Below are 168554 nucleotides of genomic sequence, written 5' to 3'. Positions count from 1 at the left end.
CAACCCACCGGACGGGCGGTCATCGCGGCGGAAACCGCCACCACCCGAAGACGGACGGTCATCGCGACGCTCATCACGACGGAACCCACCGGACGGGCGGTCATCGCGGCGGAAACCGCCACCACCCGAAGACGGACGGTCGTCACGACGCTCATCACGACGGAACCCACCGGACGGACGGTCATCGCGGCGGAAACCGCCACCACCCGAAGACGGACGGTCGTCACGACGGAAGCCACCACCGGAGGGGCGGTCGTCACGGCGGAAACCGCCACCACCCGAGGACGGACGGTCATCGCGACGGTCGAACGAACGGCCACCGCCCCGACGGTCGTCACGGCGGTCGTCACGGCGGTCGAAGCTGCCCCGGTCGTCACGACGGTCCGACTGCTGCTGCTCCGGCACGGACGCGGCGGCGACCGCCGCCTCCAGCTCGGCCTCGGCGGCCTCGGTCACCTCGGCGACCGCGGCCTCCGGGTCCTCACCGCGCTCACGGGCGGCGCGCGCCACCAGGCGGCCCGCCTCCTCGCGGAGCTCGGTGGCCCGACGCTGCACCCGCTCAAGCTGCTTGGTCAGATCGGCGGCCTCGCGCTCGGCCTGCTTGGCGGCGTTGTTCGCGGAGTCGGCCTGCACCTCGGTCAGCGACCGGGCACCGGTGATCTCGGCGACCTCGGGGTCGAACGCGCCCGCTCCACCGACGATGTGGCGCGAGGCGTCGACGCCCGCGTCCTCCATCAGACGGAAGATCTGGCGACGCTGGTGCGGCAGCGACAGCGAGACGACCACACCGGAGCGGCCGGCACGGGCGGTACGGCCCGAGCGGTGCAGGTAGTCCTTGTGGTCACCGGCCGGGTCCACGTTCAGGACCAGGTCGATGCCGTCGACGTGGATGCCGCGGGCGGCGACGTCGGTCGCGACGAGCGCGTTGACGTAGCCCTCCTTGAAGTCCGCGAGGGTGCGGGTACGCGCGCCCTGCGTCATGCCGCCGTGCAGCGCGTCCGCCTTCACGCCCGACTCACGGAGCTGCTCGGCGATCCGGTCCGCGCCGAGCTGGGTGCGGACGAAGATGATGGTGCGGCCCTTACGGGCGGCGATGGCGGCCGTGACCGGCGCCTTGTCCTTCGGCTTCACGACGAGGACGTGGTGGGACATGGTGGTGACATTGCCCTGGGCGCTGTCGACCTCGTGGCTGACCGGGTTGGTCAGGTAGCGCTTGACCAGGGTGCTGATCTCGTTCTCCATGGTGGCGGAGAACAGCATGCGCTGACCGTCGCTCGGGACCTGGTCGAGCAGCTCGGTGACCTCGGGCAGGAAGCCCAGGTCGGACATCTGGTCGGCCTCGTCCAGGATCGCGATCTGGACCTGGTCGAGGGAGCAGGCGCCACGGTTGATGATGTCGCGCAGCCGGCCCGGGGTGGCGACGAGGATGTCGACCCCGCGCTCCAGGGCGTAGATCTGGTTGCCCATGGAGGTACCGCCGCAGACGACCTTCATCTTCAGGCCGAGGACGTCACCGTACGGCTGGAGCGCGTCGGCGACCTGCATGGCCAGCTCGCGGGTCGGGGTGAGGATCACACCGCGCGGCTTCTTCTTGTCGGTGTGGCCACCGGCGAGGGTCGCCAGCAGCGGGAGACCGAAGGAGAGGGTCTTACCGGAGCCGGTGCGGCCACGGCCGAGGATGTCCTTGCCGGCCAGGGCGTCCGGGATGGTCGCGGCCTGGATCGGGAACGGGCTGGTGACACCGTTCTGCGCCAGCTTGCGGACGATTCCGTCGGGCAGACCCAGGGAGCCGAAGGTCACCTCGGGCTCACCGGACTCGACCTCGGCGTCGGCCTCAGCCTCGATGTCGGCGTCAGCGACGTCAGCCACGTCGGTGTCGGCGGCGTCGGAAACCGGCTCGGAGACGGCCTCGGGAGCGGTCTCGACGGCGGTGTCGGCAGCGGCCTCGATCTGGGCCTCAGCCTCGGCGGGAACGACCTCGGCGACGGCCTCGGTGATGATCTCGTCGTTCTCGGGCATAACGGGGTGCTCAGTACTGAAAGTGGACATGCGAAATGCGAAACCTTCCGGAGTCTCGGCACGCGCCCAAACTCCGTGATTTCGCAATTCGACCGCCTCGATGCGGTCAGCCACGGCTAGGGAGAGTACGCGCCACGCGGCGCGCTTCTTTTTCGGCGCCGGGCAATGGGATCAAACGATCTACCACCATACGCACTCTCCCCCACTGAAGGCAAACCCGGTCCCGAGTGACCCCCGTTACCTCCCGCGTCACCTCCCTAGAGAGGCTGGGCCTGCGGCGACGCCGTCGGCTCCCGGAGCAGCCCGCGACCGTCCGTCTCCGTCATCCGCAGCGCGCCCGCGTGCACCTCGGGCGCCGAGGTCGGCGACGGCTGTTCGGTCGGCTCGACCGGGGTCGGGGTCGGGGTCTCCACCGGAGGCTCGACGGGTGGCTCCACCGGGGGCGGGGTGGGCTGCGGTGGCGGTACGGACGGGACGACACCGCCCCAGGTCGGCTCGGGCACCCCCGGCGGCTGCGGCCGGTGCGCTCCCCGGGTGGGCCGGACCGTGGGCGCCGCCGAATGGCTCGGGCCGGCCGACTTCTGCGGCGGGCCGCCCTTGGCGCCGGGGCTGCCGGAACCCGTGGGCCAGCCGGGATCCTGCCGGACCCCGGGCCCGCCGTGGGCGCTCTCCGGCTCGGACACCACATCGGTGGGCGGGTCCACGGACTTGCTGGGGGCCGGCTTCCGGCCCTCGTCTTCACCGACGCTCATACAGCCCGCCGAGGCTGCGAGCGCCAGGGACGTGGCGAATGCGAAAGCCAAACGGCCAGGCGCGGACAACTGGCGCACGAGGGCAACCTCCGAGGGGGACAGCACACGGGTTTCCCTGCCCAACTCCCTCCGCCCCACAAGGGACACGCCCGCACGCCTGACAAGTACACGACCCGTGCCGGCAGCCGTACGCCCCTCGCACCACCCGCCCGCGCGCCCTCACCCCGCCAGATCGTTTCCCCACGCCACGCCCAGCACCACCGATCCGAGCCCCACCAGCGAGGACACGGCCACATTGAGCACCGCGAGTCCGCCCCGACCGGTCTCGGCGAGCCGGAGCGTCTCGTACGAGAAGGTGGAGTACGTCGTCAGCGCGCCGCAGAGTCCCGTACCGAGCAGGGCGTAGGTGCCGGACGCCACCGACACCGAAGCCCCCGTGAGCACGCCCAGCACCAGGCAGCCGGCCGTGTTGACGGCCAGGGTGCCCCAGGGGAACACCGACTCGTGGCGGGACTGCACGGCCCGGTCCGTCAGATAGCGCAGGGGCGCGCCGACGGCCGCCCCGACCGCCACCAGCAGCCAGTTCACGCGCCCAGCACCCGCCTGGTCGACCACGCCGCGAGCCACACCGCGCCCAGACAGCCGAGCACCGTCCCGGCCGCGTACGCCAGCGCGTGACCGATCGCGTCGCGCTCCAACAGCTCCTGGATGTCCAGCGCGTACGCGGAGAACGTGGTGAACCCGCCCAGCACCCCGACCCCGGCGAACGGCCGCACCAGACCCTGTCCGGGCGGGCGGGCGCTCCGGCCGTCCTCGGCGATCAGCGCCATCAGCACCCCGATCAGCGCCGAGCCCAGCACATTGATCCCCAGCGTGGTCCAGGGGAAGTCGGCGACGGGCCACGCCCGGGAGACCGCGTACCGCGCCAGGGCGCCGACCACGCCGCCCGCCGCCACCGCCGCGAGCACGGCAGCGCGGTGGCCACCGGAGAGCTCGGCCCGCTGCCCGGGCACATGGAGGTCGACATCGGGGTCGATCGCCTCCGGGCGCCCGGAGCCCGGGCGCCCGTACGGTCGCGGCGGTTCCGGCCCCCCGGCCGAACTCATCCGTACCCCAGCGCGTGCAACCGTTCGTCGTCGATCCCGAAGTGGTGCGCCACCTCGTGCACGACGGTGATCTCCGTCTCCGCCACGACCTCCTCGCGGCTCCCGCACATCCGCAGCGTCGGCCCCCGGTAGATCGTGATCCGATCCGGCAGCACCCCGGCGTACCACTCCCCGCGATCGGTCAGCGGAGTCCCCTCGTACAGCCCGAGCAGCTCGGGATCGTCGGCGGCCGGCTCGTCCTCGACGAACACCGCGACGTTGTCCATCAGCCGCGTCAGCTCCGGCGGGATCCTGTCCAGCGCCTCGGCGACCAGTTCCTCGAACTCCTCGCGTGTCATCACAAGCACCCGGCCATTGTCACGTACGTCACGCGATTCCGGCGTGGCATGCCCCCACGAGTGCCGGCCGGTGCCGGGCGGCGCCCACCGCATACGAACCCATCCCGATGGGCATACGGGCCCAATGGCAGGCCAGCGCGTAGCCCAGCATCTGTTCCGAGCCGCTCTGACCCGGCTCAGGCGCCGCCAGCGCCCCGGCCGCACCGAACCCACCGCGGGCGCCCTGACCGGCTCCCCGCACCCCTGGTCCCGCGCGCTGGGCCTGACCACCATCGCCGTGGTGGGCGCCTGGCTCGGGCTGCTGATCGTGGGCAGTGTGGAGACCTCCGTCGGCCCCATGAACACCAGCATGGCGCTCCGCCCGGACCTCACCGGCGGCACGAAGATCACCGTCTCGCCGCTGGGCTCGCTGGAGATCGAGTCGCACTCCGCGCCGGTCCGCCTGGACGTCCGGGTCGACCGGCTCGACCCGATCCGCTCCCGCGCGCTGGTCGAACGCCCCGAGCGGCTCTCCGGCCTGGAGAAGGAGGTCGCCCGCGATGTCGCCGGCGGCACCTCCGAGCTGGCCCTGCGCTCCTGCGCCGCCGTCGTCGCCGGCGCGACCGCCCTGGGGCTCGCCGTCTACCGCCGCCCCCGGCGCGCCCTCGCCGCGGGCGGTCTGGCCCTGGGGATGCTGGTGGTCTCCGGGGTCACCGCGGCCGTCACCTGGAACCCGAAGTCCGTGCTGGAGCCGAAGTTCTCCGGGCTGCTCACCAGCGCGCCGTCGCTGGTCGGCGACGCCCGTTCCATCGTCACCGACTTCGACGTCTACCAGCAGGAGCTGGCCCGGCTGGTCACCAATGTGACCAAGCTGTACGACGCGACCTCCAACCTGCCGACGTACCAGCCCAATCCGCTGACCATGCGGGTGCTGCACGTCTCCGACATCCATCTCAACCCCGCGTCCTGGCGGATCATCGGCACGCTGGTGGAGCAGTACGGCATCGACGTGATCATCGACTCCGGCGACACCATGGACCACGGCACCTCGGCCGAGAACGTCTTCCTGGACCCGATCGCGGACCTCGGCGCGCCCTATGTGTGGGTGCGCGGCAACCACGACTCCCGGATCACCCAGCGGTACCTCACCAAGTTCAAGAACGTGCGGGTGCTGGATGAGGGACGGGCCGTCACGGTCGCCGGGCTGCGGATCGCGGGCAGCGGCGACCCCCAGTTCACCCCCGACCGCTCGGTGCAGGCGGAAGGCGACCCGGCCGAGCGGATGATGGGCATCCGGCTCGCCTCCGCCCTGCGCGACCAGGCGCGCGCCGGGACACCGGTGGACATCGCGGTCGCGCACAACCCGGTCGCCGCCCGGGAGACCGACGGCACGGTCCCGCTGGTGCTGGCCGGGCATGTGCACCGCCGGGTGAACGAGGTACTCAAGCACGGGACCCGGCTGAAGATCGAGGGATCGACGGGCGGCGGCGGACTGCGCGCCCTCCAGAACGACAAGCCCGAGAAGATCCGGGCCTCGGTGCTCTATCTGGACCGGACGAGCCGCCGGCTCCAGGCATGGGACGAGATCACGCTGGGCGGTCTGGGCCTGGCGACGGCCGAGGTCAGCCGGCACATCCCGGAGGAGAACACCCGGCGCGCCACCCGCTCCCCGAGCCCGCCGCCGCCCTCCCGCTCCCCCGTCCCCTGAGTCCCCCCGACAGCTCCCGTAACCCCCTCCGGAAAAGCGTTTTGGCGATACCTCCCGCCATCCCATATGCTTCTCACGTCCCCGACGCGCTGAGAAGCGCCCAGGTGGGCCCTTAGCCCTCATCGTCTAGTGGCCCAGGACGCCGCCCTTTCAAGGCGGTAGCACGGGTTCGAATCCCGTTGGGGGCACGCAACAGGTGTGCGAGACTTGCGCTCGCACATTGCTAGGTCCTGTGGAGCAGCTTGGAGTGCTCGCCACCCTGTCAAGGTGGAGGCCGCGGGTTCAAATCCCGTCAGGACCGCTGCAACCCCCGGGTTGCGTCACCTCGGCCCAGCCGGGGAGACATGCGGCTGGGTAGCTCAGTTGGTACGAGCGATCGCCTGAAAAGCGATAGGTCGCCGGTTCGATCCCGGCCCCAGCCACATCCTCGAAGGCCCCGTCCAGTGGACGGGGCCTTCGTCGTCATCCCTCCCGCTGGGACTCCCGCGCGAGGGGCTCCGGCGCGACCGGGTCGCGGCGCTTCCACCCCCGTACGCCGAACACCACCGCCACCACCGCCACCACGCCCATCAGCAGCGCCCAGTCGGGCACCGAATCGCCGACCTCACTCGCCCAGCGCTCCGCCGCGAACGAATCGTCCACCGACAGCAGTCCCGGCAGGGACGTGGTGCCGTCGAAGGCGAGGAAGAGGGTGCCGAGGACGATGAAGAACAGGCCGGAGAGGAGCGAGGTGGTGTGCAGCCGCAGCCGGCCGACGGTCAGGGAGCGGCCCCGGAGCCAGCGGCGCCGGCCCAGCTCGAAACGGTCCCAGAGCAGGGCGAGCAGGAAGAGCGGGACGGCCATGCCCAGCGCGTAGACCGCGAGCAGCAGTCCGCCGTAGACCGGGCTGCCGCTGAGCGCCGAGACCGTGAGGACGCCGCCGAGGATCGGGCCGGCGCAGAATCCGGCGAGGCCGTAGACCAGGCCGAGCGCGTAGACGGGGGCCGCGGTCGTCGGGCGGATCCGGCCGGAGATCCCGGCGAGCCGGCGGGAGGCGAAGCCCAGGCCGAGGATCTGGGCCACGCCGAGCGTGATGATCAGCCAGCCGCCGACCGCGACCAGCAGATCGCGGTTGCCGTAGAAGAACCGGCCGGCGTACGAGCCGGCCACGCCCAGCGGGACCAGGGTGGTGGCGAGACCGGCGTAGAAGATCCCGGTCCGGAGCAGCAGCTTGCCGGCCGAGTCCAGTGAGTACGCGAAGAACGCCGGCAGGAGCAGTGCGCTGCACGGACTGATCAGCGCCAGCAGGCCGCCGAGGAAGGCGGCCAGATAGCCGATGTCGGTCATTTCGCGGCCTTGTGCGCCGCCTCGATGGCCTCGGTGAAGGTCTCCATGGGCTGGGCGCCCGCGATCGGCCGGCCGTTGACCAGGAAGGACGGGGTGGAGGTGGCACCCAGTCCGTACGCCTCCTCCTGGTCCTTCTTGACCGACGCCTTCGCGGCGGCGCTGTCCAGATCCCGGTTGAACCGGTCGATGTCGGCCACGCCCGCCTGCTGGGCCAGGGTCTTCAGCCGGCCCTTGGAGAAGCCCTTCTCCTTGGCGCCCTCGGCGTACGCGGCGGCGTGGAACTGCCAGAACTTCCCCTGCTGACCGGCGGCCCAGGCGGCGCGGGCGGAGTCCTCGGACTCCTGGCCGAAGATCGGGAAGTTCCGCCACTCGATCCGCAGCACGCCCTGGTCGACGTACTTCTTGATCAGCTCGGGCTCGGTGTCCCGGGCGAACTTCCCGCAGAAGCCGCATTTGAAGTCGGCGTACTCGACCAGCACGACGGGCGCGTCGGCGCGCCCGACGGCGAGCGGGTCCTTGGCGTCGCGGCGGGCCAGCTTCTCCAGCTCGGGGTAGGTGCCCTCCTGCGGGGCGGCGGATGCGTCCGCGGCGGCGGCGGTTGAGGGCTTGGCGGGCTCGTTGTCAGGCTTCGTCGCGGTGTACGAGGCGAGGCCGAGCACCAGCGCGGCGGCGACGACGGCGACACCGATGGTCACGGACTTCCGGGAAGAGGACATGGGGATTCAGCACTCCTGAGCGAGAAGGTCGAGAAGGTACAGAGCGGGCACACTGCGTGAAGCGCCCGCGACCTAAACGCGCAGAACGGACAGATCCATCGGTGTCGGCGGGTCGAGCGGCGGCGGGCCGCGATCGGGGGTGATCCCCGGCACCGCCAGGGCCCGGAGCGGTCCGGCAGTGACGTCATGGGCGGCGGGTGCGACCGGCGCCAGCTCGTACGCCGTACCGCCGCGCGGCGGTACGGACGGCTGGGCGCCACGGTCGTCGTCCGGTCCGCCCCGGCCGCAGCCGGGCGTCTGCCCCTGCGCGGCGACCACCGCCACCGCCACCGTCGAATCCGTACCGGCACCGGCACCGGCACCGGCTGAGGCGTACGAGGGGGTGGGCGAGCAGACCGCCACCAGCAGCGCGAAGACCATCGCGGTCAGCGCGGACGCGGAGACCGGCAGACGGCTCCGGCGGACGCGGCTGAGCGGCATGGACGCGCTGTCCTCTCTGGCCCGGAGCCCGGCCCGGAGCCGTACGGGACCCGGGCCGGAACCGGTGCAGATCCGACCTCGGGTGAATGATCGGTTCCATACTGCACCAGCGCGCCGGGGAAATGCGTTCGCCAGTGCTTTCCCGGGGGTGCGATCCTGGCATCCGTATGTCTACTTCCTTCGCCGACCTTCAGACGCTGCTGGCCGGGGTGTCGCTCCGCGACGCCCACCGGCTGGGCCGCCGTCTCGAAGGCGCTCGCCGCATCCGTAAGCCCGAAGCGCGGCAGGCCGTGCTGGACGAGATCGCCGCCGAGGCCGAGAAGGCCGCGACCCGGGTCGCCCGGCGGGCGGAGCGCGTCCCCGAGATCACCTATCCGGAGCAGCTCCCGGTCAGTCAGAAGAAGGACGTGATCCTGGAGGCGATACGCGACCACCAGGTGGTGATCGTCGCGGGCGAGACCGGCTCCGGGAAGACCACCCAGATCCCCAAGATCTGTCTGGAGCTGGGCCGGGGCGTCCGGGGCATGATCGGACACACCCAGCCGCGCCGGATCGCCGCCCGTACGGTCGCCGAGCGGGTCGCCGACGAGTTGGGGACCGAGCTGGGCGAGGCCGTGGGATGGAAGGTCCGCTTCACGGACCAGGTCGGCGCCGACACCTTCGTCAAGCTGATGACGGACGGCATCCTGCTCGCCGAGGTCCAGACCGACCGCGAGCTGCGCGCCTACGACACGATCATCATCGACGAGGCCCACGAGCGGTCGCTCAACATCGACTTCCTGCTCGGTTATCTCGCCCGGCTGCTGCCCAAGCGGCCCGATCTCAAGGTGATCATCACCTCGGCGACGATCGACCCCGAGCGCTTCTCCCGCCACTTCGGCGAGGCCCCGATCATCGAGGTCAGCGGTCGTACGTACCCGGTGGAGGTCCGCTACCGCCCCCTCCTTGAGGACGATAGCGAGGAGAGCGCGGACAGCGACCGCGACCAGATCACCGCGATCTGCGACGCGGTGGAGGAGCTCCAGGGCGAGGGCCGGGGCGACATCCTGGTCTTCCTCTCCGGCGAGCGCGAGATCCGGGACACGGCGGACGCGCTCAACAAGAAGCCCTACACCCGCGCCGGCGGCGCACACGGGCACGGCACGGAAGTGCTGCCGCTGTACGCGCGGCTCTCGCACGCCGAGCAGCACCGTGTCTTCCAGCAGCACAGCGGGCGCAGGATCGTTCTGGCGACCAATGTCGCCGAGACCTCGCTGACCGTCCCCGGCATCAAGTACGTCATCGACCCCGGCAACGCCCGGATCTCCCGCTACAGCCACCGCACCAAGGTCCAGCGGCTGCCGATCGAGCGGATCAGCCAGGCCAGCGCCAACCAGCGCAAGGGCCGCTGCGGCCGTACCTCCGACGGCATCTGCATCCGGCTCTACTCCGAGGACGACTTCGAGGCCCGCCCCGAGTTCACGGACGCCGAGATCCTGCGGACGAACCTGGCGTCGGTCATCCTCCAGATGACGGCGGCCGGGCTCGGCGACATCGAGAAGTTCCCCTTCATCGACCCCCCGGACCACCGCAACATCCGCGACGGTGTGCAGCTCCTCCAGGAGCTGGGGGCCTTCGACGCCGGGCAGAAGGACCCGGCGAAGAAGCTCACCCCCCTCGGCCGCCAGCTCTCCCAGCTCCCGGTGGACCCCCGGCTGGCCCGGATGGTCATCGAGGCCGACAAGAACGGCTGTGTCCGCGAGGTCATGGTGATCGCCGCCGCGCTCTCCATCCAGGACCCGCGCGAACGCCCGGCCGAGAAGCAGACACAGGCCGACCAGCAGCACGCCAGGTTCAAGGACGAGACCTCCGACTTCCTCGCCTTCCTCAACCTCTGGCGGTACGTCCGCGAGCAGCAGAAGGAACGCGGGTCCTCCAGTTTCCGCCGCATGTGCAAACAGGAGTATCTGAACTTCCTGCGCATCCGCGAATGGCAGGACATCTACTCCCAGCTCCGCACGGTCGCCAAGACCATGGGCATCCACGTCAACGAGGACGACGGCCCGGAGGCCAGTGTCCATATCTCGCTGCTGTCGGGGCTGCTCTCGCACATCGGGCTCAAGGACACCGACGCGAAGAACGAGTACCTGGGCGCGCGGGGCGCGAAATTCGCCGTCTTCCCCGGCTCGGCGCTCTTCAAGAAGCCCCCCCGGCTGGTGATGTCGGCAGAGCTGGTGGAGACCTCCCGGCTGTGGGCCCGGGTCAACGCCAGGATCGAGCCCGAGTGGGTCGAGCCGCTCGCCCAGCACCTCCTGAAGCGCACCTACAGCGAGCCGCACTGGGAGAAGGACCAGGCCGCCGTCATGGCGTACGAGAGGGTCACGCTCTACGGCGTGCCGATCATCGCCCAGCGCAAGGTGAACTTCGGCCGGATCGACCCCGAGGCGTCCCGGGACCTTTTCATTCGCAACGCCCTGGTCGAGGGTGACTGGCGGACCCACCACAAGTTCTTCGCCGACAACCGCAAACTCCTGACCGAGGTCGAGGAGCTGGAGCACCGGGCCCGCCGGCGCGACATCCTGGTGGACGACGAGACCCTCTTCGACTTCTACGACCAGCGGGTGCCGGCCGATGTCGTATCGGGCGCGCACTTCGACTCCTGGTGGAAGCGGAAGCAGCGGGACGAGCCCGAGCTGCTCGACTTCGAGCGCGAGATGCTCATCACCGAGAAGGCCGGCGCGGTCACCAAGGACGACTATCCGGACTCCTGGCGGCAGGGCCCGCTGAAGTTCCGGGTGACGTACCAGTTCGAGCCGGGCGCGGACGCCGACGGCGTGACCGTCCACGTACCGCTCCAGGTGCTCAACCAGGTCACCGACGAGGGCTTCGACTGGCAGATCCCGGGTCTGCGCGAAGAGGTCGTCGTCGAACTGATCCGCTCGCTGCCGAAGCCGATCCGCCGCCACTACGTCCCCGCGCCCAACTACGCGCGGGCGTTCCTGGAGCGCGCCGCCCCTCTACAGGAGCCACTTACGGCCACTCTGGCGCGCGAGCTGAAGCGCATGGTGGGCGTGCCGGTCTCCGCCGACGACTTCGATCTGTCGAAGGTGCCCGACCATCTGAAGATCACCTTCCGGATCGTCGACGAACGGCGCCGCAAGCTCGCCGAGGACAAGGACCTGGAGTCGCTGCGGCTCTCGCTGCGCCCCAAGGCCCGCCAGGCGCTCTCCCAGGCCGCCGCGGCGACCGCGGGGCCGTCGGGCGAGTCCATCGAGCGCACGGGCCTCACGGACTGGACCATCGGCCCGCTGAAGAAGGTCTTCGAGACCCGGCGGGCCGGACAGCCGGTGAAGGCGTACCCGGCCCTCGTGGACGCCGGCGACACCGTCTCCGTACGGCTCTTCGACACCGAGGCCGAACAGCAGCGGGCGATGTGGCGCGGCACCCGGAAGCTGATCCTGCTGAACATCCCGGTGAACCCGGCCAAGTTCGCCCTGGACAAGCTGAGCAATCAGCAGAAGCTCGCCCTGTCGGGCAATCCGCACGGGTCGGTGCAGGCCCTCTTCGACGACTGCGCCATGGCCGCCGCCGACCGGCTGATCGCCGACCGGGGCGGACCGGCGTGGGACGAGGAGTCCTACCGGAAGCTGTACGACACGGTCCGCGCCGATCTGGTGGACACGACCGTCCGCACGGTGGGCCAGGTCCAGCAGATCCTGGCCGCCTGGCAGGCGTGTGAGCGCCGGCTGAAGGCCACGAAGAGTCTGACCCTGCTCAACAACGTCCAGGACGTACGGACGCAGTTGGCGGCCCTCATGCCCGCGGGCTTCGTCACCGCGACCGGGCTGCGACGACTGCCGGACCTGATGCGCTACCTGGTGGCGGTGGACCGCCGCCTCCAGCAGATGCCGACCTCCGTCCAGCGCGACACCACGCGGATGGCGAAGGTCCACGAGATGCAGGACGAGTACGCCTGGCTGCTGGAACAGCTCCCCCAGGGGCGGCCGGTGCCGCAGGAGGCGCTCGACATCCGCTGGATGATCGAGGAGCTGCGGGTGAGCTACTTCGCGCACGCCCTGGGCACCGCGTACCCGGTCTCCGACAAGCGGATCGTGAAGGCGATCGACGCGGTGGCTCCGTGACGCCCCTGTCACCCACAGCGAGTTCGACCGCCGGGGCCACCCTGCTGTAGAGTTCTTTTCGCAGCCCAGGGCAACACTCGGAGCTGCGAAACCTGGTCCTGTGGAGCAGCTTGGAGTGCTCGCCACCCTGTCAAGGTGGAGGCCGCGGGTTCAAATCCCGTCAGGACCGCTTGTATCGAAGGCCCGCACCGAATGGTGCGGGCCTTCGACGTGTCCCCGACACCCCCGACCGCGACACGGCCGCCCCCGGCACCGCTCGCCGTGGGCCGCCGCCGCGGTGAAGCCGCCCCCGGCTCTTGCCCGTTCTCTTGACGACCTTGCCGCGCGCCGGTACCCATTCATCAGGGGATCAGCACCCACCCAAGGCGGAGGTGGCGCGGATGGCGGCGTTCACTGCGAGACGGCACGAGACCAGAGCCCTACTGAGAGCCCATCTGGCGGCCGCTTCCGGCTATCGGCACCTCACGAGACACTGCCCCATCTGCCATCGCCTCCTGCGGCTCGCCATGGAGCCCTCCGAACCCGATCCCGAACCCGAAGGCGACGCAGACCCTGGCCGCCGCTCCGACCGCGACATCGACCCCGACCCCGACATCGGCCGCACACACGACCGCCGACCCGAACGCGACCCCGCACACGACCCTGAACCGGTCCGACGGCCGGGGCCAAAGGTCCCACCACTGAGTGACTTCGGCCCGATGCCGGACGGCCCTGAAAGTGACACGCTCGACATTGGCAAGGGTTCCAAGGTGTGACGGGTGTCACCGTATAGGTTTTCAGAACTGCGGTACTTAGCCCCCGCCAACAAGCAACCAATTTAATATGTGCAATTGCACCACCCGCCGTGCGCCGCCTCCGGCTTCCGCGAGCCCCCGCGCGCCCGTCGTCCGCGTGCCCGTGCGTCCGCCCCCCGGGTGCCATCGACCGACATCGCCGTACACATCAGCACAGAAAAAAATCGCGCTGGACCCGGCGGAGTCCAGCGCGATCAATGACTGGGGGTCCGTTGGGGCAGACGCCCGTCATGTCGAGCTATAGGTGGGCTTCACCGGGATAGGGGTCCCGGAAGATGCCCGAACAGCGGGGCTTTATGCCTCGCTGCGCTGCTGCGGAATACCCGCCAGCAGTGCACGTACCTCTGCCTCGCGGTACCGGCGATGCCCTCCGAGGGTACGGATGGACGTGAGCTTGCCTGCCTTCGCCCAGCGGGTGACCGTCTTCGGATCCACGCGGAACATCGTGGCAACCTCAGCCGGGGTCAGCAGCGGCTCGGCATCAGGGGTGCGAGCGGTCATGAGCGGCCTCCTCGGGAGAACCGAACCATCTCGGTTCTTTCCTCTAAATTCTGCACCTTGACCCGCGTTGCCCGAAATGGCGGACGCGGGACGAGTCGGTTATAGGACGAACGGCTTGTCCTCGGCACTACAACTACACCATCCGTCCAGCCACGTCGGCCAAACCGATGGAATTGCCCTCCGAGGTGTTCATCAGTGGCGGAAGCCGATGGACTATGCCATAGCGGACAGTCACGCCACAGTGACGATCAGTCACAGAGCGATCAGGAGCCGTCAGACCCCCCATAGAGCGCAATGCCAAGCGTTCCGCCCGTAGTTGGACGGAAGGAACCCTCCCCGGACTCCTTGTCCTATTTTGACACGAGGGTGGGTGATGGACGCAAGAGCCCAGATAGTGCAGTCCGTCACGCTTGAGACAAAAGCCCGGATCAGGACCTAGGACCCTGGCCGGAAGGCTCAATCATCCACACATTCGCTCAGTTCGCGAACTGAAGGTCCCGCACGACCCGCCAACGGTCCACCAGACGGGCATACGCTTCGCCGGCCCGCTCGCCGTCCCCGTCCCGCAGCGCCGCTATGCCGGCAGCCACATCCGCCGCCGAATGATCCTCTTCCAGCAGCTCGCCCGCCAGTGCGTGGACCAGGCCGCCGTAGTCCAGCTCGACCAGGGATCGCGGATGGAACTCCTCTAGCCACTTCCCCACATCCACCAGGCCCTCGCTCAGCCGCCCCGCGTCCGCCGACTCCCGCAGCGTCTTCAGCACCCGGGCGACCCGGCGCCGCGCCTGCGCCATCGGCGTGCGATAGCGGAGCACCGGGCCGCCGGGGGCGCCCGGTCCCCCCGGCTCGTACTCCCGCTCCTCGTCGTCGAAGAGCGCGAACCAGCGCACCGGGACCTGCCAGACGGCCGTCCTGATCCAAGGCCGCGCGTCCGGGTTCAGCTTCCGCCACTGCTCCCAGTCGGCCGCCGCCTGCCCGCGCACGACCGGCGGCAACACCGCGTCCAACAGCGCGGCCGGAAACTGCTCGGACAACTCCTCCAGCGCCAGCCAGCCACGCAGCCGGGTCCGCCACGGACAGACGCACACCGTGCCGTCCACCTCCACGACGAATGCCTCGCCGCTCTCGTGGACCGGCACCGGGACGGGCGGGGTGGGCAGCAAGTCGGCCAGCGAACGCCGCAGTTCGTCCTGTGCCGTCGGATTCCGCCCGCGCCGGACATAGCGGGCCCAGTGGCTCCGTTCGGGCTCCGGAAAGGCCGTCAGGGGCTCATACACCCGCAGATAGGCCGCGTAGGGGACGAGGACCGAGGAGACGGCTGGCATGTCGTGAATCCTTCCATGCCGGTACTCCGGAAGGGGAAGATCCTCCCCACCACGTCGGAACCACACCCGGACAGGACTTACCCTCATGCCCTATCGGGCCTTCCCCACCCCTAGGAAGGCCCCTCGTCCGCCGCCTCGAACCAGGGAGTCACCACCGTGACCAATGTGACCGACGGCGTCCTGCAGACCCTGTTCCGATCGGACCAGGGGGGCCACGAACAAGTCGTGCTCTGCCAGGACCGCACGTCCGGCCTGAAGGCCGTCATCGCCATCCACTCGACCGCCCTGGGCGCCGCCCTCGGCGGCACCCGCTTCTATCCGTACGACTCCGAGGACGACGCCGTCACCGACGTGCTGAACCTCGCCCGGGGCATGTCGTACAAGAACGCCATGGCCGGCCTGGACCACGGCGGCGGCAAGGCCGTGATCATCGGCGATCCGGAGACCCTGAAGAGCGAGGAACTCCTGCTCGCCTTCGGGCGCTTCGTGGACTCCCTCGGCGGCCGCTATGTGACCGCCTGCGACGTCGGCACCTACGTCGCCGATATGGACGTCGTCGCCCGGGAGACCCGCTGGGCCACCGGCCGCTCCCCGGAGAACGGCGGCGCCGGCGACTCCTCCGTCCTCACCGCGTACGGCGTCTTCCAGGGCATGCGCGCCTCCGCGCGGCACCTCTGGGGCGAGCCCACGCTGCGCGGCCGTACGGTGGGGATCGCGGGGGTCGGCAAGGTCGGCCACCATCTGGTGGAGCACCTGCTGGCGGACGGCGCCGAGGTGGTCATCACGGATGTGCGCGCCGAATCCGTACAGCGAATTCAGGACAAACATTCGCAGGTCACGGCGGTCGCGGACACGGACGCGCTGATCCGCACGGAGGGATTGGATGTCTACGCCCCCTGCGCGCTCGGTGGCGCGCTGAACGACGAGTCCGTCCCCGTGCTCACCGCCCGGATCGTTTGCGGCGCGGCCAACAACCAGCTCGCGCACCCCGGTGTGGAGAAGGACCTCGCCGACCGGGGCATCCTCTACGCCCCTGATTACGTGGTGAACGCGGGCGGCGTGATCCAGGTCGCCGACGAGCTGCGCGGGTTCGATTTCGACCGCTGCAAGGCGCAGGCGTCGAAGATCTACGACACCACGCTGGCGATATTCGCACGTGCGAAGGAGGACGGTATTCCGCCCGCCGCGGCGGCGGACCGGATCGCCGAGCAGCGCATGGCGGAGGCCCGGTCGCGCTGACGTTCACCGGCTCACCGGCCCGCCGTTCCGGGAGACAAGACTCACCCCGGACGGCGGGTCGGCCGCCAAGAAGAGGTTAATATCGCAGTTGACCAGCGAGGACGGGGCTCCTCGCGGGTTCTGCGAAGTGGCACGTCATGCGGGCGGCGTACCGTATGGCCGCGGAAGCAGGTACCGTTGAAGCCCTACGGGCCGGTCTCTCCACGGAGAGTCCGATTCGAATCATGAACGCGTGTCAAGACTCTGGGGCCGTCGAGCCCCGTCACCGAGGGGGTCGAGCCATGGGGCGCGGCCGGGCCAAGGCCAAGCAGACAAAGGTCGCCCGCCAGCTGAAGTACAACAGCGGCGGGACTGACCTGTCGCGTCTGGCCAACGAGCTGGGCGCATCGACTTCGAGCCAACCTCCGAACGGCGAGCCGTTCGAGGATGACGACGAGGAAGACGACCCGTACGCACAGTATGCGGACATGTACAACGAAGACGATGACGAGGACGAAGAGTCCGGTCCGTCGTCGCAGCGCCGCGGCGCTTGACGTTGCACTGACCACTAACCCGGTCCGAGGCCCCCGCCTCCGGACCGGGTTCTGTGCTGTTCAGCTCGCGTAGTCCCCGATGAGCGCGGCGCCCGTGGCGTGCTCGCCGCGGTCGGTGATCTCGCCGGCGATCCAGGCGTCCACACCACGGTCGGCGAGCAGGGTCAGCGCGACGTCCGCCGACTCCTCCGGGACCACGGCGATCATGCCGACGCCCATGTTGAGGGTCTTCTCCAGTTCGAGGCGCTCGACCTGTCCGGCCGTGCCGACGAGGTCGAAGACCGGGCCCGGCGTCCAGGTGGAGCGGTCCACGATCGCGTGCAGCCCGTCGGGGACGACCCGGGCGAGGTTATTGGCGAGACCGCCGCCGGTGATGTGGCTGAAGGCGTGCACCTCGGCGGTGCGGGTGAGGGCCAGGCAGTCCAGCGAGTAGATCTTGGTCGGTTCGAGCAGCTCTTCGCCGAGCGTGCGGCCGAAGTCCGCCACCTGCTGGTCCAGCGCCATCCCGGCCCGGTCGAACAGGACATGGCGGACCAGTGAGTACCCGTTGGAGTGAAGGCCGGACGACGCCATCGCGATGACCGCGTCCCCCGTACGGATGCGATCCGGGCCCAGCAGCAGCTCGGCCTCCACCACTCCCGTACCGGCACCGGCGACGTCGAAGTCGTCCGGGCCGAGCAGGCCCGGGTGTTCGGCGGTCTCGCCGCCGACGAGCGCACAGCCGGCCAGGACGCATCCCTCGGCGATGCCCTTGACGATGGCCGCGACCCGCTCGGGGTGGACCTTGCCGACGCAGATGTAGTCGGTCATGAAGAGCGGCTCGGCACCACAGACGACGATGTCGTCCACGACCATGCCGACGAGGTCGTGGCCGATGGTGTCGTAGACGCCCATCTTCCGCGCCAGGTCGACCTTGGTCCCGACGCCGTCCGTGGCGGAGGCCAGCAGCGGACGCTCGTAGCGCTTGAGGGCGGAGGCGTCGAAGAGTCCGGCGAAGCCGCCGAGGCCGCCGAGGACCTCGGGGCGGCGGGTCTTGCGCACCCACTCCTTCATCAGCTCGACGGCGCGGTCGCCCGCTTCGATGTCGACGCCCGCACCGGCGTAGCTGGCACCGGCGCCCGCCTGCGGGGCACCTTCAAAAGACTCAGCGGTCATGACAGAGAGAGCTTTCGTGTCGTTACTGCGGGGCACTCGCCGCGGATCACGGCGCTGTGGATCACGGCGAGTGGCTACGGGCGACGGAGCGCGTCGGCGGCGTCGGCGCCGCCCGCCAGCTCGGTTTCCAGCAACTGCTTGCCGAGCAGCTCGGGGTCGGGCAGCTCCATCGGGTACTCGCCGTCGAAGCAGGCGCGGCAGAGGTTCGGCTTGGCGATGGTGGTCGCCTCGATCATGCCGTCGATGGAGATGTAGGAGAGGGAGTCCGCGCCCAGTGAGGCGCCGATCTCGTCGATCGACATCCCGTTGGCGATCAGTTCGGCCCGGGTCGCGAAGTCGATGCCGAAGAAGCAGGGCCACTTCACGGGCGGCGAGGAGATACGGATGTGGACCTCGGCCGCACCGGCCGCACGGAGCATCTTGACCAGGGCGCGCTGGGTGTTGCCCCGGACGATCGAATCGTCCACGACGACCAGGCGCTTGCCCCGGATGACTTCCTTGAGCGGGTTCAGCTTGAGACGGATGCCGAGCTGACGGATGGTCTGCGACGGCTGGATGAAGGTCCGCCCGACATAGGCGTTCTTGACGAGTCCGGAGCCGTAGGGGATACCGCTCGCCTCCGCGTAACCGATGGCGGCGGGGGTGCCGGACTCCGGCGTCGCTATCACCAGATCGGCGTCGACCGGGGCTTCCTTGGCCAATTTCCGGCCCATCTCCACCCGGGAGAGATAGACGTTCCGGCCGGCGATATCGGTGTCGGGGCGGGCCAGATAGACATACTCGAAGACACAGCCCTTGGGCTTCGCTTCTGCGAATCGCGAGGTGCGGAGGCCGTTCTCGTCGATGGCGATCAGCTCGCCCGGCTCGATCTCGCGCACATAGGTGGCGCCGCAGATGTCGAGGGCGGCGGATTCGCTGGCGACGACCCAGCCCCGGTCGAGCCGGCCGAGGACGAGCGGGCGGATGCCCTGCGGGTCGCGGGCCGCGTAGAGGGTGGACTCGTCCATGAAGACGAGCGAGAACGCACCCCGTACCTCGGGGAGCACTCGGGACGCGGCTGCCTCTATGGTCAGCGGCTTGCCGTCGGCGTCGACCTGGCCCGCGAGCAGCGCGGTGACGAGGTCGGTGTCGTTGGTGGCCGCCACCTGGGTGGCGCGGCCGTCCTGGCGGGGGAGATCGGCGACCATCTCGGCGAGCTGGGCGGTATTGACCAGATTGCCGTTGTGGCCGAGCGCGATGGAACCGTTGGCCGTGGCCCGAAATGTGGGCTGGGCGTTTTCCCAGACAGAGGCACCGGTGGTCGAGTAGCGGGCGTGACCGACCGCGATATGACCCCGGAGCGAGCTGAGAGAGGTTTCGTCGAAGACCTGAGAGACCAGGCCCATGTCCTTGAAGACGAGGATCTGCGAGCCGTTGCTGACCGCGATTCCCGCGGATTCCTGGCCGCGATGCTGGAGGGCGTAGAGCCCGAAGTACGTGAGCTTTGCGACCTCTTCACCCGGAGCCCAGACACCGAAGACGCCGCAAGCGTCCTGGGGGCCCTTCTCGCCGGGAAGCAGATCGTGATTGAGTCGACCGTCACCACGTGGCACGGACCCGAGTGTAAGCGAGATCGACCACTGGTCCGAATTCAGGCGGCCGTGGGCTCCCCGGTCACGCTGTTTTCACCAGGGAATCCACGGTTTCGCCGGCGACGGACCCGGTCCGGGCGGACACGGTGTGGTAATGGACCGTGACCGTACGGACGGGAGTCGGGGCCCCTGGCGCCCCACCGGCCCCCGATCGTCACGGAGCGCGGTCGGGATGGGTCGCGATCCGGACGGATTCCGATTCGGCGGGCGGATTCCGGGGCGGGTTCCGGTGCCGGCGATCGTCACCCAACCGTTGCCCCGGCCGCGGCCGGGGGGCCCGATCAGGGGATGGTGAGAGGCGGGGGCGCGGTCAGGGGGCGGCTGGAGGCGGGGGCGCGGTCAGGGGGCGGCGACCGCGGAGACGCCCTTGGCGCCCGGGCCCGTGAGACTGAGCCCCTGGTCCTGGAGTTTGTACTCCACCTGCCCCTTGAGGACCTGACGCAGATGGGCCTCCACCTGTCCCGCCGTCCCCGCGCACATCATCCGGCTGGTGGTGAGCGAGCCGAAGGTGATCTTCGATCCGTCGACCTTCGCGGTGGCGGTGAACGTGTTGCACCCGAGATTGCCCCGGACCGAACCGTCCTTGCCGAGGGTGAGCCGCGCGTTCTTCTCCGTACCGGCCGGCATGGCGTTCGCCACATCTCCGACGAGCAGTGAATTCACCTGCCAATTGGTGCCGATGAGCGGGGCCGGCTCCGCGGCGGTGAGCCCGATCGAGTCCCCCTTGGCGGTGGTCAGAGTGAGCTTCTTGTCGGCCAGGGTCGCCTTGAGTTTTCCGGTCAGGGCGTCGCGGAGGGTGTTCTCGAACTTCTGGATGGGTCCCGCGCACGCGATCTCGGTCATCTCGCCGGGGCCCAGGGTGACGGTGGCCCCGTCGATCGTGGCGGTGGACCCGAACTGGTTGCAGCCGTAGTTGCCCTGGGCACGGCCCTTCTCGGTGATCTCGAAGTGCGCCCCGGCCGGGGCGGCGGACTTCTTGCCGCCGGCGGTCAGGCTGTCGACGGACCAGCGCACGCCGGTGAGCGGCAGATCGGTCGTGACCGCCGTGCCGCCTTCGCCGTCGGACGCGGAATCCGATCCGGAGCTCTTCTCACTGCCGCAGGCGGCGAGCGCGAGGAGGGCCAGAACGGTGACGGGAACGCTCAGCTCGATACGCATACCCCTGGGACGGGGCAGCCGGGGGTCCGGTTCCCGGTCTTCCGCTTCCCGCTCCACCGGGCGTTCGGTACGCCGGATTCGGGCGGGTTCGGTCAACTTCAGCAGGACGACCGGGCGACCGGGCGACCGGACAGACGAGACGGCTGGGCGGCTGGGCGGCTGGGCGGCGGGACACAGTCGGGGGCCGTCCGGGCCGGTGCCCGGGGCGGTGCCGTCAGCCCAGGATCGGCAGCAGCGCGGCCAGATCGGCCCGTTCGCCGCTCGCGCTGACCTTCGCCGCGTCGAGCGCCTCGGCCCACCCCGTACGCCCGGTGGCGAGCCGGACCCAGGTCAGCGGGTCGATCTCCACCACATTGGGCGGCGTGCCACGGGTGTGCCGGGGCCCCTCGACGCACTGCACCACCGCGTACGGCGGCACCCGCACCTCGACCGAGCCGCCGGGGGCCTTCACCGCGAGGGCGTCGGCGAGCAGCCGGGTGCAGGCGGCGAGCGCCTGGCGGTCGTACGGGACGGCAAGCCCGGTCGCGTCGTTGAGGTCGTCGGTGTGGACGACGAGTTCGACGGCGCGGGTGACCAGGAAGTCACCGACGCTCATGGCGCCGACCCGGGTCGGCATCAGCCGCTCGTCCGGGACGCCGGTGAGCGCATCGGCCATCGCATCGGCCGCCCGGGTGAAGAGTTCGCCGGCCGCGCCCCCCGCCGCCAGCGCGCGGGTGTCGGCGTCGACCGCGCCGGCCGCCGCCGCCGTGGCGAACGGCCACTCCAGCAGCGTGACCTCTCGCACCGGAGGCTCCGGCAGGGTGACATTGCGGGCCACGGTCCCGACGACCATGGACAGGTGCGCGACCAGTTCGCGTACGGTCCACTCGCCGAGCCGGGTCGGCAGCGCCAACTGCCCGGGAGTGAGCGCCCCGACCGCCTTCCGTACGTGGTCGGACTGGGCGAGCACGGCCGTACGGGTCCGGGCGGGGTCGTAGCTGCGGGTGCGCTTCTTGGCCGGATGCATGGTGTCGAGACTAGTCAGTGACGGTGAGGCGGAGCGCCTCATTTTCCCCGGCCGCGGAGTCCCCCGGCGGCTGTGTCTCGGTGGACTCATCGCCCACGGTGAAGGTCTCGCCGTTCGCCGGGATGCCGATGCCCCGCCAGCGGAAGGGGATGCCCCGCGCGGTGTCCAGATCGGGGCCGTCCATGAGTTGGAAGTGGATGTGCGGCTCGGTGGAGTTGCCGGAGTTGCCGCAGCGGGCGATGGGCTGGCCGGCGGTGACCCGGTCGCCCGCCCTGACCTGGAGGGAGCCGCGCTGGACATGTGCGTACATCGCGTACGTACCGTCCCCGAGGTCGAGGACGACGGTGTTGCCGACGACCCGCGATGCGCCGACCATCTCCCGGAACTGCCCCTCCAGCAACAGCAGATAGGCCAGCATCGGGAGGGAACTGCGGCTCAAATGGTCGCGCTGGCGGTCGGTCGCGCGGACGACGGTGCCGTCGGCGACGGCGAGCAGCGGGGCACCGAAGGCCGGGTAGGCGCTGCTGGGCCGGACCAGGGGCCACAGCCAGGAGAAACCGGGCCGCTCACGGTCGGCACCGGCCGCGCCCGAACCGGAGCCGGACTCCGCGACGATGTCGATGGCGAAGCTCTGGCCGTAACCGTGGGTGCCGTGGCTGGGGATCTTGTCGGCCGGGCTGTTGAGCGCGGTCCAGCGACCCAGGACCGGGGCGTCCACCTCGACCGTGGCCGCACGCCGCTCAGGCGTGAGGTCCTTGGTCGCAGCGCGGTGCATCACCTGGGCGACGACGGCCGCCAGCACCGCGGGCGCGAAGACCCAGAACAGGTCGAACGGCAGATCGACCGGGAAGCTCACGACGACCAGCGTGGTGAAGGTGATCCAGCTCAGCCGATAGAGGATCATCAGCGCTTTTCGGTTCCGTACGGACATCGCCGTATCCCCCTTCGTACGGTGGTGGTGGCTCCGGCCGGTCGTGCCGAGCCCGTCCAGCCTAACCACGTGTAGGGAGAAACGACCGAGCCCCCGGCCGGTGGACGGCGGGGGCTCGGTCAGGGATGTCCTGACACCGTGCGGGTCAGACCAGCAGACCCGGGATGGTCTCCTCGTGGGCCGTGCGCAGCTCGCTCAGGGAGATGGAGAACTGGCCCTGGATCTCGACCTCGGCACCGTCCACCACACCGATCCGGGTCGCGGGCAGACCCCGCGCCCCGCACATGTCGGTGAAGCGCAACTCCTCGCTCCGCGGCACCGAGACGACCGCGCGCCCCGCCGACTCGCTGAGCAGGAAGGTGAAGGCGTCCGGACCGCCGTCCGGGACGATCAGCCGGGCGCCCTTGCCGCCGTGCAGACAGGACTCCACGACCGCCTGGATCAGACCGCCGTCCGAGAGGTCGTGCGCCGCGTCGATCATCCCGTCGCGGGAGGCCGCGATCAGGATCTCGGCGAGCAGCCGCTCGCGCTCCAGGTCCACCTTGGGGGGAAGCCCGCCGAGGTGGTCATGGATCACCTGCGACCAGGCGGAGCCGCCGAATTCTTCCGCCGTCTCCCCGAGGAGGTAGAGCAACTGCCCCTCCTCGGCGAACGCGATCGGCGTACGACGGTTGACGTCGTCGATCACACCGAGCACCGCGACGACGGGCGTCGGGTGGATGGCGATGTCACCGGTCTGGTTGTAGAGCGACACATTGCCGCCGGTGACCGGAGTACCGAGCTGGAGACAGGCGTCCGCCAGACCACGGGTGGCCTCCGCGAACTGCCACATCACGTCCGGGTCCTCGGGGGAGCCGAAGTTCAGACAGTCGGAGACCGCCAGCGGCTTGGCACCGGAGGCGGCGACATTGCGGTACGACTCCGCCAGCGCGAGCTGGGCACCCGCGTACGGGTCGAGCTTCGTGTACCGGCCGTTGCCGTCCGTCGCCATGGCCACGCCCAGGTTCGACTCCTCGTCGATCCGGACCATGCCCGCGTCCTCGGGCTGCGCCAGCACGGTGTTGCCCTGCACGAAACGGTCGTACTGGTCCGTGATCCACGCCTTCGACGCCTGGTTCGGCGAGGCGACCAGCCGCAGCACCTGCTCACGCAGCTCCGCACCGGTCGTCGGCCGGGGCAGCTTGTTCGCGTCGTCGGCCTGGAGCGCGTCCTGCCACTCGGGACGGGCGTACGGGCGGTGGTAGACCGGGCCCTCGTGGGCGACGGTACGCGGCGGCACATCCACGATCTGCTCGCCGCGCCAGAAGATCTCCAGCCGCTCGCCCTCGGTGACCTCACCGATGACGGTCGCGATGACGTCCCACTTCTCGCAGATCTCCAGGAACCGGGCGACCTTGTCGGGCTCGACGATCGCGCACATGCGTTCCTGCGACTCGCTCATGAGGATTTCCTCGGGCGAGAGGGACGCGTCCCGCAGCGGCACCGTGTCCAGCTCCACGCGCATTCCGCCCGAACCGGCGCTCGCCAGCTCGGAGGTCGCGCAGGAGAGACCGGCGCCGCCGAGGTCCTGAATGCCCGCGACCAGCTTCTCCCGGAAGATCTCCAGGGTGCACTCGATGAGGAGCTTCTCCTGGAACGGGTCGCCGACCTGGACGGCCGGCCGCTTGGCCGGTCCCGTCGAATCGAAGGTCTCGGACGCCAGCACCGACACGCCGCCGATGCCGTCGCCGCCCGTGCGGGCGCCGTAGAGGATGACCTTGTTGCCGGGGCCCGACGCCTGCGCGAGATGGATGTCCTCGTGCTTCATCACCCCGATGCAGCCCGCGTTGACCAGCGGGTTGCCCTGGTAGCAGGAGTCGAAGACGACCTCGCCGCCGATGTTCGGCAGGCCCAGGCAGTTCCCGTAGCCGCCGATACCGGCGACGACACCGGGCAGCACCCGCTTGGTGTCCGGGTGGTCGGCCGCACCGAACCGCAGCGGGTCCACGACGGCGATCGGGCGGGCACCCATCGCCAGGATGTCCCGGACGATCCCGCCGATGCCGGTGGCCGCGCCCTGGTAGGGCTCGATGTACGAGGGGTGGTTGTGCGACTCGACCTTGAAGGTGACCGCGTACCCCTGGCCGACGTCCACGACGCCCGCGTTCTCGCCGATCCCGACGAGGAGGGCGTCGTTCTCGGGGGCCTTCTCACCGAACTGCTTGAGATGGACCTTGCTGGATTTGTACGAGCAGTGCTCGGACCACATGACCGAGTACATCGCCAGCTCGGCACCGGTCGGACGGCGGCCGAGGATCTCCCGGATCCGCGCGTACTCGTCCTGCTTGAGGCCGAGTTCGGCCCACGGCTGCTCGGCGTCGGGCGTCCCGCCTGCGTTCTTGACGGTGTCCAGGGTCACGCTCGGTCGCTCCTTCGCGCACAGTGATTCAGATCTCGCGAGCCAGCGCGCTCGGTCGCTCCCTCGGCTGCTCCGGCATCCAGGGTCACGCTCGGTCGCTCCTTCGCGCACGGTGATTCAGTTCTCGCGAGCCAGCGCGCTCGGCCGTACCGGCATCGAGGCTCATACCGTGACCAGCTTCTTGACGATCGAGGTGAAGAACGCCAGACCGTCGGTGCGGCCGGTGCCGATCAGGGGCTCCACGGCGTGCTCGGGGTGCGGCATCAGACCGACGACATTGCCCTCGGCGTTGGTGATCCCGGCGATGTCCCGCAGCGAGCCGTTCGGGTTGGTGTCGAGGTAGCGGAAGGCGACGCGGCCCTCGGCCTCCAGCTCGTCCAGCACCCGCTCGGCGGCGACATAGCGGCCGTCGATGTTCTTGAGGGGTACGGAGATCTCCTGCCCCGCCTCGTAATCGGCGGTCCAGGCGGTTTCCGCGTTCTCCACCCGCAGCTTCTGGTCACGGCAGATGAAGTGCAGATGGTTGTTGCGCAGCATGGCGCCCGGCAGCAGATGCGACTCGGTGAGGATCTGGAAGCCGTTGCAGATGCCGAGTACCGGCAGCCCTCCCCTGGCCCCCTCGATGATGGTCTCCATCACCGGCGAGAAGCGGGAAATGGCGCCGGCGCGCAGATAGTCGCCGTAGGAGAATCCTCCGGCGAGGATCACGGCGTCGACCTGCTTGATGTCCTTGTCACGGTGCCAGAGCGACACGGGTTCGGCGCCCGCGAGCCGCACGGCCCGCAGACTGTCCCGGTCGTCCAGCGTGCCGGGGAAGGTGACGACTCCGATACGAGTGGTCACGATTCCACCTTGACGACGAAGTCCTCGATGACGGTGTTGGCGAGGAACGTTTCGGCCATCTCATGGATGCGGGCGAGGGCGGCGTCGTCGACCGGTCCCTCCACCTCCAGCTCGAAGCGCTTTCCCTGACGTACGTCCGCGATACCGTCGAATCCGAGGCGGGGCAGCGCTCGCTGCACCGCCTGTCCTTGCGGGTCGAGGATCTCGGGCTTGAGCATGACGTCGACTACGACGCGTGCCACGGGCACTCCCGGTGATGTGGTGCGAAGGCGGTTCCCTCAGCGTACCCGCCCGGAGAATCTACTCGCGTAGATATGGGCGCATATAGGGCGCCATCGTGAGGGAACGCCCCGGGTAACGCGCAGCAAAAATCACGGGAAAACATCCCTCGCATCATTGCCCAGGACACGCGGATGTAATTGAGTGGGCTTCACAATGCTCCGTCGAGCGCTGTACAAAGGAATACAGAGGAAAGCAGCTTTGACCCTCGACAGCCGGAAAGCCGGTATCGCCGCATGTCAGAACGCATGGCACGGCGCTGCCGCGGGAAAGGACCGATATCCGTGGCTCAGCGAGTAGTGGTCGCGCTCTTCGATGACATCGACGGCGGCGAAGCGACGGAAACGGTCAGGTTCGCCCTGGACGGGAAGTCGTACGAGATCGACCTCAATCCTGCCAATGCAAAGAAACTGCGCAAGGGTCTGGCCCCGTACATGGCGGCCGGTCGAAAGCAGACCGGCACCGGGCGGCGCGGTCGACCCGCGGTCGCGTACACGCACACCGCCCTGGAACCCGCCCCTGCCGCCGTCCGCGCCTGGGCGCTCTCCCACAAGATGGACGTGCCGGCGCGGGGCCGGATCCCCAAGGCCGTCTACGCGGCGTTCCGCGAGGCGAGTTGAGCGTCGGGGCCGACGGCCGCCCGTCGATCCCGAGTTGCACTGCACCCCCCACGATCGGCTAGAGTCTGTCTCACGCCGAAGGGCAAGGCCGAAAGGCCCCACCTCAGCAGCGTGCGGGTGTAGTTCAGTAGTAGAACATCCTCCTTCCAGGAGGAAGGCGCAGTGTGCAATTCCTGTCACCCGCTCTCATCTCTTTACCAGCCACACGTATGGATCAGGTAGAGTGATGGTCGCACCGCCCAGTGAAAGCTGAGGCGGAGGCAATGCGGACGTAGCTCAGTTGGTAGAGCGCAACCTTGCCAAGGTTGAGGTCGCCAGTTCGAACCTGGTCGTCCGCTCAGTTGAAGGCCCCGATTCTCTTGAGAATCGGGGCCTTCGTCATGCCCGCCGTCGCCGTCACCGCCCGCCATGGGGTTCCCGCTCCCATGACATTTGTCATCGCGGCCGGTGACAGCCCGCACTGCTCACGGCCGCCGCTCGGCGGAAGGCTGAAGGCATGACCACAGACCAGTACGTGATCACGGTGGACGATCTGCGGCGGCGGTACACCGGCGGCTTCGAGGCTGTGAGCGGCGTCACCTTCGCCGTTCCACGCGGGGAGATCTTCGCCCTGCTCGGGACGAACGGCGCCGGGAAGACCTCCACCGTCGAGCTGCTGGAGGGGCTCGCCACCCCCAGCGGCGGCACGGTCCGGGTGCTCGGCCACGATCCGTACCGGGAACGGGCCGCCGTCCGCCCCCGGATCGGGGTGATGCTCCAGGAGGGCGGCTTCCCCTCCGACCTGACGGTGGCCGAGACCGCCCGGATGTGGGCGGGCTGCACCAGCCGGGCCCGGCCGGTGGGCGAGGCGCTGGAGCTGGTGGGCCTCGGCGAACGCTCCGGAGTGCGGGTCAAACAGCTCTCCGGCGGTGAGCGGCGGCGGCTCGACCTGGCGCTGGCCCTCCTCGGCCGGCCCGAGGTGCTCTTCCTCGACGAACCGACGACCGGCCTGGACGCGGAAGGCCGCCGGGACACCTGGGACTTGGTACGGGCGCTCCGCGACCACGGCACCACCATCCTGCTGACCACGCACTACCTGGAGGAGGCGGAATCGCTCGCCGACCGGCTGGCGATCATGCACCGGGGGCGGATCGTGACCACCGGCACCCCGGCCGATGTGACGGCGTCCCAGCCCTCCCGTATCCGCTTCACGCTGCCCCAGGGGATCCCGGCCGGCCGGCTGCCGCTCTCGCTGCGGGCCGGCGCGGACGGGCGCCGGGTCGAGATCCGGACCCGGGAGCTCCAGGAGTCGCTGGAGGAACTGCTCCGGTGGGCGCGGGAGTCGCACGTACGGCTGGACGACCTGGACGCACGGTCGGCGTCGCTGGAGGAAGCGTTCCTGGAGATCGCTCGGACCGACTCGGACATGGCGGGTGTGTGAGATGACGACATCGGTGGCGAAGACACGTCCTACGCAGACGGCGGGGACGATCACGCGGGGGACATCGGCGGCGGGACGGCTGGGGGCGCTCGGACGGGCCGAGGTGACCCTCCTCGTACGGAACCGGACGGCGCTCTCGGTGGCGCTGTTCTTCCCCGTACTGATGGTGGTGGTGGCGAAGTCCACGCTAGAGGAGATGGATCTCGGCAAGGTCGGGATGAACGTCGGCGAGGCGATGGTGACCGGCGGGATCGGGATGGTCCTCCTGCTGGTCGTCCACCTCAACCTGGTCTCGGCGTATGTGGCACGGCGCGAGGAGCTGGTGCTCAAGCGGCTGCGTACGGGCGAACTGTCGGACCGGGAGATCCTCATCGGGACCGCGCTGCCGGCCGCCGGGCTGGCGGTCGCGCAGTGTGCGGTGCTGATGGCGGCGGGGATCGCGTTCCTGGATGTGGGGGCGCCCGCACGGCCGGATCTGCTGATCGCGGGGATCGGCGCCGGGCTGGTGGTCCTGACGGCGCTGGCGGCGGTCACGGCCGCCGTGACCCGTACCGTGGAGAGCGCGCAGATCACCACCATGCCGATGTTCATGCTCTCGGTGGGCGGCTCCGGGCTGCTCATCCCGCTGGAGATGATGCCCGACACGGTGGCGTCGGTCTGCGAACTGCTGCCGATGACCGGCATCACGACCCTCGTCCGGGCCGGCTGGCTGGGCGGCGCGGACGGCGGGGACGTGACGACCGCCGCCGTGACCGCGCTGGTCTGGGCCGGGATCTCCGTCTTCGCCGTCCAGCGGTGGTTCCGCTGGGAGCCGCGGCGCTGAACATGCCGGGGGTACGGGCGTGGGTGTGGGTGTGGCGATTGTTGTCGGGATCCGCTGAGGGCTGGAGTCGAAGTGCGGGTGAAGGGCTGGAGCGGGCGCAGCAGGCTGGCCAAGGTGGATCTGTACACCCGAGGCACCCTGTACGCGATCGAATGGGTCTGCTGCCTCGTCCTGCTGCTGACCCTCGTCACCTGGCCCACGCGGACGGCTGTCCCGGTGGCCCTGGCCGTCGCCGCGCCGCTGCTCGTCATCGCGGAATGGGTCGTCTGCGCCCGCTTCATGCGGCGTGCGATGGACGCCTATCTGGGGCGGGGCGAGGTGTCCCGGAGGCTGATCGTCGCGGCGGCGGGAATCACCGCGGCGACGACGGTGGTCGTCCTGGTGGCGGCGTCGGCGTTCGCCGAGGACCCCAGGGACACCGGGGACGGCCTGCCGGCACTGTTGCTGGCGCTGACACCGTTCCTGCTCGCCTACAGCCTGCTGGCCTCCCTCCGGATCGTCGCGCTGGTGCAGCTCACCATGTTGGTCGCGGTGTCGGCCGGTCTTGCGGTGCTGGGCGGGGTGACCGGCGTCGAGGTGCTGGTCTTCGTGCTCACGGGGGCGCTGGTGATCGGGTGGACGACGTTCACCGTCCGGGTCTCCATGTGGATGCTGGCGGTGATGTGGGAGCTGCACGAGGCCCGCGATGTCCAGGCCCGGCTGGCGGTGGCCGAGGAGCGGCTGCGTTTCGGGCGGGACCTGCACGACGTCCTGGGCCGCAATCTCGCCGTCATCGCGCTGAAGAGCGAACTGGCGGTCCAGCTCGCCCGGCGCGAGCGCCCGGAGGCGGTCGACCAGATGATCGAGGTGCAGCGCATCGCCCGGGAGTCGCAGCGCGAGGTGCGGGACGTGGTGCGCGGCTACCGCGCGGCGGATCTACGGGTGGAGCTGGAGGGCGCCCGAGGGGTGCTGGACGCGGCCGGGATCGACTGTTCGCTCTCCCCGGGCGACGGCGAGCTGCCGCGCGAGGTCCAGTCGGCGCTGGCGTGGGTGGTCCGGGAGGCCACGACGAACGTGCTGCGCCACGGGGACGCCCGGCGCTGCGCGATCTCGGTGGTGCGCGCGGCCGGCACGGTGGTGCTGACCGTCGAGAACGACGGCGCCGGCGAGGAGGACACCGCCGGGGGTGTCGCCGGGGGCGGGTCGGGCCTCGCGGGCCTGCGGGAACGGCTCTCCGCGGTGCACGGCACGCTGGAGGCGGGCCGTCGGCGGGCCGGACTCTTCCGGCTGACGGCCAGGGTCCCGCTGGATCCGCTCCATCCGTTGGACGGGCGGGATCCGCTGGCGGAGGGCGGGGAGCGGGCGGGGGTACGGGAGCGAGAGCGGGACCCGGAGGCGTCGCCGACCGTACCGGAGCGCCCGGGACCGGGACCGAGGTCGGGGTGCGCGGCAGGACCGGGGGGCGCGGGTGTCGGCGCCGTGCCGGACGGTGCTGGACGGGATGGTGGCGTACGGGATGGTGGCGTACCGGGCGGTGGCGATGGTCGGTACGGTCGCTCCGGCGGGACGGGTGATCCCGACGGAGCGCACGGTGCCGATGGTCCCGAAGACACTGACGGTCCCGACGGAATGGCCGGGACGGACACCCGGCCGGCCGTGGCACCGCGCCGTACCGGGACGGACGCCGCACACGACGGGGAGGGGACGGCATGACCGTACGCGTACTGCTCGCCGACGACGAGCATCTGATCCGGGGCGCGCTGGCCGCGCTGCTCGGGCTGGAAGACGATCTCGTGGTGGTGGCGGAGGCGGCGTCCGGCACCGAGGCGCTCGCCATGGCGCGGGCGCACCGACCCGACGTCGCGGTCCTCGATCTCCAGATGCCGGGTCCTGACGGTGTGAGCGTGGCCACATCCCTCCGCGCCGAACTGCCCGGATGCCGGACGATGATCGTCACCAGTCACGGCTTGCCGGGGCACCTCAAACGAGCACTCGCGGCCGGTGTGCGCGGGTTTGTCCCCAAGACCGTGAGCGCTCAGCGGCTCGCCGAGATCATCCGTACCGTCCACGCCGGACACCGTTATGTCGACCCGGAGTTGGCGGCGGACGCGATCTCGGCCGGGGACTCCCCGCTGACCGCCCGCGAGGCGGAGGTGCTGGAACTAGCGGCGGACGGCGCACCCGTCGCGGAGATCGCGGAGCGGGCTTCGCTGTCCCAGGGGACCGTACGGAACTATCTGTCGGCGGCCGTCTCCAAGCTGGGCGCGGAGAACCGGCACACGGCGGCCCGTCTCGCGCGGGAGCGGGGTTGGGTATAGTGGGCTGCGCGCCACGGCGCATGCGGACGTAGCTCAGTTGGTAGAGCGCAACCTTGCCAAGGTTGAGGTCGCCAGTTCGAACCTGGTCGTCCGCTCGGTTGAAAGCCCCGGTTCTCCTGAGAACCGGGGCTTTCGTCATGTCCGCCACCACTGCGGCCGGGGGGGCTCCCCGGCCGCACTTGACCGCTACCAGCTACTGCCGGTCAGCAGCTCGTACGCCTCCAGGTACTTCGTCCGGGTCGCGTCCACGATCTCCTGCGGGAGCGCGGGCGGCGGCTGCTCGCTCCGCCGGTCCCAGCCGGACGCGGGCGAGGTCAGCCAGTCCCGTACGTACTGCTTGTCGTACGAGGGCTGGGCGCGGCCCGGCTGCCAGTCGGCGGCGGGCCAGAAGCGGGAGGAGTCCGGGGTCAGCACCTCGTCCGCGATGATCAGCTCTTCGCCGTCGAAGCCGAATTCGAACTTCGTGTCGGCGAGGATGATGCCCCGGTCGCGGGCGATGTCCCGGGCCCGGCCGTAGACGGCAAGGGTCGTCTGGCGCAGCCGGGCGGCGGTCTCCGCGCCGACCTGGCGGGCGACCTCCTCGTAGCTGACGTTCTCGTCGTGGTCGCCGACGGCGGCCTTGGTGGCGGGGGTGAAGATCGGCGCGGGCAGCTCGGAACCGTCGCTCAGCCCCTCGGGGAGCGCGAGACCGCAGACCGTACGGGTCTCGTCGTACTCGGTGAGGCCGGAGCCGGTGAGATAGCCGCGGGCGACGCACTCCACCGGGATCATCCGCAGCGACTTGCAGACCATGGTGCGGCCCTCCCAGTCGGCGGGGGCGCCCGGCGGGAGTTCGGTGCTGAGGACGTGGTTGGGCACGAGGTCCCGCAGGCGGTCGAACCACCAGAGCGAGAGCTGGGTGAGGACCCGCCCCTTGTCGGGGATCTCGGTGGGCAGGACCCAGTCGTAGGCGGAGATGCGGTCGCTCGCGACCATGACGAGGTCCCCGGCCTCGTTCTGGTACAGCTCGCGCACCTTGCCGGTGTGCAGATGCACCAGGCCCGGCACCTGAAGCGGTTGGGGCTTTTCCACGAATCCGGACACGGCTACTCCCCGTCGATCTGACAACTGGTGTCGATTCTTCCGTATCCGGGGGACGGACGTCGGGGAGGGTCCCCCCGGCGGTGCCGTCAGTCGCGTTTGCAGATGCGGTCGAGGAGGTTGGCGGTCGCCCGCTGGACCCGGGCGTCCACATGGCCGGGGCGGTCGAGCGCCGGGGACCAGGCGAAGGTGCCGGAGGCGAAGACCAGCGCGCCGGACGGGGCGCGGTAGAGCGAGGTCTCCTGGTGCCGGACGACACCGTCCCCGTCCTTGTACGGGGAGTGGGCGAGCAGGATGCGGCCCTGGTGCTCCGGGAGCGAGATGCGCGGGAAGTAGCGGTCGGCCTCGCCCGCGACCAGTCCGGGCAGCTCGTCGCCCTCGCCCGCACCGGACGCCTCCCAGAGCCAGTGGTTGGCGTTCCGGACGACCAGGGGGTGCGGTTCGGGGACCCGGCCCGCGTACTGGATGCCGAGGAGCTGCTGCTCGGCACGGTCGACCTCGCGCCAGAGCGTGGGTTTGCCGGGGCCGCGCCGTTTGCGGCAGGTGAGCAGCCGGGCGGGCACTCCGGAGGGCGACGGGCCCAGCTCCACCTGCCAGTACATGGTGTTGGCCGAGAGGAAGACGAGCGAGGTGCCGTGGGCGCGGGCGGCCTCGGCGGTCCGGCGCATGGGGGCCGACCAGTACTCGTCGTGGCCGGGGAAGACGAGCCCCCGGTAGCGGGTGGGGTCGATCCGGCCGGCGTGCAGATCGCTGGTGTCGGCGTAGGCGAGGTCATAGCCGTACCGCTCGGCCCAGCGGATGAAATCGTAGGCGTGGCCGACGTGCAGGGGCAGTCCGGAGCCCGCGTACGGCCGGTCGAAGGAGACGGTGACGGCCGCGTCCCCGTCGCCGAGGAGCCGGCCCGCGTCGTCCCAGGCGTGGTAGAGGCTGGCGCCGGTGCGACCGTCCTCCGGATAGAGGTTGTACGCCTGCCAGGTGATGTCCGGGAGGAGCAGGAGCAGGTCGGCGGAGCGGTCGTCGCGGATGGTGAAGGGGATGTGGGAGCGGTAGCCGTCGACGGTGGTGAGGACGGCGACATAGGCGCCGATCGCCCAGTACGACGGGATCTGGAGCCGCCAGGAGAGCCACCAGTGGTGGCAGGAGACCGTGCGGTCGGCGGCGAGCGGGGGCGGCTGGACGATGCCGGAGAGCCGGGGGCTGGTGGTGATCTTCGAGGCGCCGTGGCCCGCGTAGTGGCCGATGCGGTAGATGTCGACCGAGAACTGTTGGGGCGGGTCCACCGTGATGTGGAAGTCGATCGCCTCACCGGGGGCGACCGTGCCGGTCGACGCGAAGCCCTTGATCTGCAGACGGAGGTCGTCGGCGGTGCGGGGGCCGCGGGTGCCCGCGCCGCAGTCGGGGTCGGCGTACCAGGGGACGACCTTGCCGCTGGCGTCCAGGTAGTGCTCACTGCCGCGCAGCCAGGGGAGCGGGCCCTGCCCGAAGGGGTCCGAAACGGCGTGGGCGAGAGCACCCGATTCCCATCGCCGGATGTGCTCGTCCCCCATATGCCCCCCTCGGTCTCCCCGGACAACGCTGGTGCAGAACGCTCGGCACCTATCCCCAGCACATCACATAACGCAGCCGTGCCGTCACCCTTCGTCGCGAATTGTTGTGGGTGTGGGCTTCTCGGGTTGACGGTGTTGGTGGGATGGCGGGGATGTGAAGAGGTGGACGGGTCCGTCCACCTCTCCCGGTCCCGCTGCTCCCCCTCCGGGCCCGGGACGGTGGGATGGCGGCGGTACGGGCGGGGGTCCCCGCGGGGGTGCGGCCGAGGGGCCGGGACGGGTCCTCTCACGGCGCCCGGGGGTGCTGGAGGTGCCGTCGGGCGCGACCGCCCACCTGCGCGAGCAAAATCAGACAGAAGGACTACCTGGACGGCACGAGGTGGACGGCAGGAAGCGGCGGCAGGAGACGGGCGGGGGCGGGCGGGCGGCCGGAGACGGGCGGCAGGAGGCGGGTGGGCGCCGTCTCGCGAGACGCGGGGGCGGGGACGAGGGGCGGGGAGGCGGGCGGGGGCGGGCGCGCGGAAGTGGTGAGCGCCGGGCGTGCGGGGGCGCGCTGGACCGGACGACGGGGGCCGGCCCGTGGCCGGGCTACACCAGCCGGACGGGCTTCTCCGGGCGCACGCCCACCGTCGAGAGCCAGAGGCGGAGCGGCCCCGCGTCGCCGTCCTCCGTGAGACCGAGCACCGGGGTCATCAGATCCGCACAGCGCTCCCCGCGGAGCAGCAGGGTCGGGCCGTCGAGCCAGTCGAGGCCGGGCATCGCTCCCGCGGTGTCGACCGCCGCACAGCAGACCATGGCGATGACGTGGTCGGCGAGCAGTTCACGGCCGGTGCGGGGCGGCTGGAGCGGGAAGAGCGGCAGCGGGTCGGCACCCCATCCGTTCAGCGCGTCACCCGGGCTCTTGGCGACCGGTGCCAGCGCGGCCCGCTCACGGACGGCCTCCTCACGGGCGACCGTCGCGCCGATCCCGGCCGCGAGCTGCTCCGCCGCTTCCGGGCCGCCTTCGGAGAGGTGTCCCAGCACCCGGGCGAGCGTCGGGCCGTCAGGTCCGCTGACGGACCGCACGCCGAGATCGTCCAGCACCTGGTGGAGCCTGGCCGCCTCCGTACGCCATTTGCGGTCCACGACCTCCTCCGGATACTGCTGCCAGCCGACCGGTGACCAGTCGACGCCGGTCTCGGCTGGCCCGCCGTGGAAGAGGCGGGCGGCGAGGAGGGACGCGGCCTCGTCGACCGCGCCGGGCTCCTCCAGGAGGTCGCACGCGGGGCGCTCGCCCAGCCGTGAGGTGAAGCCCTCGGCGAGACGGTCGCGGCGGGACAGCTCGGTGAGCGCGGAGACGACGCCCGCGTCGAGCCGGGCGGGCCAGCGGCCCATCCGCCAGGCGGGCAGCGCGACCCTGGTCAGCAGCCGGTCCCAGCCCGCGTAGGCGAGGCCGACCTGCTCCTGGGCGACGATCCGCAGGCCGTAGTCCACGGCCTGGGCGCGCTCGGACGCGGCGGCGGCGACGCCGCGCTCCATCTCGCCCGCATGGGTCTGGCAGGCGTGCAGCAGCAGCCGGGCGATCCGGCCGACGAAACCGAGTGCCACCTTCCGCACGGGGCGTATCGGCCCCTGGACGGGGCCGGCCGCCACCGCGACGGCCGCGTCGAGGCCACGGACGAACCGGCGGGCCGCGGCTATGTCGGGCTGCGCGGACGGCTCGGTCCCGGCGACCACGGGCGCCAGCAGGGCGCGCAGCTCACCGACGCGCATCCACCACAGGAAGGGCGAGCCGATGACGAGCACCGGCGCATCCCCCGTACGCCGGCCGCGCCGGGTGCGTATCGCGTGGGGCAGGGCGTGCGCGGGGTGGGAACGGTCCTCCAGCCAACTGTCGCAGTCGGGGGTGAGCGCCAGCGCCGATGGCGCGGGCACGTCGAGGCGCTCGGCCAGATCCCGCACCAGCCGGTAGAGGTCGGGGGCGGCCCGCTCGGAAAGCTCGACGGTGGGGCTGAGCGCGGGGCTGGCCCGCACGATCACGGCGGTGACCCCGGCTGCGATCAGCAGCACGACGACGGCGAGGACGCCCACGACCCAGCGCGCGCCGTCCCAGCCCGCGCCCCCCAGCCGGCCGGTGGCACCGCCGACGAGCAGCACGACGGCGACGGCCGCCGGCAGGAGGGCGACGCCGAGCGCCCTGCCGCGGATGCGCAGCACGGCCAGTGCCCGTGAGCGCGCTGCCTGCGCGCCGATCGACTCGCCGATACCGATGGCGGACACGGTCGGTCATCACCCCCTCTGCCCTGCGCCGGTGGTCACTCCCCCACTGTGGCACCCGCCACCGACATCGCAATGCCGATGGGCCAAGTGCCGGAATGCCTGCGCCGCACCCTAGTTGGGGTGTGGGCGGGCGTCATCCGGATGGCCCAGTCGTCACCCGATGGAATGGCCTTGGGTCGAGGTGCTGCCGCGGCCGGGGCGGGGGATTGGGCGGTTCCGCGGGGTTTGAACCGTGCGGGGAAGGCCACGGGGCCGAACCTAGGACCCAGCGGCCCCAGAGGCTCCTTAGGCCCCTTGCGGAACTCCGCGCCCTACCGCCCCGCAGGCCCCCCGGCGGCTTCCGTGACCCCCGCCGCTCCCGGCGCTCCCACGCGCGGAGGCCCGGTTCCGCCCGGTCTCCTGCCGGGCGGAACCGGGCCTCCGCCCGGTGCCTCTGTGTGCCGCCTGCTGTGCGCCGCGGTGCCGGGTACTCGCGTCCCGGCCGTGGTGTGGTGTGGCGTGGCTACGCCTCGGCGACCTTCCGGGCGATATCGGTCCGGTGCTGGGATCCGTCGAGCCGGATGCGGTCCACCGCCTCGTACGCGCGCTGCCGCGCCTGCCCCAGATCGATTCCGGTCGCGGTGACCGAGAGGACCCGCCCACCGGCGCTCACGACCGTGTCATCGACGCGCCTGGTCCCGGCGTGCAGGACGTACGCATGGGGCGCATCCTTGGCCGCGACCTCGTCCAGCCCGTCGATCGGGTCCCCGGTACGCGGGGCGTCCGGGTAGTTGTGCGAGGCGATGACCACGGTGACTGCGGCCTCGTCGCGCCAGTGCAGCGGCGGCTCATCGCCGAGGGTGCCGTTGGCGGCGTGGAGCAGTACGCGCCCCAGCGGGGTGCGCAGCCGGGCCAGGACGACCTGGGTCTCCGGGTCGCCGAAGCGGGCGTTGAACTCGATGACCCGGACACCGCGGGAGGTGATCGCGAGACCCGCGTACAGCAGCCCGGAGAACGGGGTGCCACGGCGGCGCAGCTCGTCCACGGTGGGCTGGAGAACGGTCGCCATGACCTCGTCCACCAGCTTGGGGTCGGCCCACGGCAGCGGGGAGTAGGCGCCCATGCCCCCGGTGTTGGGCCCCTCGTCGCCGTCGAGGGCGCGCTTGAAGTCCTGGGCGGGGGTGAGGGGGAGGACGGTCTCGCCGTCGGTGATGGCGAAGAGGGAGACCTCGGGGCCGTCGAGGAACTCCTCGATCACCACCCGGCCGCAGGCGAGGGCGTGTTCGCGGGCGGCGTCGAGATCGTGGGTGACGACGACGCCCTTGCCGGCCGCGAGGCCGTCGTCCTTGACGACATAAGGGGCGCCGAAGGCGTCGAGGGCTTCCTCGATCTCCTCCGGGGTCGTACAGACATAGCTACGGGCCGTGGGCACCTGGGCGGCGGCCATCACCTCTTTGGCGAACGCCTTGGAGCCTTCCAGCCGGGCGGCCTCGCGGGAGGGGCCGAAGCAGGGGACGCCAGCCGCGCGCACGGCGTCGGCGACTCCCGCGACGAGCGGTGCCTCCGGGCCGACGACGACGAGACCGGCCGACAGCTCGACGGCGAGCCGGGCGACGGCTTCGCCGTCCAGCGCGTCGACGGGGTGCAACCGGGCGACCTCGCCGATGCCGGCGTTGCCCGGCGCGCAGTGCACAGCGGTGACGTCGGGGTCGAGTGAGAGAGAGCGGCACAGGGCGTGTTCGCGGGCGCCGCCGCCGATGACGAGGACCTTCACGGCAGTCAGCCTAACCGCCGACCGGGGCCGCCCTGTACGGCCCTCCGACCACGGCACCGCTATTCGTTTGTGTATTCCTCCACCACGGTCGCGCCCAGCTCGCGCACGATCAGATCGTGACCGGAGAGCGCGGAGTCGACCAGGTCCGGGTCGTCGTCCTCCGGAACGTCGTCCTCCGGGGAGACCGGGGGCGGTGCGTGCACGGGCGCCGGCGCGGCGGAACGCGACTCGGTCGCAGGCTGGGGCGGCGCCGGGCGGGCGGACGGCGGGGTGGGCGACGAGGGCGCGGGCGGCGCCGTCGGCGCCCTGGAGGGGCTCGGCGGGGCGGCGGGGCCGGGCTGCGCGGGACGTCCGTAGCCACCGCCGGGGGGGCCGCCCGGTGCGGTGGCGCCGGGGCCTCCCGTACCGCCCGAGGGGTCGACGATGGCCTCGACCTTCCACTGCACATGGAACTGCTCGGAGAGGGCCTGCCGGAGGACGTCCTCGCTGCCGCTGCTCGTGAAGTTGTCACGGGCGCCGGCATTGATGAAGCCGAGCTGGAGGGTGGTCCCGTCGAAGCCCGCCACCTGTGCGTTCTGACTGAGCAGGATCCAGGTGAAGCGGCGGCGGTTCTTCACGGCCTCCAGGATGTCGGGCCACATGCTCCGCACCTGTCCGGCGCCCTGCCCCATGGCGACGGGTGCGGTCCGGGGCTCCTCGGCCCGCGGCGCCGGCTCGGCCTGGGGTGCGGCGGCCGGGGTCCGGGGGCCCTGCCCCGGGGCGGAGGCGGTGGGCCAACCACCGGGGCGCCTGGCGGGCTCGGCGGCCTCGACGGGCGGCGCGGTGGGGGCGGGCGGCGCGGTGGCACCGGGCCATGCGCCCGGCCTGGCTCCGGCGGCGGGCTGCGGATCGGCGGGCGGCTGGGCCGGGGCGGGGGGCATCGGCGGCGCGGCGGGGACCTGCGGCGCGGGGGCGGGCGCCTCGGCGGCGGGTACGAGCCCGGGGGCGGCGCCCCCGCTCCGTACGACCGGGCCGTCGGGTCCTGGCATGTGCGCGGCGGCACCGGGCCCGGGGACGTAACCCATGGCGGGAGTGCCCGCCGCGGGGGCCGGCGACAGGGTCATGCCCCGCTCCAGCCGGTCCAGCCGGGCCTGGAGGGAACGCTCGTCATCGAAGGCGGCGGGCAGCAGGACCCGGGCGCAGATCAGCTCCAACTGCAACCGGGGCGAGGTCGCGCCGCGCATCTCGGTCAGCCCGGTGTTGACGAGATCGGCGGCCCGGCTCAGCTCGGCGGCGCCGAAGACGGACGCCTGCGCGGCCATCCGCTCGACCACATCGGCGGGGGCGTCGATCAGGCCCTTCTCCCCCGCGTCGGGCACGGCCGCCATGATCACCAGATCCCGCAGCCGCTCCAGCAGATCGGCGACGAAGCGCCGGGGGTCGTTGCCCCCCTCGATGACCTGGTCCACGATCTCGAACGCGGCGGCGCCGTCACCAGAGGCGAAGGCGTCCACGACGGCGTCGAGCAGGGTCCCGTCCGTGTAGCCGAGGAGGCCGGTGGCCATGGCATAGGTCACACCCTCCTCGGTCGCGCCGGCGAGCAACTGATCCATCACGGACATCGAGTCCCGCACGGAGCCGGCGCCGGCGCGCACGACGAGCGGCAGGACTCCGTCCGCGACGGGGATGTCCTCCTTGCCGCACACCTCGCCCAGGTAGTCCCGCAGGGTGCCGGGGGGCACGAGCCGGAAGGGGTAGTGGTGGGTGCGCGAACGGATCGTGCCGATGACCTTCTCGGGCTCGGTCGTCGCGAAGATGAACTTCAGATGCTCCGGGGGCTCCTCGACCACCTTCAGCAGGGCGTTGAAGCCCTGCGGGGTGACCATATGGGCCTCATCGATGATGTAGATCTTGTACCGACTGCCGGCCGGGCCGAAGAACGCCTTCTCCCGGAGGTCACGGGCGTCGTCCACACCACCGTGGGAGGCCGCGTCGATCTCGATGACATCGATCGACCCCGGGCCGTTCCGCGCGAGATCGCGGCAGGACTGGCATGCGCCGCAGGGGGTCGGCGTGGGCCCCTGCTCGCAGTTCAGACAGCGGGCGAGGATGCGCGCACTGGTCGTCTTCCCGCAGCCGCGCGGCCCACTGAACAGGTACGCGTGGTTGACCCGGTTGTTCCGCAGGGCCTGCTGCAACGGGTCGGTGACATGCTCCTGCCCGATGACCTCGGCGAAGGACTCGGGGCGATAGCGGCGGTAGAGCGCAAGGGACGACACACCTACGAGGTTATCGGGGCCCACCGACAACCGTCCCCACCCGCGCCCGGCCCCGGGTCCCCGCCAAGCCCCCGCGGCTTCCGCCCCCGGGAACGCAAGCGCCCCCCACGCACCCGCCAGAGCCGACCTACCCTTGCTGCCTTCCGGCCCTGGGGGAGTTCAGTCAGATAGCGCCACGTGAGGGGCTCCGCACAGGGTACCCGATGGTCGGGGGTGGGAACGAGTTCGCGAGCAGTCCCCCGCGTCTTGTATTGTTTGCCGCGGAGGATTCGCCTAGTGGCCTAGGGCGCACGCTTGGAAAGCGTGTTGGGGGCAACCCCTCACGAGTTCGAATCTCGTATCCTCCGCCAGTGCCTCACCGGGCACTAACGTCGAAGGCCCCGCTGCTCGCAGCGGGGCCTTCGACGTGTCTGGGCCCAGGTTCGACTACAGCGGCCCTCAGCGGGAGCTCGTGGCGTGACCTCGACCAAGTCTCGATAGAGCGGCTCCGCCGCCCACCCGGTTGTCCATACACTTGACTGTCTATACAGTCGGCTATATGGAAGATGGCTGGGAGATCGAAATTGAAGCGGAGGTCCGGCACTGGTTGGACAACCTCTCCGATCGCGACTATCTGCAAGCTGAGCATGCGGCCGAACGGCTGCTCAACGCCCCGACAACGCTTGCCGAGCCGTACTCTCGCCACCTGGGCGAAGGGTTACGGGAGCTGCGGTTCGCTGTGGGACATGACGGCAACGCCATCCGCCTGACCTACTGGCTCGCGCCCGGCCGCCGGATCGTATTCCTGACCGTGTTCCGTAAGACACGGATGCGAGAAGATGCCGAAGTACACCGCGCCAAACAGGCGAGGAAGCTCTGCGAAGCGGAGCGTCACACCGCCCATGACGAGTTCACTCGCGAGGTAAGGAAGGGTGAGGGCTGATGAACCACACGCGCTGGAAGCTCTCGCGCGAACGTGCGACCGCAGAGGACCGGCAGGGGATGTCGGAAGTCGAGGCGGTGCGCACCGAGATCCGTATGGCCTTCGATCTTGGACAGGCCGTGTACGACCGTCGAGCCGAGCTGGGCATCTCCCAGAGCGAACTCGCCAGGCGGGCAAGCATGACCCAGCCGCAGGTGTCGAAGCTTGAGCTCGGCGGAACTGTTCCTACGCTGCCGCTACTGGCCCGCCTCGCCAAGGCCCTCGATGCCTCACTCAACATCGCGTTGGACGGCGACAACTCGACTGTCGTCTTCACCGGACATGCCGCCTGACTGGGCTTGGCCGACCCCGGACAGTTGGCAGGCGGGCGCATAGGAGGCAGCCCGCTTGCCGGTTCACATCTCGTACGTCCGATGGCTCGTCGGGCGCACTGCCATCGAAGGCCCCGCTGTTCGCAGCGGGGCCTTCGGCGTGTCCCCGGCGACGGATGACGAGGGGCCGGGGGCGGGGCGCAATCAGGTGGCCTGGTGACGCCTTCGGGGGTCGGGCGGTGTGGGGCACGGGCGGCGGGTGGGGGGGCCGGGTGGGGATCAAGGATGCCCGGGGGCCTCGGGCTCTCAAACGTCCCGGGGACGGGTCGGCGGGGGTTGCACCATCCTGCGGGCCGCATTGCAGGGATGTGCCATTCGGCGATCTTCCGTTCAACAAGGGTGCTGGCCATGGTTGTTGGCGGAGACGGAACGCCGGTCCAGCAGGGGTCATGGCCCCGGGGGCGCGTTCCCGTACGGACCTGGCGGGTGCTTCCCCGGTGCCGGTCAGGCTGACAGAGGAGGGAAATTGCAGCAGGTTAGATCGCAACCGTGGGCCGAGGCCGTCGGTCCGCTGGACGAGGGTGCCGAGGGGCAGGTGTTCGACAGCGTGACGCCGGTCGCCGCCACGCAGCTCGTCGCCACCGTCGCCGCCGCCGTGGTCATCGCCTACGCGGCGGGGGCCATCATCGGCGAGAACCAGCCGATAATGCAGTGAACCGCCCGATAAGGAAGATCCTTCCCTGTCCTGAGACGGCCGTCACCGCCCGGGCGCTGACCGAGACCGATCCGGGGCACAACGCCACCGGCGCCGGTCCGACCGCCAGCGTCATGCCCGTCATCGCGGAGTTCGGGCTCGGTGTGCACGTCTGCGTCACGATCAGCGATCAGCATCCGCAGCTCTGAGCGGTTCCTTCACGCCATCGAACATCCCAGGAGAACACCATGAGCGTTTCCGTGTGCCCTGTCGCACCGATGACGGCGCCCGAACTGGTCGAGACCGACCCCGGGTTCACCGCCACGATGGCCGCCCCGGTCACGGCGACCCCCGTGATCGCGGCGGCGGCCTTCGGCGCGGGCATCGCGTTCGGCGTGATGGTCACCGAGGCCATGGGGGAGACCCAGCCGGAGATTCAGTAACGCCCCTGAACCATCACATCCATCAGATGAGGAGATCGATATGAGCGACGTTTCCTTCCTGCACCGGCCCGGTGCGCTGACCGACATCGGCATCGAGGACGTGGAAGGACGCTTCGTCACCACGCACACGCCCGTCGTGGCCACGCCGTCCGTGGCCGCCGGCGTGATCATCGGCATGGCGCTGGTGAACGCGTTCGTGGCCGGCAGAGACGGTGGGCCGCTGCAGCCGGTGCCGGAGATTCTCACCGGCGTCAACTGACGAGGTCCGCCATGACCGGCCGGGGCGGTGCGCCGACCGGCTGACGACGACGTTCGACGGACGGCCGGGGCGGTGCACCGGCCGGCTGACGAGGGCGTTCGACGGAACCGCCGGTCATCCGTCCCGTATCCGGGCAGTGCCCACGCCGAACACTCCCCGCCGCCGGTCCCCACCGGCGGCGGGGGTCCGCCGAAACGGCGGTCAGACTTCCGTCCAGGAGAACCTTCCATGCCCTCTCCCCTCGCCAGGTCGAGACGATCGAAGCCCACGGCCAGAGCGTTGCTGTCCGCCCTCAGCGGCCCCCTGCCCCTCTCCCGCAACCAGGCCATGGGCGCATCCGAGCGGCTGTCGGCGGTGACCTCGCTGCTGTCCAGCCTGGAACACCTCACCACCCAGCGGCAGAAGCGGCCGGGCGGGCTGAACGACTGGGCCATCGCCAAGCACAGCCACGCCCGGTACGGCAGACCGCTGCGCAAACTCCTCGACGTCGTCGCCGACGAGCGGACCACCCTGGCCCTGCACACCGCCCGCGCGACCGCGAGCGCCGCGCTGCTGCTGCCAGGCGACGGCCGCTGGCGCGGGGCGGCCAATCTCTTCCTCGGTGTCAGCGGCGCCCTGCTCTACCCCACCCATCGCTACGGCACCGATGGCTCCGACCAGGCGTCCGGGCTGGTGCAGACCGCTACCGGACTGGCCCGGCTCGCGCCCACGCCCCAGGCCCAGGACGCGCTGATGTGGTACGTGGCGCTCCAGTCCAACATGTCGTACCTGATCTCCGGTTGGGTCAAGCTCCTCGGCCGGGACTGGCGCACCGGCGACGCACTGACCGGTGTGATGCGCACCAAGACGTACGGGCACGAGGGCATCTGGCGGCTGACGCGGCGCTACCCCCGCTCGGCCCGCACCCTCGCGCACGGCGTGCTGGCCATGGAGTGCCTCTTCCCGGTGCTCTACCTCAAGGGCGGCCGGCTGACCCGCCCGATGCTCGGCGGTGTCGTCGCCTTCCACATCGCGAACGGCTTCGTCATGGGGCTCGGCAGGTTCCTCCCCGCCTTCGCCGCGATGCACCCGATGGTCGCCTACACCAGCGCACCCCGCAGCCACCCCGCGGTCGCCGGACGGGACGACCGGATGCCCGCGGCCGTGGGTCTACTGCTGGCCGGTGGCGTGGCGACGGCCGCCGCGGTCGCCCTCCACCGCCGGCTGCGGGCCACCGACAACACCTACGGCTCCACGGTGACCACCCGGCACGGCAACGAGCTGAGCCACGACTCCACGATCACCGGGCAGGACACCGGCCCGGTGGTGGTCCTCGTCCACGGACTCGGCGCCATGCCGGCGCACTTCGGCTGGTACACCCGCGCATTCAACGCCGATGGACGGCAGTGGCTGGCCTACAGCCGGGCCGGCTACGGACCGAGCAGGCGTCACGCCGACACCCCGTACCACCTGGGCGAATCGGTCGACGATCTGATCGATCTGATCGAGGCGGCCATCCCCGCGGGACGTCAGGTCTCGTTGGTCGGGCACTCCCTGGGCGGCGAGATCTCCCGCCGGGCCGCGGCCCGGCTCGGGGAGCGGGTGCACTCCGTCGTCTATGTCGACAGCTCCCACCCCGAGCAGCTCGACCGGTCCGAACAGCAGGGCAAGAACGCCCGGTTCATCGAGGACCTGATCCGTACGACCTCCGTCAGCCTGCGGCTGGGCCTCGGGATCCTGATGCAGCCCCCCGAGTGGGTGCGCACGCTGCCGACCACCGTACGGAACAGGGCGATGGCCGAGTACGCGGATCACCGGGTGTGGACCGCGGCCCTGCGCGAATGGCGTTCGGCGGAGCGGGACTTCCGCTCCTTCAGCGGGCCGCTCGCCCGGCTGGACGCCCATGGACTGGTGCTGTCGGCCCAGCACACCGTGGACCGCGACCCCGACCATCTGCTGATGCACAAGGACCTCGCCGACGCGCACCTGCCCGGCCGGACCGTCCGCAACGTCGTCATCGAGGGATCCGACCACGACGGCATCCTCACCGATCCGCAGCTCGCCAGTGAGGCGGTCCGGCACCTGCTGGCCTTCCTCGGCGACACCACCACCCCGGCCCCGGCCGGACAGCACTCCGCCACGGCGGAACAGGAGGCCCGGTGACCACCACCGCCCGGCTCACGAAGCCCGCCCGTGAGCTGCTCGCCCGGCACTTCGGCGGCCCGGACGGCGCCTACCGCCTGGTCGCCGGCCTCGCCCTGCTGGGCACCGTCTGCGCCCAGCACCCGCAGCCGTCGTTCAGCCGGGTCGTGAAGCTCGACGTGTTCTCCACGCTCTTCCCCAACTGGCGCTTCTTCGCGCCGACCCCGGCCCAGCACGATCTGCAGTTCTACTGCCGGACCCTCAACGAGGCGGGCGAGACCTCCGAATGGGAGCCGGTGGAGGTCATCGCCGGGCGCCGGGCCCATCAGGTCGTCTGGTTCCCCGGTCGCCGCGCCGAGAAGGCCGTCTTCGACCTGGGTACCGAGGTGATGCGCCATCTCGACAAGGGCTTCCAGGTGGCGCGGGGTCTGCCCGGCTACCGGATGCTGACCGCCTGGTTCCGGGCCGAGATCGAGCGTACGGGCGCCACCGATGTGAAGGGATTCCAGTTCACGCTGGTCCGCAACGCGGGCTACGACGACTCCGAAGAGCCCGAGATCATCTTCGTCTCTCCCTACACGCCGATGCGGACCCCGGCGCCCCCGGCGGCGACGGAATCCGCCCCGGTGGCAGAAAGCGAGCACGCGTGAGCACCGCGACCGCCCCATCGAACGCCGTCCCGTCCGCCGCCCCTTCTGTCGCTCCCGAGATCATGGACGTCGGTTACGGCAGACAGTTCGCCGCCTTCTACGACCGGCTCTTCCCTCAGGACGGCGCCGCCGAGCGCACGGCCGAGACACTGGCCGGCTGGCACCCCGGTGGCCGCACCCTCGAACTGGGCGTGGGCACCGGTCGCATCGCGGTACCGGTCGCCCGCCGCACCGGCGAGGTCGTCGGGGTGGACTCGTCCCCGGAGATGCTCGACCAGCTCCGCGCCGCCGTCGCCGAGTCGGGCGCCCCCGTCGTCCCCGTACACGGTGACATCCGCACCTACGACGACGGCACCCGCTACGGGCTGGTCTACGCCGTCTGCGCCACCCTGTCCCTGGTGCTCGACGCGGCCGGGCAGCGCACCGCCGTCGCGCGGGCGGCGCACCATCTGGCCCCCGGGGGCACGCTGGTGGTGGAGACCCACAACCCGGGTCTCGTGCACACCCTGCACGAAGGGCGCGTCCGCACCTCGTTCTTCGCGCCCTACCCGGAGCCCGGCACCGGGCTCCAGACGTACTCCACGCTCATCCCGGAGCGGGGCCTCTGGCACACCTCCCACCTGTGGCACGAGGCCGGCGGCGTCCGGCTCGGCAGCGAGGTCAACCGGCTGACCATGCCGGAGGAGGTCGACGCGTACGCGGCCGAGGCCGGGCTGGTGCTGGTGTCCCGGCAGGGCGACTGGTCGGGAGGGGCGTTCGTGCCCGACCAGAGCGCCGTCCACATCAGCCGCTATGTCCGGGCCGACGAGCAGGCCGCTGAGCAGGCCGCTGACGTGGTCGCCGAGAAGGCCGCTGACGTGGTCGCCGAGCAGGGGGAGCGGTCGTGACCAGCACCATCGCCGCCGCGCCGGTCGTGACCACCACCGCCTCGTCGCGCGGCCTCATCCGGGAGCTGACCCGTGCCCAACGGCGGCTCCTGCTGGGCGGGGTGCTGCTGGGCGTCGGAGGGGTGGTGTCCACCCTCGTACAGCCCAAGCTGGTGGCCCACCTGATCGAGGCGGTCAGCGGGAACCGGCCGGTCGCCGGGCTCATCACCCTGCTCGCCGTCCTGTTCGTGGCGGACGCCGCGCTCTCCGCGACCCAGGGCTATCTGATCGGCAGGGCCGGCGAGAACATCGTCCGCGACGCCCGGGTCCTGCTCTCGCGGAAGGTCCTCCGCGCCGACCTCGCGCACCTGAACGCCCAGCGGCAGGGCGATGTGCACACCCGGCTGGTGGGCGACACCGCGCTGATGAAGATCGCGCTGACGCAGAGCCTCGCGCAGATCGTCCTCAACGGCCTGATCGTGGTCGGCGGCACCGTGATGATGGCCCTGATCGACGTCTGGCTGCTGCTGGTGACCGTCGGCTGTCTCGGTGTCGCGAGCGTCGCCTCCATCTGGGTGGCCCGGGGGCTGCGGAAGGCGGCCCTGGTGAACCGAGCCGACACCGGCGCGTTCGGCGCCGATCTCCAGCGGGTGCTGTCCGCCCTGCCCACCGTGAAGGCGGCGAACGCCGAGGGCCGTGAGGAGGACCGGCTCGCGGAGCGGGCGGACCAGGCACGGCGGTCCGGCAACCGGGTCACCATCCTGAACGCCCTGCTCTCCCCCGTACTGAACGTCGGCCTCCAGGCGTCGCTGGCCGCCGTGATGGGCCTCGGCATGGCCCGGGTGGCGACCGGCTCCCTCAGCGTGGCCGACTTCACGGCCTTCACGATGTACCTCTTCTACCTCGTATCGCCGCTGGTCCTGGTCTTCCTCTCGATCGGCACCTATCAGCAGGGCCGGGCCGCGGTCCAGCGGGTGGACGAGCTCAACGGCATCCCGCAGGAGGACACCCCCGGCCCCGGGGACGGCTCCGCGGCCCCCGTACCGCGACCGGCGCCGGACGGCGGCCACCCGGCCGTGGAGTTCCGGGAGGTCGGCTTCGGCTACGGCGACCGGCCCGTACTGAACGGGGTCTCCTTCACCATCCCCCGCCGTGGACTCACCGCCCTGGTGGGCGTCTCCGGCGCGGGCAAGACCACGGTCTTCCAACTCATCGAGCGGTTCTACCGGCCCGGGGACGGCGCCGTGATCCTGGACGGCAAGGACATCGCCCATCTGTCACCGGCCGAGATCCGCGGTCGCGTCGGCTATGTCCAGCAGGACAACGCCGCGATGCGCGGCACCCTCCGGGAGAACATCGTCTACGCCGCGCCGGATGCGGGCGACGCGGACATCGCGGAGGCCGTCGAACTCGCCGGGCTCACCGAGATGATCGCCGGACTGCCCGACGGACTGGACACCCTCCTCGGGGACCAGGGCATCGGGCTCTCCGGCGGACAGCGCCAGCGGCTGTGCGTGGCCCGCGCCCTGCTCCAGAAGCCCGCGGTGATCCTCCTCGACGAGGCCACCGCCCATCTGGACTCCGACGCCGAAGCGGCGCTGCGGGACAGTTTGCGGCGGATCGCCGACCGGTGCGCGGTCGTCGCCATCGCCCACCGCATCTCCACCGTGGTCGAGGCCGACCGGATCGTGGTCCTGGACAGCGGCCGGGTGCGTGCCGTCGGGACGCATCAGCAGCTCATCCAGGGCGATGAGCTGTACCGGCGGCTGGCCGCGGCCCAGTTCGCTGACGGGGCCCTGGCGGGGCCTGGCGCCGAAAAGCCTCCTTCCGGCGGGAAACCGTCCATCGGGAAGGCCGTCGCGCCGAACCTCCCCACCGCGGGGGTCGCCCGATGAGTCCCACGGGAGCCGCCGGATGGGCCCTGCGGGGATCGCCCGATGAGCCGCGTGGTAGCCGACCGATGAGCCCTCGTAGGAGCCGCCGGACGAGCCGCACCCCTCTCGACAGCGCGCGGGGCCCCCGCCGCGACCGCCCGTGCCCCTGTGGGTTCGGCGCCCGCCGTCGACGGACGGCAGTGGTATGACCGGCGCCCCCGGCCGGCCGCGGACAGGAGTGGTCGATGAGTGACATGGACGTGGCCGTCGTCGGCAGCGGCCCCAACGGGCTCGCCGCCGCCGTCACCATGGCCCGGGCGGGACTGCGGGTCGCGGTGTACGAGGCCGCCGACACGATCGGCGGCGGACTGCGCGGAGCCGCCCTCTTCGACTCCGACGTGGTCCACGACATCTGCTCGGCCGTGCACCCGATGGCCGTCGCCTCCCCCTTCTTCCGGGAGTTCGGCCTCGCCGAACGGGTGGACATGCTGCGCCCCGCGATCAGTTACGCGCATCCCCTGGAAGGGGGGCGGGCCGCCCTCGCCTGGCACGACCTCGACACCACCTGCGCGGGGCTCGGCCCGGACGGACCGCGCTGGCGGCGGCTGCTGGAACCCCTGCTGGCGCGGAGCGCGGCCATGGTCGAACTACTCCTCTCCGATCTGCGCGGACCGACCGGGCTCCGGGCCGCCCCGGCGCTGCTGAGCCGGGTCCTGCTGCACGGCACCCGGCTCGGCCCGCACTCCTTCCGCGGCGAGGAGGCCCGCGCGCTGCTGGCCGGTGCCGCCGCACACATGATCGGCCCACTGCCGTCGCTGCCCGGCGCGGCCGTCGGTCTGCTGCTCGCCCAGCTCGCCCACGGGCCCGGCTGGCCGCTGCCGCGCGGCGGCAGTCAGCGCATCGCGGATGCCATGGCCGATGACATCCGGGCGCACGGCGGTGTCCTGCACACCGGGCGGAAGATCACCGATCTGCGGCAGCTCGACGGGGTGCGGGCCGTGCTGCTGGACACCTCGCCCACCGCCCTGCCCGCTCTCGCCGGGGACCGGCTGCCCTCCGGCTACGCCCGGCGGCTCGGCCGCTACCGGTACGGTCCGGCCGTCGGCAAGGCGGACTTCCTCGTCTCCGAGCCGATCCCCTGGTCGGCCCCGGACGTCGGCCGGGCGGGAACCGTGCACATCGGCGGCACGGCGGCGGAGGTCTTCCGACAGGAAACGATCAACGCCAGGGGCGAGTCGAGTGACCGGCCCTTCGTCCTGGTGGTCGATCCGGCGGTCGCCGACCCGGGCCGGGCCCGGGCCGGACGCCGGCCCGTGTGGGCCTACGCCCATCTGCCGCACGGTTCGACCCGGGACCCGCTGCCGGTGATCCGGGCGGCCATCGAGCGGTACGCGCCGGGCTTCGGCGACACCGTGATCGCCGAACGCGGTCTGTCCGGAGCGGCCTACGCCGAGTACAACCCCAACTACGTCGGCGGGGACATCGCCACCGGGGCCATCAGCCTGCGGCAGAGCCTGTTCAGGCCGGTCGCGCAGTGGGACCCGTACCGCACCCCGCTACCGGGGGTCTATCTGTGTTCGGCCGCGACCCCGCCGGGGCCCGGTGTGCACGGGATGTGCGGTCTGCTGGCGGCGCGGTCGGCGCTGCGCCGCGAGTTCGGCCTGCCGCTGCCGGCCCTGGGGCGGGCCGTCACCGGAGTGAGTGAGAGGTGAGCGGTGAGCGGCCGGAGGGGTGGTGCGGGGTACCGGCCACCGGATGCCAGGGAGTGGGGCGTTGGCCCCGCGGGGCCGGAGCGGGCCCGCGCGAGGGCCGGAGCGAGGTGGCGGGCCGGCCCTCGGCACCCGGGCGAGGGGCGCCCCGGTCACACCCAGCCCCGCTCGCGGGCGAGCAGCGCCGCCTGCGCCCGGTTGCTGGCGCCCAGCAGCCGCAGCAGGTCGGAGATGTGCCGACGGTAGGTGCGCAGCGACATCCCGGCCTGCCGGGCGCCCGTCTCGTCCTTGCTCGCCGCGCACATGGTGGTCAGCACCCGATGCTGTGCGTCGGTGAGCCGGGCGGCCTGCCCGCCGTCCTCGGTCGCCGCCAGACCGTCGAAATCCGTCGCGGCGGCCCAGAGCCTCTCGAAGAGGCCCACGAGACTGTTCACCAGGCTGCTCTCCTCGGTACAGAGGGCGCCCCTGCTGGTGTCGCGGGCGTCGATGGGCACCAGGGCCGTACGACGGTCGTAGACGAGCATCAGCTCGGACAGCTCGTCCGCGACCCTGATCCGGGCGCCCCCGGCCCGCAGCTCCCGCAGATGGTCCAGGGTCCCCGGATCCTCCAGCGCGCGGGCGCGGACGAGGCTGCGGATCCGTACGCCGCGCCGCAGACAGCGGAGGTCGAGGTGCCGGGCGTACGCGATGTTCTCGGGCGACAGCGCGTCGTAGGGCTCGGACGCCAGCACCTCCGACCGGGCGCTGAAGGCCAGTTGGTCGATGTGGGCGCGCACCTGGCGCAGGTCCTCCATCCGGCGCAGGGCCGGTTCGGCTTCGCCGGAGGAGGGGGGCTCGGCTCCCGGGCCCGGTCTGTCGCGCTGCAAGGACCAGAGGATGGGGCGGGTGTTGACGAGCTGACGCATCGTCCGGTGTGCCGAGTCAAGCTGCTCCTCGGCCAGCCTCGGCACGGCGACACCGGGGTCCGTCGCCCACATGCCGTCGTCGTCCCCGTGCAGCAACCAGAGTTCCCGCAGCCGGCCGATCGCCCGGACGGCGCTCTCCCGGTCGCTGGGGATCACCACATGGACGGCGCGCGCGGGCGTTCCCGGATTCCGCAGATAGTGGCGGTAGACGTCCTCCTCCGCGCTGGTCAGGCCGAGTACGGACATGCTGTGGGTGTCCATGCCATCTCCCTGAGTGCTCAGTCCCGTATGTCTGGTGTGACCACGGACACAAGCTAGCCGCGCACTCGCGGAGCGGAGTCTCACGCGAGTCTCAGATCAGACAGCTGTTCACATCGCCTTCTCGCCATGACACTCGGTCAATAGGGTGGTCGCCGAGTGCGACAACGGGCCCTTCGGGGAGCGTGGCAGGAGGTCTGATGGCTGATGCGGCGGTATCTGCGGTGACTGCGGTGCCTGCGGGCTCACCGGCGCTGTCGGGATCACCGCGGCTGACGCCGGGTGGGCTGCGGGCGGCGCTGGAGAGACACCGGCTGGTCAATCTGACCGGTCCGCTCGGCAGCGGGAAGTCCTGGCTCGTCTCCCGGCTGCGGTCGGCGCGCGTGCTGGATCTGTCCCGGCCCGACGGCGTGGCTGCGGTGCCGGAGGCGTTGGCCGAGACCACCGGTCAGCCGCTGGTCATCGACGGCGTGGACGGCCCGGCGGCGCTGTCGGCGCTGTCGTCACTGTCGGGGTTGTCGGGGTTGTCGTCACGGTCGGCGGGGGTACGGCCCATGGGCGGTACGGGCGGTACGGACGCCCGGCCATTACTCCTGGTCAGCAGGTTGTCATTGCTGGCGCACCCGGACTGGACCCTGTCGGGGGCCATGGTCCTGGGGATCCCCTCATGGCCGGACGAGCGGATCAGGCATCTGACGGTGCACGCGCAGTTGGCCGACCCGCGGGCGCGGGATCTGGTCGTCCGGCTCGCGGGCGGCAATCCGCTGATCGCCGGGGCGGCCTGCCGGGCCCTGCACGCGGGCGCCTCGCCGGACGCCCCCGGAGCCGTGGCCGACCAGGTCACGCGCGAGATCGTGGAGCGGCTCTCCCGCGAGGAGCCCGTGGACCGGTTGCAGCCCGCGCTGGAGCGGCTGGCCACCATGTGGTCGGGTGACCGGGAGCTACTCAAGGCCGACCGGGAACTCTTCGACGCACTCGGCCGGCTCAGCCTCGTCACCCGTACGGAACTCGGGCTCACCATCCTCGAACCGTTCCGCAGCGTGATCGAACAGGCCCACCGCTGGCGGCAGCCCGCCGCACACAAGGGCTCGTGGGCCCGTGCGCTCGCCCACCGGAGGAAGCAGTTGGCCGGCGAGTCCGGCGTCACGCGGCACAGCCGGCTCGCCGAAGGGGCCATGGCCCTCAGCGGCGACGACACGATCCGCGAGACCCTGTTTCCCGCGAGCCCGTCCACGGGTCTGATCCAGACCGCCGCCCCGGGGGACGCCGACGCCATCGGCGGGCTGATGCACCAGTGGGCCCGGCAGGGGGGCATGGACACCCGGCGTACGGACCGTCTGGTGGACCAGTGGCTGCGCGACGACCCCGCCGGCTTCCGGCTGGCCCGGGACGCCGACGGACGGGCCGTGGGGGTGATGGGCCTGGTCCGCGTCGCCGATCGCACCGTGCACAGCGTGGAGCCGCTGCTCCAGCAGCACACCGACCAACTGCTCGACCGACAGCGCGCGGAGAGCCTGGTGCTCGGCGCCGCCTTCTGTCCCGACCGGGGGCTGCACGCGCGCCTGCTGCGCGATCTGCTGCACCACGTCATGGCCAACAGCCTGCTGCTGACGGTCTCCACGCCCAACCCGCACTACCAGAAACTCCTCTCCCGCCTGCGGTTCCAGCAGCACGGCACCACCAACGACGACGTCTACCGCTGTGGCCGGAAGCCCGAGATCTACAGCCAGGACTTCGGCCGTGACGCGATAGCCGACTGGGTGGGACGGCTCTTCCACGCATCGGACCGGCAGGCTTCCCGGCCGCCGACGGGCCGGGAGGTGGGCCGGGCCCTCGCCCACATCGGGGACGCGGACCGGCTGGCCCAGAGCCCGCTGCTGATCCGCCCGCGGACGGCGACCGTGCCGGATCTACGGGACTGGCTGCGGGACGGGGTGCGCACGCTGGCGGACAGCGACATACCGGAGGACGCCGAGGCGGGGTGGATCCTGCTGCACTACTACCTCGGGCGGCCCCAGACCCACCAGCAGCTCGCCTGCCGGCTCCATATGAGCCGGGCCACGTACTTCCGCCGGCTCCGGCACGGGCTGGACGTACTGGGGCGGCGGCTGGCGGCGGAGTGAGGCAGTGGGTGGAGGTGCGCGCGCCGGGACCGGCCGGATAATGGACAGACGGGACATTCAGGTACGTCGTGTTCGCGGACGGAAGGTGCGTTCCATGGCCAAGGGCGGCGGAATCCCTCCCGGAGACCGGCCGCGACCGTCTCCCCGGGAGCGGGCGGAGCGGGGCAGAGCGGCCCGTAAACGGGTGCCGAGGTCGAGCCATGCGGGCTTCACCCCCGGGACGCGGCGCACCGACCCCGTGACGGTGGTCGAGGAGCAGTCGGAGCGACGGGTGCGGGAGCTGGTGCCCATCCGGTACGGGCGGATGACGGAATCACCGTTCCGCTTCTACCGGGGCGCCGCGGCGATCATGGCCGGTGATCTGGCGTCGACCCCGAACTCCGGCATCACCGCGCAACTGTGCGGCGACGCCCACATGCTGAACTTCCGGTTGCTGGGCTCGCCCGAGCGGCGGCTGGTCTTCGATATCAACGACTTCGACGAGACCCTGCCGGGGCCGTGGGAGTGGGACGTCAAACGGCTCGCCGTGAGTCTGGTGATCGCCGGCCGGGAGAACGGCTACCCGGCGAAGGAACGGGCCCGGATCGTCCGGGCGGCCGTACGGTCCTACCGCGAGCGGATGCGCGTCTTCGCCGGTATGGGCAATCTCGACGTCTGGTACGACCGCGGCGATATGGAGCGGCTCCAGGTCCTGGCGGACCAGCGGCTCAGCGCACGGGGTCGCGGGCGGGTGGCCAAGGCGATGGCGAAGGCCCGTACCCGGGACAGTCTCCAGGCGTTCGGGAAGCTCACCCGGCTCCGCGACGGCGAACGCCGGTTCGTGCCCGATCCGCCGCTGCTCGTGCCGATCGAGGATCTGCTGCGGGGCGGCGAGCGCGACCGGCTGGTACGGGAGCTCCACCGGCTGGTCGACCGGTACGGCCGGAGCCTGTCCACGGAGCGGCGGCAGTTGCTCCGGCAGTACCGCGTGGCCGATATCGCCCGCAAGGTCGTCGGGGTGGGCAGCGTGGGCACCCGCTGTTGGGTCCTGCTGCTGCTGGGCCGGGACGACGAGGATCCCCTGATCCTCCAGGCGAAGGAGGCCGACCGGTCGGTGCTCGCCGCGCACGTCGGCGAGAGCGAGTACCAGAACCAGGGGAAGCGCGTGGTCGCCGGGCAGCGGCTGATGCAGGCGGTCGGTGACATGTTCCTGGGCTGGGACCGGGTCAAGGGCCTGGACGGTCACCAACGGGACTTCTATGTACGGCAGTTGCACGACTGGAAGGGCATCCTGGACCCCACGATCATGGTGCCCAACGGAATGCGGGTGTTCGGCGAACTCTGCGGGCAGACCCTGGCACGGGCCCATGCCCGCTCCGGCGACCGGATCGCCATCGCCGCCTATCTGGGCGCGGGCGACGTCTTCGACATCGCGCTGGTGGAGTTCGCCGAGGGCTACGCCGACCAGAACGAACGCGATCATCTGGCCCTGGTGACGGCGGTACGGGACGGGCGGGTCCCGGCCACCTCCGCGTGAGCCCGTACGGCGATCTCGTCCAGGGCGCTCGTACGCAGACGTCGCACGGAGACGTCGTACGCGGACCTCGCAAGCAGACGTCGTACGCGGACCTCGTACGGAGACCTCGTACGGAGACCTCGTACGGGACGGAAACGCCGCGTTCCCGTGCCATGCCGGATGGCCCGGGAACGCGGCGTTTCGGTGCCGTACGGCGGCGGTTACGCCTTCGGCATCAGGACCGAGTCGATAATGTGCACGGTCGCGTTGGCAGTCTGCACATTGCCGCACACCGTCTTCGCGGTGCCGTTGACCGTGTACGACTCACCCGAGCCGGCCGTCGTCAGCGCGCTCTTCTCCAGGGTCGGGTAGGAGCCCTTGGCCAGCTTCTCGGGGCTCAGCCGCTCGCCCACCACGTGGTATGTGAGGACCTTGGTGAGCATGGCCTTGTCGGCGAGGACCTTGTCCAGGTCCGCCTTGGGGATCTTCGCGAAGGCGTCGTTGGTCGGCGCGAACACCGTGATGTTCTGGGCGTTGTTGAGCGTGTCGACCAGGCCCGCCTTCTTCACGGCGGTGACCAGCGTCGACAGCGCCGGGTTGTTGGAGGCCGCCGTGGCGACCGGGTCCTTCGCCATGCCGTTGAAGGAGCCCGCGCCGTTCGCCGGGACCGACGCACAGGCCGGACCGAACGGCGCGTCCGAGGTCATACCGTCCGTGGCGCCCTCCGACGACTGCGCGGAGTCGGAGGTGGCCTCCGTCGACTTCTCCGACACGCTGTCCGACGCACTGTCCTTCTTGTCGCCGTCGTCCGAACAGGCCACCAGGCCCAGCGGCAGGGTCGCGGCGGCGACCACGGCAAGGGCGGTGCGGCGGAAACGGAGCGTGCTGGCGTTCATGGATGACTCCTTGAGAGGGGGAGAGGGAGGGCGGACGCCCGCCCGGAGGGGGAGAGAGGGAAAAGGAGGGGAAGGGGAGAACGGGGCGAGGGGAGTGGGCGGTCAGTCCACGGTGACCACCACCGAGTGCCGGCCACTGGCCCCGTCGGGGACCGTCCCGGCACGTTTCTCGGTCTGGGTCTCACCGGTGCCGTCGGTGGCGCGCACGGTCAGGGTGTGACCGCCGCTGGTCGCCCGCCACGGCAGCGACCACTGGCGCCAGGTGTCCCGGGTGTCCTCGGCGGCGAGGTCCGCTTCCTCCCACGGGCCGTCGTCGATCCGGACCTCGACGCGTGTGACACCGCGCCGCTGCGCCCAGGCGACCCCGGCGACCATCACCGGACCCGCCGCCGGGCGGGCGAACGGCTTGGGGGTGTCGATCCGGGCCTGGGTCTTGATCGGCGCCTGCCGGGCCCAGCCGCGTTTCACCCAGTACGGGTCGTACGCGTCGAACGTGGTGAGTTCCAGGTCCTCGATCCACTTGCACGCCGAGACGAACCCGTACAACCCCGGCACCACCATCCGTACCGGAAAGCCGTGGTCGAACGGCAGCGGCCGCCCGTTCATACCGAGGGCGAGCAGGGCGTCGCGGCCGTCCATGATGTCCTCGACCGGGCTGCCGATCGTCATCCCCTCGACCGAGCGGGCGATGAGCTGATCGGCCGGGCCACCGTCCGACGGTGGCCGCACCCCGCACTCGCCGAGCAGATCGGCCAGCCGTACGCCGATCCAGCGGGCGTTGCCCACATACGGTCCGCCGACCTCGTTCGAGACGCAGGTCAAGGTGATGTCTCGTTCGATCAGTTCACGGCGGAGCAGATCGTCGTAGGTCAGGGTCAGCGGGCGGGTGACCCCCTCGCCGTGGATGCGGAGCCGCCACCGACCGGCGTCCACCTTGGGGACCACCAGCGCCGTGTCGACCCGGTAGAAGTCCTTGTTCGGCGTCATGAAGGGGCTGACGCCGGGGACCCGGAGCGCGGCGCCCTTCGGTACGGGGGCGGCGGGGGAGGCGGGGGCCGGGAAGGTGATCCGGTTACGGGAGTCCACGGCGCCGCGCCCCCGGGAGTCGTTCAGCTCCCGGCCCAGCGCGCCCGCTCCGGTGGAGGCCGCGGCAGCGGCGGCGGCGGCCACGATGAAGCCGCGCCGGTCCCAATCGGGCTCGGACTCGGACTCGGGCTCCGACTGCCGCGACGGCACGGGACCGGTGTGGGGGTTGAGGTGGGGGCGCTCACCGTCGGGTTCCCGCTGCTGATCCAGATCCTGATCAGGTGCCGCCCGATCGTGGTCAAGTGCCGCCCGATTCCGATCAAGTGCCGTCTGATCGTGATCAGGTGCCGCCTGGTCCTGCTGGTCCGGAACTGTCCCGGGCACCGGCCGCTGTTCCGGGGCTCGGTCGACCGCACCGGAGCCGGGCCGCACCGCCCGCAGCCGGCCGACCAGCGCGTACAGCAGTCCCGCTCCGGCGAACGCCCCGGCGACCGACGGCAGCGCGTCCACGACGCCCGTGGAGTCCGGGCGGTTCGTCGCCGCGAGCGCCCCGATCGCCCCGAAGAGCAGCACCCCCGCCGATCCGGCCCGCCGATGGCGCACCGCGACGGCGCCCAGCGCCAGGGCGAGCAGTGCGAGCACCGTCAGAATGCCCAGTTGGAGCACGAGCTTGTCGTTCGTGCCGAATTCCCGGATCGCCCAGTCCTTCACCGGTGCCGGGGTCCGGTCGATGGCCGCGCCACCGACGGCGATCACCGGACCGGCCTCGGGCCGGACCAGTGCCGACACCGACTCGGCCACCGCCAGCGACGCGTATCCGGCGAGCACCCCCGACAGGGCACCCAGCGCACCGCGCCGCCACCGGCGGGTTCGCCGACTCGGGTCTCTCCGCTCTTCGTTCACGGGGGGAATCCGGTGCGGGGAGGGGGTGCGGATTGGTCTCTCGCCCAAAGGAATGTTCTTTCCCCTGAGACCAATCCGCCGGGGTCATCGGCTCCGAATCACTCGGCAACTGCCTTGTCACTCCGCGGGGATCAGCCGAATCCGATCAACGCCACCGGCGCCGATGTCGGCCCCTTCGACCCTCCCGCCGGCTCGACGGTGATGCCCATGCCCGTCGAATCGCCCAAGGGGCCCGCCATCAGTACCGACTCCGTGGCCCGGTCCGGATCCATCAACCCCCCGGAACGCATCGTTCCGCCGTCGTCGAACCAGAGTTGGTAGACCTTGCCCGACGGTGGCCTGGCCATATCGGTCCCGATGAAGACGGCCTTGTCCCGTTCCCGCGAGGTGACGACCGTCGCGCGGGCGCCGTTCGGCAGTCCGGTCGTACGCGACGTCGCGTCGGGCGCCGCCAGCACCGTGGCGAGCCGGTCCAGATGACCCCGCAGGCTCTCGACCCGGTCGCGCGCCTGCTCGGCCTCCTGGTGCTGCCAGACCGCCGAACCACCGAGTGCGGTGGCGGCGGCCAGACAGGCGGCCAGCGCCCACCGGGAGAGCCGACGGCCCGCCGACGGCCGGACCGCAGGGTCGGGGCGCGCTGCGCTCCGGGGGCCCTCCTGCCGTACGGTCCCGATCCGCTGCATCACGACCCGCTTGAGTTCGGGCGGTGGGGTGACGGTGGCCGCCAGTCCCAGCCGGGCCGCCACCTCGCCGAATTCGCGGGTCTCCGTGCGGCAGCTCTCGCACTCCGTCACATGGCGCTCGAAGGCGATCCGCTCGTCCTCCGGCAGCGCGTGGAGCGCGTAAGCGCCCGACAGCGTGTGTACATCGGCGCTCTTCATCCGCCCACCCCCAGGCAGTCGCGCATCCGGATCAGCCCGTCCCGCAGCCGGGTCTTCACGGTGCCCAGCGGCGTCGCCAGCACATCGGCGACCTCGCGGTAGGTCAGCCCCCGGTAGTAGGCCAGGGTCACGGACTCGCGCTGTAGTTCCGTGAGCGTCCGCAGACAGCGTCTGACCTGTTCCCGCTCCAGGCGGGTCGCCACCTCTTCCTCGACCTCGTCATAGGCCGGCACGTGTTCCAACCGCGCGGCCTTCTCCTCCCGTACGGCCGATGCCTGGACCGAACGCACTCGGTCGATCGCCCGCCGATGAGCCAGTGTGAGCACCCAGTTCATGACCAATCCCCGATCGGGCCGGTAGCGGGCGGCGGTCCGCCACACCTCGGTCAGCACCTCCTGGGCGACCTCCTCGGACTGCGCCGGATCGCGCAGCACGCCGCGCGCGACGCCGAGCACGGGGCCCACCACTGCGTCGTACAGCGCCGAGAACGCCTCTTGGTCACCCCGCGCGACCAGCCGCATCAGCTCTTCGAGATCCGGGCCCGCCGAGGGGCTCCTGCCAATGTGCACCGCTTCTCTCACGCGGCGTTCCTCCCGAGACCTACACGATGTGTCTCCGTGATTCGAAGCCGGACCCCCCACCGGATTGGTGCGGGGGACACTCTTCTCGCCGCTCTGTTGACGCGCCGCCTTGACGCCGTGGGTGTCAGGGGCGTTTGAACTCGACCGGTCCCGCGTTCATCTCGATCGTGCCGTCGATATGGAGCAGGGGGCGACGCTCGTTCATCCGGCCGCTGTACGACTCGATGTGCCGCACCGCCGCGCCGTCGTCCGTGGTGAAGTCGAGCAGGGCGAGGGCGACCCAGTAGCGGGTCTTGGTGTTCTCGAAGAGCGGGACGGTGACCGTGGAGCCCCGGCCGTCGCTGATCACTGCCTTGGCGCCGAAGCTGCGGAACGATCCGAAGCCGTTGCTGACGGCGGAGTAGGCGCAGAGCAGGATGTAGCCCTGTTCATCGGGGCGGGATATGCGGATCGCCTCCCGCCCGGGGACCTTGGAGTCGCCGTCGAGCTGGATGTAGGGCTTCTCCTTCAGCGAGCCGAGGTTCTTGTAGTAGACGACGTTCGCCCGGTCCACCGCGCCGGTCGGCTGTTCGCCGGAGCGGACCGCGCCGTTCTCCGGGCGGACGGCCTCGCCCTGCGGGGTGTGGCCGGACTTGACGAGCGTCCCGGCCGGTTTCACACCGCGCACCGCGCGGGACGCCGGTACGAAGAGGGCGTAGAGGTCGAGGTCCGCGCCGCGCTTGCGCCTGTTCGCGTCGCCACCGTCCCATTCGAGCGCGGCCTCGATGGCCAGCTCGCGGTCCTGCTTGTCCATGCTGATCGCGGCACGCGCGCCCTTGTCCAGGCTGATCCGGCCCAGCGGCGGCTTGATCAGACTCATGGCGGGGGCTGCGGCGGGCGCCGGGGTGGGCGCGGGAGCGGGAGCGGGAGCGAATACCGGAGCGGATACGGGAGCGGGGGTCGATGCAGCTACGGGTACGGGGGCCGGCGCAGGTACGGGGGTCGATGCAGGTACGGGGGCCGGCGCGGGCGGTGGTTCCTCGGCGACCTCGACGCCGAAGTCCGTCGCCACGCCCGCCAGCCCCTCCCGGTACCCCTGACCCACCGCCCGTATCCGCCAGCCCGGCCCCCTCCGGTATATCTCCAGCAGCACGGCGGCCCGTTCGCCGTCCGTCATCGGCGGCACCGGGAACAGCACCGGCTCCCCGCCCTCCGGAACCGCCCGTACCGCCAGCTCCGTCACCTCCGCGAAGGTGCGGCCCGGGTCGTCCGGATCGCAGCTCCCGACCAGGACCACCCGGTGCACGGAGGCGGCGAGGGCGGCGGGGTCCACGGTGATCAGCTCCGGCCCGCCGGGGGTCGCCGCCGTGTGCCGGACCGCGCCGGCGCCGGCGCTCGGCTGGTTGAAGAACACCATGTCGGCGTCCGACCCGACCTTGCCGTCCGCGCCGATCAGCAGCGCGGTGAGGTCCACGGGCGCGCCCGAGCGGCGCAGTTCGACCGTGATCCGCTCCGCGCCGACCGGCGTGTTCGCGCCCTTCGTCAGTTCTGTCATGACCGATCTCCCCAGCAGTCGTTTTCGGCCACCTTGGCACGTCTCGGCGGACCGGGGCAGCGCGGTGGTCGAATCACGTGACCCGGGGGAGGACCCGGACCGCCCCCACGGTCCAGGCCCTCCGGTCTATTCCGGTCCATTCCGGTCCGTACCGCCTCAGCCGCGCGGCCCCGGCACCGGGTTCGCACCCTCCGCGAGGAGGCGGCGGGCCAGGGTCCGCACCAGTGCGCGCGCCTCCGCCTCCCGCTCCAGCCGGCCCTTCCGCAGTTCGTGCTCCCGGGCCTCCCACTCCTCGGTCACCCCGGCGCGCTCCAGGGCGAGATCCGCCTCCTTCTCCTCCCGGTGCCAGGTCTCCCGCAGTCGGCGGTCCACGCCGTGCATCCGCTCCACGCTCTCCATCCGCCGCGCCAGCAGCCTGTCGTACCGGGTCACCCCGCCCATCAGCTTCACCAGCACCGGCAGCGAGTCCATGACCAGGAGCAGGAGGTGGAGCAGCAGACCGAAGAAGAGGGCGTACCCGCTGCCCGCCATCACCGTGCCCAGCGCCCCGACCCGGTCCAGCAGGCCGCTGGAGCGCAGCTCCCGTTCCTTGATCGCGCGCCGGGTTTCGGCGGCGGCCAGTACCCGGGTGCGGTAGCGGTCCGATGCCGTCTTCAGGTCCTGGGTCAGGGCGCGGGAGCGGGTCCCGAGCGCCGCCAGGGTCCGGCGGTCCGCGTCGACCGGATTGCCCTGTTGGTACGCGGTCGCCGATCGGCGGGCCCGTTCGCAGCTGACCGTGACGTCCCAGCCACGGCCGCGCCGGATCCAGTTGTTCGACGCGCACAGGTCGGCGGCCGTGGCGTCCTTCGCCGCCTGGAGTCCGTCCACCCCGTCGATATGCACGCGCAGGGTCTTGGCCTGGGTGTTCGTGGCGGCCAGCTCGTCCCGCAGCAGGACGGGAGAGCCCTTCACTCCCAACTGCCGTTCACCGCAGCCGGCCACCGTCACGGTCGGGGTGCCGTCGACCGGATTGCAGCGCAGCAGCTCCCCGTAGTAGTTCTGCGTCTCCCGTTCGCGGTCCACGGCGAGTTCCTTCTCGATCTCGACGTGGAAAACCTGGAACAGCAGCGGTTCCGCGATGGCGAGGCCCAGCAGCAGGGAGAGCAGCAGCCGTGGCAGCAGCGCGAGGACGCGGCGGCGGCTCACCTTGCCGTGGGTGCTGGAGACCAGCCAGCTGTCGATGAGATAGACGAATCCGGTCCACACCCCGCCGGCCACCAGCAGCACGGCCAGCGGCGCGCCCGCCATCAGCGAATCGAGCGCCAGACAGAACGAGACGCCGCCGATGAGCGCGGTGGCGATGACGATCCCGCCGTAGCGCGCGTACGCCATCCGCTCGGCGGGGACCCAGTCCAGGGTGGGTTCGCTGACGCCTATCTGATTCCGCAGCCGCCGGCCGACGCCCCGCGCCGGCTCGGCCGGGCCCACCGTGACCGGACCCACGGTGGGCGGACCTGCGGAGGCCGGGCCCACGGTGGCTGAGGGCGACGGCAGGGGCTCCGGTGATGCGTCGGGGGTGGCGGCCGGTTCACCGGTCCTCGTAGCCATCTTCTTCTCTCACCGCCTCGCCGAGGTCGTGTGCGTCCGCCTCGATCTCGACAGCCACCTCGACATCGACATCGGTGACATCGGTGGCATCGGTGATGCCGGGGGCGGCCGGGGCACGCGCGGCGAGCGCGGACGCTTCCGCCTGGGGGCCGGCAGTCGCCGACTCCGGCGCCCGGGACAGCTTCTGGCCGAGCACCTGCTCCAGCATCTCCCCCATATCGATGGGCGTGCTGCTGGTGTGGCCCTCCTGGATCAACCGCTTGAACAGCTCGAACTGCATCTGGAGCTTCTGGTCGGCGAACGTCCGCTGTTCGTTCTCCCGGCGCAGCCGCTCGTCCCGCTTCTCGTTGTCCTTCTGGAGCCGGTCCTCGCGCTGGGTCTCCAGCATCCGGTTGGCCTCCAGCCGGGTCAGTTCCCAGCGGCGGTCGTCCCGCTCGGCCCGCCGCCTCTCCTCCTCCTGGTCCGTGGCGGCCATCTTCTCCAGCAGGGCGCGCTGTAGTTCGTCCTCGCGCTCCGCCGCCCGCCGCGCCTCCTGCTCGGCCGCCTGAAGCCGGTCCGCGAGCTGTTCGGCGGTCAGCTCCTTCCTCATGAAGGCGCGGGTCAGCATCGACCGTGAGGTGGGCACGGGGGTCGCGGCGTCCTTCTCCGCCTCCTCCCGCTCAAACATCGACCGCTGCTTCTCGCGGGCGATCTCGAACTCCTGCTCCTGCTCGCGCAGCCGCAGTTGGTACTCCTCCTGGAGCGTGGCCAGCTCCTGCTTGTGCTTCTCCTCCCGCACCAGCCGGTCCTGGGCCACGGCCTGCTCGATCTCGGTCCGTTCCCGCTCCCGCCGCAGCTCCTCCAGGTGCTTGCGGTACTCCAGCAGCTCGCCGGGGGTGAGGACCTCGACGCCGATCAGATCGGCCTGGAGTCCGGCGAACCGCGGGGGCATCACCGTGGCGCTCGCCGTCAGCAGCGCCGACACCCGTTTGCGTACCTCAGTGATCTCGGAGGTGGCGTAGTCCAGTCCCTCCTCCGCCAGCCCCGGGCAGCCGTGCAGATAGCCCTCCAGGGCCGCGGACGCCTCCCGCGGCCCCTCCCGTACCAGCGCCACCGCATCGGTGACCGTGCACTGGAAACGGGCCCGTACGGCGAAGTCGGTCGCGTCCGCCGACGGGATGGTCACCATGGCGTCGACCCGGACGTCGCGCCGTCGGTCCACGACGGCCACCGACCCGGCCCGCCGTGCGGTCTCGCCCCGGGGGTCGATGTCCCCGTGGTCCTCGATCCAGTTCTCCCCGACCCGGTAGACGGCCACCTGATGACCGTCCAGCCGGGGCAGCTCGCTCCCCGGGCGGGCGCCGGCGCCCAGCCAACGCCGTTTGGTCACCGGCTCCAGCGTCGTCCGCAGCACGATCGGGTAGGAGCCGCTCAGCTCATCCTTCATAGCGGGACTGTGCCTTTCTGAGTTCTTCCAGCAGCGGGACGATGACGTCGGCCGGGCATTTCGGCAGGGCGAGTCGGGTCAGATCGGAGTGGAGCGCGCCCAACTCCCGTTCGCCGGGCGCCGCGGCGCCGAGCCCCCGTCCCAGCGCGGCGGCGATCGCGGCGGGATCCCGGGTGAGGGTGGGGAGCGCCCGGAGCTGCGCGGTGAGGGTGTCGAGCGTGAGCCGCCGCAGCGGCCAGTAGCAGAGGGCCGCCGTCCACAGTTCGACCAGCCGGGCGCCCCGTTCCGGCCGTTCGGCGAACCAGCGCATGGCCGCGGGCCGGCCGCTGGCGTCCCGTACGGCCAGCACGCTCATCACCGCAACGAACGTCAGCGATTTGACCTGGGAGCGGCGGGTGTACGAGAGCTGCTTGCGCACCCGGTACGCCAGCGCGCCCAGCACACAGGACGGGTCCTCCTCGTAGTGCACCAGCACGGCGAAGAACCGTGCCAGTGCGTAGGTGCCGATCCCGGGGGTCGTCTCCCGCACGATCAGATGCCAGAGCCATTTCACGGCGTCCGTGGGGAAACGGACCCCGAGCTGCCCGCTGAAGGCGAGCGCCGCCGTCTCCCGCAGCTCGGGGGAGGACGACTGCGCCCACTCCCTCGCGATGGCCAGTGCCGCCGTGTCCAGGCCCTTGTCGGTGCACATCTCCCAGAGGACGTACGCCGCCATGGCCTGGCCGCGTGCCCCCGCCTCCCCCGTCGCCCACGGCTGGAGGTAGTACTCGGTGACCTCCTCGTACGCCGTGCTCGCCAGCATCGCCAGCGCCGAGGCGATGGACACCTCGATGCGGGCCCCGGTGAGGGTGCCGGGCCGCCAGGGCGCGGCCGGGCTGTTGACCACATCGGTCAGGAACTTCTGTACGGCGTTCCAGAAGTCGACCGAGTAGTGCGACCAGAGCTGGGTGAGCACCCAGCGGCGGTGCGACGGGGCCCGGAACACCACCGCCTCCCGGGTGACCGTGCCGGACCGGATCCGCTCCACCGTGAGCAGTTCGATGTCCAGCATCGCCCTGCGGTGGTCGAGCCGGGCCGCGGCACCGCCCACCGGCTTCACGGTGGCGTCCGGCTCCGTGGCCGCCGATTCGGCCGGCGAGCCGCCCGACTGGTTCCAGCGGTCGGGGCCGGGGGAGACCCGTGAGATCTCGCCGTCGAGCCGGCTCTCCAGCAGAGCGAGCAGTTGCTCACAGGTCCGGGGGCCGGTGCCCTCGGCGAAGGCGACCGCGGTGACCTGGAGGATCTCCCGTATCGGACGGTCGGCGCCGAACCAGTGCTGGACCGCCTCGTACGTCCCGTCGTCGTACGCCTTCCAGACCGCCTCCGGGGCCTCGCCCGCGCAGATCCGCTCGGCCACCTCGGCGGCCTCGGCGACGGTGCAGCCCGGTCTGGCCAGCCGGACGGCCTCGTCCACTGCGGGGCCGGGGTGCGAGGCGAGCCGGAGCCGGACCCGCAGTACCGATTCGACCGGGGGCGGCTCCCAGCCGATGTGCCGTACGGAGGTGGGCGGCGGGCAGTCCGTCCGCGGCCGGGCGGTGACCACCAGGTACGACGTGCAGGTCCGCAGCCGTTCCTGGACCCGGCGCCAGGCGAAGTCGGCCTGTTCACCGCTCATCCGGGGTTCGGCGACCCGGTCGAGGACGACATATCCGTACCCCGGCTCGAAGCGGCGCTCGGCGAGCTGCTCCAGGGTGAGGTCCGGGGAGAGGACCACCATCCGGGCCTGTCGGACGGCGCTCCTGAGCAGCGCCACCGCGCCGGAGCGCTTCCCGGTGCCCGGTTCGCCGATCAGGGCCACCACCCGGTCGTCCTGGAGCGCCTGCTGTGCCGCGCCGAAGGCAGCCGGCTCCGCGTAGCACTCGACCAGGTGGTCGATCTCCTCCTTCCGCATGGGGCCGGTGGCGCGGACGTGCGGGCTCGGGGCGCGGTTCGCGACTCCGGCGACCGCTCCCTTGCCGTGGATGGCGCCCTGGAAGTACTGGTTGACGTAGTTGTGCTGGACCTGGGCCAGCCGCTCGTCCGCGCGGTTCGCGGAGTTCGCGGAGTTCGCGGAGTTCGCGGAGTTCGCGGAGTTCGCGGAGTTCGCGGAGTTCGCGGAGTTGGGGTCGTTCGCGTCTTTCGCATCTTTCGCAGCGCTTGGTGTACTCGGTGCGTTCGGTGCGACGGAATCCGGATCTGCCGCCGAATTGCGATCTTGTTGTGGCGGCGATGGATCGGCGGGGGATTCCTTGATCTTGTCGGAGGTCCTGCCGGGGCTTGTCCCGTTCTTCGTTCCGGTTCTCTTCGGGATGCCGTCACCCGTTTCCTTTTCGGCGTCCACCGCCGCGGCGCCGGAGGAGTTGATCACTTGGCCATTCACCATCGGCTCCGCGCCATTCACCATCGGCTCCGCCACGGCATGGGGCAATTCCCTGGGGTCCGTACGGGGCACTGCTTGATCGACTTCACGGGAAACCGTCTGATCGCCCTCGTCCCGCGAGGGCACGACCGCGTTCATCGGCCGTGGATATTGGCGATTCCGATGACGGATCCGGCGATCGGCGCCTCGAACACCTGGAGCGCCCGCTGGCCTGCCGCGCCGGTGGCCGGTTCACCGGTTCTGTCGCGATCAGGGGGGCCGTCGTGATCGATGGGCCCGCCGCGATCGGTGGCGGCGTGATCAGTGTGGCCGTCGTGACCGCTGGCGCCGTCGTGACCGCCGCGCCGGGATGCGCCGTTGGTGCGGGGTTCGGACGCGAGGTCCAGTCCCCATATGTCACCGCCGCCGGGGACCGTGATCCAGACGGTGTCGTCGAACTCCTTGCTCACCACCCGTACCTCACGGAACTCCTCCGTGCGCAGCGTGGTGAACTCCTCGGCCACCACGGTGTTGAACACCTCCCGCGAGACGGCGAGCGCCAGACAGGCCCCGGGCGAGCGGAGTAAGGCCCGTTTCAGCGGGGCGCTGTCGAGGATGCGCGAGACCTCCACCGGCCCCGGACCGGAGAACCCGCTCACCGCGCGGACGGCGGTGCCGTGGTGCACCGCGGCACGCAACCGCAGCCGGGCCGACGGCTCGCGGCCGTCGTTGAGGCCGCGCAGGGCGGCTTCCAGATGCCGCATGAAATCGTCGACGAGCAGCGGCTCGGACTCGCCCACCGGCAGCACGGCCAACTCGGAGTCGCCCGCGGCCTGGGTGTCCCACCCGTCACGGGCGAAGCCCACCGCCTCGGCGGCCTCATCCAGCACCTGCGGTACTGCGGACTGGATCCAGTGTTGTCGACGGCTGGTGCTTCTCCCGTAGCCCTCCGCATCGACCGCCAGAAGTGGCCGTCGGGTAAAGCCTTTGGTTCGATTCACGTCCCATTCCCTCATGTGTTCGAGCATCTTCGCGGCGGCCGGAATACGGTGCCACCGCGAAGGAGATGAGCAGCATCACAGCCAAGCCCACCCCGGTGAGCCCCCGTTGCAGAGTTGAGACAGGACGACGACATCGGGGCCGAAGGGCATGGTCGGGATACCTCAGGAACCGTCGTACCAGTCGCGCGGAGACAAGACCCGATCGAAATATGGGAATGACGGAATCCCACAGGAACTGACACCAGAACTCACACGGGAACGCACGCGACGAGAAATCACATAAAGAGCTGGTCCACATCCGGAGAGTACGCGTTACTGGGAAAGCCGCCGCGACGATCTTCGGGACGATCCGTCGGACAGCCCACGGGGGCGCGGGGCTTCGTCGAGAGGAGCGGACCGGACATGGCTCAGGGATCGGACGGACCACGGCCCACCACGTCACCGACGCCCGCCGCACCACGACCGGGTCCACCGCCGATGCCGCCGGCGCCGCCCGGGCCGCCGCCACCGCCCGGGCCGCCGTCGTCCTTGGCGGCGGCGGGGGCGGCGCCGGAGCTGTCCGGGGATCCCGGTGCCACGCTCACCTCGCTGCACACCACCCATCAACTCGCGGACGGGAAGGTGGGCATCCTCGCGGGTGTCCAGGCGGCCCTGGTCGCGGCCTGCGGGCCCTGGGCGGGGGCGGCCCATCGCACCTGGGCGGACGGCGGGCCCACCGCCGTCCTGTTCGCCGCACTCTTCGCCCTCTTCGTCATCGGGTTCCTCGGCGGGGTGATCTGTCTGGCACTGGCGCTGCGGCCACGGCTGTGGCGGCCGACCGCCGGCAACCGGTTCGGCTACCGCGATCTGGCGGGCGTCCGGGCGTCCGTATCGCCGCGCCGGCCACGGTTGACCGGCGTGACGGCCGGTGCGTCAGCCACCATGACCTCGAGTGCGGCCGTGACCTCGGGTGCTGGCATGACCTCAGATGCCGGCGTGGCCTCGGGTGCCGGCGCGACGGCTCCGCCGACGACGGAGCAGGACGACGCCCGTGAGCGGGTGGAGTTGTGGCACGTCTGCCGCTTCCTCGCCTCGGTCACCATCGTCAAGTGCCGCTATCTGGACGCCGCCCTGGCCTGCACCACCGTCATGGCCGCCGTCGCCGGGCTGTCCCTGCTGCTCCGGGCGTTCACGGGGTGAGGAGGCGTGGGCCGTCCCCGCTTCCGGCGCAGCCGGACGGGAGCGGGCTGACCGAGTGGACCGGGTGCACCGGGCTGACCGGGTGCACCGGCTTCAGACGCCCGGAGTTCGCGGGCCGGGGGTTCGCGGGCCGCGCGCGGGGGGCGAAGAAGCTGACGGGGGTCGGGGCGAGATGGCCCCGCGGGCGGGTCGCCCGGGTGCGACCGAGGCCGGGAGCTTCGCGACCTCCCGCAGCCTTACTGGATCCCGGACCACCGTGGTGCGGTACCCGGTGCCGATCAGCCCGGCGTCCCGGAGTTCCTTGAGCGCCCGGTGGATGGTGGGCTCGGCGGAGCCCGTCAGCGCGGCCAGCTCCGGCTGGGTGAGCGTGAAGCCGAGCACCACGCCCTCCGCGCCGGTCCGCCCGTGCGCCTCGGCCAGATCAGCCAGGATGCGGGCCAGCCGCACCTTGACGCTGTAACCACGGAACTCCAGACGCCGGTTGTTGGCCCAGCGCAGCCGGTCCGTCACCATCCGGGCCAATGACACCGCCGCTTCCGGGCGCCGCAGCAGGAACGCCCCCAACGCCTCCTCGGAGACGCTGCGCGCCGTCACCGGTCCGCATGCGGTGACCGTGGCCGACCGGCACTGGTCGCCCATGGCGGCCATCTCGCCCACGATGTCGCCGCCGAGCCGAATTGCGAGGAGCGACTCCCGGCCGTTCTCGGCGGTGGCGGTGACCTTGGTGAATCCACGCAACAGGAGCAGGGTGTGGCGGTCGGCGCCGCCCTGGTGGATCAGGATGTCCCGAGCCCCGAACTCCCGGGCCCGGCCGAGCGACAGCAGATCCCGGCGTGCCTCGTCGGGCAGTCGCCCGAGGAAGCTCCCACCGGGCCATCCGGACCGGTCGTCCGGCTCTCGCACCGTGTCCACAGCGCCTCCGTCCGTCCCCGATCACCATAACTCCGCGCGGATTCGCGGCCCGGCCGAGCCTCGGCACAGGTTTGTCGTCCATACTTCTCGCCGTGGAGCAGCAGCGTATAAGTCCGAATGTCCCGCCGACGCCCGCCGCGGGGGTTGACCCCGCGTACGTTCCCGGGCTGGTGCCCGCGCGCCCTGTCGGCGCGGACAAGGGCGAGGAGAAGAACCGGGAGCAGGCTGTCGCGGAGGCGGCGCCGGAAGACTCCGTAGCCGCCGTGTCCGACGGCCAGACCAGCGAGGAGGACGAGACTGCCGAGACCGCAGGGAGAACGGCGAACGCCGGGAACACGGCGAGCACAGCGGCCGATGAGGAATCCGGGGACGAACCGGACGACGGTCCCGTCTTCGAGGTGTCGGACCGGCGTGGGTCGATCGTGGCCGACGCCACCGGTGTCACCTATCGGCTGGACGAGGAGAAGGCTGATTTCCGCTGGGACGAGATCGGTGCGGTGGAGATCGACACCCCACGGTTCGGCCGGCGCTTCAGTGTCACGGTCTATCTGTCCGGTCAGCGCTGGTTCCAGCACGATGTCGAGGCGACGTCCAAGGACCAGCTCAAGACATGGGCGGCGGAGCTGGACGCGGTGCTGGACGCGCGATTCGAAGACGGCGAGGCCGGCGAGGAAGCCGGAGCCGTCAAGGCCGGCAAGGACAGCGGGGCCGGTAAGGGAGACGCGGCCGGCAAGGAGTAGCGGAGCGCCGAATCCGCTCACCGCTCCGCCGCCTTCCCCGATCCTCCGCGCCCCGGCCGGCGCCCGGCGCCCAGTGCCCGGCGCCGGCCGCCCGGCCGGGGAACCGACGCGGTGGCCCGCTGGGACCCGCGCGCGGGTGTGATCTCCCCACGCGCGGGTCCCAGCGGGCCACCCGCTCTCCGGCTCGTACGCTCCGAGTGCCCACGGCCCCGGCCTGACTAGGCACTCGTGACGGGCCGCCCGACCCCGCACCTGGCCACCCCGTGCCCAGCCGTCTCCGGCCTGGCCCCCGTACTCGTGACGGGCCGCCCGACCCCGCTCCCGTGACGGGCTCAGTGGCTGCTCTCGGCGACCCGCTCCGGCTCGCCCACCGGGCCCGCCTCCGGCTTCCCGCCCCCGCGTCCGCGCATCAGCACCAGCGCCACCACCGCGGCCGCGACCACTCCGCAGCCGCCCACCACGAAGGTGCCGGACATCGCCGAGGTGAAGGCCGATCGCGCCGCATCCGCCAATCCGCTCTCCCCGAGCGCCAAGGCGTCCGCGATGGAGTGGCGGGCGGCTTCCGGCGCCGACCCAGGCATCTCGTCGGTGTAGGTGCTCGACAGGACCGCGCCCAGGATGGCGACGCCCAGCGCCGCGCCCGCCTGCTGGATCGTGTCGTTGAGCGCCGATCCGACGCCCGCGTGCTCCGGCGGCACGGCCCCCATCAGCGCGGCGATGGTGGCGGGCATCGCGAGTCCGCCGCCCGCGCCCATCAGCACCATCGCGGTGACCAGCGGGCCGATGCCGTCGCCCTGCGAGAGGGTCGCGAGGAGACCGAACCCGGCCGCCGTCACCAGCAGTCCGGTGACCGTCATGGCGCGGTTGCCGGTCTTGGCCACCAGCGCGGCGCCCACGGAGTTGAAGGCGATGACCGCCACGGCCATCGGCGCGAAGGCGAGCCCCGTCTCGGTGGGCGTGTAGCCGAGCACGAACTGGAGGTACTGGGTCAGCACCAGCATCAACCCGCCGTTGGCGAAGGTGAGCAGGACGAGCGAGAAGCTGGCGCCGGTGAAGACGCGGTTGCGGAAGAGTGACAACGGGACCATCGGGGACGCCGTCCGGGTCTCCCAGACCGCGAAGCCGCCCAGACCGAGCACGGCCACCGCGAGCGTCGCCAGGGTGCTCGGGGTGGTGAGACCGTCCTTCGGAAGCACGATGATCGTCCAGACGAGGGCGGTCATCCCAGCCATCGACAGCACCATGCCGAGCGGGTCGGGCTTGCGCCACGGGCCCTTGGACTCGGGCATGAGCACCAGGGCCGCGACGATGGCGAGCAGCGCGATCGGCACATTGATCAGGAAGACCGCGCCCCACCAGAACTTGGCTATCAGCGCGCCACCGAGCACCGGACCGCCGACCAGACCCACCATCGCCACCGCGCTCCAGGCACCGATCGCCTTGGGCCGCTCGGCCTCGTCGAAGACGGTGATGAGGATCGAGAGGGTGCTCGGCATGACCAGCGCGCCGCCCACACCCATCACTATCCGCGCGATGATCAATTGCCCCGGGCTGTCGGCGACGGTGGCCAGGACCGAGGCGGCCCCGAAGAGCGCCAGGCCGATGATCATCACCCGCCGTCGGCCGTACCGGTCGGAGAGACTGCCCGCCGTCAGCAGCAGGCCGGCGAAGACCAGGACATACGACTCGATGATCCACTGGATGTCCTGTGCGCTGGCACCCAGATCGTCGACGATCGGCGGGACCGCGACGGTCAGCACCATGTTGTCGATGACCAGCACCAGGGTGCTCAGGCAGAGCACGACCAGGATCAGCCAGCGTCGTGGGTGACGTTCGGATCGGGTCATCGGTCTTCCCCCCATGGGAATCGATTGGGCGAACTCCATACGGCGTGCGCTTCACCGCACACTGTACGGTCACCGCACAGTGTGCGCAAGGGCGTACAACGTGCGCTCGACGGGATACCCTGGCGGTAGTCAGAGAGCGGCAGTAGCGGCAGTAGCGGCAGTCAAGAGAGTCGAGTGAGTCGAGAAAGGGGAGGCGCTATGCCAGCCGAGGAGCAGACATATTCGTCCGTATGGGCCCGTCCGCCGAGGCGGCGGCGGGAGCAGCCCGCGCTGAGCCAGGAGCAGATCGTCGCCGAGGCCATCGCCCTGCTGGACGCCGAGGGGCTCGCCGCGCTGAGTATGCGCAAGCTCGGCACCCGGCTGAACGCGGGCGCCACCTCGATGTACTCGCATGTCACCAACAAGGACGAGCTGATCGAGCTGGTCGTGGACCAGGTCTACGGCGAGATCGAGGTGCCGGCCCCGGCCGGCCCGGAGGGCTGGCGGACGGCAGTCACCTCCTACGCGCACAGCGCGCGGGGGACGATCCTGCGGCATCCGTGGATCGCGTCGCTCTTCGGCGAGGTGGGGATGGCGTATCTCGGACCGAACATGATGCGGTTCTCCGAGAGCCTGCTGGGGCTGTTCGAGGAGGCGGGCTTCGAATTGGAGGACGCCGACGACGCCCTGAGCACCGTCTTCGCGTTCATCATCGGCATGGCGACGGCCGAGGCGGCCTGGCTCACGACCCTCGCCCGCAACGGCCGGGACGAACAGGAGTGGGTGGAGGAGCTGTGGCCCACCGCGGAGGCTGCGGCGCAGGGGTACCCACGGCTGCGGAGGCTGTACGCCGCACAGCGGAACGCCGAGGCGCGGAGCGAGCGCCGCGACAAGTTCGAGCAGGGCCTCGAATGCGTCCTCGACGGAGTGGCGGCGCGGCTCACCCGCCCCTCCTGAACCAGGCCGGATGACCCGCGTCCCGGGGCCGACTACCTCCCGGGACATCGAGGTGCGGGGGCCGGTAGGGGACTCCGGCCCCCGCATCCCGGCCCCCGTACCTCGATATCCGCGCGGGCGTTCCAGACCCCCTCCGGCCCGGGTCGGGTCGGAGGGCAGCCCACGCCCTGGCTACTCGTCCCTGGTGTAGAAGACGTAGAACGACGCGGCGAGCATGACCGCGCCGAGCATCAGCCCCATGCCCACTGACCGGAGCACGCTGTCCCCGGTGAGGCTGTGCAGAAAGCCGATCGCCATACCGCACAGGGCCGCGTACGCGACCGCCCGCAACTCGCGCGGCAGCGCGTGCTGGATGCGGCCCAGGCCGAAGGCGAGGGCGGTGAAGACCACCCCGGCCACGACGCCGTAGAGGACGTCCCACCAGTTGACGGCCTCGCCGGTGCGGCGGAGGAAGCCCGCGTAGAAGCCGAAGAGCGTGCCCAGTGCCAGCGGAATCGCCCAGCTCGCCCGGCTCAGCCGGCTCGTCCCGCTCGCCCGCCGGGGGGAACGGTGCTGGCGGGCGGTTGTCGTCGCGTGTGTGGCCATGGCGGAGACTCCTTCCCTCGCGTTCTGCCCTTTCAGGGCACACCCGGAGACGGCGGCCGGCAAGTCAGACCGGCCGTGGGCCGTGTCCCCACAGGAGCGAAAGGGGCCGGTAGGGGACACAGAAGCGCAGAGGGAGCGGGGAGGCGGAGGGGCCGGGAGGCGGAAGGGCCGGGAGGAGTCAGGGGTACGGAGGAGTCAGGGGTACGGAAGGGGCAGGGGTACGGAAGGGTCGTGAGCGCGCCCGGTCGGCGGAGCAGCGGTCGCGGCGCTCCGGTGGCACACGTTCTCTTGAGGGGTGCGGAGCTTCCTCTCAAGGGCGTCGACGGCGGTGTCGGCCCTGCTGATCGTGGTCGTGGCCCTCCTGACGCCGCTGAGCGCGCTCGCGGTCTGGGCCGAACGGGAGATCGGCGACGCGGACGGCTATGTCTCCGCGATGGCGCCGCTCGCCTCGGACCCCGCCGTCCGGAACGCGGTCGCGGACCGGATCACCGACGAGGTACTGCGGCAGGTCGACCCGGGACCGCTGCTGTCCGGGGGCGTACGGGATCTGGTGCACGCCGCGGTGCTCTCGTTCACCGGGACCGAGGCGTACGAGACGGCCTGGAACACGGTCAACCGGGCCGCGCACACGGCCGTGGAACAGGCTCTGACCAGCGACGACGGCGATACCGCGAGTATCGATCTGGCCCCGGTGATCGAGCAGGTGAAACGGCAGCTGATCACGGATGGGGTGCCGTTCGCCGACCAGATCCCGGTGGCGGAGATCAGGATCACGGTGGTGGACTCCGCGAAGCTGGGCGCGGCCCGGGAGATGTTCCACGCCTTGCAGGTCGCGGGGGTCTGGCTGCCCGTGGCCACGCTGCTGCTGGCGATCGCAGCGCTGCTGCTCGCGCGCCGCCGTGGCCCGGCCCTGATCGGGCTGGGTCTCGCCCTGGCCGTCGGTGGTCTGCTGCTGCGGCTGACGGTCGTCGTCGGCCGGGCGTTCGCACTGGACGATCTGCCGGCCGATGTGGATCATGCGGCGGCCGGGGCGGTGTTCGACGCGCTGACGGCGACGCTACGGGTGGTGTCGTGGTGGCTGGTGGGGGTGGGGGCCGCGGTGGCGGTGGTGACGTGGTGGTCGCGGCGCGGCGGCCGTGCCCCCGCGAATCCGCCCCCGGAGTGGAGCCGCTGACCGGTGCCTGGCGTCCCTGTCCACAGGGCGGGTAGATCAAGGTGGGTGACACCACCGCCCGGAGCCCCCGGGGTACCACCCGGGCAACCGCCCATTGCCCGGAGGAGAGTTTGGACAGCGCCATCACGACAGCGACGCCCCCGGCCGCCGGGCCGGACGACCCGCCGCGCGCCCCCGGCCGCCGGGCGGGAGTCTGGCTCGCCGTCCCGCTGCTGCTCGTGCCGACCGTGGTGGTGGCCTGTCGCGCCGCGGACACCGACGCCGTCACCCCGGTCACCCAACTGCTGGCCTTCCTCCCCTGGCTGCTGCTGCCGGCCGGGGCCGCCCTCGTGCTCGCCCTCTTCGCCCGCTGGCGGTTCGGGATGGCTTGGGCGGTCGCGGTACTCCTGGTCACTGGCTGGTTCGTCCGCCCGTACGACACCGGTCTGGCCGACGAGCCGGCCGGGCGGGCCGTCGCCCGGATAACGGTCCTCACCTCGAACGTCGAGTTCGGGAACGCGACCGACGGGCTGCTCAAGACGATCCGCCGCGAACGGCCCGACCTGGTCTTCGTGCAGGAGTGCGCCCACAGCTGCTCCACCGGTCTTGCCGGGCTCCCCCGCGCCGACTACCCGTACCGCGAGGTGGTCGAGGGCTCCATGGCGAAGGGTTCGGCGATCCTCAGCAAGTACCCGCTGCGGCCGGCCCCCGGGATCGAGAGCACGCTCGCCATGCCGGGCTCGGTCGCCGAGATAGCGGGCCACCAGGTGCACCTCCAGCTCGCGCACCCGCTGCCGCCCGTCCCGAGCGGCGTGGACGACTGGCGGCGGGAACTGGGCCGGATGGCGACCTGGGCCAAGGGCGTGAAGGGCTCCCCGACGATCTTCGCGGGCGACTTCAACGCCACCCAGGACCATGCCGCGTTCCGCCGGGTGCTGGCGGCTGGCGGGCTGCGGAACGGGGCGGCCCTCGGGGGCGTTGCGCGGGCGCCGTCCTGGCCGACGGCGGTCCGTGCCCCGCTGGGCGCGCAGATCGACCATGTGCTGATCAGCGAGGACTTCGCGGTGCGCGACGCACGCTTCCTGGAGCTGGCCGACACGGACCACCGCTCGCTCCTGGTCCGGCTCGATCTGCACGACACCCGCTGACGGCCCGCCCCACCCAGACCACCCTGACCAGCCAGACCAGCCAGACCAGCCCCCGACCGTACGACACCGACCGACGGCCCGCCCCGACCAGGCCCGTACGACACCCGCCGACGGCCCGCCCCAACCAGGCCCGACCCGGACGACACCGACTCCGCCCGCGTGCCGACCCGGACGGCGCGGACGGCGCGGACCGTGCGTCCGGGCCGTGCGGGGCGGGGCGCGCCCACCCCCGGCGCTTGCCCCCGTCCGCGTCCGTGCCACAAATGGTGACCATGGAGACCCGAGCGGGACGGCTGTCCCCACCCGAGTGGCTGCTCAACGGTCTGCGACCGCAGTCCGCGCCCGTGCCCTGGGCCGCCGTCGCCCGCTCCGGAGTGGCGCTCTCCGTGCCGCTCGCCATCGGACTCCTCGTGGGCGAACCCGCTTACGGCGCACTGGCGTCGATGGGCGCGCTCTCCGGTGTCATCGGCGACACCGCCGACGCGTATCGGATGCGGATCTTCAATATCGCCATCCCCCAGCTCTTCGGCGCGATCGGCGTCACGGTCGGCACCCTGGTGTACGGGGAGGGCTGGCTCGCCGTCGCCGTACTGACCCTCGTCGCGCTGGTCTCCGGGATGATCTCCTCGATCGGCGCGGTCGCCTCGGTCTCCGGACTCCTGCTGCTGCTCAACGCCGTCGTGGGCGCGGGCCTGGAGATGCCCCAGCCGTGGTGGACCGCCCCCCTGCTGCTCGGCGTCGGCGGGCTCTTCGTCCTCCTGCTGTCCCTGCTGGCCTGGCCGCTGCGCGGCGGAATGCCGGAACGGGCGGCGGTCGCCGGCGCCTACCGCGGTGTCGCCGAACTCTTCGCCGCCACTGGCACCGCCGCGTACGGGGAGCGCCGCCAGGACGTCACCGAGGCCCTGAACACCGCCTACGACCTGATCCTCGCCCGCCGCGCCCGCGACCACGGGCGTCGCAGTCCGCTCGTACGGCTGCTCGCCCAGCTCAATGTGCTGATCCCGCTGGTGGAGGGGGCGGCGGCGGCCCACCACTACGGGCGCGCCTCCCGCCGACCGGAGATCGCCGCCGCCGTACGCGAGCTGGCCGACGCCGTCGCCGAGGCGCGCGGCGATGTGCCCGAGTTGGTCCTGCCGGAGCCGGAGGGCCCCGCCGACCGGGCCGTCGACTCGGCGCTGCGCCATGCCGCGACCGTGGTGACCAGTGCCGATGGCGACCCCTTCCCGGCCGACGACCGTTTGGGCCGGCCGCCGACGCTGAGCGTCCGGTTCCGGGCCACCGCCCGTGGCGTGCTCTTCTCCGAGGCGTCCTGGCGGTACGGGCTCCGGCTCGCCCTCTGCATCGGCCTCGCGCAGTCGCTGGTGTCGCTGGTCGACGTCCCCCGCTCGTACTGGGTCGCGCTCACCGTCACCTTCGTCCTGAAGCCCGACTTCGGCTCGGTCTTCTCCCGCGCGGTCCTGCGCGCGCTGGGCACGGCGGCCGGACTGCTGGTCGCGGCCGCGGTCCTGGCGCAGGTGCAGCGCGGCTGGTGGGACGTGCCGGTGATGATGGGGCTCGCCGCGCTGATCCCCTGGTTCTCGGCGAAGGGGTACGCCTTCCAGACGGCGGCCATCACCCCGGTCATCCTGCTGCTCTCCGACACCCTCAACCACGAGGGGTTCGACCTGGTCCTGCCCCGGCTGCTGGACAGTCTGCTGGGCTGCGCCATCGCGCTGATCGCCGGATATCTGCTCTGGCCGGAGAGCTGGCACTCCCGGATCGGCGACCGGCTGGCGGCGGCCGTGGAGGAGATCGCGGGGTACGTGGGGTGCGCCTTCGACACCGCCGGGGACAAGGCCGAGCAGATCCGCAGGCGCCGCCGGATCTACCGGGACCTGTCATCCGTACGGTCCGAGTTCCAGCGCGCGCTGACCGAACCGCCGCCGACGGGCACCCGGGCGGCGGCGTGGTGGCCGCTGGTCGTGGCCGTCGAACGGATCGTGGACGCGACGACGGCCGCGCGGGTACGGGTGGACCACGGCGCACCCCGACCGTCGCGGCGGGAGGTGCTCGGGGTGGAGCGCCAATTGCGTGAACTGGCGGAAGGGCTGCGCAGCAGTGCGGTGCTGGTGGAGGTGCGGGCGGTGCTGGAGGGCGATGACGAGGGGGTGCTCGCGCCGCTGCGCCACGAGGTGACGGCGGCGCGGGCGATCACCTCACCACCGCGCCGGGAGCGGGAACGGCCACCGCGCACCGAGCAGTAGCGGCCCCCCGGCGGGGGGCCGTACCGCGACGGCCGGGCGGGGGCCGTACCGCGACGGCCGGCCGGGCGGCCTCGGTGGACCGCCGATCGCCGCCCTACGGCTGGGGAGGCGTCTGCAATCGCTCCATCTCGCGGCGGTCCCGCTTCGTCGGGCGGCCCGCGCCCCGGTCCCGTACGGCCACCGGTGCCGTGAACTCCTTCGGCGGAGGCGGCGGGCTGTTGTCCACGTAACACTGGACCGCCACCGGCGGGCCCACCCGCTTGCGCACGATCTTGGAAACCACCACCAGCCGTTCCCGGCCCGCGTGAATGAGCCGCACCTGGTCGCCGGCGCGCAGGTCGTGCGCGGGCTTGACCCGTGCGCCGTTGACCCGCACATGGCCCGCCTTGCACGCCGCCGCGGCCTGGGAGCGCGTCTTGGTGAGCCGCACGGACCAGATCCATGCGTCGACCCGTACGGACCCCTCTGTCCCTTCGGTATCCATGGCACAGACTCTACGACCCGGGCAGCCCCCGCCGACGGGAATTACGGGGCGCTCGCGGAGACGTTCGCGGAGACGTTCCCACGAGGGCGTGTCCGACGGATCCGGCCTGATCTCCGGTCTGATCCGTCGGACACGCCCACCCTCCGGCGCCCCGTCCATTCACCGGCTCGGGTACTCCGGCTCGGGATCTCCGGCTCAGACGCCGATATCGCGGCCGTCCTTGCGCCAGACCGAGACGACGGCCGGGCGGACGATCCTGCCCGGTCCGTCCGGCCAGGTGCTCGCGGGCTTCTCGACGGACGCGCCGTCCAGCTCCCCGGGGTGCTGGACCGCGACCAGGACCCGACGGTCCTGGATGACCGGACCACAGGTCTCCGCGCCCCTCGGTACGGTCAGGAACTGCTTCAGCTCACCGCGGCGCTCGCCGTGGGTGGCGACGCCGAAGAGCCCGTCGTGCGAACCGAGCTGGTTGCCGTCGGTGGAGATCCACAGATTGCCGTGCGGGTCGAACGCCACGTTGTCCGGGCAGGAGATCGGGCTGACCTTCTCCTTCGGGAAGCCCGCGAAGTACGTGGACGGGTCGTTCGGGTCGCCCGCGACCAGGAACAGTCGCCAGGCGAAGCCGTCGCCCGCCGCGTCGTCCCAGTTCTCCGCCAGCTCCAGGATCTGGCCGTGCTTGTTGAGGTTGCGCGGGTTGGCCTCGTCCGCACCCGGCTTGCCCGCCTTGCCCCGGTCGGTGTTGTTGGTCAGGGCGACATAGACCCGGCCGGTGCGCGGCGACGGCTCGACGTCCTCGGGGCGGTCCATCTTCGTCGCGCCGACCTTGTCACCGGCGAGACGGGTGAAGACGTACACCTCGTCGGCGGTCATCCCCGGGACGTGCGACGTGGTGCCGGTGGCCAGCGGAATCCAGACGCCGGAGCCGTCGAACTCACCGTCGTTGGGGAGCTTGCCGGTGCCGTCGATGTCCTGCGGGCTGTCACCGGAGAGCTTGGCGACATAGAGCGTGCCCTCGTCGAGCAGCGTGCGGTTGTGCTCGCGGGCGGCCCGGGAGGTGCCCCGCTTCATCCGCTTCGATGAGACGAACTTGTAGAAGTAGTCGAATCGTTCGTCGTCGCCCATGTAGACGACGGGCCGGCCGTCGTCGGTCAGCCGGGGCTGCGCGGCCTCGTGCTTGAAACGGCCGAGCGCGGTCCGCTTGCGCGGGGTGGAGTCGGGGTCGTACGGGTCCAGTTCGACCACCCAGCCGTGCCGGTGCGACTCATTGGGCTCCCGCGCGACGTCGAAGCGCTTGTCGAACCGCTCCCACTTGCGCTCGCTCGGGCCGGAGCCGATGCCGTAGCGCTTGTCGGTGACGCTGGAGCCGTTGGCGAAGTACTGGTTGAAGTTCTCCTCGCCGTGCAGGGTGGTGCCCCACGGGGTGGTGCCACCGGCGCAGTTGTTGAGGGTGCCGCGCACCCGGATCCCGGACCGGTCGGTGGAGGTACGGAGCAGCGGGCTGCCGGCCGCGGGACCGGTCATCTTGAAGAGGCTGGTGGCGGTGAGCCGTCGGTTGAGGTGGTGCCTGGTGACGGGCGTGAGCCTGCCCGAGTCCCGCTCCTCCTCGACCACGACGACGGAGAGACCGTGGGCGGCCCAGGCGATCTCGACCTGCTCGCGGGTCGGCTTCTCCGGGTCGTACCCCCGGAACATCAGCACCTCGTCGGTGTACTCGTGGTTGGCCACCATGACCTGTCGGCGGCGCTCACCGGGGAGCGGGAGCAGCGAGAGGAAGTCGTTGTTGTAGCCGAACTGGCCCGCCTGCGCCTTGGCGGTCTGCTTCGCCGCGTTGAAGGCGGGGGCGCCACGGAGGATGGGGTCGCCCCAGCGGATCACCACGTTCTGGGTGTAGCCGGCGGGGACGGTGACCTTGTCGTTCCGGTTGGGGGCGACCGGGGTGAAGCGGAGTCCGCGCGCGCCGTTCTTCGACGAAGTCGATGGAGCGGACGGCCGGTGGGCAGCGGCGGGGGCGGCGCTGGCGCTCGTACCGCCGGGGGTCGCAACGGTCGCGGCACCGGCCGCGGCGGCGACCGTCACGACGGTGGCGGCCCGGACCAGGGAACGGCGGGAGAGCGCGCCCGCGATGATGTCTCCGGCGTACTCGTTGTCGCTGGTGTTGGGCACCTCTTGGAAACAGGCGTCGCCACAGCGGTAGCGGCAGGTGAGCGCGGAACGTCCACCCGCGTGTGCTCCGGTGCTCAAGAGCGGCAACAGATTGCGCACTTAGTCCTCCTCCGGCGCACACCGCGCCGACATCGTGTCGGAAACATCTCCGATCGCGACGCTAAGCGTGGTGGTGTTCGAGGTGACGGACGCCCGGTGAACGACGGATGAATCCCGGGGATGGAGTGGGTGCTACCGGCCATTGCGGGGGCATTTGCCCCCGCTGAGGTTTGTGGCGGGTGGCGGCTAACCTTACGTGTCCGCTCTGGCCAGGACACACCAAAGGACGCCTCGGCCCAAGTGCGGACATTACGGCACCCAACTCATGGGAAAGGCTCGCACATGGGCATTCGGAGCTTGCTGCGCAAGATGTTCGGTCGCGATCGTTCGGAGACCGGTTCGGAGCCCAATGAGTCGTCGTCGGCCTCCATTCCACCGCAAATCGAACGTCAGGAACCGGCCAAGCCGTCGGTAGAGCCCTCGGGGGAGACGGATTCCCCTCCGGTGACGGCGGCGGAGCCGTCGGCCTCGTCGGCTCCGGCGTCGGGCACGGCGACCACGACCACGACGACGACCACTTCCTCGTCCACCGAGGCGGCGGCGGAGTCGACCACGACCGCTTCCGAGCCGGCTGAGGCGGCCGAGGCTTCGGCCTCGACCCCGCCGTCGCCCGAGGACCGGGCGGCGGAGCTGGTCTCGGCGGCGTTCGACAACCCGCAGCCGCGCCCGGTGACACCGTCCGTACCGGCGCAGACGCGCACGGAGCCGGTCGCGGAGCCGGTCGCGGAAGCTGAGCCGGTTACGGAGGCGGTTACGGAGCCGGAGCCGGAAGCGGCCCCCGTCGAGGAGAGCGAGACCGAACCTGCCGTCGAGGCATCGGAGACCGCTGCCCCGGCCGAGAGCGCTCCCGTATCCACGGACGCCGAAAGCACCGCTCGCGCCGAGGACAACCCGGACAGCCCGGTGGCACCCGTCGCCGAGGACGGCGGCCCGGCCACGCCGGAGGCCGCCCTCACGGCTGAGGACGCGCCGGAGGCCGTAACCACGACAGCACCAGAAGCAGCGGCGGAAGCGGAAGCGGAAGCGCCCGAGGAAACCCCGGCCACCCTGCCGGAGGCGGCCACGGACACCGAGGCCGAGGCACCCGCCGCCGCCGAGGAGCCGAAGGCCGAGCAGGACGCGGCCCCCGCAGCAGCGGAGCCGGAGGTGGAGCCCACGCCGGAGGCCAAGCCCGAGCCTGGACCCGATCCGGAGGCCGCCGCAGCAGCGGAGCCGGAGGTGGAGCCGAAGGTGGAGCCGAAGGTGGAGCCGAAGGTGGAGCCGAAGGTGGAGCCCGAGCCAGAGGCCGCCCCCGCAGCAGCGGAGCCGCAGGCGGAGGCGGAGCCCGTCGCACCCAAGCCTGAGGCGGAACCCGAGCCAGAACAGCAGCCGGACACCACGGCCAAGCCCGAAGCCCCCGCAGCAGCGGAGCCGGAAGCCAAGCCGGAGCCGGAGGCCAAGCCCGAGCCTGGGCCCGATCCGGAGGCCGCCGCAGCAGCGGAGCCGGAGGCGGAGCCCGAGCCCGAAGCCCCCGCCGCCGAGAAGCCGGAGCCCATCCCCGCAGCAGCGGAGCCGGAGGCCAAGCCCGAGCCCGCCGCAGCAGCGGAGCCGCAGGCGGAAGCCAAGCCCGAGCCCATCGCACCCGAGCCCGAGCCGGAGGCGGAACCCGAAGCCCAGAGCGCCGACGCTCCCGACAGCGCCCCGGAGACGGACGCCCCGGCCGCAGCCGCAGCCGTACCGACGCCCGCCCCCTCCGTCACCGCCGTTGAAGTCACCACCCACCACTCCGCCGCGCTCGATGCGCTGCGGCGGGCCGGGCTCGACGGAGCGCGCGGGACGCGGGTCTATCTCGTGCTCGACCGCTCCGGCTCCATGCGGTCCTACTACAAGGACGGCAGCGCACAGCACCTCGGTGAGCAGGCTCTCGCCCTCGCGGCCGGTCTGCGTGACGACCCCACCGTCGGGGTCGTGTTCTTCTCGACCGATGTGGACGGCACCGGCGAGCTGACCCCCGCCTCGTACGAGGGCAGGATCGACGAGCTGCACGGCTCCCTGGGCCGGATGGGGCGGACGAACTACCACGTCGCCGTCGAGAAGGTCCTCGCCCTCCACGCCGAGGCCGAACCGGACCGCACCGCCCCCGCCTTCGTGATCTTCCAGACCGATGGCGCGCCCGAGTCCAAGACCGCCGCGACCGCCGCGCTGGCCGAGGCGGCCGACCGGCCCGTCTTCTGGCAGTTCGTCGCGTTCGGCGAGCACGAGGCGAAGGCGTTCGACTACCTCCGCAAGCTCTCCGCCGAGAACACCGGCTTCTTCCACGCCGGGCCCACCCCCGCCGACCTCCCGGACGACGCGTTCTACGACGGTCTCCTCCAGGGCTGGAAGTCCCGGCGCGAGACCAAGAAGTCCTAAGCCCTGGTCAGTCCCTGGTCCCTAGCCCTAGCCCCTAGCCCTAGTGCCTGGGTCCGCTAGGACTCCGGCAGCGTCACGGTGACGGTCAGGCCGCCCTCCGGGCCCGGCCCGGCCGTCACCTCGCCGCCGTGCGCCTCCGCGATCGACCGGACGATCGAGAGGCCGAGGCCGGCGCCGGGGCCCATCCGGTCCCGGCCCTCCCCCCGTCGAAACGGTTCGAACAGCGCCGGGATATCGTCCGCCGCCACCACCGGACCGGTGTTCTCCACGGTCAGCACCCCGCCGACGACGGTGACCGTGACCCGCCCACCGGGCACGTTGTACGCAACGGCGTTCGCCGTCAGATTGCCCACGAGCTGGGTCAGCAGCAGCCGGCTCCCCTCGACGGTCCCGCTCCGTGACACGTCCGCCGTCACACCGTGCCGCCGCGCCTCCTCCGCCGCGACGGCCCCGAGGTCGACCTCGTCCCGCTGCTCAAGACCCCGTTCGCCGCGTGCCAGCATCAGCAGGCCCTCGATGAGCCGTTCGCTGCGCCGATTGGTGTCCAGCAGTACCTGTTTCGTCATGGCCAGCTCTTCCGGGGTCGGCGCCGACAGGCCCACCTGGATCGCCGTGCGCTGGGTCGCCAGTGGTGTCCTGAGTTCGTGCGAGGCGTTGGCGATGAACCGCCGCTGGCTGTCGAATGCCTTCTCCAGCCGGGCGAGCAGCGCGTCGAGGGTGTCCCCGAGTTCCTTCAGCTCGTCGTCGGGTCCGTTCACCCCGATCCGTTCGTAGAGGGTCCGCTCGGACAGCTTCCGCGCCTTCTCGGTCATCGTGTGCACCGGCCGCAGCACCCGCCCGGCCGTCCACCAGCCCACGGCGACCGCGCACAGGGCCGTGCCGACGAGCGCGGTGACCGACCAGAAGAGCATCTGGTCGGACGCGGCCTCGCTGACGTTGTCGGTGAGCTGGTCGGCGTTGATCCGCTGGGTGTCGTCGGCGCGCCGGATGATCCATCCGACGCCGGAATCGGTCTGGATCCGGATCGGCGCGGCCCGCCGGGCGATGGCCGCCGCCTCCGTCTCCGTACCGGCGCTGGAGAGCAGATTGACGACGCCGAGCAGGACTCCACCGAGGACCAGGAAGACTGCGCCGTAGACGAGGGCGATCCGTGTCCGGACGGTGGAGCGCGTCAGGATGGTGGAGCCGGCCGACTGTCGGCGCGGACCGGCCGCCCCGCCCCGGCCCCTACGACCGACCAAGAAACGCGAACGGCACGGCCCCAACCGCAACCGCAACAGAACACGGCGACTCACAAGGCGTACCCCACGCCCTGGACGGTGCGTATCGGCCCCGGTTCGCCGAGTTTCGCGCGCAGCTTGCTCATACAGACCCGTACCGCCCCGGTGAAGGGGTCGGCGTGCGCGTCCCAGGCCCGTTCGAGCAGTTCCTCGGCCGAGACGGTGGCACCGTCCGCCTCCAGCAGGATCTGGAGCACCGAGAACTCCTTCGGCGACAGGTCCAGCGGCCGGCCGTCCCGGTCCGCGGTCCGCCGTACGGTGTCGAGCCGGATGCCGTGCCGGTCCAGCAGGGGCGGTACGGCGCGGGCGCTGCGCCTGCGCAGCGCCCGGACCCGGGAGACCAGCTCGGGGAAGTCGAAGGGCTTGCCGAGGTAGTCATCGGCGCCGAGGTCGAGCCCCTCGACCCGGTCCTCCGGGGACGCGGAGGCGGTCAGCATCAGAATCCGGGTCCGGGATCCGGAGGCGACCAGCTCCCGCGCGACCTCGTCGCCGTGGACCCGGGGCAGATCGCGGTCGAGGACGACCACGTCGTAGTCGTGCAGCCCCAGATAGGCGAGGGCCGCGTCCCCGCTGTAGACGGTGTCGACCGCGAATCCGGCGCGCCGGAGCCCGGTGGCGACCAGCTCGGCCAGGATCTGCTCGTCCTCGGCGACCAGTACCCGCATGTTGTCGTCCCCTCGCACCCCGTATGCCACCTCTCTCCAAGGATGCGCCTTTTTACGGCATGGGATGTTTCGCGGATGTCTCCACCGGCCGGGGGACGGGTTTATCCGTGCGAAGGGATGACGTGGAGGCCGTTAGGATTTCGGACATGGCGGCCACTGGATCCGAGAAGCAGGGGGCGACGGCGTACTACGTCACGACCCCCATCTACTACGTCAACGACGCTCCTCACCTGGGCCACGCCTATACGACCGTCGCAGGCGACGTGCTCACCCGCTGGCACCGTCAGCGCGGCGAGAAGGTGTGGTACCTCACCGGCACGGACGAGCACGGTCAGAAGATCATGCGCACTGCCGAGGCGAACGGGGTCACGCCCCAGGAGTGGTGCGACAAGCTCGTGGAAGAGGCGTGGAAGCCTCTCTGGGAGCACCTGAACATCGCGAACGACGATTTCATCCGGACGACGGAGAAGCGGCACACGGACCGTGTGGCGGAGTTCGTCCAGGACCTGCACGACAAGGGCGAGATCTACCAGGGCGGGTACGAGGGCCCGTACTGCGTGGGCTGTGAGGAGTACAAGCTCCCCGGCGATCTGATCGACGGCGAGGGCGAGTACGCCGGGCAGAAGCTCTGCCCGATCCACAAGAAGCCCGTCGAGCTGCTGAAGGAGGAGAACTACTTCTTCAAGCTCAGCGAGTACGGCCCCAAGCTGCTGGAGTTCTACGAGGCCAACCCGGGCTTCATCCAGCCGGAGTCGGCCCGTAACGAGGTCGTCAACTTCGTCAAGCAGGGCCTCCAGGACCTGTCGATCTCCCGGTCCACCTTCGACTGGGGTGTGAAGGTCCCGTGGGACCCGAAGCACGTGATCTACGTATGGATCGACGCGCTGCTGAACTACGCGACGGCGGTCGGCTACAACGAGAACCCGGAGAAGTTCGCCGAGACGTTCCCGGCCGATGTGCATCTGGTCGGCAAGGACATCCTGCGGTTCCACGCGATCATCTGGCCCGCGATGCTGATGGCCAACGAACTGCCGGTGCCGGGGCGGGTGGCCGCCAACGGCTGGCTGATGGTCGGCGGCGAGAAGATGTCGAAGTCGAACCTCACGGGCATCAAGCCGCAGGACCTGACCTCGCACTTCGGCGTGGACGCCTACCGCTGGTACTTCCTGCGGGCCATCGCCTTCGGCCAGGACGGGTCCTTCTCCTGGGAGGACTTCACCGCGCGCTACACGAGCGAGCTGGCGAACGACTACGGAAACCTCGCGTCCCGGGTCGCCGCGATGATCGGCAAGTACTTCGACGGCGCGCTCCCGGAGGCGACGGCGTCCGGCGAGGCGGAGCAGGCGGTACGGGACGGCCTGGCGAAGGCCGTCACGGAGGCGGACCGGAAGATCGGCGACGAGGTCGACTTCCAGGGCGGCATCCTGGCGATCTTCGACTTCGTCAAGCAGGTCAACGGCTATCTGACCGAGCAGGAGCCGTGGAAGGTCGCGAAGGACACCTCGCCCGAGGGTCAGGCGCGGCTCGCCACGATCCTGTACACGGCGGCGGAGTCGCTGCGGGCGGTCGCGGTGCTGCTGAACCCGGTGATGCCGGAGACTTCGCAGTCGCTGTGGGACTCGCTCGGCGCGGACGCGTCGCTGGGCGCGCTGGCCGACCAGCGGGTGCAGTCGGCCGGCACCTGGGGACTGCTGCCGGTCGGCACGACGGTGACGAAGGGCGCGGTGCTGTTCCCGCGTCTGGAGGAGCCGAAGAAGGACCAGTAGGGACCGGATCCCTCCGGTGACCACACGAGGCCCCCGGGTCCCGAGCCACTCGCTCAGGACCCGGGGGCCTCGTCGTCACCGAACCGGCTCGCTGGAGCACCGAACCGGCCGGGCTCGTCGTCACCGAACCGGCCGGCGCGCTGGCTGGCCGCCGCGCTGGCTGGCTGGCTGGGGCCACCGAACCGGCCGGCCGGCTGACGTCACCGCACCAACGGCGGGCGCCGCCGCGCTATCGGGCCAGCACGCCCTGCGGGCCCATCACGACCACCGGTCGCGCGGCCGGGTCCAGCCGCTTCATCAGATCGCGCATCAGCGGCTTCGGGAGGGCCACACACCCCTGGGTCGCGGCGCCGTGGTCCACATGGACCCAGATGCCGCCGCCCTTCTCCTCGCCCAGCGGACGCGTCCAGTCCAGCGGTGTCCGGCCCGGCACCCGGTTGTAGTTGATCGCCACCACGTAGTCGAATGCCTCCTCCAGCGACTCCCCCTCGACATTCCGCCCGGGGGCCCGGAACTCCGTCCTCCGGTCGTACGGCAGCTCCGTACCCGGGTCCGCCAGCTTCCCGCCCGCGTCCGTCAGCCCGTAGACGCCGATCGGCGAGCGCAGATCACCCATCCGGTGATCCTCGGTCCAGCCACGGCGGCCGTTACGGGCGGGCCAGGGGCCGGCCGCCGGGCGCCAGCCCCGTACCTCGTCCCGTTCGTAGAGGACCGCCGTCGCCCGGTTCGAGTCCGCCGTCTCACCGGTCACCACGAACACCTGCCGCGCCGCCGCGCCGATCCGCGCGCGGGTCGCCGGGCCGAGGCCGGGTATCTCCTGCGGGCGCGCGGCCATCGGGGAGGGGTTCGAGCGCTCCGGCCCTCCGGCCGGGGCGGTGGCCCGGCGGTCGTCGGCCTCCGGTGTGGTTCCCGTACCGCCGCAGCCGGTGAGCAGCAGGAGGAGGCCGAGCGCGGCCACCGGGATCGTACGTCGGGATATCCGCGCTCTCATGGACTGACCTGCTTGTTCCTAGAAGGAGGGGTGTCGCGCCCGGTGGGGGGAGCGGTCCCGGGGGCGGCGTAGGAGCCGGAGGGAGTGGCCTTGCTGGCGAATCTGATGCTGTTCAGGATCTGCTGGATGTCGTCGGCCGCACCGGGCGTCCGGTCACGCGCCGCGCACACCTCGACCCCGACCGCCGCGTCGGACCTCGAACCGTCGCCGATCGTCCCGCTGTACGCGACCGTGCCACCGACCTTCGCACAGGCGGGAGCCACATTCCTCACGTCCTGCAAACCGTGGCCCTCCGTCCTGGCCTTGTCCGCACCGTGCTTCCCCGGCCAGAGGCTCAGCGTGACAATCGCGCCCCCGGGCGACAGTTGCCGCAGCGGCAGACACTCCCACCGGTACTTCCCCGTGCAGGACGCGGGCTGGGTGAGCGGCTCGGTGGCGAAGAACCCCGGCGGGGCCGGCTCCCCCGCTGCCTTGATCGTCATGTCCAGCGCGTGCCAGGAGGCGGGCAGCCGGAGCGAGAGCCCGGCCAGCCGTGGGAAGGCCACCGTGCTCGGCTCGTCCGGAGGAGTCTGTGGCGGGGTCTGCGCGGGGAGCGCCGGCCGCGTCGGGGGGCTGGTGTCCTGGACGACGGACGGCAGTACGGTGCCGGCGAGGATCAGCGCGGTCACCGTGCCCGCCGCGCCGCCCGCCGCGCGCCGTCGGCGCCGGCGTCGTCTGACCCGTTCGCGCACCTGCTCCAGCCGGTCGTCGGGGGCGGCCGGCCGGGGGGTCAACCGCTCCAGCAGCAGACGCATCTCGTCCGCGCCGGTCTCGGGGTCACGCACCGCAGTCAACCCTCTCCGCCGTCGTGGCGGGCAGCAGCGCCCGCAGTGTGCGCAACGCCTTGGACGACTGGCTCTTGACCGTGCCCGGGGCACAGCCGAGCGTGGCCGCCGTCTCCTCGACGCTCAAGTCCTCGAAGAAGCGCAGCACCACCACCGCGCGCTGCCGCACCGGCAGGGCGCGGACGGCCGCCGCCAGCGACTGCTCCAGATCGACGTTGCCGTACGCGTCCCACCCGGCCACCGTGTCCGGCAGTTCGCCGTGCGGGACCTCGCCCCGCCAGCGCCGCCGCCACCAGGAGGCGTGGGTGTGCACCATCGCCTTGCGGATGTACGCCTCGGGGTGATCCATGGCGATCTTCCGCCACTTCGGCCACACCTTCGCCAGTACGGTCTGGAGCAGGTCCTCCGCGAGGTGGGCGTCCCCGGTGAGCAACCAGGCCATCCGCAGCAGCCGGCCGCCCCGGGCCGCGACGAATGCCTCGAAGTCGCCGTCGTCCCCCTGGGAGCCCATCACTCATTCCTCGCCGTTGTCTTCCGTCGTCCACACAGAGGGAACGCGGTGGGGCGAGGTTGCGGTTGCCCGATCGCCGCCGAGTCACACCGGGCGGTCGGTACGGGTACGGAAGACGGGAGGCCGGTACGGGTACGGGGGCGGAATTCGTACCGGGGCGGAAGCCAGTGCGGGGAGCGGGGCCAGGCCCTGTCCGAGCGAGGCAGCCCCTCAGCTCAGCGGGTGCCGCTCCCGCCCGGCCCCGTACCCGAACCGCTCTCGGCGGCCCCGGCACCGACCCCGGTCTCGGCCCCGGTCTCGGCACCGGTCTCGGCACCGGTCTCCTTGAGGAAGAACCCGGCCAGCGCCCCGATGACCAGCAGGATCGGCATCATCAGCAGGGCGCTCCCGTAGTCGGAGAGGACCGGATTGTCCGGCAGCAGCCGGCCGGGCACGGCCTGGAGCACTCCGCCCACGATGAAGCAGACACCGTTGACGATCGCCGCCGAACTGCCCACCAGTGCGGGGCTGACGGACTCACCGGCGACGGTGAAGCCGAGCATATGGGCGCCCGCGAAGAGCCCGATGGCGAACATGGCCACCATGGAGACGCTGTTGGTCTCCGTCGGCAGATAGATGAGCAGCGCGACGGCGGCGGCCTGGAGCAGCACCCCGATGATCGCCGGGGCGCGGCGGGTGTTCCAGTGGTCCGAGATCAGGTTGAACAGCGGCGCCCCGACCGCGAGCCCGAGCCAGGACATGGCGGTGAGCGTGGCGGCGAAGGAGGCGTCGGAGCCCCGGGCCTCGATGACGCGCGGCCCCCACAGCACGCCCACGGCCAGCATCGAGCCGAAGGAGACGCCCGCGAGGATCGACGAGAGCACCACATTGCGGTTGGCGAAGCAGGTGCCGAGGTCCTTCAGGATGCTCTTCAACAGCGGTGGGCGGGTCGCCGTCCGCAGTTGTTCGGGTCCGGGTGCCGGGTTCCGTACGAGCAGGACGAAGAGCACGATCAGCAGCACACCCGCCGCGCCGAAGCCGTTGAGCAACTGCTGCCAACTGACGTGCTCCAGTTGCCAGGAGATCACCGGCTGGCCGACGGCCGAGCCGAGTGAGGCGAGGGTCTGGACGAGACCGAACATCAGTCCGTAGCGGGCGGCGGGGAACCACTGGCCGCCGATGTAGCCCGCGCCGACGAACCCGAACGACGAACCGATCGCGAGGACGACCTGTGCGATGACGAGTGTGGTCATGCTCGTCGTCTGCGCGTACAGGAAGGCGCCCGCCGTGACGAAGGCGACCGCGACGGCGAGCAGCGGACGGGAGCCGAACCGGTCGAGCAGGGCGCCGCTGAAGAACTGGCAGAGCGCGAACGCCCAGGTGTAGACGGAACCGGCGAGGCTGATCTGAGCGACGGAGAGGGCCGCCGTCCGCTGGATCTCGGGGGAGACCACGGCGTATCCGGTCTGGATCGCGAAGAGCCAGACCACGAAGATCGCGCAGAGGGTCCAGACGATCCATGCCTCGACGCCTCCGATGGTCCGGTGCGGGCCGTGCAGGATGCGGGCGCCGGGGTGGTGTCGGTACGCGCCGCCGTCGGTGGGGGTGGACATCGCTGCCTCCTGGGCGTCGTACGTCGTCTGCGGTGCGGGGCGGACAGAAGGGGGCATAGAGGGCGGCGGGGGAGACGCCGGGTATCAGGTGTCCGGCCCGCCCGGCCCGTTCTTCGCATCCCTGGCCGCGTCCCGGGGCGCATCCCGGTCATGCGCGAGGGCCCCGGCCACATAGGTCGCCCGTACGACCCGGTCGTCCCCCATCACGGCGAGCACGAAGAGCAGTTCCTCGATGTCCGACACCCGCGAGGTGCGCTGGGCGAGCACCGGGGTGGCCTCCGGGTCCAGCACCACGAAGTCCGCCTCCTGGCCGGGTTCGAGGGAGCCGACGGTGTCCGTCAGCCGGAGTGCTTCGGCGCCGCCCCGGGTGGCGAGATAGAACGCCTTGACCGCGTCGAGCGGGTAGTTGGCCAACTGGGCCACCTTGTACGCCTCGTTCATGGTCGACAGCAGCGAGAAGCTGGTACCGGCGCCGATGTCCGTGCCCAGACCGATCGTCATGGGGTGGTGCGGGTCCTTGGCGTCGTGCACGTGGAACAGACCGCTGCCCAGGAAGAGGTTCGAGGTGGGGCAGTGGGCGACGGCCGTGCCCGTCTCGGCGCAGCGCCTCCGCTCCGTGCCGGTGAGATGGACCCCGTGGGCGAGGACCGCGCCCGGCCCGGTCAGTCCGTAGTGGTCGTAGACGTCGAGGTAGCCGGTCCGCTCCGGGAAGAGGGAGCGGACCCAAGAGATCTCGCCGACGTTCTCGGAGACATGGGTGTGGACGAGCGTGTCCGGGTGCTCCCGCCAGAGCTGACCGGCCGCCGCGAGCTGTTCGGGGGTGCTGGTGGGGGCGAACCGCGGCGTGATGGCGTAGCCGTTGCGGCCCTTGCCGTGCCAGCGGTCGATGAGCCGTTTGGAGTCGTCGTAGCCGGTCGCCGCGGTGTCCAGCAGGGCGTCGGGGGCGTTGCGGTCCATCAGGACCTTGCCGGCGATGATCCGCATATCGCGCCTGGTCGCCTCTTCGAAGAGCGCGTCGACGGAGTCGGGGTAGACGGCGGCGAAGGTCAGCGCGGTGGTGGTGCCGTTGCGGAGGAGTTCATCGCAGAAGGCCGCGGCGACGCGGCGGGCGTAGGCGCCGTCGGCGAAGCGCTGTTCCTCCACGAAGGTGTAGTGGTTGAGCCAGTCGATGAGCTGGGCGCCGAATGCGGCGATGATCCCGGTCTGGACGTAGTGCACATGGCTGTCGATGAACCCCGGACAGATGACCTGGCCGGGGTAGTGGACGGGGGTGACGCCGTCGGGCAGCCGGTCGCGCAGCTCCGCGTAGTCGCCGGCCGCGGTGACCTTTCCGTCCACGCAGATCAGCAGCCCGTCCGCGCAGTGGACGAAGGCGTCGTCGCGGCCGATCAGAAAGGGGTCGCCGCGGAACCGGATGAGCGTTCCGCGTACGGCGGTGACCGCGCCGGACCCGATCCGCCCGGCCTGCCCCGCCGCCCGTCCTGTCGCGGATATGCCGTTCGTGCCGTTCGTCATGTGCACCAGTGGAGCCGTACGGGGGCGGGGACGCCGGGTGGAAGCGGCCGTTCGGGTGAACCACCGCGCACCACCATCCGGCCCCACCCGCACCACCCGCACCACCCGCACCACCCCGGCCGCCCACACCGCCCGGTGCCGGTCGTACCGCCCGCACCACCCCGGCCGCCCACACCACCATCCGGACCACCCGCACCGCCCCCGCGTCAGGACCCCTGTGTCGTGGCCCGGGCCGTGTCCCGGATGAAGAGCCCCGCGACCGCCCCCGCCACCAGCAGCAACGGCATGATCAGCAGGGCCGAGCGGTAATCGGCCAGCGACGGGACATCGGGCAGCAGCCGCCCCGGCACCGCTTCGAGGACACCGGCGAGGATGAAGCAGACCCCGTTGACGATCGCCGCCGAGCTGCCCACCAGCGCGGCCGGCACCGACTCCCCCGCGACGGTGAAACCCAACATCTGCGCGCCGGAGAAGAACCCGACCGCGAACATCACGACGGTCGTGACACCGGGGACACCGGCCGGCAGACAGATCAGTACGGCGACGGAGACCGCCTGGAGGAACACCCCGGCGACGGCCGGCACCCGGCGGCTCCCCCAGCGGTTCGAGACGATGTTGAAGAGCGGGGCGCCGACCGCCAGGCCGAGCCAGGACATCGCGCTCAGCGCGGCGGCGAGGGACTCACCGGCGCCCTGGGCCCGGACCAGCCGGGGTCCCCACAGCGACCCCATCGCGATCATCGAACCGAAGGAGACCCCGGAGAGCGCGGCGGCGAGCAGCACATTGCGGTTGCCGAAACAGGTGCCCAGGGCCCGCGCGATCGACGGCAGCAGTGCGGACCGGGGGCGCTCGACCCGCCCGGGTCCGGGCGCCGGGTTCCGGACGAGGAGGACGAAGAGCACGGTGAGCACCACCCCGGCCACGCCGAAGCCGTTGAGCAGCCGCTGCCAGCTCACCTGTTCCAGCCGCCAGGAGATCGCGGGCTGGCCGATCGCCGAGCCGAGCGAGGCCAGCGACTGGACCATGCCGAACATCAGTCCGTAGCGGGCGGCGGGGAACCACTGGCCGCCGATGTAGCCCGCGCCGACGAACCCGAAGGCCGCCCCGACGGCGATCACGATCTGGGCGGTGACGAGGGTGCCGAACCCGGTGGTCCGCGCGTACAGGAAGGCTCCCACCGTGACGAAGGCGACCGCGACGGCGAGCAGCGGACGGGAGCCGAACCGGTCGAGCAGGGCGCCGCTGAAGAACTGGCAGAACGCGAAGGCCCAGGTGTAGACGGAACCGGCGAGGCCGATCTGGGCGACGGTGAGGCCGGCCGAGCGCTGGATCTCCGGGGAGACGATGCCGTAGCCGGTCTGGATCGCGAAGAGCCAGACCACGAAGGCGGTGGCCAGGCCCCAGACCAGCCATGCCTCGGATCCGCCGATGGTGCGGTGGGCGCCGTGCCCTCCCCCGGCCGTACGGGCTGCCGCACGACTCCTGGCGGCCCCCCGCCCAGGCCCCTGCCCGTGCCCATCAGCGCTCCCCCGCCCACCGCTCGTACCGTCCGCCCCGTCCGCCTCCCGCCCACTGCCCGTCCCGCGCGTCCCGGTCATGGCTGGCACCTCCCGCCCCCAGTCGATCGCGGCGGGGGCGGGACGGCGCGTCCATCGGGCCGTTCGGGGGACGCCCCCGCCCTGGCGGGACGCGCACCGGGGGCCCGTACGCAGCCCGTACGGCCGGGCGCGAACCTGAACCCGCGAGAGCCCGTACGCCGGGCACGGACCCGGGAGCCCGTTCGCCGGGCGTTGGACCGGAACCCGCGAGAGCCCGTACGCCGGCCGGGTCGGGGCCACGGGAACCCCGGCCAGCGGCGGCCGGCCGGGAGCGCCGGGACGCGGGAAGGCCCCGTACCACCACCGCGGACGCTGTCGGTCCACTGCGGTACGGGGCCTTCCCGGCGCACCCCACCAGGGGGCGCGGCGGTCCTACTCGGCGGGCTTCGCCACCGGCTTGCGGAGCTGGATGTTCAGCTCCCGCAGCCGCGACTCGTCCAGCTCGCTCGGCGCGCCCATCATCAGGTCCTGCGCGTTGCCGTTGAGCGGGAAGGCGATCGTCTCGCGGATGTTCGGCTCGTCGGCGAGCAGCATCACGATGCGGTCCACGCCCGGGGCGATGCCGCCGTGCGGCGGGGCGCCGAGACGGAAGGCGCGCAACATGCCCGCGAACTCGTGCTCGACGGTCTCCCGGTCGTAACCGGCGATCTCGAACGCCTTGAGCATGACGTCGGGCTCGTGGTTCCGGATGGCGCCGGAGGACAGCTCGATGCCGTTGCAGACGATGTCGTACTGCCAGGCGAGGATGGACAGCGGGTCCTTCTCCTCCAGGTCCTTCATGCCGCCCTGAGGCATCGAGAAGGGGTTGTGGGAGAAGTCGATCTTGCCGGTCTCCTCGTCCCGCTCGTACATCGGGAAGTCGACGATCCAGCAGAAGCGGAAGACGCCGTCCTCGAAGTGACCGGACCGCTTGGCGGCCTCGACCCGGACCGCGCCCATGATCTTGCCGACCTCGTCGGTGTCACCCGCGCCGAAGAACACGGCGTGACCGGCGGCCAGACCGAGGCGCTCGGTGAGGACCTTGACGTTGTCCTCGGTGAGGAACTTGGCGATCGGGCCGGAGAGCGAACCATCCTCGGCGACCCGCACCCAGGCCAGGCCCTTGGCGCCCTGCTCGACCGCGTAGTCGCCGAGCTGGTCGAAGAACTTCCGCGGCTGGGCCGCGACGTCCGGCACCGGCAGCGCGCGGACGTGCTTGCCCGCGAACGCCTTGAACTCCGAGCCCTCGAAGACATCGGTGATGTCGAAGAGTTCGAGCTGGGCGCGGAGGTCCGGCTTGTCGCTGCCGTACTTCAGCATCGACTCGCGGAACGGGATGCGCGGGAACGGCGAGGTGACGTGACGGCCACCGCCGAACTCCTCGAACAGCTCGGTCATCAGCTTCTCGACCGGCTGGAAGACGTCCTCCTGCTCGACGAAGCTCATCTCGACGTCGAGCTGGTAGAACTCGCCGGGTGAGCGGTCGGCGCGGGCGTCCTCGTCGCGGAAGCAGGGCGCGATCTGGAAGTACCGGTCGAAGCCGGAGATCATCAGGAGCTGCTTGAACTGCTGCGGGGCCTGCGGCAGCGCGTAGAACCGGCCGGGGTTCAGCCGGGACGGGACCACGAAGTCGCGCGCGCCCTCGGGGGAGGTGGCGGTGAGGATCGGGGTGGCCATCTCGTTGAAGCCGAGCGTGGTCATCTTGTGCCGGATGGCGGAGATGACGGCCGTCCGCAGCATGATGTTGCGGTGCATCCGCTCGCGGCGCAGGTCGAGGAAGCGGTACTCCAGCCGTCGTTCCTCGTTGACGCCGTCATCCGTGTTGATGGTGAACGGGATCTGGGCGGCGGCGCCCAGCACCTCCACCGCGGTGACCTCGATCTCGACCTCACCGGTGGGCAGCTCGGGGTTGACGTTGTCCGCGCCCCGGCTGACGACCGAGCCGTCGATACGGACGACGGTCTCCTTGGTGAGGTGGCTCAGCGCCTCGTTGGCCGGGGTGCCGGGCCGGGCGACGAGCTGGGTGATGCCGTAGTGATCACGGAGATCGATGAAGAGGATGCCGCCCAGGTCTCGGCGATTGTGCAGCCAGCCGCTCAGCCGGACGTCGGTGGAGACGTCAGAGGCGCGGAGCTCGCCGCACGTGTGTGACCTGTACCGATGCATCGTCGTTCATCCAGTCTTGGTGATTTTGGGGATGGGTCGGGCCCGTCAAGGTTACCGCTCGCCCCTCCCGTGTCTCATTGGCATATACACGCCACTGCCGGATGGCCCGAAAGGGTACCGGGAAGTCGGCAGTCGGCAGATCGGAATAAAGTGAGGCAATGCGCACCGAGGACGTCCTGGCCGCGATCGCGACCGGTCTGTGGCGGTGGGACAACGCAGCCGGGACGGTGACTCTCGACGCCGAGGCCGCCCGGCTGCTGGAGCTCCCGCCCAAGACCCGTATCCACCCCGAGTCCGTCGTGCGCGCCCGGTTCCACCCGGTCGACTGGAACGAGATCAACGGCGTGGTGAGCCTCGCCATCGCCGAGGGGACGCTCGCCGAGGGCCGGCTCCGGATCGTCGATGAGGAAGGCCGGGTGCTCCGTACCGTACGCAGCCGGTCCAAGCCGGTCCTCCACAACGGCGCCTACCTGCTCGACGGGATGCTCCAGGAGGTCGCCGAACCCACCGAGGGCACCGCCGCGCGCACCCCCATCACCGGTGACTGGCGGCGTTCCCGGGAGGCGTTCCTGCTGGACGCGGGGCGGGCGCTGGCCGAGGCGCGCTCCACCGCCGAGGTGCTGCGGGTCGCCGCCTCGCTCTCCATGCCGGGGTTCTCGCCGGACGGTCTCGCCGTCTTCACTGCGGCGGGTGAGCGGCTGCGGATCGTCGGCCACCACGGGCACCAGGGGGCGGGCGAGGACCCCTTCCGCGATATGCGGCTGGACACCGACCACCCCGCCGCCGAGGTGGTCCGCACCGGCCGCGCGGTCTACCTGCCGAGCCCGGAGGATTACAACCGCCGCTACCCGACGAGCTGGCCGCTGGCCCAGCGCCTGGGACGGCAGTCCTGGGCCTACCTCCCGCTGATCGTCGCCGGGCGCACCATGGGCGCGTGGATGGCGGCCTTCCGCCATCCGGTGGCGTTCACCCCCGACGAGCGCTCGGTGCTGACGACGGTCGCCCGGATGCTGGCGCAGGCGCTCGCGCGGGCCGGGGTCGCCGAGACCGAACGGGAGTTCTCGCTGGGGCTCCAGCGGTCGATGATGCCGGTGCTCGGACCCGCGATCCCCGGGATGTCGGTGGCCGCGCGGTACGTACCGACCGGTGGTGGCCTCCAGGTCGGCGGCGACTGGTACGACATGATCCCGCTGCCGTCCGGCCGGATCGCCCTGGTCATCGGCGATGTCCAGGGCCATGACGTACGGGCCGCGGGGCTGATGGGCCAGCTCAGGATCGCGCTGCGGGCGTACGCGTCCGAGGGGCACCGACCGGATGCGGTGCTCTCCCGGGCCTCCCGCTTCCTGCACGGCATCACCGACACGTACGGCGAGGGCGACCAGGCCGGCGCGCGCTTCGCCACCTGCCTCTATCTGGAGGTCGACCCGGCGACCGGACATCTCGACATCGCCCGTGCCGGGCATCCGGACCCCGCCGTCCGGATGGCCGACGGCACCGTGCTGATGCGGCCCACCGAGGGCGGGCTGCCGCTGGGCATCGACCCGGACACGGACTATCCGACGACCCGGCTGACGCTGGAGCCCGGCGAGACGATGATGATCTGCACTGATGGGCTGCTGGAGACCGGCGGCCACGACCTGGACACCGGCTGGGCCCGGCTGCGGGCGGTGCTGGAGAGCGACACCGGACAGTCGCTGGAGGAGCTGGCGGACTCCCTGGTCCAGGCGGTGCACGGGCCGGTCTCGCACTACACCACCGGGCCGCTGGCCGACCGGCGCGAGGACGATGTGGCGGTGCTGCTGCTCGCCCGGGACGGCACACCGGCGCGCCAGACCCCCCGCCGCACGGCGATGACGATCGCCCAGGCCGAACCCGAACGGATCGCGGCGGCGCGGCAGCAGACTCGGGAACTGCTGCACGACTGGGCGGACCCGGACCGGATCGACTCGGCGGTGCTGATGGTCTCCGAGATGGTCACCAATGTGCTGGTCCACACGGACGGGAACGCGCTGCTGGTGGCGGAGATGACCCACGGCGGGCCCGAGAACGAGGGCGAGGCCGGGGCCGGGGCCGGGGCCGTGCGCAGGCTCCGGGTCGAGGTCGCGGACGCGAGCGACGAACTGCCGCACAAGCGGCGGCCGGGGGAGATGGCGTCGTCCGGGCGGGGGCTGCTGCTGATGGAGATGCTCGCTGACGCGTGGGGGGTGGACCCCCAGGGGGAGGGCAAGCTGATCTGGTTCGAACTGGCGGAGTCGAGCCCGGAGCCGGGTGACGGCAAACCGGACCCGGAGCGGCTGGACGGGTAGGCCGGGTCCGCGGGACGCGGGCGTACGGGCGCGGGCGTACGAGCGCTGGTGTACGGAAACAGGCGTACGGGCGCGGACGTACGGGTCACCCGGTCTCGGGCGGCGGCGACCCCGACGGCTACCCGGCTCGGGGGTCGGATCCGGCTCCGGGATCGGGTCCGGGGTCGGGTCCGGGGTCGGGTCCGGCTGCTGACGGCGGCGTCCCGACCTCCGACTCGTACCGCGTACGCAGCTCCCCGATCACCCCGAACGCCGCCGCCGTCACCGGCACGGCGAGGAGCATCCCGAGGATCCCGGCCACCCCCGCCCCCGCGGTGATCGCCAGCATGACGACGGCCGGATGCATCTGGACCGTACGGCTCTGGATCATCGGCTGGAGCACGTGCCCCTCCAGCACCTGCACCGCCAGCACTACGCCGAGCGCCCACAGTGCGATCACCCAGCCCCGGTCCGCGAGGGCGACGAGCACCGCGACCGCGCCCGACAGGAACGCACCCAGATACGGGATGTACGCGCCGACGAATACCAGCGCGCCCAGGCCCAGTGCGCCGGGCACCCGCAGGATCAGCAGCCCGACGGTGATGCACACCGCGTCGATGAAGGCGATGAAGGTGGTCCCGCGCATGAAGCCCTCGACCGCTTCGAAGGCCCGCCGGCCCATGGCCTCCACCAGTTCGCCACTGGACCCGGGGGCGAGGGAACGGGCGAATCCGGACGCCTTCTCCGAGTCCCGGAGGAAGAAGAAGATCAACAGCAGTGCCAGCACGGCGGTGGCGATCGCCTCCCCCACCACGCTCAACCCGCTGAGCACCCCGGACGCGGCGGTACCGCCGAACTTGCCGAGCAATTCCTTGGCGTTGGTCGCGAGGTCGTCGAGCGAGGTCCCGGCCGAACCGAAGTGCTCGGTCAGCCCCTTCGCCGCCTGCCGCAGCGAGGCGACGATCTGATCGCCGCTGTTCACCAGGGCACTGACGACGATGTACGTGGCCCCGCCCACCACCGCGAGCACGGCGACACAGGTGAGCCCGGCCGCGAGCGAACGGTGCACCCGCATCTTGACGAGCCTCCGGTACATCGGCCCCAGCAGGGCGGTCCCGAGGAGGGCGAGCAGTACGGGCGTGACGGCGGTCCGGAACGTACCGATCAACCAGAGCCCCACCGCGCCGACCCCCGCCACCAGCAGCAGGACGACGCACCAGGCGGCCAGCCGCCGTACCGGCTCGGGAAGTAGGGTCTGCACCCCTCCAGCCGACCACGGACCGGCGCCGGCGTCCTGTCCACCGCACCCGCCCGGGTGACGTCCCATCAGCCTCCCGCCCTGCTCCCCCTGCTCTTCCTCTCCCTGCTCCCCCTCCTCCACCCCTCTCCCTCCTCCGCCTCTCTCCCCCTCCCCCTCCACTCGTCCACCGACAGTTGCTAGGTTCGCGTGAGCAATTCAGGGATCACCACTGATGGGTACGGGGCCACGGGGGGCCACCGCATGACACTCAACACGCAATGGCAGGAACTCTTCGGGACGGAGCACCCCGGGGCCGGGATGACCCTGGCGACGGCGGACGGCAGAGGCGGCGGCGGAGGTGACGGCGGGCCCGATCTGAAGGCGGATCAGACGCCGTGGTCGGGCGCCGGCGGCGTCGCCGGAGAGCTGCGCGGCTCCACCGCGTCGGCCATGACCGAGCTGGAGACCGCCCTCGAAGGCGTCACCGGCGCCACCGAGGGCTTCATGGCGACGGCGGCGCTCACCGAGATCCGCACCGGCTGGCAGGACCGTCTCACCTCGGTACGGGACGAGTGCGAGCGCCTCGACGCCGCGCTCAGGGGCGCCGGCAAGGACTTCGGCGAACGCGAGACCAGAACCAAGGAACAGATCGCGTCCGCCGTCCCCCAGCCGAAGAAGGGGGGCTGACCGGGGATGCCCACCTGGCAGCAACTGCGCGATGTGAAGCTGAGCGAGTACGAGGCCGCGGCGGACGGCTGGGGCAAGGTCTCCAACCGGGCGAACGCCGCGAAGGACCGCGTCGACAACGAGATGCTCGCGAAGATCCTCGAAACCCAGAAGGGCGACACCGCGAAGACGGCGGTGGAGAACCTGCGGACGCTCGCCCTCAACTACCAGTACCTGCACACCGAGTGCGGACTGATCCGTACCGCGCTGAACGGCCTCGCGAAGGAACTCGTCGCGCCCCAGTCGAAGCTGAAGCGGGCCCTGGAAGACGCGGAGAGCCGGAAGTTCACGGTCCACCCGGACGGTTCGGTCGAGTACCCCGCGTCCCCGAGACCCACCATCCCCCTCGCCCCCACCGGCGGCACGGCCCAGCCCGGTGCCCCGGTCCCCCTCCTCCCCGGCAAGGCCGAGGGCAACGGCGACCCGAACAAGGCCCAGGCGGAGGAGATCGCCGAACAGATCGCCCAGGCCATCCGCACGGCGGCCGAGATCGACGCCCGGTACGCGGGCGTCCTGCGCAAACTGAACACCACGGGCGGCCTGACCGTGGACGCCGCGACACTGGCGGACGCCGCCCGCGACACCAAGGACGTCCAACGGGCGGCCGGCGGCTACCTCGACGCCAAGGACATCCCGAAGGGGAAGTCGGCCGAGGAGAACGCGTCCTGGTGGAAGGGCCTGTCACAGGAACAGCGGGAGGAGTACGCGACGCTGTATCCGGCGTCGGTGGGAGCGCTGGACGGCGTCCCCGCCACGGTCCGGGACGACGCCAACCGCACGGTGCTCGCCGAGGCGAAGGCGCAGTACCAGTTGGAACAGAGGTCGATCCCTCCGGAGCCCTTCCCGAAGTGGGTCTCGGCCGGCCGCGCCGGGATGCTCCAGAGCGACGAATGGATGAAGTGGCACCGGGAGCACGGGGACCGGAAAGAACATGTGGACAACGCGCTGAAGGGGATGGAGGCGATTCAGAAGCGCTTCGACGCGACGGGAAAGGAAGGGCTCCCGGAGGCGTACCTGTTGGGATTCTCTCCCGAAGGCAACGGGCGCGCGATCGTCGCCACCGGAAATCCGGACACCTCTGACCACACGGCGGTTTATGTTCCAGGCACCACATCGAATCTCGGAAAGATCGAGAACGATGTCAACCGGATGAACAACCTTTGGCGTGCCTCCGACGATATCCTGGGATCGGGCAGTATCTCGACGGTCACCTGGCTCGGCTACGACGCCCCGCAGAGCATCGCCAAGGACGCACCCTTCGCTCACTACGCGAACGACGGAGCACCGGCCTTCAACTCGTTCCTGGACGGCCTCAGCGCGACGAACACGACGGAGTCGGGCGGCCATCAGACGGCCGTCGGCCACTCCTACGGCACCACGCTCATCGGCTCGGCCGCCCGACAGGGCGATCTCAACGCGGACGACGTGATCTTCGCGGGCAGTCCGGGTGTCCAGGTGGGCTCCGCCGAGGAGATGGACGTTCCCAAGGGCCGGGTGTGGAACGAGGAGGCCAAGGGGGACCTGGTTCCCGATATCGGCCGCTATGGACACGGCGGCAATCAGTGGCGGATCGGCGGCGGAGTGATGCTCATTCCCAGTGACGAACCCTTCGGCGCCAATCAGATGACCACGGACACCTCTGGGCACAGCGATTACTGGAAAGAGGGTACTCAGAGCTTGAATAACCAAGCAGCGGTCGTCACGGGGAACTACGGTGCGGTGCAGCTCAATGACTAGAATCCGCCGAAGTGTGCCTCTGATAGCCATCACACTGGCCGTACTCACGGGATGCAGCATGACCGATCCAGCGGAAACCAAAATCGACGGAACACGCAGTGTCGAGACGGCGAACAAGGAGACCAAGAAGGTCTCCAGCGAGATCTTCGACCTCATCGCCATGAAGGGGAAGATCGGCGGTGCGGGCCCCGGCACCGGCGAGTGCGGGGACGACCGGGAAAAGCACTTCCTCATGCGTCACTCGTGGAACGTGTCCGGATCGACCGACGCCGAGGTAGCCCAGGCCATGACGCGTCTCAAGGAGGGGCTCCCGAAGCAGGGCTGGAAGATCGTCTCGTACGAGCGCAACAACAGCCCCGCCAAGAGCCTGACGCTGATCGCGGACCACGACGAGAAGAAGTTCGGCGTCAACGTCGAATTCTGGGAGAAGGGCAAGGCCCGAAAGGACAATCCCCCCGGGCTCGTCATCACCGTGGTCTCCGGCTGCTTCCAGGTCCCTGAAGGCGAGACGGTCGACCACTACTGACCCCCCGCCCCACACGGCACAGGGCCGGGCCGTCACATCCCGTGACCGCCCGGCCCTGTCCCCGCCGCCCCCGTCGCCGTACGACTCACATGCCGTGCACGGCCGGCACCGTCCCCAGCCGGCCCGCCTGGAAGTCCTCCATCGCCTGCCGCAGCTCCGCCTCCGTGTTCATCACGAACGGCCCGTAGTGCGCCATCGGCTCCCGGATCGGCCGGCCACCGAGCAGGACGATCTCCAGGTCCGGCGTGTTGGAGTCCTGGGACTCGTCCGCACGGACCGTGAGCGCGCCGCCGTCGCCGAAGACCGCCGTCTGCCCCTTCCGTACCGGACGACGCTCCATGCCGACCGAGCCGCGCCCGGCCAGGACGTACGCGAGGCCGTTGAACTCCTCGCGCCACGGCAGGGTGATCTGCGCCCCGGGCCGCAGCGTCGCGTGGATCATGGTGATCGGGGTGTGGGTGATGCCGGGGCCCTCGTGGCCGTCCAGCTCACCCGCGATGACCCGGAGCAGCGCGCCACCGTCGGGGGAGGTCAGCAGTTGGACCTGACCGCCCCGGATGTCCTGGTAGCGGGGGTTCATCATCTTGTCGGACTTAGGCAGGTTCACCCAGAGCTGGAGCCCGTGGAAGAGCCCGCCCGACATCACCAGGGACTCCGGGGGCGCCTCGATGTGCAGGAGGCCGGAGCCCGCGGTCATCCACTGCGTGTCGCCGCCCTGGATGGTTCCGCCGCCGCCGTTGCTGTCCTGGTGGATGAAGGTTCCGTCGATGAGGTACGTGACGGTCTCGAAGCCTCGGTGGGGGTGCCAGGGCGTGCCCTTGGGCTCGCCCGGCGCGTACTCCACCTCGCCCATCTGGTCCATCATGATGAACGGGTCGAGGTAGCGGTAGTCGATCCCGGCGAACGCGCGGCGCACCGGGAAGCCCTCCCCCTCGAAGCCGGTGGGCGCGGTGCTCACGGCGAGGACGGGGCGGGGTGCGGCGTCCACGGGCGCGGCGACGCGCGGCAGGGTGAGCGGGTTCTCAACAGTCACGGCGGGCATCGAAGGACCTCCTTGTGCGGCCGACTTCTGCGCTCCGGTCGGCTCGTGCGCTCAGTTTAGTTGAATCCTGAACTTTCTGCCAGCCATAACGCGGGGATGCCCGGGAGGTATTCCTCCCGGGCATCCCCGCATCGAACGCTCAGCCAGCCCGCCGACCCCTCAGCCCGCTCAGCCCGCTCAGACCCCTCAGCCCCCAGCCCCCTCAGTCCCGCCGCGTCAGCCGTACATCCGACGCATCGCGAAGTCCACCATCTGCTCGACGGCCTTCGCGTCGAACACCATCCGGTGCTCCCCCTCCATGTCGAGGACGAAGCCGTACCCCGTCGGCAGGAGGTCGATCACCTCCGCGCCCGTGATCACGAAGTACTTGGACTCCTTGCCCGCGTACCGCCGCAGCTCCTTGAGCGAGGAGAACATCGGGATCACCGGCTGCTGGGTGTTGTGCAGCGCCAGGAAGCCGGGGTTGTCGCCGCGCGGGCAGTAGACCTTCGAGGTCGCGAAGATCTGCTGGAAGTCCTCGGCGGCGAGGGTGCCGGTGGTGAAGGCGCGCACCGCGTCGGCGAGCGACGGCGGCGACGGCTCCGGGTACAGCGGCTGCCCCTGCGGCTGGCCCCCGTATGGCTGCTGGGGAGCGTACTGCTGGTGAGCGCCCTGACTCTGGTCATAGCCGTACATGCCCGCAAGAGTAACGAGTCACAGTTGGACGAAGGGGGGTTGCAACTTATTACCGACGGGTAGCATCATGGTAGCTACTTGCTGGTACGTGGGTTTGCACACTGACTCCCGATCTCTACGGAGCCGTCGCCATGGGGCATTACAAGTCGAATCTCCGCGACATCGAGTTCAACCTCTTCGAGGTCCTCGGCCGCGACAAGCTGTACGGCACCGGCCCGTTCGCGGAGATGGACGTGGACACCGCCAGGAGCGTGCTGGAGGAGGTCGCCCGGCTCGCGGAGAACGAGCTGGCCGCGTCCTTCACCGACGCCGACCGCAACCCCCCCGTTTTCGACCCCGAGACCAACACCGCGCCGGTCCCCGAGTCCTTCCGGAAGAGCTACCAGGCATTCATGGACTCGGAGTACTGGCGGCTCGGCCTGCCCGAGGAGATCGGCGGCACCACCGCGCCCCGCTCCCTGATCTGGGCCTACGCCGAGCTGCTGCTGGGCGCCAACCCGGCCATCTGGATGTACTCCTCGGGCCCCGCGTTCGCCGGCATCCTCTTCGAGGAGGGCAACGACGCCCAGAAGAAGGTCGCCGAGATCGCCGTCGAGAAGCAGTGGGGCTCCACCATGGTCCTCACCGAGCCGGACGCCGGCTCGGACGTGGGCGCGGGGCGCTCCAAGGCGATCCAGCAGGAGGACGGCTCCTGGCACATCGAGGGCGTGAAGCGCTTCATCACCTCCGGTGAGCACGACATGTCGGAGAACATCCTTCACTACGTCCTCGCCCGCCCCGAGGGCGCCGGCCCCGGCACCAAGGGCCTCTCGCTCTTCCTCGTGCCGAAGTTCCACTTCGACTGGGAGACCGGCGAGCTGGGCGAGCGCAACGGCGTCTACGCCACCAACGTCGAGCACAAGATGGGCCTCAAGGCTTCCAACACCTGCGAGATGACGTTCGGCGACCGGCACCCGGCCAAGGGCTGGCTGATCGGCGACAAGCACGACGGCATCCGCCAGATGTTCATGATCATCGAGTTCGCCCGGATGATGGTCGGCACGAAGGCCATAGCGACCCTCTCCACCGGCTATCTGAACGCCCTGGAGTACGCCAAGGAGCGAGTCCAGGGCCAGGACCTGGTCAACTTCGCCGACAAGACCGCGCCCAAGGTCACCATCACGCACCACCCGGACGTCCGGCGCGCCCTGATGACCCAGAAGGCGTACGCGGAGGGGATGCGCGCGCTCGTCCTCCACACCGCCTCCGTCCAGGACGAGATCGCCGCCAAGGAGAGCGCGGGCGAGGACACCGCAGCGCTCACCGCGCTGAACGACCTCCTCCTCCCGATCGTCAAGGGGTACGGCTCCGAGAAGTCGTACGAACAGCTCGCCCAGTCGCTCCAGACCTTCGGCGGCTCCGGCTACCTCCAGGAGTACCCGGTCGAGCAGTACATCCGGGACGCCAAGATCGACACGCTCTACGAGGGCACCACCGCCATCCAGGGCCAGGACTACTTCTTCCGGAAGATCGTCCGGGACCAGGGCCAGGCGCTGAACAGCCTCTCCGAGGAGATCAAGAAGTTCCTGGCGGTCGGCACCGGCGGCGCGGAGCTGGCACCGGCCCGCGATGCGCTCGCCAAGGCTGCGGTCGACCTGGAGGCGATCGTCGGCGCGATGACGAACGACCTCATCGCCACCGGCGACGACGTCAAGAACATCTACAAGGTCGGCCTCAACACCAGCCGACTGCTGCTCGCCTCCGGTGATGTCGTCGTCGGCTACCTCCTGCTGCGCGGCGCGGCCGTGGCGGCGGAGAAGCTCCAGACGGCGTCCGCGAAGGACGTGCCGTTCTACCAGGGCAAGATCGCGGCGGCGAAGTTCTTCGCCGCGAACGTACTGCCGGGCGTCTCCGTCGAGCGGAGCCTCGCCGAGAGCGTGGACCTCTCGCTGATGGAGCTGGACGAGGCGGCCTTCTAGGGCCTGTCCGGACAACAGAACGAGAGAACGAGAGAAGAACCTCCCGGAACCGGTCTTCCTGCCGGTGGGGCGGCGCCGGGCCACGCGGCCCGGCGCCGGCTCCGCCGAGGGGACCGGTTCCGGCGTGTTCGGGCCGGACTCCGTCCAGCACGGCCCTCCTCGCCCTCCTGCCACCACATGGTCCGGGCCTCCTGCGACCCAGTGGTCCGAGCCTCCTATCACCACATGGTCCGGATTGGCCGTACAACCTTCCGAATCCGCCGCGGGTCTCATGGTCAATCGTTCGATCATGAGAGCTTTCCACCACTGGTGGGAGACGGAGCCCCGAGGGGATCGGCACACCGATCGCGCGCCGGTCCACGGGGCAGGCACAGGAGACATCCCTATGAACACGCGTTCCCGCTCGGCCGCCACGGTGGCGGTCTGCGCCGCCACCGTGCTCGGTGCGATCGGTCTGACCCCCGTCGCTGCGACCGCGGCCCCCTCCGTCCCCGCCCCGAAGGCGAAGGCCGAATCCACCGCCGACTACAACGGCGACGGCTTCGCGGACATCGCCATCGGCGCCCCCAACGCGAAGATCAACGGTGTGGCGAAGGCGGGGGCCGTCACCGTCATGTTCGGCTCCGCCACCGGATACCGGAACACCGGTGGGCAGACCGTCTCCCGGGCCGACGCGGGAGTCCCCGGCGACCCCAAGACCGACGAGCGCTGGGGGCAGGTCGACGACGGCGGCGACCTGAACGGCGACGGATACGACGACCTGCTGGTCCGCAACCACTGGACCAGCAGTTGGACGGTCCTGTGGGGAGCGAAGCAGGGCCTCTCGGGCGGCGTCGAACTGCGCGGTGGCGAGGGCACCACGGCCTCTCCCCGTTTCTACAACACCGTCGCCATCGGCGACTACAACGGCGATGGCGCGGCGGATCTGGCCTCGACGGCGAACGTACAGCCCCTGGACGAACCATTCGACTCGGCGAAGTACGCCCTGATGCTCCTCAACGGTCCGTTCGACCGCTCCGGCAAGCCCGCCGAGGTCGTCATCCGGTACACCGAGGTCAAGGACAACAAGTACGCGCCGGCGTCCCTCGCCACCTCCGACATCACCGGCGACGGCATAGACGACCTGATCACCAACGGCTCCTGGCGCGGTTCCGGCTCGCCCTATCTCGTCGACGCCGGGATGATCTACCGGGGCTCGGCCAAGGGCCTGGTGCCCGGCACCGTCGTCAAGGGCCAGGGCTGGGCCTCCGCCTCCGGCGACATCAACAAGGACGGCTACCCCGACTTCGTCAGCGGCCAGGACATGTACCTGGCGGCCGCGTCCGGCGGCTCCGTCCGCATCACCTACGGCGGCCCCAAGGGAACCAGCACGACGCTGAAGCCGCAGACCTTCACCCAGGACACCCCCGGCGTGCCGGGGGTGAACGAGAAGGACGACCGGTTCGGCGCCGCCGTCGACCTCGGCGACGTCAATGGCGACGGATACGCCGATGTCGTCATCGGCGCTCCCTGGGAGGACGGTACCGAAGCCAGCACCAACGGGTCCGGCTCGGTCACCGTGCTGCTGGGCAGCGCCAAGGGCGTCACCACCAACGGGGCCCAGCTCTTCACGCAGAACACCAAGGGGGTACCGAGCACCTCCGAGAGCCGGGACCAGTTCGGCGACAAGGTGCACATCGCCAAGGCCGCCAACGGCAGGACCGAGGTGCTCGTCGGGGGCTTCGGCGAGGACCGGTGGGTGGGGCGCGTCTGGCGGTTGCCCACCAACTCCTCCGGGGTCACCGGGACCGGCAGCACCAGCGTCACCGCCAAGACCCTCAGCGGACTGGGCGGCGCCGTCCACTTCGGCGAGTTCTTCAGCCGCTGAACACCGGCTGCGAGAGCCGCTGAGAGGGCCGCGGGGCGAGCCATGGGAGAGCCGCTGAGAAGCCGCTCCGGAGCCACCGGGGAACCCTGACGCAGCGCAGGTCATCTGGTCCTCCCTGGACCCGATGCAATACCGTCGGCCCGCGGCCTCCCGAAATTTCCGGGAGGTGCGCGGGCCGTCCGTATGACCAGCGGTCACCAAGGCTTGGGGGGAACGATGTCGAGCGGATTATCACGGTTCGCGGTGGCCGGGCTGGCGGGGCTCGCCGCCCTCGTCCTGATGTTCGGATCGTACGACGGCGATGACGGCAAGGACTCCGACGCCACCGACGAGGAGAAGGCGTCGAGCAGGTCCGCGGCCCGCAGCGGCGTGCTCGACCGCGACCGGACCAGGAAGCTGCTGCCACCGCGGGACGCGCTCAAGGGGTGGACGCCCGTCGGCGGGCCGACCGCGGAGGACGTCACCTCCGCCCCCGGCTTCGTCTGCTCCTCCCGGGCGGCGCCCGTCTGCGGGGACGCCGTGGCGTACGGGAAGGCCCTCTACGCCAAGGCGAACAGCGGGCGGATCACGTTCACCGTCTACGCCTACAAGAGCGCCACGGCGGCGACCAGCGCCTACCCCCACATGTGGAAGGACGGCCACGCCGAGCTGCGCCCCCCGCTCACCAACGCGCGGCTGAGCGGCGAGACCGGCCAACAGCACAACGCCCGCCGCGGGAAGTACCCCTTCATGACCGCTCCCGGAGCAATCGTCCAGCTCCGCGTGGGCACCACCCTGCTGCTGATCGAGAGCGGCGGCGCCGACGCCCGCAGACTCAGCGACGCACGGCTGAGCGATCTGGCGACCATGTTCGTCAAACGGTCCCAGCAGGCGCAGAAGGGCGAGAAGCCCTCCGCCAAGGTGGCGGGCTGACCCCGCTGCGGTCGCACGGGTCCGTGCCCGGGAGGTGCGGGGCGGGACGGAGGGATCACCACCTGCCCCTACACCATCGAGAGCGTGCGCACGGCATCACGCGCCCCCTCTGCGCGCCCCTCGTTAAGGTGGGCTCATGAGCACCAGCACGCCGGTCCGATTCGACCGCGGACACACCGACGACCTCCTCTCCTTCCTGACCGCCGCCCCTTCGCCGTATCACGCGGTGACGGTCACCGCAGAGCGGCTGGAGAAGGCCGGATTCCGGCAGGTCCGCGAGACGGATGCCTGGGACGCGACCGCGGGCGGCAAGTACGTGATCCGCGGCGGTGCGCTCATCGCCTGGTACGTGCCCGAGGGCGCCGATCCGCACACCCCGTTCCGGATCGTCGGCGCGCACACCGATTCGCCCAACCTCCGGGTCAAGCCCGACCCGGACAGCGGCGCCCACGGCTGGCGACAGATCGCCGTCGAGATCTACGGCGGACCGCTCCTCAACAGCTGGCTCGACCGCGACCTCGGGATCGCCGGGCGGCTCACCCTCCGCGACGGCTCCCAGCGGCTGATCAACATCGACCGGCCGCTGCTCCGGGTACCGCAGCTCGCGATCCACCTCGACCGCTCGGTGGTGTCCGACGGGCTGAAGCTCGACAAGCAGCGCCATATGCAGCCCATCTGGGGGCTGGGACAGGTCCACGAGGGCGACCTCATCCGGTTCCTGGAGGAGGAGGCCGGGCTCAGTGCGGGCGAGGTCACCGGCTGGGACCTGATGACCCACTCGGTCGAACCGCCCGCCTACCTCGGCCGGGACCGGGAGCTGGTGGCCGCCCCGCGCCTGGACAACCTGCTCTCCGTCCACGCCGGTGCCGCCGCGCTCATCGCCGCAGCCGCCGCGCCCGGGCTCTCGTACCTCCCCGTCCTCGCCGCCTTCGACCACGAGGAGAACGGCTCCCAGGCCGACACCGGCGCGGACGGACCGCTGCTCGGATCGGTGCTGGAGCGCTCGGTGTTCGCCCGCGGCGGTACGTACGAGGACCGGGCGCGCGCCTTCGCCGCCACCATCTGCCTCTCCTCCGACGTGGGCCACGCGGTCCACCCCAACTACGCGGAGCGGCACGACCCGACGCACCACCCGCGCCCCAACGGCGGCCCCATCCTCAAGGTCAACGTGAACCAGCGGTACGCCACCGACGGCGCCGGGCGGGCCGTGTTCGCGGCGGCCTGCGAGCGGGCGGGGGTGCCGTGGCAGTCCTTCGTCTCCAACAACGCGATGCCGTGCGGCACGACCATCGGCCCGATCACCGCGGCGCGGCACGGCATCCAGACCGTGGACATCGGGGTCGCCTGTCTCTCCATGCACAGCGCGCGCGAACTGTGCGGATCGGACGACCCGTATCTGCTGGCCAACGCCCTGACGTCGTTCCTCCAGAGCTGACGCCCCCCGGGAGCCGGCGTGCGGGTGCCCGGGAGGTCGTGCACCTCCCGGGCACCCGTGCGAACGCCCTACGGCTCGCCCCGGGGCACCCCGCGGGAATGCCCTACGGCTCGGTCGTGGCGCCGTCGTCCATGCCCGCCAGGACGAGCGGCAGCCGAGCCGCCCCGCCCTCGGTCACCCGTACCGGAACCCCCCAGTCCTGCTGGTGCACATGGCAGGCCGGGTACTCGTTGGCCGGATCGTCGTCACAGGACGCGGCCATCGCGGAGACGTGCAGCACGCCCTCCCCGACCCCCGGATCGATCTCCAGCGCGCGCGACAGCTCCGTCCCCGCGCCCGCACCGCCGAGCAGCAGCCCCGGTGGGGTCGACGAGACCAGCAGCCGGGTCGACGGACCGTACCGGGTGTCCAGCTTCTGTCCGTCGGGGGCCTGGAAGACGACGTCCAGCCGCAGCGGGCCGGGGGCGACGTCGGTGGCCGACCGCCGGGTGCGGTGCGCGACGGCGTCCACCCGTACCGCCTCCTCCGGCAGCCGCAGCCGGGTCAGCCGGTGCCGCGCCGACTCCACCACCACGATGTCGCCGTCCACCAGCACCGCGCCCGAGGGTTCCCGCAGATCGGTGGCGAGGGTGCTGACCTGCCCGCTCGCCGGGTCGTAACGGCGCAGCGCGTGGTTGTAGGTGTCGCTGACGGCGACCGATCCGTCCGGCAGCGCGGTGACCCCCAGCGGGTGCTGCAACAGGGCCTGCCCGGCGTCCCCGTCCCGGTGGCCGAAGTCGAAGAGCCCGGTACCGGCGGCGGTGTGGACGGTCCCCCCGGTGTCGATCCAGCGGAGCGCGGAGTTCTCGGAGTCGGCGATCCACAGCCGGTCACCGGCGGCCGCGAGACCGCTCGGCTGCGCGAACCACGCCTCGGCGGCCGGCCCGTCGACCAGCCCCTCGTTGGTGGTCCCGGCCGCGACGCGGACGGTGTCCGCTGCGGGCTCGTAGGTCCACAGTTGGTGCACCCCGGCCATGGCGATCCAGAGCTTCCCCTCCCACCAGGCGATGTCCCACGGCGAGGAGAGGTCGACCGCCCGCGCCGGGCCGTCCGTCGCCGAGCCCTGCCACCACTGCTTCCCGGTGCCCGCGAGGGTGGTCACGGCCCCGGTCCCGAGGTCGAGGCGGCGGATCGCGTGGTTGACGGTGTCGGCGACGGCGACCGCGCCGTCGGGGAGGAGTGCGAGCCCCTGGGGCTCGTTGAACCGGGCGGTCTCCGCCGGGCCGTCCGCCAGTCCCCGGGTGCCGTCCCCGATCCGCCGTACGACGCTCTCGCCGTCGGGCGCCAGCTCGACCAGCCGGTGCCGGGTTGAGTCGGAGACCAGGAGGTTCCCGGAGGGCAGCAGCAGGGCCTTCCCGGGGAAGCGCAGCTCGGTCGCGGCGGGCTCGGGCGCCACATACGGCCCGTCCCCGCGCCGCAGGGTGCCCTTCGCGCCGTGCACCGCCTCCAACTCCGCCACCAGGGCGGCGATGGCGTGTGCATGACCCTCGCCGGCGTGCTGGGCGACGACGTACCCCTCGGGGTCGATGACGACCAGGGTGGGCCAGGCCCGTACGGCGTACTGCTTCCAGGTCGCCAGCTCGGGATCGTCCAGGACGGGGTGGTGCACCTGGTACCGCTCGACGGCGTCCACCACGGCCTCGTGATCGGCCTCGTGGACGAACTTCGGCGAGTGCACCCCGATGATCACGACGGTGTCGCGGTGCTCCTCCTCCAGCTCCCGCAGCTCATCCAGGACATGCAGGCAGTTGACACAGCAGAAGGTCCAGAAATCGAGCACCACGATCTTCCCTCGCAGCTCGCCGAGGGTGTACTGCCTGTCACCGGTGTTCAGCCAGCCGCCCTTGCCGATCAGCTCAGGGGCCCGAACGCGTGCACGTATCGCCATACCCCCATCCAACCGCACCGGCCCGGGTATGCATTTCGGTATGAAATATCTCGTACGAGACAAGCTCTTCGCGATCGGCGACGACTACTGGATCGAGGACGAGCGCGGCCGGCACGCCTTCCTCGTGGACGGCAAGGCCCTGCGGCTCCGGGACACCCTGGAGCTGAAGGACCCGACCGGACTGGTCCTGATCACGCTGCGCAAGAAGCTGCTCAGCCTGCGCGACACGATGACCATCGAGCGCGACGAGGCCACCCTCGCCACCATCCGCAGAAAGCGCCTCTCGCTGCTGCGCAACCACTACCGCGTCACCCTGGTGGAGGGCACCGAGCTGGATGTGAGCGGGCGGCTGCTGGACCGTGAGTTCGTGATCGAGTACGAGGGGGAGCTGCTGGCCCACGTCTCCCGCCGCTGGTTCCGGGTGCGGGAGACCTATGCGATCGATGTCGTACGGGAGGACGCGGACGCGGCGCTGCTGATCGCGGTGGCGGTCTGTGTGATCCGCATGGCCGAGAAGGAGCGCGAGCCGTCCGACGACTGACCCGTACGGCGGGCCTGCGGAGCGGCCGTCGTCAGGAGACCCCGGACCCGGATCCGTACGCGGATTCATCGGGCTCCCGCCCCCGGGCCTACGATCGTCACACGAAAGGACTGCCGGGGCGCCGCCCGGCAGCGTAACTTAAACAGCCGAGCCTCCTGCGCAGCCCAGCCGTCAGCAGTCAGCCCGCGTACCGCCAGAACGTCGAGGGGTCCCGTGACCGTCCATCCCAGCCTCCAGACCTACGTCGATGCCTGGACCCACGCCATCGAATCGATAGCCGAGCTGGTACAGCCACTCGTCGAGGGTGAGTGGAACCGAGTGACGCCGTGCCCCGCCTGGTCGGTGCGCGATGTGGTCTCGCATGTCATCGGCATGGAGACCGAGATGCTCGGCGATCCGCGCCCCATCCACACCCTGCCGCGCGATCTCTACCATGTGAAGAACGACTTCGCGCGGTACATGGAGATGCAGGTCGATGTGCGCCGTCACCACACCGCTCCGGAGATGACCTCCGAACTGGAGTATGTGATGATCCGGCGGGCCCGTTCGCTGCGGAACGAGAAGCGTTCGCCGGAGACCAAGGTCCGTGCCCCGCTCGGCGCCGAGCAGAGCCTCGAACTCGCCATGCGGATGCGTGCGTTCGACACCTGGGTGCACGAGCAGGACCTGCGGGTCGCGCTCCACGAACCCGGCAACATCGACTCCCCCGGCGCCCTGGTCACCCGTGACGTACTGCTGGAGGCGCTGCCGAAGGTCGTCGCCAAGGACGCGGGGGCGCCGCCGAATTCGGCGGTGGTGATCGATGTGCACGGTCCGGTGGAGTTCCTCCGCACGGTCCGGGTGAACGCGGAGGGGAAGGGCTCGGTCGACGGATCGCCCTCGCTGGGGCCGATCGTGACACTGGCTCTGGACTGGGAGACGTACTACCGACTGGCGTGCGGGCGGGTCCGGTACGCGGCGGTGGCCGACCGGGTGAAGGTGGACGGCGACCAGGAGCTGGCGACGGCGATCCTGCGGTCGTTCGCGGTCACTCCCTGAACGACCGCGTCACCCCCAGCGGTTCGCCGTGGGGGACCCACACCAGGAGCCGGACCCCGGTTGACCGCGCACGCCGGGACCGTGCGCGCCGCGCCCTACGCCGGTACGTGCACCGTCTCCACCCGGCTCGCCACCAGCCGTTCCCGCTCCAGCCGGACCGCCCGGCCCCGCAGGCGGAGGATCTGCGCCACCCCCAGCGCCTCCAGCACGAACACGCACGAGAACGCGATCCGATAGTTCCCACCGCTCGCGTCCAGCAGCACGCCGACCATGAACAGCGTCGTCATGGAGGCCGTGAAGCCACCCATGTTGACGATGCCCGAAGCCGTGCCCTGTCGCTGCGGCGGATTGGCCGGACGGGCGAAGTCGAAGCCGATCATCGACGCCGGGCCGCACGCCCCGAGCACCACACAGAGTGTGATCAGCAGCCACATCGGCGCCTGGTCCCCGGGGTGGATGACGGTGGCCGCCCAGACGAGCGCGGTCGCCGCGACCGTGCCGAGCGCCAGGGGGACGCGCGCGCTGTGGTGACGGGCGATGATCTGCCCGTACACCAGGCCCACCACCATGCTCACCAGCACCACCAGGGTCAGCAGTGAGCCGGCCGTCTCCCGTGTCAGCCCCTGCGCCTCGACCAGGAACGGCATCCCCCACAACAGCATGAACACCATCGCCGGGAACTGGGTGGTGAAGTGCACCCACATCCCCAGTCGGGTGCCCGGCTCCCGCCAGGAGAGGGCGATCTGCTTCCGTACGAACGCGGCGCCCGCGTGCCGTCCGGACGCGGCGGGCTCATGGCCCTCCGGATGGTCCTTGAGGAAGAGCAGCACCAGCACGACGACGACCGCGCCCGCCACCGAGCTGCCCGCGAAGGTGGTGACCCAGCCCAGATCGTGCAGCAGCCGCGCGATGAGCATGGTCGAGACGAGATTGCCCGCCATCCCGAAGAGCGCGGCGACCTGCCCGATGAGCGGGCCGCGCCGGGCCGGGAACCAGCGGCTGCCCAGCCGCAGCACACTGATGAAGGTCATCGCGTCCCCGCAGCCCAGCAGGGCGCGGGCGGCGAGGGCCGTGCCGTACGAGGGGGAGAGCGCGAACCCGAGCTGCCCCACGGTGAACAGCAGCGCGCCGAACGCCAGGACCTTCTTGGTGCCGAACCGGTCGACCATCAGCCCCACGGGTATCTGCATTCCCGCGTAGACCAGCAGTTGGAGGATGGAGAAGGTGGAGAGCGCGGAGGCGTTGACGTCGAAGCGGTCGGCGGCGTCGAGTCCGGCCACCCCCAGCGACGTACGGAAGATGACGGCGACGAAGTAGACGGCGACGCCGATGCCCCAGACCGCGGCGGCGCGACGGCCGCCGGGAGGGTCGCCGGGTATGCCGGCCGGGGCGCTCACCGGACCTCGCCCCGCGCCAGATTGCTGAACCAGCCCACGTGCCGGTGGACGAGGGCGGCGGCCAGGTCCGCGTCCCCGGCTCTCAGCGCCTGGAGGATCTCGCTGTGCTCGACGACGTTCTTGGCGATGCGATCGGGGTGGGCGTGCATGATGGCGACCCCCATCCTGAGCTGCCGGTCGCGGAGCTGGTCGTAGAGCCGGGAGAGGATCTCATTGCCGCCGCTGCGCACGATCTCGGCGTGGAACGCCCGGTCGGTGACCGCGACGGCGGCCAGGTCCCCGGCCTCGCCCTGGCGCTTCTGCTGTTCGAGGAGGTCTTCGAGACGGGCGATCAGCAGCGGTGAGGCGGGTACGGCCTTACGGGCCGCGTGCTCCTCCACCAACAGCCGGGTCTCCACCACATCGGCGATCTCCTGCGCGGAGACGGCGAGGACGAGCGCGCCCTTCTTGGGGTAGAGCTTGATCAGCCCCTCCACCTCCAGCTTGAGCAGCGCCTCACGGACGGGGGTGCGGGACACCCCGACGGCATCGGCCAGTTCGCCCTCGGTGAGGAGGGTTCCGCCCTCGTAGCGGCGGTCCAGAACCGCCTGCTTGACATGGGCGTAGACACGTTCGGCGGCGGGGGCGGCGGCAGGCATGCGCACAGCATAGATACAAGACAGGTGCATCCCAAGGGGCCGTCCACCATCCAGGACGGCGCCACAACCGGCCCCGGACCCCCCTCCGAAGCTCCCCAGGGCCTGACTGTGGCCCCACCCGCCACGGGCGCCCCACGGGGGCGGGAGGGGGGCCCATGGGACGCGTCCGGGACCCGTCCGGCAGGGGGCGTCGGGGGACACCGGGAATTTTCGAACAGAAATCGCGTGATTCCGTGCATCCGTTCGACCCGTTCAGGAGTCTTTCATCGGGGCCCTCCCGTGAGCCGGCCCCGCGACAGGCGTTTTTCGACGGAGTGCGAACTCGGAGCGATTCTCTTGATATTCAGCAACACGAGCGTGCGTAGCGCCGCCACGGTTGTCCTCTCCAGCGGTCTCCTGCTGACCGCTTCCCCCCTTGCGGCGCCCGCCCAGGCGGCGTCCCGGCCGATCCCGTCGATCGCCGCCAAGGGCGGTTTCGTGATCGACCAGACCTCGGCCAAGGCGATCTACGGCAAGGCCAACGACCTGCGCCGCGAGATGGCGAGCACGACGAAGGTCACGACGGCGATCACCGTTCTCACCACGCCGGGCCTCGATCTCAACCGCAAGGTCACCATCAAGCAGGCGTACCGCGACTATGTCGTCAGGGAGGGTGGCAGCACCGCCGACCTGAAGACCGGCGACAAGCTGACCGTCCGCCAGCTCCTCTCCGCGCTGATGCTGCCCTCGGGCTGCGACGCCGCGTACGCGCTCGCCGACACCTTCGGCACCGGTTCGACCACGGCGGCACGCACCGCGTCGTTCATCGGCAAGATGAACAAGAAGGCCAGCCAGCTCGGCCTGAAGAACACCAAGTACGACTCGTTCGACGGCATCTCCCGGGCCGGGGCGAACTACACGACCCCGTCCGACCTGGCGAAGCTGGCCCGGCACGCCTTCAGCAGCAGCGTCTTCCGCGAGGTGGTCGGCGCGACCTCGTACAAGACCGTCGCGCTGACGAAGGACAGCCGCAAGCGCACGTACACCTGGTACAACACCAACCGGCTGCTGGGCTCCTACAAGGGCGCCGTCGGCATCAAGACCGGCACCGGCACCAAGGCCGGCCCCTGCCTGATCTTCGCGGCCACCCGCGGGGACAAGACCTATGTCGGCGTGGTCCTGAACAGCTCCGCCCGCTACACCGACGCGGGCAAGCTGCTCGACTTCGCCTTCGGCTCCACCACGGCGAAGACGATGAAGCTGCGTTCGCTGCCGGTGGGCGCGCAGAACGACTGATCCGGCGTCCCCACGCATGAGGTCCCGTGACACCCTTCCGTGTCACGGGACCTCAGCCGTCTCGGGGGGCTGTCACGCCCAGGTGATCAGCCGCTTCGGGTTCTCCAGGATCGCCGCGACGTCCGCGAGCACCTTGGAGCCCAGCTCCCCGTCCACCACCCGGTGGTCGAAGGAGAGCGCGAGGGTTGTCACCCGGCGCGGTTTGACCTTGCCCTTGTGGACCCACGGCTGGAGCTTGATGGCGCCGACGGCCAGGATCGCGGACTCGCCGGGGTTGAGGATCGGCGTACCGCTGTCGACGCCGAAGACGCCGACATTGGTGAGGGTCACCGTGCCCCCCTGCATCGCCGCCGGGGTGGTCTTGCCCTCGCGGGCGGTGGTGACCAGTTCACCGAGTGCCCGCGCCAGTTCCGGCAGGGTCAGTCCGTGCGCGTCCTTGATGTTCGGCACGATCAGCCCGCGCGGAGTGGCCGCCGCGATGCCCAGATTGACGTAGTGCTTCTGGACGATCTCCTGGTTGGCGTCGTCCCAACTGGAGTTGATCTCCGGGTTCCGCTTGATGGCGACCAACAGCGCCTTGATGATCAGCAGCAGCGGGTTGACCCGCAGGCCCGCCATCTCCTTGTCGGACTTGAGCTCCTCGACGAGCTTCATCGTCCGGGTCACATCGGTGGTGATGAACTCGGTGACATGCGGCGCGGTGAACGCACTGCCGACCATGGCAGCCGCCGTGGCCTTCCGAACGCCCTTGACGGGGATACGGGTCTCTCGCGCGGCCGTGGCCGTGGCCGTGCTCGCGGGAACCGAGGGAGCCGGGGCGGCGGCCGGCTCAGCGGTGACCGGCTCGGTGGCGGACGGCTCCGGGGTCACCGCCGCGTGGACGTCCTCGCGGGTGATGACGCCGGCGGGCCCGGTGGGGGTGACCGCCGCCAGATCGACGCCGAGGTCCTTGGCGAGCTTGCGCACGGGGGGCTTGGCGAGCGGGCGGGCGGCGGGGGAGCCGTGCCCGTTCAGCTCGGCCTGGAGCGCGGCGGCCGCGGGCTCGCTGACGGGCCGGGCGGGCGTTCCGGCCCCACCGGTCGCGCCGGCCCCACCGGTCCCACCCGTCGCGGCCGGGGCGGGCTGTGCGGGCTGTGCGGGCGCGGTCTGGCCCGGGACCTGGGCCGCCTTACGGGGGCGGCGCTTGCTGGAGCTCTCGGCGACGCCGTACCCGACGAGCACCGGCTGCCGGCCCTTCGGCTTCCCCTCGACATCGGTATCGGGGTCGGTATCGGCATCGACAGCGGTGCCGGTGGTGGCGTCGGCACCCGCATCGGCCGTCACCGGAGCATCGGCCGTCGGTTCGGCCACGGCGGGGGCCCCTGGCTCGACATCGACCGAGATGATCACCTGGCCGACATCGACCGTCGTCCCCTCGGCGAAGCGCAGCTCGTGCACGACCCCGTCGTACGGGATCGGCAGTTCCACCGCCGCCTTCGCCGTCTCGACCTCGCACACCACCTGGCCGTCGGTGACCGTGTCACCCGGCTTTACGTACCACTTGAGAATCTCCGCCTCGGTGAGCCCCTCGCCCACATCGGGCATCTTGAACTCGCGGAAGCGAAGCGAAGTGTCTTGCGTCATGGTCACGGCACTCCTCAGTACGCGAGCGAGCGGTCGACGGCGTCCAGCACCCGGTCCAGTCCCGGAAGGTACTCCTCCTCCAGGCGCGCCGGGGGATACGGCGCGTGGAATCCACCGACCCGCAGCACCGGAGCCTCCAGGTGGTAGAAGCACCGCTCGGTGATCCGGGCGGCGATCTCCGCGCCCGAACCGTAGAACACGGGGGCCTCGTGCACCACCACCAGCCGGCCCGTCCGCTCCACCGACGCCTGGACGGCGTCGAAGTCGATGGGCGACATCGAGCGCAGATCGATCACCTCGACGGACTTGCCCTCCTCGGCAGCCGTGGCGGCCGCCGCCACACAGACCTTCACCATCGGACCGTACGCGACCAGGGTGAGATCGGTACCGGTCCGGACGGTCCGGGCGGCGTGCAGCGGTCCGGGGATCGCCCCGGTGTCGACCTCGCCCTTGTCCCAGTAGCGCCGCTTCGGCTCGAAGAAGATCACCGGATCGTCGCTCTGGATGGCCTGCTGGAGCATCCAGTACGCGTCGGACGAGCTGGACGGCGAGACCACCTTGAGGCCCGCGACATGCGCGAAGAGCGCCTCGGGGGACTCGCTGTGGTGCTCGACCGCGCCGATGCCACCGCCGTACGGGATACGGATCACGACGGGCAGTTTGATCTTGCCGAGCGAGCGGGCGTGCATCTTGGCGAGCTGGGTGACGATCTGGTCGTACGCCGGGAAGACGAACCCGTCGAACTGGATCTCCACGACCGGCCGGTAGCCGCGCAGCGCCAGCCCGATCGCGGTGCCGACGATGCCGGACTCGGCGAGCGGGGTGTCGATGACCCGGTCCTCGCCGAAGTCCTTCTGGAGCCCGTCGGTGACCCGGAAGACGCCGCCGAGCTTGCCGACGTCCTCACCCATGATCAGGACCTTGGGGTCGGTCTCCAGGGCCTTGCGCAGCGACTCGTTGAGCGCCTTGGCGAGGGGAAGTTTCCGCGCGGTCATGATCAGCTCCCGTCCTCGGCGAAGGACGCCTGGTAGGCGGCGAACTGCGCGCGCTCCTCGTCGACGAGCCCGTTCCCGTCCGCGTAGATGTGGTCGAACAGCGCCATGGGGTCCGGGTCGGGCATCGCTCGTACGGCCTCGCGCACCCGCTTGGCGAGGGCGTCGCTCTCCTCCTCCAGCGCGGAGAAGAACGCGTCGTCGGCGTGGTTCTCGCTCTCGAGGTGGGTACGGAGCCGAAGGATCGGGTCCTTGGCCTCCCAGGCCGCCCGCTCGTCGTCGTGCCGGTACTTCGTCGGATCGTCGGACGTGGTGTGCGCGCCCATCCGATAGGTGAACGCCTCCACCAGCATGGGGCCCTCGCCCCGGCGGGCGCGCTCCAGCGCGGAGCGGGTCACGGCCAGACAGGCGAGGACGTCGTTGCCGTCGACGCGGACGCCGGGGAAGCCGTAGCCCTGGGCGCGCTGGTAGAGCGGGACCCGGGTCTGGCGTTCGGTCGGCTCGGAGATCGCCCACTGGTTGTTCTGGCAGAAGAACACGACCGGAGCGTTGTAGACGGCGGCGAAGGTGAAGGACTCCGCCACATCGCCCTGGCTGGAGGCGCCGTCGCCGAAGTAGGCGATCACGGCGGAATCGGCGCCGTCCTTGGCCACGCCCATGGCGTAGCCGGTGGCGTGCAGCGTCTGGGAGCCGATGACGATGGTGTAGAGGTGGAAGTTGTTGCTGTTGGGGTCCCAGCCGCCGTGGTTCACCCCACGGAACATCCCGAGCAGATTGGTCGGATCGACCCCCCGGCACCAGGCGACACCGTGTTCCCGGTAGGTCGGGAAGACGTAGTCGTCATCGCGCAGCGCGCGGCCGGAGCCGATCTGGGCGGCCTCCTGGCCGAGCAGCGACGCCCACAGTCCCAGTTCGCCCTGGCGCTGGAGAGCGGTGGCCTCGGCGTCGAAACGGCGGGTCAGGACCATGTCCCGGTACAGCCCGCGCAGCTCGTCGGGGGTGATGTCGATGCTGTAGTCGGGATGCTCGACGCGCTGGCCATCGGGCGTCAGCAACTGTACGAGCTGGGGCTCGGAACTCTGCGGCTTCTTCGCGGCGCTCACCCGCTTGCTGCTGCGTCGCGGTTTGCGCGCGGCAGTGCTCTCCACGGTCACGTGCGTGCTCCTCCGTCTGTCCGGTCTCCCGGGTTCGCCGGGAGCCTGGGGTCGCCCCTGCGTGAGGCAGGGGGAGGCTCCGCCGGTTCTCGGCCTCCCGCACGGGGTGGGTACGGCTCGACCGGGAACTGGCGTGACAGGTGCCCCGACGAGACCCTGCCAAAAAGCACGTTACCCAGTAGCTCGCATTCCTGCGAAACCCTATTTGACCTGCGGATTTGCTTGGATTTCCAAGTAAATCGCGAAATAGGGGAACAACTACAGGTCACAGCCTTGTGGTCCCGTCAGGAACACCGGCACGTTATCCCGGGCACCCCGGGCACGGGAAGAGCCGGTGTGTGAGACTGCATTCGTGCGCGAAGAAGGAAAAATCACGGTATTCCTGTTGGACGATCATGAAGTCGTCCGACGCGGCGTTCATGAGCTGCTCTCGGTCGAGGACGATATCGAGGTCGTCGGCGAGGCGGGGACGGCCGAGGAAGCCATCGTGCGGATCCTCGCGACCCGGCCCGATGTCGCCGTGCTGGACGTCCGGCTGCCGGACGGCAGCGGGGTCGAGGTCTGCCGGGAGGTGCGCTCCCAGGACGAGGACATCAAATGCCTGATGCTCACCTCGTTCGCCGACGACGAGGCCCTCTTCGACGCGATCATGGCCGGTGCGTCCGGTTATGTCCTCAAGGCGATCCGGGGCAACGAACTGCTGTCGGCGGTACGGGACGTGGCGGCCGGCCGTTCGCTGCTGGACCCGGTGGCGACCGCGCGCGTGCTGGAGCGGCTCCGGGACGGGAACACCCCGAAGGGCGACCGACGGCTGGCGAACCTCACCGAGCAGGAGCGCAAGATCCTCCACCTGATCGGCGAGGGCCTCACCAACCGGGTCATCGGCGAACGGCTGCACCTCGCGGAGAAGACCATCAAGAACTACGTCTCCAGCCTGCTGTCGAAGCTGGGGATGGAGCGGCGGTCGCAGGCGGCGGCGTACGTGGCCCGGATGCAGGCGGAACGCCAGCACCACTGAGGGTCCTCGCCCGCCGCGCCCCGGGGCCGATGCGGGCCACACCCGTCCGCACCCCGGGGCCGATGCGGGCCACACCGGTTGGGACGGCACCGCTGAGCCGACGCCGCCGGGAGGCCGCCCCCTCAACGGGTCACCATCTGACCGACACCACCAACCGGCGCACCATCTGACCGACACCGCCGAGCAGGTGCAACCGGGGCGGCCCCACGGGGCCCCGCCCCGGCCCTGCGGGGCCCTGACCCGCCCCGGAGGTCGTACGGCACGGGGGAAGGTCACCAGGCGGCACGGGGCGGCACCCGGGGCGTCGTCCCCGACGTCGGGGGGCCGGAACGGGACCGTGCCGGCCCCCGACGACGGGACTTACGTCCCCGAGGACGAGGGGCGGCGGCCCCTTCCCGCCAGGCCCCCGGTCACCGAGAGTGGACCCATGTCCACCGAGGAACTCCGCGCCATCGAGCTGCTCGCCCGCGTCTCGTACGGCAGGCTGGCCACGAGCATGCGGGCGATGCCCTTCGTCGCCCCCGCCCGGCACATCGTGCTGGACGGCGGTGTCGTGCTGCGGATCCACCGGGGCTTCGGCTACCACCGGGCCTGCAACGGCAGCGTGGTCGCGTACGGCGCGGACAACTTCAACTCCGGCGCGGACACCCTCTGGTCGGTGCAGTTCACGGGCATGGCGGACATCGTCCGGGCGCCGGACGGCAGTGCGGCGCTCTTCGGTGATGAGCCGACCCAGGCGGACGGTGAGCGATTTGAGCCGGTTTATATGCGCATAGAACCTCAGTTCGTCACCGTACATACCCTGGACTATGGCGAAGAGCAGTCCAACCGACACGCTGCGTGATCTACCATTTGGTGAGTGCCACGCTCATCTGTCATTGCCCCTCCCGTTGTTGCTCTACTGCGTCGCTACGAGGACCCGGGCGAACCGCTCTCCTGTGAGCGGGTCACCGAGGGGCTGCTGAACCGTGGCTACCGCCTCGCCACCACCCACGGCGCGTACTTCCTCAAACACCACCTCGACGGCGACCACGAGGCCATCACCCGCCAGCACCGCGCCACCCAGCGCCTCCAGACGCTCGGGGTGCCGGTCGCACCCCCCGTCGAGGACCTCCAGGGGGACACGGTCGCCGTCATCGGCGGCCACTGCTACGCCCTGCACCCCTGGGTGGACGGCCGGCACCGCGACGGCGCGCAACTGACCACCCTCCAATCCCGGCGCCTCGGCTCCCTCCTCGGGCTCGTCCACACCTGCCTGGAACGGGTCATGAACCAGCGGGTGGAGCCGGGCCGGGGACGGATCAGACAGCGGACGTACGCCCACGAGTTCGAGAAGGGGTCCGCGCACGGCTTCGCGAGGGGATCCGGTGACGAGTTCGGGAAGGTGCTCGGCCGGGAGCGGGAGTACGAGAGCGCGTACCCGGAGGAGACCTTCGCGCTCATCGACGAACTCCTCGCGCTGGCACGGACCGCGAGCCCCCGCGACGCCTTCGACACCCTCGCCGAACACCGTCTCCTGGAGCGCCGCGCACTGCTGACCCGGCACGCGCACCGCCGTCCGCCCCCCGCGTCGGCGGGCGGCTGGGTGCACGGCGACTTCCATCCGCTGAATCTGCTCTACCGGGGCGGGGAGCCCGCCGCGATCGTCGACTGGGACCGCTTAGGGGTGCAGCCGCGCGCGGAGGAGGCGGTCCGGGCTGCGGCGATCTTCTTCGTCCAGCCCGCGGGCGAACTGGAGTTGACGAAGGTCCGGGCCTATGCGCGGGCCTACCGCCGCGCGGCCGGCGCTGACGCGGCCGAACTCGCCGCGGCGGTCCACCGGGTGTGGTGGGAACGGCTCAATGACTTCTGGATACTGCGCTGGCGCTACCAACTGCACGACCGCAGGGCCGACCCGCAGTTCGCCGCGGTTTCGGCCCTGGTGGAGTGGTGGACCCGGGAGTACGACGCGGTACGGGAGGCATTCACGGCCTGACCGGCGGCAGGCGCCGCGCCCGACGCGCTCCCACCCGCCCGAGCCGCGCGCCGTATCTCGGGCCGTACCGCGGGCCCGGCGGCAGGCGCCCGGGCCGCACCATATGCGCCGCCCGGCGCCTGAACGCTCCCCCGGTCAGGGGTTGTTCGCGCCGCCGTCGCCGCCTTCCGCGCCGCCGTCCGTACCGGGTTCCCCCGGACCTCCCGGCTCGCCGGACGTGCCCGGGTCCGGCGATTCGCCCGACGGCTCGCTGGCCTCGCCGGTCGGCTGCTCGCTCTCCTCATTGGTGGGCTCGGCCGGCAGCGAAGCCTCCTCCGACGGTTCCTCGGAGTACGACTGCCGGGGCTCCTCCTTGAAGGTGGGCTTCCAGGGGGATTCGCGTCCGCCGTCCGTGGGGTTGTCGGGCTCCTCCTGCTTCTCCGACTTCGACGGCGACGGGCTCGGCGAAGCGGGCGGGCTCGACGGGGTCTGGGAGATCTTGACCTTCTCCTTGGGCGGAGTCTCGGTCGCTCCCGTCTTCTTCAGCGCGAAGGCGACACCCGCGACCACGGCGATCAGCGCGAGCGCCGCCACCAGCCAGACCTTGCTGCGGCGACGACCGCCCTGCCCGTGGGACCCGCCGTCGTAACCGCCGTCGTCCGGGTTCATCGGCGGCAGGATCGGGCCCTGCGAGGTGTCGCCGTGCACCGGGTGGTGGACCGCGGTCGCGCCGGTCACCCCCATCGCGGGGGTGCCACCGCCGCCGGGGCCGTGCACGGGTCCGGTGTTCCAACTGCCGTTGTGGCTGCCCTGCTGCTGGAGCATCTGGAGCCCGTACTGGACCAGTCCGCGCATCTCCTCCGCGCTCTGGAACCGGTCGTCCGGGTCCTTCGCGAGCGAACGCATCACCAGGCCGTCCAGCTCGGGCGGCACCACGTCCGAAGCCCGCGACGGCGGCAGCGGAATGTCCTGGACGTGCTGGTAGACCACCGAGAGCGGGGTCTCGCCGGTGAACGGCGGGCGCAGCGAGAGCAGTTCGTAGAGCAGACAGCCCGTCGCGTAGAGGTCGGACCGGTGGTCGACGGCCTTGCCGAGCGCCTGTTCGGGTGAGAGGTACTGCGGGGTGCCCATGACCATGCCGGTCTGGGTCATCGTCGTGGACGCGCCGTGCAGGGCACGGGCGATGCCGAAGTCCATCACCTTGACGGCACCGGAGTGGGTGATGATGACGTTGGCGGGCTTGATGTCACGGTGCACGATGCCGTGCTGGTGCGAGTAGGCCAGCGCCTCCAGGACTCCGGAGACGATGATCAGCGCCTGCTCGGGCGGCGGGGCCTCGGCGTTGATCAGCAGATCGCGGATGGTGCGGCCCTCGACCAGCTCCATGACGATGTAGGAGACGGACTGGCCGTTGGCCACGTCCTCGCCGGAGTCGTACACGGCGACGATCGCATGGTGGTTGAGGCCGGCCACCGACTGTGCCTCACGGGTGAAGCGGGCCTTGGAGACCGGGTCCTCGGCGAGGTCGGAGCGGAGCAGCTTCACGGCGACGGTGCGGCCGAGCCGTACGTCCTCCGCCGCGAAGACCTCGGCCATGCCGCCGCGACCGAGGCGGTGGGTGAGGCGGTAGCGGCCATCGCCGACCAGTCCGCCGATACCCCATGAATCCACCGGATCCGGCACGCCGCCGCCGCCAGCTTCGGGTTCGGGTGCCATCAGTCCTCGCCGTCGTGTAATCCGTGAAATCCGTGCCGTCGCCTCACGCTACAGCCTCCGTACGACAGGCCGGCCCGAGATGGACCGGCCATCAAACCCCCTGTGAGCTCGGCCACGCAAATTTCACGGGCCTCCGGTAACGCTTGCGGGACGCTTCTTGTGCGTACGGTCACGGAACGGGCATCCGGCTTGACGTGCCGGACCCCTCGGGCAGACTTGCCCCGTAATAGGGATCACGGAAATAACGATCACAGAACACGGATCGCGGAGACACGGTCCCCGGACCGGGTGGGCGATTCGCCCCGGGTCGCCGGGGAACGCGCACGGTCCGCGCGCCGAGGGGGACATACGTCATGAGCCAGGACGGCGCGCAGGGCCGCTATGCGGGCGGCTCCCTGGCGGGTGGCCGGTATCAGCTCCGCGGCCTGCTGGGCGAGGGCGGTATGGCCTCCGTCTATCTGGCGTACGACTCCGCCCTGGACCGCCAGGTCGCCATCAAGACACTCCATACGGAGCTGGGGCGCGAGCAGTCCTTCCGTGAGCGGTTCCGGCGCGAGGCGCAGGCCGTCGCCAAGCTCTCGCACCCCAATATCGTCTCGGTCTTCGACACCGGCGAGGACACGGTGGTCGGCGGTGGCGGCGACGGCTTCCCGATGCCGTACATCGTCATGGAGTACGTGGAGGGCGAGCCGCTCGGTTCCGTGCTCCACGCCGATGTCCAGCACTATGGCGCGATGCCCGCGGACAAGGCACTCAGGGTGACGGCCGACGTACTGGCCGCGCTGGAGACCAGCCATGAGATGGGCCTGGTCCACCGGGACATCAAGCCGGGCAATGTGATGGTGACGCGGCGCGGTGTGGTGAAGGTGATGGACTTCGGCATCGCACGGGCGATGCAGTCGGGCGTCACCTCGATGACCCAGACCGGCATGGTGGTCGGCACTCCGCAGTACCTCTCTCCGGAACAGGCGCTGGGCCGGGGCGTGGACGCCCGCTCGGACCTGTACTCCGTCGGGATCATGCTCTTCCAACTCTTCACGGGACGGCTGCCGTTCGACGCGGATTCCCCGCTGGCCATCGCGTACGCCCATGTCCAGGAGGAGCCGGTCGCGCCCTCCACCGTCAATCGTTCGGTCACCCCGGCGATGGACGCGCTGGTCGCGCGGGCGCTGAAGAAGAATCCGAACGAACGCTTCCCGAACGCAGCGGCGATGCGGGACGCCTGTGCCCGGGTGGCGAGCGCGGGACAGTCGGCCCCGCCGGTGATCATCAGTGGCGCTCCGCCGGTGAGCGGTTCGGGGGTGGGATCCGCGGTCTTCCCGCCGCTGGACCAGTCGATGCCCGCACCGCACCAGCAGGGGGTGCAGACGCCGTACCAGTCGGGTCCTTACGGGGCGCCGACGCCGGCTCAGCACGCGCCGATGCCCGGTCCGGGTCAGCACGCACCGACCCCGGGGCCGCAGTACGGGTATCCGCCGGCCCAGGCCCCGTACCCGACCAATCAGGCGTATCAGGGAGCGCCCGGGCCGATGGCCGGGGCCGCCCAGTCCTCGTACACGATCTCCCCGGCGCCGAATCCGGCTCCCGCGCGGAAGAGCCGTGGGCCGAAGATCGCGATGATCGTGGGCGCCGTCGTGCTGGCGCTGATGGCGATCGGCATCGTGCGGCAGATCGTCGACAACTCGAACAAGAACAACAACCCCGAGAGCCGGCCGACGGCGGGCCAGACGCCCGGCAAGGGCCCGGCCACGGGATCGACCTCGGGGTCGGGCTCCGAGCCCGGCGCTGGCTCCGGATCCGAGACGGGCTCCGGATCCGACTCCGGTTCCGGCTCGGACCAGGGGACCGACCGGGACCCCGATGCGGACAACGGCACGGACAACGGCTCGGAGACCGGCACGGAGACCGGATCCGGTTCCGACGGGGACTCGGGCTCCGACTCCGGCGACGGCCGCCCGGTGGACCGTACGCGCACCATCGACTCCTCCAAGTGCACGGACGCCATGGAGGACGGCACCGATCCGTCGAAGGTCCAGGCGCCCGCGCTGCTCCACAAGGACGTGCTCTCCGTGAAGGACTGCCTGCGGGCCGCGGGGTGGACCTGGAAGGTCACCGAGGTGGACAACCCCCAGTGGGCGAAGGACGCGGTGATCGAGCAGTACCCGAGCCAGGGCTCGCCGGTGGTGCCGAAGAGCCAGGAGTTCGAGCTGAAGATCTCCACCGGCAAGTCCGGCTGAGCCCCACTCGCCGCGCGTTCGGTTGACGCGCTTCCTCCCGGGATGCCGGAGATGTCGGCTCGTGTGACGCTGATTCCGTCATCACGACGGCTCGAAGCACGCTGGGTATCCGCCAGTCGGCGCGGGCAGCACCGTCACTACGGTCAGCACGGTCGCGGGACCGTGCGGTCAGTACGGGAGGGGGTCACCCGGTGGCTCCAGGGCTCCGCACTCGGTGGTCGATGGCGGCTGCCTCGCTCCTGCTGGCGGTCGCGCCTCCGGCATCCGCGGCGGAGGATACGGGGGCGGTGCACTCGGAGTGGATCGCGGCGTACACGGAGCGGATGACGGCCGCGTACACGAAAGACGTCCCGGCGGGGTACGCGGCCGGGACCGAGGCGGCGCGAGGGGTGCTCGATCCGGTCCCCGCCCCGCGCGCGGACCGGATCGAGCATCCGCACACGCATGGGATCGAAGCCCCGCGCACGAGCGGGACCGGCGTCGGGGCCGGGACCGGAGTCGGGGCCGGGACCGGGACCGGGGTGGCCGGAGCCGGGGTCAACGCGCCCGCCGCCAGCCCGCGCCCCGATCCGGCACCGACCGCCTCACTCGCGGGGCGGCCCGCGGGGGAGGGACGGCCGCGGCCGGGGCGCGCCCCGGTGACCGAGAGCCCGACCGCGCCGGCCGACGACTCCGCCGCCACCGAGCCCCCGACCGATTCCGCCGCCTCCGGGACCGTCCGTACGCCGTCCGGGGCGGCCTCTGTGTCACAGTCTCGTCCCGCTTCCCCCGCCCCCTCCACCCCGGCCCATACCGCCTCCGGGCGGCGGACCGTCCCTCCTGGGGAGGACACGGGCCCCTGGACGGAGGAGGGCGGGGAAGCGATGGACCCACCGGCGGCCGAACTGAGCCCGCTGGCCCCCGCGGCAGCACGTCACCAGCCCGCGCAGGCCACCCCCGAGCCGGTCGCCCAGCAGATCTCACCGCTCTCCCTGGGCGTCGGAATGGCCCTGATGGGGCTCGGGATCGGCTTTCTGGGGGTACGGCTGAGGCGGCGCTGAGCCTCGTCCACCCGCCTTCCGGACCTCGTCCTCCCTCTTGAGGCGGACCCTTCGATTCCGTCTTTTGACGGTTGGAGCGAACTGGCATACCCGGTATACATACTCGGTATGTCCATTCGTCACGGGCTTCTGGCCCTCCTTGAGCACGGCCCCCGGTACGGCTCTCAGTTGCGCACGGAGTTCGAGTCGCGCACGGGTGCCACCTGGCCGCTCAACGTGGGTCAGGTCTATACGACCCTGAACCGGCTGGAGCGGGACGGCATGGTCGCGCAGAGCGGTGCGGACGACGCCGGCCACGCGCTGTACGTCATCACCGAACCGGGCCGCGCCGAGCTGAGGAATTGGTTCGAGACGCCGGTGGACCGCAGCAGCCCGCCCCGTGACGAGCTGGCCATCAAGCTGGCGATGGCCATCGGGTCACCCGGGTTGGACATCCGGGCCGTCATCCAGTCCCAGCGCCACCACACCGTGAAGGCGATGCAGGACTACACCCGGCTCAAGGCGCAGGCACTCGCCGCGATCGAGAGCGAGGGGTCGCGGGAACGCGACGATGTGGCCTGGCTGCTCGTACTGGAACAGCTCATCTTCCAGACCGAGGCCGAGGCACGCTGGCTCGACCACTGCGAAGTACGGCTCATCAGGATCTCCATGGCCACCGGGTCAGCGGGCGCCCGCCAGCAGGCGGACCCGGCGGCACGGGCCCGCGCCGAACCCTCGGCGCACTCCAAGGACCCCACTGCTCCATCGATCTCGAAGCCCACATCCACTTCCACGTCCACGGCCTAGAACCAGGCCGCGCACCCCGTCCCCACACCGCGAGCCCCGTCCCCAACGGGGCCGCCCAGGGCCTCGGGCCCGCTCAACCCCGGTCCCCGGCCCGGCGCTTGGACAGCTATCTGCTGCTCGGCCCCACCGCCGTTCAGGCCCTGTCTGTCGCTCAAGCCCTGTCTGTCGCTCAAGCGCCGTCTGTCGCTGAGGCGCTGTCTCTTGCTGAGGAGCCGTCCGCCGATCGTCCCCGCCGAGGGGGTGCTCGTCCCGGACCCGAAGTCTTCCGCTCGTCCCATCCGTCCAAGGGGGGAACCCTGACATGTCTAACTCCACGCCCCAGAAGTCACAACAGCCCGTTCTGCAACTCCAGCAACTGACCCGAGTGCACGGCAGTGGTGCGACCGAGGTGCACGCGCTGCGCGGGATCAATCTGGATGTCTTCCCCGGTGAACTCGTCGCCGTCATGGGCCCGTCCGGCTCCGGCAAGTCCACGCTGCTCACCATCGCGGGCGGCCTCGATCTCCCCACCTCGGGACGGGTGATCGTGGAGGGCACCGACATCACCACCGCTAACCGCAAGACACTCGCCGCCCTGCGCCGCCGCAGCATCGGCTACGTCTTCCAGGACTACAACCTGATCCCGGCCCTCACCGCCGCCGAGAACGTCTCCCTGCCGCGCGAACTGGACGGAGTCTCCGCCCGCAAGGCCCGGGTCGAGGCCCTCGCCGCACTGGCGGAGATGGACCTCGGACACCTCGCGGAGCGCTTCCCTGACGAGATGTCCGGCGGTCAGCAGCAGCGGGTGGCCATCGCCCGGGCCCTGGTGGGCGGGCGGAGACTGGTCCTCGCCGACGAGCCGACCGGTGCGCTGGACTCCGAGACCGGCGAATCCGTACTGGCACTGCTGCGCGCACGCTGTGACGCGGGGGCGGCGGGCATTCTCGTCACCCATGAGCCGCGCTTCGCGGCCTGGGCCGACCGGGTGGTCTTCCTCCGCGACGGCGCCGTGGTCGACCAGACCCTCCGCAGCCAGGCCGACTCGCTGCTCTCCGGTCAGGAAGCGGCCGAACTGTGAACACCTGGTACCACTCCTGGCGGGCCGCGATACGGATCGCCCGCCGCGACGCATGGCGCAACAAGGGACGCAGCTCCCTCGTCCTGGCGATGCTCGCCCTGCCGATCGTCGGTGTCAGCGCCGCCGATCTGACCATGCGCAGCGTCGAACTCTCCCCCGAGCAGAAGCTCTCCCGGGATCTCGGCCGGGCGGACGCCCGGGTGAGCGACGCGGAAACGGGCGGGGCGCCCGTCATGCAGACCCCCGACGCCCAGAACTCCATGGCGGTGGGCGATTTCGACAACAAGCCCTACCCCGAGGGCAGGACCGATGTCGCCAAGGTGCTGCCGCCGGGTGTCATCCAACTGACGGACACGCTCGGGCGGGCCAAGCTGCACAGTAAGCACGGTCTGCTGAACACCGAGATCCGTGAGCTGAAGGCGGCGGATCCGATGGTCAAGGGCATCATGCCGCTGCTCGACGGCCGGTTCCCGCAGCAGGCCGACGAGATCGCCGCGACCTCGTCCTTCCTGAAGAACAGCGGGCTGAAGGTGGGCTCCAAGCTCACGGCGCGTCACCTGGATCGCGAGTTCACCATCGTGGGGGCGTACGAACTGCCCGCCGCGCTCAAGTCCGACCAGGTCAACGCCCTCCCGGGCGCACTCCTCGCACCGCTCGACCAGGCGCTGGCACAGGCCGGGCTGCCCACCACCGGGCCCTCCACCACCTATCTGGTGAAGACCAACGGTGGTTTCACGTGGAACATGGTCCAGCAGGCCAACGCCAAGGGCGTGGTGGTCCAGTCCCGGTCGGTGACTCTGAACCCGCCGCCGTCGTCCGCGGTCCCGCTCTTCCAGGAGTCCGGCTGGGGAGGCTATGCGAACAGCTCGGGCGCGGACACGGCGTTCTACGCCTCCGCCGCCACGGTGGTCGGCCTCGCCCTGCTGGAGATCTGTCTGCTGGCCGGTCCCGCCTTCGCGGTCGGCGCGCGGCGCTCCCGCCGCCAGCTCGGGCTCGTCGGAGCCAATGGCGGTAACCGCAGCCATATCCGTGCGATCGTGCTCGCCGGAGGTCTGGTGATCGGCGTGGTCGCCGCGGTGATCGGCACGACCCTGGGACTGATCCTCACCTATCTGCTGCGACCGACGTTCGAAGACTTCGCGGGCGAGCGGTTCGGCAGCTTCGACATCCGCCCGCTGGAACTTCTCGGCATCGCGCTGCTCGCCGTCCTCACCGGTCTGCTCGCCGCGCTGGTGCCCGCTGTCAGCGCCTCCCGCCAGTCGGTGCTGTCCTCGCTCACCGGCCGCCGTGGCATCCGCAGAAGCAGCCGGGTCCTGCCGACGATCGGTCTGATCGCCGTCGCCCTGGGTGTGGCCATCGCCCTCTACGGTTCGATGGTCAGCGACAGCGTCGTGCTCGTCGGAGGTGGCAGCGCCATCGCCGAGCTGGGCGTGGTGGCCCTCACCCCGGCGCTGGTCGGCCTCTTCGGCCGGCTCGGACGCTGGCTCCCGCTGTCCCCGCGGCTCGCGCTGCGGGACGCGGTACGGAACCGGGGGCGTACGGCCCCCGCTGTCGCCGCGGTGCTGGCCGCCGTGGCCGGCACGGTCGCGGTGGCGACCTTCGCGGCGAGCCAGGACGCTCAGTCGCGGGCCGCCTATGAAGCACAGCTCCCGCACGGCGCCGTCTCCGTCACGCTCGGCGAGGCGGGCGGCAGCCGGGAGGTCTCCGGCGTGCGCTCCACGGTGCAGAAGATGCTGCCCGTCGATGTGCGGGCCGATGTGGACCGGATAGCCGTGGGCAACCCGAATTGCTCGATGTGGGGCGACCTCCAAGGCAGCTCGGCGAAGTGCGGACAGCTTGAGCTGGTGACCCCGCCGGCCAATGAATGCCCGCTCTGGGCCGTCGACCCGGCCCGGCCGGATGCCGACCCCGGTTCGCAATTCAGCAAGGCCGAGAAGCGCCGGCTCGCCAAGGACTGGCGCTGCAAGGGCGGCATGGGCGGCAGCTATGCCCAGGTCGACGTCATGGTGGGTGACGAGAAGCTGCTCGATGTCCTCAACATCGAGGACAAGGGCGTCGAGAAGGCCCTGAAGGCCGGACAGATCATCGCGTTCGACAAGCGCTATGTCGATGCCAAGGGCAAGGCCGGGATCCGGCTGATCACCGACACCAAGGCGGCCGACGAGGCCCGGTCGGCGAACAAGACCGTGCCCGGTGAGGTCAAGTCCTTCGACGCGTACCGCCCCTCCGGCGCCGATGGCCAGTCCTATGGCATTCCGCTGCTCATGGCCCCGGCCACGGCGAAGGCGGCGGGCCTCCAGACGGTCCCGTTCGGTGCCTACTACTCCACGGACAAGCAGCCGAGCAGTCAGGAGCGCCAGCGTCTCGACGGCGAGCTGGACAAGACCGGCGCCGAGGTCAACCTGCATATCGAGGAGGGCTACACCAGCGAGAACAACATCATCATGCTGTCGCTGGCCATCTTCGCCGGACTGATCACCATCGGTGCGGCCGGTATCGCCACGGGTCTCGCCCAGGCCGACGCCGAGGCGGATCTCAAGACCCTCGCCGCCGTCGGCGCCCCGCCCAGGGTGCGCAGGACCCTCAGCGCATTCCAGTGCGGGGTGGTGGCCGCGATGGGTGTGCTGCTCGGCTCGGCGGCGGGCGTCCTGCCCGCGATCGGACTGCGGCTCACCGACCGCCGCGAGCAGATGGCGTGGTACGAGATGGCCCTCGACGAGGGGTACGGCGGCATCGACACCGCGCCCTATGTCCCCATTGTGGTGCCCTGGGGCACCCTGGCGACACTACTGATCGCGGTCCCCGTGGGCGCTGCGCTCCTGGCGGCGCTGCTGACCCGCTCCCGTGGCGCACTGGCCCGCCGCGAGGCGTCGTAGATCGTCACCGACGGCCCTGCCTGCGCTTTTGCGCCCCCGTACGAGGTTGATCATTCTCGTACGGGGGCGCACCGTCTCGTGACGCGTATGTGCGAGAGAATGGCCGCATGGAGATGCCGAGGAATGAACGGTCGCAGGACAGTCCCCACGTCCTAGTCGTAGGCCAGGACGGGATGGCACTCGGCGGCGGTGACGAAGAGTCGCGTGAGATCCCGGTGACGGAGATGGTCGAGCAGCCGGCGAAGGTCATGCGCATCGGCAGCATGATCAAGCAGCTTCTGGAGGAGGTCAGAGCGGCTCCTCTGGACGAGGCCAGCCGGGTCCGCCTCAAGGAGATCCACGCCAGCTCGGTGAAGGAGTTGGAGGACGGTCTCGCTCCCGAGCTGGTGGAGGAGTTGGAGCGGCTGTCGCTGCCCTTCACCGACGAGGCGATCCCCTCGGAGGCGGAGCTGCGCATCGCGCAGGCGCAGTTGGTGGGCTGGCTGGAGGGCCTGTTCCACGGTATTCAGACGGCGCTGTTCGCCCAGCAGATGGCGGCACGTGCGCAGTTGGAGCAGATGCGCAGGGCCCTTCCCCCGGGCGCCTCCCACGAGGACGACGACCCGGCCCACCACGGTGCGCTCCGCTCGGGCCCGTATCTGTAGCTGCCGCCCCCGGGCCGGCCTTGCGGTCTTCGCGGTTTCGCGGTTTCGCGGTTTCGCGGTTTCGCGGTTTCGCGATCTTCGCGGCGAGCCCTTGCGGCGGCGGATCTCTGCGGCGGCCGGCCCTTGTGGCGGCGGGTCCTCGCGGGGGCGGGTCCTCGCGCGGGGGGGCCTTGCGGCGGTTTTCTGGGGTGAGCCCCTGCCGTCAGTCTGATGGCTGGCCTCTCGCGTCGGCCTCCGTCGCCGCTGGCCCCTGTCGCCGGCTCTGTCGCTGGTCTTCGTCGCCGGCCTTTGCTCCCGACCGGCCATCGGGCGACCGCCCGTGACCCCCGGGCGGCCCGAACGGCTCCGGCGTAAACGGCTCCGTGCCGAGCCCGGGTGTGGGACGGTGCCGAGCCCGGGTGTGGGACGGTCCGGCCGGGGCGGGGAGCGATCCCGCAGGACCGCCGTACCGGCCCGGGGGCCTTCTGGTCGCCAGAAGGCCCCCCGGCTCGGCGGCTGTGGCCCTCAGCCCGTCAGCAGCAGCACCTTGCCCACATGTCCACCCGACTCCAGCACCCGGTGCGCCTCCGCCGCCTCCGCCATCGGCAGTCGCCGGTCGACCACCGCCCGTACCCGCCCCGCCTCGATCAGCGGCCACACATGCTCCCGGAGCGCCGCCACGATCGACGCCTTCTCACCGAGCGGGCGCGCCCGCAGTGAGGTCGCCGTCACGGCCGCCCGCTTGCTCAGCAGCGTCGACAGATTCAGCTCGCCCTTGACCCCACCCTGGAGCCCGATCACCGCGAGCCGGCCGTTCACGGCCAGGGCCCGTACGTTCCGGTCCAGGTACTTGGCGCCCACGATGTCGAGGATCACATCGGCGCCCGCCCCGTCCGTCGCACGCTCCAGCTCCGCCACGAAGTCCTGCTGGCGGTAGTCGATCAGAATGTCCGCGCCCAGCTCGGCACAGCGCGCCAGCCTCTCCGGCCCGCCCGCCGTGACGGCGACCCGGGCGCCCACTGCCTTGGCCAGTTGGATTGCCATCGTGCCGATACCACTGGCACCGCCGTGGATCAGCACCGTCTCACCCGGCCGCAGGTGCGCGATCATGAACACGTTGGACCACACCGTCGCGGCCACCTCGGGCAGCGCCGCCGCCGTGACCAGGTCCATTCCCTTCGGCACGGGCAACAGCTGGCCGGCCGGGACAACGACCTTCTCCGCATATCCGCCGCCGGCGAGCAGCGCGCACACCTCGTCCCCGACGGACCAGCCGGAGACCCCCGGCCCCAGCGCGGTGATCCGGCCGGAGCACTCCAGACCCGGATAGGGCGACGCCCCCGGCGGTGGATCGTAGAACCCCTGCCGCTGCAACAGATCGGCACGGTTGACGGCGCTCGCCACCACCTCGACAAGGGCCTCCCCCTCACCGGGTACGGGATCGGGCACATCGGCCCAGACCAGCGCCTCGGGACCACCGGGTTCGGAAATCGTGATCGCATACATGGCCGCGAGGCTACTCCCGCGCCCGCCACGATCCGATGACGCCGCCCGCCCGCCCCGGTCCGCTGGAGCTACTCCGCCGTGCGGGGTGGGATGCCCGTGCCCCCGTCCGCCCGGACAATCGTGATCAGCCGGTCCGTTAGCTGAAGCGGGCTGGCCGCCGGATCGTCGTAGCCGAGCAGCCGATGCCCGCGCAGTACGGTCACCACCAGATCGCCCGTCTCTCGGACGTTCAGCCCCACCTCGGCCTTTATCACCGGCCGTTCGACCAGATCGAGCCCGCTGCCCTGCTGGATCAGATCCTCCATCACCGCGCCCGCGCTGGGGCTGAGCACGGAGAGCCCGAGCAGCCGGCCCGCCGCACTCGCACTCGTGATCACCGCGTCCGCGCCGGACTGCTTCAGCAGCGGCGCGTTCTCCTCCTCGCGCACCGCGGCGACGATCTTCGCCTCCCGGTTCAACTGACGGGCCGTGAGCGTCACCAGCACGGCCGTATCGTCTCGCTGGGTCGAGATGATGATCTGGCTGGCCCGCTGGACCTCCGCCCGGAGCAGCACATCGCTCCGGGTCGCGTCACCGACCACCCCGCCGAACCCTTCGGTGATGGCGGACTCGATCACCTTTCCGCTGGGGTCGACCACGATGATCTGGTCCTTCTTCAGTCCGGTGGCGGTCAACGTCTGAATCGCGGAACGCCCCTTTGTCCCGAAACCCACGACGACGGTGTGATCACGCAACGAATCCTCCAACGGTCCTGAATGACGCTACCGCCATGAGGGAAACCACGGACGCGACGCCCGGATGACCACGTCGTCCGCCAGGATCGGCGACCATGGTCACCCAAGCCGATCGAACGCACCACCGCCAGGGGGACACGCGATGAAGGACGAGAAGCAACCGACGTCCAGATCGGGGCCCATCTCAATTCTGCGCACCCTCTGGCTCCGCTCCCGCGCCGACGCCAAGGAGGACGCGGAGGCCGACCGTTCCATCACCATGCCCGCCCAGGCCAGTGTTCCGCCCCTGCAGCAGGTGCTTCGGCGACTGGCCATGGCGATGCTGGTACTGGCCGTCACCACCCTGCTCGTCTGGCTCGACCGCGCCGGCTACAGCGACAACGCCGATGGCAAGGTCGATTTCCTGGATGCGGCGTACTACACCACCGTCACCCTCTCCACCACGGGCTACGGCGATATCGCACCGGTCAGCGACGGCGCCCGGCTGACGAACATCTTCATCATCACGCCCCTCCGGGTGGTCTTCCTGATCATCCTGGTCGGCACCACCCTCGAAGTGCTCACCGAGCGCACCCGTCAGCAGGTGCGGGTCCACCGCTGGCGCTCCCGGATGCGTGACCATGTGATCGTCGTCGGCTACGGCACCAAGGGCCGGCACGCCATCGAGACACTGCGCGGTCGGGGCATCACCCTGGACAAGATCGTCGTGGTCGATCCCCAGCGCAAGGCGGTGGACGCCGCTAGCGCCGACGGACTGGTGGCCGTCCTCGGCGACGCCACCCGCTCCAAGACGCTTCTCAAGGCCGAGCTGGGGACCGCCGCCCGGGTGATCATCGCCCCGCAGCGCGACGACACCGCGACCCTGGTCACGCTCACCGCGCGCCAGCTCAACAAGCGGGCCACCATCGTCGTTGCCGTCCGTGAGGACGAGAACGTCCCGCTGCTGAAGCAGAGCGGGGCCGACACCGTGGTCACCAGCTCCAGCTCGGCGGGGCGGCTCCTGGGTGTCTCGATGGCGAGTCCCCATGTCGCCGGCATCCTGGAGGACTTGATGACCCGCGGCAGCGGGCTGAATCTCGCCGAACGCCCGGTCAGCAAGGACGAGGTGGGACGATCCCCCCGCGAGTGCTCCGACCTCGTCGTATCGGTCGTCCGGCGGAAGAAGATGCTGGACTACGCCGACCCGGAGTGCGCCACTCTCCAGTTCGGGGACCGACTGATCACCGTCAGCCGGGCCGAGCCCACCTACGCCTGACCATCCGGGCCCCGGGCCTGCCTGGGCCTGGGCCTGGGCCTGGGCGCCTGAGCCTGATCGCCCGGACCTGGACCCCGGGCGCCTGCCCCAATCACCCTCCCGGCCCGCGTTTCACGTGAAACACGCTCAGGTGGCTCCGGAAGGGGTCCCGGGTGCCCAGGGCAGATCCAATACTTCCAACCCGTCCCCCGGCCGCGCACCGCCCGGGGGAACGACCGCCAGCCCATCGGCGGCGGCGATCCCCCGCAACATGGCCGGCCCGCTGTAGCGCAGTGGCACCAGCCGCTCATCTCGGTAGACGAAGGGGACGAGCCGAGTGTCGTGCGGATGGCCGGTCACCTCGTCGCGTACTGGCACCCGATAGCCCAGCGGAGCCCGCAGCCCCGTGAGCCCACGCAGCAGCGGCTCGGCGAGGGTGAGTAGCCCCGATACGGCGGCCAGGGGGTTCCCCGGCAGCCCCACCAGATGACGGACCGGGAGATCGCCCTCGGTGGGAAGCGCGGCCAGCAGCATCGGATGGCCGGGCCGGACGGCGACCCCATCGACCAGCAGCTCGGCCCCCACCTTCCGGAGCACGGGGTGCACATGATCAACCGGCCCGGCGGCCGTACCGCCCGTGGTGAGTACGAGATCGGCATCGGAGGTGGTGACGGCCCGGTGGACAGCATCGGCGTCGTCGCCAAGGCGTCGAGTACCGATGACATCGGCGCCGAGGCTGCTCAACCAGGGGCTGATCATGGGACCGAGGGCGTCACGGATCAGCCCCTCGTGCGGGAGTCCGTCGCTGAGTAGCTCGTCGCCGAGGACGAGCACCTCGACCCGCGGCCGCTCGGCGACGAGCAGTTCGTCATAGCCCGCAGCGGCGGCCAGCCCCAACACGGCCGGGGTCACCAGGGAACGAGCGGGCAGCAGATGATCGCCTACGCGGCACTCCTGACCGCGCGGTCGGATGTCCTCTCCTGGGTGCGGTGCCCGCACGGCATGCAGCAGTCGGCGTTCTGGGCTGAGCCGGGCGTACTCAGCGCGCATCACGGCGGTGGCCCCTGGCGGGGTACGGGCGCCGGTGGCGATCCGTACCGCCGTACCGTCCTCCAGGGGCGGCAGGGTGCCGAGCCCGGCGAGGATCGAACCGTCGTCGACCCGCCAGGGTCCGGGCCCGGCGACGGCCCAACCGTCCATGGCGGAGGTGTCGAAGGACGGCAGATCGCAGAGCGCGGTGAGCGGTGCGGCGAGCACCCGGCCGAGGGACCGCTCCAGCGGCACCCGTCCGGTACGGGGTGAGCCCGTGCGCCCGGTCCGCGCGGCCAGCTCCCGCGCCGCCGCCCATGCGGTCACCCGCTGGCGCCCGGCCCTCCGCCCCGGCTCGCGCGCGGCGTCGGGGTCGGGCGCAGGGTCGGTATCGAGGGTGGGGGCGACGGCAGGGGCGGGCTCGGGCCGCGCAGGACCGTTGACCAGCGCGAGAGCCTCCTCCACACCGTCAGACACCCACTCCGCACCCACTTCTGTGGCCGCTTTCGTGCCGGCTTCCGTCCCGCGCCCGCTCCCGCGCTCCGTGCTGTGTCCCGTGCTGGGCGCCGTGGCACGGTCAGGGCCTTGTTCCATGGCGCGTTCAGGGGTGTGCTCAGGGGCCTGCTCAGGGCTGTCGCCGGTCGTACGGGAGGTACGCGCGCGGGTCCCGCCCGGCGCGGCGGTCTCCCGGCCCCGGGCGCTCATCCGGCAGTGGCCTGACCGGACGCACCGGCAGCGGACCCGGGTTGGTCGGCGCCGGCCCCCGGCGCACCGCCGTCGGCACCGGCCGGTTGAGTCTGCGGGCCCGGTTCAGACCGTTCGGCCTGTGCAGCGTGTTCGGCGTGTTCGGCGTGCTCGGCCTCCGCCGCCCAACGTCCGGCGAGGGCGACGGCCTTGCGGATGGCCTCCGCCACCGCCTCGTCGGGTACGCGGCCGTTCCGGCCGGCCATGGCCGCCGCGTACCCCACGAGGAACGTGGTCAGTGGCGCGGCGGGCCTGGCGACACCGTGCGCGGCGTCCCTGGCGAGGTCGAGCAGGGCATGGGTGTCGACATCGAGCTCAATGCCGAGTTCGTCCTTGACCGCGGTGATCCATTCATCCAGCACGTTCCCATGCTCCCTGATCCGGGCCCGGGCGGCGGAGATGTCCTCCCAGGTGTCGCAGTCGAATGACGCCAGTGGCCCGGCATCGATCCGGGCGAGGTCCAGCTCGTTCGTCAGCAGCCGCAGCGGCAACCCGGCCAGGCTTCCGTGCTCGGTCGCGAGGAGCGCGAGTTCACGGCGCAGCGGCTCCGCCCGGTACACGGCGACCAACGGCTGCTCCCGCCCATCGGCGTCGACCACCAGCACCCCCTCGGGCTGACCTCCGCCTTCGGGCCGGCCGGTACCGAGCGCCTCCAACAGTCGGCGCACGGTCGGCTCCCCCAGGAACGGCAGGTCGGCCGAGAACACGAGAACGGCCTGGTTCTCCCCTGCGAGCTGTCGCACCCCTGCGTCCAGCGCCGCGAGCGGCCCTCCTCCCGTCGGTTCCTCGCGCGCCCAGACCACGGGCCGCGCGGTGGCCCTGCGCCCGCCTACGACGACCGTGCGCCCCGCCTCCCGGCAGGCCCCGAGCACCCGATCGAGCAGGGGCCGCCCGCCCACGCTCAGCCCCGGCTTATCGGCTCCACCCAGCCGTCTCGCCGCCCCTCCGGCCAGTACGACGGCGTCGTACCCGGCCCCGCCGCCCGCGCCGCCGATCGGTTCACCGGTCGGTTCACCACTGGTCCCACCGGTGGTCCCACCGGTGGGTACGGCGTCGGTCCCACCAGTCGGTTGGCCGCTGGTCTCGCTGCCCGGGTTCGCTCTCATGCCCCGCAGTATCGTCCCCGCGCCGGGAACCGGAAGCTCCCCCGCCCTTCCGGCACCCGACCGGGCCCGTACCTCGGACGGGTCCTCCTAGAGCTCGCGCAGCAGCACCGCCGGGCGCTCCACGCAGTCGGCGACATGGCGCAGGAATCCACCCGCCGTACCGCCGTCGCACACCCGGTGGTCGAAGGTGAGCGAGAGCTGAACGACCTGGCGAACGGCTATCTCCCCCTGGTGGACCCAGGGCCTGGGCACGATCCGGCCCACGCCGAGCATCGCCGCCTCCGGGTGGTTGATGATCGGTGTGGAGCCGTCCACACCGAACACCCCGTAGTTGTTCAGGGTGAAGGTGCCTCCGGTCAGATCCGCGGGGGTGAGCGTCCCCTGTCGGGCCGCCTCGGTCAGCCGGCCGAACTCCGCGCTCAGTGACGCCGTCGAACGGCTCTGCGCGTCCCGGACCACGGGGACGACCAATCCCCGTTCGGTCTGCGCCGCGAACCCCAGATGCACCTCGGAGAGGCGCACGATCTCCCTCGCGGCCATGTCCACGGTGGAGTTCAGCTCCGGATGCCGGGCGAGCGCCGCCGTACAGATCCGGGCGAGCAGCGCGATCAGTGAGATCTTCGGGCCGCCCGCCGTGTTCATCGCGGCCCGCGCGGCCATCAGCTCGGTCGCGTCCGCGTCGACCCAGCAGGTGGCGTCCGGAATCTCGCTGCGACTGCGGGAGAGCTTGTCGGCCACCGCGCCCCGGACGCCCCGCAGCGGGACACGCTCCCCGCGCGGCGCCACGGCGGCCACGACAGTGACGGGCCCGGGAGCGGCGGCCGGCTCGGCCACCGCCCGCGCGGCGGACTCGACGTCCGCCCGCAGAATCAGTCCGTCAGGACCCGACCCCGTCAGCTCCCGCAGATCAAGGCGGTGCTCACGCGCCAGCCGTCGGACGAGGGGCGATATGACGGCCACCGGCCCGCTCCGCGCGGCTCCCACGGCATCACCGGCGATCGTGGCGACCGCCCCGGCCGGAGTGTCCGCCAGCCCGCGGGAGGCTTGCGCTGAGACCCCGGCCCGCGCCGTGGTCCCGACCGGCGCCGTGGTCCCGACCGGCGCCGTGGTCCCGGCCGGCGCGCTGGCCTTGGCCCGGGTGGTGGCGGCCATGGCGGGCCGGAGCCGCCTCCGCCGCGCCATCGGCGCCCCCGTCCCGTAGCCGACGAGGACATTCCCCGACGCCTCACCCGGGTCACCGCTCGCCGGGGCGCCACCCGTGCCGACGCCTCCCGCCACACCGCCCGTGCCACCACTCGCCGACGTGCCACCGGAGGACCCGGCGCCAGCCGCTTCCCGGGTGTCTTCCGCCCCGACCGCGACCGTCAGCAACGGCGCGCCCACCGGCAGCTCCGTCCCCTCCTCGCCGAAGCGCGCGGTGATCACACCCCCGTAGGGGCAGGGCACCTCCACCATCGCCTTCGCCGTCTCAACCTCCACGACGGGCTGGTCGATCGCGACGACATCGCCCACCGCGACCAGCCAGCGCACGATCTCCGCCTCGGTCAGCCCCTCGCCGAGATCCGGCAGCTTGAACTCCAGCACCCGCGCCATCAGCTGTCCGCCTCCCACTGCAACCGCGCCACCGCGTCCAGCACCCGGTCGACGCCGGGCAGATGGTGCCGCTCTAGCATCGGCGGCGGATACGGGATGTCGAACCCCGCCACCCGCAGCACCGGCGCCTCCAGATGATGGAAGCAGCGCTCCGTGACCCGGGCGGCGATCTCTCCTCCGGGGCCCCCGAAACCGGTGGCCTCGTGCACCACGACCGCGCGCCCCGTGCGCCGTACCGAGGCGGTGACCGTCGCGTCGTCGAAGGGCACCAGCGAGCGCAGATCCACGACCTCTAGATCCCAGCCCTCGGCCACCGCGGCCTCCGCCGCCTCCATACAGACCGGCAGCGACGGCCCATAGGTGATCAGCGTGGCGCTGCGGCCGGTGCGCCGGACGACGGCCCGGCCTATCGGCTCGACCCGGCCCGGCGCCTCGGGCGACCACGGTGCCTTCGACCAGTAGAGCCGCTTCGGCTCCAGGAAGACCACCGGATCGTCGCTGGCGATCGCGGCCCTGAGCAGCCCGTACGCGTCATCGACGGTCGCGGGCGTGACGACGTGCAGCCCCGGGGTCGCCATGTAGTACGCCTCGGACGAATCGCTGTGGTGCTCGACACCGCCGATCCCGCCGCCGTACGGCACCCGGATGGTGAGGGGCAGCGCCATTCCGCCGCGCGTGCGGTTCCGCGTCCGGGAGACATGGCTGATCAACTGCTCGAACGCCGGATAGGCGAAGGCGTCGAACTGCATCTCGACCACCGGACGCAGTCCGTACATCGCCATACCGACGGCCGCTCCGAGGATGCCCGCCTCCGCGAGCGGGGTGTCGGTGCACCGGTCGTCGCCGAACTCCGCGGCGAGCCCGTCGGTGATCCGGAAGACCCCGCCGAGCGTGCCGACGTCCTCGCCCAGCACATGGACCGAGGGATCGTCGGCCATGGCGTCGCGCATGGCGCACCGGAGGGCCTGGGCCATGGTGGCCGGCTTCGCCGCGGTCGCGGCGGGCGCCGGGGTGGTGGCCGTGGTCATCGTGCTTCCCCCTCCGCTTCCAACTCGGTCCGGAGCTGGTCCGCCTGCTCCCGCAGCTGGCTGGTCGGCTCGGCGTAGACATGGGCGAACAGATCCATCGGGTCGAGCACCGGCTCGGCGTTCATCCGCGCACGCAGCCCGGCCGCCATGGCCTCCGCCGCGTCGGCGGCGGCCCGCCGGGCCTTCTCGTCGAGCAACCCGCGACCGGTCAGCTCCCGCTCCAGCAGCGTGATCGGATCGTGCTCCCGCCAGGTCTGGACCTCGGCGTCGCCGCGGTAGCGGGTGGCGTCGTCGGCGTTCGTATGGGCTTCGAGCCGGTAGGTCACCGCCTCGATCAGGGTCGGGCCACCGCCCCCGCGGGCGCGGGCCACGGCCTCGGAGAGCACCTGGTGCACGGCCGGCGCGTCGTTTCCGTCGACCAGACGGCCCGGCATTCCATACCCCACGGCCTTGTGGGCCAGGGAGGGGGCGGCGGTCTGCTTGGCCAGCGGTACGGAGATCGCGAAGCCGTTGTTCTGCACCAGGAAGACCACGGGGGCACCCCAGACGGCCGCGAAATTCAGCGCCTCGTGGAAATCGCCCTCGCTGGTGCCGCCGTCGCCGACCATGGCGAGCGCGACGACGTCGTCACCCTTGAGCCGGGCCGCGTGGGCCAGGCCCACGGCATGGGGCAACTGGGTGGCGAGCGGCGTGCACAAGGGAGCCACCCGGTGCTCCCGGGGGTCGTATCCGGTGTGCCAGTCGCCGCGCAGCAGCGTCAGCGCCTGCACCGGGTCCACTCCGCGCGCCACCGCCGCGAGCGTGTCGCGATAGCTGGGGAAGAGCCAGTCCCGCTCCTCCAGGGCCAGCGCAGCGGCGACCTCGCACGCCTCCTGTCCGGTGCTCGACGGGTAGACCGCGAGCCTGCCCTGCTTGGTGAGGGCGGTCGCCTGCGCGTTGTACCTACGGCCGCGCACCAGCTCCGCGTACAGCCTCAGGAGGAGCTCGGGGTCGGCGTCCGCCGCGGCGTCCGTGCCGAGCACCCGGAAGGGCTCCGGGTCGGGGAGCAGCGGCGCGGGGTCGGTGCGGGGCTGCCAGGCCGGGGGCGGGGTCAGCCGGTACGCGATGGCACCGGGCGGCTCCTGGACCGTCATGCTGCTTTTTCGCAAGGCGAGCACCTCCTCGTGGGAGCGACGACGAAGCGGCCCGAATGTGGCGCGCCTCACCTACCGATTGTTCGGTCGTGGACGCATTTTGGCTACAGGCGCCTTCAGCCTGTGGACAAACGGTTCTCCACAGCCTGTGATGGAGCCAGGTCGTCCATGCCAGGGAGGCGGGGGGATATGACAGCTAAACAAATGGCCGAAGACGCCGACCACGGGGACCGTGCCGACCAGGGCGGATACCGTTTCGAGCAGGGTGCTCCGCCCCGCGCGCTCGATGCCATCGACCGCGACATCCTGCGCATCCTCCAGTCGGACGGCCGCGCCTCGATACGGTCGGTCGCCGAGCGGGTCCATGTGTCGCGCGCCAACGCCTACGCCCGGATCAACCGGCTCATCGACGACGGTGTCATTCGCGGGTTCAGCGCTCGGATCAATCACGAACGCGCTGGTCAGGGGGCATCCGCATATATCACGCTAAAGATCGTGCAGAACTCCTGGCGGACCGTGCGCGAACAGCTCCAGGCGCTGCCGGGGGCCGCGCACATCGCGCTGGTCAGCGGCGATTTCGACGTACTGCTCCTGGTCCACACCCCGGACAACCGCACCCTGCGCGAACTCGTCCTCACCAGGATCCAGGCCATCCCCGAGGTCCTGTCCACCCGGACGCTGTTGGTGTTCGAGGAGACGGATCTCGACCCCGCGCCCCCAGCACTCCCGTCAGCACCACCGGCGCCTCCGGACGGCCAACCCCTGTAGCCACCGGGATCCCCCCTCCGGGGGGCCGCCCGGTGCGGGTCGCGAGAGACCCGACCCGTATCCCCGGGTCCCGCCGCTCACTTCCCGCGCCGCCGCTCAGTTCCCCGCCGTTCGGCCCCGCCGCTCAGTTCCCCGCCGCATGCGTCCGCAGCCCGTCGAAGGCGAGCCGGGCGACCGTCTCGGCGACCTGTTCGCTCTCGTACCCCCCACCGGGGTGCGGTCGGTACCACTCCACCAGGGAGTTCACCATGCCGAAGAGCAGCCGGGTCGCCAGCCGGATGTCCACGTCAGCGCGCAGATCACCGTCGGCCGCCGCCGCCTTCAACAGATCGGCGACCCGCTGGTCGAACTCCCGGCGCCGCTCCATCGCCCAGCGCTCGGTCTTCGTATTGCCCCGCACCCGCAGCAGCAGCGTCACATAGGGCAGTTCGGCCACCAGCACCTCCACGGTGCGCCGGGTCGCGTACTCGACCCGCTCGATGGCCCGCCCGTGCATCGCCCCCGGCTCGTCGAGAACGGCGAAGAGCGAATCGAGCGCCCGGCTCACCGCCCGGCGCAGCAACTCCTCCTTACCGGCGACATGGTGGTAGATGGAGGACTTGGAGATGCCCGCCGCCCGGGAGAGGTGCTCCATGGAGGTGCCGTCGTAACCGCGCTCGTTGAAGACGCGCACGGCCACGGTCAGCAGGGTCTCCGGCGTGTAGGTGTCGCGCTTGGCCGTGCTCATGCTTCCGTTCCCTCTCCAACACCGGCGCCGGCGAGGTCCGCCCCACCGTCGGATACGCCCGTACCACCACTCCCACCAGGATCTTCACCGGCTGCCTCAGCAGCGAGAAAAGAGCGCTGGAAGAGCGCGAGCCCCGGGGCGTACCGCCCGCCCGGCACCCGTTCGTGCACGGACTCCAGCAGGTCATGGGCCCAGCCACGGGGCAGTCGGCGGTCCCATGCGAAGGGCCCCACGGGGTAGTTGACGCCGAGCCGCATCGCCGTGTCGATGTCGTCCTCGGTGGCGACCCCCTTGACGACGGCGTCCGTGGCGATGTCGATCAGCATCGCGACCGTACGGGCCACGATCATCCCCGGTACGTCTCCGATCACGCTGACGCTCTTGCCCAGCGCCTGGAAGAGGCCGATCGCCTCCTGAAGGGTGCGTTCGGGGGTGTCGGGGGAGACGGCGAGCGCGACCCGGGTGGCGGCCCGGTAGTCGAGGGCGAGATCGAAGTAGACGAGATCCCGGTACTCGGCGGAGGTCTGACCGTCGGCGAGCACCAACTGCCCACCGCTCGGCAGCACCAGGCGGGTGCCGTCGTCCTCGTCCTCCGTACGGAGGGTGACCGGGGACTCGGCGATCAGCTCCAGCAGGCCGGCCGCTGCGCCGAGCCGACCCTCGGCGATCACATAAGCGGGGGCGTCGGCCGGCGCCGCCGTGTGCGGCTCCGGTCGCTCGGCCCCCGGCCCGTACGCGTACCAGCCACGGCCCGTCTTGCGGCCCAGCAGCCCCGCCTCGACCAGCCGCCGCTGCGCCAGGGACGGGGTGAACTTCGCGCTCCGGAAGAAGGATTCCCAGACGGACCCGGTGACGGCCGCATTGACGTCCTGCCCGATCAGATCGGTCAGCTCGAAGGGGCCCATCCGGAAGCCGCCGCACTCCCGCAGCACCGCGTCGATCGTCGCGGGGTCGGCCGCCCGGTCCTCGTGGACCGCGAATGCCTCCGCGTAGAAGGGCCGCGCGACGCGGTTGACGATGAAACCGGGCAGATCGGCACAGCGCACCGGGGACTTGCCCCAGGCCGCCACCGTCGCCGCCGCGCGCGCCGCCGATGTCTCATCGGTGGCGAAGCCGCTGACGACCTCGACCAGTGGGAGCAGGGGCGCCGGGTTGAAGAAGTGCAGACCGACCAACCGGCCGGGGCGCTCCAGGGCCCCCGCGACGGCCGTGACGGAGAGGGAGGAGGTATTGGTGGCGAGGAGGCAGTCGCCGGCGACTATCTCCTCCAGCGCGGTGAACAGCTCTTGTTTGACGCTCAGTCGCTCGACGACCGCTTCGATGACGAGCGCCGCGTCGGCGAGGTCCGCGAGGTCGGCGGCGGGACTCAGCCGCGCACGGGCGGCGTCCCGCTCGGCCGCTGTCGTACGGCCCTTGTCGACCAGCCGGTCCAGCCGGGCGCCGATCGCGACCGCCGCCTCATCGGCCCGCCCGGGGACGGCGTCGTAGAGCCGTACGGGATGGCCGGCGGCGAGGGCCACCTGGGCGATGCCCTGCCCCATGGTGCCGGTGCCGACCACGGCGACGGTGCGGCCGGGGTCCACGGCTCCGCTCCCGCCCTCGGTCACCGCGGTGGCGGGCACGGCGTTGGCGGTCCCCGCTGGGGCGGTCGGATCGATGGCGGTCATGGGAGTGATACTCCCGGATGAGTTATCCACAGGTATGACAGGCCCCCTTGTACCGACCGATCGTTCGGTTACTCTAACTCTGTCCGCCCATTCCTGCCCAGCTCGACGAGGAGTTGGTCCCTCATGCAGCTCACCGAGACCCGGTTGACCGAGAGCCACCGGCCGACGCTCGACCAGGCCATCGAAGCGATCCGCACCCGCGCCTACTGGTCCCCGCACCCCGAGCACCCCAAGGCGTACGGCGAGAGCGCGCCGACCGAGGGACTCGCGGCCTTCGAGGCACTCCACGGCACCCGATTCGACCTCGACCAGCCCGGCACCGACGGCTGGACGGGCGCCGAGACCTCGCCGTACGGACCGGAGTTGCGCATCGAGTATCCGCATCCGGATGTGGATGTCCTGCTGCCCGCGATGCGCGCGGCGATGCCCGCCTGGCGCGCGGCCGGACCCGAGCTGCGGGCCCTGGTCTGTGTGGAGATCCTCTCCCGCATCAGTGCCCGCACCCATGAGTTCGCGCACGCGGTGATGCACACCAGCGGCCAGGCGTTCATGATGGCGTTCCAGGCGGGTGGGCCCCATGCCCAGGACCGCGGCCTGGAAGCCGTGGCGTACGCGTACACCGAGCAGACCCGCACCCCCACCGACGCCGACTGGTCCAAGCCCCAGGGCAAGCGCCCCCCACTGGATCTGCGGAAGAGCTTCACCCCGGCCGGTCGCGGCATCTCCCTACTGATCGGCTGCAACACCTTCCCCACGTGGAACGGCTACCCCGGCCTGTTCGCGTCCCTGGCCACCGGCAATCCGGTGCTGGTCAAACCGCACCCCCGGGCGGTGCTGCCGCTGGCGCTCACGGTGCGCGTGGCCCGCGAGGTGCTCACGGAGGCCGGCTTCGACCCGAATCTGGTCTGCCTGGCCGCCGAGCGCCCCGGTGAGGGCATCGCCAAGACCCTGGCGGTGCGCCCCGAGATCAAGGTCATCGACTACACGGGCTCCACCGCCTTTGGCGATTGGCTGGAGTTCAACGCCCGCCAGGCGCAGGTCTACACCGAGAAGGCGGGGGTCAACACGGTCGTCGTGGACTCCACCGACGACTACCGGGGGATGCTCTCCAATCTGGCGTTCTCGCTCTCCCTGTACAGCGGCCAGATGTGCACCACCCCGCAGAATCTGCTGATCCCCCGGGACGGCATCGAGACGGACGACGGACCCAAGTCGTACGACACGGTGGTGACCGACCTCGCGGCGTCGGTGAGCGGCCTGCTCGGCGATGACGCGCGGGCCAATGCCGTGCTGGGCGCCCTGGTCAACCCGGGGGTGAAGGAGCGCCTTGAGGGCGCGTCCGAGCTGGGTGAAGTGGCCCTGGCCACCCGGGAGATCACCCACCCGGACTTCCCCGACGCCGTGGTCCGCACCCCCGTGATCGTCAAGCTCGACGGCACCAAGCCCGACGCTGAGGCGGCGTATCTGGCCGAGTGCTTCGGACCGGTGTCGTTCGCGGTCGCCGTCGACTCGACGGCGGACGCCCTGGAGCTGCTGCGGCGCACGATCCGCGACAAGGGCGCGATGACCGTCGGCGCGTACACCACATCGGAGGAGACCGAGCGCGCGATCGAGGAGATCTGCCTGGACGAGTCGGCGCAGCTCTCGCTGAATCTGACTGGCGGGGTGTACGTCAACCAGACTGCGGCGTTCTCCGATTTCCACGGCTCGGGCGGCAACCCCGCGGCGAACGCCGCCCTGTGCGACGGCGCCTTCGTCGCCAACCGCTTCCGGGTCGTGGAGGTGCGCCGCCAGGCGTGACCGGAGCCACCGCTCGTCCGGGGCGCGAGCCGTGACCCCCGAGCCCCCGAGCCCCCGGGCCCGCAGACCGGACGAGCGGTGCCACGGCGGCGCCCCACAGCGGCCGGGGAGCCCGCCCCCCCGGGGCCCCGGGCCTACAGCCCTTACGCGCCTACGGGCCGGGGTGTCGGGTCCTGGGTGCCCGCGGGTCCTCCCCAGTGGAAGAGCGCCATGGCGACGCTCGTGGCGAGGTTGTAGCTGGACACCTGGGGGCGCATGGGAAGGGCCAGCAGTCTGGTCGCCCGGCTCCGGAGTTCCGGTGAGACCCCGTGGCGTTCGGAGCCGAACACCAGCAGCGCGTCGTCGGGGATGGTGACCGTCCTGATGTCGTCGCCCTCCGGGTCCAGGACATACAGCGGCCCCGGGGGGAAGTCATCGGGCGGCAGCCGTTCGACGGCGGTCGCGAAGTGGAGGCCGGCGCCCGCCCGGAGCACATTCGGATGCCAGGGATCGGTGTCGCCGGTGGTGATCACACCGGTGGCGCCGAATCCGGCGGCCAGACGTACGACGGCTCCGACGTTTCCGAGGTTGCGCGGGTTGTCCAGCACGACGACCGGGGCCCGTCTGGGCAGCTCCGCCAGGGTCCCCACATTGGCGCCACGGCCGCGCCGCGTCGCGAGAGCGGCCACCCGGGTGGGGTGGATCCTCGGGACCAGCTCCCGCAGGGTCTCCAGGGGCACCTCGGTGACGAGTTCCCCGATCCGGTCGGTCACGTCGTCGGCGAGGTCGGCCGCGAGCGCCAGCACGGCCGCCCGGTCGCTGCTGACCGCGAGCCGCACGTCCGCGTTGAACCGGAGCGCGTGTTTCAGCGCGTGGAAGCCGTCGAGCAGCACAGCATCGGGCGCGGTCTCACGCCAGCGCGCCACCGCCGCCGAGGCGTCATCGTCACTCATCACATCAGGCTACGGTGCGGTGCGCACCCCGCCCGTATCCGGTGACGCCCCCGCCCGCGCCCCTGCTCCGGCCGGCTCGTCCGCGGCCGATCCTTCCGGGGCCGCTCCGTCCGGGGCCGGTTCTTCGGCTCCGTCGGTGGTTCCCCGCCCCCGTGAGAACAGCCGTCGCCCGCCCCGCCCCGTCGTGGCACCGAGCCAGACCAGGAACGCGGTGGGCAGGAAGACCGCATCGGCCGCGATCATCGCGAGCGAGAAGAACGGCAGTCCGAGCAGCAGGGCGATGCCCGCGTGCTCCAGGATCATGATCACGAGCAGGACGTTCTTGACCCGCCGGTTGAAGAGCGTGAACGGGAAGGCGACCTGCACGATGACCGTGCCGTACGTCAGCACCATCACCATCACACCGCCGGACGCCAGCAGATCGGAGAGGGCCGGCCAGGGCGTGAAGTAGTCCAGATGGAGCGGATAGTAGAGCGCCGTGCCGTCCTGCCAGCGCGAACCCTGGATCTTGTACCAGCCCGCGGTGGCGTAGATCAGACAGACCTCCGCCATGATCACCAGGAGTCCGGCGTTGTGGAGGACGTTGGCGAGGGCGTCCAGCAGGACGCGCGGCTCGGACTCCGGCGCGTAGCGGTTCAGCGCCCACCACACCGCCTGCCCCAGCCAGACCGCCCAGAGCAGGAGCAGGATGAGCCAACCGGTCTGGTTCAGGAAGGTGCCGATGAAGAGGACGAGCCCCAGGACGGCCCAGAGCACGGGGCCGACCGTGTCGCGCGCGGGCTCCGGCACCGCGTCGTACGCCTCGTACGTCTCGTCGTCCTGACCGGCCGTCGCCCGTGCCCGCTCCCGTGCGGCCCGTCTGGCGTCGAGGGACCAGACCTGTCCACAGCGGGTGACGACCAGATAGATCGCCATCAGATGGATGACGTTGTCACCGCCGTCGCCCATGAAGATGGAGCGGTTCTGGAGTGACAGCACCCCCACCATGAAGAGCACGGACATGGTGCGGGTCCGCCAGCCGACCATCAACAGGGCGCTGGACAGTACGGCGACGACGTAGACGATCTCGAACCAGGCGCCGTTCTCGGACCACATGAGGGTGGTGAAGGCGTCATTGCCCGAGATGAGTTGACGCGCCATGTCCCAGCCCCACGGCCCCCCGGGACCGTACATCTCATGGCGGTGCGGGATCTCGCGCAGCAGGAAGAACAGCCAGCTCGCGGCGAAACCGATCCTGACGACGGCGGTCTGGTGCGGGCCCAGGGCCGTCGCGGTGATCCGTTGGAAGGCGTCGGCGACCTTGTCACCGAAGGTGTTCTTCACTCGCCCGCTCCCGTGCGTTCCATGCGGCCGTTGTCGACACCGGCGGGCAGATCAGCGGGGGTCACCGTCCACCACGGCAGGACGCGACGGGCGGGGCGGGTGTCGGCCTTCTCATCGCTCCAGGGCGGTGGCGCGATCAGACGGGTCGACGACCTGAGCTGGATGCGCTCGACCGTGCCGCCGAGGTCGTACGTGTTGAGCCGGAGCATCACGATGCGCCGGATGTACCTCTCGGAGAGCTGTCCGCGCGGGCCCGAGGAACGGTTCTTGTCGTCGTGCGAGTTGACGTAGAAGTCCCAGCCCCGGCGCAGTTCGTTCTGGTTGGTGTGGCTGGGGAAGAGGTTGCCGCGTATCGCCTCGCCGTCCTTGGCGGTCAGATTGATCCAGTCGGTGGTCGCGCGGCCGCCGTCCAGGGTTCTGAGGTCGGCCTTCACCTCCACGGCGACGTTCTGCTGAAGCGGATTGGGGGCGAACAGCTTCCAGTTCTGCTCGAACTCGGGGTAGACCCAGGCGTCGACCGCCTTGCCGTACTGCTTGCTCATGGTGTTGGAGGGGGCGACATGCAGAAAGACCATGCCCACGTGGACGGCGGCGACGGCGGACACGAGGGCGAGGGCGGCGGCGAGGACCGCCTGGTACGGGCGCGAGAGCGCCATGATGCCGCGCCCGCCCCGTGGGATCGGGGGCCCGCCCCGCGCGACCTCATCGGGCTGCTCTTCCACCCCATCGGCCGCACCGGGCCCGCCGACCTCACCCGACGCACCCGGCTCAGCTGACCCATCCAGCTCTTTCGGCTCACCCAGCGCTTCCGGCTCTACCGGCTCGCTCTCGGTTCGAGGAGACCGCTCGTTCCCCCGGGGATCCGGTTCCGGTTCCACCCCCGGATTCCGTGCCGATCCGAGTGCCGGCCACCGCGCCGACGCGGGTTCCGGAGCGGGCCGCCCTGCCGAATCTGGTTCCGGATTCAACCGTCCGGGGGGTCGTTTGCGCTGCTCAGAGAGGTCGGGGGTGGATTCGGTGGCGGGTCCGGACGGCTGTGCCGGGATCGTCCCACCGGCCTCTTCGACGTCCCCACCCTCGTAGGAGTCCATCCCGCCCCGATCCCCCGCCGGTACACCTCGGTTATCCACAGGGTTGACACCCTAAGGGCCGCCGACCCACCATTGAAGTCCATGAACCGAACGATCGGTCGGTAGGGGGCCCGGATGACGGCAATGACCGTGAAGACGGCGGAAGCGTACGAGGCGGTGTTCGACGCCACGGTGGCGGCGGACGAGCGTATCGAGCCCCGTGACTGGATGCCGGACGCCTACCGGGCGACCCTGGTCCGCCAAATGGCGCAGCACGCCCACTCCGAGATCATCGGTATGCAGCCCGAGGCCAACTGGATCACCCGGGCCCCCTCGCTGCGCCGCAAGGCGATCCTGATGGCGAAGGTGCAGGACGAGGCGGGACACGGCCTCTATCTGTACAGCGCCGCCGAGACTCTCGGCACCAGCCGCGAAGAGCTGCTCGACAAGCTCCACGCCGGCCGTCAGCGGTACTCCTCGATATTCAACTACCCGACGCTGACCTGGGCCGATGTCGGCGCGATCGGCTGGCTGGTGGACGGCGCCGCGATCACCAACCAGGTCCCGCTCTGCCGCTGCTCCTACGGACCGTACGCCCGCGCGATGGTCCGGATCTGCAAGGAGGAGTCCTTCCACCAGCGCCAGGGGTACGAACTCCTGCTCGCGCTCTCCCGGGGCACCCCCGCCCAGCACGAGATGGCGCAGGACGCGGTCGACCGCTGGTGGTGGCCATCGCTGATGATGTTCGGTCCTCCCGACGACGAATCGTCCCACTCGGCGCAGTCCATGGCCTGGAAGATCAAGCGCCACTCCAACGACGAGCTGCGCCGCCGCTTCGTGGACATCTGCGTCCCCCAGGCCGAAGCGCTGGGCCTGACCCTCCCGGACCCCGACATCCGGTGGGACGAGGAGCGCGGCCGTCATGACTTCGGCGCGATCGACTGGACCGAGTTCCAGGAAGTCCTCAAGGGAAACGGCCCGTGCAACGAAGAGCGGCTCACCCAGCGCCGCCGGGCACACGAGGAGGGCGCCTGGGTCCGCGCGGGCGCCGCGGCCTACGCCGAGAAGCATCAGGTCCCGGGGCCGACGGCCGGGCGCACCGAGCCCCAGGAGGCGACGGCATGAGCGGTTCGACGGACTGGCCGCTGTGGGAGGTCTTCGTGCGCTCCCGCCGCGGTCTCTCGCACACCCACGCGGGCAGCCTGCACGCCCCGGACGCGGAGATGGCCCTGCGCAACGCCCGCGACCTCTACACCCGGCGCGGTGAGGGCGTCTCCCTCTGGGTGGTCCCCTCCACCGCGATCACCGCGTCGTCGCCGGACGAGAAGGACCCGTTCTTCGAGCCGTCGGCCGACAAGCCCTACCGCCACCCGACGTTCTACGAGATCCCGGACGGGGTGAAGCACCTGTGACCACGACGGCGACCGCCGCGGCCCTCGCTCTCGGCGACGACGCGCTGGTGCTCTCGCACCGGCTGGGGGAGTGGGCCGGCCACGCGCCCGTGCTGGAGGAGGAGGTCGCGCTCGCCAACATCGCCCTGGATCTGCTGGGCCAGGCCCGCGTGCTGTACTCCCTCGTCGGTGACGAGGACGAGTTGGCGTATCTGCGGGAGGAGCGCGCCTTCCGCAATCTCCAGCTCGTCGAACAGCCCAACGGCGACTTCGCCCACACCATCGCCCGCCAGCTCTACTTCTCCGTCTACCAGCGTTTGCTGTACGAGCAGTTGGCGGCCGGGGAGAGCGAGTTCGCCCCCCTCGCGGCGAAGGCGGTCAAGGAGGTCGCCTACCACCAGGACCATGCCGAGCAGTGGACCCTGCGCCTCGGGGACGGCACAGCCGAGAGCCATGAGCGGATGGACCGGGCGTGCCGGGCCTTGTGGAAGTTCACCGGTGAGATCTTCCAGCCCCTGACAGGCGCAGAGGGCGCAGCCGGTGCGGTGGACACCACGTCGCTCGAAGCGGCCTGGCTGGAGTCGGTGACCTCCGTCCTGGAGCGGGCGACGCTGACGGTGCCGGACGGCCCTCGGTCGGGCGCCTGGTCGGCCGGGGCGGGCCGGCAGGGAGTGCACACCGAGTCCTTCGGCCGGATGCTGGCCGAGATGCAGCATCTTCACCGCAGCCACCCGGGGGCGTCATGGTGACCGACACACGGCTGGAGGCGGAGCTGCGCGGCCTGGCGGGATCGGTGCCCGATCCGGAGCTCCCGGTGCTGACGCTGGCGGAGTTGGGAGTGCTGCGCGGTGTGCAGATCCTGGGTCCGGGCAGGGTCGAGGTGGAGCTGACCCCGACCTACACCGGCTGCCCGGCGATAGGCGCGATGAGCGCGGACATCGAGCAGGTGCTGCACGACCACGGCATCCCGGATGTCTCGGTCGTCACCGTCCTCTCCCCGGCCTGGTCGACGGATGACATCAGCGCCGAGGGTCGGCGCAAGCTCGCCGAGTTCGGCATCGCCCCGCCCCGGCCGCACCTCGCCGGCGCACCGGACCGCGGCGCGGGCGGCGGACCGGTACCGCTGACGCTCTCCGTGCGCTGCCCGCACTGCGGATCCACCGAGACCGAGCTGCTGAGCCGCTTCTCGTCCACCGCCTGCAAGGCGCTGCGGCGCTGTGTCGACTGCCGTGAACCCTTCGACCACTTCAAGGAGTTGTAGATGTTCCATCCGCTCCGGGTCAGCCGGGTCGATGAGCTCACGGACGACTCGGTCGCCATCACCCTGGCCGTGCCGCCCGAGCTGCGGGACGCGTTCCGGCACACCCCCGGCCAGCACCTCGCCCTGCGCCGGCTGGTGGGTGGCGAAGAGATCCGCCGTACGTACTCAATCTGCGCGCCGGCCTCCCCACCCGGCGTGGATCCGGTACTGCGGGTGGGGATCCGTCTGGTGGACGGCGGCGAATTCTCGACCTTCGCTCTCAAGGAGTTGGCCGTCGGCGACACGGTCGAGGTGATGCCCCCGATGGGCCGTTTCCATCTCGATCCCCGCCAGGGGTACTTCGCGGCGATCGTGGGCGGCAGCGGAATCACCCCGGTGCTGTCGATGGTGACCACGCTGCTGGAGCGGGAGCCGAAGGCCCGTTTCTGCCTGATACGCAGCGACCGCACGGTGGCGTCCACGATGTTCCTGGACGACGTCGCGGACCTCAAGGACCGTTTCCCGGACCGCTTCCAGCTCGTCACCGTGCTCTCCCGGGAGGAACAGCAGTCGGGCCTGCCGTCGGGGCGGCTGGACCGGGAGCGGCTGACCGGCCTGCTGCCGGCCCTGCTCTCCGTGGCGGAGGTGGACGGCTGGTTCCTGTGCGGGCCCTTCGGGCTGGTGAGGGCGGCCGAGACGGCGCTGCGCGGCCTGGGCGTGGACCGGAGCCGCATCCACCAGGAGATCTTCCATGTGGACGACGGCTCGACCACGGTCACCGCCCCGGCCACGGCACCGTCGCACGCCGCGCTCACGGCCACGCTCGACGGCCGTTCCGGAAGCTGGCCCGTCCGGGACGGGGAATCCCTGCTGGAGACGGTGTTGCGGGCCCGCGCGGACGCTCCGTACGCCTGCAAGGGCGGGGTCTGCGGCACCTGCCGGGCGTTCCTGGTCTCGGGCGAGGTGCGGATGGAGCGGAATTTCGCGCTGGAGCCGGAGGAGACCGAAGCGGGCTATGTACTGGCCTGTCAGTCCCGTCCCGCGACGACCGAGGTGGAGCTGGACTTCGACCGCTGAGCCCCCGCACCACGCGCCACACCCATACGCCACTGCTCCACCCACCCCACAGACCCCACCCCACGAGCCACGCCCCGGAGCCACGCACTCCGATCCGTCCGCCACGCACTCCGGGCCCACCCTTCCCGATCGCGCCCATGACTCCGCGCTGTGTTCATTTCCACGCGCGTGGCTTATCTTGACGACCCGTCAGATACGCCATGGCAGCGGCGCGTGGGAGGCCAGGACAGTGGACTTCACCTTCACCGAGGAGCAGCAGGCGGCCGTCGAGGCGGCGAAGGCGGTCTTCTCGCGGGTCACACCCGACGGAGTGCCGAGCCCCGCGCTCACCCCGGGCGCGGTCGCCGACGAGTTCGACCGGCCGCTGTGGGCCGCGCTCGCCGAAGCCGATCTGCTGAGTCTGGTGCTGTCCCCGGAGTACGGCGGGGCGGGGCTCGACGCCCTCGCGCTCTGCCTGGTGCTGCGCGAGTCCGCGAAGGTGCTCGCCCGGGTACCCCTCTTGGAGACGAGCGCGGTCGCCATGGCCGTGGAGCGCTACGGCGCCCCCGAACTGCGCGACGAGATCCTCCCCCGGGTCGGCCGGGGAGAGCTGATGCTCACCGTCGGAGCCCATGGCCGCACCGGACATGACCCCGCCGAGCTGGCCGTCGTCGCCCGCCCGGACGCCGAACACGGTGCCTGGGTGCTCGACGGGGTGCAGACGGCGGTGCCATGGGCCCACTCGGCGGACCTGATCGCCGTGCCCGCCCATCTGGGTGAGGGCCGCGCCGTCCTGGCGCTGGTCCCCCGCGACCAGGAGGGCGTCTCCCACGCCGAGCAGATCTCCACCAGTGGCGAACGCTTCGCCGAAGTGAGCCTGGACGCCGTGCGGATCGACGGCCACCGCCTCATCGACACCGAAGGCGCCTGGGAGTGGCTGCACCGGCTCCTGACCACCGGCACCTGCGCGCTCGCACTCGGTCTGGGCGAGAAGGTGCTCGCGATGACCAGCGAGTACACGGGGAAGCGGGAACAGTTCGGCTTCCCGGTGGCGACCTTCCAGGCGGTCGCCGTGCAGACCGCCGACCGCTATATCGATCTGCGCGCGATGGAGGCGACCCTCTGGCAGGCCGCCTGGCGGCTGACGCCCGCGCGGGGGAGCGCCGGGGTCGGTGGACCGCTACCGGTGGCCGCCGATATCGCCGTGGCGAAGATCTGGGCGGCGGACGGCGTCCGCCGGACGGTCCAGACCGCCCAGCATCTGCACGGTGGTTTCGGCGCTGACACGGATTACGCGCTGCACCGCTATCACGCCTGGGCCAAACAGCTGGAGCTCTCCCTCGGCCCCGCCGCCGCCCACGAGGAGGCCCTCGGCGACCTACTGGCCGCCCACCCCCTCGGCTGACACCGGCCCTGGGCGACGAGTGCCGCGGCGGACGGCTCTCAGATGACCGAGGCCGGACCGGCGTGGTCGGCGACCATCGGCCGGCCGGCACCGTCCCAGGCCAGCATCCCGCCGTCGATGTTCACCGCGTCGATCCCCTGCCGCACCAGATACTGGGTGACCTGGGCGGACCGGCCGCCCACCCGGCACATCACATAGGCCCGGCGCCCGTCCGCCACCGCCTCGGTCACCTCGCCGAACCGGGCCACGAAGTCGCTCATCGGCACATGCAGCGCACCCTCGACATGCCCGGCCGCCCACTCATCGGCCTCCCGGACATCGAGCACCAGACCGTCGGCCGGCACCGCCGCGACATCCACCGAGGGCAGCGGGGCGATATTCATGGGTAAGCCTTCTCTCGTCTATGACAGGGGCTCCACGCGGAGCTGTCCTGACGGCCGGCAGGGCGGCAGCCGCCCAAAAACCTACTCCACGAGCCCGGCAAGCTCGCTCTCCCGCTCGGCGACCTGGGTGAGCAACTGCTCGGCGATCTCCTCCAGCAGCCGATCCGGATCGTCGGGAGCCATCCGGAGCATCGAGCCGATCGCGCTCTCCTCCAGCTCCTTGGCGACCGCGGCCAGCAGCTCCTTGCGCTGCGAGAGCCACTCCAGCCGGGCGTACAGCTCCTCGCTCTCGCTGAGCCGGTACTCGGCCGGGGCGGGCCCCGCGGCCCACTCGTCGAGCAGCTCCCGCAGCACCGTGGCATCGCCGAGCGCGTACGCGGCGTTCACCCGGGTGATGAACTCCTCGCGCCGCGCCCGCTCCGTCTCGTCCTGGGCCAGGTCAGGGTGGGCCTTGCGGGCCAGCTCCCGGTAGAGCTTGCGGGCCTCCTCGCTCGGCCGCACCCGCTTCGGCGTCTGCACCGCCTGGTCGTTGAGCATCGCAGCGGCCTCGGGGGAGAGTCCATCGGCGTCCATCCAGCCGTGGAACAGCTCCTCGACACCGGGCATCGGCATCACGATGGCCCGGGCCTCCTGGGCCTTGCGCAGATCCTCCGGATCGCCGGTGCGGGCCGCCTTGGCCTCGGCGATCTGCGCGTCCAGCTCGTCCAGCCGGGTGTACATCGGGCCGAGCCGCTGGTGGTGCAGCCGGGAGAAGTTCTCCATCTCCACCCGGAACGTCTCCAGCGCGATCTCGAACTCGATCAACGCCTGCTCGGCCGCGCTCACCGCGGTGGCCAGCCGGGCCTCCGGCCGGGTCCGCTCGTCCTGCTCTTCGTCGTTCCGGGTCGTCGGCCCCCCGGGCGCATCCTGGGTCACCCGCCCAGCCTAAGCGCGCTCCGCGCCCGGATGTCACGCACCCGGCCCGATGGCGGGCCGCCAGCCGTGTCATACCCCCAGTTCGGCGGCTATTCGACCGCTCTTGATCGCCGTCAGCAGCTCCGCGTGGTCCTCTTCCGTGCGGTCCGCGTACAGCGTGGCGAAGCGGGCCACCGCCTCATCCAGCTCCTCGCTCTTGCCGCAGTATCCGGCGAGCAGGCGGGGATCGGCGCTGTGGGCGTGGGCCCGCGCGAGCAGCGCACCGGTCATCCGTCCGTAGTCGTCGAGCTGGTCGGGAGTCAGGGCCGCCGGATCCACACTGCCCTTGCGATTCCTGAACTGCCGTACCTGGAAGGGCCGTCCGTCGACCGTCGTCCAGCCGAGCAGGATGTCGCTGACCACCTGCATCCGCTTCTGCCCGCAGATCACCCGGCGCCCCTCGTGCACCGGCTCCGGCGCCTCGAACCCGGCCGCGGCCAGATGCGGCAGCAGCGCCGACGCACGCGCCTCCTTCACCTGGAGCACCAGCGGATCGCCCCGGTGGTCCAGCAGCAGCACCACATACGAGCGAGTGCCAACGCTTCCCGTGCCGACCACCCGGAACGCCACATCGTGGATCTCATAGCGCGCCAGCAGCGGCAGCCGGTCCTCCGAGACCGTCTCCAGATACTGCTCCAGCCCGGCGGCGACCGCCGCGGCCTCCGCGTCGGGCACCCGTCGCAGCACGGGCGCAGCGTCCACGAAGCGGCGCCGCTCACCGACGGCGTCGGTCACCGCCTCGGTCGCCTTGGCCGCGAACCGGGCGCTGGTGTTGTTACGGGCCTTCTCCTGGACCCGCTCCAGGGTGCCGAGCAGATCGCGCGCGTCCGTGTGGGAGACCAGCTCTTCGTCCGGGATGGCGTTCCACGCGTCCAGCGCGGGCAGCTTCGCCAGCAGCCGCATGGTGCGCCGGTAGGCACCCACGGCGTCGAAGGCCGCCGCGCCACAGACCGTCTCGTCCGCGCCCGCCACCCGGCCGGCCAGCACCAGCGAGACCGCGAGCCGCTTGACGTCCCACTCCCAGGGGCCGACGACGGTTTCGTCGAAGTCGTTCAGATCGATGACGAGACGGCCGCGGACATCACCGTAGAGACCGAAATTCGCCGCGTGGGCGTCGCCGCAGATCTGTGCGGCCACCCCGGTGACCGGAGTGCCCACCAGGTCCTGGGCCATCAGACCGGCAGCACCCCGCAGGAAGGAGAACGGCGACGCGGCCATCCTGCCCACCCGGATCGGCGTCAGCTCGGGCACCCGGCCCAGGCTGGACTCCTCGACCGCCTCGACCGCACCCGGCCGGTCCACCGCCAGCACCAGGGAGTCGTGGGACGAGCGCGGCACCCGGTCCCGCAGCGCCTTCCCCTCCTGCTTCGGCGACCGTGCACCCGCCTCCGCGACCACCCGCCGGGCGAAGCCCGGTACCACCGGAATACGCCCGCCGCTCCCGGCCGCACCTCCGGCTCCCGCCGCACCGGCCTCGGTCAGTCCCACTGGCTTCATCGTCTCGGACCCGCCCATGGCGCGCCGCCTCCCCCACTGTCGTACACACGTTCAGCATCGCTCGCCCCCGACCGTACCGCCGCTCCCCGACAGCCGTCTCCCCCTGTGGACAGACGCCGCCGGCGCCCACAAACACCCGCTGCCACGCACGAAGACCGCCGAGCGCGCGCGGCCGGAGAGCGCGCCAACCGCTTGAGGTCTCTCCCTGTGGACAACTCCGTCACCCTCCCGCCGCCAAGGAGACCGGACCCGCCACCGGACCCGCCACCGCCACCGCCACCGCCACCGCCACCGCCCGACGTTTCACGTGAAACAGCCCTCCCAGCAACCAGCCCAACCACCCACCAGTCAGCCCAGCACCCGGCCAGCCCACCACCCAGCCAAGCCGAAACCCGCCCACCCCGCATACCCGCCCACCCCGCATACCCGCCCACCCCGCATACCCAGGCACCCCGCAGACCCCGCCCCCGCCCCTTTCAGGCCCCAAGCCCCGCATCTCGGGCCAGCAGCGCCGCCTGGACCCGGTTCTCACACCCCAGCTTGGCCAGGATCCGACTCACATAGGTCTTCACGGTGGCCTCGCTCATATGCAGCCGCCGCCCCGCCTCCGCGTTGGAGAGCCCCTCCCCGAGCAGTGACAGCACCTCGCACTCCCGCCCACTCAGCCCGGCCACCCGCGTCCGCGCCGCCTCGCCGCGTGCCGCGGCCCGCCCGGAGGCGAACTGATCCACCACATGCCGGGTCGCCCCGGGGGAGAGGTACGCGTCCCCGGCCGCAGCCGCCCGTACCGCTCCGATCAGCTCCGCGGGCGCGGTGTCCTTCAGCAGGAACCCGGCGCCACCGGACTCCAGGGCCCGCAGGACGTTCTCCCGTTCGCCGAAGGTGGTGAGAACGATGACCCGCGCCGCCGGCACGACACGGCGCAGCTCCGCCATCGCGGTCAGCCCGTCCATCACCGGCATCTGGATGTCGAGCAGCACCACATCGGCTCTGTGCGCCCGGACGAGTTCGATCGCTTCCCGCCCGTTCGACGCCTCAGCGACGACCTCGATCTCCCGGTCCGAGGTCAGGATCATCCGGATACCGGCCCTGATCAGCGGCTCGTCGTCGGCGATGACCACCCGAATCGGCGCCCCGGTCATATCCACCCTCGCACTCACCTCATAGCCAACGGCCGCTCACCGGCCGAGCTCTCATCCTGCCGAAACCCCGCCGAAGCCCTGCCAAAGCGCCGCCGAAGCCCTGCCGGATCGAACCGCAGAGACCCGCAGAGACCCGCAGAGATCTACGGAGAACCGCCCGCGACCAATCCGTACGATCCGATCCGATCCGTACGATCCGAACCGGCCCGGCGCCTAGCGGTTGGCGTCGTACGCCTTCTTCTCGATCAGCCTGCCGTCCTTGAAGCAGAACCGGAACACCGGTTCGGCAGTGACACCGTCCCCGAACTCGGACGACATCAGCACCAGACAGTCGGAGCCGGCCGGCTCCTTCGGCCCCTTGTCGCCCAGCCCGGAGGTCGCGAAGGTGTCCCCGCTCGGCAGCCGGTCGCGTATCTCCTTCTCCGCCGCCCCGATCCGCGCCTTCTCGTACTCAGCGGGGTCGATCATGCTCTTCTCCATCGAGCCCCACAGGAAGAAAACCCCGACGGCGACCGCCACCAGCAGTATCAGCCCAGCGGCCACGGCCACTCCGCAGCCCAGCCCGAACCCGCTGACCCTCCCTCTGCGGCCATTCACGTCCAGTTCGCCCATCAACGGCTCACGGGCCCTGACGACGCTCCAGTCCATGGGCGCGGCACCGTCACCGGGGCCGCCCGTCGCGGTCCGGTGCGGGAAGGCGTCATCCACCGGCACGAACCGAGCGGCATCGCCCACCGGCACGAACCGAGCGGCATCGCCCCCTCCGTACGGAAGCACCCCGGCGACCCGGAATCCCCCGCCGTCGACCGGTCCGGCGTGCACCATCCCGCCGACGAGACGCGCCCGCTCCCGCAGGCCGGTGAGTCCGCGTCCGCCGCTGACCGCATCACCAGCGCCCCCGGACGCCGGCCCGCTGACGATCTCGACGACGAACGAGTCCGGCTCGTACCGCAGCTCCACCTCGATCGATGCCCCGGGCGCGTGCTTGTACGCGTTGGTCAGGGCCTCCTGCGCGATCCGGTACGCGGCGTGGTCGGCCGCCGCAGCGAGCGGTCTCGGGTCGCCCGCACGCCGCAGGGCCACGGTGTTTCCCGCCGCCCGCGCGGACGCCACCAGCTCCTCGATCCCCGCCGCGCCCCGCACGGCACGACCCGCCTCGTCGACCTGTCCGGCCGGCGCCTCGACCCCGTCGCGGAGGATCCCGACGACCTCCCGCAGCTCGTGCATCGCGGTCACGGAGGCGTTCCGCAGCACACCGACCCCCTCCCGCTGCCGCGCGGTCAGCTCCGGGTCCACCTCCAGGGCCCCGGTGTGCACCGAGATCAGCGCCAACTGGTGCCCGAGGCTGTCGTGCATGTCCTGGGCGATCCGCTGCCGCTCCAGCAGCCGCGCCTGCCCCGCGACCATCTGCCGCTCCCACAGCAACTGCGTATTGCGCTCCTGGAGCGCGTGCAGCAGGGTCCGCCGCTGGCTCCAGTACCGGCTGACCAGACCCGGCACGACGGCGGTCGCCAGAAAGGACAGAGTGATCAGCAGGGCCAGCAACACCGCCTGCTTCGACCAGGAGAACATCGACCAGGTGCTCAGCAGACTGAGCACGGCGAAGAGGACATAGGCGACACCGAAGGCGGTCAGCGCCCGCCCGACACCCAGGATCCTGCGCCCCGCCGACCAGCCCACGAGCATCAGCAGCGGTACGAAGCCGGCCAGCAGCGCCGACAGCCCGGCCGTGGCGATCAGGGCGGGTACGGGCAGGCGCCGGCGCAGCAGCGACAGCAGCGCCGCTCCGGCCGCCACCGCGAGCAGCAGTAGCCCCTGCACCCCCGCCAGTTGCTCGATCCCGGCCGCCACCAGGGCCATGACCAGCGCGAGCACCAGTTCGACCGCCATCCCGCGCCGCAGGACGGTGATGGAGCCCGGCGCCGACGGCTGGGGCGCCACCAGCCACGCCCAGCCCGTGCGCAGCCCGGCCCAGATCCTCGATGACACGTTCACATCAGCAGACTAGGCAGCCGTCCCGGGCGTTCACGGCCGACTTTCGTCCCGAGCGACAGCGACGAAGGTCGTCCTTCGACCCTCTCCCCGCCGCACGGTGAGCGGGCCGCCCCATACGGTGAGCACTCCCGGCCACCGACCCGAGCGCCCCGGAAACAGCCCGCCAACACCCCCGACCTGAGCCCGAGCACCCGCGGAACACAACGAGAGACGGGCCCCGCCAGAACTTTCGTCCTGGTCGAGACCCGTCTCACGGTTTCTCTGTGCGCGAGGGGGGAGTTGAACCCCCACGCCCTTTCGGGCACTGGAACCTGAATCCAGCGCGTCTGCCTATTCCGCCACCCGCGCATTGGGTGCTGTCGTTCGGTTTCCCACCGGTGTGGTGCGTCTGCCTGGCGACATCGAGAAGATTAGCACGCTGCCCAGGGTGGATTCACATCCGATTGTTTGGCACCGCCACCTCGGGAACAGACGCCGAAGGAGAGCCGGAAACCGCCCACCGGACCGACCAGGAGACCGGCCGCCGACACCCCGGGCACCCGGCGCACCACCGGACACGACACGGAAACGGCGCGCACACCGACGCGCCGGCGGCCCGGAAACGGAAGGGTGGACAGCGAACCGGCAGGGGCCGCCCGCCCCCCGCGCCTCCGCGACGCCCCCTGGGTGCGGGACACTGTCATGAGGCCGCCTCTACGATCCGTGTGAGAGGTGACACTCATCGACGGGGCAGACAAGGGGAACCAGCCGATTTCCCGACGCGTGGATACGATCAGTAAGCAGTATGAGGGCGGCAACGACGGAGGAGGTGCCCGATGGGAGTCATGAAGCGTTTCGAGCAGCGCCTCGAAGGTCTGGTCAACGGCACCTTCGCCAAGGTGTTCAAGTCCGAGGTCCAGCCCGTCGAGATCGCCGGCGCCCTCCAGCGCGAGTGCGACAACAACGCGACGATCTGGAACCGCGAGCGGACCGTCGTCCCCAATGACTTCATCGTGGAGTTGAGCGCGCCCGACTTCGAGCGGCTCAGCCCCTACTCCGGACAGCTCGGCGACGAGCTGGCCGGTCTGGTGCGCGACTACGCCAAGCAGCAGCGCTACACCTTCATGGGCCCCATCAAGGTCCATCTGGAGAAGGCCGACGACCTCGACACCGGTCTGTACCGGGTGCGCAGCCGCACTCTCGCGTCGAGTACGTCACAGTCGCCGGGCGATCCCGGACCGGCGACCCCGCCACCCGGCCCCGCCGCCCCGCCGGCCGGCGGTGGCTACGGCTACCCGCCCCGCGCGGTCGGCGACGGCCCCGCCGGAGCACCTCCCATGCCCGCCTCGCCGCCTCCGGGCGGCCGGCCGAACCTGGCGCCCGTGGGCGACCGGCCCCCCGCTGGCGGGCCGGGACCGCTGCCGAGCACCCAGGTGCGGCGCTGGATCGAGATCAACGGCACCCGCCATCAGATCTCCCGCGCGACGCTGGTGCTGGGCCGCAGCACCGAAGCCGATGTGCGGATCGACGACCCCGGCGTATCGCGCCGGCACTGTGAGATCCGGACCGGAACGCCCTCGACGATCCAGGATCTCGGGTCCACCAACGGCATCGTGGTGGACGGGCAGCACACCACCCGCGCTACGCTCCGCGACGGCTCGCGGATCGTCGTGGGCAGCACCACCATCGTTTACCGGCAAGCCGAAGGGTGAAGCGGGGGCAATGTCAGAGCTGACCCTGACGGTCATGCGGCTGGGTTTCCTAGCCGTTCTGTGGCTGTTCGTGATCGTGGCCGTCCAGGTCATCCGCAGCGATCTGTTCGGCACACGTGTCACACAGCGCGGCTCACGCCGCAATACCGACACGCGTCCGCAACAGACGCGTCAGAACCAGAACCAGAGCGCGGCTCCACCGCCGCAGCGACAGCAGTCGAACAGCCGCCAGCGGCGTGGGGCACCCACCAAGCTGGTGGTCTCCGAGGGGACCCTCACCGGCACCACGGTGGCGCTCCAGGGGCAGACCATCACCCTGGGCCGGGCGCACGACTCCACCATCGTGCTGGACGACGACTACGCGTCCAGCCGACATGCCAGGATCTATCCGGACCGTGACGGTCAGTGGATCGTCGAGGATCTCGGGTCCACCAACGGCACCTATCTGGACCGGACCCGGCTCACCACCCCGACACCGATTCCGCTGGGCGCGCCGATCCGCATCGGCAAGACCGTCATCGAGCTGCGGAAGTAGTAGGACAATGACAGCGCGCGAGCGGAGCGAGCGAGCCGCAGCGGTCCCGACAGCGGACCGGGACGGGCTCCCGACCGGAGGGTGGGCAGTGTGGCTCGAGACCGGCTGTACCCCGATCCGACGGGCGAGGTGCGCATGAGTCTTTCTCTGCGTTTCGCCGCCGGATCGCACAAGGGCATGATCCGGGAGGGCAACGAGGACTCCGGTTACGCCGGCCCCCGGCTGCTCGCCATCGCCGACGGCATGGGCGGTCAGGCCGCGGGCGAGGTCGCCTCGTCGGAGGTCATCTCCACCCTCGTGCCGCTCGACGACGACGTCCCCGGCTCGGACCTCCTCACCTCGCTCGGCACCGCGGTGCAGCGCGCCAACGACCAGCTCCGGCTGATGGTCGAGGAGGACCCGCAGCTGGAGGGCATGGGCACCACGCTCACCGCCCTGCTGTGGACGGGCCAGCGACTCGGTCTGGTCCATGTCGGCGACTCCCGCGCCTATCTGCTCCGGGACGGTCTGCTGACCCAGATCACCCAGGACCACACCTGGGTGCAGCGGCTGGTGGACGAGGGCCGGATCACCGAGGAAGAGGCCACCACCCACCCGCAGCGCTCCCTGCTGATGCGCGCGCTGGGCAGTGGTGACCACGTCGAGCCCGATCTCTCGATCCGTGAGGTCCGCGCCGGCGACCGGTATCTGATCTGCTCCGACGGACTGTCCGGCGTGGTCTCCCACCAGACGATGGAGGAGACCCTCGCCAGCTATCAGGGCCCGCAGGAGACGATCCAGAACCTGATCCAGCTCGCCCTGCGCGGCGGCGGTCCCGACAACATCACCTGCATCGTCGCCGATGTCCTGGACACCGACGCCAACGACACCATGTCCGGGCAGCTCAGTGACATCCCGGTCGTCGTCGGCGCGGTCGCCGAGAACCAGCTCCAGCTGAACGACGGCGGCGCGATGCAGACCCCGGCCGGCCGCGCGGCCGGTCTCGGCCGCCCCGTACCCCCGCAGAACGCCGGCTTCGGCCCGCCCGGTGGCGGCGACGGCAGGGGGTACGACGGCGAACCGCCCGAGGGCGCGTACGGCGCGTACGCCGACACCGACGACTTCGACAAACCGCGCCCCGGCCGCGCCTGGCTGCGGCGGTCGTTCTTCATCGCGCTCGCCCTGGCGGTCGTCGGCGGCGGTCTGTACGCCGGCTACCGCTGGACGCAGACCCAGTACTACGTCGGCACCAAGGGCGGCCACATCGCGCTCTACCAGGGCATCAGCCAGGACCTGGCGTGGGTCTCGCTCTCCGAGGTGGAGCGCGATCACCCCGAGATCGAACTCAAGTACCTGCCGCCCTACCAGCGCAAGCAGGTCGAGTCCACGATCACCCAGAGCAGCATCGGCAAGGCGCGCGCGAAGGTCGACGAGCTCGCCCTGCAGGCCACCGCCTGCAAGAAGGAAGAGCAGCGCCGCGACGCCGCCGAGCGTGCCATCGCCGCACCGCCCGGCGAGGGCGAGGCCGGTGGCACCACCGGCAAGCCCGCCAGCCAGACCACGAAAAAGCCGTCCGCAGCTCCTTCTCCCACTCCGGGCCCGACCCTCTCGGAGGATGAGCAGAAGCTGGCCTCGAACTGCGGAAAGCAGTAATCACCCGTAGGGGGCCTTCTCCAGCATGAGCGTTGTCACCAACACCACCACGATCGGCGCGATCGAAGCACCGAGCCGCCGCAACACCGAGCTGATGATGCTCGCCTTCGCGGTCGCCGTCCCGGTGTTCGCGTACATCAATGTGGGGCTCGCCCTCGACGGGAAGGTGCCCACCGGAGTCCTCGGCTACGGGCTCGGGCTCGGCCTGCTCGCCGGTGTCGCCCACCTGGTGGTGCGGAAGTTCGCCAAGTACGCGGACCCGCTGCTGCTGCCCCTGGCGGTGCTGCTCAACGGCCTCGGACTCGTCCTGATCTGGCGGCTCGACCAGTCACCGCGGATGATCCAGCGCGCCGAGCGGCTCTTCGGTACGTTCTCTCCGGACGCGCCCAAGCAGTTGCTGTACTCGGCGATCGGCATCGCGCTCTTCGTCGCGGTGCTGCTGCTGCTGAAGGATCACCGGATCCTCCAGCGCTACACGTACATCTCGATGGCGGCTTCACTGGTCCTGCTGGCCCTGCCGATGTTCTTCCCCGCCCGTAACGGCGCGAAGATCTGGATCAGCCTGGGCCCGATCAACCTTCAGCCGGGCGAGTTCGCGAAGATCATCATTGCGATCTTCTTCTCCGGCTACCTGATGGTGAAGCGGGACGCGCTGGCGCTCGCCAGCCGCCGGGTGATGGGTCTGTACCTGCCGCGCGGCCGGGACCTCGGACCGATCCTCGTGGTCTGGGCGATGTCCATCCTCATCCTGGTCTTCGAGACCGACCTGGGCACCTCGCTGCTCTTCTTCGGCCTCTTCGTGATCATGCTGTACGTGGCCACCGAGCGGACCAGTTGGATCGTCTTCGGCCTGCTGATGTCCGCGGCCGGCGCGGTCGGCGTCGCCACCTTCGAACCCCATGTGCAGCAACGCGTGGAGTTCTGGCTCAACCCGTTCGCC

137 protein-coding genes, 9 tRNA genes, 1 other RNA gene and 2 pseudogenes (1 of these 149 only partly in view) are annotated in these 168554 nt (G+C 71.0%); 72 read left to right on the top strand and 77 right to left on the bottom strand.

The features are described from left to right. The 5 genes from ACH4S7_RS13715 to ACH4S7_RS13695 form a co-directional block, all read right to left on the bottom strand. The coding region (locus ACH4S7_RS13715; protein ID WP_398521383.1) for a DEAD/DEAH box helicase at positions 1-2019 on the bottom strand (2019 nt) is incomplete at its 3' end. Positions 2020-2276: 257 nt separating this feature from the next. After that, positions 2277-2771 (bottom strand): hypothetical protein, encoded by a 495-nt coding sequence (locus ACH4S7_RS13710; RefSeq protein ID WP_398521304.1) that lies wholly within the window; start codon positions 2769-2771, stop codon positions 2277-2279. Between the two features lie 219 nt (positions 2772-2990). Further along, a complete protein-coding gene (gene crcB, locus ACH4S7_RS13705) occupies positions 2991-3359 on the bottom strand; it encodes a fluoride efflux transporter CrcB (RefSeq protein WP_398521303.1) in 369 nt (122 codons plus the stop codon). Further along, positions 3356-3877: a fluoride efflux transporter FluC gene (locus ACH4S7_RS13700; RefSeq protein WP_398521302.1), complete on the bottom strand. Its 522-nt coding sequence runs from the start codon at positions 3875-3877 to the stop codon at positions 3356-3358. Before ACH4S7_RS13700 ends, crcB begins: the two co-directional genes overlap by 4 nt. Then, the gene (locus tag ACH4S7_RS13695) at positions 3874-4224 is read right to left on the bottom strand and encodes a metallopeptidase family protein (protein ID WP_398521301.1); all 351 of its coding nucleotides are present in this window, start codon (positions 4222-4224) and stop codon (positions 3874-3876) included. Before ACH4S7_RS13695 ends, ACH4S7_RS13700 begins: the two co-directional genes overlap by 4 nt. 115 nt (positions 4225-4339) lie before the next feature. Between ACH4S7_RS13695 and ACH4S7_RS13690 the strand changes: the two genes are divergently transcribed. The 4 genes from ACH4S7_RS13690 to ACH4S7_RS13675 all read left to right on the top strand — a co-directional run bounded on the left by ACH4S7_RS13690 (position 4340) and on the right by ACH4S7_RS13675 (position 6324). Beyond that, positions 4340-5902, top strand: a complete 1563-nt coding sequence (locus ACH4S7_RS13690) for a metallophosphoesterase (protein WP_398521300.1) — start codon at positions 4340-4342, stop codon at positions 5900-5902. Between the two features lie 115 nt (positions 5903-6017). Then, positions 6018-6090: transfer RNA gene (locus tag ACH4S7_RS13685), tRNA-Glu, on the top strand. A gap of 38 nt (positions 6091-6128) precedes the next feature. After that, positions 6129-6203, top strand: a tRNA-Asp gene (locus ACH4S7_RS13680). A gap of 47 nt (positions 6204-6250) precedes the next feature. After that, positions 6251-6324 (top strand) — tRNA-Phe (locus ACH4S7_RS13675). 40 nt (positions 6325-6364) lie between these two features. Here ACH4S7_RS13675 and ACH4S7_RS13670 read toward each other — a convergent pair. From ACH4S7_RS13670 to ACH4S7_RS13660, 3 genes are all read right to left on the bottom strand, one after another. Next, positions 6365-7228, bottom strand: a complete 864-nt coding sequence (locus tag ACH4S7_RS13670) for a cytochrome c biogenesis CcdA family protein (protein ID WP_398521299.1) — start codon at positions 7226-7228, stop codon at positions 6365-6367. Continuing rightward, entirely contained in the window at positions 7225-7944 is a 720-nt protein-coding gene (locus tag ACH4S7_RS13665) for a DsbA family protein (RefSeq protein WP_398521298.1), read from the bottom strand. Before ACH4S7_RS13665 ends, ACH4S7_RS13670 begins: the two co-directional genes overlap by 4 nt. A 72-nt stretch (positions 7945-8016) precedes the next feature. Next, positions 8017-8424: a hypothetical protein gene (locus ACH4S7_RS13660; RefSeq protein WP_398521297.1), complete on the bottom strand. Its 408-nt coding sequence runs from the start codon at positions 8422-8424 to the stop codon at positions 8017-8019. 167 nt (positions 8425-8591) lie between these two features. On the opposite strand from ACH4S7_RS13660, the gene hrpA reads away from it, so the two are divergent. The 3 genes and pseudogenes from hrpA to ACH4S7_RS13645 form a co-directional block, all read left to right on the top strand. After that, positions 8592-12545, top strand: a complete 3954-nt coding sequence (hrpA, locus tag ACH4S7_RS13655) for an ATP-dependent RNA helicase HrpA (RefSeq protein WP_398521296.1) — start codon at positions 8592-8594, stop codon at positions 12543-12545. A gap of 94 nt (positions 12546-12639) precedes the next feature. Then, a tRNA-Asp gene (locus ACH4S7_RS13650) sits at positions 12640-12714 on the top strand. 211 nt (positions 12715-12925) lie between these two features. Further along, positions 12926-13216: pseudogene (locus ACH4S7_RS13645) on the top strand (DUF6274 family protein); the annotation flags it as partial. A gap of 417 nt (positions 13217-13633) precedes the next feature. On the opposite strand, the gene bldC reads toward ACH4S7_RS13645, so the two are convergent. Together bldC and ACH4S7_RS13635 are read right to left on the bottom strand one after the other, a co-directional pair. Then, positions 13634-13840: a developmental transcriptional regulator BldC gene (gene bldC / locus ACH4S7_RS13640; protein ID WP_003949541.1), complete on the bottom strand. Its 207-nt coding sequence runs from the start codon at positions 13838-13840 to the stop codon at positions 13634-13636. Between the two features lie 476 nt (positions 13841-14316). Beyond that, positions 14317-15165, bottom strand: a complete 849-nt coding sequence (locus ACH4S7_RS13635; protein ID WP_398521295.1) for a hypothetical protein — start codon at positions 15163-15165, stop codon at positions 14317-14319. A gap of 156 nt (positions 15166-15321) precedes the next feature. Between ACH4S7_RS13635 and ACH4S7_RS13630 the strand changes: the two genes are divergently transcribed. Then, the gene (locus ACH4S7_RS13630) at positions 15322-16404 is read left to right on the top strand and encodes a Leu/Phe/Val dehydrogenase (RefSeq protein WP_398521294.1); all 1083 of its coding nucleotides are present in this window, start codon (positions 15322-15324) and stop codon (positions 16402-16404) included. A 281-nt stretch (positions 16405-16685) separates the two neighbouring features. Continuing rightward, positions 16686-16937: a DUF3073 domain-containing protein gene (locus ACH4S7_RS13625; RefSeq protein WP_398521293.1), complete on the top strand. Its 252-nt coding sequence runs from the start codon at positions 16686-16688 to the stop codon at positions 16935-16937. Positions 16938-16997: 60 nt separating this feature from the next. On the opposite strand, the gene purM is transcribed toward ACH4S7_RS13625, so the two are convergent. From purM to purS, 8 genes are all read right to left on the bottom strand, one after another. Next, positions 16998-18092 (bottom strand): phosphoribosylformylglycinamidine cyclo-ligase, encoded by a 1095-nt coding sequence (gene purM, locus ACH4S7_RS13620; RefSeq protein WP_398521292.1) that lies wholly within the window; start codon positions 18090-18092, stop codon positions 16998-17000. A 74-nt stretch (positions 18093-18166) separates the two neighbouring features. Next, positions 18167-19684: an amidophosphoribosyltransferase gene (gene purF, locus ACH4S7_RS13615; protein WP_398521291.1), complete on the bottom strand. Its 1518-nt coding sequence runs from the start codon at positions 19682-19684 to the stop codon at positions 18167-18169. 378 nt (positions 19685-20062) lie between these two features. After that, positions 20063-20881, bottom strand: a complete 819-nt coding sequence (locus ACH4S7_RS13610) for an META domain-containing protein (RefSeq protein ID WP_398521290.1) — start codon at positions 20879-20881, stop codon at positions 20063-20065. Positions 20882-21095: 214 nt separating this feature from the next. Next, entirely contained in the window at positions 21096-21887 is a 792-nt protein-coding gene (locus tag ACH4S7_RS13605; RefSeq protein WP_398521289.1) for a sterol carrier family protein, read from the bottom strand. Positions 21888-21897: 10 nt separating this feature from the next. Continuing rightward, positions 21898-22818 (bottom strand): M23 family metallopeptidase, encoded by a 921-nt coding sequence (locus tag ACH4S7_RS13600; protein ID WP_398521288.1) that lies wholly within the window; start codon positions 22816-22818, stop codon positions 21898-21900. Between the two features lie 145 nt (positions 22819-22963). Beyond that, positions 22964-25216, bottom strand: a complete 2253-nt coding sequence (gene purL, locus ACH4S7_RS13595) for a phosphoribosylformylglycinamidine synthase subunit PurL (protein WP_398521287.1) — start codon at positions 25214-25216, stop codon at positions 22964-22966. A gap of 162 nt (positions 25217-25378) precedes the next feature. After that, positions 25379-26059 (bottom strand): phosphoribosylformylglycinamidine synthase subunit PurQ, encoded by a 681-nt coding sequence (purQ, locus tag ACH4S7_RS13590; protein WP_398521286.1) that lies wholly within the window; start codon positions 26057-26059, stop codon positions 25379-25381. Further along, positions 26056-26301, bottom strand: a complete 246-nt coding sequence (gene purS / locus ACH4S7_RS13585; RefSeq protein WP_215092426.1) for a phosphoribosylformylglycinamidine synthase subunit PurS — start codon at positions 26299-26301, stop codon at positions 26056-26058. The genes purQ and purS overlap by 4 nt, the downstream gene beginning before the upstream one ends. Before the next feature lie 321 nt (positions 26302-26622). Here purS and ACH4S7_RS13580 point away from each other — a divergent pair, with 321 nt between their 5' ends. The 8 genes from ACH4S7_RS13580 (at position 26623) to ACH4S7_RS13545 (ending at position 31593) form a co-directional block, all read left to right on the top strand. Then, on the top strand, positions 26623-26958 hold the full coding sequence (locus ACH4S7_RS13580; RefSeq protein ID WP_398521285.1) for an Lsr2 family protein: 336 nt from the start codon (positions 26623-26625) through the stop codon (positions 26956-26958). Between the two features lie 113 nt (positions 26959-27071). Further along, positions 27072-27143, top strand: a tRNA-Gly gene (locus ACH4S7_RS13575). 80 nt (positions 27144-27223) lie between these two features. Continuing rightward, positions 27224-27296 (top strand) — tRNA-Gly (locus tag ACH4S7_RS13570). Positions 27297-27454: 158 nt separating this feature from the next. Further along, complete coding sequence (locus ACH4S7_RS13565; protein ID WP_398521284.1) at positions 27455-28378, top strand: ABC transporter ATP-binding protein; 924 nt, start codon at positions 27455-27457, stop codon at positions 28376-28378. A 1-nt stretch (position 28379) separates the two neighbouring features. Further along, on the top strand, positions 28380-29201 hold the full coding sequence (locus ACH4S7_RS13560; RefSeq protein WP_398521283.1) for an ABC transporter permease: 822 nt from the start codon (positions 28380-28382) through the stop codon (positions 29199-29201). Positions 29202-29315: 114 nt separating this feature from the next. Beyond that, entirely contained in the window at positions 29316-30893 is a 1578-nt protein-coding gene (locus tag ACH4S7_RS13555; protein ID WP_398521282.1) for a sensor histidine kinase, read from the top strand. Further along, a complete protein-coding gene (locus ACH4S7_RS13550; protein WP_398521281.1) occupies positions 30890-31498 on the top strand; it encodes a response regulator transcription factor in 609 nt (202 codons plus the stop codon). The genes ACH4S7_RS13555 and ACH4S7_RS13550 overlap by 4 nt, the downstream gene beginning before the upstream one ends. Before the next feature lie 22 nt (positions 31499-31520). Continuing rightward, positions 31521-31593: transfer RNA gene (locus ACH4S7_RS13545), tRNA-Gly, on the top strand. Between the two features lie 91 nt (positions 31594-31684). Here the strand turns inward: ACH4S7_RS13545 and ACH4S7_RS13540 are convergent. From ACH4S7_RS13540 to ffs, 6 genes are all read right to left on the bottom strand, one after another. Then, a complete protein-coding gene (locus tag ACH4S7_RS13540; protein ID WP_398521280.1) occupies positions 31685-32581 on the bottom strand; it encodes a phosphoribosylaminoimidazolesuccinocarboxamide synthase in 897 nt (298 codons plus the stop codon). Positions 32582-32667: 86 nt separating this feature from the next. Then, on the bottom strand, positions 32668-34125 hold the full coding sequence (locus ACH4S7_RS13535; RefSeq protein WP_398521279.1) for a N,N-dimethylformamidase beta subunit family domain-containing protein: 1458 nt from the start codon (positions 34123-34125) through the stop codon (positions 32668-32670). A 588-nt stretch (positions 34126-34713) separates the two neighbouring features. Next, positions 34714-36384, bottom strand: a complete 1671-nt coding sequence (locus tag ACH4S7_RS13530) for a hypothetical protein (protein ID WP_398521278.1) — start codon at positions 36382-36384, stop codon at positions 34714-34716. 502 nt (positions 36385-36886) lie between these two features. Next, the gene (purD, locus tag ACH4S7_RS13525; protein ID WP_398521277.1) at positions 36887-38137 is read right to left on the bottom strand and encodes a phosphoribosylamine--glycine ligase; all 1251 of its coding nucleotides are present in this window, start codon (positions 38135-38137) and stop codon (positions 36887-36889) included. Positions 38138-38196: 59 nt separating this feature from the next. Then, on the bottom strand, positions 38197-40395 hold the full coding sequence (locus ACH4S7_RS13520) for a DNA polymerase III subunit gamma and tau (RefSeq protein WP_398521276.1): 2199 nt from the start codon (positions 40393-40395) through the stop codon (positions 38197-38199). 91 nt (positions 40396-40486) lie between these two features. After that, positions 40487-40585: signal recognition particle sRNA small type (gene ffs, locus ACH4S7_RS13515), an RNA gene on the bottom strand. A 72-nt stretch (positions 40586-40657) separates the two neighbouring features. Between ffs and ACH4S7_RS13510 the strand changes: the two genes are divergently transcribed. The 12 genes from ACH4S7_RS13510 (at position 40658) to ACH4S7_RS13455 (ending at position 50247) form a co-directional block, all read left to right on the top strand. Continuing rightward, positions 40658-40745: transfer RNA gene (locus tag ACH4S7_RS13510), tRNA-Ser, on the top strand. A gap of 188 nt (positions 40746-40933) precedes the next feature. After that, entirely contained in the window at positions 40934-41317 is a 384-nt protein-coding gene (locus ACH4S7_RS13505; RefSeq protein ID WP_398521275.1) for a type II toxin-antitoxin system RelE/ParE family toxin, read from the top strand. Next, positions 41317-41649 (top strand): helix-turn-helix transcriptional regulator, encoded by a 333-nt coding sequence (locus ACH4S7_RS13500; protein WP_398521274.1) that lies wholly within the window; start codon positions 41317-41319, stop codon positions 41647-41649. The genes ACH4S7_RS13505 and ACH4S7_RS13500 overlap by 1 nt, the downstream gene beginning before the upstream one ends. A 505-nt stretch (positions 41650-42154) precedes the next feature. Then, positions 42155-42343 carry a hypothetical protein gene (locus ACH4S7_RS13495; RefSeq protein ID WP_398521273.1) on the top strand — a complete coding sequence of 63 codons (189 nt, stop codon included), beginning with the start codon at positions 42155-42157 and terminating at the stop codon, positions 42341-42343. Next, entirely contained in the window at positions 42340-42531 is a 192-nt protein-coding gene (locus tag ACH4S7_RS13490; protein ID WP_398521272.1) for a hypothetical protein, read from the top strand. The genes ACH4S7_RS13495 and ACH4S7_RS13490 overlap by 4 nt, the downstream gene beginning before the upstream one ends. Before the next feature lie 39 nt (positions 42532-42570). Next, complete coding sequence (locus ACH4S7_RS13485; protein ID WP_398521271.1) at positions 42571-42765, top strand: hypothetical protein; 195 nt, start codon at positions 42571-42573, stop codon at positions 42763-42765. Between the two features lie 40 nt (positions 42766-42805). Then, on the top strand, positions 42806-43024 hold the full coding sequence (locus tag ACH4S7_RS13480) for a hypothetical protein (protein ID WP_398521270.1): 219 nt from the start codon (positions 42806-42808) through the stop codon (positions 43022-43024). 327 nt (positions 43025-43351) lie between these two features. Further along, on the top strand, positions 43352-45166 hold the full coding sequence (locus ACH4S7_RS13475; RefSeq protein ID WP_398521382.1) for an alpha/beta fold hydrolase: 1815 nt from the start codon (positions 43352-43354) through the stop codon (positions 45164-45166). After that, positions 45163-45795: a hypothetical protein gene (locus tag ACH4S7_RS13470; protein ID WP_398521269.1), complete on the top strand. Its 633-nt coding sequence runs from the start codon at positions 45163-45165 to the stop codon at positions 45793-45795. The genes ACH4S7_RS13475 and ACH4S7_RS13470 overlap by 4 nt, the downstream gene beginning before the upstream one ends. Further along, positions 45792-46682, top strand: a complete 891-nt coding sequence (locus ACH4S7_RS13465; RefSeq protein ID WP_398521268.1) for a class I SAM-dependent methyltransferase — start codon at positions 45792-45794, stop codon at positions 46680-46682. The genes ACH4S7_RS13470 and ACH4S7_RS13465 overlap by 4 nt, the downstream gene beginning before the upstream one ends. Then, positions 46679-48556, top strand: a complete 1878-nt coding sequence (locus ACH4S7_RS13460) for an ABC transporter ATP-binding protein (RefSeq protein ID WP_398521267.1) — start codon at positions 46679-46681, stop codon at positions 48554-48556. Before ACH4S7_RS13465 ends, ACH4S7_RS13460 begins: the two co-directional genes overlap by 4 nt. Positions 48557-48780: 224 nt before the next feature. Next, complete coding sequence (locus ACH4S7_RS13455; protein WP_398521266.1) at positions 48781-50247, top strand: phytoene desaturase family protein; 1467 nt, start codon at positions 48781-48783, stop codon at positions 50245-50247. Between the two features lie 149 nt (positions 50248-50396). Here ACH4S7_RS13455 and ACH4S7_RS13450 read toward each other — a convergent pair whose 3' ends face one another. Further along, complete coding sequence (locus ACH4S7_RS13450) at positions 50397-51410, bottom strand: helix-turn-helix transcriptional regulator (protein ID WP_398521265.1); 1014 nt, start codon at positions 51408-51410, stop codon at positions 50397-50399. Positions 51411-51607: 197 nt separating this feature from the next. Between ACH4S7_RS13450 and ACH4S7_RS13445 the strand changes: the two genes are divergently transcribed. After that, the gene (locus tag ACH4S7_RS13445; RefSeq protein ID WP_398521264.1) at positions 51608-53530 is read left to right on the top strand and encodes a hypothetical protein; all 1923 of its coding nucleotides are present in this window, start codon (positions 51608-51610) and stop codon (positions 53528-53530) included. Positions 53531-53624: 94 nt separating this feature from the next. Then, the gene (locus ACH4S7_RS13440) at positions 53625-55046 is read left to right on the top strand and encodes a DUF2252 domain-containing protein (protein WP_398521263.1); all 1422 of its coding nucleotides are present in this window, start codon (positions 53625-53627) and stop codon (positions 55044-55046) included. 200 nt (positions 55047-55246) lie between these two features. Here the strand turns inward: ACH4S7_RS13440 and ACH4S7_RS13435 are convergent, their stop codons facing one another. The 9 genes from ACH4S7_RS13435 to ACH4S7_RS13395 form a co-directional block, all read right to left on the bottom strand. After that, entirely contained in the window at positions 55247-55921 is a 675-nt protein-coding gene (locus ACH4S7_RS13435) for a fasciclin domain-containing protein (protein WP_398521262.1), read from the bottom strand. 102 nt (positions 55922-56023) lie between these two features. Then, positions 56024-57775: a molybdopterin-dependent oxidoreductase gene (locus ACH4S7_RS13430; protein ID WP_398521261.1), complete on the bottom strand. Its 1752-nt coding sequence runs from the start codon at positions 57773-57775 to the stop codon at positions 56024-56026. 206 nt (positions 57776-57981) lie between these two features. Further along, positions 57982-58731: an anti-sigma factor domain-containing protein gene (locus ACH4S7_RS13425; RefSeq protein ID WP_398521260.1), complete on the bottom strand. Its 750-nt coding sequence runs from the start codon at positions 58729-58731 to the stop codon at positions 57982-57984. Beyond that, positions 58728-59312, bottom strand: coding sequence for a sigma-70 family RNA polymerase sigma factor (locus ACH4S7_RS13420; protein ID WP_398521259.1), 585 nt, complete (start codon positions 59310-59312; stop codon positions 58728-58730). Before ACH4S7_RS13420 ends, ACH4S7_RS13425 begins: the two co-directional genes overlap by 4 nt. A 124-nt stretch (positions 59313-59436) precedes the next feature. Then, complete coding sequence (locus ACH4S7_RS13415) at positions 59437-60846, bottom strand: TerD family protein (RefSeq protein WP_398521258.1); 1410 nt, start codon at positions 60844-60846, stop codon at positions 59437-59439. Between the two features lie 156 nt (positions 60847-61002). Continuing rightward, a complete protein-coding gene (locus tag ACH4S7_RS13410; protein WP_398521257.1) occupies positions 61003-62433 on the bottom strand; it encodes a DUF4407 domain-containing protein in 1431 nt (476 codons plus the stop codon). After that, positions 62414-63859, bottom strand: a complete 1446-nt coding sequence (locus ACH4S7_RS13405) for a hypothetical protein (RefSeq protein ID WP_398521256.1) — start codon at positions 63857-63859, stop codon at positions 62414-62416. Before ACH4S7_RS13405 ends, ACH4S7_RS13410 begins: the two co-directional genes overlap by 20 nt. Continuing rightward, positions 63849-66260: a hypothetical protein gene (locus ACH4S7_RS13400; RefSeq protein WP_398521255.1), complete on the bottom strand. Its 2412-nt coding sequence runs from the start codon at positions 66258-66260 to the stop codon at positions 63849-63851. The genes ACH4S7_RS13405 and ACH4S7_RS13400 overlap by 11 nt, the downstream gene beginning before the upstream one ends. A gap of 131 nt (positions 66261-66391) precedes the next feature. Next, entirely contained in the window at positions 66392-67126 is a 735-nt protein-coding gene (locus tag ACH4S7_RS13395; protein WP_398521254.1) for a hypothetical protein, read from the bottom strand. A 513-nt stretch (positions 67127-67639) separates the two neighbouring features. Between ACH4S7_RS13395 and ACH4S7_RS13390 the strand changes: the two genes are divergently transcribed. After that, the gene (locus ACH4S7_RS13390) at positions 67640-68416 is read left to right on the top strand and encodes a hypothetical protein (protein WP_398521253.1); all 777 of its coding nucleotides are present in this window, start codon (positions 67640-67642) and stop codon (positions 68414-68416) included. Positions 68417-68509: 93 nt separating this feature from the next. Here the strand turns inward: ACH4S7_RS13390 and ACH4S7_RS13385 are convergent, their stop codons facing one another. Then, positions 68510-69328: a Crp/Fnr family transcriptional regulator gene (locus ACH4S7_RS13385; RefSeq protein ID WP_398521252.1), complete on the bottom strand. Its 819-nt coding sequence runs from the start codon at positions 69326-69328 to the stop codon at positions 68510-68512. 170 nt (positions 69329-69498) lie between these two features. Between ACH4S7_RS13385 and ACH4S7_RS13380 the strand changes: the two genes are divergently transcribed. Next, positions 69499-70068, top strand: coding sequence for a hypothetical protein (locus ACH4S7_RS13380; RefSeq protein WP_398521251.1), 570 nt, complete (start codon positions 69499-69501; stop codon positions 70066-70068). A 332-nt stretch (positions 70069-70400) separates the two neighbouring features. On the opposite strand, the gene ACH4S7_RS13375 is transcribed toward ACH4S7_RS13380, so the two are convergent. After that, entirely contained in the window at positions 70401-71915 is a 1515-nt protein-coding gene (locus ACH4S7_RS13375; RefSeq protein WP_398521250.1) for an MFS transporter, read from the bottom strand. Positions 71916-72113: 198 nt separating this feature from the next. Here ACH4S7_RS13375 and ACH4S7_RS13370 point away from each other — a divergent pair, with 198 nt between their 5' ends. Further along, positions 72114-72851, top strand: coding sequence for a TetR/AcrR family transcriptional regulator C-terminal domain-containing protein (locus tag ACH4S7_RS13370; protein WP_398521249.1), 738 nt, complete (start codon positions 72114-72116; stop codon positions 72849-72851). A 171-nt stretch (positions 72852-73022) separates the two neighbouring features. Here ACH4S7_RS13370 and ACH4S7_RS13365 read toward each other — a convergent pair whose 3' ends face one another. Further along, positions 73023-73436 (bottom strand): hypothetical protein, encoded by a 414-nt coding sequence (locus ACH4S7_RS13365; RefSeq protein ID WP_398521248.1) that lies wholly within the window; start codon positions 73434-73436, stop codon positions 73023-73025. A gap of 328 nt (positions 73437-73764) precedes the next feature. Between ACH4S7_RS13365 and ACH4S7_RS13360 the strand changes: the two genes are divergently transcribed. The 3 genes from ACH4S7_RS13360 to ACH4S7_RS13350 all read left to right on the top strand — a co-directional run bounded on the left by ACH4S7_RS13360 (position 73765) and on the right by ACH4S7_RS13350 (position 77980). Next, a complete protein-coding gene (locus ACH4S7_RS13360; RefSeq protein ID WP_398521247.1) occupies positions 73765-74610 on the top strand; it encodes a hypothetical protein in 846 nt (281 codons plus the stop codon). A gap of 110 nt (positions 74611-74720) precedes the next feature. Further along, complete coding sequence (locus ACH4S7_RS13355) at positions 74721-75737, top strand: endonuclease/exonuclease/phosphatase family protein (protein WP_398521246.1); 1017 nt, start codon at positions 74721-74723, stop codon at positions 75735-75737. 272 nt (positions 75738-76009) lie between these two features. After that, on the top strand, positions 76010-77980 hold the full coding sequence (locus ACH4S7_RS13350) for an FUSC family protein (protein WP_398521245.1): 1971 nt from the start codon (positions 76010-76012) through the stop codon (positions 77978-77980). A gap of 94 nt (positions 77981-78074) precedes the next feature. On the opposite strand, the gene ACH4S7_RS13345 is transcribed toward ACH4S7_RS13350, so the two are convergent. From ACH4S7_RS13345 to ACH4S7_RS13335, 3 genes are all read right to left on the bottom strand, one after another. Then, on the bottom strand, positions 78075-78464 hold the full coding sequence (locus tag ACH4S7_RS13345; protein ID WP_398521244.1) for an RNA-binding S4 domain-containing protein: 390 nt from the start codon (positions 78462-78464) through the stop codon (positions 78075-78077). A gap of 195 nt (positions 78465-78659) precedes the next feature. Further along, positions 78660-80726: a PhoX family protein gene (locus ACH4S7_RS13340; protein ID WP_398521243.1), complete on the bottom strand. Its 2067-nt coding sequence runs from the start codon at positions 80724-80726 to the stop codon at positions 78660-78662. A 389-nt stretch (positions 80727-81115) separates the two neighbouring features. After that, positions 81116-81379 carry a hypothetical protein gene (locus ACH4S7_RS13335; RefSeq protein ID WP_398521242.1) on the bottom strand — a complete coding sequence of 88 codons (264 nt, stop codon included), beginning with the start codon at positions 81377-81379 and terminating at the stop codon, positions 81116-81118. 16 nt (positions 81380-81395) lie between these two features. Between ACH4S7_RS13335 and ACH4S7_RS13330 the strand changes: the two genes are divergently transcribed. Beyond that, a complete protein-coding gene (locus tag ACH4S7_RS13330; protein ID WP_398521241.1) occupies positions 81396-83117 on the top strand; it encodes a VWA domain-containing protein in 1722 nt (573 codons plus the stop codon). Positions 83118-83173: 56 nt separating this feature from the next. Here ACH4S7_RS13330 and ACH4S7_RS13325 read toward each other — a convergent pair whose 3' ends face one another. After that, on the bottom strand, positions 83174-84295 hold the full coding sequence (locus ACH4S7_RS13325; protein WP_398521381.1) for an ATP-binding protein: 1122 nt from the start codon (positions 84293-84295) through the stop codon (positions 83174-83176). A gap of 113 nt (positions 84296-84408) precedes the next feature. Continuing rightward, positions 84409-85062 carry a response regulator transcription factor gene (locus ACH4S7_RS13320; RefSeq protein ID WP_398521380.1) on the bottom strand — a complete coding sequence of 218 codons (654 nt, stop codon included), beginning with the start codon at positions 85060-85062 and terminating at the stop codon, positions 84409-84411. Positions 85063-85208: 146 nt separating this feature from the next. On the opposite strand from ACH4S7_RS13320, the gene metG reads away from it, so the two are divergent. Then, positions 85209-86828, top strand: a complete 1620-nt coding sequence (gene metG, locus ACH4S7_RS13315) for a methionine--tRNA ligase (RefSeq protein WP_398521240.1) — start codon at positions 85209-85211, stop codon at positions 86826-86828. Between the two features lie 229 nt (positions 86829-87057). Here the strand turns inward: metG and ACH4S7_RS13310 are convergent, their stop codons facing one another. The 7 genes from ACH4S7_RS13310 to aspS form a co-directional block, all read right to left on the bottom strand. Beyond that, on the bottom strand, positions 87058-87819 hold the full coding sequence (locus tag ACH4S7_RS13310) for a L,D-transpeptidase family protein (RefSeq protein ID WP_398521239.1): 762 nt from the start codon (positions 87817-87819) through the stop codon (positions 87058-87060). Then, complete coding sequence (locus ACH4S7_RS13305; protein ID WP_398521238.1) at positions 87816-88643, bottom strand: hypothetical protein; 828 nt, start codon at positions 88641-88643, stop codon at positions 87816-87818. The genes ACH4S7_RS13310 and ACH4S7_RS13305 overlap by 4 nt, the downstream gene beginning before the upstream one ends. Further along, positions 88636-89154 (bottom strand): SigE family RNA polymerase sigma factor, encoded by a 519-nt coding sequence (locus ACH4S7_RS13300; protein WP_398521237.1) that lies wholly within the window; start codon positions 89152-89154, stop codon positions 88636-88638. The genes ACH4S7_RS13305 and ACH4S7_RS13300 overlap by 8 nt, the downstream gene beginning before the upstream one ends. A gap of 215 nt (positions 89155-89369) precedes the next feature. Next, complete coding sequence (locus ACH4S7_RS13295; protein WP_398521236.1) at positions 89370-90746, bottom strand: MFS transporter; 1377 nt, start codon at positions 90744-90746, stop codon at positions 89370-89372. 84 nt (positions 90747-90830) lie between these two features. Next, positions 90831-92261 (bottom strand): guanine deaminase, encoded by a 1431-nt coding sequence (gene guaD / locus ACH4S7_RS13290; protein ID WP_398521235.1) that lies wholly within the window; start codon positions 92259-92261, stop codon positions 90831-90833. A 206-nt stretch (positions 92262-92467) separates the two neighbouring features. Then, on the bottom strand, positions 92468-93859 hold the full coding sequence (locus tag ACH4S7_RS13285; protein WP_398521234.1) for an MFS transporter: 1392 nt from the start codon (positions 93857-93859) through the stop codon (positions 92468-92470). A 372-nt stretch (positions 93860-94231) separates the two neighbouring features. Next, positions 94232-96004, bottom strand: a complete 1773-nt coding sequence (gene aspS, locus ACH4S7_RS13280) for an aspartate--tRNA ligase (protein WP_398521233.1) — start codon at positions 96002-96004, stop codon at positions 94232-94234. Between the two features lie 158 nt (positions 96005-96162). On the opposite strand from aspS, the gene ACH4S7_RS13275 reads away from it, so the two are divergent. Next, positions 96163-98310 carry a SpoIIE family protein phosphatase gene (locus ACH4S7_RS13275; protein WP_398521232.1) on the top strand — a complete coding sequence of 716 codons (2148 nt, stop codon included), beginning with the start codon at positions 96163-96165 and terminating at the stop codon, positions 98308-98310. A gap of 118 nt (positions 98311-98428) precedes the next feature. On the opposite strand, the gene ACH4S7_RS13270 is transcribed toward ACH4S7_RS13275, so the two are convergent. Beyond that, positions 98429-99550, bottom strand: a complete 1122-nt coding sequence (locus ACH4S7_RS13270) for an AI-2E family transporter (RefSeq protein WP_398521231.1) — start codon at positions 99548-99550, stop codon at positions 98429-98431. A 240-nt stretch (positions 99551-99790) separates the two neighbouring features. Between ACH4S7_RS13270 and ACH4S7_RS13265 the strand changes: the two genes are divergently transcribed. From ACH4S7_RS13265 to ACH4S7_RS13255, 3 genes are read left to right on the top strand one after another with little or no spacing between them, the layout of a single operon-like run. Beyond that, a complete protein-coding gene (locus ACH4S7_RS13265; protein WP_398521230.1) occupies positions 99791-100216 on the top strand; it encodes a hypothetical protein in 426 nt (141 codons plus the stop codon). 6 nt (positions 100217-100222) lie between these two features. Then, complete coding sequence (locus tag ACH4S7_RS13260) at positions 100223-101992, top strand: alpha/beta hydrolase (protein ID WP_398521229.1); 1770 nt, start codon at positions 100223-100225, stop codon at positions 101990-101992. 58 nt (positions 101993-102050) lie between these two features. Further along, the gene (locus ACH4S7_RS13255) at positions 102051-102518 is read left to right on the top strand and encodes a hypothetical protein (protein ID WP_398521228.1); all 468 of its coding nucleotides are present in this window, start codon (positions 102051-102053) and stop codon (positions 102516-102518) included. Positions 102519-102603: 85 nt separating this feature from the next. On the opposite strand, the gene ACH4S7_RS13250 is transcribed toward ACH4S7_RS13255, so the two are convergent. Both ACH4S7_RS13250 and ACH4S7_RS13245 read right to left on the bottom strand, forming a co-directional pair. Next, the gene (locus tag ACH4S7_RS13250; RefSeq protein WP_398521227.1) at positions 102604-103560 is read right to left on the bottom strand and encodes a pirin family protein; all 957 of its coding nucleotides are present in this window, start codon (positions 103558-103560) and stop codon (positions 102604-102606) included. Positions 103561-103776: 216 nt separating this feature from the next. Continuing rightward, a complete protein-coding gene (locus ACH4S7_RS13245) occupies positions 103777-104235 on the bottom strand; it encodes an SseB family protein (RefSeq protein ID WP_398521226.1) in 459 nt (152 codons plus the stop codon). Between the two features lie 131 nt (positions 104236-104366). Here ACH4S7_RS13245 and ACH4S7_RS13240 point away from each other — a divergent pair, with 131 nt between their 5' ends. The 4 genes from ACH4S7_RS13240 (at position 104367) to ACH4S7_RS13225 (ending at position 110407) form a co-directional block, all read left to right on the top strand. Beyond that, on the top strand, positions 104367-106193 hold the full coding sequence (locus ACH4S7_RS13240) for an acyl-CoA dehydrogenase (RefSeq protein ID WP_398521225.1): 1827 nt from the start codon (positions 104367-104369) through the stop codon (positions 106191-106193). A gap of 385 nt (positions 106194-106578) precedes the next feature. Then, entirely contained in the window at positions 106579-108060 is a 1482-nt protein-coding gene (locus tag ACH4S7_RS13235) for an FG-GAP-like repeat-containing protein (RefSeq protein ID WP_398521224.1), read from the top strand. Positions 108061-108276: 216 nt separating this feature from the next. After that, complete coding sequence (locus tag ACH4S7_RS13230; protein ID WP_398521223.1) at positions 108277-108972, top strand: hypothetical protein; 696 nt, start codon at positions 108277-108279, stop codon at positions 108970-108972. A 136-nt stretch (positions 108973-109108) separates the two neighbouring features. Further along, positions 109109-110407, top strand: a complete 1299-nt coding sequence (locus ACH4S7_RS13225) for a M18 family aminopeptidase (RefSeq protein WP_398521222.1) — start codon at positions 109109-109111, stop codon at positions 110405-110407. Between the two features lie 103 nt (positions 110408-110510). Here the strand turns inward: ACH4S7_RS13225 and ACH4S7_RS13220 are convergent, their stop codons facing one another. Continuing rightward, positions 110511-112334, bottom strand: a complete 1824-nt coding sequence (locus tag ACH4S7_RS13220; RefSeq protein WP_398521221.1) for an NHL domain-containing thioredoxin family protein — start codon at positions 112332-112334, stop codon at positions 110511-110513. A 40-nt stretch (positions 112335-112374) separates the two neighbouring features. Here ACH4S7_RS13220 and ACH4S7_RS13215 point away from each other — a divergent pair, with 40 nt between their 5' ends. Continuing rightward, a complete protein-coding gene (locus ACH4S7_RS13215) occupies positions 112375-112875 on the top strand; it encodes an LURP-one-related/scramblase family protein (RefSeq protein ID WP_398521220.1) in 501 nt (166 codons plus the stop codon). A 213-nt stretch (positions 112876-113088) separates the two neighbouring features. Further along, the gene (locus ACH4S7_RS13210; protein WP_398521219.1) at positions 113089-113913 is read left to right on the top strand and encodes a maleylpyruvate isomerase family mycothiol-dependent enzyme; all 825 of its coding nucleotides are present in this window, start codon (positions 113089-113091) and stop codon (positions 113911-113913) included. Positions 113914-114008: 95 nt separating this feature from the next. Here the strand turns inward: ACH4S7_RS13210 and ACH4S7_RS13205 are convergent, their stop codons facing one another. Next, positions 114009-115310 carry a nitrate/nitrite transporter gene (locus tag ACH4S7_RS13205; RefSeq protein WP_398521218.1) on the bottom strand — a complete coding sequence of 434 codons (1302 nt, stop codon included), beginning with the start codon at positions 115308-115310 and terminating at the stop codon, positions 114009-114011. Further along, positions 115307-115948, bottom strand: coding sequence for a GntR family transcriptional regulator (locus tag ACH4S7_RS13200; RefSeq protein WP_398521217.1), 642 nt, complete (start codon positions 115946-115948; stop codon positions 115307-115309). Before ACH4S7_RS13200 ends, ACH4S7_RS13205 begins: the two co-directional genes overlap by 4 nt. A gap of 357 nt (positions 115949-116305) precedes the next feature. On the opposite strand from ACH4S7_RS13200, the gene ACH4S7_RS13195 reads away from it, so the two are divergent. After that, on the top strand, positions 116306-117223 hold the full coding sequence (locus ACH4S7_RS13195) for a D-alanyl-D-alanine carboxypeptidase family protein (RefSeq protein ID WP_398521216.1): 918 nt from the start codon (positions 116306-116308) through the stop codon (positions 117221-117223). Positions 117224-117295: 72 nt separating this feature from the next. Here the strand turns inward: ACH4S7_RS13195 and ACH4S7_RS13190 are convergent, their stop codons facing one another. From ACH4S7_RS13190 to pdhA (ACH4S7_RS13180), 3 genes are read right to left on the bottom strand one after another with little or no spacing between them, the layout of a single operon-like run. Further along, positions 117296-118846: a dihydrolipoamide acetyltransferase family protein gene (locus ACH4S7_RS13190; protein ID WP_398521215.1), complete on the bottom strand. Its 1551-nt coding sequence runs from the start codon at positions 118844-118846 to the stop codon at positions 117296-117298. Positions 118847-118860: 14 nt separating this feature from the next. Further along, complete coding sequence (locus ACH4S7_RS13185) at positions 118861-119841, bottom strand: alpha-ketoacid dehydrogenase subunit beta (protein ID WP_398521214.1); 981 nt, start codon at positions 119839-119841, stop codon at positions 118861-118863. A 2-nt stretch (positions 119842-119843) separates the two neighbouring features. Next, on the bottom strand, positions 119844-120992 hold the full coding sequence (gene pdhA, locus ACH4S7_RS13180; RefSeq protein ID WP_398521213.1) for a pyruvate dehydrogenase (acetyl-transferring) E1 component subunit alpha: 1149 nt from the start codon (positions 120990-120992) through the stop codon (positions 119844-119846). Between the two features lie 352 nt (positions 120993-121344). Between pdhA (ACH4S7_RS13180) and ACH4S7_RS13175 the strand changes: the two genes are divergently transcribed. The 3 genes from ACH4S7_RS13175 (at position 121345) to ACH4S7_RS13165 (ending at position 123985) form a co-directional block, all read left to right on the top strand. Further along, entirely contained in the window at positions 121345-122010 is a 666-nt protein-coding gene (locus ACH4S7_RS13175; RefSeq protein ID WP_398521212.1) for a response regulator, read from the top strand. Between the two features lie 427 nt (positions 122011-122437). Beyond that, the gene (locus ACH4S7_RS13170; RefSeq protein WP_398521211.1) at positions 122438-122854 is read left to right on the top strand and encodes a pyridoxamine 5'-phosphate oxidase family protein; all 417 of its coding nucleotides are present in this window, start codon (positions 122438-122440) and stop codon (positions 122852-122854) included. A 15-nt stretch (positions 122855-122869) separates the two neighbouring features. Continuing rightward, entirely contained in the window at positions 122870-123985 is a 1116-nt protein-coding gene (locus ACH4S7_RS13165) for a phosphotransferase (RefSeq protein WP_398521210.1), read from the top strand. A gap of 135 nt (positions 123986-124120) precedes the next feature. On the opposite strand, the gene ACH4S7_RS13160 is transcribed toward ACH4S7_RS13165, so the two are convergent. Next, positions 124121-125680, bottom strand: a complete 1560-nt coding sequence (locus ACH4S7_RS13160; RefSeq protein ID WP_398521209.1) for a protein kinase — start codon at positions 125678-125680, stop codon at positions 124121-124123. 353 nt (positions 125681-126033) lie between these two features. Here ACH4S7_RS13160 and ACH4S7_RS13155 point away from each other — a divergent pair, with 353 nt between their 5' ends. From ACH4S7_RS13155 to ACH4S7_RS13130, 6 genes are all read left to right on the top strand, one after another. Further along, the gene (locus ACH4S7_RS13155) at positions 126034-127917 is read left to right on the top strand and encodes a protein kinase (protein WP_398521208.1); all 1884 of its coding nucleotides are present in this window, start codon (positions 126034-126036) and stop codon (positions 127915-127917) included. Between the two features lie 287 nt (positions 127918-128204). Beyond that, positions 128205-128957, top strand: a complete 753-nt coding sequence (locus ACH4S7_RS13150) for a hypothetical protein (protein ID WP_398521207.1) — start codon at positions 128205-128207, stop codon at positions 128955-128957. A 108-nt stretch (positions 128958-129065) separates the two neighbouring features. Continuing rightward, the gene (locus ACH4S7_RS13145) at positions 129066-129743 is read left to right on the top strand and encodes a PadR family transcriptional regulator (RefSeq protein WP_398521206.1); all 678 of its coding nucleotides are present in this window, start codon (positions 129066-129068) and stop codon (positions 129741-129743) included. 301 nt (positions 129744-130044) lie between these two features. Beyond that, the gene (locus ACH4S7_RS13140) at positions 130045-130800 is read left to right on the top strand and encodes an ABC transporter ATP-binding protein (protein ID WP_398521205.1); all 756 of its coding nucleotides are present in this window, start codon (positions 130045-130047) and stop codon (positions 130798-130800) included. Beyond that, entirely contained in the window at positions 130797-133676 is a 2880-nt protein-coding gene (locus ACH4S7_RS13135; protein WP_398521204.1) for an ABC transporter permease, read from the top strand. Before ACH4S7_RS13140 ends, ACH4S7_RS13135 begins: the two co-directional genes overlap by 4 nt. A 107-nt stretch (positions 133677-133783) precedes the next feature. Then, positions 133784-134320 carry a bacterial proteasome activator family protein gene (locus tag ACH4S7_RS13130; protein ID WP_398521203.1) on the top strand — a complete coding sequence of 179 codons (537 nt, stop codon included), beginning with the start codon at positions 133784-133786 and terminating at the stop codon, positions 134318-134320. Between the two features lie 504 nt (positions 134321-134824). On the opposite strand, the gene ACH4S7_RS13125 is transcribed toward ACH4S7_RS13130, so the two are convergent. After that, entirely contained in the window at positions 134825-135805 is a 981-nt protein-coding gene (locus ACH4S7_RS13125; protein WP_398521202.1) for an NAD(P)H-quinone oxidoreductase, read from the bottom strand. Between the two features lie 68 nt (positions 135806-135873). Then, positions 135874-136542: pseudogene (locus ACH4S7_RS13120) on the bottom strand (potassium channel family protein); the annotation flags it as partial. Positions 136543-136681: 139 nt separating this feature from the next. Between ACH4S7_RS13120 and ACH4S7_RS13115 the strand changes: the two are divergent. Beyond that, positions 136682-137794, top strand: a complete 1113-nt coding sequence (locus ACH4S7_RS13115; protein WP_398521201.1) for a potassium channel family protein — start codon at positions 136682-136684, stop codon at positions 137792-137794. Between the two features lie 126 nt (positions 137795-137920). Here ACH4S7_RS13115 and ACH4S7_RS13110 read toward each other — a convergent pair whose 3' ends face one another. The 5 genes from ACH4S7_RS13110 to pdhA (ACH4S7_RS13090) all read right to left on the bottom strand — a co-directional run bounded on the left by ACH4S7_RS13110 (position 137921) and on the right by pdhA (ACH4S7_RS13090) (position 144406). Beyond that, a complete protein-coding gene (locus tag ACH4S7_RS13110) occupies positions 137921-139396 on the bottom strand; it encodes a molybdopterin molybdotransferase MoeA (protein WP_398521379.1) in 1476 nt (491 codons plus the stop codon). Positions 139397-139503: 107 nt separating this feature from the next. Next, positions 139504-140652 carry an NTP transferase domain-containing protein gene (locus ACH4S7_RS13105; RefSeq protein WP_398521200.1) on the bottom strand — a complete coding sequence of 383 codons (1149 nt, stop codon included), beginning with the start codon at positions 140650-140652 and terminating at the stop codon, positions 139504-139506. An 87-nt stretch (positions 140653-140739) separates the two neighbouring features. Then, a complete protein-coding gene (locus tag ACH4S7_RS13100) occupies positions 140740-142245 on the bottom strand; it encodes a dihydrolipoamide acetyltransferase family protein (protein WP_398521199.1) in 1506 nt (501 codons plus the stop codon). Beyond that, entirely contained in the window at positions 142245-143273 is a 1029-nt protein-coding gene (locus ACH4S7_RS13095; protein ID WP_398521198.1) for an alpha-ketoacid dehydrogenase subunit beta, read from the bottom strand. Before ACH4S7_RS13095 ends, ACH4S7_RS13100 begins: the two co-directional genes overlap by 1 nt. Further along, the gene (gene pdhA / locus ACH4S7_RS13090) at positions 143270-144406 is read right to left on the bottom strand and encodes a pyruvate dehydrogenase (acetyl-transferring) E1 component subunit alpha (RefSeq protein ID WP_398521378.1); all 1137 of its coding nucleotides are present in this window, start codon (positions 144404-144406) and stop codon (positions 143270-143272) included. The genes ACH4S7_RS13095 and pdhA (ACH4S7_RS13090) overlap by 4 nt, the downstream gene beginning before the upstream one ends. A 189-nt stretch (positions 144407-144595) precedes the next feature. Between pdhA (ACH4S7_RS13090) and ACH4S7_RS13085 the strand changes: the two genes are divergently transcribed. Beyond that, positions 144596-145174: an Lrp/AsnC family transcriptional regulator gene (locus tag ACH4S7_RS13085; protein WP_398521197.1), complete on the top strand. Its 579-nt coding sequence runs from the start codon at positions 144596-144598 to the stop codon at positions 145172-145174. Positions 145175-145298: 124 nt separating this feature from the next. Here ACH4S7_RS13085 and ACH4S7_RS13080 read toward each other — a convergent pair whose 3' ends face one another. Then, complete coding sequence (locus ACH4S7_RS13080) at positions 145299-145901, bottom strand: TetR/AcrR family transcriptional regulator (protein WP_398521196.1); 603 nt, start codon at positions 145899-145901, stop codon at positions 145299-145301. After that, a complete protein-coding gene (locus ACH4S7_RS13075; protein ID WP_398521195.1) occupies positions 145898-147568 on the bottom strand; it encodes a 3-hydroxyacyl-CoA dehydrogenase in 1671 nt (556 codons plus the stop codon). Before ACH4S7_RS13075 ends, ACH4S7_RS13080 begins: the two co-directional genes overlap by 4 nt. 123 nt (positions 147569-147691) lie before the next feature. Here ACH4S7_RS13075 and paaN point away from each other — a divergent pair, with 123 nt between their 5' ends. Further along, entirely contained in the window at positions 147692-149368 is a 1677-nt protein-coding gene (paaN, locus tag ACH4S7_RS13070; RefSeq protein WP_398521194.1) for a phenylacetic acid degradation protein PaaN, read from the top strand. Positions 149369-149511: 143 nt separating this feature from the next. Here the strand turns inward: paaN and ACH4S7_RS13065 are convergent, their stop codons facing one another. From ACH4S7_RS13065 to ACH4S7_RS13055, 3 genes are read right to left on the bottom strand one after another with little or no spacing between them, the layout of a single operon-like run. Beyond that, complete coding sequence (locus ACH4S7_RS13065; protein WP_398521193.1) at positions 149512-150300, bottom strand: TrmH family RNA methyltransferase; 789 nt, start codon at positions 150298-150300, stop codon at positions 149512-149514. 9 nt (positions 150301-150309) lie between these two features. Then, entirely contained in the window at positions 150310-151623 is a 1314-nt protein-coding gene (locus tag ACH4S7_RS13060) for an HTTM domain-containing protein (protein WP_398521192.1), read from the bottom strand. Next, positions 151620-152279, bottom strand: a complete 660-nt coding sequence (locus tag ACH4S7_RS13055; protein WP_398521191.1) for a DUF5819 family protein — start codon at positions 152277-152279, stop codon at positions 151620-151622. Before ACH4S7_RS13055 ends, ACH4S7_RS13060 begins: the two co-directional genes overlap by 4 nt. A gap of 558 nt (positions 152280-152837) precedes the next feature. Between ACH4S7_RS13055 and paaA the strand changes: the two genes are divergently transcribed. From paaA to ACH4S7_RS13025, 6 genes are all read left to right on the top strand, one after another. After that, positions 152838-153818 (top strand): 1,2-phenylacetyl-CoA epoxidase subunit PaaA, encoded by a 981-nt coding sequence (gene paaA, locus ACH4S7_RS13050; RefSeq protein ID WP_398521377.1) that lies wholly within the window; start codon positions 152838-152840, stop codon positions 153816-153818. Next, positions 153815-154105, top strand: a complete 291-nt coding sequence (paaB, locus tag ACH4S7_RS13045; RefSeq protein WP_398521190.1) for a 1,2-phenylacetyl-CoA epoxidase subunit PaaB — start codon at positions 153815-153817, stop codon at positions 154103-154105. Before paaA ends, paaB begins: the two co-directional genes overlap by 4 nt. Beyond that, complete coding sequence (paaC, locus tag ACH4S7_RS13040; RefSeq protein WP_398521189.1) at positions 154102-154833, top strand: 1,2-phenylacetyl-CoA epoxidase subunit PaaC; 732 nt, start codon at positions 154102-154104, stop codon at positions 154831-154833. The genes paaB and paaC overlap by 4 nt, the downstream gene beginning before the upstream one ends. Then, complete coding sequence (gene paaD / locus ACH4S7_RS13035; protein WP_398521188.1) at positions 154827-155345, top strand: 1,2-phenylacetyl-CoA epoxidase subunit PaaD; 519 nt, start codon at positions 154827-154829, stop codon at positions 155343-155345. Before paaC ends, paaD begins: the two co-directional genes overlap by 7 nt. Beyond that, entirely contained in the window at positions 155346-156401 is a 1056-nt protein-coding gene (locus ACH4S7_RS13030; RefSeq protein ID WP_398521187.1) for a 2Fe-2S iron-sulfur cluster-binding protein, read from the top strand. Between the two features lie 229 nt (positions 156402-156630). Then, the gene (locus ACH4S7_RS13025) at positions 156631-157785 is read left to right on the top strand and encodes an acyl-CoA dehydrogenase family protein (protein WP_398521376.1); all 1155 of its coding nucleotides are present in this window, start codon (positions 156631-156633) and stop codon (positions 157783-157785) included. Between the two features lie 38 nt (positions 157786-157823). On the opposite strand, the gene ACH4S7_RS13020 is transcribed toward ACH4S7_RS13025, so the two are convergent. The 6 genes from ACH4S7_RS13020 to ACH4S7_RS12995 all read right to left on the bottom strand — a co-directional run bounded on the left by ACH4S7_RS13020 (position 157824) and on the right by ACH4S7_RS12995 (position 164104). Continuing rightward, positions 157824-158168, bottom strand: a complete 345-nt coding sequence (locus tag ACH4S7_RS13020; RefSeq protein WP_398521186.1) for a rhodanese-like domain-containing protein — start codon at positions 158166-158168, stop codon at positions 157824-157826. A gap of 81 nt (positions 158169-158249) precedes the next feature. Next, the gene (locus ACH4S7_RS13015; RefSeq protein WP_398521185.1) at positions 158250-159083 is read right to left on the bottom strand and encodes a J domain-containing protein; all 834 of its coding nucleotides are present in this window, start codon (positions 159081-159083) and stop codon (positions 158250-158252) included. 69 nt (positions 159084-159152) lie between these two features. Then, positions 159153-160637 (bottom strand): DUF2252 domain-containing protein, encoded by a 1485-nt coding sequence (locus tag ACH4S7_RS13010; protein WP_398521184.1) that lies wholly within the window; start codon positions 160635-160637, stop codon positions 159153-159155. A gap of 458 nt (positions 160638-161095) precedes the next feature. Beyond that, complete coding sequence (locus tag ACH4S7_RS13005) at positions 161096-161761, bottom strand: response regulator (RefSeq protein WP_398521183.1); 666 nt, start codon at positions 161759-161761, stop codon at positions 161096-161098. Between the two features lie 213 nt (positions 161762-161974). Continuing rightward, a complete protein-coding gene (locus ACH4S7_RS13000) occupies positions 161975-163651 on the bottom strand; it encodes a histidine kinase (protein WP_398521375.1) in 1677 nt (558 codons plus the stop codon). 369 nt (positions 163652-164020) lie between these two features. Then, a tRNA-Leu gene (locus ACH4S7_RS12995) sits at positions 164021-164104 on the bottom strand. Between the two features lie 467 nt (positions 164105-164571). Between ACH4S7_RS12995 and ACH4S7_RS12990 the strand changes: the two genes are divergently transcribed. From ACH4S7_RS12990 to ACH4S7_RS12975, 4 genes are all read left to right on the top strand, one after another. Beyond that, on the top strand, positions 164572-165447 hold the full coding sequence (locus ACH4S7_RS12990) for an FhaA domain-containing protein (RefSeq protein ID WP_398521182.1): 876 nt from the start codon (positions 164572-164574) through the stop codon (positions 165445-165447). Positions 165448-165457: 10 nt separating this feature from the next. Next, the gene (locus ACH4S7_RS12985; protein ID WP_398521181.1) at positions 165458-165982 is read left to right on the top strand and encodes an FHA domain-containing protein; all 525 of its coding nucleotides are present in this window, start codon (positions 165458-165460) and stop codon (positions 165980-165982) included. Positions 165983-166117: 135 nt separating this feature from the next. Beyond that, on the top strand, positions 166118-167614 hold the full coding sequence (locus ACH4S7_RS12980) for a PP2C family protein-serine/threonine phosphatase (protein WP_398521180.1): 1497 nt from the start codon (positions 166118-166120) through the stop codon (positions 167612-167614). 25 nt (positions 167615-167639) lie between these two features. Further along, on the top strand, positions 167640-168554 hold the 5' portion of the coding sequence (locus ACH4S7_RS12975) for an FtsW/RodA/SpoVE family cell cycle protein (RefSeq protein WP_398521179.1). The gene runs 495 nt beyond the window's last position; 915 of the gene's 1410 nt are visible here — the first part of the coding sequence; the start codon lies at positions 167640-167642; its stop codon lies beyond the right edge, outside the window.

Origin of the sequence: Streptomyces sp. NPDC020965, from assembly GCF_044333555.1 — a bacterium.
Classification (GTDB): domain Bacteria; phylum Actinomycetota; class Actinomycetes; order Streptomycetales; family Streptomycetaceae; genus Streptomyces.
This window is presented reverse-complemented; position numbering and strand designations above follow the sequence as displayed.

What these genes read in the sequence shown, in the direction of transcription:
- ACH4S7_RS13710 (WP_398521304.1), bottom strand. Translation starts at nt 2,771, where the DNA reads ATGAGCGTCGGTGAAGACGAGGGCCGGAAGCCGGCCCCCAGCAAGTCC.
- ACH4S7_RS13700 (WP_398521302.1), bottom strand. Translation starts at nt 3,877, where the DNA reads ATGAGTTCGGCCGGGGGGCCGGAACCGCCGCGACCGTACGGGCGCCCG.
- ACH4S7_RS13690 (WP_398521300.1), top strand. Translation starts at nt 4,340, where the DNA reads ATGGCAGGCCAGCGCGTAGCCCAGCATCTGTTCCGAGCCGCTCTGACC.
- ACH4S7_RS13670 (WP_398521299.1), bottom strand. Translation starts at nt 7,228, where the DNA reads ATGACCGACATCGGCTATCTGGCCGCCTTCCTCGGCGGCCTGCTGGCG.
- ACH4S7_RS13665 (WP_398521298.1), bottom strand. Translation starts at nt 7,944, where the DNA reads ATGTCCTCTTCCCGGAAGTCCGTGACCATCGGTGTCGCCGTCGTCGCC.
- ACH4S7_RS13660 (WP_398521297.1), bottom strand. Translation starts at nt 8,424, where the DNA reads ATGCCGCTCAGCCGCGTCCGCCGGAGCCGTCTGCCGGTCTCCGCGTCC.
- hrpA (WP_398521296.1), top strand. Translation starts at nt 8,592, where the DNA reads ATGTCTACTTCCTTCGCCGACCTTCAGACGCTGCTGGCCGGGGTGTCG.
- bldC (WP_003949541.1), bottom strand. Translation starts at nt 13,840, where the DNA reads ATGACCGCTCGCACCCCTGATGCCGAGCCGCTGCTGACCCCGGCTGAG.
- ACH4S7_RS13635 (WP_398521295.1), bottom strand. Translation starts at nt 15,165, where the DNA reads ATGCCAGCCGTCTCCTCGGTCCTCGTCCCCTACGCGGCCTATCTGCGG.
- ACH4S7_RS13625 (WP_398521293.1), top strand. Translation starts at nt 16,686, where the DNA reads ATGGGGCGCGGCCGGGCCAAGGCCAAGCAGACAAAGGTCGCCCGCCAG.
- purM (WP_398521292.1), bottom strand. Translation starts at nt 18,092, where the DNA reads ATGACCGCTGAGTCTTTTGAAGGTGCCCCGCAGGCGGGCGCCGGTGCC.
- ACH4S7_RS13610 (WP_398521290.1), bottom strand. Translation starts at nt 20,881, where the DNA reads ATGCGTATCGAGCTGAGCGTTCCCGTCACCGTTCTGGCCCTCCTCGCG.
- ACH4S7_RS13605 (WP_398521289.1), bottom strand. Translation starts at nt 21,887, where the DNA reads ATGCATCCGGCCAAGAAGCGCACCCGCAGCTACGACCCCGCCCGGACC.
- ACH4S7_RS13600 (WP_398521288.1), bottom strand. Translation starts at nt 22,818, where the DNA reads ATGTCCGTACGGAACCGAAAAGCGCTGATGATCCTCTATCGGCTGAGC.
- ACH4S7_RS13565 (WP_398521284.1), top strand. Translation starts at nt 27,455, where the DNA reads ATGACCACAGACCAGTACGTGATCACGGTGGACGATCTGCGGCGGCGG.
- ACH4S7_RS13560 (WP_398521283.1), top strand. Translation starts at nt 28,380, where the DNA reads ATGACGACATCGGTGGCGAAGACACGTCCTACGCAGACGGCGGGGACG.
- ACH4S7_RS13550 (WP_398521281.1), top strand. Translation starts at nt 30,890, where the DNA reads ATGACCGTACGCGTACTGCTCGCCGACGACGAGCATCTGATCCGGGGC.
- ACH4S7_RS13535 (WP_398521279.1), bottom strand. Translation starts at nt 34,125, where the DNA reads ATGGGGGACGAGCACATCCGGCGATGGGAATCGGGTGCTCTCGCCCAC.
- ACH4S7_RS13505 (WP_398521275.1), top strand. Translation starts at nt 40,934, where the DNA reads ATGGAAGATGGCTGGGAGATCGAAATTGAAGCGGAGGTCCGGCACTGG.
- ACH4S7_RS13500 (WP_398521274.1), top strand. Translation starts at nt 41,317, where the DNA reads ATGAACCACACGCGCTGGAAGCTCTCGCGCGAACGTGCGACCGCAGAG.
- ACH4S7_RS13485 (WP_398521271.1), top strand. Translation starts at nt 42,571, where the DNA reads ATGAGCGTTTCCGTGTGCCCTGTCGCACCGATGACGGCGCCCGAACTG.
- ACH4S7_RS13480 (WP_398521270.1), top strand. Translation starts at nt 42,806, where the DNA reads ATGAGCGACGTTTCCTTCCTGCACCGGCCCGGTGCGCTGACCGACATC.
- ACH4S7_RS13475 (WP_398521382.1), top strand. Translation starts at nt 43,352, where the DNA reads ATGGGCGCATCCGAGCGGCTGTCGGCGGTGACCTCGCTGCTGTCCAGC.
- ACH4S7_RS13455 (WP_398521266.1), top strand. Translation starts at nt 48,781, where the DNA reads ATGAGTGACATGGACGTGGCCGTCGTCGGCAGCGGCCCCAACGGGCTC.
- ACH4S7_RS13450 (WP_398521265.1), bottom strand. Translation starts at nt 51,410, where the DNA reads ATGGACACCCACAGCATGTCCGTACTCGGCCTGACCAGCGCGGAGGAG.
- ACH4S7_RS13445 (WP_398521264.1), top strand. Translation starts at nt 51,608, where the DNA reads ATGGCTGATGCGGCGGTATCTGCGGTGACTGCGGTGCCTGCGGGCTCA.
- ACH4S7_RS13440 (WP_398521263.1), top strand. Translation starts at nt 53,625, where the DNA reads ATGGCCAAGGGCGGCGGAATCCCTCCCGGAGACCGGCCGCGACCGTCT.
- ACH4S7_RS13435 (WP_398521262.1), bottom strand. Translation starts at nt 55,921, where the DNA reads ATGAACGCCAGCACGCTCCGTTTCCGCCGCACCGCCCTTGCCGTGGTC.
- ACH4S7_RS13425 (WP_398521260.1), bottom strand. Translation starts at nt 58,731, where the DNA reads ATGAAGAGCGCCGATGTACACACGCTGTCGGGCGCTTACGCGCTCCAC.
- ACH4S7_RS13415 (WP_398521258.1), bottom strand. Translation starts at nt 60,846, where the DNA reads ATGACAGAACTGACGAAGGGCGCGAACACGCCGGTCGGCGCGGAGCGG.
- ACH4S7_RS13410 (WP_398521257.1), bottom strand. Translation starts at nt 62,433, where the DNA reads ATGGCTACGAGGACCGGTGAACCGGCCGCCACCCCCGACGCATCACCG.
- ACH4S7_RS13405 (WP_398521256.1), bottom strand. Translation starts at nt 63,859, where the DNA reads ATGAAGGATGAGCTGAGCGGCTCCTACCCGATCGTGCTGCGGACGACG.
- ACH4S7_RS13400 (WP_398521255.1), bottom strand. Translation starts at nt 66,260, where the DNA reads ATGGTGAATGGCCAAGTGATCAACTCCTCCGGCGCCGCGGCGGTGGAC.
- ACH4S7_RS13390 (WP_398521253.1), top strand. Translation starts at nt 67,640, where the DNA reads ATGGCTCAGGGATCGGACGGACCACGGCCCACCACGTCACCGACGCCC.
- ACH4S7_RS13375 (WP_398521250.1), bottom strand. Translation starts at nt 71,915, where the DNA reads ATGACCCGATCCGAACGTCACCCACGACGCTGGCTGATCCTGGTCGTG.
- ACH4S7_RS13370 (WP_398521249.1), top strand. Translation starts at nt 72,114, where the DNA reads ATGCCAGCCGAGGAGCAGACATATTCGTCCGTATGGGCCCGTCCGCCG.
- ACH4S7_RS13365 (WP_398521248.1), bottom strand. Translation starts at nt 73,436, where the DNA reads ATGGCCACACACGCGACGACAACCGCCCGCCAGCACCGTTCCCCCCGG.
- ACH4S7_RS13350 (WP_398521245.1), top strand. Translation starts at nt 76,010, where the DNA reads ATGGAGACCCGAGCGGGACGGCTGTCCCCACCCGAGTGGCTGCTCAAC.
- ACH4S7_RS13345 (WP_398521244.1), bottom strand. Translation starts at nt 78,464, where the DNA reads ATGGATACCGAAGGGACAGAGGGGTCCGTACGGGTCGACGCATGGATC.
- ACH4S7_RS13320 (WP_398521380.1), bottom strand. Translation starts at nt 85,062, where the DNA reads ATGCGGGTACTGGTCGCCGAGGACGAGCAGATCCTGGCCGAGCTGGTC.
- metG (WP_398521240.1), top strand. Translation starts at nt 85,209, where the DNA reads ATGGCGGCCACTGGATCCGAGAAGCAGGGGGCGACGGCGTACTACGTC.
- ACH4S7_RS13310 (WP_398521239.1), bottom strand. Translation starts at nt 87,819, where the DNA reads ATGAGAGCGCGGATATCCCGACGTACGATCCCGGTGGCCGCGCTCGGC.
- ACH4S7_RS13300 (WP_398521237.1), bottom strand. Translation starts at nt 89,154, where the DNA reads ATGGGCTCCCAGGGGGACGACGGCGACTTCGAGGCATTCGTCGCGGCC.
- ACH4S7_RS13295 (WP_398521236.1), bottom strand. Translation starts at nt 90,746, where the DNA reads ATGTCCACCCCCACCGACGGCGGCGCGTACCGACACCACCCCGGCGCC.
- guaD (WP_398521235.1), bottom strand. Translation starts at nt 92,261, where the DNA reads ATGACGAACGGCACGAACGGCATATCCGCGACAGGACGGGCGGCGGGG.
- ACH4S7_RS13285 (WP_398521234.1), bottom strand. Translation starts at nt 93,859, where the DNA reads ATGACCGGGACGCGCGGGACGGGCAGTGGGCGGGAGGCGGACGGGGCG.
- aspS (WP_398521233.1), bottom strand. Translation starts at nt 96,004, where the DNA reads ATGCATCGGTACAGGTCACACACGTGCGGCGAGCTCCGCGCCTCTGAC.
- ACH4S7_RS13275 (WP_398521232.1), top strand. Translation starts at nt 96,163, where the DNA reads ATGCGCACCGAGGACGTCCTGGCCGCGATCGCGACCGGTCTGTGGCGG.
- ACH4S7_RS13265 (WP_398521230.1), top strand. Translation starts at nt 99,791, where the DNA reads ATGACACTCAACACGCAATGGCAGGAACTCTTCGGGACGGAGCACCCC.
- ACH4S7_RS13260 (WP_398521229.1), top strand. Translation starts at nt 100,223, where the DNA reads ATGCCCACCTGGCAGCAACTGCGCGATGTGAAGCTGAGCGAGTACGAG.
- ACH4S7_RS13255 (WP_398521228.1), top strand. Translation starts at nt 102,051, where the DNA reads ATGACCGATCCAGCGGAAACCAAAATCGACGGAACACGCAGTGTCGAG.
- ACH4S7_RS13250 (WP_398521227.1), bottom strand. Translation starts at nt 103,560, where the DNA reads ATGCCCGCCGTGACTGTTGAGAACCCGCTCACCCTGCCGCGCGTCGCC.
- ACH4S7_RS13245 (WP_398521226.1), bottom strand. Translation starts at nt 104,235, where the DNA reads ATGTACGGCTATGACCAGAGTCAGGGCGCTCACCAGCAGTACGCTCCC.
- ACH4S7_RS13240 (WP_398521225.1), top strand. Translation starts at nt 104,367, where the DNA reads ATGGGGCATTACAAGTCGAATCTCCGCGACATCGAGTTCAACCTCTTC.
- ACH4S7_RS13235 (WP_398521224.1), top strand. Translation starts at nt 106,579, where the DNA reads ATGAACACGCGTTCCCGCTCGGCCGCCACGGTGGCGGTCTGCGCCGCC.
- ACH4S7_RS13230 (WP_398521223.1), top strand. Translation starts at nt 108,277, where the DNA reads ATGTCGAGCGGATTATCACGGTTCGCGGTGGCCGGGCTGGCGGGGCTC.
- ACH4S7_RS13225 (WP_398521222.1), top strand. Translation starts at nt 109,109, where the DNA reads ATGAGCACCAGCACGCCGGTCCGATTCGACCGCGGACACACCGACGAC.
- ACH4S7_RS13220 (WP_398521221.1), bottom strand. Translation starts at nt 112,334, where the DNA reads ATGGCGATACGTGCACGCGTTCGGGCCCCTGAGCTGATCGGCAAGGGC.
- ACH4S7_RS13215 (WP_398521220.1), top strand. Translation starts at nt 112,375, where the DNA reads ATGAAATATCTCGTACGAGACAAGCTCTTCGCGATCGGCGACGACTAC.
- ACH4S7_RS13200 (WP_398521217.1), bottom strand. Translation starts at nt 115,948, where the DNA reads ATGCCTGCCGCCGCCCCCGCCGCCGAACGTGTCTACGCCCATGTCAAG.
- ACH4S7_RS13190 (WP_398521215.1), bottom strand. Translation starts at nt 118,846, where the DNA reads ATGACGCAAGACACTTCGCTTCGCTTCCGCGAGTTCAAGATGCCCGAT.
- ACH4S7_RS13185 (WP_398521214.1), bottom strand. Translation starts at nt 119,841, where the DNA reads ATGACCGCGCGGAAACTTCCCCTCGCCAAGGCGCTCAACGAGTCGCTG.
- ACH4S7_RS13170 (WP_398521211.1), top strand. Translation starts at nt 122,438, where the DNA reads ATGTCCACCGAGGAACTCCGCGCCATCGAGCTGCTCGCCCGCGTCTCG.
- ACH4S7_RS13160 (WP_398521209.1), bottom strand. Translation starts at nt 125,680, where the DNA reads ATGGCACCCGAACCCGAAGCTGGCGGCGGCGGCGTGCCGGATCCGGTG.
- ACH4S7_RS13155 (WP_398521208.1), top strand. Translation starts at nt 126,034, where the DNA reads ATGAGCCAGGACGGCGCGCAGGGCCGCTATGCGGGCGGCTCCCTGGCG.
- ACH4S7_RS13145 (WP_398521206.1), top strand. Translation starts at nt 129,066, where the DNA reads ATGTCCATTCGTCACGGGCTTCTGGCCCTCCTTGAGCACGGCCCCCGG.
- ACH4S7_RS13140 (WP_398521205.1), top strand. Translation starts at nt 130,045, where the DNA reads ATGTCTAACTCCACGCCCCAGAAGTCACAACAGCCCGTTCTGCAACTC.
- ACH4S7_RS13130 (WP_398521203.1), top strand. Translation starts at nt 133,784, where the DNA reads ATGGAGATGCCGAGGAATGAACGGTCGCAGGACAGTCCCCACGTCCTA.
- ACH4S7_RS13125 (WP_398521202.1), bottom strand. Translation starts at nt 135,805, where the DNA reads ATGTATGCGATCACGATTTCCGAACCCGGTGGTCCCGAGGCGCTGGTC.
- ACH4S7_RS13115 (WP_398521201.1), top strand. Translation starts at nt 136,682, where the DNA reads ATGAAGGACGAGAAGCAACCGACGTCCAGATCGGGGCCCATCTCAATT.
- ACH4S7_RS13110 (WP_398521379.1), bottom strand. Translation starts at nt 139,396, where the DNA reads ATGGAACAAGGCCCTGACCGTGCCACGGCGCCCAGCACGGGACACAGC.
- ACH4S7_RS13105 (WP_398521200.1), bottom strand. Translation starts at nt 140,652, where the DNA reads ATGAGAGCGAACCCGGGCAGCGAGACCAGCGGCCAACCGACTGGTGGG.
- ACH4S7_RS13100 (WP_398521199.1), bottom strand. Translation starts at nt 142,245, where the DNA reads ATGGCGCGGGTGCTGGAGTTCAAGCTGCCGGATCTCGGCGAGGGGCTG.
- ACH4S7_RS13095 (WP_398521198.1), bottom strand. Translation starts at nt 143,273, where the DNA reads ATGACCACGGCCACCACCCCGGCGCCCGCCGCGACCGCGGCGAAGCCG.
- pdhA (WP_398521378.1), bottom strand. Translation starts at nt 144,406, where the DNA reads ATGACGGTCCAGGAGCCGCCCGGTGCCATCGCGTACCGGCTGACCCCG.
- ACH4S7_RS13085 (WP_398521197.1), top strand. Translation starts at nt 144,596, where the DNA reads ATGACAGCTAAACAAATGGCCGAAGACGCCGACCACGGGGACCGTGCC.
- ACH4S7_RS13080 (WP_398521196.1), bottom strand. Translation starts at nt 145,901, where the DNA reads ATGAGCACGGCCAAGCGCGACACCTACACGCCGGAGACCCTGCTGACC.
- ACH4S7_RS13075 (WP_398521195.1), bottom strand. Translation starts at nt 147,568, where the DNA reads ATGACCGCCATCGATCCGACCGCCCCAGCGGGGACCGCCAACGCCGTG.
- paaN (WP_398521194.1), top strand. Translation starts at nt 147,692, where the DNA reads ATGCAGCTCACCGAGACCCGGTTGACCGAGAGCCACCGGCCGACGCTC.
- ACH4S7_RS13065 (WP_398521193.1), bottom strand. Translation starts at nt 150,300, where the DNA reads ATGAGTGACGATGACGCCTCGGCGGCGGTGGCGCGCTGGCGTGAGACC.
- ACH4S7_RS13055 (WP_398521191.1), bottom strand. Translation starts at nt 152,279, where the DNA reads ATGGCGCTCTCGCGCCCGTACCAGGCGGTCCTCGCCGCCGCCCTCGCC.
- paaA (WP_398521377.1), top strand. Translation starts at nt 152,838, where the DNA reads ATGACCGTGAAGACGGCGGAAGCGTACGAGGCGGTGTTCGACGCCACG.
- paaB (WP_398521190.1), top strand. Translation starts at nt 153,815, where the DNA reads ATGAGCGGTTCGACGGACTGGCCGCTGTGGGAGGTCTTCGTGCGCTCC.
- paaD (WP_398521188.1), top strand. Translation starts at nt 154,827, where the DNA reads ATGGTGACCGACACACGGCTGGAGGCGGAGCTGCGCGGCCTGGCGGGA.
- ACH4S7_RS13030 (WP_398521187.1), top strand. Translation starts at nt 155,346, where the DNA reads ATGTTCCATCCGCTCCGGGTCAGCCGGGTCGATGAGCTCACGGACGAC.
- ACH4S7_RS13020 (WP_398521186.1), bottom strand. Translation starts at nt 158,168, where the DNA reads ATGAATATCGCCCCGCTGCCCTCGGTGGATGTCGCGGCGGTGCCGGCC.
- ACH4S7_RS13010 (WP_398521184.1), bottom strand. Translation starts at nt 160,637, where the DNA reads ATGGGCGGGTCCGAGACGATGAAGCCAGTGGGACTGACCGAGGCCGGT.
- ACH4S7_RS13005 (WP_398521183.1), bottom strand. Translation starts at nt 161,761, where the DNA reads ATGACCGGGGCGCCGATTCGGGTGGTCATCGCCGACGACGAGCCGCTG.
- ACH4S7_RS13000 (WP_398521375.1), bottom strand. Translation starts at nt 163,651, where the DNA reads ATGGCGGTCGAACTGGTGCTCGCGCTGGTCATGGCCCTGGTGGCGGCC.
- ACH4S7_RS12990 (WP_398521182.1), top strand. Translation starts at nt 164,572, where the DNA reads ATGGGAGTCATGAAGCGTTTCGAGCAGCGCCTCGAAGGTCTGGTCAAC.
- ACH4S7_RS12985 (WP_398521181.1), top strand. Translation starts at nt 165,458, where the DNA reads ATGTCAGAGCTGACCCTGACGGTCATGCGGCTGGGTTTCCTAGCCGTT.
- ACH4S7_RS12980 (WP_398521180.1), top strand. Translation starts at nt 166,118, where the DNA reads ATGAGTCTTTCTCTGCGTTTCGCCGCCGGATCGCACAAGGGCATGATC.